The sequence below is a fragment of the Bacillus sp. 3255 genome, from assembly GCF_031456485.1.
Taxonomy (GTDB): Bacteria; Bacillota; Bacilli; order Paenibacillales; family NBRC-103111; genus Paenibacillus_E.
Window position 1 is genome coordinate 57672 of record NZ_JAVDUS010000015.1, and the last position, 181512, is coordinate 239183.

Below are 181512 nucleotides of genomic sequence, written 5' to 3' on the forward strand. Positions count from 1 at the left end.
TCAGTCTGACGGCGACGCTGATCTTCGTGTTCTCGTTCTTCTTGAGCTTGATTTTGCTGCCGCAGATTCGCAACGAACATATGAAGGATCAGGATGCGCGCATGTGGCCGCAGATGAGAAGCGTGCTGCTTAACGGGGATTTCCGCCGCTTCATGGTATACACGATGATCTCCTGGTCGCTCGTCGCACAGCTCTATATCGCGGTACCGCTAAGCGTGAATCGCATCGATCCCGGCGCCAACATCGGGCTGATCTACTCCTGCGGCGCTATCGTGATGGTGCTGCTGCAGGTGCCCCTTGCCAAGCTGGGACAAGCCAAAATGCAGCCCTTCGGCGTATTGTCGCTGGCTACTCTGCTGCTGGCGTCGGGCCTATTCGCGATCGGAATGACAGGCTCCATGATCGGGATCTATGCGGGAGTGATTGCGTTCATGATCGGGCAAGTGTTCCTGCAGCCGATGATGAATGCGATGGTGTCCGAATATGCCGGCAGCGGGAGCATCGCCAGTTATTTTGGCTTCAACAGTCTGGCGTTATCGATCGGAGCCATGCTCGGCAATGTCGGCGGCGGCTATTTGTACGATATGGGCGCGGCGTCCGGACGGGGAGCGCTGCCTTGGGTCAGCTTTTTGCTGCTCGGTCTCATGAATATCCTGTTTATGCTTAGAGAGCAGGGACGGCGGTCACACGCCAAAGCGATGCAAATGTAGCCAAATCGGGGACTTCTTTCGGAACATGTATCCGGTGGGAAGTCCTCTTTCATTTTGAACAAATAGTCCATGCACTTGCTCATCCTATGCATTCTACCTAAGGATAAAGCATGCTATTCTGAGTTTTATAAGACAACAAGGGAGGATATTTTCCGCTATGAGCATGAACAAGTCGAACATCGGTGTCATCGGTGCAGGATCCATTTCCGATCTGCATCTGCAGTCCTATGCCAATCAGGCTAACGCCAAATTGTATGCAATCTGTGATCTTAATCGTACGAGAGCGGAAGAGAAGGCTGCCAAGTATGGAATCGAACACATCTATACGAGTTATGAAGAGCTGCTCGCGAACCCGGAGATTGATGCGGTCAGCATTTGTACATGGAATAATACGCACGCTGAGATCAGTATTGCGGCCTTGCGTGCCGGCAAACATGTGCTGGTCGAGAAGCCGCTATGCAAAACAGTGGAGGAAGCGCAGCGCATCCAGGATGCCGTCCGTGAAACGGGCAAAACGCTGCAGGTCGGCTTCGTCCGCCGCTATGACGCCAATGCTCAGCTCGTGAAGCAATTCATCGATAAAGATAATTTGGGAGAAATCTACTATGCCAAAGCGTCCTGTCTTCGCCGGCTGGGCAACCCTGGCGGCTGGTTCGCAGACACGGAGCGTTCCGGCGGCGGACCTTTGATCGATATCGGGGTTCATGTCATTGATTTATGCTGGTACATGATGGGCCGTCCGAAGCCAGTTTCGGTTAGCGGCAATACATATAATAAGCTCGGCAATCGCGCGAATGTGCGCAATTTGTCCTTCTACAAAGCAGCCGACTACGACGTTGCTCATAATACGGTGGAAGATATGGCGAATGCTTTGATTCGTTTCGAGAACGGGGCTTCGCTGCTTGTCGACGTCAGCTTCACGCTCCATGCCAAGAAGGATGAGATCGCGGTCAAGCTTTACGGGGACAAAGGCGGCGTGGAGATTGAGCCGGAGCTTGTTTTCGTCACGGAAATGCATGACACGATCCTGAACGTTTCACCGCAAACGGATGCCAAAACGATCAATGTTCCGCAAGCTTTCCAAAATGAAATCAACCATTTCATCGATTGCATCCAGAACGGTAAAGAGCCGATATCTCCGGTAGAGGACGGCCTGAACATGATGAAGATGCTGTGCGGCATCTATGAGTCGGCGGCCAAAGGTCAGGAAATCCAACTGTAGTCCAGTAGAAGAAGCATGGAGGAGCTCTTATGAAACTTGGAGTTAGCACATATAGTTTGTTTCAAGCGCTGAAGTCCGGAGAGATGGACATCATGGGCGTTATCGATTGGATCGCAGATCAAGGCGGCGAGCACGTGGAGATCGTGCCGCTGGGCTATGACCTGCCGGGCAATTTCGAGCTCGCAGACCGCATCCGCCAGAAGGCGGAGTCCCGCGGAATCGAAGTGTCCAACTATGCGATCGGCGCGAATTTCTTGACGGATACGGAGGAAGCCTACCGCAAGGAAATCGAGCGGGTCAAAGGCGAGGTTGAGCTGGCGGCCAGACTCGGCGTGAAGAAAATGCGCCATGACGTCGCGTCGAGCCCGGACCGTTCCATCGCCAATTTCAACCGGGAGCTGGAACGGATGGCGGAAGCGTGCCGGCAAATTGCCGACTATGCGTCGGCATACGGGATTACGACCAGCGTTGAGAATCACGGCTACTTCGTTCAGCACAGCGACAGGGTGCAGGCGCTTATCCAAGCGGTAGACCGTCCGAACTTCCGGACAACCCTCGATGTGGGCAATTTCATGTGCGCCGATGAGAACTCGGTCGCCGCTGTGAAGAACAATATCAGCTTCGCGTCTATGGTCCATGTGAAAGACTTCTACCTGCGCCCGGCGCATTTGAATCCCGGTCAAGGCTGGTTCCCGACACTGCAGGGCAACTATTTGCGCGGCGCGATCGTCGGACATGGGGACATTGATATGAGAGCTGTGCTTAAGGTCATCAAGGAGTCCGGTTACGACGGTTACATTTCCTTGGAATTCGAAGGGATGGAAGAGTGTAAGACAGGAACGTCGATCGGCTTGCAAAATATCAGAAGACTATGGGAAGATATGGAATAGATTCATATATAACGATGCGAAAGGTGATGACGAAGCGGGATGAATCCAATTGGAATCATGGTCGACAGTCTCCGTCTCGGGGTACGGGACGGTTTGAAGAAGGCGAAGGAGCTTGGCGCTGACGGCGTTCAAATTTACGCGGTCTCCGGTGAAATGGATCCGGCGAATCTGTCCCCTGCCGCTCGCAAAGAGCTTAAAGCGTATATTGAGTCGCTTGGACTTGAAATTTCTGCGCTTTGCGGCGATTTGGGCGGTCATGGCTTCCAAGATGCGACGGTCAACGCGGCCAAAATCGAGAAGTCAAAGCGCATTCTGGACCTAGCCGTTGAGCTGGGTACGAAGGTCGTGACGACTCATATCGGTGTCGTTCCCGAAAGGCAAGACGATCCGATCTATGAGACGATGCACCGGGCTTGCGAAGAGCTGGGCGTGTATGCCAAGAGCTTGGATGCTTACTTCGCTATCGAAACGGGACCGGAAACTGCGGCCCATTTAAAAAGCTTCCTGGACAGCTTGTCGACGAACGGCGTCTCCGTGAACTTCGATCCGGCCAACATGGTGATGGTAACGGGCGACGACCCTGTGCAAGGCGTCATTACGCTGAAAGACTATATCGTCCATACCCATGTGAAGGACGGCGTTCGCCTGCGTCAAGCGGATCCGCGCGAAATCTATGGCTCATTAGGCTATAAGCCGATGAGTCACGAAGCCATTGCCGAGGCGGCGACATCGGGAGCGTACTACCGCGAGCTGGCGCTTGGCGAAGGAAATGTAGATTTTACGCGTTATTTCCAGGCGCTGCGGGATATCGGCTACAAAGGTTATCTAACGATCGAGCGTGAGGTCGGGGAGCAGCCGGAACAGGATATCGCCAAAGCGATTGCATTTATCCGTAACTATCAATAATAAGGGAGGCCCGGGGATACGCATGTGTCCTTGGGCTTTTTTCGTTATGCCGGTGAGGCGGCCGCCAGTCAAAAATCCGGCAAATCGTCTTCGCCTTGAGCGAGCTGCCACCCTGTCACCCGTGAATCACCCCTTACCGCAAATCTGTATGATTTTTCGAATAGACTTAGCAGAAGGAAGGCGGAAATGCTGAAATATATGCTATTTTTCGAATAGAAAGTTCGTTTTTTTCCTCAAAATGAGAATTGTATATGAATTTTCATATAGATTGGAGCGGGTGCTCGGAGAGTGTCATATTAATCCCACAAATTGGATCTCATTACTTATCGATCTTACGGTCTGAAATGTTATGTAAACTCCGAAGTGTATACGGTGTCAAGTCAAAACAACATACTGCATCATATAGGGGTCGTACATATTGCACAAGCTAAAGGCAATTCAAAGTAAACTAGAGAAAATGATGTGGTTTGCACCGGTGATCATCATTGGTATCGGCGTTATTCCCAACGTTGCGGGCAGTATTTGGTGGGATGTGATCGGAGGGCTTCTGTTCCTGTCCGTCCTGATTATTTGCGGCATAGGGTGGCATCGAGATGATTAAAAAATAATTAATCTATTTATAATAAAAATTTAATGTTTCTGCTCTATCATAGATCTAAGGGAGTGATAGAGATGCAATCTTCTTACTTCGATCAATGGTTGGATGAATACAATGACTATATGCGCCTCTATGAGCTGTTTGGCGATCGGGAGTATCTCGATGAAGCCGCGGAAATTCTTCATAGTTTGCAAGTTATTGTGGCTAGAGCGGAACAACACAAAATTATCGTATCCCAAATCATGAGCAACCAGATGCATGCGTTTGGCAAAGTCTCATAGTTTCATAGCATATAAACAGAAAGACTCTCACGCACCTCGCGGAGAGTCTGTTTCTCATATTTATTCGGCGTCGGCCTCGGACTGGCCGGCATCGGATGCGGCTTCCTCCTGCTTCTGACTGCCGAGGACGGTGACTAGTACGGTGTCTGGATCCGAGAGGATCTCTACCTGCTTCGGAACGTTCAGATCAGCGACGGTAAGATGCTCGCCGATACCGAGCGCGCTTATATCCAAAGCGATATAGTCCGGCAGCTTGCTGGGCATGCAGCGGATCATCACTTCGTGCGATTCGACTTGGAGAATGCCGCCTTCCTTGACTCCCCGGGCTTCCCCGGTCAAATGAACGGCAACGACAGTGTCCAGTTTTTCTTTCATATCGATCTGCAGAAAGTCTACATGCAGCAGTTGTCCGGTTAATGTATCCTTCTGTACGTGATGGATGATTACGGATTCCTTAGCTTTGGACGGCAAGGCCACCTTCAGAATGGCATGCGGGTTACGCTTCAATGAAGCGCGAATCTCTTTCTCCGGGACGGTGACATGTTCCGATTCCATACGAGCGCTGTAAACGACAGCCGGAATGTGTCCCTGCGCCCGCAGTTGCTTGACAGGCCCTGTTCGTTCAAATAGTTCAATCGTTGTACTCATGCATTGCACCTCCGTAGCGTGATCAGAGCATTAATTAGCCCTGCTAGTTTGTACCCGCTAAATAAGAGAGTGAAACAGGAAAAGATAGGAAGTGTTTCATTCGGTTTGGGCTTCTTTATATTGGCGATCGCGAGTAAAATAGAGGACAAGGAGGGTGATTAGGATGCGTACACGCCAAAGCTTCATTGATTCCGACCAACAAATTTCGTTGGAGTTCCTAGAGGATCATTTGACCGTTCTGCGATTGCACGGTGAAACAACGATCTACCCTTTCAAAAATATCACGCTCGCTGCCGAGCTCATATCGGAATATCCGGGGAACCACGTGGAACTTACAGTTGTTGATTTCAATACGGGGGCAACCGATTTCAAATTTTCTTCCAGCCGGCAAGATTTCGAGTGCTTTGTTCAAAAGCTGATCGAGGTTCACCATGCATTCGTTTCGAACCCTTAGCGGCTGCTCAGCTAGAATCAATTATGAAGGATAGGCGAGTTTCTCGTCTATCCTTTTTCGATTTGATTTTTGTTATACTGCGTGCGGAAAACCTCAGGAGTCAGGCCGACGGATTTCCTGAATGTGGAGATGAAATGCGAGGCGCTCTGAAACCCGGTCGTTTCGGCAATTTGCTTGATCGTTCGCTCCGTACCGGTAATGAGCAGCTCTTTGGACTTCTGAAGCCTCAGCTGCAGCAGGTATTGATAGGGTGAGAGGCCGAACGCTTTGCGAAACAGCGTGTTGACATGCTGCGGACTCACCTCCAAAACGTCCGACATCCACGTGAGGCCGACGTCGGGGGAGGCAAAGTGCTGCTCCAATTGGAAAAGCAGCGGCAGCAGACGCTCATGGCTTTGGGAGAAGGAGGCGCTTTTGTTGACGTTTCCGTGCTTTTTGAGCGTAGTCAGGAATTGGTAGACTTCAAGCGAGCCGTTCATGCCGGTGAAATCGTAGCTGTACCGGTATTTGTCATAATAGTATTCATGAATCGTTGCAAGGGGCGTGTCGGCGCCCCAGGAGATTGGCACGGACAGCGGAATCTCCAGCGCGTAGACAATCGAAGCGGCAAGTGCGCCGTCGAACGTCAAGTACCAGGTGGACCATTTTGCCGCGGGAACCTTGTATTCATGCGGCACGCCTGCGGGCAGCAGCATGCCTTGATTTTCCCCCAGTTTGATGGAGCCGCTGTCCAGGATGATTTCCCCGCTGCCGTGGATCGTTTGGAGCCAGTGAAAACACGGGTAGCCTTCCTCCCGCTTATAGTAGAGCTGCTGGTTCTCGAATCCGACCGTATCAAGGATCAGCGGCAGCTTGCGGTCCGTCTCGGTGACGACGAAAAATTTGCGGTAATCGAGGGTCTCTATGGTCAAGTCATCTCTTTCATTTTTTGATATGCCAGGCGTATTATCTTATATTTTAAAAGAAATTATTGTCCTGTACAATAAATGCATGTTGATAAAAATTATACTCAGCGAAATGAGGTCAGCTGCCCATGGCTAAGAAATTCGTCTATACTCCGCCTGTCAATGGATACCCGGAGTGGAATAATAATCCCCAAATCTATCAATTGAACCGGCTGGAAGCGCATGCAACCTTGATGCCTTACCGCACGGAGGCTGAAGCGCTTGCCGGCGTACGCGAAGCATCCGATTCCTTCCAATCGCTCAATGGAACTTGGAAGTTTCATTTTGCGGATAATGCCGAGGGGCGGCCGCAAGCGTTTTATAAGAACGATTACGATTGCAGCGGATGGTCCGATATTGCCGTGCCTTCGCATTGGCAGCTGCAGGGGTTTGATTTTCCGCAATATACGAACATTATTTACCCATGGGTAGGACATGAGGATGTGAAGCCGCCATTCGCGCCTGTGACATACAATCCTGTCGGATCGTATGTCCGCAGCTTCACTGTCCCGGCTTCCTGGGCAGACCAGCCTGTCTACATTTCCTTTCAAGGGGTGGAGTCTGCCTTCTACGTATGGGTGAACGGCGACCTGGTCGGCTTCAGCCAAGACTCCTTCACACCGGCGGAATTCGATATTACTCCGTATTTGGTTGCAGGCGAGAACAGACTCGCGGTTGAAGTATACCGGTGGAGCGATGCAAGCTGGCTGGAGGATCAGGATTTCTGGCGGTTGAGCGGTATTTTCCGCGATGTTTACCTGTACAGTACGCCGATAACGCATATCGCGGATTTCAAAGTAACGACAGAGCTGGATGAAGCGTTCCTGAACGCGGAGCTGCGGATTGAAGCCAAGGTAACGAATTATGACGGCCTAGGCACTGGGAACAGGCGGGTAGAAGCTGTCTTATACGACCGGGCAAATCAAGCGGTATGGGCTGTGCCCGTATCGGCTGAGATCCAAGTCGGCGGCTCGGCCGAACAGCGGGTAGAGCTCTCCGTTCTTGTTGAGCGGCCTGCCCTGTGGAGCGCGGAGAAACCTAATCTGTATACGCTTGTGCTCAGCTTAAAGGACGATAGCGGCAATCTGCTGGAGACGGAAAGCTGCAAGATCGGCTTCCGCCGATTCGAAATACATGACGGCTTGATGAAAATCAACGGCCAGCGAATCGTTTTCAAAGGCGTAAACCGTCACGAATTCGATACCGATCGCGGGCGCTCTGTCGATGAGGCGAGCATGGTGTCCGATATTTTGCTGATGAAACAATATAATATTAATGCGGTTCGTACTTCGCATTATCCGAACCATGTACGCTGGTATGAGCTATGCGACGAGTACGGCTTATACGTGATTGACGAAACGAATTTGGAGACGCACGGTTCATGGAGCTACGCGCAGGAAGAAGAAGGCGACACGGTGCCGGGAAGCAAGCCCGAATGGACGGGCGCTGTGCTCGACCGGGCGAATTCAATGATGCAGCGGGATAAGAATCATCCGTCGATCGTCATTTGGTCCTTGGGGAACGAATCGTGGGGCGGCGACAATTTTATTCAAATGCACGATTTCCTGCGCGAGGCCGATCCGACCCGGGTCGTTCACTACGAAGGTGTGTTCCACTGCCGCGCCTCGGAAGCCGCTTCCGATGTGGAGAGCCAGATGTACACCAAGATCGAGCAGGTTGAGGCTTATGCCAGGAACAAGCCGAAGAAACCGTTCATCCTGTGTGAGTACAGTCATGCCATGGGGAATTCATGCGGCAATCTGTTCAAGTATTGGGAGCTGTTCGATCAATATCCGGTGCTGCAGGGCGGCTTCATCTGGGATTGGATCGATCAATCCATTCGGACCACGACACCTGAAGGCGTACCTTATCAGGCATATGGCGGCGATTTCGGCGATGCGCCGAACGACGGTAATTTCTGCGGCAACGGTCTGATTTTCGCTGACAGATCCGTTTCTCCGAAGCTTCATGAAGTGAAGAAATGCTATCAGAACGTGAAGTTTGCTCCGGTTGATTTGGCCAAAGGGCAGATTGCGGTGACGAATCAATTCCTGTTCACGGACTTGAGCGAGTTTGATTGGGTTTGGACCGTTGCACGTAACGGCATCGCTGCAGGTAAGGCGAAGCGCGCTCAGTTCGCCGTGAAGCCAGGGGAGACCGTCACCATTGAACTGGCTGTGGATGAACTGCAGCTGCAAGCGGATTTCCCCAGAGACGAGTTCATCATGACGGTTTCGCTCCAGCTGCGGGAGGCTGCAGCCTGGGCGGAGCAAGGCCATGAAATCGCATGGGAGCAATTCCTGCTGCCGGTTAGCCCGGCATGGGCAGGAACCGTCGATTCCATCGCGCAAGCGGAATCGGCCGCAGCCGTTTCCGAGCTGGAAGCCGTGCAAATCGCATCGTCGGCAGATGCGGTTATGCTGCAAGGCAGCTCCTTCTCGTTGAAATTCAGCAAGGCAACGGGAGATATAACGTCTTATGAGTACGAAGGCAGCGAGCGGTTCGTAACGGGTCCGGCACCCAATTTCTGGCGCGCGTATACGGATAACGACCGCGGCAACCAGCACCATATTCGGTGTGCGCCATGGCGGGAAGCCGGCAGCGGCAGGAAGCTGCAGCAGCTGTGGGCGAAGCCGGCTGCGGACGGCAGAGCGGAGGTTCGGGTCGCGTACGAGCTGGCCACCGTCCCTGTCTCCTCCGCGACATTGGCGTACACCGTGTCTCCGGACGGCGAAGTGGAGGTGCGGATGGAGCTCGTGCCAGGTGCGCAATTGCCGGAAATTCCGGAGATCGGCGTCATGTTCGAGTTGGACCGTTCCTTCCAGCAGCTGAGCTGGTACGGCCGCGGACCGCATGAGAACTATTGGGACCGGGCAACCGGCGCCAAGTTGGCGCTGCACAGCGGCACGGTCGAGGAGCAATTCGTTCCTTACTTGCGGCCGCAGGAATGCGGCAACAAGACGGATGTGCGCTGGGCGACGCTCACGAATGCGGATGGCCGCGGCATTCGCATCACGGGGCTGCCAACGGTCGAGCTGAATGCACTGCCGTATTCACCGGCGGAATTGGAAGCGCACGACCATACGTATAAGCTGCCTGTCAGCGACAAAGTCGTGCTGAGGGTCAATTACAAGCAGATGGGCGTCGGCGGCGACGACAGCTGGGGAGCTAGAACGCATCCGGAGTTTACGCTGTATGCGAACCGGACTTATGCCTATACGTTTGCGTTTAGAGGCATATAAGAAAGAGAGGATGTCCCGTCAGGGGCATCCTCTTTGCTTTGGTGGGGCAGCCGCGGCTGCGCGAGCCGGTCACGAAATTCTAACGGTCACCAGTGCCGTTATTTGGGCAAGTACAAGCCTGTTCCGAATCCTAATGGACACAGGGGATCCTATTTGGCGATTACGGAGGCGCAATCGCGTGGAAAAGATAGAATAACGGCACGTGTGACCGTTAGCAATCACATGCAGCCCCCATCCGCCGAATAAGGGCTGCTGTGTCCGTTAGCCGCCCGCGGCGGCGTTGCGCTGCGCATAAGCCGAATAGCCGCTCACGCCGCCTCAATGCGAGACCGCGCCGTGCTCTTGCGTCGGATCGAGCTTCTCCTTACTCATCGCAATGGCGCATGCGAAGGCGATAACCGCGGGTACAACGGTCCAAGCGAAGGTAAGCACGATCGAGGACGATAACGCGCTTGAGATCTTCTCCAGAATCGGCCCGGGAATATCGTAACGCTTCGCAGGATCGAGAAGCGTATGCGGATCGCTGGCGGCGATCCCGGCCGGCATCTCGCCTTGACCGGCGAAAGCATCCGTCAGCTTTCTCGTGAAAGCATGGCTCTGGATGATTCCGAACACGGTAATCCCCAGCGTCATGCCTAATGAGCGCAGGAAGTTCAGCGTTGAGGAAGCTGAGCCGCGCTGTCTGGCATCGAAGAGATGGATGGCGGCATTGCTCAGCACGGAGAACGAAGCGCCGATGCCGAGGCCCACCACGATCATATAAATCGTAACCAGCCAGCGCGGTGTTTCCGGCGATAACGTCGTCAGCAGCGCGACGCCGCCGACCAGAATGAGCGTGGTCGGGATCATGATGGCGCGGTAGCTGACCTTGGTCATCAGGAACCCTCCGCCTGTCGCCGTCACAACGGAGCCGAGCATCATCGGCAGCAGAACGAGTCCGGAATTGGTTGCGGAGCCGCCTAACACGCCTTGAATGTAGATCGGGATATAGACGGAAGCCGTGATGAACGCTGCGCCGCTAAAAATGGCGACGGCGTTGCTCGAAGCATATAGTCGGTTAGCGAACATGGAGAACGACATGATCGGCTCCTCGGCACGCCGTTCGACGAAGATGAAGATGACGGCCAGCACGGCAAACAAACCGAAAAGACCGAGTATGACGGATGAATCCCAAGCATATTTTTTACCGCCAAGCTCAAGCGCGAACATCAGGGATACGATAGCGCCGACGAGTGTAATGGCGCCCCACCAGTCGATTTTTTGCTTCGAATGCTCGACGGATTCCCGGTAAAAGAATGCGATAAATATAAAGGCAATCAAACCGAGCGGCAGGTTAATGTAGAAAACCCATTTCCAATTGATATAGTCGGTAATATAAGCGCCTAGCAGCGGCCCGAAAATACTCGACATCCCGAACACAGCGCCGAACAATCCGCCGAGCTTGCCGCGGCTCTCCAAGGGCACGGCATCGAACATAATCGTAAAAGCGATGGGAACCAGCGCGCCGCCGCCGATCCCTTGGATCGCGCGATAAATGCTGAGTTCGATAATGGAATTGGCCGTACCGCACAGGATCGAGCCGAGCATGAAGACGATGATCCCGAATATGAAGAAGCGCTTGCGCCCGTACATATCGGACAATTTGCCGAATATCGGCATCCCGGCCATCTCAGCCACCATATAAGCGGAGGTGACCCATACGAATTTATCCAGTCCGCCAAGCTCTCCGACGATCGTGCCCATCGCCGTTGCGACGATCGTATTATCCATCGCCGCCATCAAAATGCCAAGCAGCAGTCCGGCGATGACGATGCCTAGTCCTTTGTTTTTATTTTGCGCTGACATAAGGGTGAAATTCCCCGCTTTCCCGTTTAAATGATCGTAACTTGACTCAGGTTCGCTTTTAATCCTTTGAGCAGAGCGTAGGTGCCTTTATCCATCCTGGCACCGTCGAAAATCGTTTTCTTCACATCCGTTTTGAATGAACAGTTGCGAAAGGTGGCATTGCGGAAAGATGTGCCTTTTAACCCCGTATAATGAAACGTTGTTCCAGTAAATGTTAGGTTATCCATACATACATCAGATAACTCGGAAGAGCCGAAGTCGGTCTGATCCAAAATCGCTTGGCGGAACGAAGCGCCCCGGAGACTGGACTTCTGAATTTTGGCTTTGGTCAAATTAGCTCCGTCGAAAATGACGCCGTCCAGATTGCTGCATTTGAACGAGGCATTCGTCAAATCCGAACGGCTGAAGTCCGAGCCCTGCATGTTGCTGTAGTTGAATTTACCGTCATGCACCTGAACGGATCTTAGGTCGGATTTTTGCAAATTTTGCTTGGAGAAATCGAGTCCGATGATTTGCTGCAGCTTGGTCGTATTGACATGAATGGTCTCAATCAACTCGGAGATTTCGCCGATGGAGGCGATCGTCCGGTTGAATGCGGCTTCTTCGTCGAAGCCCTCCTTCTGCAGATCGAGCAGTCTTTCTTGCAGATCTTGGGACAGCTCTTCTTTCAGCTCCCTGATCGGCTTCAAATCTTCGTAATGAGAGAACACATCATCCAAGTATGCGCTAAGACGAGGATTCATAAGGTTTCCGCCTTTCTTAAATGAGGATGTCGAGGATGCTCTTGGCATGCTCCCAATTCCGTTTGTTCGTATGATAGGTCTGATGGCCTTTATCGGTGATCCGGTAATATTTCCTTCTGCCGCCTTGCGTCTCATCTCCCCAATAAGAGGTAATGTTGTCTTCCTGTTCCAGCCTCTTGAGACTGGAGTACATCGTGGCTTCTTTAAGTTCATATTCGCCGCCGGAATTGACGTGCACGAGCTTTGAAATTTCGTAGCCATATTTATCGCCTGATTGCAGCAGCTTAAGAATAATGGTGTCGGTATGTCCGCGAATGAGATCGGACGTTATTTTTAAATCCGCAATGACCCTCACCTCCTGATTTACACTTTATAACAAGATACTATGTCTGTCAAGGTAGCTTAGCGGAGAGAATACTCCTTTATTGACCGTACCCCCGTAGGATGTTAAGTTAATGAATGAGAGATACATCGATATTTGGGAATGAATAGATATGACTTGAGTTTGTAATCAGGAAAGGTGGAAGTCAAGATGGCGATTCAACCCGGACAAACGGCCGTAGGCCTTGTTGGGACAGGGGTTATGGGCAAAAGCATGGCAGGTCATTGGATGAAAGCAGGGTACCAGGTCCACTTATATAACCGGACCAAAGCGAAGGCGCAGGAGCTGCTCGATCAAGGCGCTCAGTGGCACGACACACCTGGCGAATTAGCCCGGCATTGCGACGTGATCGTTACGATGGTCGGTTTCCCCAGCGATGTCGAAGAGGTTTATTGCGGCGAGAAGGGAATCTTGGAACAGGCCAAACAGGGCAGTTATTTGATTGACATGACGACATCTTCCCCTAAGCTTGCCAAACGGATTGAAACAGAAGCACGTGAGCGGGGGCTCTTCTCGTTGGATGCGCCGGTTTCCGGCGGAGACGTAGGGGCCAGGGAAGCCAGACTGTCCATTATGGTTGGCGGTTCGCGCGATGCTTTCGATGCTGTGCTCGGGCTGCTGGAGAAGGTCGGCACGAATATCGTGTACCAAGGTGAAGCGGGTGCCGGACAGCATACCAAAATGTGCAATCAGATTGCTATCGCCAGTAATATGATGGGTGTCGTAGAGGCGCTGGTTTATGCGGAGAAGTCGGGACTTGACCCGTTGACGGTTCTTAAGAGCATTGAAACGGGCGCTGCAGGCAGCTGGTCGCTCAGCAATTTGGCGCCGCGGATTATTGCGGGCAACTTTGCACCGGGCTTTTATGTGAAGCATTTTATTAAAGATATGAAAATAGCGCTGGAAGCCGCCGATGAAATGGGAGCGGTTCTGCCTGGACTCGCTCTGGCGAAATCGCTATACGAGAAGCTGGCTGCCAGCGGGGAGGAAGACAGCGGTACGCAGGCTTTGTATAAAATCATCAGCCAACTCCGATAGATAGGAGGCCTCTTATGAGCATCGTCACGGCGCGGCGACGTGCTTGTGATGGAGGCGTGCGGCCTTAAGGAGCAGCTGCTGACGCTGAAAGCGGAGTAGGTGATGCCCGCGAGATGTGCCCCCCAGCTGCGCTAACGGACCGGGGAGCGCTTATTCAATGAAAAAAGGCTTCTGTGAATAGGTAACGGTCACCGGAGCCTTTATTTGCTTCTTTTGGACCTCATTTGGGCTGGAAGATGCCCAATAAGGTCGCTGGCGTCCGTTAGCGATGAAACCTATCGCTTACCGTGAAGATAACGGCTGCTGTGTCCGTTAGATCGATTGCTTCTTGCTCCTGCCGGGCGGATGGCGGACAATGCGGGATACCATGTACCTGCAAGTCGATTCCAATGGCCGTCTAACCATCATATCGAGACAGGTTCCCGAATACATATAAGTTAAGCATAAGCAAGCTGTCATATCCTATCCTGCCGGCGATGTGAGGAGAAACTGGCGCATTCTAGCCAAGAACGGCTGCTGGATCGGGTTGTCCACGCCAAAGGAGTCAAAGGATCACAGCTATTTGGAAATTACGCATTTGTGAAGAATACGGTCGAAGTGTCGCGGAAGGTCTAGGTCTGTCGATCCCCGAATAAACTAACAAAGTAAGAGGCAGCTACCCTTTTCGAAGCAAAAGGTAGCTGCCTTTTTGTGACGGCATAGGCTGTAGGGGAAAACCAATATCCCGAAGAGGTGGTCAGGGTGGGAACTCGTTTATTGTCGGAGCAGCTGGTTAAGAACCGTTTTCCGCATTTGAAGTATATCCGAATCTATACGCCGGATAAGCATAAAGCGACGATCTATGCCTGGAACGACGATCTGCGCTTGCCGGATAAAGATGCGTTAAGCCTGCAGCATTATGCAAGCGGTTACTTATATCCTTACGTTTCCTATCAAGTGAAAGCGTACCATTATGTTCAACAGGATCAGGTTCCGATTCCGCAGGAATTGCCGGCGGCTGTTATTCAAACGGCTAAGCGCCGGAATTTGAACCAGTACGGCATCATCGAAACGACGAACCGCCTGTTTCCATGCGGCCGGCTTTCTTTTATCCGCTACGATGCTGCAGAGAGCCTCATCCATTTTGATTTCCATGCGGCGCGAAAACTGCAAGACCGGGAGAAAGAATTGATGTACCAATATTTATATGAAATGATTCCGCTTGGTGCTTACTGTGAAGTGACGTTTCATTGAGGAGCAGTGCCGTTGTCTTCCTCCACGCGGAGCTCTGTTTCTTCCCGCAAATATGTCGTCTCGCCAACCTGCACCTCGTCGGGCGTATATTTCCGAACGGTGCCGACCGTGACGAAGACGGGAATATCGTCCGCTGTGCGCTGTATGACGGCGACTCTCACTTGGGAGAGTGCCGCCGCGAACAATTGCATATCCGTCGTAAGTGTCTTGTTCAAGCTGTTTCACCTCCGGCTCTCATCTCGTGATTCGCTCCTCCGGCTCCAGCACGGGAACGACGACACGGACGGTGTCCGGATATTTCACGCCTGCCCCGGTATTCAGCGCGATGACGCGCTCATGCTCCCGAATCCAGCCGGCATTCCTGAGCTTGCGCGCGGCTGCGAAGGTAGCAGCCCCTTCCGGGCAGATGAAGGCCCCCTCGAGCTCCGCCACCCGCTGCTGTTCCTGCAGCAGCTCCTCGTCAGGAATGGCAACGGCGCAGCCGCCTGTTTCATAGATCGCTTCGAGTACCAAGAAGTCGCCAAGCGCTTTAGGAACGTTGATGCCGAAAGCGGCGGTTTTGGATTGCGGCCAAAATTCGGAGGCTTTCTCCTGCTTCTCCCAAGCTTTGACGATCGGGGCGCAGCCTTCCGCCTGCACTGCGACAAGCCGCGGCAATTTCCCCTGAACCCAGCCTAGCGTCTGCAGCTCTCTCAGCGCTTTATGAATGCCGATCAACCCTACGCCGCCGCCGGTCGGATACAGGATGACATCCGGCATCTGCCAGTTCAGCTGTTCGGCGATCTCCAGTCCCATCGTCTTCTTGCCTTCGATGCGGTAAGGTTCCTTGAGCGTCGAGGCGTCATAGAGCTCGTAGGCTTTGACCAAATCGGCGACAATTCGTCCGGCGTCGCTAATCAGCCCGTTCACCAGATACAGATTGGCTCCTGATACCGCACATTCATTGCGGGTGATCAGCGGAGCATCAACCGGCATGAGGATGGTTGACTTCATCTTCGCTCTGGCGGCGTACAGAGCCCAAGCGGCCCCGGCATTGCCGTTGGTAGGCATCGCCAGCTCTTTCACGCCGAGCTCCTTCGCTTTGGAGATGCCGACGGCCGCTCCTCTCGCTTTGAACGAACCGGTCGGCAGCAAGCCCTCGTCTTTCATCATGAGACCGGGAATGTTCATGTCAGCGCCGATGCTCGGCATCGGCAGAAGCGGGGTGAGGCCTTCACCCAACGTAACGATATGTTCGGGATCGATTACAGGCAGCAGCTCGCGGTAACGCCACAGGCTCGGTTCGCGGTCGCGCAGCATGGAAGGCTTGAACGAGAGAGCGATTCGTTCCATATCATAGGCGACCAGCAGCGGAGAACCGCATGTGCACAGCTGGTGCTTGTCCTCCGTATCGTAGCGGGCAGCGCATTTGGGGCAATAAAGGTGAGATACATAGCGTTGTGACATGTACTTTTCGTCTCCTATATGAACCTTCGGATAATTACTAAGTCATCGTAATGGAAAAGAATCCCTCCTGTCAACGGAGCTTATCGAACTTGTTACCGGATCATGCCGAAATCCCGAATCGTCGTCACGACCTCCACATGAATATCGGTTTGCGGGTAGACGGACGGCCAGTCCAGCGCTTTCCATGCTTCATAGCTCAACCGGTTGCGGACATATGTGCCGATGCCCAAATTGTCGCCGCCGTGGCGCTGAATATCGGTAACCATGACCTGCAGCTTCTTGCGAAGCGCTTCGGAGATTTCCAGGCAGATGGTTGCCTGCTCCTGAGGTTTCTTTAAGGTGGACATCCCGGTGTATTCCAAAATAATCGCGCTTAGCCGGATTTGAATGACGATATTCGGAGCACCGTCCGGACGCGTGTAAACCTTTATTTTTCTTTTACTGATGAGCGAGGAGATCACTGCGCTTTCTTGAGATTTGGTTGAACGGTCCGTTAGCTCAAGACGGATTTCGCCTTGTTTTATGCTTTTGCTCAAGAGCGCGAAGAGCACGGCATCATCGATATCGATTCTACCGATGTATCTGTCATTCTGGAAGAGAGCGATCCCGTCAACCTCCAAGTTGCCATTGACCAAAGCGAGCATAGGGGCTACGGGATCGATTCCATCGTCATAGTAGTCCCGCACGAAACTATACAGCGTAACATCCGGAACTTCATGAATCCTGGCTTCCTCAGTAAGCAATTGGTCAATTCGGACGCCAATGGATTGATTGCTTGTATTTTTGTGGGTTAAAAGTTCAACGGCACTGCCGTTCACGAGGGCGATCTTCAGTTTTTCTCCCACCGTGTAATCGCGCCTGTACGTATCCAACCGATCAAAAACGCCTTGCTTAGCCAAGTCTTTCGCAAACATCATGCTGCGCAATTGGCCTGTCACAAGCACTTTATTGATTTTGCGGTTCAGATGAACTCTTCCATCTTTGGGCGTACGGGCATTTGTCCGGAGAATGTCAGCCGGCGTCGTTTCCGTCGTCCCTGCTTTCGGTATGGAAACGGCAATAGCTAATTCGGTCTTGGACGGTTTACCTGCCTGATCATAGACCGGGTCGATTCCTATGCTGTCGGACATCCCTAACTTCTCTATTCGGTTTTGTTCAATACAACCTGTAAGCAGCAGAAGTGCCATAACGATGAACCATTTATGCATAATGTCGGCCTCGGTATTTGTGGATCTTCAAAGCAATAAGCAAAAAAACAGGCAGCAGAACAGCAACCGCCGCTTCCGTATACCCCAATAAGCTAAGCCATTTCTCCAGCTTGTCGAGTGTGGAAGGCAGTACAATCAGCACCGTCAGTGCGATAGATCCCAGTAAGAAGAGGGGCCACCGGTTGTTCTTGGCAGCGGGCAGAAGCCATCTCATGGTTACGACGGCGGACCAGCTGTATAGAACATTGGTGACGAGCACGCGAAATAAAATGAGCGTAAAAATGAGGTCGTCAATTCTTTTTATAAAAGGGAGCTCAACGTACGAGAGTAAGCTTAGCACAGGATATTTCAAGTGCTGCAGCTGGTGGAAGCTGAAAAAACCAAAGCATACGAGAGCTACCGACACATAAGTTAATGTGGTGATGGCATTCCCAATGAGATATGCGCGTATTAAATGTGTTTGTTTACTTGCATAGGGGAATAGCAGCAAGCCAAGCTCATAGCCGAGAAAAGCAATATAGATGTCAAGCCAGCCTTTGAGTGAATGCTCCGCTTCCTTGAACCAAAAGGTTGTCATCCTGGCGATTTCCATTTCCTGATAGCTGTACAGGAGAAGTGTAATATTGCCGATTCCGACAAGCAACGGGAGGATCGTGAAATTCGAGATGCTGAATATGCCTTTGAAGATTAATAAGAAAGCAAGGAATTCAAAAATGAGATAGAGGTAGGCAGCTTGAAAAGAAGGAAAGGACATGGATTTAAGGATCAATATATACTCTTTGCCTACCGTGCAGCCCAAGCCGCCCCAGATCAGTGCCAGCGCAGCGAACAAAGGAATCAACATGAATTTGGGGAATGCCGATTGCGCAATTTCGAACAACGAGCGGCCTTGGCTCCGGCGGTACACAGCTGCGATGAGCAGGATGTTGAGCGTGGAAACGGCCGAGCAGATCAGCAAGGCCGCCCAGCCATTTGTCCCGATGTTCTCGGAGAGGAGGCGTGGCAGACTGAAAGCGACCACACCGGTTTGGGTGGTGTTTGCAATGAGTGTCGTATGAAAAAAAGGAAGCTTTTCCGCCATCGTGATCCCTCTCCTTTATTCGTTCGGATTTTCGGAAGCCGTTTTTTTGATTTTGGACAATACTTGGACCGGCGCCCGGATTATCATATCCAACCAACGGCTGGGCTTGGCAGGCGCTAACGGGAATAAGTACGAAACGCCGAAGGTGTTGATATCGGCAAGCTGGATCATAATGAAACAGATGCCGCAGATCAGACCGAAATTGCCAAGGAACCCGGCCATGATAATGATGCCAAAGCGCATCAGCCGAATGGAAGCGCTCATGATATAGCTCGGAATCGCGAAGGAGGCGATGGCCGAGATCGCAACGGAAATAATTAGGATGTTGCTCGTTACCCCCGCTTGGACAGCGGCTTGGCCGATGACGATACCGCCTACGGTGCCGATGGTAGGACCGATCTTGGTAGGCAGTCGCGCCCCGGCTTCCCGCAGCAGCTCGATCGTCATTTCCATGAAGATGGCTTCGACCAGAGGCGAGAAAGGGACTTTATTCCGGGATTCCATCAAATTGAGCAGCAGGGACGGGGGAATCATTTCATAGTGATAAGTGACAAGCGAGACATAGAAAGCAGTGAACGTAAGCGTGATAAACAAGGCAATGAATCGCAAAAGCCGTACTGCGGTGGCGACGGCCCACGGCTGATACCCATCGTCGGGAGATAAGAAAAATTCGATGAAAGAAGTCGGCGCACTGAAAGCGAAAGGGCTTCCGTCGAGGAGACCGACGATTTTGCCATGCAGCAGCTTCTCCGTCATGTGGTCCGGTCGAACGCTGGTTAAGTATTGCGGGAAAATCATATAGGATCTCATACTGAAATATTGAGTGAGTGTATTCGTATCGCTGATTGCCGGGATCTGCAGTCTCTCGATCATGACCTTCAACTTCTCAAGATGCTGCGGATCGGCGACATCTTCCAGATAAAGGAGAACTAACGCTGTTTTCGTTTTCTTGCCGATGGCAAAGGAGACGGTTTTCAATTGGGGATCTTTGATACGCCGCCTTATCAGAGACAGATTAGTGTTTACCGATTCCGTGAAGGCATCCATCGGACCGTTAATGACGCTTTCCGTCTCCGAGCTTTCGATAGTCCTGGATTCAGGCGCATAGGCTTCATATAGATAAGCATCGTTCCGAAGGAAGATGGCGATGCTGCCTGCCAGTATCCCGTTAACCAATTCATGAGCTTGCCGGCCAGGCTTAAAAAAAGATTGGCTGAAGATTGCCGTGATGTCCGTAACAGGGGCTTCTATGTGCTTCAGAATGATTTCGTTTAGGGCTTGCAGGCTAATAAGATGAGCAAAATAAACAATAGAAATCTGCTGGAGAGGAAAGTGCTGACACGTCAAATCCGAACAATCTTGAAGGGAAAGCAACGTTTGCTTGAGCAAATCGTTATCCGTCGTCAGCTCGCCGTTCATGAGGACCGATCTCCTTTCCTGCGCAATAATATCCATATGGTAGTATGTATCTTTTACCAATGTGCTATTCGAAAGCAGGTGAACAATGCTTACATCGCGACAAAACTCATTGCCCGGCATTTTCCGTCATATGTTATCATGTACAAGTGAGTGAACCGATTACGGATAGCCAAAGGAGTATGAGACAGCATGACGATTCGAACATCCCCATACATACTGCTGCTTCTTGCCACATGTATATGGGGAGGTAATTTTGTAGCAGGTAAAGCGCTTGTGCTGCACATTCCCCCGATTACGCTGGCGGCTCTGCGCTGGTGTATAGCAGGCGTATGTCTGCTGCCTTTCTTCGGCAAGCCGATGTGGAGGCTCAGAACCGACTTGCTCCGCCATTGGAAAATGATTGTGTTCCTGTCTCTCACCGGCGTTGCCGGGTTCAACACGTTGACGTATGTCGCAGTCCAATATACCGGATCGATTAACGCCTCTTTGATGAATTCCGCCACACCGATTATGGTGGTGATCCTGACTTGGCTTGTTATGCGGGAAAAGTTTGCGTGGTCGGCATTGCCGGGGATTGTGATATCTATGGCCGGGGTGAGCTGGATCATTAGCCATGGCAGCTTGACGGCGCTGCTTCATCTATCGTTCAACAAAGGCGACCTGCTGATGCTCGCCGCCATTGTATGCTGGGCCTTATACTCGGTAGGCATGAAAAAAGTGGGAGGGAGCTTTCCTTCCAGTCCGCTCTTGCTTGCTCAGATCATTGTCGCCCTGGTCCTGCTCGTTCCACTCTCATTCGTGGAATGGGGAGTGATAGCCCCGCAGATAACTTGGCATGCATCCCTCGTATCCGGAATCATTTATATTGGATTATTCGCTTCTATCGTTGCGTTCCTGAGTTGGAACCGGGCGATCGAACTTATCGGTCCGCAGCGGTGCGCCGGATTCCTGAACTTTATCCCGATGTTTAGCGCCATATTCGCCACGGCGTTTACGGGGGAATCGCTTAAGCTCTATCATTTGCTGGGCGCTGTCTGGATTGTGATCGGCGTTTATTTGACCAATTATGCGATGAAGAAGCGTGTGAAGGCAGTAAAATCTTAGAGGCAGACGGCTTTCCAGCCGGCAAGAAGCCCCGCCTGAGAAGGCGGGGCTTTGGTGTTCCCGATTATTCGAAAGCTTCCAAATGGCCATGATTGCGGCGGATCAATCCCACAGCCTCCAAATAATGGCCGTCGTCAACTTTGACGGATAATACATACCGCAGCTTGGCGGCATCGCCGTCGTCAGCGTAATGTTCAGCTGCTGGCGCTGCCGTGGGCAGCACGTTCACCATTCCGAAACGGTTGTTCGAGCTGGATTCGCTGACGATGCCTCCGCCTTCGACCATCGGCAGCAGCAGTCGTCCGCCGCCCCCGTAACCTTCGGGCAGAGCGCCGATCTCCATGTGCTCGGGATTGAATTTCAACAGCAGCACTCTGGCATCTTCTGCTTGATTCTCCGTGTGGAAATACGCTTGAATCATTCGGCTCATAAGTCATCCTTCCTTTCTGATAAGAAAATGAGGTGGTCTTATTCCTACCTTACCCAGATGATCCGCTTTTCCGACCTTTCGCTCAAAATAGATTAAACTTACAGAGTTAATCGGGATGGTGGGGATTAAGGAAGGGCGATAATCCGCATTTATAAGGGGGGTTTTCCTTTGTCATTAAGAAAATTAATTGGACATTTCCGTCACTTTAGTTCAAAATGGTATTAAGTGCAAGGGAGGTCAACCACATGCCTAATTCTATTTATCGCAAACTTATCAGCATCTTCTGGACGTTTCTACGTATCAGTCCGTTAACGTTCGGCGGCGGCTATGCCATGCTCCCTGCGATTCACAGGGAGGTCGTTGAGAAGAACGGCTGGATGTCCGACGAAGAGATGGCGGAACTGCTCGCCATATCCGGAGCTGCTCCAGGCGGCGTTGGCGTGAACGTATCCGCCTTGGTCGGGTATCATCTGGCAGGAATTCGAGGAGCCGTAGCAGCCGTCATCGGCATTACGCTTCCTACTTTTTTCATCGCCATACTTCTTAGTATCGTTTACACTTTTCTGCAAAACTATCCGAAAATGCAAGCGACCATGGAGGGCATCCATGCCGCTATCGTCGGGCTGATCGCAGCGGCAGCTTACAAAATGGCGAAGTCCTCCATCGTCGACAAAATGACGCTTGGTGCGGCCATCACTACGGTGTTCGTCCTGCTCTTCGTCCCGATTTCACCGGTGCTGGTCATTTTCGTAGGCCTGTTCATTGGCATCGTCGTCGTCTATCTGAAGCAAAAATTGGGGCTGAGAGATCCGTTCGCCAAGAAGGCAACGAGTGCTACTGACGCGGTCTCCGGCCGGGCGGCGGATTATTTCATAGCGGACGGAATTTGAAGGAGGGTGAAGAAGCATGCTGCTGCAATTATTTCTTACTTTTTTTAAAATCGGATTTATCTCCTTCGGCGGCGGTTATGCGATGATGCCCGTGATCCAGCACGAGGTTGACAAGTACGGATGGCTTTCACCCGAAGATTTCAATGAAATTATCGCTCTGGCAGGGACAGGTCCCGGACCGATCGCGACGAACAGCGCTACGCTAATCGGTTTGCATACGGCCGGTGTTCCCGGAGCGATCGCGGCAACATTCGGGATTGTGCTTCCATCGCTTCTGTTAATCATCGCATTGGCGGCATTTCTGTATAAATGGCATCAAAACAAATGGTTCAAATCGTCATTCTACGGCTTGAAGCCTGTCGTAACGGGGTTGATCGTTTTCGCGGCGATACATTTCGGACTGGCAGGCTGGGGTGAGTTGAAGCTGCCGGTCTCCTTTCAACAGCTCGCGACGCTGCTTATTACGATCGGCGCTTTCGTCGGCATCATTAAATATAAGATGCATCCTTTCGTCATTATCGTAGGCGCCGGCATTATGGGAATCGTATTTTTTCAATAGAAAAACTCTCTTTCGTTCCTAAACGGGAAGCGGAAAGGGAGTTTTTTTGTGTGATAAAAAATTTTTTATGTGCTATAAACAATATTATTTTTCATTTTTATGATATATAATATACAATATATAAAAAATAGAACACACTATATAGGTGGTTTTGTATCATTTAGGAGGGAAATATCATCGAGCTTACATCCCGCCAATTAGAAATTATTGATCTCGTGGGCAAGCATGCGCCGATAACCGGTGATCGCATCGCCGAACTTCTGGGCATCAGCCGCCCGACGATCCGCTCGGATTTGGCTGTGCTCGTCATGCTGCAGCACATCGATGCCAAACCGAAAGTCGGTTATTTTCTCGGGAAAGCCGCTTTGGAGGTTGACTCACCATTCAAGCATATTGAAGCGATGAAGGTCAAAGACGTGATGGGAATTCCGGTTGTGCTTAGGGAAACCGTGACGGTCAGCGATGCTGTCGTGACTCTATTTCTAGAAAATGTAGGGAGTCTGATAATTGTGAATCAGCAGGGGGCTTTAGTCGGTATCGTATCGCGCAAAGATTTGCTCAAGGTGACACTGGGCCAATCGACGGCCAATACCATGCCCGTATCGCTGGTCATGACCAGGCATCCGAACATTGTGACGGTGAATCCGGAAGACAGTGTACTGGAGGCAGCACGGAAAATGATTCATCATCAAGTCGACGGGCTGCCTGTCGTGAAGCCGGCAGGTGCAGATCAGAACCATGATGAAGTTGTTGGCCGAATTACCAAAACGACGATGACCAAATTGCTGCTTGAAGTAGCGCTGGGGAATTAATCAGGAGGAGTGCAAGTGGGAGAGAAGATGCATACGATTTTTGTTTGTTCGGATTCCGTCGGGGAAACGGCGAATACCGTCGTACAAGCAACCATTCGGCAATTTAATGCAAGCTTGGTGCAGGTGAAACGTTACGGCTCGATCCGGACGGAAGACGAGGTGCGGGCTTTGGTTGAAGAAGCTTCGCGCGTAGGCGGCTTCATCGCTTACACGCTCGTTTTGCCGGAGCTTAGAGAAATGATGCGGCAGGAAGCGATTCGGCTAAGCGTCAATGCGATAGACATTATGGGGCCGATGATGCAGGCATTCATCGATACGTTCAAGGATTCCCCGAAGCGTAAAGTAGGCCTGCTCTATCAGATGGACGAACAATATTACCAGCGCGTGGAAGCCGTGGAATTTACGGTGAACAGCGACGACGGCAAAGATCCGGGTGCGATGCGGCATGCGAATATTGTTCTGATCGGGCCTTCCCGAACCTCCAAAACTCCGCTGAGCATCTATTTAGCCCATAAAGGAAATAAAGTGGCGAATTATCCGCTTGTTCCTGAGGTGAAGCCGCCGGCGATTCTATATGAGCTTAATCCCAAAAAGTTGATAGGTCTGACGATGGACCCGGACCATCTCGTGCGCATCAGGACGGAACGGCTTAAGGCCGTCGGTCTTCCTTTCGGCGCCAAGTATGCGACAGGCGAAAGAGTGAAAGAAGAATTGGCTTTCGCCATGAATCTGTACCGGGAGCTCGGCTGTCAGATCATCGATGTAAGCGAGAAGGCGATTGAAGAAACAGCCGGTTTGATACTGGCTGCCAGGACTTAGAAGCTAACAAATCCTCATGATGAAAGGGTGAAAGGATGTATGTATAGGGATTTATCACTTGAGCTTGTACGCGTTACGGAGTATGCTGCGATTGCGTCCGCACGTTGGACAGGAAAAGGAAATAAACATAACGCCGATGAAGCGGCGACATCCGCCATGCGTTCTTTATTCAGTACGATCCCTTTCCGGGGAACGGTCGTCATCGGGGAAGGTGAAATGGATGAAGCGCCGATGCTTTACATTGGCGAGCCTGTCGGCAGCGGAACAGGGCCGGAGTATGACGTTGCGGTGGATCCGCTCGAAGGCACGGACATCGTCGCCAGCGGCAGGCATAACGCATTATCCGTTGTAGCGATTGCGGAGAAAGGGAATTTGCTTCACGCCCCGGATATGTATATGGAGAAGCTGGCTGTAGGACCGAAGTTGGCCGGGAAGCTGAGCCTGGCGGAACCCCTGGATGTAACGGTGCGGAAGGCGGCTGAGCTGCTGAACAAAGACATCACCGAGATGACCGTATCCATCCTGGACCGCAAAAGGCATGCGGACAAAATTTTAACGCTGCGCACGCTGGGTGTGAAAATTCATTTGCTCAGCGATGGCGATGTGGCGGGAGCGATGGCCACCGCTTTCCCCGAGACGGGCATCGATCTGCACGTCGGCTCCGGGGGAGCGCCCGAAGGGGTGCTTGCGGCAGCTGCGCTTCGATGCATGGGCGGCGAGCTGCAAGGCAGGCTGCTCCCGGACAGCGAAGAAGAGATGGCGCGCTGCTCAGAGATGGGCATCGAGGATCCATCCAAGGTGCTGGTGATGCGCGATCTCGTAGGCGAAGCCGATATTTATTTCGCGGCGACGGGCGTCACTTCGGGTGAATTCCTGAGCGGCGTGAAGTTTCAATACGGCGGCCGCGCGGAGACGCATTCCGTCGTGATGCGCGCGCAAACGCAAACGGTGCGCTTCATTCATTGTGTCCATCAGACACAGGAGTATCTGGGGAGCGCCTAGACGATAAGAGACCATGTTTCTCGATGAGCATCGGGAAGCATGGTCTTTTTGACTTTTCATTCATGGTCCAAGTCATAGCCGACATATATTTTAGTTGATGATGATGCGAAGAGAGGGATGACCATGAGTATGACTCCGATTGATTATCTAGGCGTCGTTCGCAGATGCATACCGCAAGAGGCTGAAATCGTTCAACTGCAGCAGCAGGGGGCTCCCGCAGCCATTCTGTTTGCCGATGTTGACGGTGACGGATCTCCCGAGATTACCGCTATGTATAGATATTTGGATACGCAGTATTTGTTCTCATTGAAAAATTATTCCGGCAGCTGGTTTCCGATCGCCTCTTCAGCTGCAGGGGGCGTTCGGGCGGTGAGTGATTTCGCAGCTGCGCCCCTCTCGCGCCGGGAAGGCTGGGACATCATCGTCGGATGGCGGCAGGAGGACGGGGCTTCGGAGCTGGACATTATCGGCTGGACGCCGAACGGCTACCAACGGCTTATTCCCCCGGGAACTACGTACACACATCTGGAGATTGAAGATATGCCGACCCGGGACGGTACCGACGGGCTTTGCGAGCTTGCGCTTTGGGTGAATGAACAGGATCAGGCAGAACGGGCCTATCAGGTGCAGACTTACCGTTGGGAACCGTACCGTCTCGTACCGACACGCGATGTGCATTCGTACTATTTTCAGAAAGTGACGCGCTACTACGAGGATTTGGTTCGCGATCATCCGGACCAGCCGGCCTATCGCGGCTATCTGGAGGAAGCGCAGCGGAAGGCGGGCGGCGAGGGGAAATAAGGAAGCGAGACGTCCCGAGGGGGCGTCTTTTTGCTATCTTTTGTCATGATATATGTGATTGTGGGGATATTATCAGAAAATGGAATTGATATATGAGGGAATTCATTATGTTGCGTAACGTGAAAATATCCGTTAACCAGTTCGCCGTCATTGTCATGATCTTTACGATCGGCACGACCATTCTGGTCATCCCGTCGGGTCTGGCGGCGGATGCCAAACAAGATGCATGGTTAGGCGCGCTATTAGGCGTTTGCATGAATGTAGGAGTCGTTGCACTATACACCAAAGTGGGCAGCTGCTTTCCGAACATGACCTTAACGGCCTATAATGAGCACTTGTTTGGCAAGTGGCTGGGCAAGCTGTTCTCTTTGGGGTTTATTTTTTTCGCATTTGTCGGAGCGACCACGGTTTTGTTCTATATGGGCAACTTTGTGACCACCCAAGTGATGCCTGATACGCCGATTCAAGCGATCAATTTGTTGTTCGCTCTTGTAGTTGTCATGGGTGTACGGCTTGGACTTGAAACGATTGTCCGTGCGGCAGAGATTTTTTTTCCATGGATTATCATCTTATTTACGGTGTTAGTGGCTTGTCTGCTGCCGGAGATCCAGGCCGAGAAGCTGCAGCCTGTGTTCTCATCGGGAGGCAGCTCACTTATTAAAGCCGCTCTGGAGGTTGCCGGCACGTCATCGCTGCCTTTTATCGTCCTGTTCATGATCTTTCCCGCTCATGTGAACCAGGATGGTAAAGTCAAGAAAGCCTACTTGCTTGCTACCGTTTTCGGGGGACTATGCTTTGTTGCGATCACGTTCTTATGTATTGCCGTATTAGGTACCAAGCTGACGGAAAGACTCATGTATCCGAGCTATGTGCTGGCTAAGGAGATTAACATCGGCAATTTCTTCGAGCGGGTTGAAATTCTGATCGCCGGCATCTGGTTCCTTACCGTTTATTTCAAAACGACCTTTTATTTCTATGCCTTCGTGATGGGACTGGCCCAAATATTGAATATCGAAGATTATCGACCGCTAACGATGCCGCTCGGCATGATTCTGGTCGTCTACTCGCTGGTCGTTTATCCGAACGTAGCCTATATGTCCAAGTTCGATACCCAATCTTTCATCCCCTATGTACTAACGGCCGGCGGGCTGTACCCGCTGCTTATTCTCATCACGGCAGGGATCCGGAAGAAGACGGGGCGGGCGAAGGCTTAAGGGAAGGAGGGATATTTTGGCGTTCTTCAAAAAATTATTTCAGCAGAGCAGCTACCGCTCTATGGAGACAAGCCCGCATCCCACCGGTTCGAAGCCGGTTGCTGTGCTCGAAGCTTCTCTCGCGCTGAATTTCGAGAAGGTCCGGCAAGCTTTTGGCAGCAGCACCGATATCGTCATGCAGACGATTCAATGGAGTGAAGAGGAGCCGGTTGAAATTGGTTTTATCTATATCCAAGGTCTCATCAGCCAGGTATCCATTCATAACCTGCTCGCAGAATATGTTCAAACGGATTCGGCCGGTTTCACGCTGAATACCATCCGTAATGCCATCAGCACGCTCGGTCAAGTGCGTGACATCTACGATTTCGAAGGCTTATACCAGTCCATCTTATCGGGGCATACGATTATTATGGTGAATGGCTATGCCCAGGGATTGGCGGCGCAAACGCAAGGCGGAGAACACCGTTCCGTAGAGGAACCGACAACGCAATCGGTTGTCAGAGGACCGCGGGAAGGCTTTACGGAGCAAATCAGCACGAACTCGGCGCTGATCAGGCGCAAGCTCAAAGATCCGAACCTATGGATGGAATCGATGACCGTCGGGCGGGTGAGCCATACGGAAGTCGCCTTGATGTATATGAACGGCATCGCCAATGAGAAGCTGGTCAAGGAGGCGAGGACTCGGCTGGAGCGGATCGACATCGATGCCATCTTCGAAAGCGGCAATATCGAGGAGCTTATTCAAGACGATTCCTATTCGCCCTTCCCGACGCTGTACAATACGGAACGCCCGGATGTCGTTGCGGCCGGCTTAATGGAAGGCCGGGTTGCCATTCTTGTCGACGGTACACCGTTTGTGCTGATGGCGCCCGCTTTATTCATTCAATTTTACCAATCGGCGGAGGACTACTACCAACGCGCAGACTTTGCGACACTCCTGAGATTTCTTCGTTACGTCTGCTTTTTTATTTCGCTGCTGGCCCCGTCCCTTTACATCGCCATAACGACCTTTCATCAAGAACTGCTGCCGGCTTCTTTGCTTATCAGTCTGGCCGCTCAGCGGGAAGGTATTCCGTTCCCGGCATTCGTCGAGGCAGTTGTCATGGAGGTCACCTTCGAAATTCTTCGGGAAGCCGGCGTGCGATTGCCGAAAACCGTCGGTCAAGCCGTTTCCATCGTAGGCGCGCTCGTTATCGGCCAAGCAGCGGTTGAAGCGGGGCTCGTGTCTCCGGCGATGGTCATCATTGTGGCCATCACGGCGATCGCCAACTTCGTCATCCCTTCCTTCAATATGGGCATCACGATTCGGATTTTGCGCTTTCTGCTCATGCTGTTTGCCGCTTCCTTCGGTTTGTTCGGCGTTACGGTCGGGCTCATTGCCATTGTGTTACATCTATGCAGTTTAAGATCGTTCGGTATCCCATATATGTCGCCAATGGCACCTTTCATCATGGACGACCAGAAAGATACGATTTTCCGGTTCCCGCTGTGGGCTTTATTCGCAAGGCCAAGACTTATTAGCCAGAAGAATAACAGAAGGGAGAATAATACTCCCTCGAATAAGCAGAAAACTTGAGCTGACAGGAAGGAGTCCGCGGTATGCGCAAGCCATTCATGCTGTTCCCCGTTTGTCTCATGATGATGATCGTCATGTCGGGCTGTTGGAGCCGGAGCGAATTGAATGATCTGGCCATCGCCGTCGGCATGGGGTTTGATAAGAAAGAGGACGGTGTCCAAGTCACCGTGCAAATTGTCAATCCTGGCGAAGTCGCTTCCAAACGGGGGGCTACAGGGCTTACGACGCCTGTAAGTACTTTCAAAACAACGTCCCGCACCATCTTCGAGGCGCTAAGGAAACTAACGAATCAAACTCCGCGCAAAGTTTATTCGTCCCATCTTCGCGTTCTTGTGATCAGTGAAGAATTGGCCAGAGAAGGCATCATGCCGATTCTGGACGGGATCTCAAGGAACCATGAGATGCGTTCGGATTTCTACATCGTAGTCGCCAGAGAAGCGAGCGCCGAGAACGTTCTGAGTACATTAACCTCGATTGAGAAGATCCCCGCCAATAAATTGTTCTCGACGCTCGAAATGTCGGCCAAAGTATGGGCGCCTACGGTTGAAATCCGATTGGATACGTTAATTACCGATCTGCAAACGGAAGGTAAAGATCTGGTCCTGCCGGGGATCCGGCTGAAAGGGGACCCGGAGAAAGGCGGCGAGAAAAGCAATGTAAACCGAATCGCCGCCTCAACGTATTTGGAAAATTCGGGACTGGCTGTGTTTCGAGGCGATAAACTGATCGGCTGGCTGAATGAGAAAGAAAGTAAAGGCTATAACTATGTGACCGATAATGTTGTAAGCTCGGCCGGGGAGATTGCATGTCCATCCGGAGGCATTATTGCGCTTGAGGTGGTACGAACGAAGACGAAGATGAGAGGCGATGTCGTCAACGGTGAACCGCGAATCCGGGTTGACGTCTTTCTGGAAGAGAATGTGGGGGAGGTTCAATGCAAGATCGATCTGATGGAGCCGCAAACGATCGCCGAACTGGAGCGGATTGCGCAGCTTGAGGTGACAAGCATCATCGAGTCCGTGCTCCAAAAAGCCAGAAAATATGAAGTGGATATCTTCGGCTTCGGCGACGCGATTTATCGCGCCAACCCCAAATACTGGAATGCACATCATCAAAGCTGGCAAGAGCAATTCCTCGACTTGCCGGTCGATGTGCATGCGGAGGCCAAAATTCGCCGCGTTGGCACCGTGACCGATCCCTTGATCCAACAAGCAAAGGAATGATGAATGATGTGGACAATAGCAGCGATACTCGCGGCTTCTACCCTCATAGGCGTAGTCGAAATTCCAGCTCTGCGGAAGAAAAGGCAGCGCAAAGAATTCATGGTCTTTTGCAGTTTGCTGCTGCTAGGTTCCCTGCTGGGCATTGCGCAAAGCTTGCGGGTGAAGCTGCCCAATCCGTTAGACCTGATCTCTTTGGTCTTTCATCCGGTTAGCAAAGTGTTGTACGGCCTGCTAGAATGAGGCTCCGGACAATATGATTATAATCAAACTCTATGGTCAATTCGGGTTCGAAAAGGCTTATGATGAGAGTAACAATCGACAAGGAGGAACGGATATGAAAAACAAGATGAGTGGCACCGCAGCAGCTTATAGGGGTGTAACACTTTCTTAATCAGCTAAAAAGATGTGATCTCCCTTATAAGTGTTAGACAATAACACGCAAAGGGGTAACAACCATGCAATTCCCGCTCCGCAAATTTTTCTCCTATTATAAGCCTTATTTGAGGTTATATCTGTTCGTACTGCTCTGTACGCTGATCGTATCCGGTGTGACCTTGGCGTTTCCGTTGCTCGTTCAGCATATTACGAAAAAGGTGCTGACCGGCGATATGACCACCGCACTGCAACAAGTATACGGCATCGGCGCGCTGATGCTTGTTCTGGCTGTTATCCAAAATGCGGGCAACTATTTTATGGACTATTACGGGCACGCCGTCGGCGCCCGGATGGAAAGCGACATGCGCAGCGAGCTGTTCGCGCATATGCAATCCTTCTCGTTCGATTTCTACGATCAAGCGAAGACAGGACAGCTCATGTCCCGCATTACGAACGATCTGCTGCTTCTCTCGGAGCTGTATCACCATGGTCCGGAGGACTATGTCCGATATCTCGTCCGGTTTATCGGCGCCTTTGTCATTTTATTTACGATTAACGCTCCGCTCACGTTAGCTGTGTTTTGCTTTTTCCCTTTCTTAGGTGCCTTCTCCTTCTATTTCAATCGCCTGCTGAACAGGGCGTTAAGAAACAACCGGGAGCGAATCGCGGACGTTAACGCGCAGGTCGAAGACAGCTTATCGGGCATTCGCGTCGTGAAAGCGTTCGCCAATGAGCAGCTGGAAATAGCGAAGTTCGATAAGGAAAATCAGCGCTTCCTGAATAGCCGGAAGCAAACGTATAAAGCGGAAGCGCTGTTCTACAACAGCTTTGAGACGATGATTCAGTTGATTACGATCACAGTGGTGATATTCGGCAGTGCCGGTATCGTCGGTCAAACGCTTGAATTGGCCGATCTCATTACGTTTCTGCTATATATCGGCTTCATGATCGAACCTATTCAGCGGCTGACGCATATGAGCACGCAGCTGCAGGAGGGGATTACAGGGTTTCAGCGGTTTATGGAAATCATGAATATGAAGCCGGGAATCGCGAACGAGCCTGACGCTATTCTTTTGCCTGCCGTGCAAGGAGCTATCGAGTTCAAACGGGTTTCTTTCCGGTATGAAGAGCATCTGGACCGTGTGCTCCACAACTTGTCCCTCCGGGTGAAGCCCGGCGAATATGTCGCCTTGGTGGGTCCGTCAGGAGCGGGCAAAACGACGTTATGGTCGCTGATTCCCCGCTTCTATGAAGTGACCCAGGGCGAAGTGCTGGTTGACGGCATGAACGTCCGGGATATCGATCTTGATTCGCTGCGCACCAATATCGGGATCGTGCAGCAGGATGTTTATTTATTTGCCGGAACGGTCATGGACAATATCCGCTACGGCAAGGCGGATGCCGGCGAAGATGAGATTATCACGGCCGCCAAGAGGGCTAACGCCCATGATTTCATCATGAGCTTGCCGGACGGATACAATTCCGAGATCGGGCAGCGGGGTGTCAAGCTGTCGGGCGGACAGAAGCAGCGTCTGAGCATCGCTCGCGTGTTCTTGCGGAATCCGCCGATCCTCATATTTGACGAGGCGACAAGCGCGCTCGACAACGAAAGCGAGCGCATCGTCAAGGAGTCGCTGGAGACGTTGGCCAAAGGGCGTACGACATTGGTGATTGCCCACCGGCTGTCCACCATCCGGAACGCCGAGCGAATTCTTGTGCTGACGGAAGACGGGATCGTGGAGCAAGGCAAGCATGACGCACTGCTGGCTGAGGGCGGCGTGTATGCGCGGCTATATGCCGAATCATTATAGGGATGGGGTGCAGGAGCTAGGCGCTTATATGCGCTTAGCTCCTTTCGTTGTGGCATCCGTTTCGTTCCGATTCGCTGCCTTAATGAACGAAGCTTACAGACGGCACGGAAGTCATGTCGTAATATCTTAATTCATCTGTCCTAATGTTAGACTAAAAATCCCAGTTTACCTATGCTACATTTAGGTGGGATGTCTTAATATTACATGTGGCGAGAGGTAATGGGATGAGCAAACAATTGAAAATCGGCATTATTGGCGGCGGCGGTATTGCCGGCGCTCATGTGAGAGCTTATCGTGAACTGGCGGATGTCGAGATTGTAGCCGTTGCAGATGCCATACCTGGCAAAGCAGCGCAATTCATCGAGCACCATCAGCTTCCTTCAGCTCAAGCTTATGACGACTATCGGCAGCTGTTGGAACTGGAGCTTGACGGTGTGAGCATTTGTACGCCGAATGTGGCCCATCACCGTACGACCGTAGATGCGCTGCTGGCAGGCAAGCACGTGATGCTGGAGAAGCCGATGTCGGTCACACTGGAGGAAGCCGTTGAAATGGCACAAACGGCGAAGAAAACCGGCTTCATGCTGAATGTTGGGTTTCAGCCGAGATATGATCCGAACATGAAAGTGATTCAAGACATCGTACAATCCGGCAAGCTGGGCAAAGTGTACTATGTGGAAACAGGCGGCGGCCGCCGCAGAGGTATGCCGGGCGGCACGTTTATTTCCAAGGAAATAGCCGGCGCCGGGGCTATGGCCGATATCGGCTGCTATTCGCTCGATATGGCGCTGAACGCAATGGGTTATCCGAAACCGCTTACCGTATCCGCTTACAGCTCCAACTATTTCGGGACGAACCCGCTGTACCATAAAGAGGCCGCACGCTTTGACGTGGAGGATTTCGGTGTTGCGATGGTTCGCTTCGAAGGCGATCTTGTGCTGAACTTCAAAATTTCCTGGGCGATGCACATGGACACGCTTGGGCCAACCCTGTTCCTTGGCACGGATGGCGGCCTCAAAGTGACGCCTGCCGGCAAAGGGCCGTGGAGCGGCGTATTTGATGGAAGCGTAGGCTCGATTACCTATTTCCACGATGTGCTGGGACACCATACCGAAAGTCAGATTCCAATCATTGATCATAAAAAGAATTTGTTCCACGAGAAGGTTCGCGATTTCGTCGAAGCGGTGCAAGGCGGCAAGCCGGCCCCGATTCCAGGTGAACAAATCGTCCGCAATCAAGCCATTATCGACGGTATTATCCGCTCTTCGCAGCTGAAGCGCGAAGTGGCTATCGAACTGCCGAACTCATTATAATCATGGAGGTCATTCCTATGTCCAAAACATTCCGTATTGGTATCGTCGGCTGCGGAGGTATTGCCAATGGCAAACATTTACCGAGCCTAAGCAAATTGAAAAATGTCGAGCTGGTGGCATTCTGCGATATTATTGAAGAACGCGCGGTCAAGGCCGCTGAGAAATACGGCGTCGAAGACGCCAAGGTGTACCAGGATTACAAAGAGCTTCTGACAGATGATTCAATCGATATCGTGCATGTGTTGACACCGAATGATTCCCATGCCGAAATCGCGATTGCGGCGTTGGAAGCAGACAAGCACGTGATGTGTGAGAAGCCGATGGCCAAAACGGCGGCGGATGCCAAGCGCATGGCCGAAACAGCCAAGCGCACGGGCAAGAAGCTCACTATTGGCTACAACAACCGTTTCCGCCCGGACAGCCAGCATTTGAAGCAGGTTTGCGAGCAAGGGGAATTGGGCGACATCTATTTTGCCAAAGCGCATGCGATCCGCCGCCGCGCCGTACCGACTTGGGGCGTGTTCCTTGATGAGGAGAAGCAAGGCGGAGGCCCGCTGATCGACATCGGTACGCATGCACTGGATCTTACGCTGTGGATGATGGATAACTATAAGCCCAAAGTCGTTCTGGGCACGTCCTACCACGAGCTGTCCAAGAAAGAAAATGCCGCCAACGCTTGGGGGCCGTGGGATCCGAGCAAATTCACCGTAGAGGATTCCGCCTTCGGGATGATCGTCATGGAGAACGGGGCGACAATTATTCTGGAGTCCTCGTGGGCGCTGAATACGCTGGAAGTCGATGAAGCCAAATGTTCCTTGAGTGGAACGGAAGGCGGCGCCGACATGAAAGGCGGCCTTCGTATCAATGGCGAGAAGCACAGCCGTTTGTTCACGACCGAGGTAGATCTCAAAGCGGGCGGCGTTGCCTTCTATGACGGCGCGAAAGAGAGCGATGCGGATCTGGAAATGCGCACGTGGATCAAAGCGATCGAGACGGATTCGGAGCCTGTCGTTACGCCGGAGCAAGCATATGTCGTGTCGCAAATTTTGGAAGCGATCTATGAGTCGGCTCGTACCGGCAAAGCTGTATATTTGAGATAACTAGCTAGCAGCAAGAGGGGCCGCGGGCCTCTCTTTTTTTGCATTCGAATAGAATGATCGATGCGGCGGGTTAGAGGCGGGAGTGTATTCGATTCAATTACCGAATTCGTCGCCCGAAACGGGAATTGTATGTGATTTTTCGAATAGAATCAGCCGGGCCAGACGACTTCCACACGGCAGCTCTTTCGTGTAACCACAAAAAAGAGTATGCTTGAAAGACTATGGTATCTAAGAAAGGATGGAGATCAGCATGGATTTAGGTTTGCAAGGGAAAGTGGCCCTGATTACCGGCGGGAGCAAAGGCATCGGATTGGCTACGGCGATCGCGATGTCCCGCGAAGGCGCGAAGGTCGCGATCTGCGCGCGGAATGAGGAGCAGCTGCAGGAAGCTGCCCGTCATATTGCCGGCTTGACCGGAGGTCAGGTGCTGGCCGTTCAAGCGGACGTCACTTCCGAGGACGACTGCCGGCGCGCCGTTGAGAAGACGGTTCACGAGCTCGGAGGCATCGATATCCTCGTGAACAATGCAGGAACTTCCGCAGCGAAGCCGTTCGAGCAGGTCGGCACGGAGGTGTGGCGGTACGATCTCGAACTGAAATTGTTCGGAGCGATTCATTGCTCGCGTTATGCAATTCCGTATATGCGCGAAGCCGGAGGCGGTTCCATCGTGAACATCACGACATCAGCAGCCAAAACGCCGCCTGCCTCCTCCTTGCCGACATCGGTCAGCCGGGCTGCAGGACAAGCTCTGACGAATGCGATGAGCAAAGATCTCGCCGGAGACGGTATCCGCGTGAATACGGTCTGCATCGGCAAAATCCGCAGCGACCAGCTGGAGAAAGCTTGGCAGCGGGAAGCGCCCGAGCTAACTTGGGAGGAATACGCAAGAGACTCAAGGCACGCGATTCCGTTGGGCCGAATTGGGGACGCGGAAGAGGCGGCCAGTGTCATTACGTTTCTCTCCTCGCAAGCAGCCTCCTATGTTACCGGCACGTCGGTGAATATTGACGGCGGCAAAGGTGAAGCGCTGTAACCAGACAGGAGTCCGTCCGATAGTCGCCCTTTATTCGCACAAGAATAAGGGGCTTTATTCTATACTTTTATAAAGGAAATGCTAAATTAAGCAGGGTAAACAGCCCAGGCATTTGCCCATATACTGGGGGAAGGTGCAGCACCAAGCTGTGTGACCAACACTCTTGCAAACGGTTTCTTCCAGAGGGGGAATTACCGCTGCCACGCGCTAAGGTTTCCTATTGGATGAGCCCCGGTTCATATACAGTACTTGCTGCGCCCGGTTTGTAGGGGGCTGACGACCGTCAAAAATGACAACGTGTACAATCATCCATTTGGCGTTTCCTCCTTGAAAAGCGCATAATGAGTAAAGGGAGGGACGTTTGAATGAAGCTTAGTGTATTAGATCTTGTTCCTGTTATAGCTCCGGCGGATGCCGGGATTGCTTATCAACAGGCGGTCAGACTGGCAGTCCAGGCAGAGCAATGGGGTTACACTCGTTATTGGGCTGCGGAGCACCACGATATGCCCGGACTCGCCTGTACATCGCCGGAAGTGCTGCTAGCGCATGTCGGTGCAAAGACCGATCGAATTCGTCTTGGCTCAGGGGCGCTGCTGCTGCCTCACTACAGACCAATGAAAGTGGCCGAAAACTTTCATATGCTTGCAGCTATGTATCCCGGCAGAGTCGATCTCGGCATTGGTAGGGCTCCGGGCGGGTCGGCGAATGCGGCGATCGCGCTGAGCGGGAACTTTCTTGAGAACGTCCGGCAGCTGCCGGAGTCGTTGAAGTCATTAATGGCCTTGCTCGAAGGCCGGTTCGAATGCGAGGGGCAGCCGGTCGTAGCTAGGCCGGTGCCGAAGGTGCCGCCGGAGGTGTGGATGCTCGGCACGAACAGCAAAAGCGCGGACTTCGCGGCTGAGCTCGGGGCTGGCTATGTTTTCGGCCAGTTTATGAGTGATGCCGACGCACTGGAAGTGCTGAGCGGCTATCGCGCGAAGTTCGTACCGTCCGCACAAGGCGGGCGCCACCGGGCGATCGTCGCCGTCGGCGTCGTCTGCGCGGAGACGGCCGAAGCGGCGAGAAGCTTAGCCGCTGATGTGCCGTGGCTGCAGGCGGACGGCGATGCCAGTGGCGCGGAGGACGCGCCGCGGAAGATGCTCGTCGGCACAGCGGCAAGCGTGCGCGAGGAGCTGGAGGCGCTCGCCCGGCACTGTGGCGTCGACGAGTTTTTGGTGGTGACGCCGGTTGCTGACTATGAGCAACGGCTGCGCTCCTATGAACTGCTTAGCGACGCAATTGGCTAAGGGGTTCTCGCATTGCGCTTGCGGAAATATGATTCGCTAATACGGCTGGAACAGTCGTTTTGGAAGTTAAAGCGGAAATACAATGCGTTATTCGTGCTGAAATTGGCTTGTTCACAGCTAAATGAACATAATAACGCATCTTATTTCCGCTTCAGCGGCTATTTGGCCTCGATTTACCTAAATAAGGAACTGTATTTCCCATTTCGATCCTATCGCTCGATCTTTCCAACCGAATCTACCTGCCAACCGCAACAACTCCCGCCTCGCCCTCCGTGAGAGTAAACTCCTGCACTATTGCACACGTCCTAACAACTAGCTTCCGCTCCCGCCGCCCAAGCTCCCCAACCGAAGGTTGCTGACTATGAGCAGCGGCTACGCTCCTATGAACTGCTTAGCGACGTTAATTGGCTAAGGGGTTCTCGCATCGCGCTTGCGGAAATATGATTCGCTAATACGGCTGGAACAGTCGTTTTGGAAGTTAAAGCGGAAATACAATGCGTTATTCGTGCTGAAATTGGCTTGTTCACAGCTAAATGAACATAATAACGCATCTTATTTCCGCTTCAGCGGCTATTTGGCCTCGATTTACCTAAATAAGGAACTGTATTTCCCATTTCGATCCTATCGCTCGATCTTTCCAGCGGAATCTACCTGCCAAACGCACCAACTCCCGCCACGCACCTCATGATAGCAACCTCCTACAATATCGCCCACGTCCAAACAACTAGCATCCGCTCCCGCCGCCCAAACTCCCCAACCAAATCACCTGCCAACCGCACCAACTCCCGCCTCGCATCTCCTGAGAGCAAACTCCTGCACTATCATCCACGTCCAAACAACTAGCTTCCGCTCCCGCCGTCCAAGCTCCCCAACCGAATCACCTGCCAACCGCACCAACTCCCCTCTCGCATACCCATGAGAGTATACTCCAGCACTATCGTCCACGTCCAAACAACCAGCTTCCGCTCCCGCCGTCCAAGCTCCCCGAACGAATCTACCTGCCAACCGCACCAACTCCCGCCTCACCCTCCATGAGAGTAAACTCCAGCACTATCGCCCACGTCCAAACAACTAGCTCCGCTCCCGCCGCCTAAACTCCCCGAATGAATCTACCTGCCAACCGCACCAACTCTCGCCCGCACCTCATGATAGCAACCTCCTACAATATCGCCCACGTCCAAACAACTAGCATCCGCTCCCGCCGCCCAAACTACCCAACCAAATCACCTGCCAACCGCACCAACTCCCGCCTCGCATCTCCTGAGAGTAAACTCCTGCACTATTGCACACGTCCTAACAACTAGTTTCCGCTTCCGCCGTCCAAGCTCCCCAACCGAATCTACCTGCCAACAGCACCAACTCTCGCCCGCACCTCATGAGAGCAAACTCCTGCACTATCGCCCACGTCCAGAAAACTAGCTTCCGCTCCCGCCGTCCAAGCTCCCCAACCGAATCTACCTGCCAACCGCACCAACTCCCGCCACGCACCTCAAGAGAGCAAACTCCTACAATATCGCCCACGTCCAACCAACTAGCTTCCGCTCCTGCAGCCCAAACTCCTTAACCGTATCTACCTATCAACCGCACCAACTCCCACCTTGCACACACAGGAGAGTAAACTCCTGATACGGCTGAAGTGGCGATCGTGTACGGGGAGCTGGATGCGGGCGCTCGGCACTGCACTGTGGCAAGTGACGCCGGTTGCTGACTACGAGCAGCGGCTGCGCTCGTATGGACTGTTGATCGCATCGCGCTTGCGGAAATATGATTCGCTAATACGGCTGGAATAGTCCTTTTGGAAGTTAAAGCGGAAATACAATGCGTTATCCGTGCAGAATTTGGTTTGTTCGCACCCGAATCAACCAAATAACGCATCTTATTTCCGCTTCAGCGTCCATTTGCCCTCGTTATTCCCAAATAAGGAACTGTATTTCCCCTTTCGATCCTATCGCTCGATCTTCCAACCGAATCTGCCTGCCAATCGCGCCAAAGCACGTCCCCGCACCTCTTGAGAGCAAATTTCTGCATTATCGCACTGGTTCACATAACACTGAACTCACACAAACTGACGAAGTGATTATCACCTGAGCTAGTGATTACTGAGCGCTGACAAGGCTTGCTGTTACGCAGAAAAGTTAGAAAATGTAAAAATGATTATTGCTGCACCTGGTAAACACTGGATATAGTCAGGGTGCGGGCGGGAGCGAATCCCGTTCCCCGAGATACCGGGGGAATCGTTAACGAGGGGGTGAATGAATGAAGGAATAGAGGCGCATGTTTGGATGGCCGAGGATTCAAATGACATCTAGAATCATGCATACGGAAAGTATGTATGAATATTAAAGGAGGAATGTAATTAATGACAAAAGTTAAGCCTGTCCATATGCTTGCAGCTGCAGCGACTGCTTCATTGATCGCAGGGATGATGCTGATTCCGCCGGTTTTTGCGGCTAATTTATTGGGGGATAATTTCGATGACGGGGACGCGGCCGGATGGTCGACGCAAAATGGCACCTGGTCGGTCGTCCAAGATAATGGATCCTATGTGTACCGCCAAACGAGTGCGATTGAAGGCCGCGCATCGGCGGGCAATACGGCATGGACGGATTACGCGGTAGAGGCCAATGTGAAGATTGATAATTGGAACGGCACCAACCGGGCGTATGTGGCAGGACGCTATCAGGACGGCAACAATTTCTATGCCGCATCTTTGTATAACAGCGGAGGCGGCAAGCTTGAAATCCGCAAAAAAGTAAGCGGTTCCACGACAACGTTGGCTACGTTGGATTATCCGCTGGCAGCCGGAACCTGGTATACGGTCAAGCTTGAACTGGCAGGCTCGACGATTCGCATGTATGTGAACGGTACACTTCAATTAATGGCAACGGATACAAGCTTAACTTCCGGCGCGGTGGGCTTGGTGGCTTACAAAAGTGCAGCCAGCTTCGATAACGTCCTCGTAACGGACAGTTCAGGCGCCACTTCAACGCCTGCGCCGACATCGTCGCCATCCCCGTCGCCGTCTGCACCGCCAAGTCCGTCGCCTTCGGCGCCGCCAAGCCCTTCGCCGTCACCGTCGACGCCGCCGACAGCTGGCGCCGTCTATGTTGCTCCTGACGGCTCGGACAACAATGCAGGGACATTGGCGAGCCCGACGACTTTAAGCTCCGCGCTGACGAAGGTAGCCCCAGGCGGCATCATTTATATGCGCGGCGGAACGTACAGCTACAGCACGCAAATTACGATAGACCGGACGAACAGCGGGACGGCAAGTGCGGTTAAGCAGATCATGCCTTACGCTTCGGAGAAGCCTATCCTTGATTTCAGTTCTCAACCCTACAATATTTCGGACGTTTCCCTGAACAATCGCGGGCTGCAATTGAACGGAAGTTATTGGACCGTCAAAGGATTGGAGATCAAGGGAGCTGCGGATAACGGCGTCTACGTAGCGGGCAATCATAACCGGCTTGAGAACTTGGACGTCCATCATAACCGGGATACAGGCGTTCAACTCGGAAGGCATTCTTCATCTGCGCCGAACAGCGAGTGGCCGGCGGATAATCTCGTCCTCAACACCTACTCGCATGATAACTTCGATCCCGATAACGGTGAAGATGCTGACGGCTTTGCCGCTAAGCTGACGGTCGGTTCAGGGAATGTTTTTGATGGATGTATAGCCGCTTATAACACCGATGACGGATGGGATCTGTATACGAAGACGGAGACGGGGCCGATTGGGACGATTACGATCAAGAACAGCGTAGCACATCATAACGGACAGACGTCCTCCGGCAGCTCGACGAGCAACAGCGACGGCAACGGTTACAAGCTTGGCGGGGAGAAAATTGCGGTGAACCATGTAGTAACCAACTCTGTGGCCTATCTTAACAAGAAGCACGGTTTTACCTACAACAGCAACCCTGGCTCGATCACGTTAACGGGCAATACGGCTTTCAGCAATGGCCAAGGCAATTTCACCTTCGATGTGGGAACGCATATATTCACGAATAACCTGTCTTACAAAGGTGCTTCCAGCGATAAATCCAGCGGCACCGACGTACAGAACTCCAATGTTTGGTGGAAAAACAACAAGAGCACCAATGCGGCCGGCCTCTTGGCCAGCGATGAGGATTTCGTCAGCCTGACGCCTGCACTCACGCGCAATAGCGATGGGTCGCCGAATTTGGGCAGCTTTATGAAGCTGGCGACAGGCAGCGATTTGCTCGGATCGGGTTCACCAGCCGGTACCGATATTGGCTACAAACAACCATAACAGGAGAGCTGACTGTCAGCTCCGGGAGTTGCGTCCAAGGCATTGGATCTGAAAAAAAGGCTGCATCCGAGCTGAGAACCAGCTCGGAGCAGCCTTTTCTTTGGCAATCAATATCAAACATGTTACGCTCGGCGTTTTTTACGTAAATACCAGACTAACATGGAGATGGAATCCCGGATTGAAGCGGTTTGGTAAAGCCTGAGTGTCATTGTCATAAGCAATAAACCTCCCTAACCCTGAAAGAATGTCGAGCATAAACAGTACTACGTAAAAAGTGCGATGATGGTTTTATTTTTTTTTAATAAATCTTTAACACTGTTTTTTAAACAAATACCTCTACTTTCTGGATTAAACTTTGGCTCATAAAGTTGGATAATAAGGATGTAAGCGTTACCCAAACTTAGAACGGCTCATTTAGGGGAGGAATAGAGATGAAAAAGGTATTCACACTAGCGCTGTCGCTCACGATGATGTTCACGGCGGCTGCATGCTCTTCCGGCAAGACCGACACATCGAAGCCTGCGGCAAGCAGCGAACCGGGTAAAGCGGCTGTTGCATCCGCAGCACCAAGCAAAGATCCGGTTAAATTACGCGTAGCATGGTGGGGTGGTCAAGCCCGTCACGATTACACGTTGAAAGTGATCGAAATGTACGAGAAGCAGAACCCGAATGTGAAGATTGAAGCGGAGTACGCACCGTTTGACGATTACTGGAAAAAGCTTGCACCGCAAGCATCGGCTAATCAGCTGCCGGACGTCATTCAGATGGATATTTCCTATCTGACGCAATATGGCGGTAAGAATCAGCTGGCGGATATGACGCCTTATACCAAGAACGGATTAATCGACGTTTCCTCCATTTCGCCAAACGCGCTTTCCGGCGGTGAAGTCGGCGGCAAGCTGGTTGCGATGAACCTGGGTGTGAACGCACTTTCCACAACGGTTGATGTGAACACATTCAAAAGCTTAGGCATCGACCTTCCATCTAAAGATTGGACTTGGGAAGATTATGAAGCTATCGCGGCGAAAGCCAAAGCGGCCGGTAAGCAAGTTGGCGGTTTCGCCCTTCACCATGAAGTATTCTTCCCGTATTACCTGCGTTCTATCGATCAAAAAATGTACAATGCAGAAGGCACCGAGCTAGGATTCAAAGATGACAAACCGTTAATCGACTATTTCAAACGCTATCAGAAATGGTACGATCAAGGCAGCATCCTTTCTTTGGATAAAGAATCCCAGAAGAAAGGGGTAGCCGAGGAGGATGAAATCCTGCTGGGCAACTCGATTACAGGCAATGGCTGGTCCAACCAGTTCCTCGCTGTAGCGAATTTGGTGAAAGACCGTCCGCTTGAGCTGTACCCGCTTCCTGGCCGCAACGGCAGTAAGGGACTATTCTTGAAGCCAAGTATGTACTTCTCGATCGCGAACAGCTCGAAGCAGAAAGAAGAAGCGGCGAAGTTCATCTCCTTCTTCGTGAACGATATCGAAGCGAATAAATTGATCAAAGGCGACCGCGGTGTGCCTGTCTCCTCCAAAGTGAAGGAAGCGCTGAAGCCGCTGCTGACCCCGAACGAAGTGAAAATTTTCGACTACGTGGCATGGGCTGAGCAAAACTCCTCCCAATTGGATCCTCCGAATCCGGTAGGTTCGATCGAAGTTGAGAAGCTGCTGAAAGCAACGGCAGAGCAAATTTTGTATAAGAAGACGAGCGTGGAAGAAGCTGCGGCGAAATTCCGTAAGGATGCCAATGCCGTTTTGGCGAAAAATAAAGCCAAGTAAGAACGAAGACCGGAATTCTCCCGAAACGGGAGATCCGGTCTTTTTTTTCTCTTGACAGGTTAAACGTTTCAAATTAAGCTATACATGTATGTTAAACGTTTAACAAAACGGAGTTGAAACAGGGATGTCTAAGCCCAAACAAGTCACCATTGTAGAAGTGGCAGAAGCCGCCGGCGTTTCCATCGCCACCGTCTCCAATGTGCTGAATCGAGGTGGTATTCGTTCGTCGAAAGAGACGATCCGCAAGGTCGAATTGGCTGCTGAACAACTTGGATATCGGCGCAACACGATGGCAGCGGGGTTAAGCCGCAACAAAACTTATGAAATCGGTGTCATTATCCCGGCACTGGGCAGTTACTATGGCCAGCTTGCCGAACATTTGCAGCTTGAAGCGCACAATGTCGGTTACCATCTCTCCGTGTTCTCTTCCGGAGGATTCGATCCGGCCATTGAGAGAAGGCACTTGGAAGTGCTGCTGGAGCGCAGGGTCGACGGACTTATTTGCCATGGTTTGGCCATGGGCTTCGAGACGACGCGTTCCATTGTGAACAGCGGTACGCCGCTCGTTATGATCAATGGGTGGAATTGGCCGGAAGATATTGCGACGGGAGCTGTGAATTTAGGCTTTGCAGGGGCTTGCGAGCAATCCGTCAAGGTGCTCGTTGACCGCGGCTGCGGCACGATATGTTACATAGGAAGCAAAGGCTCCAAAGTGATCGACGAACGGCGCCGCTTGGGGTTCCAGTCGGGAATGGCGCAGCATGGAAGCGGTATTGGTCACGAAATCGCCGATAGCAAAGGGTTGGATATCGGAGCGTATTTAAGCGGTTTGGTGCAGCGTTACCAACATCCGATAGGCATCATCGCCTTTGACGACCATGTGGCATTGCGCATACTATCGGCTGCTAACCGGCTCGGGATTGATATTCCGAATCGCATTCGGCTGATCGGCATCAACAACGATTACATTGCCAAGGAGAGTTACCCGGGCATTTCGAGCTGGGACATTCCTTACTATGAGCAGGCGCACCAAGCGATCGGGAAGCTGCTGCATAAGTTCGGCAGTAAAGAGGATTCAGGGGAAGACCGGGAAATAGAGGTCCCGCTTACATTTATAGAACGAGAAACGACCAAATTATGATAATGGAGTGATACATTCATGTGGAAACAAGCCATTGAAGATGCCTTACAGAAAACGAGAGCGAATATTGAACGTTTTGGAGATCTATTTCCGCATGTCAGCGAGAACGATGTGTATCACTTGAATCCGAATACGGATTGGACGGACGGCTTCTGGTCAGGCATTCTGTGGCTGAGCTACCAATACAGCGGTGATCCGGTGTTCCAGGAAGCAGCGCGGAGAACAGTGGCAAGCTTCAAGCAAAGATTGGAGAACCATGTAGCGCTCGATCACCACGACATCGGCTTCTTGTATTCCCTGTCTTCCAAAGCGCAGTGGATCATCGAGAAGGACGAAGCGGCAAGACAGCTTACTCTGCAGGCTGCCGACGTGCTGATGAAGCGCTGGAGACCGAAAGGCCAGTACATTCAAGCATGGGGGCTGGAAGGCGATCCTCAGAACGGCGGCCGCATCATTATCGATTGCATGCTGAACCTGCCGCTGCTGTACTGGGCGTACGAGCAAACCGGCGATGCCAAATACAAAGAGGCGGCGGTCATTCATGCTGACTTGAGCCGCCGCTACCTGGTGCGCGGTGACGATTCTTCTTATCATACGTTCTACTTTGATCAGGAAACCGGCGAGCCGCTGCGCGGAGGAACGCATCAAGGCTACCAAGACGGCTCCACCTGGACACGCGGTCAAGCATGGGGGATTTACGGCTTTGCGCTTTCCTACCGCTATACGCGCAATCCGCTATATTTGGAGACGGCAAAACGTTTGGCCAAATATTTCTTCGAACGCTTGCCGGAAGACAACGTAGTCTATTGGGATTTCAATGCACCGGTTAACGCAGATACGAAGCGCGACAGCTCGGCCTCGGCGATTGCTTCCGCGGGCGCGCTCGAAATTTTGGAGCATCTGGCTGCGGATGACGCCGACCGTGCAATTCTGCAGGATGGCATCCAACGTTCGATGACGGGACTCGTCCAATCATACGCAACGATCGGCAAACCGGATGCCCAAGGGTTCATTGAGCGCGGTTCTTACAGCGTTCGCGGCGGCGCGGCGCCGGACGATTTCATGATTTGGGGCGACTACTACTACTTAGAGGCTTTGGTTCGCATGGAGAAAGGACTAAAAGGATACTGGTATGAGTAATCAAACGACATCTAGCCAGAATACGCGTTCATATTGGCTTCAAACGATGCTGCGCATTGCCGATCCTGTTCTGCAGGCGCTGGCGGCAAGACAACTGCGAGCAACCATGCCCGTCGAGAATAAAAAAGAAGAGCAGCGCCAATACTCGCACTTGGAAGCTTTGGCGCGTACGCTGGTCGGTCTTGCTCCTTGGCTGGAGAACCCGGTTGCAGACGCGGAAGAAGAAAAGCTGCGCCTGCGCTATGTCGCACTGGTGCAGGCAGGGCTGGACGCCGCGACGGATCCGGAGTCTCCGGATTTCCTGAACTTTAGCCACGGCTTTCAGCCGGTCGTTGACACCGCCTTCCTGTCCCATGCCATTCTCCGCGCTCCGAATGCGCTGTGGCATGGTCTGGACAGCCGGGTGCAGGCTAATCTGGTGAAAGCTTTGCAGTCGTCGCGAACGCGCAAGCCTGCGTTCAACAACTGGCTGCTGTTCGCCGCCATGACAGAAACGGCGCTGCGCTTCATGGGCGCGGATTGGGACCGGATGCGGGTGGACTTCGCCTTGAAGCAGCATGAGCAGTGGTACCTTGGCGACGGCATGTACGGCGACGGCCCGGAATATCATGCCGATTATTATAACAGCTTCGTCATACAGCCGATGATGGTCGATATCATCGAGCATGTCGGCGAGGAATATGCGGACTGGGGCGCTATGCGCGAAAAAATCATCATCCGCGCGCAGCGTTTCGCCGCGGTACAGGAACGCTCCATTTCACCGGAGGGTACGTTCCCCGTCGTCGGCAGGTCGCTCGCGTACCGGTTCGGCGCTTTCCAAGCGCTGGCCCAAACCGCACAGCGCCGCGAGCTGCCGGACGGCGTCGCGCCGGCTCAAGTTCGCTGCGCGCTGACCGCGGTGATCAAGCGCTTGATCGAAGCGCCGGGTACGTTCGACGAGGCCGGCTGGCTGAAGATCGGCCTGTGCGGCCATCAGCCGGAGCTGGGCGAACCGTATATCTCAACCGGCAGTCTGTACTTATGCTCGGCGGTGTTCCTGCCGCTCGGCTTGCCGGCGGACGATCCGTTCTGGCAAGGAGCCGATGCGCTATGGACATCGCAGCAAGTATGGGCGGGGCACACGGTTGCCATTGACAAAGCGATATATGTGTAACACAACGAAGCGTCTTGTTTCCTCGTGAAACAGGCGCTTTTTTTTGTCCAACGACGCATGTGCGGGCAGCCGGGATTTATATGACGCAGCGCCATTTTTCATGTATACTAAATGGCGTAAAATCCTGTTATCCCCAAATAGCCATATAGAGCGATTGTGGATAACTTCGCGAGCCAGAAGAAAGTAGCGTGACGCTTTTGAATGAAGATTATCAGTTAACGGTACAAGAAGTGCTGGGCAGGCCGTTTTTTCAACACGCCCATATCGCGGCCGGCCGGAACGGGCTGCATCGGACGGTACGTTGGGTCCATATTATCGAAGTGATTCAATTCGAGGAGCTGCTCCAGGGCGGAGAGATGATTCTGACGACGGGAGCCGCTTTCAAGAGCGATACGGCTCTGTTCATGACCTATCTGAACCAGCTCGTTACGAACAACGTGTCCTGTCTCTGCATCGAGATGGGCCATTATTTGACAGCCATTCCCGAGCCGTGGATCGCTGCTGCGGAAGCATGCCAATTGCCGCTTATTATATTCCCGCAGGCTGTGCGCTTCATCGACATTACGCAGGATATTCATGCGCATATCATTAATCAACATCATAAAGCGCTGCAGGATTTGGAGAAAATATCGCGTGAATTCCACCGCATGACGCTCTCCTCGCAGGGGGTGGGGCACGTGCTGGGGCTGCTGCAGAGCAGCACGAAAGCCCAAGTCATCTATGTGCCGACGGACGGGCAGCCGAGATTCGTCCCGCAGACGGGCAGCCGCGAGATGAAGGAATGGCTGGATGTGGTAAGCGGCCGTCTCCCGGATGGCGGGAACTCGCGGCATGCAGGCGCGCCAGCGGTATTTGACTGGGAAGGGCAGACCGTCATCGTTCACCCTGTCGGCGCCATGGGCAAAACTTGGGCGCATATTGTTCTCATTCTCGCCCGTAAGCCGCAGGAATACGAGTACTTGATCCTGGACTCAGCCTCGTTGTCGATCGCGCAGGATTTATTGCGCAAGCGGTATATGGAGGAGCGGAAGCTTTATTCCCAAACGCTGTGGGTGGATGATCTGCTGCATCTGCGCATTCGTGATGAAGAGCAGATCAAGGTGCTGATCGGGAGCAGCTTCAAACAGCTGAACGAGCTGCCTTACTATGTCATTTTAATAGAATTCGAGTCAAAAGCAGGCGAGGACCATCCGGCGCTGCCGAGCGATGGCGTAGAGTCTGCGGGCATTCACCTCTCGCTTGCGGCAAGGTCCGTTTTTGAACAGCATACGTTCCATCCTCTGCTTACGCTCAAAAATAACCGGCTTGTTGTCGTCGCGTTCGACAAAGCGCCGAAGCGGCCGGCCAAAGAACGGCTGCAGCACGTTCTAGCGTCGCTGCAGCTGTTGAAAGCGGAGGAAGAGATGGAGTTGACGATTGGCGTCGGTCAGAGCAATCGAAGCTTTCTGCAGGCGCATCAGAGCTACCAGGAGGCGCTTCAGGCGATTTCCCTTGCGCCTACGCTGCAAAGCAAAGTGCTGTTTTATGATGAGCTGGGCGTGTACCAGCTGCTGTTTCATATTGCGGACAAACAGCTGCTGCAATCGTTCGTCCGTACGTATTTGGGGCCGATCCTCGACCATGACCGGCTGAAAGGCAGCGAGCTGCTGCGCACGCTCAAAGTCTATCTCGACAGCGACGGCTCCAAACAAATTGCCGCTCAGCAGCTTTTTATCGTGAGACAATCGCTGTATTACCGCTTGGAGAAGATCGAGGAGCTGCTCGGAGCCGATTATATGCTCCCGGAGAAGCGCCTGGCGCTGCAGGTAGGCATTCGCGCCTACCAACTGCTGCACCCCGAAACGAAATTGTGAAAAAGATAGATTCAGTTTCTTTACATTTTGTCTAATGGAACGATAGCGGATCCCTCTTATACTTGGAAATATCAAGTAAAGACGGATCCTTTTTATGTCAAGGGTCCCTAAGAGAGGCAGATGCGCAATGATCATCGGGGTTCCTAAAGAAATCAAAAACAATGAGTTTCGCGTTGGCATGACGCCAAGCTCCGTGCTTTCTTACACGCAAGCCGGTCATGAAGTGAAGGTGGAGACGAAGGCGGGTCACAGCATCGGCTTCACGGATGAGGATTATGTGCAAGCAGGCGCCAGCATCGTACATTCCGCTGCTGAAGTATGGTCCGCCGAGATGGTCGTTAAAGTGAAAGAACCGCTTCCGGAGGAGTATGGTTACTTCCATGAAGGCTTGATTTTATATACGTATCTGCATTTGGCGCCGGAAGCTGAGCTGACTCACGCACTCGCCAGCAACCAAGTGACGGCGATTGCGTACGAGACCATTCAACTGGCTAACGGCAGCCTGCCGCTCCTGACGCCGATGAGTGAAGTGGCCGGACGCATGTCCGTGCAGATCGGGGCGCATTTCCTGGAGAAGGCGCATGGCGGCAAAGGCATCCTGCTCGGCGGTGTGCCGGGTGTCGAGCCGGGGCGCGTAGCGGTGATCGGCGGGGGGATCGTCGGCACGAATGCGGCGAAGATGGCGATCGGTCTTGGCGCCGATGTCACGATTGTCGATTTGAATCCGGACCGGCTGCGTCAGTTGGACGATCTGTTCCAAGGCCGTGTCAAAACGATCATGTCCAGCCCTTACAACATCGCGGAAGTCGTACGCAGGGCCGATCTGGTCGTAGGGGCCGTCCTAATCCCGGGGGCCCGGGCACCGCGTCTCGTAACAGAAGACATGGTGAGAACGATGAGTCCGGGCAGTGTGATCGTCGACGTCGCGATTGACCAAGGCGGCTCCATCGAGACTATTGACCGCATCACGACGCATGATAACCCGACATATGAGAAACATGGTGTCATCCATTATGCGGTAGCGAATATGCCGGGGGCCGTGGCGCGTACGTCTACCTTGGCCTTGACCAATGCAACGACGCCGTACGGGCTGCAGATTGCCGGCAAAGGCTATGTGCGTGCGGCGCTGGACAACAGCGCGATCGCCAAAGGGGTGAATGTCGTGGGCGGCCATGTCACCTACAAAGCAGTGGCAGAGGCACACGGATATGAATATACGGACGTTTACTCGCTGTTAAGATAGAATTTATGTCATGTTTCATTACACAAATCATAGAAATCCTTTAATTATGTTATTATAGTTGACATATATCGCACAACGATGTATATTAATATTACCGCACAACGACGTGCACCTAATATACTTGAGGCAATGGCGCCTATCCTGAATGAGGATAGGCGCTTTCTGTCTTTCCGGAGGCGAGTGTCATGAGAAAATTCATGCAAGATATCGTTCTGTTTATTCGTGTTCTTCCAACGGCGTTAACTTGGTATTGAGCAAAAATGACAAAAAAGGTGTCCCCGCCATGATGATGGCTGTGGGACACCTTTTGCCTTATTAGAACGCAGGAACGATTGCGCCTTTGTATTTGTCTTCGATGAATTTTTTCGTATCGGCGGAGTTCAATTCCTTCGCCAATTTCTGCATAGCTTCGGAATCTTTGTTATCCGGACGGGAAACGAGAATGTTCACGTACGGAGAGTTTTTATCCTCGATGAACAGCGCGTCTTTCGTAGGGTTCAGGTTAGCTTGCAGCGCATAGTTGGTGTTGATCAGAGCAAGATCGAATTCGCCGATCGTACGCGGCAGCATCGCCGGATCAAGCTCTTTGATTTGCAGCTTTTTGCTGTTCTCTACGATATCTTTCACAGTACCTTTAATGCCTACGCCGTCTTTCAGCTTGATCAGGCCGTTCTTCTCCAGCAGCGCCAGCGCGCGGCCGGCATTGGAAGGGTCATTCGGAATCGCAACCGATGCGCCTTCTTTCAGTTCGGCAGCGGATTTGACTTTTTGCGAGTATGCGCCGAAAGGCTCAATGTGTACGCCGGCGACTTTCACCAGGTTTTGTTTTTTGTCGGCGTTGAACTGCTCAAGGTAAGGAAGATGTTGGAAGAAGTTAGCGTCCAATTGCTTCTCGAACACTTGAACGTTCGGTTGGACGTAGTCGTTAAACTCAATGACTTCAAGGTTAACGCCTTGCTCTTTCATTTTGGCTTTCAGGCTGTTCAAGATTTCTGCGTGAGGCACGGACGTAGCGCCGACTTTCAGCGTCACTTCCTTGCCTGGCGCAGCCGCTGCAGGCGAAGCGGATGCGGCCGGAGCGGTGCTGGCCGGGTTCTCGGCCGGCTTTTGTCCGCATGCGGCTAGCGCCAGCACGAGGAACAAGGAAACTAGGGATAAAGTAAGCTTTCTCATTGTACAAGGACCTCCAATAATGTTATGATGTCTTATTTGCGGTTGTATTTGGCAACCATCCGGTCGCCGAGCATTTGCAGCAATTGAACGAAAAGGACAAGGATCACGACGGTGACGATCATAATATCCGTACGGAACCGCATATAACCGTAACGGAGGGACAGATCGCCGAGACCGCCGCCGCCTACGACGCCTGACATGGCGGAGTAGGAGAGCAGCGTGACGGCCGTTACCGTCACGGCTGAGATCAAGCCCGGGCGCGCTTCCGGCAGAAGGACGCGCCACACGATTTGCCATGGCGTTGCGCCCATCGATTGAGCGGCCTCAATGACGCCGCTCTCGATCTCACGCAGCGCGGATTCCACCAGCCGCGCAAGAAACGGCGCTGCGGCAATGACCAGAGGCGGAATAGCGCCTTTGACGCCGATGGTGGTGTGCACGAGCGCTTTGGTGATCGGGAACACGCTGATCATCAGAATGACGAACGGCACGGAGCGGAGCACATTGACGATCAGCGAGAGCACGCCGTACAAGGGCAAATTTTGCAGCAGCTGGCCTTTGGAAGTAAGAAATAAAATAATGCCAAGCGCCAAGCCGATGATCACCGTAAACAGCAGCGACCAGAGAAGCATGATCAGCGTATCGCCGGTTGCTCCGGCAATCTCGGCCCAATTAATTTCCCAGCTCATATTCACGGTACCAGCACCTCCACATCCATGCCTTCCTGCTTCAGCTTGCCCGTCACTTCGGCGATTTCGCCAGGGGTTCCGCCGGATAATTGAACGACCAATTGACCGTAAGGCACCCCTTTCATGGACGAAATCGTCCCTTGGAGAATGGCGAAGGATACGCCTGTCGACTTCACGGTTTCGAACAAAATCGGCTCATACGTTTTGGCCCCGATATACGTTATGCGGATCACAGTGCCTGAAGGATCGCTAGGCTGCAAATTGGTATGGCCGGCTCTATCGGTCAAATCGGAAACTTGTCCGACGAAATCCTTCGTAACCCTGTGCTGGGGTTGAAGGAATACATCCAGCACTTTGCCGGTTTCGACGATCGTGCCTTTTTCCATGACGGCTACCCGGTCACAGATCGCGCGAATGACCTGCATCTCGTGCGTGATCAGCAGAATGGTAATGCCCAGCTTCCGGTTAATGTCGAGGAGCAGGGCGAGAATGGCGTTCGTCGTCTGCGGATCGAGTGCGGAGGTCGCTTCATCACAGAGCAAAATATCCGGATGATTCGCCAGCGCTCTGGCGATGCCGACACGCTGCTTCTGACCGCCGGACAGCTGGTTCGGATATTTGTGAGCGTGCTCCTGCAGCCCTACGAGCTCAAGCAGCTCCTTGATTCTTGCATGGATTTCCGCTTGACCCGTACCCGCCAGCTTCAATGGAAAGGCAATATTTTCGGCCACCGTGGCCGAAGCGAGCAGGTTGAAATGCTGGAAGATCATGCCGATCTTGCGGCGCTTCACCTGAAGCTGTCTGGCATTCAGAGCAGTCATGTCCTCTCCGTCGATCCGGATGCTCCCGGAAGTAGGACGCTCGAGCAAATTCACACACCGCAGCAGAGTGCTCTTGCCTGCCCCGGAGTGCCCGATAATGCCGAAGATTTCTCCGCGTTCGATATGTAAGTGGATCTGCTGGATGGCCGGTAAGCGTCCCGGTACATCCTCGTACACTTTGAGCAAGTTATCGATATGAATCAGGATGAATACCTCCTATTCCATGCAAATTATGGTGTTGATATATTTTGACCGACGGTAGATCATTTTATTAGAAAATGCAAGGGGATGCAACAGCTAAAAATTGAAAATTGAATCTGCGACTGCGCATTGACGCTGTATTTATTTGCATATAAACTTAAGTTAAACGTTTCAACTGAAAAAGAGAGCGCTTCACTCGGTGAAGAAAACGCTCTTATAGTGAAGTATCCAAGGGGATGACAAATTTGACAAATTTGCAACAAAGACAAATCGAGGTTCAATCGCGTGTTGCGCAAGCGGCATTTGACCAGCCGCTCCTGAGCAGCGGCTTTTTATTTCATGGGGATGTGCGCGACAATTTCTACTACGCCTCCTATCTGTTTGCAGCGTCTCAAGCTGAAGAGATCGCCTTCGCCGGCGACCGCAGCCTGGCGAAGGCCAAGGCGGAAGGCGTTCTGCAGCTGCTGCTGGAGCTCCAGGACCGGGATCCGGCAAGCCCGACCTACGGGCATTGGCCGCTGAATTTGAGATCGGCGCCGAAGGAAGCGCCGAAGAACACGCTGCCTGTCGAGTTGATGGGCAGCTTGATGGTTTACTTTTATGAGCGGTACGCCCATGTTCTGAGAGAAGATTTAAGAAGCTTGTTCGAGGATGCTCTTCACCATATTTATAGGAGCGATTTCTACCGGAAGCCTATGGAGCATTTCAACCATCACGAAGCCAAATATACGGCGGCCAAGCTCATTCTCGGGCAGCGCTTTGCCGATCAGGAGCTGTTCGCAGATGGTGCGGAGAGCTTGCGGCTGACCTTAGACAGAGTGACTTCGCTGGGAATGTCCGAGTACGGCGGACTGCCTTGGTTCTGGCATTGGGTCCAAGCATTCACATGCGCTTGGCAGCTGGTCGCAGATCCAGAGGTGAAAGCCGAGCTGTCCCGCTTGTTGGACTATTTATGGCGCGTGCGCTCGACGTATTACCTGGGCGGCGCGTGGGTGGGACCGCATGCCCGCATGTGGCCGCACGACATGCCGAAGGACACGAATGTGCTGCATGACTACGTGCAGTATGGCGATTTCGCGCTGCCTGCGGACATGCCGCGCACGGAGTATGCAGGCTTCCTTGTCTATGAAGCGCCGGCCGATGCGCGCGAGCTCGCTTTGAACCGTGAAGCTCCCGTACAGGTCAAATCGAAAATTCCGAAGCAAGCTGCTGTCGCCGCTCACTCAGAGGATGTGCTGCACAGTTATGTTTATATCACGGATCACTATGCCATGGGCGGTATGTACGAACGCGTTCTCGAGTTCGACAATGAACAGCACCGCTGGGATGTCGCCCTGCCGCTGGGACGTGTGCATGGGGTCAATCACGCGTATTTTTTCCATCCGGGACCCGGATTCGCAGAAGGAGATTTGCGCCATCAAAGCGAATACTCAGAAGTGTTTTTTCACCGCAATACGATCATCTCGATGTATCATATTCCGGAAGATCAGCCTGACCGCATCATCGGATGCCTGCCGCCAGGCGAGTGGATGGAAGATGACGGGGCGTTATTCGGGCTGTGCGGACATGTATATATGGCCGTATTCCTGCAGCAGCCGTACCAGCGCGAGGTGCTCGCCGACCGCTCGGTGGTCACAAGCCGAGGCTTTGCCAACGCCGTCGTGTTCGAGTGTGCGGATCAGACCGCTGCAGCTGCCAAAGGGATCGCCGATCTCCGGCAATTTGCCGACATCATGAGACGGAAGCGGCCGACCATGGATGAGAACAGCCTTGTTTATACATCGCTGAGTGACGATTTGCTTGTTTTCCGAAGCGGCCCGAACGTTGAAGCCGGCAGATATGTGAACGGTCTTGCCGCCGACTTCGCCGATTACACGGTCCCTTTAAAATAAAAGGAAAAGAGGATGTTAACATGCCATTAGTGGACATGCCGTTAGAGAAGCTGCTTAGCTATGAAGGGCGCAACCCGCGCCCGGACGATTTCGATGCTTATTGGGAGCGGGCGATTGCCGAAATGAAAGCGGTTGACCCGCAGATCGAGCTGCGTCCAAGCGAGTATCAAGTGCCTTTCGCAGAATGCTTCGACCTTTATTTCACAGGGGTGAAAGGCGCGCGCATTTATGCCAAATATATTCGTCCCAAGCACACATCCGCGCCGCATCCGGCGATTGTGCAGTTCCACGGTTATTCCGGCAATTCCGGCGATTGGTCCGATAAAATTCAATATGCAGCGCTGGGTTATTCGTTCTTCTCTATGGATTGCCGCGGTCAAGGGGGCTTGTCCGAAGATGTTGGGGGGATGAAGGGGACAACACTCAGAGGACATATTGTCAGAGGGCTGGACGACCATCCCGACCAGCTGCTGTTCCGCGACATTTTCCTGGACACGGCGCAGCTTGCAGGCATTGCGATGAGCATGCCGGAGGTGGATCCGGAGCGCGTAGGCGCAATGGGCGGCTCGCAGGGAGGGGCATTGACGATCGCATGCGCCGCGCTCGAGCCGAGAATCAAGCGATTGGCACCCGTCTATCCGTTCCTCAGCGACTACAAGCGCGTATGGGAAATGGATTTGGCGAAGGATGCGTATCAGGAGCTGAAGGACTTCTTCCGCCGTCACGACCCGCAGCATAAGCGTGAAGACGAAGTATTCACGAAGCTGGGCTATATCGACATTCAGAACCTCGCGGAGCGAATTCAAGGGGAAGTGATGATGGCCGTCGGACTCGCCGACACCGTCTGCCCGCCTTCAACGCAATTTGCCGCGTACAATAAAATCAAATCGAAAAAAAGCTATGAATTGTACCCTGATTTCGGTCATGAGGGTCTGCCTGGCTTTAACGATAAAACCTTGCAATTCATGCTTGGTTTATAAAAGAAAAATGCCGCTCTCATCATAGATGGGAGGGCATTTTCGTCGTCTTGCAGGGTTTAACCGAGAGCTTTCGCTTTAAAATGAACGACGGCGCTGTACAGCATTTTGCCGGCATTCGGATCGAAGGCAGACTGATGCTGAATGGCGAAAACATCGAGCAGCAGCGCTTTATTGTTATCGATTTGCTCGTTAATCTGCTTCTCCAGCAGTTTCAAATCATATCCTTGATAAAACTCGATTTTATTTTCCATGCGGTCCAGTATGAAGTCCATCGCGATAATCCTCCCGGGAAACTGATGTAAAGATTAGATCACTTCTCTATTATACCGTCAATATCTGATATAGGAAGTGGGGGGGAATAGGCGTATACTGGTAAGGGGACGCGTGAAGCTTGCAGAAATTATATCGGAATGCTGTATATTCCAGACAACAAGTAACAGGAAGTGATGTCGTTTTGAAGTCTACACGGTTGTTGATTGATTTTCTCAAAGTGAAATGGCCGTTGTATGCCGCTGCCGTATTGTCGATCTCGCTTGGCAACATCATTCATTCGTATTATCCGAAGCTGTTGGGCGAATTCACCGACAAGCTGCAGCAGGGAGGCCTCAGCAAGGAACTGATTATCGATTACAGCCTGATGCTGCTGGCCATCGGTCTGAGCTTCGGCATTCTGACGGCAATCGGCCAGTATTTGATCATGCGCAACGGCAGAAGATTCGAATTCGTCACCCGTAACCGGTTGTTCGATCATTTTACACAGCTGGGAGCTACTTTCTATTCCAAGAACGGTGTCGGCAAGCTGCTCAGCTATGTCATGAACGACGTAACCGTCATCCGCGAATCGATTTCGATGGGCATCAATCAGATCACGAACTCAGCGATACTCATTATCGCCGTCGTGGCAACGATGCTGTTCAGCTCAATTCCGTTGTATTTAATTGCGATCTGCATTTTGCCTTTACTGCTCATTCCTTTCCTAACGGTGAAGTTTCAGCCGATCATTAAGAACCGTTCCTTGCAAGTTCAAGAAGCATTAGGCAAAATGACGGAGTCGGCCGAAGAACAGTTCGGCGGCATCCGGGTGACGAAGAAGTTCGCTGTAGAGTCCATTATGATCGGCAGGTTTAGCGCGACGGTTGACCGGATTCGCGACAACCAGCTGAGACTGGTCCGGCTTTCCTCCCTATTTGAAGCACTCATTCCGTTTCTGGGCGCAATATCGCTGATTATCGCGATTGCTTTTGGGGGCTATTTGACGATTCTCGGCAGAATTACAATCGGTAATTTCGTAGAATTAACCTTGTACATACGCATGATGGTGAACCCCTTGCAGCAGATCGGACGCGTCATCAACGCCATGCAGCGCTCCAAGGCGTCGCTCGAACGGCTCAATGAGCTGCTGAATCTGAGATCAGAGGTCGTGCAGAACGAGCTTGCGCAGCCCAGCCATTTGGATCATGAAGGCATACGCATCGAGCATCTCTCCTTTGCCTATCCGGATGACGACGATGAGGTGCTGCATGACATCTCGCTTACGATCGAACCGGGCAAATCCATCGGCATTATCGGTAAAACCGGCAGCGGCAAATCAACTTTGGTGAAACTGATGCTGCGGATTTACGACCCGCCGGAGGGGACCGTTTACATCGGGGATACGGATATTCGCAACGTGACCTTGGAAAGCTTGCGCAACCAGATCGCCTATGTGCCTCAGGAAGGCTTCCTGTTCAGCACAACCATTCGCGATAATATCGCCTTCTACAAAAGGGAGCTGCCGCTGGAGCAGGTGGAGCGCGCCGCGAAGAAAGCGCAGATTTTATCCAGCATCACGTCGTTTCCCGAGAAGTTCGAAACGAAGCTGGGCGAACGCGGCGTCACGCTGTCGGGCGGACAACGCCAGAGAACGAGCTTGGCCCGAGGGATTATCAAGGATTCGCCGCTGATGATTCTGGATGATAGTGTAAGCGCTGTAGACGCCGTCACAGAGAAGCACATTATCGATACGATCCGCAAGGAGCGCTCCAACAAAACGACGATTTGGATCGCGCACCGGATATCGGCGTTAAAGCATACCGATGAAATCATCGTGCTCCATGAAGGCCGCATCGTGCAGCGCGGCACACATGAAGAGCTGATCGCCCAGGAAGGCTTGTATGCAGAGCTTCATGCGATACAGGAAGGGGGGAGCCACGATGTCGCAGAGTAAAACCGCCGGCATGAAAGAGCCGCAGCCCGCCAAAGCGTCCTTACGGGTCTTATCCGGATACGCCAAGCCGCACAAATGGACCTTCGCGGCCGTCCTCGTATGCGCGCTGATGGGAATCGCCGCAGACTTGTTCCAGCCGTACCTCGTCAAGATAGCGATCGATGATAACTTGATGATCGGCAAAAACGATTACAGAGCCCTGCTGCTCATCTGTTTATTTTATGTAGGACTTTCGATAAGCTCGCTGTTTTTCAGTTATCTGCAGAACAACCTGCTTCAATTCGCCGGCCAAAGCATTGTGGCCAAAATTCGCAAGGACCTGTTCCAACACATTTTCAAACAATCGATGTCCTATTATGACAAAACGCCAAGCGGCAGCTTGATTACGCACGTTTCGAGCGACACGGAGACGCTTAACCAGTTTTTTACGCAAGTGCTGCTCAGTCTCGTGCGCGACGGCATGACCCTGATATTCATCATCGTGCTGATGTATCATCTCGATCCGGCGTTGACGCTGTACAGTATGATCGTTATTCCGATCATTGCGCTTATCGCGATCAGCTTCCGCAGGTATATGCGCAAGACGTACCAGCTGTCCAGAACGCAGCTGTCCCAGATGGTCGCTTTCGCCGCGGAGAATTTGTCGGGCATGCATCTCATCCAGGCCTTCCATCAGGAGAAGGAGCAGATGAGCCGCTTCGAGGAGCGCAATCACAGCTATTTCCGGGCCAATTTGCGGGAAATTCGCACGAACGTTTTGTTCAACCGTTCCTTTGATATTTTGGGCAATTTGTCGGTCGCGTTCATTACGTGGATCGGCGGCATTGCCGTTTTCGATAAAACGATCGAATTTGGCGTTCTCTATGCGTTCATTACGTATATTCGGCAGTTTTTCCAGCCCATCAATAATATTACGCAGCAGTGGAATACGCTCCAATCAACGACAGTTTCGATGAACCGGATTTGGAACATTTTCGCCACGCAGCCGGAAGTCAAGGATAAGCCGGACGCGAAGCCGGTTGCCATGCAGAACGTGAAAGGCGAGATTCATTTCAGCAATGTGACCTTCGGCTATTTGAAGGAGGTGTCCGTTATCGAGAATCTGGAGCTGCGCATCGCACCCGGTGAAATGATCGGCATTGTCGGTACGACGGGCGCCGGTAAAAGCTCGCTGATTTCGCTGCTCTGCCGCTTCTACGATGTGCAGAAGGGAAGCGTCAGCATCGACGGGACGGATATCCGCGATATCCCGCAGGCTGAACTTCACAGGATCGTAGGCCTTGTGCAGCAGGAACCGTATTTGTACGCCGGCAGCATTCTGGACAATGTGCGGATGTTCGATGAAACCATCCCTCGGGAAGCGGTGATTGAGGCTTGCCGGTTGGTCGGCGCCGATGCGCTGATCGCCAGGCTGAAGGATGGCTATGACACGCGGATCTCCGAACGGGGAAGCGGCTTGTCGGCCGGCGAGCGGCAGCTCATTTCGTTCGCGCGCATTATCGTGTTCCAGCCCAAAATTTTGATTCTCGACGAAGCGACGGCGAATCTGGATTCGCAAACGGAGCAGCTTATCCAAGCTGCGCTGCAGGTTGTCGCAGAGGGGCGGACGACACTGGTTATCGCTCACCGCATCTCGACGATCATTCATGCCAACCGCATTCTGGTCATGAGCCACGGACATATCGTGGAAGAAGGGAACCATGCGGAGCTGTTGGCGCAGCACGGGTACTACGAGCAGCTGTACCTGCACTCGCAGGGCAGCGCGGAGACCGCTCAAACGATATCATAGGCATCAGGATAAGCTTAGTTATGACTCATAATTAGAGTCGTAGCTAAGCTTTTTTTTCTATTATTCTACCTTCGGTCAAGTAAATGTAAGCGAACCAATATAAAGAGAGAAAATAAGGTTTCTAAACAAAAGTGGTAAATTATGTTGTTTAATTTGGACTAATGTACTATACTGATGTATAAAATTGTAAACATTATGTCGACGGATGTCGAAAGGAGTTGTAGTTTTTCAAACAGCATACTGGCAAACCTATTGAAAAATAGGGACGCAAAACTAGAGGGACTACATCCAACAAGGATATGTCAGCCAGTTGCAGCTCTGCGATTGGTGAAGTTATTGGCATTGTTGCCAGGGTTCACTTTTTTTTTGTGTGCGTATTTATGCTTGGCCAATCTAGCGAATCTAGCGATAGGAGTAGAGATAATGAGAGAGAGAAGACCTGCGAATATGCAGCATTTGTTCCCAAGTGAGAATGGGAATCCGCAAACGCGTCAAATGGTGCTTCAGCTGATGGAACAAATCCTGACGGGCGTCGACGCCTTGAAAAACCCGAATGGCGTTAACCTCAAAGGAGAAAAGGACCGGTCGGGGAATTTCTACAGCAACCTGATTCGGAACAGCGCGATTCCGGGAGACAGCGTTCCCCTGGAGGAAGTGAACGCAGAGCTGTTGAAGCTGCTGCACGCCCATCCCTACCATACCAAATATTTTCTGACCAACATTCTACCGATGGCCTCCATCCCCGGTATTCTGGGCATGATGGCGGCGTTCATGGTGAATGGCAACAACTTGTGGGATGTATACGGACCGGCGGGCGCGGAAGCGGAAGTTCGCGTCATCAGTATGATGTCGAAGCTCATCGGCTACGATCCGCTTACCAGCGGCGGCTATACGACATGGGGCGGGCAGGGCGCCGTCTTCTCAGGGCTGCGCATCGCGATTGCGAAAGTAGCGCCGAATGCCTTGCAGCAAGGCGTCCCCGGCAATCTCTACGCGTTCTGCTCCGAAGCGGCGCATTACTCCTTGTTCAAGTCCATGGAAGCATCGGGGATCGGAAGCGACCACTTGATTCGCGTTCGCACGAATCCGGATAGCTCCATGGATGTCGGCGATTTGCGGCTCAAGATGGAAGAAGTGGTCGCAGGCGGCGGCATTCCCGTCTATATTGTTGCGACCACAGGCACGACGGATGCTATGGGAATCGACGATTTGTCCGCAATTTATGCGGTTAGCGATGCCATTGCGAAGCAGCATGATTTGCCAAGAGCGCACATTCATGCGGATTCCGCTCTAGGCGGGTTCTTCGCCTTCTTCAACGATTACGACTTCGAGTTGAATCCGCTCGATCTGAAGCAGGAGGTTCTGCATGCGCTGCTTCAGATTCATGGCAGAATGAAGCATTTGCATATGGCGGATTCCCTATGCTTCGATTTTCAGAAGCTGGGTCAAACTCCTTACGTCACCAGCTTGTTTCTGGTGCGGGAGGCCGGCGATTTGCGGTTGATGGATCTGCATCCTGACGAAACGCCGTATGTCGGACACCGGGGTTATGGGCAATACCACACGGGGTATACGTTGGAATGTTCCCGTATGGGCAGCTCCATCAGCATCTACAGTGCACTCTTGGCTTTTGGCATTCAGGGCTATCAGCGCCTTCTGGCGCAGTTCGTTGAGGTGAATCTCGCTTTTCGTGAGGCGATTCGCGAGGCAATCCCGCAGGCTGTCATCGTGAATGAAGACAATCCCGGCATCATTACACTGCTGCGCATTTATCCGGAAGGCGTCTCCAGGTTTCAGGACGAGCTTGGCGGTACATGCACGCTGCAGGAGGTAGAGCGAAACAACCGATTTAACGAATTGTGGTTCGAGCTGCTGGGCGAACGGCGGGACCAAATTTTCTTCGGCGATACGAAGAAGCACCTGCTTGTTCCAACTTCCGATCACAGTTCTGTGGCGCTCTATGCCTCCAAACTATTCATCATCTCCCCCTATACGGAAGTGCAGCATGTGGACGAAATCGTCCGTTATTTGAAAGAAACGATCGATCAGACGTATCGCCAATACGCCGGTGAAGCAGCGATGAGCAGGAGGTAATAATGAATGTTAGGGATTAAGTCATATTTTAAAAAAGCGGTGAACGGATTCCGTTCCCGTCTCGCGGTGAAGATGACCGCCAGCATCGTATTGCTGCTCTTATTGGTCAGCGGCATCTTTTCTTTATCCGGCTACTGGATCTCCACCAAGTTATCCGCGAAGCTGGAGGATCAGTTCGTACTGCGGTTAATGACGAATATTCAGAACGTGACGAACTACCTCGCTGTCATTCCGGACCGCCCCGAGCAGATTACGGATACGAAACACCAAGCTTATGAGCGAATCAAAAAACAATTCGAGGCGTTCAAGAAGGAAGATTCGCTGGAGAACGTCTATGTGTTGATGAAGAAAGACAACAAAGAACAGATCATTGTGCTAACCGGCGTAGAGGACGATTACGGCACCGATTATCCGTTCACGCCTGAGATGAACGAAGCCGTCAAGCAGGATAAGCCGGTGATCAGTTCCATTTATACAGATGAGTACGGCATTCATAAATCCATATTCGCACCGCTCCGCAACCAAAACGGTGAAAACATCGGCATCGTCGGCATCGATCTCGACGCAACGGTCATCCCGCAGACGAAGCAGGAGTTGGTCTGGACGATGATCATGATAACGCTGCTTATTCTTCTGCTAGGCAGTTTGATCGCCTACTTCATCAGCAGAAGCGTAACGAGGCCGGTTGTGCGTCTGATGCATATGACGGAGAAGGTGGCGGCAGGCGATTTATCCGAGCGGGTGCATATCCAGCGGGAGGATGAGATCGGCAAGCTGGCCGGGGCGTTCAATGTCATGCGGGAGAATCTGGACATTCTGATCCGCCAAATGTTCACCTCCGCCAATATGATCACACAGACCAGCGAGCAATTGTATCACTCGGCGGACGAGTCGAGCTCGAGTGCCGGCGTCGTCGCCGTCTCGATGAACAATATGTACGGCGGTGTCGCGGAAGTCGTTTCGTCGATAACGGACAGCACGACATCCATCTTCGAAATCAATGGGGAGCTGACGGAAGTGACGTCGGAGGTCAAACAAATGCAGCTCATGGCCCACCAAGTCGGGGCGCAGTCGGTTGACGGCCAGCAGCTTGTGGAGAAAACGCTGCATCAAATGAACGTGATTCAGAAGGAAATGAAGCAATCCGAAGAAGCGGCTCAGCAATTAGGCAATCGCTCCAAAGAGATCGGCGAAATCATACATATCATTACCGAAATTGCGCAGCAGACGAACCTGCTGGCGTTGAACGCATCGATCGAAGCGGCCCGTGTCGGCGAGCAGGGCAAAGGCTTTGCCGTCGTTGCCGGCGAAGTGAAGAAGTTGGCCGAGCAGTCTACTCGTGCGGCGAGCTCGATTACGGATCTTGTATCCAGCACGCAGAACGACAGTCTTGTGGTGATGGCGAGCATTACGCAAGGCAATCAAGCCGTGGAGCAGGGGCAAACGTGGATTCACGATACCTATGAGAATTTCAAGATCATTTTCAATGGTATATCCATGTTTTCCGAAAGGACAGATCGACTCTTGGATACGCTGGAACGAGCGGTCCAATCGTTCGAGACGATTTCGGCTGTGATGCAGCGGATCTCCGGAATTACGGAAGAACAATCCGCGGGCTACGAGGAGGTTGCAGCCGCCGCTGAGGAGCAAAGCGCCTCCATCCAGGAAATCACGGCGGCGATTCGGAATCTGTCGGAGATGGCGGCAGCGCTTCAAGGTTCCGTGCAGAAGTTTAACATGAAGCAATGAACGAAGCGGGCGGATGATCGCCTTGGAGAACCGTCACTTTGACGGTTCTTTTTATTGAACTGCGGCGGGGCGGGGCTCTCTCGTTGAGGGAGCCGAGCTTTTCTTGGTCAGCCGCAGGTCGTAACTGGAATTTCTCCCGTTATTCGCGAGAAAATTAGCCTAGTTGTACGAATAAAGGGAATTCCTCCCGTTCATTCATCCCCATTTCGCGTAAAGGCTGCAAGTACGGGCTGAATAACGGGAGGAATTCCTGTTATTCAGCATTCGAGGATCCGCCAGGCTGCATGTAACAGGAGAAATTCCCGCTATGGGCGGGACTCTCGGTAGAGGCTTAGCTCTCTTGGAGGAGCCGAGCTTTCTTATGAATGGCACCGGCAAACCTTACCGCAGTGCGGTGCAAGGGGATAATCACCAGGGCTAATGATCAGGTACTAGGAATAGATAGTACTTCTCAATCGGCGTAACTTGAGTAACAATAAGAGTATGACGAGAGGAGGTCCTGCAACATGAAATCGAAATGGATCACAATTCAATTAGGTTATGTGTTGGGAGCCAGCGCGCTGCTAACCGCCATTGTATATTTTTTCGCAACCAACTGGGAGAAGCTAAACCGCTGGGAGAAATTCGTTCCCGCCTTCCTCCTCATCCTCGGCTTCTATGGATTATCCATATGGTTATCCCGGCAATCAGGCAGGCAGTTTCTCAGCAAGCTCAGCTTGTTCGCCAGCTGCATTTCCTTCGGGGTGGGAATCGGTGTTATCGGGCAAACGTACAACTCGCATGCGGACAGTTATGCGTTGTTCGCCGTCTGGTTCGTTCCGGCTATTCTGTTCAGCCTGTTAACGAGGTGGCAGCCGTTCTATGTACTGGCTTATATCCTCGGCCATCTGGCTTACGGCTATTATTTCTTTCCGCGATGGCAGGGAAGCTTGGAGACGGAAGCCGTTCAGCTCGCCGTCTGGCTGGGCCTGGTGCTGGTGAACGGCGCGCTTTTCGTATGGACGGAACAAGGGCGCTTGCAAGCTCCCTTCCTGAAATGGATTTCGTTTCAAGCGGCATTGGGCATGCTGGTGTATGTTTCCAATTCACACGCCTTCGAGGATTATGGCGTCTTCATGAATCTGCCGCTCGTTATTGCGCTGGCAGCAGCCGTCCGATATACGCATAAGACGACAAACAAAGCGTACCTGCTGTTTACCGGACTCTGGATTTCCGCTGCGATCACGGTGAAATATATCGAGCTGGTCGCCCACTATTATAATGAACTGTTCTTCATAGTAAGCTTATTGTTCATCATCGTGTTCATCGGTGCCAACGTGAAATTTATGAATTATATACGGGCTTGGCAGCCGTCGGGCACGCAGTCTGCTGCGGATGAGCAGGCTGAAGGAGCATCCGGGAGCGGGAAAGCGGATGGCGATTTCACCAAATGGGTCGTCCGCGTATTGACGGTTTCCGTCGTGATCGTCGGTTCTTTGCTAGGCAGCTTGACCGTCATCGGCATCGTGACGTTGGTGCTCGGGTTCGAAGAGCCGGCCAATATTTTGATCGGTTACGGCCTTGCGGTTGTGCTTGGGATGATTGCGGCGAAAAAGCTGAACGCACTCGTCCGGTACACGATTCTCATCAGCGGCTTGCTGCTGGGCGCGGGGGCAGCCGCGTTCTCCGAGAACGTTCCGGTGCTATGGGCATTCCTGGCGCTTACGGTCGCAGCGTTTATTTATATAACGGGCTTGCTGCACCGCATTTTCTTTGTACTGGCCGCCATCGTGCTAACCGCTGCTATCTTATTTAACTGGATCGAGAGCGGCGTAACGGTCGTTACCATCCTTACGGTTCTCTTATTTGCTCTATTCGCCGGCGGTCAGGTCATTCCGAATGCCTCCATCAGGCAGCCGGTGCTGTACAGCGCTTACCCAACATTGCTGCTGTCGATGTTCGTTCTCACTTTTATAACCGAGTCGTACTGGTATTATGTGGCCAATGGCTTCTTCTTTCTGCTAGTCCTGCTGGCTCTGGCGGTCAGCAAACAGCTGCAAATCAGATGGGTGTTCGCTTGGTCGATGGGCTTCTGGACAGCGTTCCTTGTGTACAAATATTACGATCTCGCCTGGAAGCTGCTGCACAAGTCGTTCACCTTCGCGATACTAGGCATTCTGATTCTCGCCTTCACCGTATGGTACGAGAAGAAGCACGCTGAGGCGGCGGCGGAACCCGCTGCGAAGACCGACTATGCGGCGAACCGCCTTGTGATCGCCGTGCTGGTCGTGCTGCAAATTGCCGCGATGTCGCTGCAGATCGGCAAAAGCGAGTGGCTGCTCGCAAGCGGCCAGCAGATCCGCTTGCAGCTGGAGCCGCTCGACCCGCGCTCGCTGATCCAAGGCGATTATGTGCGCTTGCGGTACACGATTTCGGAGCCGCCTATTTTTGGCGACAGGCCGGAGGAGGCCGCCTCCAAACGCATTACGGTCGTGCTGGCTCCGAATGCAGCCACGGGCGTTTATGAGTTCAGCCGCGTTTATAAGAAGGGGGAGCCGCTGGCGGCAGGTGAAGTTCGTTTGAACGGCAAACGGACCGGCTTCGAAACCGTGGAATACGGCATCGAGCACTATTTCATCCCAGAAGGAACCGGCAGCGATTACGAACGGCAGGCGAAGTTCGCCGAAGTGAAGGTTTCCAAGAACGGCGATGCCATTCTGGAGCGGCTGATCTTGCAGCAGACGGTTGTTCAATAGCGCATAGTGTGATAAAATTACCCGATCTTGGCATGTTGTTAGAAAGGGGAAGCATTTCGCATGTGGCTTATGTACTCCGTGCTTGCGGCTCTAAGCTTCGGGCTCCGGGGCATCCTCTATCACTGGACCAGCCAGCAATCGCTGAATCGGAATGTGCTGCTCTGCGGCACATTTTTCATGGGCGCTCTGATCAGCGGTATCAGCGCTTTTCTTCTGCATCAGGATTGGACGGTTTCGGCGCTGATCGGCGTTCAGATGGGGCTGTTTTCCTTCGGAGCTAACGCAAGTATGTTCAAAGGCTTTGCCGTAGGGAAAGCCTCGCTCGTGGCCATCCTCACGGGATTGCCATCCGTCGTCGTCGTCTTCGTCGCCTACCTGATCTGGGACGAACGGCTGAATATGCTGCAGTTTGCAGCCTTCGTCATCATTGTCATCGGCATCCTCGTCGTCCGATATTCCAATGAAATCACGATGAAGAATTTGCAAGGGGCCGGATGGGGAGCGCTGGCGCTGCTGCTCTTCGCCGGTAACGATCTCTCGGGCAAATGGACGACGCTCGTATCCGCTCCGCTGTTTCCGACGCTGTTCTGCATGTTCGCCACAGGCACCGTATGTTTCGGACTATGGTGGTTGAAGGACCAGTCGGCACGGGAACCCGGAAAGGAAGTGGCGATCTCCTCTGCGAAATGGTCGGAGCAGCGCACATTTCTGTTCGGGATGCTCGTGGGGATAACGAATGTGGTCGGCATGATCTTCATCCTGCATGGCTTTGAACATGGCAAGGCGGGCCTTGTATCCGCCGTCGTTGCACTAAACGTGCTAATCGTACTGCTGTACACGCGATTTATATTGAAGGACAGGTTTTCCAGGCTGGAGCAGTCCGGGCTGGCGCTTGCTTTTATCGGAATTGTGATGATGAAGTTGGTTGCTTCTTGACAAACGGCACTTATTGCAGTAATATTCAGTCAATTCATAACTTGATAGTGAACATTGAGGAACAGGACAGTAGTTCTTGTCGGACAGTCGCAGCGAGCCGGGATTGGTGGGAACCGGTACGAATGTCAGGAACGAAGCGGACCTGGGAGATGGTCTCCCGAACTGGTGAGTAGGGGGATCCGGCGCATGCCGTTATCTTAGGAGGGGTTAAATCCGGACATCATCCGCAGATTTAACACTTAGAGTGGTACCGCGGGAATGAAACAGCTCTCGTCTCTTATTAGAGACGGGGGCTTTTTGTATTTATTCGAGAGAGGGAGGGTTTATCCATGATTCAACAGCTTATCCTTGCAGAACTGGAGGGGCATGTCGAAGCGCTGCTCGCTGCCTATGCCGCCGAACGCCCGGCACAATTGAAGATCTTGACCGAGCATCCCGCACATCCCGAGCATGGAGACTACAGCTCCAATATTGCTATGCAATTGGCCAAGATCGTACGCAGATCACCGCTGCAAATCGCCGGGGAGCTGCAAAGCCGCATCGAAGAAGGCGGTTCGGTGCAGGGCTTGTTCCGCAAGGTAGCTGCCGTGGCTCCCGGATTTCTGAATTTCTATATCGATTGGAACGTATGGGCTTCCGGCGCTTATCAGACGGAGGATAAGCAGCGTATGCGTCGCGAGCAAACGAAGGTGCTGGTGGAGCATACCTCGATCAATCCGAACAAAGCGGCGCATGTGGGCCATCTGCGTAATTCCTGTATCGGGGATACGCTCACTCGCATGCTGTCTCATGCGGGCTATCAGGTGGAGGTGCACAACTACATCGACGACCTTGGCAATCAGCTGGCGGATACGGTGGTAGGCATTCTTCATACGCAATCCGAAGGAGCGTTTCTGCGTTTCGGCGATTTCTGTTGGGAAACGTACGCGAAGGTGAATCAGGCTTATAAAGCGCAGCCGGAGCTGGCGGAGCAGCGCGCTGTCGTGCTGCACGCGATTGAGAGCGGTACATCCAATCTGGCTTGGATGGGCGCTCTGGTGGCGGAACGGATCGTCCGCGAGCAGTTGGAGGAAATGAAGCAGTTCGGTATCAACTACGATGTGCTGGTCTGGGAGAGCTCCATCGTTCGCGCCGGATTCTGGGATACGACGTTCGAGCTGTTAAACCGAACGAACATGTTCCACAAAGTGACGGAAGGGAAGCTGGCCGGCTGCTGGGTGCTCAAACAGGCGGAGGACAGCGCGGATGCGTCAACGGATAGCCAAGACTTTCAGGGAGATAAGGTGCTCGTGCGTTCTAACGGCATTCTGACCTATACGGCCAAGGACATCGCTTATCATCTGTGGAAGTTCGGACTGCTCGAGAATGACTTTGTCTATAAAAAATGGGAAGACGGACTTTGGTCCACAGCAGCCGAGGGCCGTAAAAAACCGATCGGGCACGCGGATATGGTCATTAACGTTATCGACTATCGCCAGCAATATCCGCAGGAGATGGTGAAGCTCGCGCTGGAGGTGCTGGGATACGAGAAACAGGCCAGCCAGCTCAAGCATGTGAGTTATGGCGTCGTGTCACTCAGTCCGGGCACGGCAGCGGGGCTAGGCATCGATACGTCGGATGGCAAAGGCTCCTACGCGATGTCAGGCCGCCAAGGCATCGGCATCAAAGTAGCGGATCTGCTGGATCGCATGGAGCAGGTGATCGACGCGAAGCGTTCGAGGAAAGCGGGCATATCCAGCAGAGCGATCGCCGCGGCGGCGATCCGCTACTATTTGCTGAAGTACCAGCTGCAGACCGAGGTGGTTTTCGATATGGAGCAGGCGACTGAGGTAACGGGAAACTCAGGCGTCTATCTGCTCTATGCGTATACGAGAGCGAACAGCATTCTGGATAAAGCGCAGAAAGAACCTCGCCTGCAGGCGATACAGGCCCATTTTGCCGGGAATCTGCTGGAGGAACCCGAGTATCAGCTGCTGCGCCATATGGCGTACTGGCCGGAAACGTTGGACAATGCAACCGATCAGCTGGCACCGAGCCTAATCTGTCATTATGCGTTTGAGCTGGCCTCGCTGTTCAATCATTTCTACAGCGCATGTCCTGTGTTGAAAGGCAATGAGGACCGCATCGCGCATCGCTTGTGGATCACGCAATTGGTGAGAAGCAGGCTGCATCAAGCGCTCGAACTGCTCGGCATGCCGACGCCGAAACGGTTGTAGCCCGCACACGGACGGATGATATGCGAGTGCCGATACAGCCTGTCATCCTGCTGCATATGCTACTTCATACACGTCATTGTTCGGCGTTGACGAGGAGGAGCCTGCTATGCTTCAGTCCAAAGTGAAAACGTATCGTTACCGTATCGGTCAAAAACAATTTATCGTCATTAAAATCTATCAAACTGCCCGGGCATCGGCTAAGATGGGCAATGCCCTAGCCAGCAATGCGCTTAATATTCAAATCTTCAAAAAGCAAAAAAAACGTAAAAAGCGGTAGCACCCCGTCGGGAAACGGATAATTTTCGTTCGACGAGAGGGGGTGAAGGCATGCAGCGCAAATCGAGTAAAAAGTCCGGCTACAGCAGCGGCAAAACGAAAGTCAGAGTGAGACAATCCGCGAGCGCGACGATCGGCCAAGGCGGCAATTCGATCTCGGTCAACGCTTCGGAGGTCGGCGTCGTCCGCATCCGGCCTTAAAAATGCAACAATAGCTTTCTGAACGGGATTAAATGCGGTACAATAGGTATATTCGTGCCAATATGAATGATTCAGGAGGCTTTCACCCCAATGACAGAAAAAGAGATCGATACACAAGCTGAAGAAAATACAACCCAAGATCTGGAGCAAGAACAAGCCCAAATCATAATGACTTGGTTTCAACACATCAATGAAGTTGTGAAAGCGCAATTTCCGGAATATGAAGTCGATGGCCAAATTGGAAACAATCCGATCTATGGTCCGATGTTTGCTTTTACTCTTAAACAAGAAGAGAAATTCACGACATGCGGATTTTTCTTAAATGAGATTATGCGTAACTTCCAAACGAATCCGAACGCGGGCCTTTGGCTGTCTTCCTTCTTCGTGGATTTATTGAGAAGCCCGGAAAGTCATCCGCTGCCGAACCCGCCGCAAACCGAGGATGACGCGAAGGAACTGCTCGATAAGCACATCGTTCCATATGTAGCTACGGCTGTACGTGAAGAGTTCCCGGAGCAGAAGATTTATGTGGATCTCGAGCTTCATGAGGAGCATGGTCCGGTTCTGGAAGCCGGCTTTGTTGCGGTACAAGAGGGCAATAACACTTGTGCGCTTCCGCTGCAATATTTAATGACGTTATATTTATTGAATCGCGACCCTGCGGAGCCGATGATTCAAGCGATGTACCGTCTGTACGAAGAAAATAATCTCGGCCAAGCTTAATAGAAAGCCAGGAGGTTTCAGCCTCCTGGCTTTTTTTGGCCGTGATCAGTGACGGAGCTGCACATAATCCGCATAGCTCCTGATCGTCGGAACCGTGAAGCCGCTGCCAAGCTTCGCGTATTTCATGGCGTGCGACGTGTTGAACAGCACGACGGAGTCGCTCGGGCGAAGCCAGCCGCTGTCGCAGAGCGCGAGCAGTCCGGCCCACGTTGCCGAGCCCTCCGGCGACGCGGAGATGCCCTGCGCGCCCAACGTGCGCGTAGCTTCGGCGATTTGGCGCTTCGAGAGCGCCAGCGCCGTGCCGCCGCTCTGCTGCACAATCGACAGCAGCAGTTCCAAGTCGGGCGGCTGCGGGACACGCATGCCGGTCGGACTAGCTTCAACGCCGGCAGGCGGAGGAGCTTGAGTCAACGCGTCAACGATCGGTTGGCAGCCTTCCTCCTGCACGCAGACGAACTTCGGCATCGGACCGTCGATCCAGCCAAGCGCTTTGAGCTCATGGTAGGCTTTCCACATGCCAATAATACCGGAGCCTCCGCCGGTCGGATAAATGATGCAGTCCGGGAACGTCCATCCGAGCTGCTCGGCGAGCTCAAGTCCCATCGTTTTCTTGCCTTCGACACGGCCCGGCTCCTTCAGGGTGCCGACGTTTACCCAGCCTTGCTCCGTCCTGCCGGCTTCGATGATCGCCGCGGCATCGTGAATGAAGCCGTCGACGAGGTAAGTGTCGGCGCCGTATAAGGGACACTCTTCCACGATGAGCGGCGGGCAGTCTTGAGGAATAAAGACGGAAGCCTCAATTCCTGCACGGCTGGCGTAGGCAGCCAACGCGCCCGCGGCATTGCCGTTCGAAGGTACGGCAGCCTTGGCGGCGCCGGACTCCTTCAATAAGGAGACGGCGACGGAGAAACCGCGTGATTTGAAGCTGCCCGTCGGGTTCTGCTCCTCTCGTTTAATCCACAGCTGCCGGAGCGGCAGCTTGGCTTCCCATTCCTGCATGCGAACAAGCGGGGTCCAGCCCTCGCCTAGCGTGATGATACAATCCGGGTCACTCACCGGAAGCAGTTCGTTGTATCTCCACATGGATGGGTAGCGAGTCAGTAAGGCTTCCTTCTTGAATGTTCGGGACAAGCGCTCCAGGTCGTACTCGACCAACAACGTACCGCCGCACGCGCATTTCATGTCTTGGTAGCGGAACGGGAGCTTTGCCGAACATCGTGAGCAATAAAGCCCCAATTGCTTCATCTTTTGGGCCTCCTCACCGTTTTCAGCGGGAAAACTGTTGTAGTTGTCATCCTATGAATTCGCACATGCAAACTCTAATGTAGACTATTACCGTGAGGCGAAGATGGAGACGGCTTGTGTCTCTTGCTTTTGTTTATTTTTTGTGAAAAGACTTGATTTTTCGGAAGGCCGATTTATCTTTCAGCTTCAGAAACAGCTCCAGCATCGGAGCGAAATTAACTTCAATAATCCACACATGCCCCTCAGTGTCCAATGCCATATCGATGCCCATCGTTTTCACCCAGCGATAGGAGGGACCGAGCTTGGCTGCGCTTTTCAGAGCGACTCTATCCAGCCGGGCAAGGAGATCGCCGGATCGCATCGTCCTCAATGCCGAATGCCGGATGGCATGATCAACGGATACGACTTTGCCGCTGCTCATGCGAATATTCGTCACGATGAAGCCTGCTCCGGCAACTTTGGCCAGCTTGCCCGTCACCTGCCACGGTGAGCGGGGGTGGCGCTGTACCATGACCCGCAGATCGAAGGGACGGCCGTTCACCGTGGCCAGATGGATGCGCTGCTGGACAATGTAATTTTTCCCAGCCTTCTTTTTGAGATAAGCGGCCATCTGCTCTTGGCTCGTGTACCGTTTTTTGCGGGCTCCGTCTTGCACTTCATATTCGGAATCTCCCATTTTTCTGATTCGCACAACGCCATGCCCGCCATAGCTGCCGGTCGGCTTAATAATGACTTGACCGTATTTATCGATCATTCGCCAGAAGGTCGACTCCTTCAGCCAAGCGGTTTCCGGGAGATGCGCCCGGAGCTCCTCCGATCTTCGCAGCAGCTTGTATTTCGTCCATTTGCTCGTGCTGAGATTACTCATAGGACTTCACTTCTTGCTCTTGAATGACAATGTCGTGCTCTTCCACACGCAGCACTTGATTGTGTTCATCCACGAATACCACCTGCGGCTTCAAGACGCTGATTTCTTCCTCGTTCATTAGCCCCATGCTCAAAATAATGACAAGATCGCCGGGTTGAAACAGATGGGCCGGCGGTCCGTTCAGCCCGATTTTGCCGCAGCCTTCCGGAGCCGGAATGGCGTATGTTTTCCAACGGGTCGCATTGCGCAAACTCGTGACCTGCACCATTTCGTAAGGTAAAATGTGCGCTTTCCGCATCAACAGGGCATCTATCGTAATACTCCCGACATAGTTCAGATCGGCCTCCGTCACGGTGGCACGGTGGATCTTGCCTTTACACATTAGTCGCTGCATATGCAGTAGCTCCTTTATCATCACATTGGGTGTTCATCACAACGTATGATGAAGGCAAGTCTTCTTGTGTAGGCAATGGCCCAGCCCCTCCCAAAAATGGGTAGATACCATGCCGATTTCCCGGGTAATCGCAGGAATCGACATCCGTTTGCACACAAAAAAACCCGAGCGGGCTCGGGCGTTTCTGCGGCGGATTAAATTAATTTAAGGCCGCTAATTAAAACTAAAGAGGCGATAATCGTCCGCAGGACATTCGTTGGCGCCTTGGTAGCCAACATACTGCCAAGCAGTACGCCGGGGATCGAACCAAGCAGCAGGTTAATGACGAGCGTATAATTCACATTGCCCATGCTTGCGTGCAAAATGCCGGCTGTCGTAGCCAGGAAGAAGGCGTGTGCGATGTCAGTTCCGACGAGCGTAGCGGGTACCATGCGGAAAAAGTAGAGCATCGCTATCGCGTACAACGAGCCGGAGCCGATCGAGGTTAATCCGACCACGAATCCGAGGACGGCGCCGATCGTGATCGTCAGCCCCTTTTTCTCCTCCAGGCTTCTAAGCTGCCAGCGGTTCTCCTTGATCTTATGGCCGAAGAACACTTTGAACAGAGTGGCAAAAGCGACCAGAATCAAGACATAGCCAAGCGCGTGCTTAATAATGACCTCTTGATTGTGGTAGAAGGAGTTGAAAATTTTCAAAAAAATAACTGCGAGGATGACGCCTGGTATACTGCCCATGGCTAGCATTTTGACCAGTTTGAAGTCAATTGTTTTCTGCCGCCAATGCTGAATCGTGCCGAACAGCTTCGTGATGGAATTATAAAGGAGGTCCGTGCCTACGGCAATAGATGGATGAATCCCAATCAGGATTAATATGGGGGTGAGCAGCGAAGCTCCCCCAACTCCGGTCAATCCGACCAGAAAACCAACGATTACACCCATTAACAAAACGCTTAAAGTCATGTTGTCATGTCCCCAATCAATTACCGACTAATTCAATTGGATTAATTTTATTATATGGAGAAGCGATATGTAAAGAGAAATTTTTTTGATGTGAACGAAGGCTTTTGGCAATCCAATCTCCGTACATGCTATTCATTAAGCGGAGAATAAGTTACAATATGTGGATGTGACATTGGAGGACAGTTTTAGAAGACAGCTTGGAGGTGTGTGATTTGAGCAATCGAACGACAGTCATGATCAGTATTGTGCTCGCGATGCTGGTGGCTTCAATGGATACGACGATCGCCAATACGACGATGCCGATTATTGTGAAGGAGATTGGCGGCGAAGACCTGTTTGCATGGGCTTTCACCTCGTATATGGTGCTATCGACCGTACTGGCTCCGTTAGCCGGACGATTATCTGATCTATTCGGTCGGAAAAGGATTTATGCCGCCGGTATTCTTTTATTTCTAGGCGGATCCGTGCTCTGCGGAATGTCCCAGAGCATGCTGCAGCTCATCATATTTCGCGCGGTGCAAGGGATCGGAGCGGGGGTTATGATGCCATTTCCTGCGATTATCGCCGGAGATATTTATCCGGTTGAGCAGCGGGGGAAGGTGCAGGCGTTCTTCACTGCGATGTGGGGATTGGCGGCTGTGTTGGCGCCGCTGCTAGGTACATTTTTCGTCACATATATGAGTTGGCGATGGATTTTCTTCGTTAATATTCCGATCTGTTTGGTCGCCTTAATTGCGCTGAAGCCGTATAAGGAAGTATATGAACCGAAGAAATCAATGGTCGATTACGGCGGAGCGGCGCTGTTTGCGGCCGGGATTTCCCTGCTGCTGCTAACGACGACAGTCGAGCGGAACAATTACATATACGGCATACTCGGCGTGATCTGCATGATCGTCTTTTTCCTTTATGAGAAAAAAATCAGCGCCCCGATCGTGCCGCTCAATTTGCTGCGCAACCGGCCGATCGCGATCATGATCGCTATTTCTTTCATCACATGTACGGCCTTGTTCGGGACTTCGAGCTTTATCCCGCTTTTCCTGCAAAATCAAGGTCATTCGCTGTTCATAAGCGGCATTGCCCTCTTGGGAACGTCCATAGGCTGGATGGCAGTCGCCGTTCCAAGCGGTAAATGGGTGCTGCAGTACGGTTACAAGCCGCTGCTCATTATTGGGAACGGTCTGCTCGTGGTGACGGCGATCATGCTGTATTTGATGAACGAAGCGACATCCTTCTGGTACTCCTTCGCGACGATGACCATGCTCGGACTTGCCTACGGATTAATTTTTACGGTTTCCACGATTGGTTCCCAGCAGCTTGTTGAGCCTCATCAAAAAGGGATTTCCACATCGCTCCAATTGTTCGCCCGCAATATCGGCACAGCGGTGAGCGTGACGATTATGGGCGCCATACTAACCAAATCGACGATGTTTTACAGCGGGTTTCACGGGATGTTCGTGTTCGGCTTCATTGCCAGCCTGGTCTCGATGTTCATCCCGTTTCTACTTCAATCACCGGCCAAGCAGACAGCTTGATTGCAATCCCAATACCCTGAGGCAGCAGCCTCAGGGTATTTCATCATCCACCCTATTTAGGAAATAGCGGCAAATTCATGCTTACCTTCGGTCAGGTCACGAACCGTAGCCGCGAATATCATATTACCGGCGTATGGAATCTTCGTAATCGTAACTTCAGCCGGAAATGCGGAACGGTCGGAGCGGTAGGCTTTCATGTGAACCCGCTTGCCGAGGAGAGCGGCATCCTGCCGGGCTAATTGCCTGTACAAGGAAGCGGCAGCTTCTCCGTTCTGATCGAACGGGTATAGGAAGTCGAGCATCGTCATGGATAATGCTTGTTTGCGGCTATACCCGAACGTAGCCGCTGCGGCAGGATTAAATTCAATAATCCACCCCCGGCTGTTAATCATGAGAATACTGTCGATGCTAGTATCGAGCAGCAAGGCTTTGAGCGAGGAGTGGTCGGCGAGCCTCTGATCGATTCGGAGCGAGTAAATAATTATCAGCGATAAAAAAATAATCGTACCGAATGCAATCAGCATCGCTAGTACGAAAGCGTTCAGCTGCGAAGCATTCTCGCCGTATTCCGTATGGTTCAACGGGAGTGCGGCCGAAGCGGATAGCGTACCCAAATAATGCATACCCGTGATAGTTACAGAGATAAGGAAGCCTCGGATGAGTATTTTGGGGCTGCTTGCGACAGACATCTTGAGTACGGCAATCGAGGCAGCGACGGCGAGCAGTACGGAGAGGATGAAAAGCACCGGTGAGAAACGGACCTCAACCGCATTGATGGCACTCAGACCTATGTAGTGCATACTGGAAACGGAAAGTCCCATAAAGACTCCGCCAATTAGTATACTCGGAACGCCGGGACCGGTTAGAAACGCAATGAAAAAACCGATGAGCGAACCGGCGGCGACAACCGCCAATGATGCTAGGATGGTCTGAACGTTATAAACTAGCCGGTCCGGATGATATTGTGCGAGCATGGCGATAAAATGCATGGACCATGCGCCTGATCCGATCGTCATCGCACTGCAGGCGATCCATAGCTTTTGCTGCCACCCCTTGCTGATGGCAATACGGTGGGATAAACTCAGACATGTATAAGAGGCTAGCCAAATAATGACGAATGCCAGCATAACAAGATACATCGTATAGTGGTTCGCAAGTGCATGCTGCATATATAATACCTCTCATTGAAAAGTGTTCTCAATCCGGAATACACTGCTTTCTTATTATAGTAACTGAGTAATAGCCTGTATATAGCGCTTAATAAGTGTTTTTAGCGAAAACTGTCGAAATCCACGAAAACTTTGCAAAAGTAGGGAAAGGAGGATCGAAGATGGTTCCAAAAAGCATTCGAGGCATTATCTTTGATATGGATAATACGCTGCTTCAATCCCGCATTGACTTCAAGGCGATGAAGAGCGAGGTAGCGGCATGGTTGGCGGAAAAGGGACTCTTGCCCGCAAACTTTCAGGCGGATGCGCATACGACATCGACACTTCTTGCTTACGCGAGTGAGAACGGAGCAACCGACGAGATGATAGCCGAGGCTCTGCGCATCGCAGCCACCCATGAGCTGAAGGGAATGGAGGGGGCCGGGCTCGAGCCTGGCGCAGCCGAGCTTTTGGACCGGTTGTATGGCAGGTATAAGCTGGTCATCGTGACGAACAATTCGCATGCAGCCGCCATCCGCGCGTTACAGATAACGGGGATTAAGGATCGTTTCGATCTCATCGTAGGCCGCGAGCAAATGGAAGCGATGAAGCCTTCTCCTTCAGGCAATTTGACTGTATTGCAGCATTTTAACTCGTTGAAGGGTGATCAATGGATCGCGATCGGAGATTCTTGGATAGACGGCAGGGCAGCCGAGGACGCGGGGATTCCGTTTATTAGCTATGGAGACTCACCTTCATCTGCGATGGCGGAAAAAAGAGTTCGGCCAGCAGCGCACATTGACAAGCTGTTGCGTCTGTTAGATTATATTTAGGTTAATCTAAAATTTGCAAATCAAGAGAAAGAAGTGAGTGCACGTGCTGATCGATGTGAAATTCAAGCTGCATGAACAACAAATACAGGACTTGCTCGGCTATAGCATATTTCCCGATCCCGATCAGTTGGAAGAGACGGTTAGCCGTTATGTGAATGACTCCAACCTGATGCTCTATGGATACGAATCCGAAGGCATCCTCGTTGGCATTATCGGGTTTGACATTAATCGCGACCAAGAGATGACCATTCATCATCTGGCTGTGGAGCCTCATAGCCGGGGAGCGGGCTTCGGGCGGGGCATCATTCTCGAAATTATCGAAGACATGCATCCCCTCAGAATCGTCGTGGAAACGGACGAGGAGGCTGTGCAGTTTTACCGAAGCATCGGGTTCGTCATTCGCAGCATAGGCGAAAAATATCCGGGCGTCGAGCGCTTTGTTTGCACCTATGAGATAGACCCGGAGGATGAGTAGCTGAAACGCAAAAAGGCTCGTCAGGATTTGGAGGATCCTGACGAGCCTTTTTTGTGCCAACTTAAAGCGGAAGGCCGGAAATATTGGGGGATATCTTTGTAGATACAACAGAATTTCTAAATTGCGGGTTAGTCACTGTGGCAGCGCCGACGAACAAAAACAGTGCTTCCTGTGATATCTGCAAAATGCATAAGTACGCCGGTTCCTGCCTGTCTCATCAACCTCGCAAATCCGAAACAGTGGATTCTGTGATATCTGCAAAATTCATGAGTGCTCCGGGTCCTGCCTACCTCATCAACCTCGCAAATCCGAAACAGTGGGTTCTGTGATATCTGCAAAATGCATGAGTGCGCCGGGTCTTGCCTACCTCATCAACCTCGCAATATCCAAAACAGCACTTTCTGCGATATCTACAAGATGCATATTTACGCCTGCTCTTCTTGACCAGCCTCACGAACCTTACGATAAGTGAAAAACTGTACTTTCTGTGATATCTGCGGAGCTACGGTCAAAAGTAAGTGTCATGTTAGATTTTCGGAAGCATATATTGTTGTAGGCTATGTATAGCATCATTTTTTGTTGAAAGCGATTTCTATGCGGCGTTTAGTGACAAATTTCACAATGATGACAAGCATTGCGGGTGCTTTGTCAATGGATGCGACAGAGTTCCCCCGAAGAAACAGGAGGGTGCAGAGATGCTGCATATTGTCGTATGTATTAAGCAGGTTCCTGACTCCAGAGAAATTCGTATCGATCCGAAAAACAATACGTTAATCCGCCAAGGCGTCCCCAGTATCGTCAATTTCTACGATATGCACGGGCTGGAGGAAGCGCTGCGGATTAAGGATGAAACCGGCGCAAGGGTGACGGTCGTCACGATGGGGCCGCCACCTGCAGAGAAGAGCCTTAAGGAGTGCATCTCCCTCGGTGCGGATGACGCCGTTTTGGTCACCGACCGCGGCTTTGCAGGAGCGGACACGCTTGCGACTTCCTATGTGGTCGCGCGAACGATCCGCAAGATTGCGGAAACGTGGGGACCGGTGGACATGGTGTTTTGCGGCAAACAAACGCTGGATGGCGATACGGGACAGGTGGGGCCGGGCGTTGCCTGCCGGTTGGATTTGGAGCAGCTGACGTATGTGAATAAAGTGGTTCAGGTTGATGAAGAGAAGCGCAAGGTGCGCGTGCACAGGCTGTTGGAAGACGGCATCGAAGTTGTGGAGACAAGCATGCCGGTGTTGATTACGGCGCTCAAGGAACTGAACAAGGTTAGGCGGGCCTCGCTGCCGGGCATGATCCGCGCGGCACGGTATAAGCCGACGGTATGGACGACAGCGGACTTCCCGGATTTGGAGCGGGCCAAAATCGGGCTCAAAGGTTCGCCGACGATCGTCGCCAAAACCTGGGTGCCGGAGGTAAAGGCTGTCAAGACGCAAATGATTACGTCTGATACGCCGGAAGCGGCCGCCGCTCAATTGGCCGACCAGCTGCTCACGGACGATATGCAGAAGCTGCTCGATTGGTCGTCGCCATGAGGAAGAGACGGCTCATGCGTATAATAAGCGATCTCGTAACGAATGGAGGGAGTCATCTTGGCTAATGAACAAGACCAAGCCGAAGCGGCAATGCCCGACTGGTCCGCCTATCGGGGCGTGCTCATCGTAGTGGAGCAGCGTGACGGCGTTGCGAAGAAGGTGTCCTGGCAGCTGCTGGGCGAAGGCAAGAAGCTGGCCGCGAAGCTGGAAGCGCCGCTCATGGCGCTCGTCATCGGCGACGATGTCGAACATCTCGCCGAGGAAGCCGTGCATTACGGCGCGGACCGGGTGTACCTCTGCGAAGCCCCGGAGCTTCGCACTTACCGGACCCGGCCGTACAGCCGGGTCTGCTTGAAGCTGATCGAGGAAGCGAAGCCCGAGATCGTGCTGTTCGGCGCGACAGCCACGGGGCGCGACCTGGCAGGTGCGATCGCAACGCACCTGCCGACGGGGCTGACGGCCGACACGACGCAGCTCGACGTGGAGCCGCCGCCGTCGCGGCTGCTGCTGGCGAGCCGGCCGGCATTTTCCGAGAAGATGATGGCGACCATCCTCTGTAAGCAGTACCGGCCGCAGATGGCGACGGCGCGTGCCGGCGTGTTTCAGGCGCTGCCCAAGGATACGGCGCGCCAAGGCGAGATCGTTCGCATCGAGGCCGCGATGCGGGAGGAAGAGATCGCCGCGCAGGTGCTGGATTTCCTGCGCGAAACAGGCAAGCTCAATCTCGAGGAAGCCGAGATTATCGTAGCCGGCGGCCGCGGGCTTGGCGGCCCCGATGCCTTCGGGATGCTCGCCGAGCTGGCCGAGGCGCTCGGCGGCGTCGTCGGCGCATCCCGTGCAGCGGTGGACGCCGGCTGGATCGGCCATGAGCACCAGGTCGGCCAGACCGGCGCCACCGTGCGGCCGAAGCTGTATTTCGCGATCGGCATCTCCGGAGCCGTTCAGCATACCGTCGGCATGAGCAATTCCGACGTAGTCGTCGCCATCAATAAAGATGAGAAGGCGCCGATTTTCCAATTCGCGCATTATGGGATCGTAGGCGATATGTTTAAGCTGGTGCCGGCAATCACCCAGGAAATCAAGCAGCGCCGGACGCTGTTTGGCAAGCGGCTGCCGGAAAGCGCTCCCCCGGGAGGCGAGAAGAAGAGCGAGGCGGCGCCTGCCAAGAAAGAGGCTCGTGCAGCACGAGAGAGGAGTGAGGCCAAATGAATGAAAAATTCGATGCGATCGTCGTTGGCGGAGGACCGGCCGGTGCGGCGGCTGCTTTAACGATGGCGCGCGCCGGCTTATCGGTCGTACTGCTCGAGCGAGGGGAATTCCCCGGGGCCAAAAACATTTTCGGCGGCGTCCTCTACAGGAAGCAGATCGAGGAGCTCGTGCCCGAGTTCTGGAAAGAGAAGAACTTCCCGATGGAGCGGTACATCGTGGAGCAGCGCATCTGGATGATGGGGCAAGAGTCCATGGTCACGTTCGGTCACCGCAACGAGGCGTACAAGGAGCCGTATAACTGTTTCACGGGACTGCGTGTCAAATTCGACCAGTGGTTCGCCGACAAAGCTGTCGCAGCGGGAGCCATTCCGGTCTATGAAACGGTCGCGCTGGACGTCATCCGGGAAGGTGATAAGGTGGTCGGCGTGCGCACGGACCGGGATGACGGGGATCTGTATGCCGACGTAGTCGTCATTGCGGACGGCGTGAACTCCTTGCTTGGCAAAGCGATGGGGATTCATAAAGAGTGGATGCCGGACCAGGTGTCCCTTGCCGTGAAAGAAGTGATCGCACTGCCTAAGGAGAAGATCGAGGACCGCTTCGGGCTCGAAGGCGACGAGGGCGTGACGATCGAATTCATGGGTGAGACTTCGCTGGGCATGGCGGGGATGGGCTTCCTGTATACGAACAAAGATACGATTTCTTTGGGCGTCGGCGTGATGGTCAATCATCTTCGCGATAAAAAAGTGAAGCCGTATGCGGTTCTGGACGCCGTCAAGCAGCATCCGATGATCCGCAAGCTGATCCAGGGAGGGGAGACGAAGGAGTATTCGGGCCACTTGATTCCCGAGGGCGGCTTCCATTCCATCCCGCCACTGTCGGGCAATGGTTGGTGTGTCTGCGGCGACGCCGCGCAGCTGGTCAACTTCGTGCACCGCGAAGGCACGAACCTGGCGATGACATCGGGCCGGCTTGCCGGTGAAGCGATTGTGGAAGCCAAAGCCAAGGGAGATTTCTCCGCCGCGTCCATGCAGGCATATGATCAAAAAATACGCGAATCGTTCGTGCACAAGGATTTGCAAAAATATAAGGGCATGCACCAATTCCTGAAGGATCAGGATCCCGGATTGCTGTTCGATAAGCTGCCGAAGGCGCTGAACGAAGCCGCCTACAATATGTTCCTGGTGGACGGGACGACGAAGGCGGATAAGCAGAAAATGGCGGTTAAGCTGATTAAGAACGCCGCAGGCGGTACGGTCAACCTCATGAAGCTGGGCTACAAGGGATGGAGGGCGATGAACGGATGAGTCAAAGCGACATTTCCGATAAGCTGTTTACCATTCGCTACAAATGCGACGACAAGTCTCACCTGGTAATTAAGGATAAGCAGACTTGTGTGAGCTGTGTGACGAAGGATTGCAATTACTTCTGTCCCTCGGACGTGTACGAGTGGGAAAAAAAGCTCAAAATTACGACAGTTGCTTATGAGAACTGTATTGAATGCGGAACGTGCCGGATTGCTTGTCCGTCATATAACATCGAATGGGTATATCCGAAGGGCGGATACGGTATGACGTATAAGTTTGGCTAGTGCACGTTATATTTTGGAGAGGAAAGTTCTTCAAATTTCACCTTGTTTCCGGTATGATGAGTCTATTACATAGGCTGATCATGGAAGGGAGACAACGGCGATTATGCTGAAACGACCTGAAGCAAGCGAATATAACTCTTATTATGAAATGTATATCAGTAAAGTGCCGGATGGCGATTACGAGACTTTCCTCCGCCGCCAGCTTGAGGAGATCACCGGGTTCTTCTCCGGATTAACCGAAGAACAAGGACTTGCGCGCTATGCGCCTGGCAAGTGGAGCTTGAAGGAACTGCTGGGCCACATGACGGATACGGAGCGTGTCATGAGCTACCGGATGCTGCGCGTCGCGCGGGGGGATACGACGAAGCTGCCCGGTTTCGATCAGGATATTTTCATCGAGAACGGGAGCTTCGACCATGTGCCGCTGGCCGACTTGATCGCGGATTTCCAAGCGGTCCGGCAGGCGACGTTTACACTGCTGACAACGATCGGGGTGTCAGCTTGGCCGCGTGTTGGCAACGCCAGCACGTATGACATTACGGCAAGAGCGCTGGCTTACGTAATCGCAGGTCATGCGGAACATCATCTCGGCATTGCGCGCGAACGTTACGTATAACGAAAGAAGAGTCCACCGGGAGCGGCTGCTCCCGGTGGACTCTTCACTTTAATTAGTACAGTGATAGTGCCAATGAATCGCGTTCGTTGAAGGAATGCAGGATCGCTTCGCATCCAACGATTTCGATGGAGATGATCGAGTCCAAGCATTTCTTGATCGTCGCTCTTCCTTTAATCACTTTCGCTTCAAGAGCGGATTTCAATAGATTGAATTTCTTTTTATTTTTCTCATCGGAGTAAACAGGCACGGGTTTGTTGTGAATCGTAATAAACATTTTCATAGATTTTCACCATCCTAGGAATTGGATATATGTTTAGCATATAGGATTATTATTAATTTAACCTTAAAATAGTTTTACAATTTTGAAACAAACTTGCATTTTCATGGGAAGCTATTCGCTTTTTGATCGATTCCTCCTTTTACTACCTTTCAACTCTAGGTTTTCTTGTCAATGAATATACGAATGAGCGGGCAAAAAAGTTCCAAACTCGCTCCGAAAGAACATGAAAAATTTGTGAATTTTTCAACTCTGTGAATCTTTCTGCCGGTACAGCTTGGGAGAGATGCCGAATCTATGCTTGAAAGCCCTGTGGAAGTAAGGGTAACTGCCGAAGCCGCAGCTTAGCGCGATTTGTTCCAGCGACATGGAACTGTCGTGCATCCGTTCAACGGCGCTGGACAATCGAACTTCCAAGGCGTATTGAATCATCGTTTTGCCGAAGCATTCTTTGAACAGATGAACCGCCCGGGAGACGCTGAGCCCCACGTGTTCGGCCACATCGTCGACTTTGAAGGTGGCGGTCGCATGGGCTTCGATGAATCGTTTCATCCGTGTGCCTGTAAATGGCCGTCCCTGCAAGGAAACCGTTTCGGTCATGGCACGTTCGACATAAACGCAAAGCGCCTGCAGCAGGTAGCCGCTAAGCTCGCGGTTCTCCTCTTCCATCCGGCGTTTCTCAAGAATGAGTTGGCGCCATAGGGAAATAAGCCGCGGATCCAGGTCGATGCGCGTACACGTCTGTTTGGGGGTGCGCTTCCACCAGCTGTCGATCCAGCTCCCTTTGCAAAATAGATAGTAGTCGCCGCTGGCAATCTTGCTCCCGGGCTGGTCTGCCGGCTGTTCGATCCGCAGCTCGTAGGGATCTCCGGGTTGGAAGAGCAGCAGATGTCCGGCTTCGATCGGCATCATGGCGCCGCCTACGAGAGCTTCACTTGTGCCCTCGGTCTGCAGACGGAAAAGATAAGAGTTAAGTCCGGATTTGGTGCTGACATTAAACGGTTCCATATGAAAAGAATAGCCGCAGGTTAACAGCTCGATGTCCATTGCAATCACCTTTCGTAGCCAAATAAGAGATGTTTTGATTATATCGTTAATGGTAACAATATGCTATGTTCCGTTATACTTGTGTACATAGTCTTGGAAATACCCAAATCGAGAATGAAGAAAAGAGGAGAACGAATGGCACGTTTAGGCATTGGTCTGCAATTGTACACGCTTCGCGATGACATGGCTAGAGATTTGGAAGGCACGCTTCGCCATGTTGCCCAATTAGGTTATGAGGGTGTGGAGTTCGCCGGATATTTCGACAAGCCAGCAGCCGAGATGAAGGCTTTGTTGGATGAACTCGGGCTCAAAGCGATCGGAAGCCATATCAGTTTAGATAGATTCCGCAAGAACCTGCAAGGTGAAATCGACTACTTGCATACGATTGGCGCCAAATATGCAATTTGCCCTTATGTCGGCGCGGAAGAGCGTGAGAATGCCGACCAATGGAAAGCCTTGATTGCGGAGTGCGAGCAGTTCGCGATCGAAGTGAAGAAACAAGGCTTGCAGTTCTTATACCATAATCATGATTTCGAATTCCATCATAAAGTGGACGGCGAGTTCGTCTTTGATGCCATGTACGCAGGCAAAGAAGCCATCCAGGTTGAGATGGACGTCTGCTGGGTGAAATATGCCGGACAAGATCCGCTGGCTTATATCGCTAAGTACACAGGCCGTCTGCCGCTTGTGCACTTCAAGGATTTCACGAAAGATTCGGAAGGCAAACTGGTTACGCTGGAGCTTGGTCTGGGCGAAGTTCCGCTGGAGCAAGTCATTGCTGCGGCGGAGCAAGCGGGTGCGGAGTGGCTCGTCGTTGAGCAGGATCACTGCCAGAAGCCGCCGCTTACGAGCATCGAGAACAGCTTGAACTGGGTCAAAGAGCATTATACCAACGTTAAATAATTCATAATTTTGAGGGAGTGTATCATTAATCATGAGCAAAATTAAAGTTGCCGTCATCGGTTGCGGCTCTATCTCCAAACATAGACATATTCCTGAATACGCCTTGAATCCGAATGTTGAGCTTGTCGCTTTCGTCGATCCGGTTATCGAAAGAGCGGAGCACTACGCGCAGCTTCATGGCGGCAAAGCGTACAGCAGCTACCAAGAACTGTTCAAGCAAGAGAAAGTTGACGCAGTAAGCGTATGTACGCCAAACTATTTGCACGCAGAGGTTTCCATCGCGGCTGCGAACGCCGGCGCCCACGTGCTGGTCGAGAAGCCGATGGCAACGACGGCGGAAGAAGCGGATGCGATGATCGAAGCGGCGAAGAAGAACGGCGTCTTCCTCATGGTCGGCCACAATCAGCGCCTCATGCCTCCGTCCGTGAAAGCGAAGGAGATTTTGGAGACAGGCAAGCTTGGCAAAGTCTTGACGTTCCGTACGTCCTTCGGCCATCCGGGACCGGAAGGCTGGAGCATTGACGGCCGCGAGAGCTGGTTCTTCCGCAAGGAAGAGGCGATCATGGGCGCTATGGGTGACCTCGGCGTGCACAAATCCGACTTGATCCGTTGGCTGTTGAACGATGAAGTGGCACAAGTCGCAGCATTCGTCGGCACGCTGCACAAAGAAGGCACGGATATCGACGATAACGCGACGTGCTTGCTGCGTATGAAGAGCGGTGCAACAGGCTCCTTGGTTGCCAGCTGGACATACTACAAAGGCCAAGACAACTCCACCGTACTCTGGTGCGAGAACGGCGTAATCAAAATCGATACGGATCCGAACGATCAAGTTATCGTCGAATTGCGCAACGGTACCGTTGAACGTTACAAAGTCGGCCAAGTGGCGACGAACGAGAAGCAAACCGTCAGCGGCGTGATCGATGAGTTCGTAGCGAGCATTGTGAACGGAACGAAGCCGCGCATTTCCGGTGAAGAAGGCAAACGCTCCCTGGAAGTCATCCTGGCTGCATTCGAATCCGAAGCGACAGGCAAAGTTATTACGCTCTAATTCATATACCAATTGCAAAAATCCCTCAAGCAGTTCAACCTGCTTGAGGGATTTTTTATCTGCCGCCGATTTCAATCGGCAGCGTATTCGATTTACCAACGACGTTCTCTTTGGAGTCTACAACATGAACCTGAATGTCCCAGATGCCGGCCTTCAACAAATTGCCTTCTACTTTGGCCATTACGGTATGCTCATCCTGCCAGGTCGTCGGCACGGCTTTGCCATTCAGCATGACTGTGCCCAGCGGCGGCAGATTGCTGCCCTTAACCGTCAGCGTGATGCTGGTACGGCCGGATATATCTTTGGAATCCGCCTCAACTTGATCCAGGAGTATGGGACCGAAGCCGAGCATATATTTGGAATTGACGATAGGTGAAGCATAGTCCTTATAAGCATGGCGATCGCCGAAAAGAATGTCATACTGCAGCGTTTCGTAATCTTTCAGATCCAACTCGTTAATGTTCATCGACTCAAAATAATCTTTGGGCGGGATGATCGGAATCTTCTTGGCAAGCTGGCTCAAATAATCCGTATAATAGCTTCCTTGCTGTTTGGATAATTCAATAAGATAAGGACCTAAGAATGACGGGCTAATGTTCAGCTTATCTTTGCGGTCATCGAAATTGTTCCAGATGACGAGCGGTGTGCTGTACATTTTTTTCAAGAAATCCGGATCGTCCTTGCCGCTAATATATTTGGTATCGATATAGGTCGCATAATCATCCCCAAGGGCCGGCAGGTGGTCGCCCCAGAATGCAATGATGGTCGGTTCGCCTTTGTTCTGATAATATTGTACAAGATCCTTCAACATGTTATCGGCCGCGCTGATGCCTTGGGCAAGCGTCTCCAGCATCCCTTGGGAGGAAGGCGAGATGTCTCCGCTCACATCAATCGTATTTTTCGGGAATTTGCCGGGATAGAAATGGAAATGATTCTCCATCGTGTTGGCGAAGACGAAATCCGGACCGTCGCTCAGCTCCGTCGCATGAATAATGTTTGCCGTCACCTCGCTATCCGCAATGTACGGACCGGAGTAGTTGGGCTTGAAATATTCGATCGGGATATACTTCGCGAAGCCGAAATCCTTATAAACTCTGTTACTGTTAAAATACCAATTGTAAAACGGGCTGATCGCCGTCGACGTGTACCCTTGTCTGGCATAAATGCTGGCCAGCGAATCCACCTCGTTCGAGATGAACTGGTTATACGCAATCGAGCCTTGCGGCAGGAAGCGCATGGAATTGCCCGTCAAAACCTCAAATTCTACGTTGGCCGTTCCGCCGCCGTATTGTGGCGACAGCAAGGAGCCGCTTGTTCCGGTTTGTTGCAAATTATGAAAGAACGGGATCGGATCCCGGCTGAATTTCACACCTTTAATCACCGTAGGGTCCCAGAAAGCTTCGCTTAAGACGACGATTACATTCGGCTTCACATTCGGGTCGCCGGCTTTGACAGGCTTAGGTGTCTGGCTGACAATCGCTTCAACCGCTTTGTCGTCGTAGCCTTCACGCTTGTCGCTGAACATGGATTTCGTATTCAGGAACGTAGCCAGCGCATATCCGTTCGTCTGCGTGTTCTCAACCTGATTCCAGACGGAAGCTTGGATGCCGAACCATTTCTGCACAGGAAGCGGGCGATCCGTGTAGACCGCGAATATCATGGCTAGCGAAACAAGTGCGAGAATTGCCCGTTCTTTTAACGCTACCTTTTTCATAAATAAGGGTGTGCGGTATAACAGGAAGTAGCTCGACGCCAGGAACAGCACGATCATGAACAAGACTTTGAACGTGAAAATATTGGAAATATATTGCACCATATCGGATGCTTCTCCCGCAACGACCAAATCCCAAGGTGTTAACGGAACCCCCAAAATTTTCAGTTTAATGCCGCTGATCAGGGCGAGCACGAGGAGAACCCCGGAAAGGATCCAATAGGCCATCCGCGTGCGGCCGACAACCGCAATCAAAAGCAGGAGCAAACTGAAAACGATCCATTCGTTGAAGAGCAATTCGACCAAATGCTTGTAGCTCCAAGTGAACATTTCTATATAGTGCCCACGACTCAGGATTTCCATAATAACCACGGGAATGAATGCAATAAATACGAAAGGCAGCCGCTGCCGCGCAAATTGCAGGAATGGCTCAAAATTAATTTTCATAAGGTCTCCTACTGATTGTAGATAAATTGTAAATGACATCTGACATTATACCATGGCAAATGACAATATTCGATGGTAGATTATCTAATATTTTTATGACATTTTCACTAGATGAAGGAAGGCTTTCAGAAGGAAAATGACGCCTTGGTCTAGAAACATAAATATACAAAAAAAGACATATAAAGGGGATGAAAACATGGCGAAGGAGCAGATCCAATTACAGAAAAGAGTCTCGATACGGGCTCAACACCGCAGAATGACCAAAAGCAGCTTATTCCGGCGCGGAATTTTCCTCTTCCTGGGAGCCGCATTAATGGCTGTTGGCCTTGAAATCTTCTTGGTTCCGAACAAAATTATTGACGGAGGCATAACGGGGATCTCTATCATTCTCTCCTATTTATCCCAGGTTCCAGTAGGGATCTTCCTGACGCTGCTCAATATGCCCTTTCTTTTCATCGGTTACAAAATGATCGGTAAAACGTTCGCCTTATCGACGTTATTCGCCATTCTGATCATGTCCGCGGGAACGGCTTTGCTGCATCCGGTTCCGGAGCTTACGAACGACCCGCTCTTGGCTGCGGTGTTCGGCGGCATTATTCTCGGCATCGGGGTCGGGATCGTCATCCGGTTCGGGGGCTCGCTGGACGGAACGGAGATCATTGCGATACTTGTATCCAAGAAAATCCCGTTCTCCGTAGGCGAGGTCGTGATGTTCTTCAACGTCTTCATCCTAGGCAGCGCAGGCTTCGTCTACAGTTGGGATCGCGCGATGTATTCCTTAATTGCCTATTTCATTGCCTACAAAATGATTGATGTTACGATTGAGGGCTTCGATGAGTCCAAATCCGTCTGGATCATCAGCGACCGGTTCAGACAAATCGGCGAAGCGATCTTGGACCGGCTGGGACGCGGGGTTACTTATCTGGAAGGCGAAGGGGGCTTCTCCGGAGAGGATAAGAAGGTGATCTTCTGTGTCATTACGCGGCTGGAGGAAGCGAAGTTGAAATCCATCGTCGATGAACTGGATCCTACAGCGTTCCTCGCAGTCGGCAATATTCACGATGTCAAAGGCGGAAGATTCAAGAAAAAAGACATTCACTGATTCAAGGCTCGCCGTCCTTATTCTTGTCTGGTCTGGTTTGCTCGAACAAGCCTAAATCCCGTATTTGCTGGGCGGCATCTTTGCTGCTTGAACTCCCCAACTTTTTCAAAATATGACCTACATGAATTTTGACCGTTCGCAGGGAGATGAAGAACCGGTTCGCAATCTCCGTTTGCGTATGGCCTTGGTCGATCATCTCCAGCACCTGGAGCTCTGTCGGGGTGATCATATCGCGAATTTCCTTCACCTTGAATTGATGCTCCAAGCGCTTCAACCGGCGGAACTCCTCCCGCATTTGTTCGGCAACAGCCGCATTGATGGACGCTTGGCGCGCATGAACGGCTCGGATAATAGCCGGAAGTTCTTCGAACCTGGATTTAATCTGGTAGTCGATAGCGCCGGCTTGAAACGAGCGGAAAATGAAATCCTTCTCCTCCATCGAAGTCAGCATAATGACTTTGACTCCCCATCCCAAGAACGCCTGTTCGGCAAGCGCGATCCCTGCAGGCTCATCCTGCAGCATGATATCCATCAATACGACGTCAACGCCCGGCTCTGCGCCCGCGAAGAGCTCTCTGGCCTCTTGCGCGGTCGAGACGGTATCTACGACCGTCAAGTCCTGCTGGCGGTTCAAATAAGCTTTGAGGCCGCGCAGCCAGTCTAGATCATCCTCTACAATCAATACGCGAATAGGTTCCAATGTGAACCCCCCTTATGTCTGTAATCCCTTCATCGAGAACGTGAGAAACACGCTGGTGCCTCGGCCGGGGGAGCTGCTCAGCTCCAACGAGCCGCCGTGTTTTTTCATCACGCTGTAGCAATAGGCGAGTCCGAGCCCGAAGTTGCTGCGTGACCCGCTTTTCGTCGTGTAGAACGGTTCCAGCACTTGCTTGAGCACCTCTTTGTCCATCCCAGTGCCCGTATCTTTAATTTCAAGCACGAGCTGCTTTTTGGTCTGAATGGTTCGTACGGTAATGACGCCGCCTTGCGGCATCGCTTCTATGGCGTTCATCAGCACATTCGTTAAGGTCTCGGCCATCTGAATCCGGTCCAGCGGCAGGATGATGTTCTCCGCGACGCTTACGTTCACTTCGATACCCGCCGCATAAGGCTTTAATGCCGGCAGCACTTCATCGATCAGCTCTCCGAGGCGGACCGGAGCCATGCGCAGCGGCAGCTCCTGCGTCTGTTCATGCACGCGGGTGATCATGTCGCGAATATGCGTGGAAGCTCCCATCACGACGTCGATGTCCCGCAGCAGCTCTTCCTGATTCGTTTCTTCGGCGTGCTGTCTCATCTTCTCGAGAAACAGGCGCATTTTGCCGACATCGTTCTTGATCGCATGATTTAAAATCGCCGTGCCTGACGTGATCGCGCGGAGCGTTGAATCCAGCTTGCGCCGTTCGATCAGAAGCCGCATGCCGAGAAAGCCGTATTTGAAGAACGTATAAATGAAAAAAGGCACCACGAAAGCGAGAATCCATACGTGGTACACCCACATCCGGTAGAATCCGAAGCTCGGCATCAAATAGTTCAGCACGCCTACACAAAGGATCGGCGGCAGAAGCGCCAAGCACGTGAACAAATGCGTGCGCTTCAGGGCCGGCAGCCGCTCTTTCTTCAGCACGATCATCACGGCGCCAATGAAGATATAGGGAACCGCCCAAAGGGCGACGACCCCGAACGATATCGGCAGTTCCTCGGTATAGCCGGGTGTGAACAGCAGGCACGCGAGGGGCGGAATGAGCAGCGCGAACGGAAGCCAGGCCCGTACCGGCGGCTTTTGCCAAGAAGTGTTATAGTTCAACGCGAGCATGGCGAATGAATAGGGCAGTCCGTAATAGGAGATGAGCGAGCAGATCCCCATCACGCGATAGAGCAAGCTTGTGATGGACGGATTGGGCACCGTGAGCTGGATATAGGGGATGAACGTTTCCGATAGAACGGCAGCGAGCGCTCCGAAGCCTCCTGTGAAAGCAATCGAGCTCATCCAGCGCATCGTGCTTGACCGGGGATCGATCATCAGAAGCCCGAGCGCGATAATCCAAAGCGCAAATAATACGAAAAGCATAAGTCCTCCACCTGTGCGAATCCATATTTTCTCTATTGTGGCATGGAGCCAACATTTGCACAAGAGTTCCTTTCCTATCAGACTGTGGCAGGATATGGGACATCCTTCACGAATAAATGGGAGAAGGGAGTGGAGCCTCATCGATCTTAAGAAGCAGCGAACGTCCATATCCATTATGACGATTGTGGGCAAAGTCCTGTTAACCCTGGTATTCATCGTCGTCATTACCGTTCTTGTCTCGGTAGCTGCAGCCGTGGCCGCCATTCTGCGGCAGCCGGATCTGGGATTGAGCATGGACGCTGTGGCGCGGGATCCTTTCTTCATCAAGGCAGCCTTGTGGGCGCAGATCTTCGGCTTCATCAGCGGTGTTCTCCTGTCATATGTCATTTTCGAGAGGCGCAAGGGCTGGAGCTTAGGCTTGCACACGCGCGGACTCGTCAGAAGGTTCGGCGAGGGCTTCGCGGCCGGAGCGCTGCTGATTACGGTGTCCTGCACAGGCATTTGGCTGCTCGGCGGCATCGCCATCCAAACCGGTTCATGGTCCCCGGCGTTAGGGCTTGAGCTCTTAAGCGGATTCTTACTGTTCGTCGGCGTTGCCGTTAATGAAGAGCTGTTCGCCCGGGGGTACCTGCAGGGGCTTGTCCAGGCGCGCTTCGGCGGCAAGGCAGCGGTCGCCGTGTCGACGCTGTTCTTCGCCCTGCTGCATGCATTCAATCCGGGCATGTGGAACTCCCCGATGCCGCTGATCAATCTGCTCTTGGCCGGGCTGTTGTTCGGCTTGGCGCGTGTACTTTCGGGAAGCCTATGGATGCCCGTCGGGCTGCATCTGTCCTGGAATTTCATCCAGGGCTGCATCTTCGGCTTCCAGGTATCCGGCACCCCGATGCCGTCACTTGCCCATGCCCGGGCTCAAGGAAGCGAGCTGCTTTCCGGCGGCGGCTTCGGCGCGGAAGGCAGCCTGGTCACCACAGCCGTGCTGGTCCTCGGGATGGCGGCATTAATCGCCTATTACAGAAGACGGCCCGTAACCCAATCCATTCAACACGTTAACGTTAAGGAGGAATGAATGATATGAATCGATACGAACTCATCCAGAGCGAGTGGGACGGTGAGTCGACGCTTCGCCTCGTCGACCGCGAAGCCCAAGCGACAGCCGAGGTCATTCCGGCTGTCGGCTTGCACTTGTTCCGCTTCGACGTGCGCGGCGAAGCTTACATCGCGAAGCCGGCCGGCGTCGCCGAGCTTCGCGAGAAGTCCTCGCGCTACGGCGTGCCCATTCTGTTCCCGCCGGGGCGCGTCAAACAGGCGGCCTTCACCTTCGAAGGCCGCGAATACCGGCTCCCGAAGAACCGGGAGCCGGATCACGCCCACGGCGAGCTGCGTGAGAAGCCGTGGAAGGTTGTGGCCAGCGGCGCGGACGCGGCTGGCGGGGCGTATGTCTCCGCGGAGTTCGACCTCGCGGAGCATCCGGACATGCTGGCGTATTATCCGCACGCCGCCTGCTTCCGCTTCACGTACCGGCTGAAGGACGGTACGTTGTCGCTCAGCGGTGAAATCGCCAACCGGAGCGGCAGCACGATGCCGCTGTCGCTTGGCTTTCACCCGTATTTCGCTTACGCGAGCGGCGAAGCCAGCCGCGTGAAGGTGGCCATCCCCGCGGCAGCGGAATGGCCGCTCAGCGCAGACGGCTACGCCGCGGGCGAGCCTGCGCCATCGGCGCTGACGGCGGCGCTCCGGGAAGGCGCTGTGCTGACGGAGCTGCCGAACTACCCGGGCGGCTCGCAGCTGCTCAGCATGGAGCCCGGCCCGCAAACGTGCGAGCTGCGCTATGAGGCTCGGGGCACGAAGCTTGTGTTTGAGATGGGAGAGAAGTTTCCCATTCACGTGCTGTTTACCGCGCCATGGACGGATGCGGTATCCCTGGAGCCGTACACGAGCATTATGAACGTGTTCAACGAGCCTTACGCCCCTGCGCTGTCCGGCGCGCAAGGCTTGGCGGCAGGAGAGACCTTCGCCTTCACATGGTCGATCCGCATAACAGATTTAGCCTAAATAACAAAAGAGTCAAGCATAAGGTTCGAAGCCTTAAGCTTGACTCTTTTTTATTACCAAGGCTCATAGCTGAACCCGGCCGTCGAGTACCCGGAATATGAGTGCTGATGCCATTCCTCGATTTTGCCTTCCCTTGCTGCGGAAATTTGCAGCGCTTTGCCTCTTGGCGTGTTGAAGGCGTTGAGCTCGACGATCCCCTCGACACGATGATAGTGCGTGCCGTTTTGGAGCGGAATGGCAGGTCCTGTCGTTCCGAAGTAATTATGATAGTGGCCGTATTTGATCCCGGTTATGCCTTGATATTGATGGACATGTCCATCGTAGGCCGTTCCATTGACGTTGAAGGTGTATAACCGCAACAGGTGATTGTGGCCGAGCTCTACGGACGACATGATCTTGAAGAAGTGAACATGCGCCGGAGGAACGTAACATGGCATACAAGCTCCCCCTTTGAACAGGTTATGGTTCATCCTATTCTTGAATGGGAGAGCTCATGACTACGGAAGCGGGTACGGGTTCGACTGGCCGATTTTCATATGCTTGTCGTCATAGATCCGAACTTCGACCTGATGGGACGGAGCGCTCTCTAGTATTGGATTATCCGAAGAGGACAGATCGACATATAACGTCGCGTCGCCATCGAAATTGGATTTGTACAGCTTGCCGTCGATATACACGTTGCACGAAGAATAAAACGGCTTGCCGGTTACTTTCAGCTTGTTCTCGCTCCGGCTCACTTGGCTGATGACGGGATCTCCGTAACCAAGCGTGTAGCCCTGCTGGACAATCGTATCTTTATAGCCTTTGGCTGCATACCCGTAGCGGCCGCCAAATAAATTATCATATTGCAGCTTTCTGTAATCGGCTAGATCGCTTTCTTTCAAGCCCGCTTGGTCCCACATGTTCTCTGGGGGTATGACCGGAAACTTTTGCGAGAGCTCATAGAGATAGTCGGTGTAATAACTGCCTTGGACGCCTGCCATATGCAAGAGCTTGGGCCCCAGAAATGACGGGCTCATCTTGAGCTCGAACTGTTCCTGGTCGGCAGGAAGGTAATTGTTCCAGATCAGAAATGGCGTATAATGGGTTTTCACGTACAAATCCGGGTCATTCGGAAGCACATACTTCGCGTCGCGGTACACCCTATAATCATCTTCAAAAAATGGGAAATGATCCCCGAAGAACAACAGGATCGTCGGCTCCTGCCGCTTGGAGTAATAATCCACAAGCGATTGCAGCGCTTTGTCCGTCGCTGAGATGCCTTGCGCATAAGTTTCCAAAATGCCCTTGGATTCAGCAGAAATATCGCCGGTTACTTCAATCGTATTCTTACTGAACTTACCGGGGTTGTAAGGATGATGATTTTCCATCGTGTTCGCAAAAATAAAATCAGGTCCCGCACTCTTCTCCGTCTCCTCGATAATTTTGTTCACAACCGCACGATCCGCATAGTTCGGACCTTCAAAGTCGTTAGGGAAATACTCGCTCGAAATAAACCGCGAGAAGCCGAAGTGCTTGTACACTTTGCGGCTGTCGAAGAAATAGCTGAAGAACGGGTTGATGGATGTCGCCGTATATCCTTGCCTCGTCATAATACTGGCCAGCGAATCGACGCCATGGTTCACATATTGAATGTAAGGAAGAATTTTATCAGGAGGCTGTCCGAAAAATCGCATCGAATTCCCCGACAAAACTTCGAATTCTACATTAGCCGTGCTCCCCCCGAATTGCGGCGACAGCATCCATCCGCTCGTGTATCGTTTTTGCAAGGCATGCAGGTTCGGAATCGGATCGCGGCTGAACGTAACGTTCTTCATCAGCGTTGGATCCCAGAACGATTCTCCGAGCACGACGATCACATTCGGCTTTTTATCGCTTGCTGCCGGTTTCTCAGGAATTTTGGCAATAATCGATTCAATCGCTTTCTTGCTGTACCCCGCAGGCTTGTCTACGTTCAGAAAACCGAGCATTTTAACCGAGGAGTATAGATAGCCGTTCTCATCATACGTGATCGTTTGATCCCAAGGAACGGTATAGATGCCGTACAACCTCATGAAAGGAATCGGCGCGTCCATGTAGAGACTTGCCGCCATGACAATGGCGATAATCGCATATATACTGCGTTCGATCCAATTCAACGCGATTCGTTTGCCCCGCAAGAGCACATGGAATACAACAGCGGTTACAACAAGGAATAGGGCCGTACACCCGATGATGCGGTAATTTAAATACTCTTTCAGAAACGCGGTGTACGCCATGATCTGATTGTTAAAATACAAGTCCCATGGATAGTAGGGGCTTCCTATGGCCTGCAGTTTGCTTCCGCTGATTGCGCCAAGCGGCAGCAGCGCTGCACACAGCAGCCAGAACGATAGTTTGGCTCTGCCTGTGACGGCGATCAGGAATACATAGAGGGTTCCGACAACGAAATAAGCGAGAACCATAGAGAGCGGGTGATGCATGACCCACTCATGAAGCCCTTCGTAGGAGCCTCGCTCCAAATACTCGACCATAGCCATTAAGATAAATGGAATGACCAGGATCATCAGTCGAGAGGGGAGATGTTTTAGTAAGCGAATGAAAGCTTTCATGTTCGTAACTCCTGTTCTATTAATGCAAGTCCATGGATCATTATCTTATATCCTGGCAAAAGATGAAAGATACCTATTGACAGATCTAACTATAATAATTATTATTACAGTTAATTGTGATTGAAAAGTTTACAGTTAGTTAGCCGGAGGTGGAAACGATGCAGCATGTTGCAACTGCAACAGAAGTGGCGCAAGAGAAAGTGATAGATGCCAAGAAGGCTGTGCCATGGATTATTTTTCTTATCTTTTTTGCGGTTTTGAACGAAACGGTATTCAACGTCTCAACGCCGGAGATCGCCAAGCAGTACGCGATTACGCCGACAGGTGTCAGCTGGGTGCTGACGACGTTCATTATCTTTTTCGGTATCGGATCCGTTATTTACGGCCGTTTATCGGATATTTTTTCGCTGAAAAAGCTGATCGTCGCCGGTATACTTATTTATAGCGTCGGATCCGCATTAGGCTTCGCGCTTCAAGCGTGGTATCCTGCCGTCATTTTTGCCCGCGCCGTGCAGGGGGCCGGCGCATCAGCCATTCCGGCCTTGGTCATGGTCGTCGTCGCCCGTTATTTCTCGCCTTCGGATCGAGGGAAGGTATTCGGGCTTCTGACCTCGACGGTATCCTTCGCCATCGCCGTTGGACCGGTGGTAGGCGGGTTCGTCTCCGCGACATTCCACTGGACGTATTTATTTATCATTCCGCTGTTTACGCTTATTTCCATTCCGTTCTTCAATCAGATATTGCCTGAAGAGAAGCGCAAACCAGGCAGTGTCGATATGCTCGGTGCAGCGCTCGTGGCGCTTTCGGTAGCGGGTATTACCGTCTACCTGTCATACCCGCATTGGTACTTTTTAGCGGCAAGCGCCGCACTGCTCATCTGGTTTATATTTCACATTCGGCAGGCCAAAGATCCGTTCATTGAGCCTTCCTTATTTAAAAACAAACTGCTTCGCGGCGGTTTGATTGTCGGCTTCCTCGTCTTCTGTACGGTCATGGGCATCATGTTCGTCATTCCGCTCATGCTGGCCAAAGTCAACGATCTCAGCACCAGTACGATCGGTCTTATTCTATTCCCGGGCGCTATGTGTTCCGTCATCTTCGGGACGATCGGCGGCAACTTGGCGGATAAGCGGGGAAACAATTATGTCGTGTTTATCGGGCTCGGCCTGCTCGTTATTTCCCTAGCGGCCATCGCGCTCATGGTCGGTCATTCGCCATGGCTCATTTCGGCGGCGCTGCTGCCTACTTATGTCGGCTTCTCCTTCGTCCAAACCGCTCTGGCCAATCGTGTCTCCTTAACGCTTGATGTGAGCGAGACGGGGGTGGGGATGGGGCTGTTCAACCTCATCACCTTCATCTCGGGAGCGGTCGGAACGGCCCTTGTTGCCAAACTGCTGGATGGCGGCTTCATGGACTTTTATACGAATCCCGTTCTCAGCACGTTAACGGCGGTTCCATTCAGCAACCTGCTGATCATTTTTGCCGCTGTTATTATCCTCAGCGGGCTGTTTTACAAGCGGATTTTTGCCAGAAAGACGGCTTCCGTTTCAGTCTAACACATGCCAAAAACCGGCCTCTCTTCAAGCTTCAAGAGGGCCGGTTTTTTACTGCCTGTTAACCCCAGGCAGACGGACTGCGTTATTTATTCCTCGTCGGAATTCTCCGTACTAATTTGCTGCAAAACTTGCAGGAAAGTAGCCGAAGGCTGAGCGCCGGTAAGAGCATACTTGCGGTTGATGACGAAGAAAGGCACGCCGGTAACGCCGGCCTCACTTGCAAAATCCAAATCGGCTTCCACCTGCTCCAGACCAGCGTTCGCGTTCAACTGCTCAGCCGTTTGTTCGCGGTTCATTCCGATTCGTTCGGCGGTATCTAACAGAGCCTCGAAGGAACCCACATCCAGTCCGTCTTCGAAATAAGCTTTGAATAACGCGTCAACCAGCGGTTTTTTGAGTTCTTCAGGGGCAATTGCAAGCAGCTGATGTGCTTTCAGCGTGTTGGGCATTTTCTCAACCTTCGAGAAATCAAAGTGAAGTCCGGCCGCCTTGCCGGCCTCCGTCACCTGCTGGAACATGCCGTTCAATTGATCCTCACCCGTGCGGAATTTATTCGCCATGAGCTCGCGGAAAGGGTGGCCTTCCAGCGGAGTCGTGGGGTCGAGTTGGTAAGCGCGGTAGTGAATCTCAACAGGCTCGGCATCGAATGAAGCCAGCGCATCCTCCAAATTCTTTTTGCCGATCCGGCACCAAGGGCAAACAATATCTTCGAAAATTTGAATTATCATATCGGCAAACTCCTCGAATTAGAATAGTTACTATATTTTTATTATAGCGCATTGAAACAGTTAATTCATCTGCCTGAAACGTTCTGGCGTCAAGCCGACATGCTTGCGGAAGCTGGACACGAAATGGCTGACATCGCGGAAGCCTGCCCGAATCGCTACTTCCTTGACCGTCTTGTTCGGAAACTGAAGCAGCATTTCCTTAGATTTACGCAGACGCATTCGAATTAAATACGCATAAGGCGATAAACCGAAGGCGATCCGGAACATCGTATTCATATGCCGCGGTGTGACGGCCAGCACGCCGGCCATTTGCTCCAAGCTTGTATCAGGGTTCACGTAGTGCGTCTCCAACCACCCGAGCAATGGCTGCAAATGCGCGATTTGATTGCGGATCGATACGCGATTGTTGATCTCCCCATGCTTTTTAAGCTGAATGAAGAAACGGTACAAGTCAGATGAGGCATCGTAGTCTGTATACTCGGACCCTGCATCCATGTGCGCAAGAATTTGGCCTAACTCGAGCTGCAGCGGACCGTCCTCGTCCCACCTGTATACGGCGGATTCCATCAGCTCCAGCGTGCTGAGAATCGCTTCTGCGCAAGCTCCGCTGAAGGTGACATATTGTGTGCACCAGGTATCCGTTGTGGCGTAGTAAGCATGCGGGACGCCCGGCAGAAGCAGTACGCCAGTCCCTTTAGGCAGCGCATACTTCTTGCCGTCCAGCACAAACTCGCCTTCGCCGTCGTACGTTTGCAGCCAATGATAGCAAGGATAGCCCTCCGGCCTTACGAGCTTCTCTTGATCTTCATGATGTCCGATACTTTCGATAAAAAGCGGAAACGGTTGCGCAGTCGAAGGCGTCAATTGGTATCTTTTATGCATGTTAGGATGTCACCAGTTCCATTTTTTTATATTAGTTCGTAAAAATATTATATTTTAAGATGAAATAGAATCCAATACAATGAATTTATTCTTATATGAACATTGAGGGATGGAAGAGGTGCATTAGCGTGATTAATGACAAGCTACCGAAAATATGGTACGGCGGGGACTACAATCCCGAGCAATGGGATAAAGAAGTGATGGATGAAGATGTGCGGATGTTCAAACTCGCCGGCATCGATGTAGCCACTGTTAACGTATTTTCGTGGGCTCGCATCCAGAAGAATGAAGAGTCCTATGATTTTGAGTGGTTGGACGACATTATTAACAAGCTTTATGAGAATGGGACCTATGTATGCTTGGCTACCAGTACGGGAGCCCATCCCGCATGGATGGCGCACAAGTATCCCGATGTGCTGCGCGTCGATTTTGAAGGGCGCAAGCGCAAATTCGGCGGCAGGCACAATTCATGCCCGAACTCCCCGACATATCGCAAATATTCGGCGCTGCTAGCCGACAAGCTGGCAGAGCGGTATAAGGAACATCCGGCCGTCCTGATTTGGCACATCTCCAACGAATACGGCGGTTACTGCTACTGCGATCAATGTGCGGCAAGCTTCCGCGTCTGGCTTCAGGACCGTTATACTTCGCTGGCTGCCTTGAATAAAGCATGGAATACGAGCTTCTGGGGACACACCTTCTATGAGTGGGAAGAAATCGTACCGCCGAATGCGCTTTCCGAAGAGTGGGGAGAGGACAATACGAACTTTCAAGGCATTTCGCTGGACTATCGCAGATTCATGTCCGATAGCTTGTTGGAATGTTATAAATTAGAATACCATGCAGTCAAAAAACACACGCCGGAGTTGCCGGTAACCACCAATTTGATGGGTTTGTACAAGCCATTGGATTACTTCAAATGGGCAAAATACATGGATGTCATCTCCTGGGACAACTACCCGTCATTGAATACACCGACAAGTCTTACCGCAATGACGCACGATTTGATGCGCGGCTTGAAGCAGGGCCAGCCATTCATGCTGATGGAGCAAACTCCCAGCCAGCAAAACTGGCAGCCTTATAACTCCTTGAAGCGGCCGGGCGTCATGAAGCTTTGGAGCTACCAAGCCGTGGCTCGCGGAGCGGATACCGTGATGTTCTTCCAGCTGCGGAGATCAGTCGGGGCATGCGAGAAATACCACGGTGCGGTTATCGAGCACGTCGGACATGAACATACACGTGTTTTCCGGGAGTGTGCGGAGCTGGGGGCAGAGCTGCAGACGTTGTCTGACAAACTGTTGGACTCCAGAGTGCGTGCCCGAGTCGCAATCGTCTATGATTGGGAAAACCGTTGGGCCGTTGAGCTTTCCAGCGGACCGACCGTCGCGCTGAAATACGTTGATGAAGTTCATAAATACTATGATGCTCTTTATCAGCAAAACATCCAGACAGACCTGATCGGGACCGACGACGATCTAACCGGCTATGATATCGTTATCGCTCCAGTTCTCTACATGCTCAAAGAAGGCTATGCGGCGCGCGTTGAGGCGTTCGTTCAAGGTGGAGGCACCTTCCTCACCACCTTCTTCAGCGGCATCGTCAATGAGAGCGATATCGTTACCCTTGGCGGCTACCCAGGCGAACTGCGCAAAGTACTTGGCATTTGGGCGGAAGAGATCGATGCCCTGTTCCCTGACCAGCGCAACCAAATCGTCCTCAACGAGGCGTGGGGCGCGCTGCAAGGGGAATATGAGTGCGGCCTCCTGTGCGACCTTATCCATGCGGAAGGAGCCGAAGTCAAAGCCGTCTATGGCAGCGATTTCTATCAGGGAATGCCGGCGCTGACCGTCAACAAATACGGCTCAGGCCAAGCGTGGTATATGGCATCAAGTCCTGAGCCCGCTTTCTTGCAGGGATTCATCCGCAACCTGTGTCAGGAGAAAGGCATCGTAGCTCCTATCCTGCCGGTAGCAGGCGTTGAAATCTCGGAACGTGTCAAAAATAAGGAATCGTTTATGTTCGTCATGAACCACAACAATCAGCCGACTAAGGTAGAACTGGGCGCTTTCAAAGCAACGGATCTGCTTTCCGGGCAATTCGTCGAAAATAACGTCACCATCCCAGCCAAAGGCGTTCTTATTCTGCAGCAAAAGTAAAAAAACAAGCCATAACCTTTATCTTTTTCCAAAGATAGAGGTTTTTTTGTTTTTTAGGTATAATTTAATCGTAAAGTAGGTTCAAGAGGGGGTGCCGTGTGACCGAACAACAGCAGTTGTTTATTTGCTCAGATTCAATTGGAGAAACCGCCGATGCCGTTGCCAGGGCTACCATTCGTCAATTTAATTCCGAACAGATCAGGATCAAGCGTTACGGTCATATCAGCGGGCAAGATGAAATCGTGCAAATGCTGCAGGAGGCGGCTGCTGCCGGAGGATTTGTCGCCTATACCTTAGTCCAGCCGGAACTTCGTGAAACGATGAGGAATGAAGCTTTTCGTCTGGGAGTCAAAGCTGTTGACATCATGGGGCCGATGCTCGAAGCTTTCTCCGAAACTTATGGAGATAAGCCCAAGCGCAAGCCTGGCCTGCTGCACGAGATGGACGCCCATTACTTCCGCCGCGTAGATGCAATTGAATTCGCTGTCAAATATGACGACGGCAAAGACAACCGCGGCATGCTGCAAGCCGAAGTCGTCCTCATCGGAGTCTCTCGAACGTCCAAAACACCGCTAAGCATCTACCTAGCGCATAAAGGCATCAAATCGGCCAACCTACCTATTATTCCGGAGATCAAACTGCCGGCTGAGCTGTTCAAAATTCCCGCCAAGCGCATCATTGGCCTCACCATGGATGCCAGTCAAATCCTGCAGATTCGTCTTGAGCGTCTCAAAACCGTTGGCCTTCCGGACGGCTCCGAGTACGCCACCTATCGCCGCATCCAAGACGAACTCGCTTATGCCGAATCCATCATGAAACAGCTTAATTGTCCGATAATCAACGTCACCAACAAAGCGATTGAAGAAACGGCTGAAGTTATTCTCGACCTCATCTCAATCAGATAAATTCAATTCCAGCGATGCCCTGAGCGCCTAACGCTCAGGCTTCGCTTTTCTATTGCTTCGTTTCCGCTCCACGCCCCCGAACCCTGAAGCCTGAACCCTGAACCCTGAGCCTCGACCTCCGACCCCCGAACTCCACACCCCGAACTCTCGCGAACACGAAACAATGACCCCCGACCCCCGAACCCGAACTTCCGAACCCCGACCCCCGAACTCTCGCGATTACGATCCCTGACTCTCTGTACAAGGCAAACACCTCGTAACTTATATCCGGTTTATCGGGCGGCGCATTCCTACATCAGCCACCTTGTCCAGTCTAGTCCTTAGTACCTGGCGTGAACCTAGTGTCCCGACACTCAATTCATTGATAAAACGCATTTTCTGTTGTATCTATAAACTACAATTCGTACCTCCGCATCATAAATATGCGAATCCGAATCATCGGCGTATCCTAACCATCTCTTTTTGGACAGCGTACCAAAAATAAGCACCCGAACCCCGACCCTGTCCACTGCACCAACAATTCGTAACTTGCATTTTATCGGGACGGTTCATACCTGCATCAGCCACCAGCCTCAGGGTCGCCCTTACTACCTGCCGTGAACCAAGTGCTCGGGCACTCAATCTATTGATAAAACATATTTTCTGTAGTATCTACAAATTATAATTTCTACTTTTGAATTCCCAAAACTGAGCTTACATGCTTTTATCCCTAATTAGAATTATTTACAATAGACACTAGATCCTATAGGATAACTTCCACTAAAAACTCCAACCTGATTTACTGCTGCTAAAACTCTGAACCGAATTATTTCTACAGAAACCCTAGTAAGGTAGCCTCAACAACACTCTAAACTGAGTTGCATCTGCTAAAAATCTAGCAGAGAATTACTTCATCAAATCTCTTATAGGTTTAATTTGACCCAATTTTTCACAGGATTACTTCCACTTAAACTCTAACCTGATCTATCTCAACTCAAAGAATTACGTTTGCTTTGTATATACAACAGAATCTTTTATTTATGAATATTAGGCATGGTTAGAGCAGCTTTTTGTAAAAAATATTTCCGACAAACCCTTCCAATCGGAACATATGTTTGGTATAATAAAGGAGAACAAATGTTTGGTGTTGGGGTGGGATAGTGAGCAGACAATATGTTAATCTGGATTCAACAGTGCTTCATACAGAAGAGGAATGTGAGGAGTTTTTGTCGGAATTGCGCTGGTCCAGCGGCTTTCATTGTCCTTGGTGTGACCATAACGAAGCGTTCAATATACGAACGAGAAGATTATTAGAGTGCAAGGAGTGCCGCATGCAGGTTTCCATTACCGCGGGCACAATCATGCATAAATCAAAACTTCCATTACTGGTCTGGTTTCAGGCTATTCACCTTTACATTCAAGCGGAGGGGAGTATGACGGTTAGTAGTCTTGCCCGTTCGCTAGGAATAAATTATAGAAGTGCCCAACTTCTAATGAAAAAAATTATATTTTCGTATGAATATACGAATCATAGGCTTAATGTATTAAGTAAGTCAGAAAATTCCGGGGTAAATGTGCAGAAGCATACATCTCAAGCAGACTCGGACTGTCAGCTAATATCGATAGGGTCGACACCAGCGAATCTCTCCGAACTGACTCCGAAATCTTCATTTTCCTCATCAACTTCAACTTCAACTTCTACATCTAGTCCCACATTTACTTCCATATCTACTTCCTCATCTACTTCCTCATCTACTTCCTCATCTACTTCCTCATCTACTTCCTCATCTACTTCCTCATCTACTTCACTTTCTACTTACTCCTTAAGCACCGTTACTTCTTCCTTGAGCACTTCAACTTCATCGACTTGGGATTTTCAATCCTATATCGAATCCAAGATGAATCGATTAAGTAACAAATTAAGCATACGGCGCATAGATCCTAGGAAGCCTATCGGTCTATCACATTATCATAATAAGTTGAAAGGTAATCATACGTTAGATTGTCGTACCTTGCTGCGGAAATGGTTCAGAATGGCGGTTTCGAACTATTTTTATCCGACTTTTCTTAACTATTTCCAAATGTCAGCGTAAATATGGCGTACATCTACATCCTCCACACCATATCGGCGGTAGGATGATTTGACCCCGATCTTTTTTTCAGGCATGATGAGGAAGTAACATATGCTGATATTTTGGAGTAGGGAGCGAGCCGCGAATATGAAAAGGACGTTGCAGATTCCGATTCATTTCTATCGAAAGTTTATATCGCCGTTGAAGCCGCCTACCTGCCGGTTTTATCCTACATGCTCGCAGTACGCACTGGAGGCCATAGAGGTTCATGGAGCACTGAAAGGATCATGGCTCTCGGTCAAAAGAATATGCAAATGCCACCCGTTCCATCCAGGCGGAATCGACTATGTACCGCCGCGGGAGGATAAATTAACTCATAACGATCAGTCGGCTTGACAGGCGGCTCTTCTTTTCGATATATTTGCCTTAAGATGTTGAATATGGTTCGATGAACGGATAAGTACAAATGGAAGCCTATGAACAGAGAGCCGGGTCAGGTGAAAGCCGGTATAGGAACAAGTTTGGAATATGGTCCCGGAGAATAAGCCTTCGAGCTGCCCAGTGTTAATGTCACAGCTGTGATTTGCATGCACATTTGGGAGTAAGCTGGCTTCGTGTCCCAGCGTTAATGGGCAAGTCAATATTGACTTACTGAGCCCCGAGCTTGCGAAAGGCGGGGGAACCTGGGTGGTACCGCGTGAGTTCAGCTCTCGTCCCAAGATGGATGAGGGCTTTTTGTGTTTTCTACTTTTGTTTTAGGAGGAACGAGGAATGACAACGAAATCGAACAGTTTCTACATCACAACCCCGATTTATTATCCGAGTGATAAGCTTCATATCGGTCATGCTTATTCGACGGTGGCTGGCGATGCAATGGCGCGATATAAGCGCCTGCGCGGCTTTGATGTCCGGTACTTAACAGGAACGGATGAGCACGGTCAGAAGATTGAACGCAAGGCGCAGGAGAAGGGGACGACTCCGCAACAATTTGTGGATCAAATCGTTGCCGGTATTAAGGAGCTCTGGAGCAAGCTTGATATTTCTTATGACGATTTTATTCGTACGACGGATGATCGTCATAAGCAGGCGGTTGGCAAGATTTTTCAAAGATTGCTTGATCAAGGCGATATTTATTTGGGTGAGTATGAAGGCTGGTACTGTATCCCGGATGAGTCTTTCTTCCCGGAAAGCAAGCTGGTTGACGGGAAATGTCCGGATTGCGGACGTCCTGTCGAGAAAATGAAGGAGCAAACGTATTTCTTCCGCATGAGCAAATATGCGGATCGGTTGGTGCAATATTATGATGAGAATCCGGATTTCATCCAGCCGGAGTCCCGCAAGAATGAAATGTTGAACAATTTCATCAAACCGGGTCTTGAAGATTTGGCGGTATCGCGGACAACGTTCGACTGGGGGATTAAGGTTCCCGGCGATCCTAAGCATGTCATCTATGTTTGGATCGACGCGCTGTCGAATTACATTACTGCACTGGGCTATGGCTCCGAAGATGACAGCTTGTTCGAGAAATATTGGCCCGCTGACGTGCATTTGATGAGCAAAGAGATTGTGCGTTTCCATACGATTTACTGGCCGATCATGCTGATGGCGTTGGATATTCCTCTGCCGAAGAAAGTGTTTGCGCACGGCTGGCTGCTCATGAAGGACGGCAAGATGTCGAAGTCGAAGGGCAATGTGGTTGATCCGGTAACGTTGATTGACCGTTACGGTCTCGATGCGCTTCGGTATTACTTGATGCGCGAAGTTCCTTTCGGTGCTGACGGTACGTTCACGCCGGAAAGTTTCGTGGAGCGGGTCAATCATGACCTCGCCAATGATTTGGGGAATTTGCTGAACCGTACGATCGTTATGATCGATAAGTACTTCGCCGGCCGAATTCCCGCTTATGTTGCCGGGGCTACCGAATTCGACGAAAGTCTCCTGGAGACTGTCCGCACAACGGTAGCGAAGTATGAGGAAGCGATGGAGAAGATGGAGTTCTCCATCGCCCTGGCCGCCGTGTGGCAGCTGATCTCCCGCACGAACAAATATATCGACGAGACGCAGCCGTGGTCGATGGTAAAAGACGAAGCCAAGCGTGAAACTCTTGGCTCGGTGATGTATGTGCTGGCCGAGTCCCAGCGCATTTCATCCGTATTGCTGCGTCCGTTCCTGACGAAGACGCCGCAATTGATCTGGCAGCAGCTTGGTCTGGCTGCTGAAGAACTGCCACGCTTGACCGGATGGGAAAGCGTGCAGAGCTTCGGGCATCTCCCTGCGGGCACCACGGTGCAGAAGGGAGAGCCGATGTTCCCGAGACTGGACGCCGCGGCAGAGGTTGCCTACATCGTCCAGGCGATGGGCGGAGGCGACGCTTCCAGCGCCGCCGAAGAGAAGGCAGCAGCCCCTGCAGAGGCTGCTTCGAGCGTACCCGCGCCGGAACCTAAGGACGAAATCGGCATTGACGATTTCGCCAAGGTGGAGCTGCGCGTGGCACAGGTGATATCGGCGGAGCCTGTCAAAGGCGCCGATAAGCTATTGAAGCTGCAGCTCGATCTCGGTTACGAGCAGCGGCAAGTCGTCTCGGGCATCGCGAAGTTCTACTCGCCCGAGGAGCTGGCTGGACGCAAGGTCATCTGCGTCACGAACCTGAAGCCCGCCAAGCTGCGCGGCGAGCTGTCCCAAGGTATGATTCTCGCCGCATCGCATGGCGACCAATTGACGCTTGCCACTGTGCCGGATTCGATGCCGAACGGCGCCATTGTCAAGTAAGCGAGCACATGCCGCTTCCCTGTAATTACTAAGGGGAGCGGCGTTTTTTTTGAGGTGTACCGGGCATTCTAAAGGAAACTAATCACGAATTACGGAGTGAGATGCATGAGTGCTCGGTACGCGAAGCTATTGTTTATCACAGGCATGGTGTTCGTTCTGACATCTTGTTCGCTTTTTGGCGGAGGCTCAGATAAAAAGAAAGAAGAGAAAGAGAAGAAGGAAACGAAAGCCCAAGGCAAGAAGGAAGACAACAGTATCATCAACCAAGAGTTGAAGAAACAGTATGAGATGTATAATGAGATCATTCAATATAAGTGGCAACAAGAAGAGAAGTTGAACAAGCAATCCGAAGAGCGATACAAGAAGCTGAAAGAAGAGAGCGAGAAGTCCCAACAATCGAAATCCGATAAGAAGGAAAGCTCTGACAAATCCAAGAAGAAAACAGAAGATAGTAATGGGAGTTCCTCTTAGGATTTAAAGAATTAAGGCTATGCTGTGACAATTCGCAGCATGCCTTTTTTATTTTAGCCGGCTATTGTATTGACTTCATCTGGGGGGACTCGTATAATCAATTCGTTAATAAAAAATATTACGATTTAGACATGGGTGGAGTGAGGTTCCTTGGTTCGTATAAAAAAAATACTTCTTATAGCATTATTGGCTGTAATGGCAATGTTGATCGTTGGTTGCGGCAGCTCTTCGAAAGCAACATTGGTTGAAGGCAAAGTGAATGTGGTCACCAGCTTTTATCCTCTATATGAGTTTACGAAGGAGATTGGCGGCGAGTATGTGAATGCCATCAACCTCGTTCCGGCTGGTGTAGAGCCTCACGATTGGTCGCCAAAAAGCAGAGATATCAAAAATATGACACAAGCCCAAGTTTTCGTGTATCAAGGCGCGGGGTTTGAAGGTTGGGTAAAAGATTTCTTGGGGAGTCTGTCCGCAGATTCGACTTTAAAGGTTGTCGAGGCCAGTCAAGGGGCCAATTTGATAAAAACGGCAGAAAATAAAGAGGAATTCGATCCTCATGCATGGCTAAGCCCGTTAAATGCTGTAAAAATGGCTAATAATATTAAAGATGCGTTAATTAGCGCCGATCCTGCGCATAAGGAAGCGTATGAACGAAATTATGCCAGCTATGCGGCGAAATTAAACGATTTGGACGCTCGTTATAAAAAAGAGCTAGGTCAGACGTCGAAGAAGGAAATCGCCGTATCCCATCAAGCTTTTGCCTACTTGTGCAGAGATTACGGTTTGACGCAATTGGCGATTATGGGGTTATCGCCTGATGCCGAGCCTACGGCGCAGGATTTGAAGAAAATGAATGAATACATCAAAGAGCATCAGTTGAAATATATATTTTTTGAGGAGCTTGTATCCGATAAGCTGGCCAAAACGCTGGCCAATGATGCCAAGGTAGATACCATGGTCCTCAACCCCCTAGAAGGCTTAACGGAAGAGCAAGCGAAAGCCGGCGAGACGTATATTTCGATTATGGACAAAAATTTGAAAAATCTAGTGATCGCTTTACAATAAGAAGAGAGGTTTCAAGCTATGAGCCAAAAAGATTTTTGCCACCGGAGTATCGTATCGATCGATGATGTGTCTTTCTCATATGAGCAGAAGAAAGTCATTGATAAGCTCCAGTTTCAAGTGCTTGAACGGGATTTTGTCGGTGTCATCGGCTCGAACGGCGCTGGGAAAACGACCTTGCTCAAAATGCTCGTCGGGCTCCTTAAACCGACAAGCGGTGAGATTCGGCTGTTCGACAGTCCGCTGAGCCAATTCAAAGATTGGGAACGAATCGGCTATGTTCCCCAAAAAAATGCGTTCAACCCTCTTTTCCCGGCGACTGTCCGGGAGATTGTTTTATCGGGGATGTACAGCAAGAAGCGGATTTATCGCCGGCTGTCCAAGGCCGACCTGCAAAAAGCGGAAGACGCGATGCTCGCTATGCGCATCGAGGACTTGGCTGACCGCAAAATCGGCCAGCTGTCCGGCGGCCAGCAGCAGCGCGCTTTCCTCGCGCGCGCCATCGTCAACAACCCGGAGCTGCTCATTCTGGATGAGCCAACGGTTGGCATCGATGCCGAGACGCAGAGCGGATTTTTCCGAATGATCCGGCACATGCACCAGCATCATCATATGACGTTCATCATGGTATCTCATGACATGGACATGATGCAGTCTTATTTGGGTGCGGAGCCCAAACAGGTTAGCGGCGGGATTAAGTTTCATGTGAAGCACACCCATGATCCGGAGGATTGCCGAGAGACGAATTTGACACATTCGATCGGGCAGATTCGCGAGATGATCGGAGTTCAGTAAGGAGCGGGCATTTTGGACATATTTACGGAGTATTTTTTTCAACGCGCTTTAATCGGTGGCATACTGATTGGGCTAATCGCGCCTTTGATGGGCGTTTTTCTTGTCCTGCGGCGGTTATCGATGATCGGGGATACGTTGGCCCACGTCTCGATCGCCGGGGTCGCCCTCGGGTTTCTCATTCATGTATATCCGCTTGGCGTCGGTCTGGTATTTGCGCTGCTGGCTTCGTTCGCAATTGAACGGCTGCGCAAAGCCTACAAGACCTATGCGGAGCTTTCGATCGCGATCATTATGTCAGGCGGCGTAGCGCTTGCCACGATACTTTTTACGCTCGGAAAAGGCTTTAATATGAACGTCATGAGCTATTTGTTCGGGAGCATCTATACGCTCGATCAACAAGACTTATGGGTCGTGCTCGGCGTTACGGTGCTTGTTGTCGGCGTCATCGCCGTACATTTCAAAGAGTTCTTTCTCATGTTCTTCGATGAAGATGCAGCGAGCGTAAGTGGACTTCCGCTCCGGTATTATAATATGATGATTACAATGCTGACGGCGCTTGTCATTTCCGTTGCTATCAAAATCGTGGGGGCTCTTCTTGTTTCCTCATTGTTAACGATTCCGGTAGCGTGCAGTCTGTTAGTGGCAAGAAGCTTCAAGCATTCGGTCATTTTAGCTGTGATTTTCTCGGAAATTGCCGTGGTGATCGGACTGGTCATTGCAGGTGTATGGGATCTCGCTCCTGGCGGAACGGTCGTCCTATCGCTTATTGCGATATTGATCGGGATCATTTTAAAAAGAGGATTGAGGATTTGATATGGATTCTGTGAATTTGTGGATTGCGTTATGGGCGGGGATTGCCTCATTCATCTCGCCATGCTGTTTGCCATTATATCCATCTTATTTGTCCTACATAACAGGCATTTCGGTTAGTGAATTGAAATCCGGCGAAACCTCAGCCCAAGTACGCAGGCAAACGATGCTGCATACGTTAAGCTTTATCCTTGGATTTTCGATCATTTTTTATGCACTAGGACTTACGGCCGGTTTCCTTGGCAATTTCTTCATCGATTACCGGGACCTGCTGCGGCAAATAGCGGCTTTGCTGATTTTCATTATGGGTTTGTTTCTGTTAGGCGTCTTCCAGCCTCAGTGGCTGATGAAGGAGCGTAAACTGCAGATCAAGTTTCGCCCTGCGGGATACTTGGGCTCCGTGCTGATCGGGATGGGTTTTGCCGCGGGGTGGTCGCCTTGCGTTGGCCCTATCTTATCCGCGATTCTAGCGCTTGCAACGACGGAACCGGGGACCTGGTTCCAATTGACGACCGCGTATTCATTGGGCTTTGCGATTCCTTTTTTCGTGCTCTCCTTCTTCATCGGGTCGACGCGCTGGATTTTGCGTTACTCCAACCTGATTATGAAAATTGGCGGGGGCTTGATGCTCATAATTGCCATTTTGCTGTATACGGGCAAAATGACGCAAATCACCCTATGGTTGAACACCATAACCCCCGAATGGTTGAAATTTTAATAAATCTCGTTCGTGCTTTCTATGTGAAATATTCGATTTTGGCCTGAGGGAATTTATCAAAGATACGTTCTGTGATAAATTCCCTTAGTGCGTCTGCCTGTTCGTCGGGATACACGTATTTTCCCCGGCCATAGCGGCCCCATTTGTATTTACGTTTTTCTTCATCCATTTCCAGCTTCGTTTTCGGATATCGCTTTTCAATGATATTTTTGGCGGTTTTGGTGAACCGGTGCTGAATCATTTCAAAGGTCAAATCTTCCGCTGCTTCAGGCGGAAGCTCTTTGTGCAGCCGTTCGAGCAATTCGGCATAGCCTTGCTCCCAACCTTCATGCCAAATGATCGGGGCGATGATGAAGCCTAGGGGATACCCGGCTTTGGCCACTTTGCCCGCGGCTTCAATTCTTTCATGGAATTTGGAAGTTCCGGGCTCGAAGTTTTTGATCACATAATCTGCATTTACACTAAAACGAAACCGGGTATGCTTGTTATGCTTGGCATCGAGGAGCGGCTCGACATGGTGATACTTGGTCACAAACCGCAAACGTCCGTGTTCCTGCTGTCCCATAAATTCGATCACTTGCTTCAATGAGCCGGAAATATGCTCCAACCCGACCGGATCGGAAGTACAGGCCGCCTCGAAGCGGGTAATTTCGGGAAGCCTTTCGTCGATATACTTCTGGGCGGCACCGAGAATATCATCCATGTTGACATACACACGAATGTAAGGCTTAGCGCCAAGCGTCGTCTGAAGGTAACAGTAATGGCAGTGTCCCATACAACCGGTGGCGATCGGAATCGCATATTCGGCCGACGGCTTGGAGGTATCGAATTTGAGCGTTTTGCGTATTCCGACAACAAGCGTTCGTTTGGCTATGCGGTATTTCTCAAGTTCGGAATCGCCGGGAAGATCGCGGATTTGATTGTGGGAGGTTGTCATATGGATCTCCAAGCCTTGGCCTTTTGCCCATTCATAGATTTGCTGGCCTTTGGTATAATTCATAGCATCAGGTTCAAAATAAACAAGCTCCGGTACGAACACGGATGTCGTTGGAACGGGTCTGGCGAGCAGCTCGGTAGACATGGGAAACTCCTTTCATCGCGTGTAATCAAGCGTGTTCCTGTCGTTTAGTGTACCATCGCCGCCGCCGATTGAGTCATGGGAGATTTGACCGCGTCTAGGTTGATGGATTATGATAGGTAAGCAAGTGGCAGCAAATTAAGGAAAAAGCAGGGGGAAATAACGCAATGGCTACACCGAGCATGGAAGACTATCTGGAGAGAATATATAAGCTCATAGACGAGAAAGGTTACGCTCGTGTCTCCGACATTGCTGAAGGGCTTGAGGTGCACCCCTCATCCGTAACGAAGATGATTCAGAAGCTGGATAAGGATAACTATCTGATTTATGAGAAATACCGCGGCTTGATGTTAACCCCGAAAGGGAAGAAGATGGGCAAGCGATTGGTGGACCGGCATCAACTGCTCGAGAACTTTTTAACGATCATTGGCGTCCAAGAGGATAATATATATAAAGATGTAGAAGGAATCGAACATCATTTGAGTTGGGACTCCATTACTTGTATCGAAACGCTGGTTGAGTATTTCCGCAGAGACGAAGCTCGGGTCGGCGAACTCATGAATGTGCGTAAAGATTTAGATGCTGATAACTAAGCAGAGACCGCAGTTTGCGGTCTCTGTTTTTTTTTGCGCATAGAAACAAACTGCTCCAGCATACATAACAAAGAAAGCCCTTTGTTAGATTTCGGGGAGGGGTGTCGAATTTGTTAATCAACGGTGTATTCGAGGGCGGTGGCGTGAAAGGGATCGCTTTGGCCGGAGGCGTCAGTGCGGCGATGAATCAGGGACATGTCTTTCATCAAGTCGCAGGTACAAGCTCAGGCTCGATTGTGGCGGCTTTTCTGGCTGCCGGTTACACAGGGGAGGAAATGAAAGAAATGATCATGAGGGCGCCCTTCAAATCGTTCCTGCAGCGCTCGCCGATCTTCAATGCCAAAATTATCGGTCCCGCCGCGCGGCTGCTGATTAAGAAAGGGCTGTACTCCGGGGAAGCGCTGGAGCACTGGGTCAATCTTCAGCTTGCAGCAAAAGGGATTCGTAATTTTGGCGATCTCCGGAAGAACCAGCTGCGCATCATCGCTTCCGACATTACGCAAGGCAAGCTGCTGATATTGCCGGAAGACATCGCGCAGTACGGGATTGATCCCCGGCAGTTTTCCATTGCCAAAGCGGTTCGCATGAGCACGAGCATCCCTTACTTCTTCGATCCGGTGATGATCCGCCGCAAAATAAAAAGCTCTGCGAAGGCAACGCCTTTCACAGAGCAGTTTTATTATATCGTGGATGGCGGCTTGCTCAGCAACTATCCGTTATGGTTATTCGACGAACCGGGGGAGCGGAAGGAGAAAATTCCCGTTATCGGCTTCCAGCTCGTCGGCAAGAGCGATTTGACAACGCACCGGATCCGAGGCCCCATTACGATGCTCGAAGCATTGTTCGGCACGATGCTCAGTGCGCATGACGAACGCTACATCGAGCAGAAGAACCGTTTCCGGACCGTGAAAATTCCAACGCTAGGTGTCGGAAACACACAATTTAACTTGTCGAAGGAATTGAGCTTAGCCTTGTATGATTCCGGGTACCGCTCATCCAAGGATTATTTCAACAGATGGTCCGCACAAATCTATGAAGCGGAATATGAGAAATATGTGCAGCGGATTCCCACAAAGTAAAGCGGATTAATGATATCTCGGATAATCGTCCGAATCAGAGTCTTTGGATCCGTTAATGACCCGAAACTTGGCGTTCTTCCTTTTTACTTTGGATGGGCCGCGGCCGAACGATATCGTCTTCCAGCGATTCGGCGGGAATTTGTACAGCAGAAAGATGATGCCTAACACGAGAATCGGTATGAATAAAGTTGGCAGATTGACCAACAATCCAATCGCAATCAGAACACCGATGGCGATTTCGACCGGCGAAAATCTTCTTCTCATGCCCGTCCCTCCATGATTCTTTTTTCGGCTTCGCGCATCCGGTTGAAGGAAGCGATCGATACCTCGACTTGACTGTCTTCTGGCTCTTTGGTTGTTAACAGCTGCAGCCACAGTCCCGGATATCCCAGGAAGCGCAGCACCGGCACATCGCGCAAGGAGTTCGTGAATCGCAGCACTTCATACGATACCCCGATGACGACTGGAAGCAGCAGCAAACGCTGTACGATGCGCTCCACATAACCGTCATAGTGCAGGAACGAGTAAATGACGACTCCGATCAGCACGGTGAAGACGATGAAGGAGCTGCCGCAGCGGTAGTGCAGCGTGTTGAATTTCTGCACGTTGCTGACCGTAAGCTCAACCCCGGCTTCATAGGCGGAAATTACTTTGTGCTCGGCCCCGTGATACTGGAACAGCCTGCGAATCATAGGCGTTAAGGATATGAAATAGATATATCCGACAAGCAAGATGATTTTGATTACGCCTTCTATAAGATTATGAAGAATTTGATTGCTAAATACATTTTGGAACAAAAACTGTTCAATAACGGCGGGAACCAAGGTGAACACGAATTTGCCAAAAAGAAAGGACAGTACGCCGACGACGGCGACACCCAAAATCATGGAAATGTTGGAGAAAAAGCCCGGTTTCTCCTCTTTCGCAGCGGCTTTATCCTGGTCGCCTTCCTGCTCGGCGAATGATTCGGCGGAGAAATTGAGATGCTGTGCGCCTTTGGCGCTGGATTCGATAATGCCGACGATCCCGCGAATGAATGGGATTTTTTTGAGTGTTTGAACCCAAGGGATATCTTTCTTCGGAACTTCAAGGAAATCCATTGATCCGTCTTTCTTGCGCACGGCGGTTACATGCACATTTCTTCCTGCGAACATGACGCCCTCGATGACGGCTTGTCCACCATATATACTGTTTTGTTCTGCCATGAGATCCACCTTCTTATCAGTCTTCGATTCGGTTTGACGTACTTTCTTATTGTAACGGATTCAGGGGTTGAATGCTACCGATAACGGTAGAACATACTATTCATGCCTGATATTACGTGAACCTACGTTAAGAAAGGAAGAGAATCGCAGATGAGTGAGAAGCAAGTGGAGAAAATCAAAACGAACCGGTGGCTGTTTGCGGTTTACATCGGTTTTTTTGCAGGGCTTATATGGGGAGCAGTGAAAATCGTTGAGCAATATTTGAAATTCACCAAAATATCGATTGGTTTTCTCGTAGAACCGTTCTTTAAGCATGACTTTTTGCTGACATGGCAGGGGGTGCTGATCGGTTGGGGATTTTTCATGCTGTTCTCCATCCTGGCTGCCTTCATTTACATGGTCACGATGTGGAAGCTGCAGTCGGCCTGGTGGGGAATCGGTTACGGCGCTGTATGGTGGGCAGCCATATATTTGTTGATCGGACCGCTCGCGGGGATGACTTACTGGATCGGCGATCTCGACCTGAATACCAACCTGAGCGATTTCTGTTTATTCCTGGTCTGGGGGATGTTCATCGGTTATTCGATCGCAATTGAGTACACGGATACGAAGACAAGAACGCCTATACACAAGACATGAAAGTTATGGTAAAATATCAAAGGTTAAATAGGCTCATAACGTCTATGTGACTGAAAAATGCTGGGGAGTGATTCCTGTTGAAAAAAGTGCTGGTCATTAACGGGCCCAACTTGAATATGCTGGGCATTCGTGAACCAGGCGTCTATGGAACGGTTTCCCTTTCAGCCATTATTCAAGGCTTGACGGAATTAGCCGAGGTCTTGTCGGTTGAACTGGAGTGCTTCCAATCGAATCACGAAGGCGCAATTATCGATAAAATTCATGAAGCCTTCGGAACGAAGGACGGCATTCTCATTAACCCCGGTGCGTTTACGCATTACAGCTATGCGCTTCGCGACGCGCTAGCCGCGGTTCAATTGCCTGCTGTCGAAGTGCATTTGTCGAACATTCATAAACGCGAGGAATTCCGCCATCACTCGGTTACCGCTCCCGTCGTCCTCGGACAAATCAGCGGGTTCGGACCCCAGAGCTATGAACTTGGCTTGCGGGCATTAGTATCTCATATGTAGAATCGTAGAAAGATTGGTGATTAAGATGCAGGAGAAACGTATTGAACGTCTTCGCAAGGTTATGCAAGAGCAACAATTACCGGCTGTACTCATCACGAATGCCTATAACCGTACATATGTATCTGGCTTCACCGGTTCTTCCGGTTATGTACTTATCACATTAGACCGCGCAATCCTAATAACCGATTTCCGTTATATGACGCAAGCGCCTCAACAAGCCAAATTGTTCGAGGTCGTCGAACACGGTCCTAAACCGATGGAGACCGTTCTGGCGCTGCTGCAGAAGCAAGGGCTCACGCAGCTTGGATTCGAGCAAGGAGACGTGTCGTACGGCGACTATCTCAGCTACCAGGCCTCCTTGCCGGGCATTGAGCTTGTGCCGACCTCGCGCCTGTTTGAAGTGATCCGCATGGTCAAGGACGACGCAGAGCTGCAAGTGATGCAGGAAGCGGCGGATTTGGCCGATCAGACATTCTCGCACATTCTGAACTTCATTAAACCTGGCGTGAAGGAATTGGACATCGCCCTCGAAATCGAGATGTTCATCCGCAAGAACGGCGGAACGTCGACTTCCTTCGAAACGATCGTCGCTTCCGGCGAGCGCTCGGCGCTGCCGCACGGCAAAGCCGGTGAAAGACTGCTTCGGATGAACGAATTTGTCAAATTGGATTTTGGAGCGTATTATAAAGGGTATTGCTCAGATATCACTAGAACGGTTATGCTAGGTAAGCCTACAGACAAGCACAGAGAAATCTATGATATCGTTCTGGAAGCCCAACTGAATTGCTTGGCTAATCTAAAGCCCGGCATCACAGGCAGAGAAGGCGATGCTTACTCGCGTGATGTCATCGTGAAGCATGGCTATGGGGATTACTTCGGCCATGGCACCGGTCACGGACTGGGCATGGAGATTCACGAATCTCCGCGTTTGTCCAAAACCGAGGATACGATTTTAACTCCTGGTATGGTGGTTACCGTTGAACCCGGCATTTATCTTCCCGGCTTCGGGGGAGTGCGCATTGAGGATGACGTCGTAATTACCGACACCGGCATTAAAATACTTACAAACTCTACAAAAGATTTTCTTATTATTGACTAGCGGAGGGATTCACAAGTGATTTCAGTAAATGATTTCAAAACAGGTCTTACGATCGAAGTAGACCACGATATTTTTACCGTATTGGATTTCCAACACGTTAAACCAGGTAAAGGTGCTGCATTCGTGCGCTCCAAGCTGAAAAACCTGCGCAACGGCAACACCGTTGAGCGCACATTCCGTGCAGGCGAGAACGTTGGCCGCGCGCACATCGAGAACCGCGAAATGCAATACCTGTATGCGAGCGGCGATGAGTATACGTTCATGGATAACGAAACTTTCGACCAAACGAGCCTGTCCCGCGACCAATTGAAATGGGAACTGAATTTCCTTTTGGAGAACATGAACATCAAAATTATGAGCTACCAAGGTGAAATTCTGGGGATCAACCTGCCGAAAAGCGTTGACTTGAAAGTCGTTGAAACAGAGCCGGGCGTGAAAGGCAACACGGCGCAAGGCGCTCTGAAATCCGCGAAAATGGAAACAGGTCTTGTTGTTCAAGTGCCTCTGTTCATCAACGAAGGCGACGTGCTTTCCATCGATACGGATGACGGCAAATATATCTCTCGCGCCTAGTCGCTGCTAGGACAAGCCTCTCTGACTTGACAGTCAGGGAGTTTTTTTATATGGCGCGTCCAATTCGTATCACAAAAAGACATTTTATGCTATAATATTGAATTGTTATGCACTAGTATGCGTTAGGAGTGGGTCAGCTTTGTCTCTAATCGTGATGAAATTTGGCGGAAGCTCTGTCGGTGATGCGGAGCGAATGAAGCGTGTGGCAAAAAGAATCGTGGAGCGAAAACAAGCAGGGCACAAGTGCGTTGTTGTCGTATCTGCGATGGGAGATACAACGGATGATTTGATCGACCTGTCTAAGCAAATTTACGACGGAGCCCCGCCGGCTCGTGAAATGGATATGCTGTTAACGACTGGGGAGCAGGTTTCCGTAGCGCTCCTATCGATGGCGATACATAGTTTAGGGGAGCAGGCGGTTTCTTACACCGGCTGGCAGAGCGGTATTTATACAGAAGCTGTGCACGGCAAAGCGAGAATTACCGATATTCAGCCTGAGCGTGTGCTGAGAGCGCTGGATAACGGCAATGTTGTTATCGTAGCCGGCTTCCAAGGGATGACAGAAGCTGGAGAGATTACAACGCTGGGCCGCGGCGGTTCCGATACGACGGCTGTTGCGCTTGCTGCTGCCATTAAAGCGGATCTGTGTGAGATCTACACGGACGTCGACGGGATTTATTCGACGGATCCACGCATTGTGAAAGTAGCGAGAAAGCTTAACGAGATTTCTTATGACGAAATGCTCGAGCTTGCCAACCTGGGAGCGGCCGTGCTTCATCCCAGAGCGGTGGAATACGCCAAAAATTATAACGTTACCTTAGTGGTGCGTTCCAGTTTTACGAACAACGAAGGGACCAACGTGAAGGAGGAAGCAGTGATGGAGCAAGGGATCGTCGTCCGCGGCATCGCATATGACAAGAATGTGGCAAGAGTAAGTATTCTAGGTGTACCTGAGAAGCCGGGCCAGCTGGCCAAAGTATTTTTGGCGCTTGCCGAGGTGCAAATCGATGTAGACATCATCGTACAAAGCGGCGTAATCAACGGATCGGCGGATTTCTCATTCACGACGACACTGGCGGACCGTGAGAAAGCGCTGGATGCGATCGAATCCATTCGCGGTGAAATCGGCTTCCGTGAAGTCACTTCCGAAGTCAACCTGGTGAAAGTATCCATCGTGGGCGCAGGCATGGTCAGCACGCCAGGGGTTGCCGCGACGATGTTTAAAGTCATTTCCGATCTGGGCATCTCGATCTCCCTCGTCAGCACGTCCGAGATCAAAGTGTCCTGTGTCATTGACAATTCCAACCTGAACGAAGTCATTCAATCGCTGCATACCGCATATGGCTTGGACACAACGGAGCAGGCTTTCGTTGGCGGCCCGCAAGATCGCAGATAATACCTGTCAGCTGAATTTATCCGATATGAAATAAGCAAGTTTAAGCAGAAAAGCGGTAATCCCGGCGGCCATCAGAGGGCCAACCGGAATTCCGCGCAAGAATACAATACCGAATATGGAACCGATAACTAGACCCACAATCAACTGTGGGTCTATTTTCAATAGCTCCAAACCTTTGCCATTCATATAAGTAGCAATAGCTCCGCCTAGCAAGGCGATAATGCCAGGCCATGTCGTGAAGACCGATAAGATATGCTTCATTGTGATGCGTTCGCTGGCAAAGGGCACTAACACGCCGATCGTCAGGAAGAGCAGCCCCAGCTCCAGGCCTCTTCGTTCCATCGTCGGAAAGAACCGCACCAGGCCTACCAGTTTTACAGCCAACAGCAAGCAAGAAGCCGTCGTTATGATCGGAGACCGGCCAATGAGTCCAATTACGATGAGTATTACTAACAGTATATTGCCATTCATCCACATAACCCCTCGTCCGCATACTTCCATCTTAGTTTATGAGAGGGGCTTGTATTTAGAACGCCGGGCGAGCCAGATTCCGTTGAAGAAGCACCATTTGATCCCCTTCCAGAATCGGGACCTGGTCTGTGATATTCGTTTGCGCGCAAGCGACGATATCCGCCTGGAATCCGGTTTTGCACATTTTTTTGCCATTCGAGCATGTCAGCAAAGTATCAAGCAGCCGGTCCTTCACCTGCAGGTAGCACCCCCGCATGGCTAAACCGAAATCATTGGTCGATAATGGTTTCTCCCCTACTACCGCAGCCAATTCTTCCAGCATATGCCCCGCACAAAGTCCGTCTTCCAGAGAGAAGACGTCCTGCGTTCCCGCACATACAATGACGGTGTCGCGTTTCAGATGGGCGATGGTTTCCGCGCATGCCCGGCTGTTCAAGAAAGAGCCTGCGAGCACATTGTCGGCTTTTACCGCTTTCTGGATACCGCGCGTGCCGTTCGTCGTCGTCAGAATGATGCGTCTGCCTTGAATGGCTTCCTTCGTGTATTCCAGCGGCGAGTTGCCGAAGTCGAACCCCGGTATTTTTTTGCAGAATCGCTCCCCGCCCAGCAGATCGCCTTCCCGGTACAGCTCCTTGGCTTTCAGAACGGTCTCTACAGGGACGATAGATTTACAGCCGTGAACGAGTGCGGTTACAATCGTGCTCGTTGCCCGCAAGACATCGATGACGACGACGGTTTTATGAAGCAAATCGTCATTCCTTGCTTCGCCGATAGTGGCGACTACTTCGATATGCATGATTTAATCCTTTCTGGTACCTAAGGACAACGTATCGGAACGCAGCCCTCTCCGCAGCGCTTCCAAGGCGATGATTTCATGGGGAGCGATGTTGCCCAGATGGATCTGCGGTCCAAGCATGTTGATCAGATGCACCTGCTGGCTCTTAAGCGGAGCTTCCCAGAGAAGCCGGTCCCCCGGCACCGCGGAGAGAACTTGCTCGACTTCCTCGTCCTTACATTTCCCTTGTTGATCGAAAATGCCAACCCCCATGCCGGATTCGCGGGCTTCTACGGTGACGAGAACAGCCCCCATCTCCGTATCCAGCATGACCGTTTCGATGAGCTCCTCCAATTCAATCGCGGAACCCCATCCTTTTTTGCCATATTCCGTAACGACCTCTAGTCCTTCTTCGATCCCTCTTTTGATAAGCTCATTGCGCAGCTTGCGGGAGAAGTCGATGGTTCCGTTGGAAATTTCCAAGCCATTGAATCCGAGTGCGGTGACCATGTCGAAATAATCGTCTACTGCATTCTGTGTAATGGCAACCTCTAGAAAAGTGCCTCCGGGATAGATGCATATCCCGTTTTCTTTGGCTAAATTGATCTTGCTTTTTAGCACGGACTCCGGGTAAAGCGGAGAGGTGCCGAACCCGAGCTTAATCATATCCACATGATGGCTCGCCGTATGAAGCAAATCTTGGAAAGCGCACGGTCCTAAACCTTTATCCATCACCATCGTCTTACCCAGCGTTCTTGGTTTGGCCTGCCGTCTACCTGTTGGGTCGGCCAGAACGGGGTTCCAATTCAAATAAGAGGTCACTTCCATCTTTATTTCTCCTCACTGTCCTTCGAAGGTTCAATATGAGAACAGCATATGCATGGGGGAGAATGGTGGTGCCCAGTATGCCTAAAATCAGACGAGCCTGCATAAGGTAGGGTAGAAAGCTTTGACCTTTTTTACGAGAGGAGTAGAAACGATGAACAAAATTGTCCTTACGATGGCATCCCTCAGAATGATGTCGGGAAGTTTCGAATTGATCGCAGCGATTGTCATGTTGCGGCTGGCTACGGTGGAGAAAGCGCTCCTGGTGAACTCTACGCTTGCTCTAGTAGGTCCTCTAGTACTGCTAGCAACGACTACGATTGGATTAGTAGGGATCGCAGAGAAGCTTTCTTACGGAAAGATGCTCTGGGTCCTTGCGGGAGTAAGCTGTCTTTTCATTGGTATTTTAAAAAAGTAATCGGTCATATTTCTTTCTATTAAATCATAGAAATGAGTATAGAAGACTGGACAACTTGGAGGGATGTCTAACTATGTTGAATGCCGTCCTGCACATCTTCCCCCACACGCTCCGGGTTCTCTTATCGGCATTGCCGCAGGACGTACAAGCCGGCGTCGAGGAAGTCAGGGTACGAGAATCGCGGCCCCTCGAGATTAGCTGGGGCGACGGGTATGCGTTCGTTGACGATCGCGGCAAACCGGTGACTCAGGAAGAGATGGCCTACAAGCCGACCAAACAAGATTGTCACACGCTGCTGGAGATGCTCACGAACCATTCGATGTATACGCATGAGGAAGAGCTGCGCAGAGGCTATATTACGATTGCCGGAGGCCATCGTGTGGGACTGGCTGGGCGAACGGTGCTCGATCAAGGTGATGTGAAGCAGATTCGCGATGTGAGCTCGTTCAACATTCGAATCGCCCGCGAAGTGCAGGGTGTCGGCAGGCAGGTTCTGCCGCACCTGTTCGATCCTTACCGCCGCAGCGTTCACCACACGCTTGTCATCTCGCCGCCGCAGCAAGGGAAGACGACGCTGATTCGCGATTTGGCCAGATTGATCTCGCGGGGGGAATGGGGGGCGGGCGGCTTGAACACATCCGGGAAGAAAGTAGGAGTCGTCGACGAGCGCTCAGAGCTTGCGGCATGCGACAAGGGCGTGCCGAGATTCGATCTGGGGCCGCGCACCGATGTGATGGACGGATGTCCGAAGGCGGAAGGCATGATGATGATGATTCGCTCCTTATCGCCGGATGTGCTGATCGTCGATGAAATCGGAAGGCCGGAGGACGCAGCGGCCATTCATGAGGCCGTTCATACCGGAATCCGGATCGTAGCGACCGCCCATGGCGCCGATTACGAGGATGTACGGTTAAGGCCGGTGCTGAAGCAGCTTTTGGAAGAGGGTGTATTTACGAGATATGTCATCCTGCATCGAAGAAAAGGCGCCCCGGCTTCCTTTCGAATCTTGGACCGGCTGGGTCAACCGCTGGAGCTCAATCCTATGACTAAAGGATGATGAAAGATGCTGAAATTTTTGGGCGGTGTTCTCATTATCGGCGCTGCAACCTTGTACGGTTTTCTGCAAGCCGCACATTACGTCAGGCGCCCCAAACAAATCAGATTGCTGATCTCGGCGCTGGGCCGGATGGAGACGGAAATCACTTATGCCCTGACACCGCTGCCGGAAGCCTTCCAGTCGTTAGGCAAGCAGGTTGCGGAGCCGCTCTCCTCCTTATTCCGGTTGACGGCTGAACGATTATTGGCCGGCGATGGGGCATCTACCCGGGAGATTTGGCATAAGAGTGTTAGAGAGGTGTGGACGAGAACTTCGATGAAGCAGCCCGAACAAGAGATCGTTCTGGGGCTGGGAGCCGTTCTTGGGGCGACGGACCGGGCCGATCAGATCAAGCATTTGCGGCTGGCCATCTCGCAGCTGCAGACCGAAGAGACCGAGTCAAGGGAAGAGCAGCGGCGCTACGAGAAAATGTGGAAAAGCCTCGGCGTCCTAATCGGAGCATTGATCGTCATTTTGATGTATTAAGGGAAGCAGGGGACTCTTCAGGAATGTTCCTTGTCAACAGAGTGAGGTGCCTGGAATGAACGTAGATGTGAATGCCATTTTCCAGATCGCCGGCATCGGCATCATCATCGCGATGATCCATTCGGTGCTCAAGCAGATGGGCAAAGAGGATATGGCACACTGGGTCACGGTCATCGGCTTCGTGGTCGTGCTCTTCATGGTCGTCAGCATGCTGGATCATTTATTCAAAGAAATCAAAACGATCTTCTTATTCCAATGAGGTGCGCCGTATGGAAATCATCCAGATTGTCGGCTTGGGGCTCATCGTCACGATACTGACGCTCATCATTAAGGAGCAGAAACCCATGTTTGCGTTCTTGCTGGCCGCCTTTACCGGCATTCTGATTTTCTTGTTTCTCATCGGCAAAATCTCCAGTGTCATCCAGGTGCTCGAAGAATTGGCGCAAAAATCCAGTATCAACATGGTGTTTCTCAAAACGATCCTGAAAATCATTGGCGTTGCCTACATTGCTGAATTCGGCGCCCAAATCGTGCGTGATGCCGGACAAGAATCCATCGCCTCCAAGATCGAGCTATCCGGCAAAGTGCTCATCATGGTGATGGCGATTCCGATCATTACCGTCATTATCGAAACCGTCGTGAAGCTGCTGCCCGCTTAGATGATCCATTTAGGAGTGACGACTTATGAACCCACTTTATTCGTACCAGAAGTTGAACAACCGTTGGCTCCTTCTGCTTATCATGATCATGGCGCTGTGGCTGGGCATGTCGAACTACGGGGCGGCCGAATCGCCGACGGACGCGATAATCAGAGAGCAGGCCGAGCATTTGAATACGGAGCCTGTCGAGCAATATTGGGATAAGCTCATGAGAGATTACGGGGGCTACTTCCCCGAAAGCAAGACGCCGAGCTTCATGGAGCTGCTGATGGGCACGAAGGGCATCTCCGTCACAAGCTTGTTCAAAGGCTTGCTGCGTTACGTGTTCCACGAAATTATTATCAACGGCAAGCTGCTGGCCTCCATCGTGATACTGACGATTTTCAGCATGATCCTGGAGACGCTCCAAAGCTCCTTCGAGCGGAATACGGTCAGCAAATTAGGCTATTCCATCACCTATATGGTTCTAATCATCATCGCCATTAACTCCTTCAGCATAGCGATCGGATATGCCAAAACCGCCATTAGCTCCATGATCCAGTTCATGATTGCGATTATGCCGCTGTTGCTGACACTGCTAGCCTCTATGGGGAATGTGACGTCCGTAGCGATCCTGCATCCGCTGATCGTCTTCATGATTCACTCCGTCGGTACGGCGATTTATGTGTTTGTTTTTCCGCTTCTGTTCTTCTCGGCGGTGCTGCACATCGTAAGCTCGCTAAGCGATAAATACAAGGTTACGCAGCTGGCGAACCTGCTCCGAACGATCAGTCTTAGCGCGCTAGGCGTCTTCGTAACGGTTTTCCTCGGCGTCATCTCCATCCAGGGGACAACCGGGGCCGTGCGCGACGGTGTCGCGATTCGAACGGCCAAGTACATCACGGGCAACTTCGTACCTGTCGTCGGCCGGTTATTCTCCGACGCCACGGAGACGGTCATCGGCGCATCGCTGCTGGTCAAAAATGCGATCGGTCTCGTCGGTGTCGTTATACTCATCATGCTGTGCGCCTTCCCGGCGGTCAAAATATTAACGCTAGCCTTCATCTACAATCTGTCGGCAGCTATCATGCAGCCTTTGGGCGACAGCCCCATCATCGCTTGTTTGCAAACGATAGGCAAGAGCTTGATCTATGTGTTTGCGGCCCTCGCCGCCGTAAGTTTAATGTTCTTCCTGGCTCTGACAATCATGATTACGATCAGCAATGTCTCCGTGATGATGCGGTGAAAGGAGATCAGCTATGGATTGGTTAGCCGGATGGCTGAAGACGGTCATTATGGTCATAATGCTGGCTACTTTCGTCGATCTTCTGCTCCCCAGCAGCGCCATGCAGCGGTATGTCAAAACGGTGATGAGCCTGTTCATCCTGCTGACGCTCTTATCGCCGGTGTTGCAGCTGTTTCAGAAAAATTGGGATGTGGAGCAACTGCTAAGCGCAGCCGAACGAAAGCAGAATGATACGACGCTCCTGGCCGGCGCGAATGCGGGAAGTTCGGGGATGCAATCGCTCGAGGCCATCACGCAAACCGCCCGGAAGCTGCAAGCTGAGGGTCAGAAGCAATCCCAGCAAATGCTGCAAACGCAAATAGCGGGACTAATGAAAGAAGATTTGCAAAAGCAGACGGATCTAACCGTCAAGGACGTTCAGGTGGTTGCACAAATTGACAATAACGGGAAGCCCGCCATTGCAAGAGTGAGGGTCACCCTTGATGATATAGAACCGGGCAGCCAGGCGCAGCCTTCTCCCGGCTCCAACAGCATTGCAGTCATGGAACCGGTTAAACCGATTGACCCCATACGGATTGACGCCAGCGCCGCCAACGCCAAGGATGAGAAAGCGGCCGCAGCCCCAGAAGTTACAGCCCGGTCCCGGCAGGAAATCGACAGACTGAAGCAAGGTATCACGCGCAACTGGCTCGTAGAGCCGGCGCACATTGATATTCAAGTCGAGCAAGGAAATGGAAGGATTGCGAGGTGAAAAGGTGGGAACATTGCTGCAATGGATGGAGCACAAATTCGGCGGAGGCCCGGGTGGCCCCAAACGCAAAAACACGGTCCTATGGGTTATCATGATCGGACTTTTGGGTGCGGCGCTGATGATTTTGAACGCATTTATGACTGTCAAAGAGGTTGATCCCATCAATACGGGCCGAGCATCTCCGCCACCAAGCCAAGAAACGTTCCTCGGCGGTACGCCGAAGGAGAATTCAAGCTTCCACGACTATGAACAAGCCTATCAAGCTCAGCTGAAGGAGATTTTGCAGAAAATCGTTGGCGTCGGCGATGTGGAAGTGCTGGTGACGATCGAATCGACGGAGGAACTGACCGTCGACAAAAATTACAACGACAACCAGCAAATGACGACAGAACGCGACAACGGCGGGGCGACGCGGAATATTTCCCAGGTAACGCGCAGCGGGGAAGTCGTTCTCTATCAAGTGTCGGGCGACCAGAAGCCGCTCGTGCTCAAATACATTAAGCCGAAAATCAGAGGCGTCATCGTTGTGGCCAAAGGCGCCGAAAATTTAACGGTGAAGAAAATGATATCCGAGGCTGTAGAACGGGGATTGGATGTCCCGGTACACCGAATTTCCATTTTACCCCGGAAAACCGGGGAATAAATGCCAAGCTAATTATAAATGAGGAGGAATAAACAATGAACGCAAAAAGACAAACGATTTGGCTCGTATCCATGCTCAGCTTGATGGTGGTGCTCTCCGCGTACTATTTGTTCACCGAGGATGTCAATAAGCTTGATCTGGCATCGACGGCAACGACGAAGACCGCTCAAGAAGTGAAGATCGATATGAGTCAGGTTGATCCTGTCAGCGGAGCAAAAACAGATGTGAAAGCAACAACAGGCACTGACGCAAAAGTCGACAACAAAGCGGTAACGCCGCAAGATTCTACAAAAACAGATGTAAAAACGGATGCTAAAACAGATGCTAAAACAAATGTGAAAACAGATGTGAAAACAGATGCCAAGACGAATACAAGCACAAGCACTAGCACAAGCACCAGCGCCAAAACGGACGATCAAGTGCTGAAGCAAATGGAAGAGCAAGCGAAAACGACTTCCGCCAGCGATTTCTTCACGAACGAGCAAATGAAACAAAGCGAATATTTCAGCAAAGCATCCACGGAGCTCATGGAAATCATCGTTGATGCGAAGAAGACGCCTGAGGCTGTAGCGAAAGCAACGAATGACCTTGCCAAGCTGACAGACGTTCAAGAAAAAGTTGAAAATCTGCAAGATGTGCTGATGAAAGACTTCCCGCAGGCGATCATCAATCAAGACGGCAACAAATGGAAGGTCACCGTTCAAAGTGATAAACTGGAGAAAAGCCAAGGCGTTACAATCGTTGACATGGTAGTGAAAGAGCTAGGCGCAGCACCGGAAAACATCATGATCAAATACGTGCGCCCATAGGGACGCGAGGCTGCCGAGCCTTCTCGAAATAGCGATGGAAAGGGTCCGGACAAAACTGGACTCTTTCCATTTCTTGCGTTTATGGGTATAATACATACGTTGCGGCTATGAAACCGCATTTTTTAATGGTTCACCAACTTTGAAGGAGTGACATGAATGTTCAAATTGAGTGAAATCAAAGAGTTAATCAAACTCGTCGATCAATCCTCTTTACAAGAACTTGAAATTGAAAATGAAGGTGCGCGCTTGTCCATTCGCAAGCCGAATAAACCTGAGCCTGTATACGTAACGGCCCCCGTTCAACAAACATATGCTCCGATCGCCCCAAGCGCTCCTGTGAACACAGCGCCTGCTGCGGCAATCGAGACTTCTGCTCCTGCTGGACATGCCAAGCAAGAGGACTTATCTTTACATAAGATCGTTTCGCCGATGGTAGGAACTTTCTATCAGTCTGCTTCCCCTGGTGCCGCTCCTTTCGTAAGCGTTGGCCAGAAAGTCGGCGACAAAACCGTCGTATGTATCGTTGAAGCTATGAAATTGATGAATGAGATTGAAGCAGAGATCAAAGGCGAAATCGTCGAAGTGCTCGTCGAGAACGGGCAGCTTGTGGAGTACGGTCAACCTTTATTTCTGGTAAGACCGGAGTAAGTCAGTTTTCCGCACGGAAAACTCTTAGGAGGAAACAGAATGAAATTTCATAAAATCCTAATTGCCAACCGAGGAGAAATAGCTGTTCGTATTATCCGAGCTTGTCGCGAGCTGGGCATCTATACAGTGGCTGTATATTCGGAAGCGGATCGCGATGCGCTGCATGTGCGGCTTGCGGATGAAGCCTACTGCATTGGGCCGACGGCTTCCAAGGACAGCTACTTGAACTTCACGAACCTGATGAGTGTAGCGACGTTGACGGAATGCGACGCGATTCATCCCGGTTACGGATTTCTGGCTGAGAATGCGGACTTCGCCGAAATTTGCGAAAGCTGCAACATCGAGTTCATCGGTCCGTCTCCGGATGCCATCTCCCGCATGGGGGATAAAGCGGTAGCGAAGCAAACGATGAAAGAAGCTAGAGTACCGATTATTCCAGGCTCCGACGGTTTGGTAGACAACGTGGATGACGCCATCACCATTGCCCGCGATATCGGCTATCCGGTGATTATCAAAGCGACAGCCGGCGGCGGAGGCAAAGGCATCCGGATCGCGGAGAACGAAGAGACGCTGGTCGCCCAAATTACAGCGGCCCAGCAGGAAGCGCAGAACGCTTTCGGCAACGCAGGCATCTATTTGGAGAAATATTTGACGGGCATGAAGCACGTCGAAATTCAAATTCTAGCGGACAAACACGGCAATGTCGTCCACTTGGGCGAGCGCGATTGTTCCGTCCAGCGCCGCAGACAGAAGCTTGTCGAAGAAGCGCCGTGTCCAATCCTGACGCCGGAAACCCGCGCCGCGATGGGTCAAGCGGCTGTCCGTGCAGCCAAAGCTGTCAACTATGCAGGCGCAGGAACGCTAGAGTTCCTGCTAGGACCGGATGGAAACTTCTATTTCATGGAGATGAATACGAGAATTCAAGTCGAGCATCCCGTCACCGAGATGATTACAGGCGTCGACATTATTCAAGAAATGATTCGCGTTGCAGAAGGCAATCCGCTCTCGTTCTCCCAAGAGGACGTGCACATTAACGGCTGGGCGATCGAGTGCCGGGTGAATGCGGAGGATCCGAATCGCAATTTCATGCCTTCCGCGGGTCAAGTGAAGTTTTACTTGCCGCCGGGCGGGTTCGGCGTTCGTGTCGACAGCGCGGTGTATCCGGGCTATACGATTCCGCCTCACTATGATTCGATGATCGCCAAGCTCATCGTCTGGGGCAGCACACGCGAAGAAGCGATTGCCCGCATGAAGCGCGCGCTCACCGAGTTTGCGGTCGACGGCGTGAATACGACGATTCCGTTCCATTTGAAGCTGCTTGAGCACAATAAATTTATCAAGGGCGACCACGATATCAAATTTTTGGAAGAGCACGATGTGAACGATCCGAATTCGTAGACAACCGTTTGTCATATTTTTGGCAAAATGGTATAGTAATAAATTAATGATGGCTTATCCAAAAATTACTTAGGAGGTGCCACAATGAGCACAATCGCTCCGGATTACGTCAAAACAGACATGGGCAGCATCCAGATTGCCCCCGAGGTTATCGAAATCATTGCCGGCTTGGCAACGGTGGAAGTGCAAGGAGTAGCGGGGATGAGCGGAGGAATTGCTGGCGGCATTGCTGAATTGCTTGGACGCAAAAATTTGTCCAAAGGCGTAAAGGTCGAAGTCGGACAACGTGAAGCTGCCATTGACGTCTCCATTATTATCGAATATGGGAATCGCATTCCAGAGGTTGCCAGCGCCATTCAACAGAATGTGAAGCATGCAATCGAATCAATGACGGGTCTAAGCGTTGTTGAAGTTAATGTTCATATTCATGATGTTCATTTTAAACAGGCAGATAAACCGGTCGAAGAAGAAACAGCGACTGCCCTAAGAGTGAAATAGGCGGAGTTGCTGCATCCATATGGATCATCGAAACCCCCTACAGGTTGCAGGGGGTTTCCTCTAACTATAGGAAGGGGACAAGCTTACGTGGGTAAAATTGTGGACAGGCTCTTGCTGCTTCTCTATAGCCTAATTATATTCGTTGCTTCCATCGTCGTATTGTTCACAGCATCGAGCTGGATCCCAATGGAACAAGCAGGCCAAATCTTACATAATTTTTATTTTGAGAAAAATTACGCATATCCGGGAATAATCGTTTCCCTGGCCATGCTGCTGATTTCAATCCGTTTTCTCATCCTGACGCTTCGCCGCGGGCGTGCCCAAGCACCATCAATCGATCAGCGCACCGATTTCGGAGATATTCGCATCTCCATGGAAACTGTCGAGAATCTGTCCCTGAAAGCGGCCGGTCGTACGAAAGGCGCCAAAGACCTGCGCGCGCGAGTCAGAGTGAACCAATCCGGTCTAGAGATTACGATCAGAACGATTGTGGATGGGGAAAGTTCGATTCCGGAACTTACGGAAGAGATGCAAAGTACTGTGAAGAGTTACATTGAGGATATTACCGGCATTCCTGTAGCTTCCGTAACCGTATTCGTAGCAAACATCGTGCAGTCCGCCCCAACGTTTAAGAGCCGAGTCGAATAGAGGTGAATCCACGCATGTGGAATGAGCTATGGGAGTCCCATAGGGGCAAAGTGGTCGGAGTGGCGGCAGGTATTTTTTTCGGTTTCATTTACTTATTTTTCGGATTCTGGGATATGTTGATCTTCGGATTCATCGTTCTGGTCGGTTTTTATGTCGGGAACAAGGTGGATCGCAAGGAAAGTTTCGTCATGCTGGAAGACATTTGGCGCTATCTCACGCAAAAATGGAGAATGTTTCGCTAAAATCCCTGGTATAACCATGGATTTTTTTGTTTGGATTGGTTCCAATATGACGTATACTAGTAGAAAGAGCTCTTAGGAGGAACAAAATGAAACGCAGAGTTGCACGAGAAATTGCTGTACAGAGCCTATACCAAATTCAAATGAATGAGGCGACGCCTCAGGAAGCCGTCCAGGTTGCGGTTCACGAAGCGGAACATGACAATGAGACGCAGTTGGATATCAAAGGCGACAAATTAAATGCAGCTTACATTATGGAGCTGGTTGAAGGTACTTATAACAATAAAGTTAGAATCGACGAGCTGCTGGAGGAATATTTGAAGGGTTGGGCGATGGACAGGCTGTCACGCATTGATCGTGAAGTACTGCGTTTGGCCGTTTATGAAATGCTCTACAGGGACGATGTGCCGCCGAAGGTTGTCGTGAACGAGGCGATTGATTTGGCCAAGCATTACGGGACGGACGAGTCCGGGAAATTCGTGAACGGCGTTCTCGGTAAAATGATTAAAGAAGTGGAAGAATTGAAGAGCAAGGTTACGCCTACGTAACGGGAGCTTGCGAAGCAGGTACACTACATTCTTAGGGGGATAATCACATGTCTGGACAAGTTATTAACGGCAAAGAATTAGTTAGTTCGATTCGCGAGGAGATTCGGGCGGATGCTGCCGCGCTGACGACGCAAGGCCATCAACCCGGCTTGGTTGTTGTCATTGTGGGCGAGGATCCGGCTTCCCAGGTTTATGTTCGCAACAAGGCGAAAGCGTGCGACGATGTAGGCATCTACTCCGAAGTGCATGCCCTGCCTGAATCGACAACACAGCAAGAACTAATTGCACTCATTCATAAATTTAATAGCGATAGCCGGATTCACGGTATTCTTGTACAGTCACCTCTGCCCAAGCATATTGACGAAGAAGCGGTCGTTGATGAAATCGACCCGCTCAAAGATGTGGATTGCTTCCATCCGGTCAATGTCGGCAATCTGATGATTGGCAAAGACGGAATGAAGCCTTGTACGCCGCATGGCGTCATCGAAATTTTGAAGCGCACCGGCGTAGAAATCGCAGGCAAGCATGCGGTTGTCGTAGGCAGAAGCAACATTGTGGGTAAGCCTATGGCCATGCTGCTTCTTCGTGAACATGCAACGGTATCCGTGGTTCACTCACGCACGCCGAATATGGAAGAGATCACGAAGCAAGCGGATATTCTTGTCGTTGCCGTGGGCAAAGCGCATTTGATCAAAGCGCATCACGTGAAGCCTGGCGCAGTCGTTATCGATGTAGGCATGAACCGTCCTGCCGACGGCAAGCTGACGGGTGATGTGGATTTCGAAGCGGTCAAAGAAGTGGCAAGCGCCATTACGCCTGTGCCGGGTTGTGTCGGTCCGATGACGATTACGATGCTGCTGCGCAACACCGTTGACGCGGCGGCGCGAACAGCCAAAGCGAATGTGAGCGTATAACGGAAGCGTATGGTCATGGGCAGAAACGAGACGAAAATCTTCGCGGTCAAGGATTTAAACCGCTACATCAAGCTGCTGCTCGAGAGCGATAACCGGCTGCAGGATGTGTGGGTTCGCGGCGAAATTTCCAATTTCACGCACCATTCCAGCGGACATATGTATTTCACGCTGAAGGATGAGGGCGGGCGTCTGAAGAGCATCATGTTCGCCTCCCATAATCAGCGGCTCGGCTTCATTCCCAAAGAGGGCACGAAAGTGATTGCCCGCGGGAATATTTCCGTCTACGAACGGGACGGAGCGTACCAGTTCTATGTCACGTCGATGCAGCCGGACGGCATCGGCAGCTTATACTTGGCTTACGAGCAGCTGAAGAAAAAGCTCGAGACCGAGGGGCTGTTCGCGCCGGAGCGCAAGAAACCGATTCCCCGGTTTCCGCGCGCGATCGGCGTGATCACCTCTCCGACGGGGGCCGCGATCCGTGATATCATCATCACGCTACAGCGGCGCTACCCGTCGGTACAGATCTTGCTGTACCCGGTACTGGTACAAGGAGCGGGAGCGGCGCCGTCGATCGTGAAAGCGATCGAAGCGATGAACCGCCTCGGTGAAGCCGACGTGCTCATCGTGGGCCGCGGAGGCGGCTCCCTCGAGGAGCTGTGGGCGTTCAACGAGGAACCCGTCGCGCGGGCGATCAGCGCCTCCGCGATCCCGGTCATCTCGGCCGTCGGCCACGAGACGGACTTCACGATCGCGGACTTCGTCGCCGATCTGCGGGCACCGACACCGACGGCGGCTGCCGAGCTCGCGGTGCCGAGCCGCGCCGAGCTGAAGCAGCAGCTGTCGCAGCAGGCGCAGCGGCTGCACTACGGGCTGCTTCAGCAGCTGCGGCGCAAACAGGAACGGCTGGAGCGCCTGCGGCGCTCCCCGTTCCTGACGAACCCCCGCAGGCAGCTGCTGATGCAGCCTGCGGAGCGGCTCGACCGGCTGACGGAGCAGCTCGGTTACCGCATGCGCCAGCGCGTTCAGCGGCTGGCGGAGCGGCACATGAAGCTGGAGCGTAAGCTCACCGGCTTCAATCCCAAAGAGCAGGCCGTGTTCGCCAGGCGGCGCCTAGATACGTCAGGGCGGCAGCTGCTCACGGCCATGCAGACCCTCCTGCGCGGGAAGAAGCAGGAGTGGCAGGCCAGCGTCCGCCATCTGGACGCGCTCAGCCCGCTGAAGGTCATGCAGCGGGGCTACAGCTTGGCGTACGACGAGGACGAGCAGACGCTCATCCGCTCGGTGTCCCAAGTGAAGGTTGGGGATCGTGTGAAGATTCGGCTCTTAGACGGCAGGTTGGACTGCCAAGTATCGGGGATGGAGGAGAACGTAGATGTCAACGAATGAAACGGAAGTTAGCTTCGAGCAAGCCATCGAGCTGCTTGAGCGGATCGTCGCTCAATTGGAGAGCGGTGACGTGCCGCTGGAGAAAGCGATTGAGCTGTATCAGGAAGGCGTTCGCCTGTCTCATCTGTGCGGTGTGAAGCTCGAGCAAGTCGAGAAGAAAATCGAGATGCTGGTTGAAGGGGAAACAGGCGCGGTGAGCAGAAAGCCTTTCCAACCTGTCTTGGAAGATAAGGGGAATTAGGTTGAACACGACGTGCACAATACATGAATATATCGCATTACACGCAAACATGGTGGAATCGGCATTAGTCCAATCGCTTCCTGACCCGTGGATAGTTCCTGGCAGGCTGCGGGAATCGATGAACTACTCCTTGATGGCGGGCGGCAAGCGGCTGCGCCCCATTCTCGTTCTGGCCGCCGCCGAGGCGCTCGGCGGCTCCAAGACGGCGGCGATGCCTGTCGCACTGGCGATCGAGATGGTGCACACGTATTCGCTTGTGCATGACGATCTGCCTGCGATGGACAATGACGACTACCGCAGAGGCAAGCTGACCAACCACAAGGTGTATGGGGAAGCGATGGCCATCCTTGCCGGAGACGCTCTGCTGACGCATGCGTTCCACAGCATCGCGCAGGCCCACAGAGCGCACGGCATCCCTGCGGAGCGCGTGCTTGCCATCACGGAGGAGCTTGCGGACTTTGCCGGCGCTAGAGGTATGGTTGGCGGTCAAGCAGCGGATATGCTCGGCGAACAGGGCATCACGAAGCTGGAGGAACTCGAATACATCCATCTGCACAAAACGAGCGATCTGATCGTCTTCTCGCTGCGGGCCGGAGCTCATATCGCCGGCGCGTCGGAGTCGCAGCTTGCTGCGCTAAGCGAATTCGGCAATGCGATCGGGCTTGCTTTCCAAATTCAGGACGATATTCTGGATATTATCGGAGACGAGATCAAACTCGGCAAGCCGGTGAAAAGCGACGAGAAGCAGATGAAGGTGACTTATCCGTATTTCATCGGACTCGAAGCTTCCGAGATGAAGGTGAAGGAGCTGACGGCTCAAGCCAAGAGGGCGCTGCTGCAAGGCGGCATAGCGAACCCGGAGAGGCTGCTTCAGCTGGCGGATTATTTGATGCATAGGGATCATTAAGAGGGTTATTTTTACATATTTTTGAGATTACGGGTCTGGTTTTCACGATTTATCCAAAACTATGGTATAATGGTGTAACCAATCATCGTATTTTCACATTGAAAGTGAGGAAACAAGCGTGCTGCTCGAACAAATCAATCGACCTGAGGACTTGAAACGGTTATCCATAGCGGAGCTTGAGACATTGGCGGGTGAAATCCGTCAATTTCTGATCGAGAAGTTATCCGTAACAGGTGGACATCTGTCCTCGAACTTGGGTGTGGTTGAGCTCACCATCGCTTTACATACCTTGTTTCACAGCCCTTATGATAAACTGCTTTTTGATGTAGGCCATCAGGCGTATGTACACAAAATTTTGACTGGGCGTAAGGATAAGTTTGATACGTTACGCAAATACAAAGGCTTGTGCGGGTTCATCAAGCGATCGGAAAGCGAACATGACGTCTGGGAAGCCGGACATAGCAGTACCTCTTTATCGGCGGCAATGGGGATGGCCATGGCGCGCGATCTGAAAGGCGAACACAATAAAGTGGTTGCCATTATCGGGGATGGCGCGATTACCGGCGGTATGGCGCTGGAGGCTATGAACCATATCGGTCACGAGAAGAAAAATATTATGGTCATTCTGAATGACAATGAAATGTCGATTGCTCCTAACGTTGGGGCGATTCATAATTACTTGAGCAAAATCCGCTCAGACCGTCATTATTTGAAAGCTAAAGAAGAAGTCGAACATTTACTTAAGAAAATACCTGCCATCGGCGACACGCTGGCTAAGACGGCGGAGAAGCTGAAGGACAGTCTCAAATATTTCGTATTGAACGGTGTATGGTTTGAAGAGCTGGGCTTTACGTATATCGGTCCGGTGGACGGACACAATCTGCCTATGCTCCTCGATACGCTGAAGCAGGCCGAGAAAGTGGTCGGACCCGTTCTGGTGCACGTCGTCACGATGAAGGGGAAAGGCTACACCCCTGCCGAACAGGATTCCCACAGCTGGCATGGCCCCGGGCCGTATAAGATCGAGTCCGGTCAAGTGCTTAAGTCGGTTGGACCTCCGATGTACACGGAAGTTTTCGGCAGCACGCTGATCCAGATGGCTGAGAAGGATTCGCGCATAGTCGCTGTTACGCCTGCGATGCCGGGCGGTTCCGGGCTGCTGAAGTTCGCGAAGCAATTCCCGAACCGGATGATTGACGTCGGTATCGCCGAGCAGCATGCGGCTACGCTATGCGCAGGTCTTGCGAGCGAAGGCTTGAAGCCGGTGTTTGCGGTCTACTCGACCTTCCTGCAGAGAGCCTATGATCAGGTCGTGCATGATATATGCCGCCCGAATCTGAATGTCGCGTTTGCCATTGACCGCGCCGGCTTCGTCGGTCCGGATGGCGAGACGCACCAAGGCGTCTACGATATGGCTTTCCTTCGTTCCCTGCCGAATATGGTGCTGATGATGCCGAAGGATGAGAAAGAGCTGCGCAATATGATGCAGACGGCACTGGAGTATAACGACGGTCCGATCGCTTACCGGTACCCACGGAACAGCGGTACCGGCGTGAGCATCGAGGATGAGCCTAAGGCGATTCCGATCGGCACATGGGAAACGCTGCGCGACGGCGACTACGCTGCCGTTCTTGCGGTCGGTCCGATGGTGCAGGTGGCGCTTGAAGCGGCGGAGCAATTGGCGAAGGAAGGCATCTCACTGCGAGTCGTGAATGCGCGCTTCATCAAGCCGCTGGACGAAGCGTATTTGCGCCAGCTGGCTTCCGAATCGCTGCCGATCATTACGATGGAAGAAGGCGCCATTCAAGGGGGCTTCGGCAGTGCCGTCACCGAATTTTATACACTGAACAATATCGCCGGCCAATCCATCCATTTGATGGGGATCCCGGATTACTTCGTGGAACACGGTTCCGTGAAAGAACAGCGGGAAGAAGTCGAGCTCACGGCGGCAAGTCTGATCGCCGAAGTGAAGAAGCTGATGCCGCGCCAAAGACAACGGGCCTAAACGCGGGAACGAGACGAATAGGAGTTTAGACAATATCATGTCATCGGATAAAGAACGGTTGGATATCCTGCTCCTGGAGCAGGGATATTTCGAAAGCAGGGAGAAAGCAAAGGCCGCCATTATGGCTGGCCTTGTTTTTGCTGATGAAGAGCCCGCAGATAAGGCTGGAATGAAAATTAGCAGGAAAGCCGTCCTGAAGGTGAAGGGAGCGGTCCATCCTTATGTAAGCAGGGGGGGCCTCAAGCTGGAGAAGGCGCTTAAGCAGTTCGGCATCGATCTGAACGGCGCGGTGATGCTCGATATCGGGGCGTCTACAGGCGGTTTCACGGATTGCGCGCTGCAGCATGGAGCCGCCATGGTTTATGCGGTCGACGTGGGCTATAACCAGTTGGATTGGTCGCTGCGGAACGACGAGCGCGTCCGGGTGATGGAGAGAACGAATTTCCGCTACACGACGATGGATGATTTGGACGGGCCGCGGCCAACGTTTGCCAGCATCGATGTCTCCTTTATTTCGCTGCGCATTATTTTACCTCCGCTTAAGGGAATATTGTTAAATCAAGGCACGGTTGTCGCCCTCATTAAACCGCAGTTTGAAGCAGGCAGGGAGAAGGTAGGCAAATCAGGCGTCGTGCGCGACCCGGAAGTACATGAGGACGTTCTCACCATGGTGCTCTCGTTCGCAGAGGAGCTTGGTTTCCGTCTCAAAGGATTGACGTATTCACCGATTACGGGCGGAGAAGGAAATATTGAATTCCTGGCCTACTGGTCGAGCGACTCGGATGACGGCGCCATGCCGGCTCATGCAGCCTCAATGAAAGAGCTCATCGCCGCAACGGTGAAAGAAGCGCAGAAATTGCATGGCAAATAAACTCATCTCAGAGTACGCCTTATTGCGGCCCGGAGATGGGTTTTTTCACATCCATTAAAGGATTTTCCCGAATGGCCCGCGAATAGTATGGCGAGGTGAGGGACATGGAAAATGGCGATAGGACTGTCATTTTGCTCATTCTGATACTTGTTGTAGGATTCTTGATTTGGCGTTTTCAGCGCTGGCTGGAAGGACCTGTGAAGAGACGTTCATGGATTCCGAGACATTCAGAAGTTCCGTTGGATGACGTGGTTGAACTCCTAGAAGGAGCCGGCTTCGACGTCATTGCCGGCAAGACCAAAATCCCGATCTCCATGACCGTGAATGATAGAGAGCGGTTGGAAAGTCGGCTCTTCATCGACTACTTCGCACAAAAAGATGAGCAGGTCTATCTGGTGAAAGTAGCGAAAGAGCGCAAACCGCTCGAAATGACAGGCAGCAGCGTGCGCGATATGCTCATGGCGTACAGCTTGATTTATCCTGAGGCGGACGGGGTGCTGTATGTGGATATGGCGCTGAACAAAATTAAAAAAATCACATTTCATATAGAGGTGTAAGCATGAAAGGTCAAAGGCATGTAAAAATCAGGGAGATCATTACGAATCACGAAATCGAAACACAGGATGAATTGGTCGAATCCCTTCGGGCGGCTGGCTTTCATGTGACGCAGGCGACCGTTTCGCGCGATATCAAGGAGCTCCATTTGATCAAGATTCCGCTCGATGACGGCAGATACAAATATTCGATGCCGGCCGATCAGCGGTTTAATCCGATGCAGCGATTGCGCCGCGCGTTAAGCGACCACTTTGTCAGTATCGATTACAGCGACAATCTCGTTGTGATGAAATGTTTGCCTGGCACTGCGAACACCATTTGCGCACTGATTGATAATTTGGAATGGGATGGCGTCATGGGAACGATCGGCGGTGATGATACGATTCTCGTCATTTGCCGCGGCAAAGAGAACAGCGTTACTTTCGTTGACGAAGTGATGTCTTTACTATCATAAAGCCAGGAGGAATTCATGCTTACAGAATTATCGATTCGTAACTTAGCTGTTATTGAGCATGTGCATATTCGATTCAAATCCGGGTTTCATGTTCTGACGGGGGAAACCGGGGCAGGGAAATCCATTATCATTGATGCCTTGACGCTGATCGTAGGCGGCCGCGGTTCGTCGGACCTGGTTCGATATGGCGCGGACAAAGCGGAAATCGAAGCGATGTTCGAGCTGCCGCCTGAGCATCCCGTGTGGCGGACGCTGGCGGAACTGGGGATCGAGGCGGATCCTGGTGAGCATCTGCTCATCCGACGGGAAATTACGGCGACGGGCAAAAGCTCCTCCCGGATCAACGGGCAGCTCGTGAATCTGACCATGCTGCGCCAAACCGGCGAGTGGCTGGTTAATATCCACGGCCAGCACGAGCATCAATCACTCCTGGATGACGAGGAGCATATTCATTCACTCGATTTGTTCGGCGATGAAGAGATCGCGGCGGCGATGAAGACGTACCAGAGCGCATATGACGAATATATGAAGCTGCACAAAGATTTGCGCGAGCTGCAGGAAACGAGCAAGCAAGCGCTGCAGATGCTGGATTTGTACCGGTTCCAGATCGATGAAATTTCGGCCGCGAAGCTCAAACCCGGCGAAGACGAAGCGCTTGCCGAAGAGAAGCGGAAGCTGGCGAATGCCGAGAAGCTGTATCAAAGCTCATCCGAGGCATACGATTTCCTCTATGCGACGAACCGCGGCTTGGATGCGGCGGGCAAGGCGGTCTCGAGAATCCAGGACATCGTCCAATTGGATCCGGCTAAGCTGACGCCGCTGCTGGAACAAGCGCAGTCTGCCTACTATCAGCTGGAGGATGCCGCCTATCAACTGCGCGATTATAGGGACGGGATTGAGTTCAATCCTGCACGGCTCGATTATATCGAACAAAGATTGGATACAATTACGTCTTTGCGCCGAAAATATGGAGAGAATATTAAAGAGATCTTAACCTACCTGGATAAAATAAAAACAGAAGTGGATACCATCGAAAATAAAGATGAGCATATCCGCAAAATTGAAGACAAGCTTGCTGTTATGGAGAAGCAATTGAGCGTCGCCGCTCTGGATCTGTCGCATCTGCGCCGCGGCATCGCCCAGCAGCTCGCCGCGCAAATCGAGCATGAGCTGCGCGATTTGCAGATGGAGCGCACGCAATTCCGCGTGCAGGTGGAACAAGTGCTGGACGAGCGCAGCGGCATCGAGGTGGAAGGCAAGCGCGTCAAATTTAACCGTTCGGGCATCGATCAGGTTGAATTCCTCATGGCCCCTAACCCGGGCGAGCCGCTGCGCGGGCTCAGCAAAATTGCGTCCGGCGGGGAGCTGTCGCGCATTATGCTGGCCATGAAATCGATTTTTGCCCGGATCGACCAAATTCCTGTTCTTGTCTTCGACGAGGTGGATACGGGCGTCAGCGGCCGCGCAGCGCAAGCGATCGCGGAGAAAATGTCCAACCTGTCCGACAACTGCCAAGTTTTTTCGATTACCCATTTGCCTCAAGTCGCTTCCTTCGCTGACGTGCATTTCTATATCCGCAAGGAAGTGGATCAAGAAAGAACGTTCACGCGCGTACAAGATATGCCGGACGAAGGCCGGATCGAGGAGCTGGCCCGGATGCTCGGCGGGGTGGAAGTGACGGAAACGACGCTCCATCATGCCGGGGAAATGCTTGCCATGGCAAGAAATAAGAAAGCAAGGGCATGAAAGTATAGATAGTCATCATTTTCAGTTATAAAACAGGGGGAGTGAGGTTAACTTATAGGTACGCATTTGACGACGCAGTTCGTCAGGGGCCTAAGGATGTGTGAGGGAGCGTGAAGATATTGCAATCCAGCAAAAGGAAAAGATTGTTCGGACTCCTGCTCGTCTTCTTCGTTTGTATGGTAAGTTTGTCTCCGCCTTTTCAAAGCTTTGCCTCATTCCCCCAGGAACTCCGTTTATTCAGCGGTCAAGGGAAGCAGCTGCAACTAGCGATGCCGGTCAGTGCGCAGGTAACTGTGAAGGACCCGGACATTGTGAAGGTGAACGGCAATGCTCAGCACTCATTTCAAGTTAATCTAGGCGAACCTATTTCGTTACAATCCGACCGCTCCGGGCAGACGGAAATGAAGCTCAAGCTGTTCGGGGCCATTCCGATCAAAACGGTTAAAGTGAATGTCGTACCTGATCTTAAGGTTATACCCGGAGGTCAAACGATCGGCGTGAAAATTAAGTCCGCCGGCATTCTGGTTGTGGGTCATCACTTGGTAACTGTTGCCCCAGACCAAAAAGTTTCTCCTGGGGAAGAAGCGAAAATTCAAGTGGGCGATTTGATCACGAAAATCAACGGCAAGGATTCGAAGGATGTTAGCAAAGTTGCCGATTTGGTGACCAAATCCGGCGAAAGCAAAACACCGTTGGACCTCAAAATTCTTCGCAACAATGAAGAAATTTCCGTTAAGCTTCAACCTGTCTACGACGTTGTGGACAAGTCTTACCGCTTAGGGTTATATATCCGCGATTCCGCGGCAGGCGTAGGCACGCTGACATTCTATGCCCCTGATCAGGGGGTTTACGGAGCTTTGGGTCATGTCATCACGGATATGGATACGCAAACCCCGATTATCGTCGGCGATGGCGATATCGTCTATTCCAATGTGACGTCCATCTCCAAGAGCCACAATGGGGATCCTGGTGAAAAGCACGCCACGCTGTACAAAGACAGCAAAGTTATCGGCAATATCGAGCGCAATACGGCCTTCGGCATATTCGGCAAGATGTATGCCGCGCCAGACCACAGTATAGAGAAAGAAGCGATCCCCGTTGCTTTCGCTGAGGAAGTCAAGGAAGGACCGGCCCAAATCTATACCGTCGTCGAAGGGCAGAAGGTCGAGAAATTCGATATTCAAGTCGTTCACGTATCCAAGCAGGATTCACCGGGAACGAAGGGGATGGTGATCAAAATTACCGACCCGCGTTTGCTGGATAAGACCGGCGGCATCGTGCAAGGAATGAGCGGCAGCCCCATTATCCAGAACGGCAAGTTGATCGGCGCGGTCACGCATGTGTTCGTCAACGACCCGACTAGCGGGTATGGCTGCTTCATCGAATGGATGCTTCAAGATTCCGGGATCATTCTGAGACCGACCGGCGGAGCATCGTCCAAGGAACCAAAGGCTAGCTAGCTGCCTTTGGTTCTTTATTTTATTTTAACCTGTTTCTACAAGGGGTTATCCATTTTACTTTGAATTTGTCGAAAAATGTAGTATGCAGAAGATAAATATATTATTATATAAGAAAGTGAATTAAAAGAAAAGAAAAATAATATTCGACAGAAGGAATTTAAGTTGAGGTGTCGAATACCTTTCATAAGAGAGAATATACAAACCTGTTTAGTAGCTAAAGGAGGATTTGACGTTGCAAAAAATTCAAGTATTACTAGCTGACGACAATCGTGAATTTACCCATTTATTATCCGAGTTCATTGGTGAACAAGAGGATATGGAAATTGTCGGTGTTGCGTACAACGGTAATGAGGTTCTCCGATTTTTGGAACAACAACGCGAATTACCCGATGTACTCATTTTAGATATTATTATGCCTCATCTGGATGGTCTTGGCGTGCTTGAGAAAATGCGCGAAATGAACCTGCCCGGCCAACCGAAAATTATTATGCTGACAGCATTCGGTCAAGAAAACATAACACAGAAGGCTGTACAGCTTGGAGCCTCTTACTACATACTTAAGCCTTTCGATATGGAAACTTTGACGAACCGGATTCGCCAGCTTGTCGGCAGCAATGCGCCGGCATCGACGACATCGACGGCATCCGTGCCTAGAGCCAATGTCGTGCATATGCCCAAAGGCAAGAACCTGGATGCGAATATTACGAGCATCATCCATGAAATCGGCGTTCCGGCCCATATCAAAGGATATCAATATTTGCGCGAAGCGATTACGATGGTTTACAACAACATCGAAATTTTGGGCGCAATTACGAAGACGCTGTACCCGGCTATTGCCGAAAAGTACAAAACGACGCCAAGCCGCGTCGAACGCGCTATCCGGCATGCGATTGAAGTCGCTTGGACGCGCGGCAACATCGACAGCATCTCCTTTATTTTCGGTTACACGATCAATATTTCCAAATCCAAGCCGACGAACTCGGAATTTATCGCCATGGTGGCGGATAAGCTCAGAATCGAGCATAAGGTTTCTTGAGACGGTTAGAATCTTTGAATTGAGATTGTATAAACAAGCCGCATCTTTATTGGCAACTCCGCCAATGGGAATGCGGCTTTTTATTTTAATGTCTGCGTCCACTTTGGGCACATTAGAGATAGAGACTTCGAAAGCGGGGACATGAAGGATGAAATACGATCTAGGCCGCTGCTTGCTTAGCGAGCGATTGCAGCAATCGGGAATATCCGTAGGGGAGCTGGCACATGCGCTGCACTACAAGCCCGAGAAGCTCAGCGACTTTGCGGAAAACAAGCGCATCATGCCGTTGAAATCGGCCATCTCCATCGCCGACACGTTGGGCTGTGATGTTAAAGATTTATATGAATTAATCACACTCGAGGAGAATGTGAATGAAATATGAGTAAGTGTGGAATGCCAGAAAGACTACCTATCCTGGATAGGTAGCCCTTCTGTGAAGTCGAAATTACCAAACAAATGCACTAGTGATGATAACCAGCAAGATGAAAAGTACCAAGATAGCTGCTGAAGAAGTATAACCTACACCAGTTCCACAACTCATTCGAATCAACCTCCAACTGAGATTTGGTTTGTGTTTCGAAATAGCTTATGACCTAGTTTCGAGGAATGTTTGGGCGAGCTGACTGATTGTGCTCATGTCCCGCGTGCGGAAAAATATTTGGAACCAAACTCCGAAACCATACGTTATACATCTAATCAAACATCCTAATCGCGTAGGGTATAAGCTTGGAGGCTAAGAAATTTGGTTACGTTGATCTCGATTGTTGCGGCTGTCGTTGTTGTGGTTGTTTTGTTTATGTATATGTATCCGGTTTTCGGCAGAAGACCTTCAACGAAGAAGATGCAGGCATTCGCCCGTTCCCCCCAATTTAAGCAAGGGAAATTTCATAATCCGGTTCCGACGATGATGAATATGAGCTTCTCAACCGGAATGGGCATTTTGCGGGAATTTATGAAAAACACCCCGAACCGGCGGCCGTCGTCGCCGCTGCGGATGGATACGCCATCGTTCGGGAAGGATACCGAAACGCAAGTGACATGGTTCGGGCACTCGGCTTCCTTATTGACGATCGACGGTAAGTCGCTGCTGCTGGATCCGATGTTCGGCAGAGCCGCTTCCCCCTTCCCCTGGTTCGGCAAGGGGCGGTACAGCGGTGGATTGCCGTTTGATATCGTGCAGCTGCCCGTTATTGACGCGGTGCTGTTATCCCATGACCACTACGATCACTTGGATTATGGCTCCATTATGAGAATCAAGCATAAGGTGAAGAAGTTTCTTGTACCATTAGGCGTCGGCGGCCATTTGATGAGATGGGGGGTTCCCCCGGAGTCAATCGCCGAATACGATTGGTGGGATGAGCTTACCTATGAAGGATTATCAATCGCATGCACGCCTGCCATTCATTTCTCAGGAAGAAGCATGACGGACCGCGGCGCTACGCTGTGGTGCTCATGGGTCATCAAAGGGAACCGTTCGAGCGTGTTTTTCAGCGGAGACAGCGGGTATTCGCCGCATTTCCGAGCGATTGGCGATAAATACGGGCCGTTCGATGTAACGCTGATGGAATGCGGCCAATACGACGAGCGCTGGCCGGATATTCATATGATGCCGGAGCAAACGGTTCAGGCCCATCAGGACGTGAGAGGAAAGCTGTTGATTCCGATCCATTGGGCCGCCTTCACTTTGGCACTGCACGATTGGTTCGATCCCGTAGAGCGGGCAACGCAGGCAGCACATGCCAAGCAGCTGGCTGTGGCAACCCCGTTAATTGGCCAAACGGTCCGTGTGCACGGCGGGCAATTTCCGACAGCGGCCTGGTGGAAATAACCATGGCAGCGCATGAGAACTGGATACTGGGTCTGCCGCATGGTATGATGGGTAGGTTGGCAGACAAGTAATCAGGAGAGAAGAATAATTTATGGTTGAACAAAAAAGTGAAAGAAAATTTCATTTCCTGGGCGTACTGTTGGGCGTGGCCGTTGACAATTTGGGAACCTTATTCACCAGCGCGATCATCGGCACCCTTTATTTCGGCAGCGGTCCGGTGAATGAACAGGATGTCAATGCGGTTTATTCGAATGCTGCACTCTTGCTTCTGTTACTTCTAATAGGCTTATTCTGGTCATTCCTTGGCGGATTCGTCGCGGCAAAGGTTGCCAAGCGCGCTGAATATTTCAATGCAGCCTGCATTGGCGTCATCGGGGCAGCGATCGGGTTCGACTCGATGTTAACCAATGACGGCATTCCGTTATGGTACGAATTAGTCGGCTTCTTCGCCATTGTGCCGATATCCTTGTTAGGCGGTTATTTGGCCTTGAAGAGGAAGAAAGCTCCTTTGAAATGAATATGCACCTCTGAAGACTCGGCTTCGGCCGGGTCTTCAGTTCTATATCGGGATTGCGCTATAATACATGTGAGCAAGTCAATCGGCGAAAGGAAGGATAATATGCCTAAATATGCTAATGCAAGCGCGGAGGCGACCGAGTTTTTGCGGCAACAAACAGGAAGCGGCCAACTAGAATGTTATACATATATTGATCCGGATCAGACGGAAGACAGCTTTTTCATCGTCAAGACCAGTAATAAAGTAATTCATGTTTCTTTTGCGGAAATTACATATGAGACTAGCTCTTACACAAGCTTGCTGGAAGGACTTTACCGCGCCATCTATGAATAAGTGCATGGCAGGCCGCTAGATAAAGGAGGGGACTGAAATCATGGAGCGAAGAATCGTTATCGCCGGCACAGGCAGCGGAGTCGGCAAAACGACGCTCGCGATCGGCATCATGGCTGCTTGGCGGAAGCGCGGTTTAGCGGTTCAAGGCTTTAAATGCGGACCCGATTATATCGATCCGACCTATCATACGGCCGTGACGGGCAGACCGTCCCGCAATCTGGATTCTTGGATGACCGGCCGGGAGGGCGTGCTAGCCGCCTATGCGCGCGGGAGCCGCGGAGCGGACATCTCCGTCATTGAAGGCGTTATGGGGATGTATGACGGCAAAGACCCGCTTACCGACGACGGCAGTACGGCGGATATCGGCCGGATATTGGAGTCCCCGGTCGTGCTTGTCGTGAATATTGCCAGTATGGCCAGGAGCGCCGCGGCGATCGTGAAAGGCTTTCAGCAGTTTGGCCAAGGCGACAATATTGTCGGGGTGCTCGCCAACCGTGCCGGCAGCAGCGGGCATTACGAGTTGGTCAAGCAAGCGATCGAGCAGGAATGCGGGATTCCGGTTCTCGGTTATTTGCCGCGGAACGAGCACATCGAGCTGCCGGAACGGCATTTGGGTCTCGTGCCTTCGGTCGAGAAAGGCGATTTGCAGCCTTTCTTTGACCGTCTCGCCGAAGAGGTTGAAGCGCACCTCGATTTGGAGCGGCTGTTTGAAGCGGCAGCGGCGAAGCCCGTCAACGGCCTTGCCGGCTTATCCACGAACGTCCCTGAGGTGAACGATGCGGCCCGGGTGAACCTTGCCGTGGCCAAGGATGCCGCTTTCCATTTCTACTATCCCGATAATCTGGAGATGCTGGAAGCTGCCGGCGCCAAGCTCCTATTCTTCTCGCCGCTGCAGGGAGAGGAAGTGCCGGCCGAAGCAGACGGTTTATATATCGGCGGCGGGTTTCCGGAGGAATTCGCCGACCGGCTGGGGAAGGATGCGAAGGTGAAAGCTTCGTTTCGCAAGCGGATTGCGGAAGGCATGCCGACGCTCGCCGAATGCGGCGGATTCATGTACTTGACGGAGCAAATTGTAGATACGGCAGGAAACGCCTTCGATATGGTGGGCTTGATACCGGGCAAGGTGATCATGCAGAAGCAGTTGACCGCGTTAGGTTACCGGGAAATAACGGGGACAGCCGGCAATTTCCTGCTTCCGCCGGAAGACAAAGCGCGCGGCCACGAATTCCATTACTCGACCTATGCAGCAGCGGAGGGAATGGAGCCGGCCCCCGCATTTCAATGCAAAGGGCGATTAGGCACCAAACCGGATGGCTATGCAGGCGGAAGCCTGGCGGCAGGCTATGCGCATTTGCATTTTGCATCCAATGCCGGTCTGGTACACAGATGGATTCGAGCTTGCGCGCAGTATCGGCAATCAAAAAAGGTTGGTCAGGAATAGTTTCCTGGCCAACCTTTTTGCGGGCTATTTTATGAGAGTCAGAGCTTGATCTGCAATATAATCTTTGTAGCGGTCTAGACAGTTGCAAAGGTAATCTTTGCGGCAGATCGGGCAAGGTTCTTTCATCAAACGGTTCAGGTCCGTCACTTTGCCGATGCCTGTTTCGGAGTCTCTTTCAAAGAAAAGGCGGCATTTGTTCCGGTCCTTCAATGAGACGACGACTTCGAAAAGTCCATTTTTTTTATTGTCACTAACGATTGTTGCATCTACTACTTGCGGATCATAAGCCATATGCAATTCCTCCTACTAGCATGCCCGTATCTTTATTAGTCTGGGCGCGTTAGTATATTATATAAATAAATAACATTTTATTCAATAGGAGGCTAAGCGGCAGTGATCTTTGATTATTGTGAGCAGGAAATGACGGAAAACGGCATGCAGCTGCACATCGGACTGCAATTCGAAGATGAGCCCGACTCGTTGTATGTCGCAGAACTTTCAGCAGGTGCCGACGGTGCGGTAACGTCGTGGATGCTCTATTTCAACGGCTTTGATTGCAAATACAGCTTCAAGCCGGAGGAGAAGGAAGCGCTGATTCGCTATGCGGCGGAGCAGGGGATTCCCATCGCAGACGGGACAAGCGGGCCATAATGCAAAAAGGAATCGTCCCCATGGTGCTGGTTCCAATTCCTTGCGTGATGTTTATGCAGTTGTTTGGAGGCCCGTTCATGGCGGGTCGGCGTCTTCTTGGTTACCGGATTCATACCGTTCCAAGTCATACGGAAAGCGGCCGGATCCGCCTTGCCTTCGCGGACTTGGCGCTGCCGGACTTTCTGTGCTTGCGTTCTGGACATAGGATATTCCCCATTTCTATTGGATGGACTCATTGCTCATGTTCTCTATTGTATAGATAATTGGCGGCTGACCGCAATGGAAAGTTCTTTTCATAAGCATTTTGTACGATTCATAAAAGGGGGAGACGTATGCGCATAAGCGTTCAATTAGCTGTAGAGGGCAAGCCCGTGAAGCAGGATGTGCTGGAAATTGCCGAGCATAAGCTGGGTGAAATGACCGAGGAAGAGATCGAGAGCGCCATCGAAGTGAAGATTCGTACTTGGGTTGACCGCATGATTCAGGTGGAATGGGAAGTGTTGGACGATTAGCGGCCGATGAAAAAAGAGCTCCGAGGAGAATCTCCCCGGAGCTTTGTCATGTTATCGCGTTATGTATGTTTAGTGAACAATAGTGCCCATACCGGTCTTCTGCAGCGCGTGTTCCCAACTAGGGTAGTAGTACAACGCATTTTTCATTAAATCCGGATGCTCCTTCTTCACATGTTTCTTAGCTAGCGATTCTCCGGTGTTGTGAAGCTGCACAATATGGCCAAGCACTTCCTCTGCACTCATGTTTAGCTCCATGGATGTGTTCTCCTCCTTTCCGTAAGAATATAACCTCAATGCTTGCCATATGCGCTGCAAAATATACATACATTCCCATCCGTGCGGACAAAATAAATCCATCCATAGTCGAAAGGAAAGTCGGTGTCCTATTTTGAACTGGTCGTCGCTGTCATTGTTTTCTTCCAAAGCGTTGCCGCTCTGCAAGGGAAAGATTAGCAGGGGCGAGGTGACCAAAGTATTGCTCCGCGATTTGCCGCCCGGCCGGATCGTCGTTCTCCGGCATCGCGATCTCGATGAAGTGATTGCCCAAGAGCTGATCGATCAGAAAGTGAAAGCGGTCGTCAACTGTCAAGAAACGATGAGCGGCGCGTTCCCCACACACGGTCCCCTCATGCTGCTGCAGCAGCATATTCCGGTGTGGGAAGCGGACGGTGAAGCGTTCGAAGCTTTTACGCCGGAAGCGGAAATCGAGATCTATGAGGATCATATTCTCGTTGAGGGGCGTGTCATCCCGTGCAGCGCATTTACGCGTGAGAAGTGGATCGGCTTACAGCAGCTTGCCAATGAACAGGCGGCCAAGCTGATGGAGCAATTTATTGCGAATACGCTTAACTATGCGATGCGCGAGAAGGACGCCGTCATGAAACCGCTACCGCACCTATGCCTGGAGACGAATCTCGAGGGCAGGCATGTGCTGATTGTGTCGAGGGGGAAAGGATACAAGAAAGACTTGCAGGCGGCGAAAGCCTATATTACGGAAATGAGCCCCATTCTGATCGGGGTGGATGGCGGCGCCGACGCGCTTCTGGACTGCGGCTACCGCCCGGATCTCATTATCGGGGATATGGACAGCGTGACGGACCGGGCTCTCGCCAGCGGCGCCGAGCTGGTGGTGCACGCCTATCCGGATGGAACGGCGCCCGGCTTGCAGCGGACGAATGCTTTGGGGCTGACGGCGCACATTCTGCCCTGCTTCGGAACGAGCGAGGACGCGGCGCTTCTGTTAGCTTACGAGAAACAGGGGGAAGTGCTGGTCACAGTCGGGGCGCGTACGCATATGATCGATTTCCTGGAGAAAGGAAGAGCCGGCATGGGAAGCACATTGCTCGTTCGGATGAAGCTCGGAGCGCGGCTGGTGGATATCAAAAGCATCGGCATTCTGTATAAGCCGCGCAGATGGACCAAAGAGGCGCTCGTCACGATGCTGCTCTCACTCTTCTTCATCGGCTTGGGGCTGCTCCAGCTGCATTGGATCTTGAAGCGGGCTGCCCACGTCGTATGGAAGCTTGGAGGTGAAGGATGAGACCTTATGTATCCATCATCATCCCTGCGTGGAATGAGGCGAAGACGATCGAGACGACGCTGCGCGATCTCCAGGAGCAGTCGTCCCGCTTGACGGACCGGCGCGTGACGTTTGAAATCGTCGTCGTGGACGATGGCAGCAGCGACAGTACATATGACATTGCTTGGCCGTGGGTGGATAAGCTGATCCGCCACGAGCGGCGCAGCGGCAAAGGCGCGGCGATGCAATCCGGCGCCGGCGCGGCGGGAGGCGAGCTGCTGCTCTTCCTGGACGCCGACCTGCAGTCGACGGCGGGGGAAGCTCTTGCGCTCATCGAGCCGCTGCTGCGGCGCGAGGCGGATATGGCGATAGCGAAGCTGCCGCCATCCCGCACCAAGGGAGGCTTCGGCTTGGTGAAGGGCTTGGCCCGCCGCGGCATTCGCCTGCTCAGCGGCTATGAGACCGAAGCTCCCTTGTCCGGACAGCGCGCGGTGCGCGCGGAACGGCTGCGGGAGCTAGGCGAGCTTCGCCGCGGCTTCGGCGTGGAAGTCGCGATGACGATCGATGCGGTGCGGCACGGCCTGCGCATCGTGGAGCTGGACGTGCCGGTCACGCACCGGGAAACGGGGCGGAACTGGCACGGTTTCATGCACCGCGGCAAGCAGTTCGCCGCGGTCGGCTTGACGCTGCTCTCCCGCTGGAAGGAGCGGAAGCCGGTATGGGTATCGTCGGATCGCTCCTCGATCTGATCATATTGGCGGCAGCGGGCAGGTGGCTGCTGCCGCACGTCGTGCGGTTCTTGCAAGGGCATGGCCAGGTAGAGAGCAATTATACCGGCCATACGGTCCCGCGCGGGCTAGGGGTGTTCTTGTGGCTGCTTCTGTGGCTGCATCAGTTGACTATCCAGCTGACGTCGTTCGCAGCCGGCCGGGAGCTGGAGGCCAACCGGCACGTGTTCGCTTTCGCGGCTACGCTGGTGTTCCTGTTGGGCTGGACAGACGATCTCATAGGCCATAAAGAGGTCAAAGGGCTGAGAGGACATTTCCGGTATTGGAAGGAATCGAAAACGGTGTCGATGGGCGCAGTCAAGGCGCTTGGCATCGCGTCGGCTGCAGCTTGGCTCGTCATTTCCGTCCATAACAAACAAACCCCGCACTTATGGGTGGGGGGACAGATCGTCATGGTGATGCTCATGACGAATGCTCTGAATTTGCTGGACGTGCGCCCCGGCCGTTCTTTGAAGGTGTTCTTCGCCGGCATCGCGGCGGTCGGACTGCTCGGCTTCGCGATTGCTCGCCATCTGCCCGTTGACGGCCTGCAGCCGCTTGGGCCGATCCTGCTCGGAGCCGCCTTCTTGTATGGGACGGATGTTCGGGGAAGAGGCATGCTCGGCGATGCCGGAGCGAACCTGCTCGGTTTCACCCTCGGATATGCCGTTCTGATGTGCCTCCCATGGGGGCTTCAGCTGTTCATTACGGCGGTACTCGGCTATGTGCATCGGCAAGCCGAGGTGAGTTCCCTCACCTTGCTCATCGAGCGGAACCGCTTCTTACATTGGCTGGATCGTCTAGGCCGGACTTGAACAACAGGTCCGGTCTATTTGCGCCGTTTGGCTTTAAAACGGGGCGCGAGATAATTCCGCTTGCGGTCACGGAAGAACGTCCAGCCTCCAATGAACGCGACGCCTAATAGAAAGAGGATTAGTCCGAGCATGAATTTGCCCCAGAGCATGTGACCGTCGGGATCGAATTGTGCGAAAAAAGCGTCTTTCATGGCGAGAAAACCGTAGGTTGCCGTCAAACCGGGAATGACGAGTAGAAGAATAGCGATAAATCGGTAAAAAGGTGCTTTCATAGCTGCTTAACTGCTCCTAACATTATCAATCTCAGATCTTTTCTATCATCATAACCGGAAACGGCAAACCTGTCTAATTCACAAATAGGACTATGATTTCCCATCCAAAAAAGGGTAATATAGTAGAGACTAACGTTACATATAAGGTTACTTAGAGTTCATAGGGAGGAATTACATAATGAGTGAACATAGATATGATGTCGTAGTCTTAGGCGGGGGCATCGGCGGATACACGGCTGCGATCCGGGCTGCACAGTTGGGGAAAACAGTCGCTGTCGTTGAACGGGATAAGCTGGGCGGCACCTGCTTGCATCAAGGGTGCATTCCGAGCAAATCGCTGCTGCGCAGCGCAGAAGTATATGCAACGATGAAGAAAAGCGAAGACTACGGGATCGTGGCAGGCTCGCTCGAGCTCAAGTTCGACAGCGTGTTAGCCCGCAAACAGCGCATCGTCGATCAACTGCATCAAGGGCTGCAGTTCCTGATGAAGAAAAATAAAATTACCGTTCATTACGGCAACGGCCGCATTATCGGTCCTTCGATTTTCTCGCCGCGCAGCGGAGCGGTTTCGGTCGAGAAGGAAGACGGCGAGATCGAGATGCTGCTGTCCGCCAATCTGATTATTGCAACCGGCTCGAGACCGCGCACCTTGCCGGGGCTTGAAATTGACGGCACCCATATTATGACTAGCGAAGATGCGCTCCGGATGGAGGAACTGCCCAAATCGGTTATCATTGTCGGGGGCGGCGTGATCGGTGTGGAGTGGGCTTCTATGCTGCGCGATTTCGGCGTGGAGGTGACGATCGTCGAGCTCGACAAGCGGTTGGTGAGTATGGAGGACGGCGATATTTCGAAGGAGCTCGAGCGCTTGTTCAAGAAGCGGGGCATTAACCTGGTGACCGGCGCGAAAGTGATTCCCGAGTCTGTGAAGGCAGCGGACGGATCCGTTACTTTGCAAGCGGACAAGCAGGGGGAAATCGTTACGCTGCAGGCGGCCAAAGTGTTGGTTTCCGTTGGCCGCCTCGCCAATGTCGAGGGGATCGGGCTTGAGAATACCGACGTGAAAGTGGAAAAGGGCGTCATTCGCGTGAATTCCCACATGCAGACGACGGAGTCTCATATCTATGCCGTAGGCGATGTGATCGGCGGGTTGATGCTGGCGCATATGGCCGGGCATGAGGGAATTGCGGCTGCGGAACATATCGCCGGTTTGACGCCGCATGAGCTTAAGCCGCATCTCGTGGCGAAATGTACGTATACGCGTCCGGAAATCGCCAGCGTAGGCTACACGGAGCAGCAGGCGGCCGAGCTCGGCCGTCAAGTCAAGGTCGGCAAATTCAGCTTCAAGGCGATCGGGAAAGCGCTGGTATACGGGGACACCGACGGTTTCGTGAAAGTGATTGCGGATCGTGAAACGAACGACATTCTCGGTGTTCATATGATTGGGCCGCATGTGACGAATTCGATTACGGAAGCGGCGCTTGCGCAAATGCTGAATGCCACGCCTTGGGAAGTCGGACAAACGATTCACCCGCATCCGACGCTGTCCGAGGCCCTAGGAGAAGCGATGCTGGCCGTCGACGGAATTGCGATCAGCGGATAAAAAATTGTATTCATAACCATTTGCGTTTATAATAAGCTTATAGAGTCAAGTATTAGGACCAGGTAATAAAACTTGCGAACTTAAAACTATTTTGAAGGAGGCAACCTCCATGTCCATTGGTCAGCTTTATAAGCACAGAACTTTAGGGTTATCCGACGAAGTTGTCATTCGTATGTATAGAATCATGTGTCTTGCAGCGAAATATGATGAACGGGCTTTCATGCTGCAGCGTGCGGGCAAAATTCCGTTTCACGTTTCCGGGATGGGCCAATATGCCGGTCAGGTCGGCATGGCTTTCGCCATGGAACCGAAGAAGGATTATTTTCTGCCTTATTACCGCGACTATGCGTTCGTTCTTGCGGTCGGCATGACCGTGAAGGATCTGATGCTCGCCGTTTTCTGCAAAGCGGAGGACGTTAACAGCGGCGGCAGACAGATGGCCGGCCACTTCGGCGATAAGAAGAATCATATCGTCACAGGGTCTTCACCTGTTACGACGCAAGTGCCGCATGCGGCGGGAATTGCGCTGGCCGCCAAGATGAAGAAACAGGACATCGTGACGTATGTGTCCTTCGGCGAAGGCTCCAGCAATCAAGGGGATTTCCATGAGGGCTGCAACTTCGCGGGCGTACATAAATTACCTGTCATTTTCGTTTGTGAGAACAATCAATACGCCATTTCCGTTCCGCTGCACAAGCAGGTTGCCGGCAAAATTTCGGACCGCGCATTGGGCTACGGCTTCCCAGGCATTCAAGTCGACGGCAGCGATGCGCTTGAGATGTACCGGGTGACGAAGGAAGCCAGAGACAGAGCACTTCGCGGCGAGGGGCCGACGCTGATCGAGATGATGTCCTATCGTCTCATGCCGCACTCCACTTCCGATGACGACATGCTGTACCGGACGCGCGAGGAAGTGGAAGAGAACCGTCAGAAGGACGGTATTGTGAAGTTCAAAGAATATTTGATGGAATGCGGCTTGTGGAGCGAGGAGCAGGACGCTCAACTGCTGGATGAACTGAAGCAAGAGATTAATGAAGCTACCAAATATGCGGATGCGGCGCCATATCCGAAGCCGGAAGATACGCTTCGTCACGTATACGCAGAAGGAGTTGACCAATAATTATGGCAGTCATTACTTATTTGGAAGCCATCCGCTCTGCGATGCAGGAAGAAATGCAAGGCGATGACAACGTCTTCGTCCTCGGCGAGGATGTCGGCAAAGGTGGCGTCTTGAACACCACCAAGGGCCTCCGCGATCTCTTCGGAGAGGATCGCGTATTGGATACGCCGCTCGCGGAGTCCGCGATTGTCGGCGTCGCGATCGGCGCGGCGATGTACGGCATGAAGCCGGTCGCCGAAATTCAGTTCGCCGATTTCATCTTCCCGGCAACGAACCAAATCTTAAGCGAAGCGGCCAAGATCCGCTATCGTTCCAATAACGACTGGAGCTGCCCGATCGTCATCCGCGCACCTTATGGGGCGACCGGCGCAGGCGCCTTGTACCATTCCCAGTGTCCGGAATCGGTGTTCTTCGGCACGCCGGGTCTCAAAATCGTGGCGCCTTCCAATCCTTACGATGCGAAGGGGCTGCTCAAAGCGGCCATCCGCGATGCGGATCCCGTGCTGTTCTTCGAGCACAAGAAGGCTTATCTTGCGCTGTCCGCGGATGTCCCGGAAGAGGATTACATCGTGCCGATCGGCAAAGCCGATGTGAAGCGTCAAGGCACGGACATTACGGTCATCGCCTACGGCATGGTCGTCAACTTCGCGCTGCAAGCCGCTGAAGAGCTAGCGAAGGAAGGCATTTCGGCTCACGTGCTCGATCTGCGTTCCCTGCAGCCGCTGGACAAAGAAGCGATTCTCGAAGCGGCGAAGAAAACGGGCAAAGTGCTTATCGCCCATGAAGATAACAAAACGGGCGGCGTCGGCGCTGAAGTGTCCGCCATCATCGCGGAAGAACTGCTGTTCGAACTGGATGCGCCAATCTCCCGATTATGCGGACCGGACGCACCGGCCGTGGGCAGTAACCCTCCGATGGAGAAGTTCTTCCTGCTCAATAGCGACAAGCTGAAGGAAGCTATGCGCCAGCTTGCTATGTTTTAACAGTCCATCATTCCTTTGGTCTAATTTCATGCCATTGATCATTTCCTGAACTTAGGAGGTATACTACCCATGAATCAAGCGAACGGTCGGTTAACCGAAGTGACGGTTCCGCATTTGGCGGAGAGTCTCGTCTCGGCTACAGTCGGCAAATGGCTTAAGAAGCCGGGCGATTATATTGAACAATACGATGTGTTGTGTGAACTCTTCACAGAGAAAGTAAATACGGAGATGCCTTCCCCCATTGAAGGCAGATTGGTGAAAATCATTGTCGGCGACGGGGAAACGGCAGCTGTCGGTGAAGCGATTTGCTTGATCGAGGAGTCGGCGGGCAGCGCCGGCGCTTCCACGCATCAAGCGGTTGAAGCCGAGAGCTATGCGGAAGGTGCTGCGGCGGAGAGCGTGGATCAGAGCATGCGCGGACGCTATTCGCCTGCCGTCCAACGGCTTGCCCAGGAGAATCAGGTCGACTTGACGCGCGTCGCCGGCACCGGACTTGGCGGAAGAATTACGCGCAAGGACGTTGAGCAGTACATCGCGGGCGGCGGCAGAACGTCTGCGCCGACGCAAGCTGCTCCGGCTCCGGCAGCACCAGCTGTACCGGCAGCTGAACAAAGGCAGCCGGCTGCTATGCAAGCCGGGTCCGCTCCCATCGCTGACGTTCAGCCGGCTAATCTGCCGGTTCGCAGCTCCGGCATTCATCTGTCGGCCAACCCGCAGACACCGCTGATCGAAGCGGAGGGTTACTCGATGGATGCACGCAACGAGCATTTCATTGACGTGACGCCAATCCGTAACGCCATTGCGTCGAAAATGCGCCAAAGCGTGACGGAAATTCCGCACGCTTGGACAATGATTGAAGTCGACGTCACGAATCTCGTCGTGCTGCGGAATAAAGTGAAAGACGAGTTCATGCGCCGCGAAGGCATTAACTTGACGTACTTGGCGTTCATGCTGAAAGCTGTCGTCAACGCGATCAAGGATTACCCGATCATCAACTCCGTCTGGGCTGTCGACAAAATTATCGTGAAGCGCGATATCAACATTTCGTTGTCCGTAGGTACGGAAGATTCGGTGCTGACACCGGTTATCAAGAAAGCGGATCAGAAAAATATCGCCGGCCTGGCAAGAGAAATCGACGAACTGACGAAGAAGACGCGCGCCGGGAAACTATCTTTGAACGATATGGTCGGCGGCACCTTCACGGTAAATAATACAGGCTCCTTCGGTTCGATTCTGTCTTATCCGATCATTAACTACCCGCAAGCAGCCATTGTGACCTTCGAATCGATTGTGAAGAAGCCTGTCGTTATTCAAGATATGATTGCTGTACGTTCCATGGTGAACCTGTGCCTGTCGCTTGATCACCGGATTCTCGACGGCGTCATTTGCGGCAGATTCCTGCAGAGGGTCAAAGAAAACTTGGAAAGCTACAACGCGGATACAAAAATTTATTAATTTACGAATCAAAAAATAACCCGGCTGTAAACAATACGCTTGAAAGCAGCATGGTGATCAGCATAACGTAAATGACGACTTTGAACCAACGTCTATTTTGCAGCATGTGAAGTCACTCCTTATCGTGAAAGCTTGTACTGTTTTATTGTAACCCATAGTGAGTATCGGAGGAAAGTACATGATTCAGCAGAACCGTTTAGTGGAAGAATTCATCTCGCTTGTGAAGGTAGATAGCGAAACTCGCAATGAGCAGCAAATTTGCGCCGTCTTGAAGGACAAATTCGGCTCCTTGGGCTTATCGGTGTTCGAGGATGATTCGAAGGAAAGAAGCGGCCACGGAGCGGGCAATTTGATCTGCACGCTGGAAGCCACGGACAGCAATGCCGCGATTCCGACGATTTTTTTTACATCCCACATGGATACGGTAGCACCGGGCCAAGGCATCAAGCCGCAAATCGGCGAAGACGGTTATATCCGCAGTGACGGCACGACGATTCTAGGCAGCGACGACAAAGCGGGGATTGCCGCGATGCTCGAAGGCATTCGCGTGCTGAAGGAGCAACATATTCCGCACGGCCGCATTCAGTTTGTGATCACGGCAGGCGAAGAGAACGGTTTGAAGGGTGCGCGTGCGATGAATCGCGAGCTGATGGAAGCGAAGTTCGGCTTCGCCCTTGATTCCAACGGTGCCATCGGCGACATTGCTGTGGCTGCACCGGGCCGCGCGGAAATTGAAATCATTTTCGTCGGGAAATCGGCGCATGCCGGCGTCAACCCGGAAGATGGCATCTCTGCCATCCAGGTCGCTTCCAAAGCCGTTGCGCGCATGTCGCTCGGCCGCATTGACAGCGAAACGACTGCGAACATCGGCAGCTTCGCCGGTACGGGCCCGCTGAACGTCGTATGCGATCGCGTCGTCATGAATGCGGAAGCCCGCAGCATCGTACAGCATAAGCTGGAAGCGCAAATTGCCGCGATGAAAGAGGCTTGTGAAGCGGCGGCGGCGGAAGCCGGCACAACGTGCGAATTTAAAGCCGAGATCGCTTACGCGTCCTTCATGCACGACGATTCCGCACCGATCGTCCAGTTGACGGCCCGCGCGATGTCAACGCTCGGTTTGACGGCACGGACGTTCCATTCCGGCGGCGGCAGCGATGCGAACATTTTTAACGGCATGGGCATTCCGACGGTGAATTTGGCTGTCGGCTACCATGAGATTCACACGACCAAAGAGCATATCGCCATCAGTGATATGGTCAAAACGGCGGAGCTGGTCGTAGCGCTTGTGAAGGAATCTGCAAAGGTATAACGAGATGAACCGATTGGTCTATGCTGCGCACTGCAGCGGACTGGTCGGTTTTTTTGCATGTAATGCGGCCGCTTGTCATAGGCTTCGTATGAGATTGCAATTAACGGGGGATACAGACCATGCTCATGCGGGAGAAGGGAATCGTTACGGACATTGTAACGGAGAGAGAGGGACTGCAGATCGTAAGTGTCCTCATGCAGCGCAGCGGCGTGGAGCAGCAGGCGGTTCATTATACGGAAGGTTCACCTTTGCTGCGTGTCGGTGACACGGTCGAGTTAAATGTGACGGCCGAGGAGCTGGGTTTAGGTTCGGGGGGCTATCATCTCGTGATGTCGGTCATGAATAACGCGGAACAGCTGCCTGCGGATAGCGCGTTGCCTGCTCGCGGACATATCGTGAAACTCAAATACACCCCGTTCCAGCGGAGTGTGCTCGCTGTCGAAGAGGCGTGCAGCCCGTATCATGCGATTTTTCAAAAAGAGGTGAGCCTGGAGAGCATGCCCGTCCTGCTGGGGGAACTGCACAGCATGCTGCCTGTGGCGATGTGCTGGCTGCGGTACCGCGAGCGGCAGGACAATCGCCAAGCGGCGCGTACGGCTTATGTGATGACGGACGGAGGCGCACTGCCTCTGGCCTGGAGCACACATGTGGCGCTGCTGGAACGTATGGGCTGGCTGGCGAGCACGATTACATACGGCCAAGCGTACGGGGGGAAACTGGAAGCGGTTAACAAATTCAGTGCCTTAATTAGCGCGAAACACGTCGTCCGTGCCGATCTCGCGCTCGTCACGATGGGTCCCGGCATCGTCGGTACAGGGACGCGCTACGGTTATTCCGGAATCGAAATCGGGGAACTCGTGAATGCCGTGCATGCGCTCGGGGGAATTCCGATTGTTATTCCGCGTCTTTCCTTTGCCGACCGGCGTTCCCGTCATGTCGGACTCTCGCACCATACGCTGACTGCGCTGCAGCTCGCCGCTGCTTGTCCTGCCGCAGTGCCTCTGCCGCTGCTAGAAGGGGAGCAGGCTGACGTGATCGGCCGGCAAGCGCAACAACTGGAGCGTCATCTCGTCAAGATGATGCCTGCGGCTGCAGGCTCGGAGATAGCCGGTGCATTGAGCGATTATCCCCAGCCCATCACCTCGATGGGAAGGGGATTATTTGAGGACCCGGCGTATTTCCAAGGGATTTGCGCGGCTGTTGATTATGCACTCCGGCTGCATAGTCCATCAGGGTAGTGGTGTGTCCGCCCTGCTGCAGCATGAGCTGAAGCTGGCGTTTGATTTCCCAAGCCTTGCCTACAAGGCGGATTTGTCGTTCGGTGACATAGCTTTTCATCGTCTCATTCCTCTTTCCCAATCAAAATTTGATATAATGATCGATATGCGAAAGTAGGACAAGTTATTCCCCATTTTGAAAGGATGAAAACACGCGTATGACAGCATATAAAAAATTTGAAGAAATCACGATTGAAACTCAACCCATCTTCAAGGGACGAATCATCTCCCTGCAAGTGGACACGGTCAAACTGCCGAATGGCGAAACGGCTACAAGAGAAATCGTCAAGCATCCGGGGGCGGTAGCCGTTATTCCGCTGCTGGGGGATACGATGATCGTCGTGGAACAATACCGCAAGCCGCTCGAGAAGAGCCAGGTCGAAATTCCTGCCGGCAAGCTGGATGCAGGCGAGGAGCCGCTGAAGGCGGCCCTTCGCGAGCTGGAGGAGGAGACCGGCTACCGGACGGACAATATCAAGCTGGTCAGCTCGTTCTATACGTCTCCCGGTTTTGCCGATGAAATCATCCATATGTATATCGCCGAGGATTTGGTGAAAGGCAGCGCGAATCCCGATGAAGATGAGTTCCTGGAATGCGAAGCGATTACGCTGGAGCAAGCTCAGCAGTATATAAGAGACGGGCGCATCAGCGACGCCAAGACGATCATGGCCGTATACGCGTGGCAGTTGTACCGGTTAACGGGGCAAATCTAATGAATGCTTATTATGTAGATCTGCATATTCATATCGGGCGTACCGACAAGGGGAAGGCTGTGAAAATTTCCGCAGCCAATAATTTGACGTTTTTCAATATTGCCCATGAAGCGGCTGTCCGCAAAGGAATGGAGATCATCGGCATTATCGACTGCCAGTCTCCTGCGGTGCAGGACGATATTAAGACGTATCTTGACAGCGGGGAGATGACGGAGCAGGAAGGCGGCGGGATCCGCTACCGGGATACGACGATAATGCTGGGGAGCGAAATCGAGGTGCGGGATCCGGGCATGGGGGCGGCGCATTTGCTCGCATACCTGCCTGATCTCACTACGATGCAGGACTTTACACAGTGGATGAAGCGGCATATGAAAAATGTGGAGCTAAGCTCACAGCGCATTTACGTGCCTGCGCGGGTGCTTCAGGAGGAGGTGCTCGGCAGAGGCGGGATTCTCATTCCGGCGCATATCTTTACACCTCACAAGAGCGTTTATGGCAGCGCCACGACCCGGATGGAACATTTGCTCGATCTGCAAGGCGTCGCTGCCGTAGAGCTGGGCTTGAGCTCGGATTCCGAGATGGCGGGATGCATTTCGGAGCTTGATCCTTTCACATTCGTCACGAACTCCGACGCCCACTCCTTGGGCAAGATCGGACGCGAATACAATAAAATGCTGCTCGAGGCCCCTACTTACGAGGAGCTTGTCAAGGCGCTCTTGCGTCAGGAAGGCCGGGGGGTCGCTGCGAACTACGGATTGAATCCCCGTCTCGGCAAGTATCACCGCACGTATTGCTCCCTCTGTGAAGCCGTGCTGGACGAGCAGAACGGCACCGTAGAGCGCTGCGGAGATTGCGGGAGCAACAAAATCGTCAGAGGCGTGATGGACCGGATTCTGTCATTGGCCGACCGGGAAGAGCCGTATTTGCCGCCTTACCGGCCGCCTTACCATTTTCAAGTGCCCATGGAATTCATTCCGGGTCTTGGCCCCAAGAAGCTCAATCAGCTGCTGCAGCGGTTCGGGACGGAGATGGATGTGCTGCACCGCGCGACGCTGGAGGAGCTGGAGCAAGTCGTCGGTGAAGAGATAGCAGGCTATCTTACCCAGGCGCGAGAAGGCACGCTATCGCTGGAAGTTGGAGGCGGCGGCAAATACGGCAAAGTGAAAAATCGTTCATAGATTCCTATTTTCGCTCATAAGCTTATCTTTGTAGAGGTTGTACACAGGAAGGAGCTGCGAGAGTGAATAGGAACCAGTCGATGAAACAATATATGAAGGACAATTTGCCGCTATTTATATTCGTCTCCGTGCTTTTCATCATTGGCGTTGTGTTCGGCGCCGTGATGGTGAACGCTCTTTCTTTGGAACAAAAGCAAGAAATGACGCGACACTTGGGCAGCTTCTTTCAAGAGATCAACGATGGTGCGGAGTTTGACAGCAGACAATCGTTCGTTCAATCCTTCGGCATGCATATGAAGTGGATTCTGCTTATCTGGCTGTTCGGACTGTCGGTCATCGGTCTGCCGCTCATTCTCGTGCTCGATTTCCTGAAAGGTGTGCTGATCGGCTTCACGGTCGGTTATCTGGTCGGCCAAATGTCCTGGAAAGGGATGCTGTTCGCGCTCGTTTCCGTCGCTCCGCAAAATTTGATCGTCATTCCGGCCATTCTGTTCTGCTCGGTGGCAGCGATGTCGTTCTCCATCTATATGATCAAGAATCGCTTCATGAGCCGTAACGGCAATATGTACCAACCCTTCATGCGGTACACGTCGCTCACGCTGTTAATGGGCATGCTGATGCTCGGAGCCGCGCTGTGGGAGGGTTATATGTCCCAACTGATGATGAAATGGGTCACGCCGATGCTGGCTCCGCTCTACGGCTGAGCTGTGTAGCAGGTTTTCTGTTTGACTTTGTCCGCAAGCTCCCCCTATAATGAAAAGAGTGGCTAAAATTGGGCTTGGATGCCCACCTTTCTGAGGGGGAGGCATATGGAAGCAAGGATTGAGAAAATTAAGCAGCAGCTGCAATCCCAAGGGTACAAGCTTACCCCCCAACGGGAAGCGACTGTGCGTGTACTTTTAGAAAATGAACAAGATCATCTTAGCGCCGAGGATGTCTTCATGCTCGTCAAAGATAAAGCTCCGGAGATCGGTCTGGCAACCGTGTACCGTACCTTAGAGCTGCTCAGCGAGCTGCATGTCCTGGAGAAAATGAATTTTGGCGACGGGGTCGCGCGTTACGATTTGCGGGACGACAGCACGCGTCATCATCATCACCATTTAATTTGTGTCCAGTGCGGGACTGTGGACGAAATTATGGAAGATTGGCTCGGTCCTTTGGAAGAAAGACTGGACAAAGATTTTCATTTCCAAGTGCTGGATCATCGGCTTGATTTTCAAGGTATTTGCTATCGCTGCAACGAGCGGGGAAAACCGGACTCATTGGACAAATCCAAAATAACAGCATCGGAATAGATACTGTTCATACACAGAAAATGCCTGTATGCACCTCGCGTGCGTACAGGCATTTTGTTGTTGCTGACATATACTGGTATCAGAATTGATCATGTGTTTTTTCACATATTCGGACTGGAAGCTTGGGAACATTATGATTAATGCTGATTAGAAAGAGGGTTGACGCGAATGACTGCTAAAGTTGTAATCGGCGTCCCGAAGGAAATCAAAAATAATGAAAATCGCGTCGCTCTAACGCCGGGCGGAGCGAGCATGCTTCTGCTTGCCGGGCATCAGGTGCTGGTTGAAGCGGGTGCCGGCGCTGGAAGCGGCTTCGGCGATGACGATTACGCGCGTGAGGGCGCGCTTATCGTCCCTGATGCAGCTGAGGTGTGGGCACGCAGCGATATGATTATGAAGGTGAAGGAGCCGCTTCCCGCCGAGTACGGATATTTCCGCGAAGATCAGCTGCTCTTCACGTATTTGCATTTGGCGGCTGCTGGGGATTTGGCTGACCATCTGCTCAGCAAGAAGGTGACGGCAGTCGCCTATGAAACGATCCAGCTCCCCAACGGATCGCTGCCGCTTTTGACGCCGATGAGCGAGGTGGCCGGCCGCATGTCGGTTCAAATCGGCGCCCATTTCTTGGAGAAATTCTACGGCGGGCGCGGTATCCTGCTGGGCGGCGTACCGGGCGTACCGCCGGCGAACGTGGTCATTCTAGGCGGAGGCATCGTCGGCACGAACGCGGCGAAGATGGCGCTCGGCCTTGGCGCGAGCGTCGTCATTATCGAGCGGAGCGCGGACCGGATGCGGGCTTTGGACGATATATTCGGAGGCCGGCTGAATACGTTGATGTCGAATCCCTTCAACATCGCCAGTGCCGTGCAGAAGGCGGATCTCCTCATTGGCGCCGTTCTCATTCCTGGGGCGAGAGCTCCGCGTCTGGTGACGGAAGCGATGGTCCAAGCGATGAAGCCCGGCGCCGTCATCGTCGATGTCGCTGTGGATCAAGGGGGCTCGATCGAAACGATCGACCGCGTGACGACACACAGCGACCCGACGTATGAGAAGCATGGCGTCGTGCACTATGCAGTCGCCAACATGCCTGGCGCCGTTCCGCGAACGTCCACGCTGGCGCTGACCAATGTTACGCTCCCGTATGCCTTGGAGCTGGCGAACAAAGGATTGATCGAGGCCGTAACGGCCAATTATGCGCTGCAGCTCGGCGTCAATACGTACAAAGGCAGCGTGACGCATCCGGCCGTCGCCGAAGCGCTGGGACTGCCGTATGTGAAGTTGTCCGAATTGTCATAATCGGGGCCTGTTCCTCATATCCTGTCCTAAACAATGGATAGAAATGGGGGATGGCCTATAATCTTTTCGTACCGTAAGCTGCTTGTGAGACTGCGCTTTATCCTGATGTTCATGGCGCTGACCGTCGTCATTTATCAAGTCATGCTCGTGCTTTCCAGCTGGATCGAACCTGTGAACCGGTACCGCACGCCGACGGGAAATTCCGTCAAGGTTTTCGGCCAGCATGAGCATGCTACGGCTCCGGAATCCGGTCCAATGAGCGACAGGCTGCGATTATTTTATTGGTATGGCGAATAATAGAGGAGATTGTCAGCCTACCGTTGAATGCTATCCATATCAAGATATGGCATGATAACGAAGGAGTTTACTAGGCATGATGATGGTTGACCTGCAATCCTTCATTCGATTTCTATCCGCCCATCGGGGACTTTCTAAGAATACGCTGGAATCTTATGAAAGGGATCTGCAGCAGTTTATGGAGTATTTGGGACAGCATGGTATTATGGCCTGGAGAGAAGCCGGCAAGACGCATATCGCCGGCTTCATGGCCCAGCTCAAGGGGCTTGGCCGTGCATCGGCAACCATTTCGCGTCATTTAGTTTCCATTCGCGCCTTTTTTCAGTATATGGTCAAAGAACGGCTGCTGGACACAGACCCTTCCGTCTATGTGGAGGCTCCCAAATTGGAGAAGAAGCTGCCGAAGGTGCTTTCCGTGGAAGAGGTGGGGAAGCTGCTGGATGCCCCCCAGCCGGAGCAAGTCAGCGGCGTTCGCGACAAAGCGATGCTGGAGCTGCTCTATGCTACCGGCATTCGCGTGTCCGAGCTGATATCGCTGAATGTGAGCGACGTTCATTTGCAGCTCGGCTTTATTCGTTGCATTGGCAAAGGGGATAAAGAACGCAACATTCCGCTGAGTTCCATCGCGATCCGCTGCCTGACGGCTTATATTCAGAAGGACCGCAAGAAGCTGTTGAAGAAAACGGCGGACGAAGAAGCTTTGTTTATCGGACATCTCGGCACACGGATGACGCGGCAAGGCTTTTGGAAAATTTTGAAGCGGTACGCCAGCGAGCTGAACATTGCCGGAGACATCACGCCGCATGCGCTGAGGCATTCATTCGCGGCTCATTTGATTGAGAATGGTGCGGATTTGCGGTCCGTTCAGGAAATGCTGGGGCATGCCGATATTTCGTCCACTCAATTATACGTGCAGGTTACGAAGCTCAAAATGAAGGAAGTTTACAATCGCGCTCATCCCAGAGCGAATATGTAAGTGCGAAACAGCGGCATTCTCCGTAAAGAGAGGCTGCTGTTTTGCATTCATACAATGGAAATGCGATAATGAAGGGTGGAACAAATTGTGTATACATTTGGAGGGACAAGCGTGCGATTTGAACGAATTGGTTTAATCGTTTTGGATAGCGTCGGCATCGGCGAGTTACCGGATGCCAATCAATTTGGCGATACAGGCAGCCATACGCTTGGCCATATCGCAGAGCGGGTCAGCGGATTCTCGCTGCCGAACTTGCAGCGTATGGGCTTGGGCAGCATTGCAGAGATCAAAGGCATCCCGGCTGCGGATGCGCCGGAAGCATACTACGGCAAGATGGCCGAAGTGTCGGTCGGCAAAGATACGATGACCGGGCATTGGGAGTTAATGGGACTTCGGATATCCACACCGTTTAACGTATTCCCGGAAGGATTTCCGGCAGAGCTTATCAGGCAATTCGAACAGGAAACAGGCCGCAAGGTCATCGGCAACAAGCCCGCTTCAGGTACGGAGATTCTGGACGAGCTTGGCGAAGAACAGATGAAGACGGGCGCATGGATCGTCTATACGTCCGCGGACAGTGTATTCCAGCTGGCGGCGCACGAGGATGTCATTCCGCTGGAGGAGCTGTACCGGGCGTGTGAGATTGCCAGACGGTTGACGCAAGGACCGTATGCCGTCGGCCGGGTTATTGCAAGACCGTATGTCGGCGAGCCGGGCGCTTTCAAGCGGACGCCGAACCGCCACGATTATGCGGTGAAGCCGCCTGAGCCGACGGTGATGAATCATCTGCAGGACGCCGGCTACGATGTGATCGCGATCGGGAAGATCAACGATATCTTCGACGGGGAAGGCGTGACGAAGACGACATCCACCAAGAGCAACCTCGACGGCATCTTGAAGACGATTGAGACGCTGGGTACGCCGTTCAAAGGGCTGGCGTTCACGAATCTGGTGGATTTCGACTCCTTGTACGGACACCGCCGGGATCCGGAAGGCTATGGCCGTGCGCTGCAGGAGTTCGACAGCTATGTGCCGCAGCTTAAGGAGAAGCTGGGACCGAACGATCTGTTGATCCTGACGGCGGATCACGGCAACGATCCGATTCATCCGGGCACGGACCATACACGCGAGTATGTGCCGATTCTGCTGTACAGCCCGAGCTTCACTGCACCGGTTTCGCTGGGCATCCGCAGCACGTTCGCCGATCTTGGCGCAACCATTGCCGAGAATTTCGGCGTGAAGCAGACGGGACAGGGCGAGAGCTTTCTGCATCTTCTAAAATAATGCTTGGGAGGAATACACCTATGTCAGAAGCGTCCATCATTCAAAAGATTCAAGAGGCAGCTGATTTTATTGCCAAAGAAACGAACATTCAACCTCAAATCGGACTCATACTGGGTTCGGGACTCGGAGTGCTCGCCGATCTCATTGAGCAGCCGATCGTCGTAGATTATTCGCGCATTCCCCATTTCCCGGTATCGACCGTGGAAGGTCACGCGGGGGAGCTCGTCGTAGGTACGATACAAGGCAAGCAAGTGCTGGTCATGAAAGGCCGGTTCCACGCTTACGAAGGATACGGGGCTGAGACGGTTTCCTTTCCTGTGCGCGTCATGAAGCAGTTAGGCGTAGAAACGCTGATCGTCACGAATGCGGCGGGCGGCATTAACGAGAACTATCAAGTCGGCGATCTGATGGTGATCAGCGATCACTTGAATCTGACGTACCGCAATCCGCTGATCGGACCGAACGATTCGGCGCTGGGCGTGCGCTTCCCGGATATGTCGGAAGCTTACAGCAAGCGGCTGCGCAAATTGGCGCACGAGGTTGCGGCTTCCCAGGATTTCAAACTGCAAGAAGGCGTCTATGTCGGTCTGCTGGGGCCCAATTACGAAACGCCGGCTGAAATTCGTATGTTCCGTACTCTCGGCGGCGATGCGGTCGGTATGTCCACAGTGCCTGAAGTTATCGTTGCCCGTCACGCCGGGATTGAAGTGTTAGGTTTCTCCTGCATCTCCAATATGGCGTCCGGGATTCTGGATCAGCCGCTGTCCCATGCGGAAGTGATGGAGACGACGGAGAAAGTGAAGCCGAAATTCCTGAAGCTGGTGCTCGGCATTATCGCGGCTATTTAATATAGAAGAGGAGATCAACATGGAATTGACTTACATACAGAAAATTAATGAGGCGGCTGCCTTCATCAAGTCCCGGTTAGGAAGCGCTGCGCCGGTGATCGGCCTCGTTCTGGGCTCAGGCCTTGGCGATATGGCGAATCAGGTGGAGAACCCGGTTGCGATCGATTACAGCGAGGTGCCGCATTTCCCGATTTCTACGGTGGAAGGGCACGAAGGCCGCTTCGTGGCAGGTACGCTCGAAGGCAAGCAAGTGATCGTGATGCAGGGACGTTTCCACTATTATGAAGGCTACGATATGAAAAAGGTTGTATTCCCCGTTTATGTCATGAAGGCTATCGGCGTGCAAACGGTCGTGATGACGAACGCGGCGGGCGGTATGAACCGCAGCTTCCAAGCTGGCGATCTCATGGTCATCAGCGATCATCTGAATATGACCGGCGACAACCCGCTGATCGGTCCGAACCACAGCGAGCTGGGCGTTCGGTTCCCGGATATGTCTGAGGCGTATAACCGTGAATACCGTGCGCTGGCGCATAAGCTTGCCGAATCCGTCAAAGGCGAAGACGGTGTGGCGCTGAAGCTGCAAGAGGGCGTTTATGCCGGCATTACAGGTCCGACGTACTGCACGCCTGCCGAGCTGACGATGCTTGCCCGTATCGGCGGAGATGCCATCGGCATGTCCACCGTAGGCGAAGTGATCGCCGCGCGCCACGCCGGACTGAAAGTGCTCGGTATTTCCTGTATTACCGATATGGCGATCGGCGAAGAGCTGGAGCCGCTCACACATGAGCAGGTGGTTGCCGTGGCGAACCGGACGAAGCCCAAATTTATCGCGCTGGTCAAAGCATTCGTACGTGAAGTTCAGTTGGGGTAATGGAGTCCCGGTTTTAATTGAAATTTAATGTAAAACGGGATTCTTTAGACCTATTCATCGATGCGAAGTCATGCTAGAATATAGTTAATAAGAACTATATTCGAAGGTATCCAATCGTGAGATACCTCTTCCGGGGTGTGATCGAGCATGTCAGTCCAACAATTAATGGTCGCTAACTGTCCGCGCTGCGGTAAAGTGTTTCAGAAAAATTTGCGAAATCAATGCTCGGACTGCAGCCGCAGCGTAGACGGGCTGCTGCAGAGCTGTCATGATTACTTGCACAGAAATCATCGTTCCACGAATGCAGAGTTAATGGCCGCCACAGGCGTAAGCCGCGAGATGATGCTGGCGTGGATGAAAGAGGGCAAGCTGCTCCTTTCGGATTATCCGAATTTGAATTATCCGTGCGCCTCCTGTTCGAAATCAATCCGGCAGGGGAAGCTGTGTGCAGACTGTGCCTACCGGATCACCCGCGACATCAAAGAGCTGCAAGCCAAAGACCAGGCGCTCCAGCCGTTGCGGAGAGACAAACCGGGAATATCCGCCGGAGGTTTTCAAATTCGGGAACGATTGAGCGGTGTGTAATTTACGCCGGAGTGGGCAATAGTAAGACTAATATCCCCCGTTAAGGGGGATGTTTTTACGAAGGCTCATTCACAATTCCGACACAAAATATTCAAAGATTTGCCACTAAACATGTATGGGATTGTCTCGAGATGTTAGGTAGAATAGATGAAGTGAACACAATATGAGGGGGATATGCATGCAAAAGTGGATTTTCTTTGTGTTATTTATACTTGCGGGCGCATTGGGGCTGGGAGTCCTCTTTCAAGATATCTCTGAACGCCAAGAGGCCAAAGCAGCAGAAGCAGCCGGAAGCAAGATGCAACAGCTTAAAATCGTCGCTTCCAACTGGCAATTCGACGCAGCCGATTACACGATCAAAAGCGGTCAAGCTACGAAAGTTTCCTTGTCTTTAAAAGAGGGCGTTCACGCGATTGAAATCAAAGGATTGGATATCAAGCTGGACAAAGAAAACCCGTCCAAAGAAATTACTTTCGACAAACCGGGAACTTATGAGATTGATTGCATCCTTCCTTGCGGTGAAGGCCACGCCAAAATGAAATCAAAATTGGTTATTCAATAACAAGAAAAAGTGAAGAATAGTTCGAAGGGGGCTCAGGCAGCTCCCTTTTTTCGATTTCTATAAACATGAAAACGCTTAGGAGGAATCAGAGATGAGAATGGTCGACTTAATACATAAGAAGCGTTCTGGCGAAGTGTTGAGTGAGCAAGAGATTATCTACATCGTGAACGGCTATACAAAAGGGGATATCCCGGATTATCAAATGTCGGCTCTGCTCATGGCCATCTACTTCAACGGCATGACGAGCGGGGAAATCTCGGCGCTGACGATGGCGATGGCCGAATCCGGGGAAATGATCGATTTATCCGGAATTGCCGGGATTAAGGTGGATAAGCACTCGACAGGGGGAGTCGGTGATAAGATCAGCCTGATCGTGGGACCGATTGTCGCCTCGCTCGGTGTGCCGGTGGCCAAAATGTCAGGCAGAGGGCTGGGCCACACCGGCGGGACGGTAGATAAGCTGGAGTCGATTCCGGGTTTCCGGATCGAGCTGTCTAAGGAAGATTTCATCGCGGCGGTGAATACGAACAAAATCGCGATCGTCGGCCAGAGCGGCAATTTGGCCCCTGCCGACAAGAAAATGTACGCGCTGCGGGACGTTACAGCGACCGTCGACTCGATCCCGCTGATCGCCAGCTCGATCATGAGCAAGAAGATTGCTTCCGGAGCCGATGCGATCGTGCTGGACGTGAAGATCGGCTCGGGCGCTTTCATGAAAACCGTGGAGGATGCCAGGGTGCTGGCCCGTACGATGGTGGATATTGGGCTCAAGCTGAACCGCCATACGATCGCGATGATTACGGATATGGAGCAGCCGCTCGGCCGCGAGATCGGCAATGCCAACGAAATCCGCGAATCGATCGAGGTGCTGCGCGGCACCGGCGACAAGGAGCTTACGGAGGTGGCGGTCTCCGTTGCCGCTTATATGGCGCTGCTTGGCAAAGTGTTCGGGAGTTTCGAAGAAGCGCAGGAAGCCGTGCGGGATATTGTGCGGAACGGGAAAGCGCTGGATACGTTCAAGCGATTCGTCGCGAGCCAAGGGGGCGATCCGAACGTCGTGGACCGTCCGGAGCTGCTGCCGACAGCGGGGTATCATGTTGAGGTGACGGCTGAGCGCGAAGGCTATGTCAACCGGATTGATGCCGAACAGATCGGCATCGCCGCCATGCTGCTGGGCGCCGGGCGGGCGAAGAAAGAGGATCCGATCGATTATGCGGTAGGTCTAACGCTGAACAAGAAGATCGGGGACGCGGTGAAGGCCGGAGAATCCATCTGCACCGTTCACGCGAACCGGCAGGATGTGGCGGAAGTGATCGCGATGATCCGCGGCGCTTACGGCATTGAAGACGGTCAGCCGGCACCGGTTAAATTGATCTATGATGTGATTGTATAGCTTGTGAGCGTAAGGTCTGAGGAGTTTCTCCTCAGACCTTTATTGTTTAGGTTTGGGGCGGAGCTTACCCTTTATTTATGTTCAGCGTGTGGTGACGTGTGGTGACGTGTGGTGACGTGTGGTGACGTGGGGCAGTGTGCGATGACGTGCGGAAATACAGTGCGCTAAATTACCGAAAACAGCACTTTTGGCGGGTGAAGGGGAAATACGATGCGCTATTCTCACCGAAATTGGCCTATATCGAGACTAATGCTCGAAATAGCGGCTTGTATTTCCGCATGGTAAGAAAAAAGCCCCATTTTGATCAAAATAACGTATCGTATTTCCGCACAGTGCTGCAAGAGCAGGCTACAATCCAGCTGCCTATGACATCGACCGCATCTCATTCCGCACAGTGGCTGCAAGAGTAGGCTCCGATGTAGCTGCCTATGACACCCAGCGAATCACATTTCCACTCCGTACCGGTGGATGGTGTGCATCGGGGCCACACAGGGCTCAATCTAGGGAAGAGACGGACGACGACGTAAGTCTTTTTTATCGTTCATACGTTATCTTCCTTCCTTTGGAATATTTTGAAGGGAATTCGTCAACACTGATTAGCAGTCATTAAGCTGCAAGAGTCTGTTTTCACTTCATATTTCACAGGAGGGGTTCAATGGCTATGCGAAACAAAGGGCTAATAAGTTTTATCTGTTTACAGTTATGTGTGATGCTAATCTTACCGGTAGCGATGGCGGAAGAGAAGACACAGGCGGTCGATTTGACGCCGAATGCGCAATCCGCCGTGCTGATGGATGCTGACACAGGAACGGTGATCGCGGAGAAGAACAAAGACACCAAGCTTCCACCGGCCAGTATTACGAAGATCATGACGATGCTGCTGATCATGGAAGCGATTGACAAAGGCAACATTAAAATGGATGAAAAAGTCCGTGTCAGCGAATATGCAGCTTCTATGGGCGGTTCGCAAATCTTCCTGGAGCCCGGCGAAGAAATGACGGTGCAAGAAATGCTGAAAGGCATCGCTATGGCTTCCGGCAACGATGCATCGGTCGCAATGGCTGAGAAGATTGCAGGATCCGAGGAAAACTTCGTACAAATGATGAATGAACGCGCTCAGCAGTTAGGTATGAAGAATACGCACTTCTCCAATTGCAACGGACTGCCTGTGGCGAACCACTATACGACAGCTAACGATATCGCCGTGATGTCCAGAGAATTGCTGAAACATGAAGAAATCACGAAATTTACAGGCGCTTATCAAGATTATTTGCGCAAAGAAACACCGAACCCGTTCTGGTTGGTCAATACGAATAAGCTGGTGCGCTTCTACAGCGGAGCCGACGGCCTCAAAACCGGCTATACCAGCGAAGCGAAGTTCTGCCTATCCGCCACTGCAAAACGAGATAACCTGCGTGTTGTCGCGGTAGTGCTAGGGGAACCGAATACCAAGACGCGGAATGCGGAAGTAACGAAGCTCTTCGACTATGCGTTCGCACAATATACCAATTATCCGCTCTTCAAGTCAGGCGATAATCTGGGAAGCTTTACGGTGAACAAAGGGCAGATTTCGACAGTTCCGCTCGTCGCGAAACAAAACTACAGCATTTTAATGAAAAAAGGCGTAGCTACGGATACGATTCGACATGAGCTGCAGCTGAATGCGAATATTAAAGCGCCGGTTGCGATCGGACAGCCGATCGGCAAAATCGTGGTGTATAACGGCGATAATGTGCTTGCGGAGTACCCGATTGAGTCCCCGGTCGCTGTGGATAAAGCATCCTGGTGGAAGCTGTTCAAGCGGACAACCTCGCAGATGTTTACTACGGATTAATGGTGAGATTCCGCGAATAATCACACTTTTGTTCTAGTTTTAGCGGTTTTCTTCTAGTTTTGTCGGGTGGCAGGAGTTTCCAACCCAGTTGTAGAAACCTATTTCTATGACTGGGAAGGAGTGAACATGTTGAGCTTGCAAATTGAATTCGAGCAAAGCCGAAGAGCGTTGATTGTTAGATTGAAAGGCGAGTTGGATCACCACACCGCTGATGTTGTCAAGGCGAGGATGGAGGAAGCGATTGCCAAGGAGCAAACGCATCACCTGATCCTGAGTTTGAAGGATCTTTCATTCATGGACAGCTCGGGTTTAGGCGTCATTCTCGGTCGGTATAAGCAAATTACGAGTAAGGGCGGCAAAATGGTCGTATGCGACGTTTCGCCTGCGGTTTATCGCTTATTCGAGCTTTCGGGGATGTTCAAGATCGTATCGATTCAGGATAACGAACGTAATGCAATGTCCAGTCTGGAGGTTGCACTATGAGCGAGCATAACTTTATGACGCTGCAGTTCGCCAGTCGTTCGGAGAACGAGGCTTTTGCCCGTGTAGCGGTTGCCGCTTTCGTGTCGCAGCTCGATCCGACCCTCAATGAATTGACCGATATCAAGACGGTCGTTTCCGAAGCTGTAACGAATTCGATTATTCACGGTTATAACAATAAACCCGATGGTGTCATCACCATCACAACGCAAATTGACGATGATGTCGTTCGAATCACGATCGAGGACAAAGGCTCGGGTATCGAAGATTTGGAGCAGGCGAAACAGCCGCTTTACACCTCCAAGCCAGAGCTGGAACGCTCCGGAATGGGCTTTACGATTATGGAAAATTTCATGGACGAAGTGGAAGTTGTGACGGCCGTAGGAATCGGAACGAAAATAAACATGTTGAAGCGAATTGAATCTAAAAAAGCTTTATACAATTAGGGGTTTGATCTATGGATGTCGATCTGAAGCATGCTTCTCACAGTTATTTAGACGATTCGGAAGTCAAACGGCTCATCGCCCTCAGCCAATCCGGAGATGGACTCGCCAGAGAAACACTCGTCAGCTGCAATATCCGCTTGGTCTGGTCTGTGGTTCAACGTTTCTTGAACCGAGGATACGAAGCCGAAGATTTGTTCCAGATTGGATGCATCGGACTGCTGAAGTCCGTAGACAAATTCGATCTCTCTTATGATGTGAAGTTTTCCACCTATGCGGTGCCGATGATTATCGGTGAAATTCAGCGCTTCCTTCGGGATGATGGAACACTCAAAGTAAGCCGTTCTCTCAAAGAGTTAGCCAATAAGATTCGCAAGACGAAAGATGAGCTCTCCAAACGGCTTGGCCGGCTTCCAACGATTAAAGAGGTTGCGGAAGAGCTGATGATCACGGCGGAGGAAGTTGTTTTCGCGCAAGAAGCCAACAAACCGCTTTCATCGATTCATGAGACCGTGTTCGAGAACGACGGCGATCCGATCACCTTGATGGATCAAATCTCGGATGAAACCGGTGAGAAATGGTTCGAGAAGCTTGCTTTGAACGAAGCGATCGGCACGCTCTCCGAGCGGGAGCGGCTCATCGTCTACCTCCGCTATTTCAGGGATCAAACGCAGTCCGAGGTGGCCAGCCGACTGGGAATATCCCAGGTGCAGGTATCACGCTTGGAAAAGAAAATCTTGCAATCGATCAAAGATCAGATTGCCCAATGAAAACGGTAACCGCTCTCCTGTCGGAGGGCGGTTATTTTTTTGTGGTAGTGCTATTTGAAAATGTTAGGTATAATAAGACTGCCAAAAACGGTGCGAATTTTTCTGAAAGAGGAAAATTCAAATGAATTTTTGCGGGAGCAAGAAGAGGAGAGTGTTTCACAGTTGTCCAGTAAATTGAAAGATGCATGGTTTTTTAACGTTCGCCGAGACGTGCTTTCGGGGATGACCGTAGCGCTTGCCTTAATTCCGGAAGCGATCGCTTTCTCGATCTTGGCCGGCGTAGATCCGATGGTCGGTTTATACGCGTCCTTCATTATCGCGCTGGTGATTTCTTTCACAGGCGGCCGCATGGGCATGATTTCAGCGGCAACGGGGGCCATGGCCTCATTGATGGGACCCTTGGTAGCGAAGTATGGTATCGAGTATTTGTTTGCAGCAAGCATATTGACGGGTATTATCCAATATCTCATGGGCGTGTTGAAATTCGGGAAATTCATTACATTTATTCCGCATTCCGTTGTCATCGGCTTTGTGAATGCTCTTGCGATTATCATTTTCATGGCTCAATTGCCCAACTTCGCAGGCGCGAATTGGCACATGTACGCCATGGTGGCAGGCACGCTGGCTATTATTTATGGGCTGCCCTATGTAACGAAAGCCGTACCTTCCGCCCTAGTGGCAATTATCGTGATGACCATCCTGTCGATCAACCTTCATCTCGATGTCCGTACCGTCGGAGATATGGGAGAAATTACGCAGGCGCTGCCGTTCTTCCATTTGCCGGAGTTCTCCATTTCCTGGCAAGCGATCGGTGTCATTTTGCCGATTTCCTTGGCGCTAGCGATTGTCGGGATTACCGAATCGCTGATGACAGCTACGATCGTCGATGAGATGACCGAGACGAAAAGCGATAAAAACCGGGAAGTCCGCGGCCAAGGCATAGCCAATATTGCGTCCGGTTTTTTCGGGGGCATGGCAGGCTGCGCCATGATCGGACAGACGGTCATTAACGTGAAGTCCGGCGGCAGATCGCGATTATCGACGTTTGTATCAGGCGTATTTCTGTTATTCCTGATCATGGTGCTGGGCAATGTCGTGAAGCAGATCCCGATGGGGGCGCTGGTCGGCGTCATGTTCATGGTTTCCATAGGAACGTTCGATTGGAACTCGCTGCGGACGCTAGTCAAAATTCCGAGAAGCGACGCTCTGGTCATGGTCATCACCGTAGCGATCGTCGTGGCCACATCCAATCTGGCGATCGGCGTGCTGAGCGGCGTCATCATGAGCGCGCTCATCTTCGGCTGGCGTTCGGCCAAAATCAAGGCGCAGACGTCTGAGGATAAGAAAGGCGGCCGAACCTACCGCATCTCGGGCCAGTTGTTTTTCGGTACGATGACCTACTTCATCGATTTGTTCGACTACCGCAACGACCCGGATAAGATCATCATTGATTTCAGCGGTTCGCATGTGTGGGACCATTCTGCGGTAACGGCGATTGCCAAAGTGATTGCCAAGTACGAGCAGCTGAACAAAAGCGTGACCTGCGTCGGTTTAAATGAAGAAAGCAAGCTTCTGGTTGAACAAGCCAGATAAAAAAAGAGCCGCTATGTACCCGATCAAACGAACTGGGTATGGCGGCTTTTTTCATTTAGTTATCGCGCAGCATGCCGGCCATCCGAATAGAATCTTACGCAGTAGATGCCGCATAAGCCTACGATCGTATAAATGATCCGGCTTAATACCGAAGATTCCCGATGAGAATCCCCACCCAGTATAGCTGAAACTAAATCCCATTCGAAGAGCCCAACCAAAAGCCAATTCAGCGCACCAATAATGACTAGTGTTAACGCCAGTTTTGCCATGTTATCACCTTCTTTGTATGGAATAAGTTATCGGTATTCAATGCTTACTATGCCAAACTGCGGAGTGGTTTATTCCTGGAGAATTTACCACTTCGGCAGACGATTACGGGAAGGAAACATTTTGCATACTACTCCTATACATGGATGATACCCGATAGCTCTGAAGGGAGTGAGACCATGGCCAAATTAGGAGCCCAGTACTTGTATATCCGGCTAAGGCGCAAAGCCTCCATCCGCAAAGGGAGCGTCGTCCAGCTCCGGCACATCGCCCAAATATTCGTGGAGCCTGAATATGAAGAGAAGCTGAGTCAGCTCATCATTCATAGACCGCAGCAAGCGGACGGCAATCGTGTATTGATCGATATGATGCTGATCGTGAGGAAAGTGAAAGAGCTGTATCCGGAGCTGCAAATCGAACATTTCGGAGAACCTCATGTGCTTCTTGAGATTAACTCGGATGACAAGAAGGCGAGTCCTGTCCTGATCGGCCTTGTATGGCTGCTGCTTTTCATCGGCTCGGGCCTTGCCATAATGAATTTTCACGCGGATGTGTCCATGCTGCAGGTACATCAGAGAATTTACGAGCTGATGACCGGGCGCAAGATTGATCACCCGCTGATTCTGCAAGTTCCGTATTCCCTCGGCATCGGAGTGGGCATGGTCATTTTCTTTAATCATTTGTTCAAAAAGAAATTTAATGAAGAGCCAAGCCCTCTGGAAGTGGAAATGTTCATGTATCAGGAGAACATTAACCATTATGTGATCACAGAGGAATATATGAAAATACATGAGGAAGGAGAGGCAAAATAATGGCCCCTGTCGGGGAAATGCTCCTTATCGCCTTCGTCGGTTTAGCCGGAGGCATTGCCGTCGGCAGCGGAATGGTGGCCTTCCTCGTTGTTTTGGATATTATCCCGAGACTGGCGCAGATCACACGTTCATTCTCGAAAATTCATGCCTATGAAGGAGCGGTCGTCATAGGTTCGCTTGTGTTCACATGGGTGGATTTCAGCGACTGGAGGATGCGGCTGTTTCCGGCGGGGACCGCCCTGGTCGGGTTGTTTGCCGGGTGCTTCGTCGGCATGCTGGCTGCGGCGCTGACGGAAATCATCAACGTGCTGCCGATTCTCGCCAAGCGGGTGGGAATGGGTTCCTATATGATTTTGCTGCTGATGGCGATGATCTTCGGTAAAGTAATTGGTTCATTGTTTGAATGGCTTTTCTATTAAGTCAGAAGGAGGTTGCGCATCGTGAAAGTCATTGTGAAGACAGGAAATGAGAACGAAGATGTGAACAAGTCTCAAGAGAATACGGATTCGGATAAGCTGGCTGTGGACGAAGAAGGGAACTTAACCCCCTACAACCCGGTAACGGATATGACTCATGAGGAAAAGTCGCTGAAAATTCAAGAGGACATTCCTGCCAGTATGAAAGAAGTGAAAAGAGTGCTGGAGGAACGGGTCGGCCTTAACCGCAGCTTTGACTTGGTCATGCGGGAAATGGTTTTTGGCGATAAGCGCGTCGGCATCTTTTATTGCAACGGTTTTGCCAAGGACACGGTGCTCACCGACATCTTGACCCGCCTCACGTATGCCGACCACGACAGTGTCTCGCATCATACGCTTGAAGCTTTCATTGAGAAGCTTATTCCGCATATCCAAGTGAAGTCCTATAAGAAAATGTCCGAGATCGTCGGGCAAGTGCTGATGGGCGGCACGGCTTTCTTCATCGAAGGTGAGACGGCGGCCATCGCGATCGACGTTAAAAACTATCCGGTCCGTTCGATCGGAGAGCCGGATCTGGAGAGGGTCGTGCGGGGATCGCGCGACGGCTTCGTCGAAACGCTGCTCATGAACGTAACGCTTGTCAGACGCAGAGTGCGCGATGAACGCTTGAAGCTTGAAATTATGCAGGTCGGCAAGCGTACCAAAACGGACGTCTGCATCGCGTACATCAACGACATCGCGAATGCGGATTTGGTGGACGCGATTAAGGAGAAAGTGAGTGAAGTACAGATTGACGGCCTGCCGCTTGGGGAAAAGCAGTTGGAGGAAATCATCGCTAACAAAGGCTGGAATCCTTATCCTATGGTGAGGTACTCGGAGCGTCCGGACGTCGTCTCTGCCCATCTGCTGGAAGGGCATGTCTGCGTATTCGTCGATACGTCGCCCTCTGTCATGATATTGCCAACCACGTTCTTCCATCACGTGCAGCATGCGGAAGAATACCGGCAAACACCGTTTATCGGCACCTACTTGAGGTGGGTGCGGTTTGCAGGAATTATGGCCTCCATCTTCCTGCTGCCGCTCTGGTTCATGATGGTTATGGATCCGTCATTGAAGCCGCCGGGCTTGGATTTCCTTGGCCCGCAGAAGGAAGGGACCCTCCCCCTGCTCGTTCAGTTCCTGCTCGCCGACATCGGGATCGATCTGATGCGGATGGCCGCGGTGCATACCCCGACTCCGCTGGCCACAGCCATGGGCCTGGTCGCCGCTATCCTAGTCGGAGATATTGCCGTTAAGACCGGATTGTTTATCAATGAGGTCATTCTGTATCTCGCCCTGGCATCTATCGGCATGTTCGCTACGCCAAGCTACGAATTGGGACTTGCCAACCGGATTATCCGGCTGGGGCTGCTGCTGATCGTCGCCGTTTTCCAAGTCCCGGGATTCGTTATCGGATCGACGCTCTGGCTGATCTGGCTGGCCACGAGAAAGTCTTACAATGCACCTTATATGTGGCCTTTCATCCCGTTTAACGCCAAGAGCTTCTTCTCCATTCTCCTCCGGCGTCCGGTGCTGGCCTCGAAGACTCGTCTCAGCATAACGAAGCCGGTCGACGGCACACGTCAACCGAAATCGTAATAAACTAAAGGACAAGGAAGTTCTCTTGTCCTTTTTACGATTCAGCCCGCTTGGTTATTGTCAAAGACGCTTTTCCTATGGTACTTTAAATAGTAATGCGCATTCGGCCGTTTGGAACGTAAGGTCAAGCAGCAGGTTCAGGGTGAGGGGGAAAATGGAGCTATGTATTTGCATGGTACAAGTAAAATAAACGATCAGGGTCACCTTGAAATCGGTGGTGTCGACGCGACGAAGCTGGTAGCGGAATACGGCACCCCGCTATATGTATTCGATGAAGCCCTCGTTCGCAAACGCTGCCGCGAGTTCGTCGAAGCTTTTCAAGCATCCGGCTTGAGGTTTCAAGTGGCGTACGCCAGCAAGGCGTTCTGCGTGATGGCGATGTGCCGCATTGTCGAAGAAGAAGGGATGTCTCTAGACGTAGTTTCCGACGGAGAGCTGTACACAGCGCTTCAAGCCGGTTTCCCGGCGGAACGGATTCATTTTCATGGCAATAACAAAACAATCGACGAAATCGAGATGGCTATCGATGCCAAGATCGGCTGTTTCGTTGTAGATAACTTTATCGAGCTGCAAATGCTGAATGCCATAGCCGGCGAGAAGCGCCAGAAGGTCAAAGTTTTGCTGCGCATTACGCCTGGCGTAGAGGCGCATACGCATGAGTATATCTCTACAGGCCAAACTGATTCCAAATTCGGCTTCGACCTCGGCAACGGATCGGCCTTCCAGGCGATTCAAGAGGCATCGCAGCTCGGCAACTTGGATCTGTTGGGCATCCATTCCCACATCGGCTCGCAAATTTTCGAAGTGGAAGGCTTCCGTCTGGCTGCCGAGAAAATGGCCGGCTTCGCGGTCAACGTCCGTGAGGAGCTCGGGGTCACATTCCGAGTCATCAACCTTGGCGGCGGCTTCGGAATTCGCTATGTGAACGAGGATACGCCGCTTCCGGTTTCCGTTTACGTGAAAGCTATTACCGACGCGATCAAAGATAACTTCGGCCGCCATGATTATCCGCTGCCGGAAATTTGGGTAGAGCCGGGCCGCAGCATCGTGGGCGATGCCGGTACGACTTTGTACACCGTAGGAACGTCCAAAGACATTCCGGGCGTGCGCAAATATGTATCCGTCGACGGCGGCATGACCGACAACCCGCGCCCGGCCTTGTATGAGGCCGTGTACGAGGCGATGCTGGCCAACCGCGCGGGCGAACAGCCCGTAGAGGTTGTTTCCATCGCCGGCAAGTGCTGCGAGAGCGGCGACATGCTGATCTGGGATGTGAACCTGCCGAAGGTGAACACGGGCGATGTGCTCGCGGTATCCTGCACAGGCGCTTATAACTATGCCATGGCCAGCAACTACAACCGCATCCGCCGCCCCGGCGTCGTCTTCGTCAACGAGGGGCAGAGCGACCTCGTCGTGAAGCGGGAGACGTTCGACGACATCGTTGGGAACGACGTCATTCCGGCGAGAATGAAGCAAGTGAGCAAAACCGTCTAGCAGCGCCGCGAGGCGTTATTGAAGCTGAGGTTCCCGGCGGGAGCCTCGGCTTTTTTGATCACTGTATGAGCCCAAGTTTGTGAAAAGAAAGATTTCATAGTAGAATAGGATATTATTGTCTAAAGGAGTGGACCACAATGGCCAAACAAGCAAAAATTAAACTAGCCGGCGGCGGTGAGGTTGTCATCGATCTTTTCGAAAAAGACGCACCGAACACAGTTGCCAACTTTGAGAAATTAGCAAACTCCGGTTTCTACAACGGGCTTGTTTTTCATCGCGTAATTCCAGGATTCGTCGCTCAAGGCGGTTGTCCACACGGCACAGGAACTGGCGGCCCAGGCTACCAAATCAACTGTGAAATCAACCCGAACAAACATGAGCGCGGCTCCTTGGCTATGGCTCATGCGGGCAGAAACACAGGCGGCAGCCAATTCTACATCGCTTACCAACCACAGCCGCACCTGGACGGACAACATACCGTTTTTGGTAAAGTGGTAAAAGGGATGGAGCTTGTCGATGCTTTCAAAGGCAGAGACTTGATGGAGAAAGTGGAAGTCGTTGAAGCGTAATAACGAAGAAATGAGGAACCTGCCGATGTCGGCAGGTTCTTTTTTTTTGGTGTGGCGCGCATGGCGGTTAACTAGGTGGTGAAAGTCCACTATGGGGGTTTGTAGTTACCAACCATTAGCCAAGAGCAAGGGTGTCCACCGTGAGGTGGA

At 52.0% G+C, this 181512-nt stretch carries 183 protein-coding genes, 4 pseudogenes, 1 riboswitch and 1 other annotated feature (1 of these 189 cut by a window edge); of the genes and pseudogenes, 144 read left to right on the forward strand and 43 right to left on the reverse strand.

What is annotated here, in order from left to right; translation table 11 throughout:
- The 6 genes from J2X61_RS21630 to J2X61_RS21655 form a co-directional block, all read left to right on the forward strand.
- Positions 1 to 710: the 3' portion of an MDR family MFS transporter gene (locus J2X61_RS21630; protein WP_310190503.1), read on the forward strand. The gene continues 493 nt to the left of window position 1, outside the view; only the last 710 of its 1203 coding nucleotides appear in the window; its start codon lies beyond the left edge, outside the window; it ends in the stop codon at positions 708 to 710.
- Between the two features lie 163 nt (positions 711 to 873).
- Entirely contained in the window at positions 874 to 1932 is a 1059-nt protein-coding gene (locus J2X61_RS21635) for a Gfo/Idh/MocA family protein (protein ID WP_274469273.1), read from the forward strand.
- 29 nt (positions 1933 to 1961) lie between these two features.
- Positions 1962 to 2822 (forward strand): sugar phosphate isomerase/epimerase family protein, encoded by an 861-nt coding sequence (locus tag J2X61_RS21640; protein ID WP_310190505.1) that lies wholly within the window; start codon positions 1962 to 1964, stop codon positions 2820 to 2822.
- Between the two features lie 39 nt (positions 2823 to 2861).
- Positions 2862 to 3728 (forward strand): sugar phosphate isomerase/epimerase family protein, encoded by an 867-nt coding sequence (locus J2X61_RS21645; protein ID WP_274467834.1) that lies wholly within the window; start codon positions 2862 to 2864, stop codon positions 3726 to 3728.
- A gap of 457 nt (positions 3729 to 4185) precedes the next feature.
- Complete coding sequence (locus J2X61_RS21650) at positions 4186 to 4329, forward strand: hypothetical protein (RefSeq protein WP_310190506.1); 144 nt, start codon at positions 4186 to 4188, stop codon at positions 4327 to 4329.
- A gap of 71 nt (positions 4330 to 4400) precedes the next feature.
- Positions 4401 to 4607: a hypothetical protein gene (locus J2X61_RS21655; RefSeq protein ID WP_274467836.1), complete on the forward strand. Its 207-nt coding sequence runs from the start codon at positions 4401 to 4403 to the stop codon at positions 4605 to 4607.
- Positions 4608 to 4667: 60 nt separating this feature from the next.
- Here the strand turns inward: J2X61_RS21655 and J2X61_RS21660 are convergent, their stop codons facing one another.
- A complete protein-coding gene (locus J2X61_RS21660; protein ID WP_274467837.1) occupies positions 4668 to 5255 on the reverse strand; it encodes a 50S ribosomal protein L25 in 588 nt (195 codons plus the stop codon).
- A gap of 163 nt (positions 5256 to 5418) precedes the next feature.
- On the opposite strand from J2X61_RS21660, the gene J2X61_RS21665 reads away from it, so the two are divergent.
- A complete protein-coding gene (locus J2X61_RS21665; protein WP_310190509.1) occupies positions 5419 to 5709 on the forward strand; it encodes a hypothetical protein in 291 nt (96 codons plus the stop codon).
- A 47-nt stretch (positions 5710 to 5756) separates the two neighbouring features.
- Here J2X61_RS21665 and J2X61_RS21670 read toward each other — a convergent pair whose 3' ends face one another.
- Positions 5757 to 6620 (reverse strand): AraC family transcriptional regulator, encoded by an 864-nt coding sequence (locus J2X61_RS21670; protein ID WP_310190511.1) that lies wholly within the window; start codon positions 6618 to 6620, stop codon positions 5757 to 5759.
- A gap of 122 nt (positions 6621 to 6742) precedes the next feature.
- On the opposite strand from J2X61_RS21670, the gene lacZ reads away from it, so the two are divergent.
- A complete protein-coding gene (gene lacZ / locus J2X61_RS21675) occupies positions 6743 to 9895 on the forward strand; it encodes a beta-galactosidase, LacZ type (protein ID WP_310190514.1) in 3153 nt (1050 codons plus the stop codon).
- A gap of 318 nt (positions 9896 to 10213) precedes the next feature.
- On the opposite strand, the gene J2X61_RS21680 is transcribed toward lacZ, so the two are convergent.
- The 3 genes from J2X61_RS21680 to J2X61_RS21690 are packed head-to-tail and all read right to left on the reverse strand — an operon-like array spanning position 10214 to position 12829.
- Positions 10214 to 11740 (reverse strand): MDR family MFS transporter, encoded by a 1527-nt coding sequence (locus J2X61_RS21680; RefSeq protein WP_310190516.1) that lies wholly within the window; start codon positions 11738 to 11740, stop codon positions 10214 to 10216.
- Between the two features lie 26 nt (positions 11741 to 11766).
- Positions 11767 to 12483: a pentapeptide repeat-containing protein gene (locus tag J2X61_RS21685; protein WP_274467842.1), complete on the reverse strand. Its 717-nt coding sequence runs from the start codon at positions 12481 to 12483 to the stop codon at positions 11767 to 11769.
- Positions 12484 to 12499: 16 nt separating this feature from the next.
- A complete protein-coding gene (locus J2X61_RS21690) occupies positions 12500 to 12829 on the reverse strand; it encodes a PadR family transcriptional regulator (protein WP_274469274.1) in 330 nt (109 codons plus the stop codon).
- Between the two features lie 186 nt (positions 12830 to 13015).
- Between J2X61_RS21690 and J2X61_RS21695 the strand changes: the two genes are divergently transcribed.
- Together J2X61_RS21695 and J2X61_RS21700 are read left to right on the forward strand one after the other, a co-directional pair.
- Positions 13016 to 13903: an NAD(P)-dependent oxidoreductase gene (locus J2X61_RS21695; protein ID WP_310190519.1), complete on the forward strand. Its 888-nt coding sequence runs from the start codon at positions 13016 to 13018 to the stop codon at positions 13901 to 13903.
- Positions 13904 to 14644: 741 nt separating this feature from the next.
- The gene (locus J2X61_RS21700) at positions 14645 to 15136 is read left to right on the forward strand and encodes a hypothetical protein (RefSeq protein ID WP_310190522.1); all 492 of its coding nucleotides are present in this window, start codon (positions 14645 to 14647) and stop codon (positions 15134 to 15136) included.
- Here J2X61_RS21700 and J2X61_RS21705 read toward each other — a convergent pair.
- The 5 genes from J2X61_RS21705 to J2X61_RS21725 form a co-directional block, all read right to left on the reverse strand.
- On the reverse strand, positions 15130 to 15351 hold the full coding sequence (locus J2X61_RS21705; RefSeq protein ID WP_310190524.1) for a hypothetical protein: 222 nt from the start codon (positions 15349 to 15351) through the stop codon (positions 15130 to 15132). The genes J2X61_RS21700 and J2X61_RS21705 overlap by 7 nt on opposite strands.
- A gap of 19 nt (positions 15352 to 15370) precedes the next feature.
- The gene (locus tag J2X61_RS21710; RefSeq protein WP_274467846.1) at positions 15371 to 16582 is read right to left on the reverse strand and encodes a threonine synthase; all 1212 of its coding nucleotides are present in this window, start codon (positions 16580 to 16582) and stop codon (positions 15371 to 15373) included.
- A gap of 92 nt (positions 16583 to 16674) precedes the next feature.
- Positions 16675 to 17790 carry a Ger(x)C family spore germination protein gene (locus J2X61_RS21715; protein ID WP_310190527.1) on the reverse strand — a complete coding sequence of 372 codons (1116 nt, stop codon included), beginning with the start codon at positions 17788 to 17790 and terminating at the stop codon, positions 16675 to 16677.
- Complete coding sequence (locus J2X61_RS21720; protein ID WP_310190529.1) at positions 17783 to 18871, reverse strand: GerAB/ArcD/ProY family transporter; 1089 nt, start codon at positions 18869 to 18871, stop codon at positions 17783 to 17785. The genes J2X61_RS21715 and J2X61_RS21720 overlap by 8 nt, the downstream gene beginning before the upstream one ends.
- A gap of 15 nt (positions 18872 to 18886) precedes the next feature.
- Positions 18887 to 20290, reverse strand: coding sequence for a spore germination protein (locus J2X61_RS21725; protein ID WP_310190531.1), 1404 nt, complete (start codon positions 20288 to 20290; stop codon positions 18887 to 18889).
- A 189-nt stretch (positions 20291 to 20479) separates the two neighbouring features.
- Here J2X61_RS21725 and J2X61_RS21730 point away from each other — a divergent pair, with 189 nt between their 5' ends.
- Entirely contained in the window at positions 20480 to 21394 is a 915-nt protein-coding gene (locus J2X61_RS21730; RefSeq protein WP_310190533.1) for a DMT family transporter, read from the forward strand.
- Positions 21395 to 21458: 64 nt separating this feature from the next.
- On the opposite strand, the gene J2X61_RS21735 is transcribed toward J2X61_RS21730, so the two are convergent.
- A complete protein-coding gene (locus tag J2X61_RS21735; protein ID WP_274467851.1) occupies positions 21459 to 21824 on the reverse strand; it encodes a hypothetical protein in 366 nt (121 codons plus the stop codon).
- Between the two features lie 245 nt (positions 21825 to 22069).
- Between J2X61_RS21735 and J2X61_RS21740 the strand changes: the two genes are divergently transcribed.
- The 24 genes and pseudogenes from J2X61_RS21740 to ald (J2X61_RS21850) all read left to right on the forward strand — a co-directional run bounded on the left by J2X61_RS21740 (position 22070) and on the right by ald (J2X61_RS21850) (position 50219).
- Positions 22070 to 22714 (forward strand): chromate transporter, encoded by a 645-nt coding sequence (locus J2X61_RS21740; protein WP_310190535.1) that lies wholly within the window; start codon positions 22070 to 22072, stop codon positions 22712 to 22714.
- Positions 22715 to 22730: 16 nt separating this feature from the next.
- Positions 22731 to 23273, forward strand: a complete 543-nt coding sequence (locus J2X61_RS21745) for a chromate transporter (protein ID WP_274467853.1) — start codon at positions 22731 to 22733, stop codon at positions 23271 to 23273.
- 173 nt (positions 23274 to 23446) lie between these two features.
- Entirely contained in the window at positions 23447 to 24085 is a 639-nt protein-coding gene (locus J2X61_RS21750) for a helix-turn-helix transcriptional regulator (RefSeq protein WP_274469275.1), read from the forward strand.
- A 27-nt stretch (positions 24086 to 24112) separates the two neighbouring features.
- Positions 24113 to 24904, forward strand: coding sequence for a pyruvate, water dikinase regulatory protein (locus J2X61_RS21755; RefSeq protein ID WP_274469276.1), 792 nt, complete (start codon positions 24113 to 24115; stop codon positions 24902 to 24904).
- Between the two features lie 39 nt (positions 24905 to 24943).
- A complete protein-coding gene (gene glpX / locus J2X61_RS21760; protein WP_310190538.1) occupies positions 24944 to 25906 on the forward strand; it encodes a class II fructose-bisphosphatase in 963 nt (320 codons plus the stop codon).
- 123 nt (positions 25907 to 26029) lie between these two features.
- Entirely contained in the window at positions 26030 to 26707 is a 678-nt protein-coding gene (locus J2X61_RS21765) for a hypothetical protein (RefSeq protein WP_310190541.1), read from the forward strand.
- 107 nt (positions 26708 to 26814) lie between these two features.
- Positions 26815 to 27921, forward strand: a complete 1107-nt coding sequence (locus tag J2X61_RS21770; protein WP_310190545.1) for a GerAB/ArcD/ProY family transporter — start codon at positions 26815 to 26817, stop codon at positions 27919 to 27921.
- A gap of 61 nt (positions 27922 to 27982) precedes the next feature.
- Entirely contained in the window at positions 27983 to 29497 is a 1515-nt protein-coding gene (locus J2X61_RS21775; protein WP_274469277.1) for a spore germination protein, read from the forward strand.
- 23 nt (positions 29498 to 29520) lie between these two features.
- Entirely contained in the window at positions 29521 to 30720 is a 1200-nt protein-coding gene (locus tag J2X61_RS21780) for a Ger(x)C family spore germination protein (RefSeq protein WP_274467857.1), read from the forward strand.
- Between the two features lie 3 nt (positions 30721 to 30723).
- The gene (locus tag J2X61_RS21785) at positions 30724 to 30960 is read left to right on the forward strand and encodes a hypothetical protein (protein ID WP_274467858.1); all 237 of its coding nucleotides are present in this window, start codon (positions 30724 to 30726) and stop codon (positions 30958 to 30960) included.
- 215 nt (positions 30961 to 31175) lie between these two features.
- The gene (locus J2X61_RS21790; protein WP_310190547.1) at positions 31176 to 32906 is read left to right on the forward strand and encodes an ABC transporter ATP-binding protein; all 1731 of its coding nucleotides are present in this window, start codon (positions 31176 to 31178) and stop codon (positions 32904 to 32906) included.
- Between the two features lie 224 nt (positions 32907 to 33130).
- Positions 33131 to 34219: a Gfo/Idh/MocA family protein gene (locus tag J2X61_RS21795; RefSeq protein ID WP_310190552.1), complete on the forward strand. Its 1089-nt coding sequence runs from the start codon at positions 33131 to 33133 to the stop codon at positions 34217 to 34219.
- 17 nt (positions 34220 to 34236) lie between these two features.
- Positions 34237 to 35319: a Gfo/Idh/MocA family protein gene (locus J2X61_RS21800; protein ID WP_310190554.1), complete on the forward strand. Its 1083-nt coding sequence runs from the start codon at positions 34237 to 34239 to the stop codon at positions 35317 to 35319.
- Positions 35320 to 35569: 250 nt separating this feature from the next.
- Positions 35570 to 36352: an SDR family NAD(P)-dependent oxidoreductase gene (locus tag J2X61_RS21805; RefSeq protein WP_274467862.1), complete on the forward strand. Its 783-nt coding sequence runs from the start codon at positions 35570 to 35572 to the stop codon at positions 36350 to 36352.
- Positions 36353 to 36717: 365 nt separating this feature from the next.
- The gene (locus J2X61_RS21810) at positions 36718 to 37638 is read left to right on the forward strand and encodes an LLM class flavin-dependent oxidoreductase (RefSeq protein WP_310190555.1); all 921 of its coding nucleotides are present in this window, start codon (positions 36718 to 36720) and stop codon (positions 37636 to 37638) included.
- Between the two features lie 1661 nt (positions 37639 to 39299).
- Positions 39300 to 39428 carry a hypothetical protein gene (locus tag J2X61_RS21815; protein ID WP_274467864.1) on the forward strand — a complete coding sequence of 43 codons (129 nt, stop codon included), beginning with the start codon at positions 39300 to 39302 and terminating at the stop codon, positions 39426 to 39428.
- Between the two features lie 635 nt (positions 39429 to 40063).
- A pseudogene (locus J2X61_RS36430) lies at positions 40064 to 40591 on the forward strand (LamG-like jellyroll fold domain-containing protein); the annotation flags it as partial.
- Positions 40592 to 40702: 111 nt separating this feature from the next.
- Positions 40703 to 41911, forward strand: a pseudogene (locus J2X61_RS21820) (right-handed parallel beta-helix repeat-containing protein); the annotation flags it as partial.
- A gap of 431 nt (positions 41912 to 42342) precedes the next feature.
- Entirely contained in the window at positions 42343 to 43689 is a 1347-nt protein-coding gene (locus J2X61_RS21825) for an ABC transporter substrate-binding protein (RefSeq protein WP_310190558.1), read from the forward strand.
- Positions 43690 to 43813: 124 nt separating this feature from the next.
- The gene (locus tag J2X61_RS21830) at positions 43814 to 44830 is read left to right on the forward strand and encodes a LacI family DNA-binding transcriptional regulator (RefSeq protein WP_274467866.1); all 1017 of its coding nucleotides are present in this window, start codon (positions 43814 to 43816) and stop codon (positions 44828 to 44830) included.
- An 18-nt stretch (positions 44831 to 44848) separates the two neighbouring features.
- Entirely contained in the window at positions 44849 to 45970 is a 1122-nt protein-coding gene (locus tag J2X61_RS21835) for a glycoside hydrolase family 88 protein (RefSeq protein WP_274467867.1), read from the forward strand.
- A complete protein-coding gene (locus tag J2X61_RS21840) occupies positions 45963 to 47123 on the forward strand; it encodes a DUF2264 domain-containing protein (protein WP_274467868.1) in 1161 nt (386 codons plus the stop codon). The genes J2X61_RS21835 and J2X61_RS21840 overlap by 8 nt, the downstream gene beginning before the upstream one ends.
- Before the next feature lie 188 nt (positions 47124 to 47311).
- The gene (locus J2X61_RS21845) at positions 47312 to 48976 is read left to right on the forward strand and encodes a PucR family transcriptional regulator (protein WP_274467869.1); all 1665 of its coding nucleotides are present in this window, start codon (positions 47312 to 47314) and stop codon (positions 48974 to 48976) included.
- Positions 48977 to 49103: 127 nt separating this feature from the next.
- Positions 49104 to 50219 carry an alanine dehydrogenase gene (ald, locus tag J2X61_RS21850; protein WP_274467870.1) on the forward strand — a complete coding sequence of 372 codons (1116 nt, stop codon included), beginning with the start codon at positions 49104 to 49106 and terminating at the stop codon, positions 50217 to 50219.
- A 315-nt stretch (positions 50220 to 50534) separates the two neighbouring features.
- Here ald (J2X61_RS21850) and J2X61_RS21855 read toward each other — a convergent pair whose 3' ends face one another.
- The 3 genes from J2X61_RS21855 to J2X61_RS21865 are packed head-to-tail and all read right to left on the reverse strand — an operon-like array spanning position 50535 to position 53106.
- Positions 50535 to 51392 (reverse strand): MetQ/NlpA family ABC transporter substrate-binding protein, encoded by an 858-nt coding sequence (locus tag J2X61_RS21855; RefSeq protein WP_274467871.1) that lies wholly within the window; start codon positions 51390 to 51392, stop codon positions 50535 to 50537.
- Positions 51393 to 51424: 32 nt separating this feature from the next.
- Positions 51425 to 52081, reverse strand: a complete 657-nt coding sequence (locus J2X61_RS21860; RefSeq protein WP_274469279.1) for a methionine ABC transporter permease — start codon at positions 52079 to 52081, stop codon at positions 51425 to 51427.
- Positions 52082 to 52083: 2 nt separating this feature from the next.
- Positions 52084 to 53106, reverse strand: coding sequence for a methionine ABC transporter ATP-binding protein (locus J2X61_RS21865; protein ID WP_379239773.1), 1023 nt, complete (start codon positions 53104 to 53106; stop codon positions 52084 to 52086).
- Between the two features lie 251 nt (positions 53107 to 53357).
- On the opposite strand from J2X61_RS21865, the gene J2X61_RS21870 reads away from it, so the two are divergent.
- Positions 53358 to 54995, forward strand: a complete 1638-nt coding sequence (locus tag J2X61_RS21870) for a hypothetical protein (RefSeq protein ID WP_310190561.1) — start codon at positions 53358 to 53360, stop codon at positions 54993 to 54995.
- A gap of 20 nt (positions 54996 to 55015) precedes the next feature.
- The gene (locus J2X61_RS21875) at positions 55016 to 55975 is read left to right on the forward strand and encodes an acetylxylan esterase (protein WP_274467874.1); all 960 of its coding nucleotides are present in this window, start codon (positions 55016 to 55018) and stop codon (positions 55973 to 55975) included.
- A gap of 56 nt (positions 55976 to 56031) precedes the next feature.
- Here J2X61_RS21875 and J2X61_RS21880 read toward each other — a convergent pair whose 3' ends face one another.
- A complete protein-coding gene (locus J2X61_RS21880; protein WP_274467875.1) occupies positions 56032 to 56247 on the reverse strand; it encodes a YrzA family protein in 216 nt (71 codons plus the stop codon).
- A gap of 182 nt (positions 56248 to 56429) precedes the next feature.
- Here J2X61_RS21880 and J2X61_RS21885 point away from each other — a divergent pair, with 182 nt between their 5' ends.
- The 10 genes from J2X61_RS21885 to J2X61_RS21930 all read left to right on the forward strand — a co-directional run bounded on the left by J2X61_RS21885 (position 56430) and on the right by J2X61_RS21930 (position 70900).
- Positions 56430 to 58181 carry an ABC transporter ATP-binding protein gene (locus J2X61_RS21885; protein ID WP_274467876.1) on the forward strand — a complete coding sequence of 584 codons (1752 nt, stop codon included), beginning with the start codon at positions 56430 to 56432 and terminating at the stop codon, positions 58179 to 58181.
- Positions 58168 to 59970 (forward strand): ABC transporter ATP-binding protein, encoded by a 1803-nt coding sequence (locus J2X61_RS21890; RefSeq protein ID WP_310190565.1) that lies wholly within the window; start codon positions 58168 to 58170, stop codon positions 59968 to 59970. Before J2X61_RS21885 ends, J2X61_RS21890 begins: the two co-directional genes overlap by 14 nt.
- 232 nt (positions 59971 to 60202) lie before the next feature.
- Positions 60203 to 60288: riboswitch (cyclic di-GMP riboswitch) on the forward strand.
- 105 nt (positions 60289 to 60393) lie between these two features.
- Positions 60394 to 62064, forward strand: a complete 1671-nt coding sequence (locus tag J2X61_RS21895; RefSeq protein WP_274467878.1) for a pyridoxal phosphate-dependent decarboxylase family protein — start codon at positions 60394 to 60396, stop codon at positions 62062 to 62064.
- Between the two features lie 6 nt (positions 62065 to 62070).
- Positions 62071 to 63813, forward strand: coding sequence for a methyl-accepting chemotaxis protein (locus J2X61_RS21900; RefSeq protein ID WP_310190568.1), 1743 nt, complete (start codon positions 62071 to 62073; stop codon positions 63811 to 63813).
- A 506-nt stretch (positions 63814 to 64319) separates the two neighbouring features.
- Positions 64320 to 66548, forward strand: a complete 2229-nt coding sequence (locus tag J2X61_RS21905) for a GDYXXLXY domain-containing protein (protein ID WP_310190571.1) — start codon at positions 64320 to 64322, stop codon at positions 66546 to 66548.
- 60 nt (positions 66549 to 66608) lie between these two features.
- Positions 66609 to 67484: an EamA family transporter gene (locus J2X61_RS21910; protein WP_310190574.1), complete on the forward strand. Its 876-nt coding sequence runs from the start codon at positions 66609 to 66611 to the stop codon at positions 67482 to 67484.
- A 48-nt stretch (positions 67485 to 67532) separates the two neighbouring features.
- Positions 67533 to 67765: a binding site (T-box leader), on the forward strand.
- 48 nt (positions 67766 to 67813) lie between these two features.
- Positions 67814 to 69700, forward strand: a complete 1887-nt coding sequence (locus J2X61_RS21915; RefSeq protein WP_310190576.1) for an arginine--tRNA ligase — start codon at positions 67814 to 67816, stop codon at positions 69698 to 69700.
- 106 nt (positions 69701 to 69806) lie between these two features.
- Entirely contained in the window at positions 69807 to 69977 is a 171-nt protein-coding gene (locus J2X61_RS21920) for a hypothetical protein (protein ID WP_274467883.1), read from the forward strand.
- A gap of 50 nt (positions 69978 to 70027) precedes the next feature.
- Positions 70028 to 70177, forward strand: coding sequence for a hypothetical protein (locus J2X61_RS21925; protein ID WP_274467884.1), 150 nt, complete (start codon positions 70028 to 70030; stop codon positions 70175 to 70177).
- A gap of 90 nt (positions 70178 to 70267) precedes the next feature.
- The gene (locus tag J2X61_RS21930; RefSeq protein WP_274467885.1) at positions 70268 to 70900 is read left to right on the forward strand and encodes a hypothetical protein; all 633 of its coding nucleotides are present in this window, start codon (positions 70268 to 70270) and stop codon (positions 70898 to 70900) included.
- A gap of 45 nt (positions 70901 to 70945) precedes the next feature.
- On the opposite strand, the gene J2X61_RS21935 is transcribed toward J2X61_RS21930, so the two are convergent.
- From J2X61_RS21935 to J2X61_RS21950, 4 genes are all read right to left on the reverse strand, one after another.
- Positions 70946 to 72145: a threonine synthase gene (locus J2X61_RS21935; RefSeq protein ID WP_274467886.1), complete on the reverse strand. Its 1200-nt coding sequence runs from the start codon at positions 72143 to 72145 to the stop codon at positions 70946 to 70948.
- A 133-nt stretch (positions 72146 to 72278) separates the two neighbouring features.
- The gene (locus J2X61_RS21940; RefSeq protein WP_310190580.1) at positions 72279 to 73013 is read right to left on the reverse strand and encodes a YheC/YheD family protein; all 735 of its coding nucleotides are present in this window, start codon (positions 73011 to 73013) and stop codon (positions 72279 to 72281) included.
- Positions 73006 to 73407, reverse strand: coding sequence for an aspartate 1-decarboxylase (gene panD, locus J2X61_RS21945; RefSeq protein ID WP_274467888.1), 402 nt, complete (start codon positions 73405 to 73407; stop codon positions 73006 to 73008). The genes J2X61_RS21940 and panD overlap by 8 nt, the downstream gene beginning before the upstream one ends.
- A 194-nt stretch (positions 73408 to 73601) precedes the next feature.
- Positions 73602 to 74366, reverse strand: a complete 765-nt coding sequence (locus tag J2X61_RS21950) for a sulfite exporter TauE/SafE family protein (RefSeq protein WP_274467889.1) — start codon at positions 74364 to 74366, stop codon at positions 73602 to 73604.
- A gap of 212 nt (positions 74367 to 74578) precedes the next feature.
- Between J2X61_RS21950 and J2X61_RS21955 the strand changes: the two genes are divergently transcribed.
- Complete coding sequence (locus tag J2X61_RS21955; RefSeq protein ID WP_274467890.1) at positions 74579 to 75898, forward strand: MFS transporter; 1320 nt, start codon at positions 74579 to 74581, stop codon at positions 75896 to 75898.
- A gap of 56 nt (positions 75899 to 75954) precedes the next feature.
- Here the strand turns inward: J2X61_RS21955 and J2X61_RS21960 are convergent, their stop codons facing one another.
- Positions 75955 to 77067, reverse strand: coding sequence for an MHYT domain-containing protein (locus tag J2X61_RS21960; protein WP_310190584.1), 1113 nt, complete (start codon positions 77065 to 77067; stop codon positions 75955 to 75957).
- A gap of 161 nt (positions 77068 to 77228) precedes the next feature.
- On the opposite strand from J2X61_RS21960, the gene J2X61_RS21965 reads away from it, so the two are divergent.
- The 7 genes from J2X61_RS21965 (at position 77229) to J2X61_RS21995 (ending at position 83305) form a co-directional block, all read left to right on the forward strand.
- On the forward strand, positions 77229 to 77879 hold the full coding sequence (locus J2X61_RS21965) for an HAD family hydrolase (RefSeq protein ID WP_274467892.1): 651 nt from the start codon (positions 77229 to 77231) through the stop codon (positions 77877 to 77879).
- Between the two features lie 37 nt (positions 77880 to 77916).
- Positions 77917 to 78354 carry a GNAT family N-acetyltransferase gene (locus tag J2X61_RS21970; protein ID WP_310190586.1) on the forward strand — a complete coding sequence of 146 codons (438 nt, stop codon included), beginning with the start codon at positions 77917 to 77919 and terminating at the stop codon, positions 78352 to 78354.
- A 695-nt stretch (positions 78355 to 79049) separates the two neighbouring features.
- Complete coding sequence (locus J2X61_RS21975; RefSeq protein WP_274467893.1) at positions 79050 to 79889, forward strand: electron transfer flavoprotein subunit beta/FixA family protein; 840 nt, start codon at positions 79050 to 79052, stop codon at positions 79887 to 79889.
- A gap of 90 nt (positions 79890 to 79979) precedes the next feature.
- Positions 79980 to 81098 carry an electron transfer flavoprotein subunit alpha/FixB family protein gene (locus J2X61_RS21980; RefSeq protein WP_396135482.1) on the forward strand — a complete coding sequence of 373 codons (1119 nt, stop codon included), beginning with the start codon at positions 79980 to 79982 and terminating at the stop codon, positions 81096 to 81098.
- The gene (locus J2X61_RS21985; RefSeq protein ID WP_274467894.1) at positions 81095 to 82405 is read left to right on the forward strand and encodes an FAD-dependent oxidoreductase; all 1311 of its coding nucleotides are present in this window, start codon (positions 81095 to 81097) and stop codon (positions 82403 to 82405) included. The genes J2X61_RS21980 and J2X61_RS21985 overlap by 4 nt, the downstream gene beginning before the upstream one ends.
- Positions 82402 to 82689: a ferredoxin family protein gene (locus tag J2X61_RS21990; RefSeq protein WP_274467895.1), complete on the forward strand. Its 288-nt coding sequence runs from the start codon at positions 82402 to 82404 to the stop codon at positions 82687 to 82689. Before J2X61_RS21985 ends, J2X61_RS21990 begins: the two co-directional genes overlap by 4 nt.
- A gap of 103 nt (positions 82690 to 82792) precedes the next feature.
- Positions 82793 to 83305, forward strand: coding sequence for a DinB family protein (locus J2X61_RS21995; RefSeq protein WP_274467896.1), 513 nt, complete (start codon positions 82793 to 82795; stop codon positions 83303 to 83305).
- 52 nt (positions 83306 to 83357) lie between these two features.
- Here J2X61_RS21995 and J2X61_RS22000 read toward each other — a convergent pair whose 3' ends face one another.
- Together J2X61_RS22000 and J2X61_RS22005 are read right to left on the reverse strand one after the other, a co-directional pair.
- Positions 83358 to 83585: a 3-dehydroquinate dehydratase gene (locus J2X61_RS22000; RefSeq protein WP_090822679.1), complete on the reverse strand. Its 228-nt coding sequence runs from the start codon at positions 83583 to 83585 to the stop codon at positions 83358 to 83360.
- A gap of 243 nt (positions 83586 to 83828) precedes the next feature.
- A complete protein-coding gene (locus J2X61_RS22005) occupies positions 83829 to 84629 on the reverse strand; it encodes an AraC family transcriptional regulator (protein ID WP_274467897.1) in 801 nt (266 codons plus the stop codon).
- A gap of 135 nt (positions 84630 to 84764) precedes the next feature.
- On the opposite strand from J2X61_RS22005, the gene J2X61_RS22010 reads away from it, so the two are divergent.
- Together J2X61_RS22010 and J2X61_RS22015 are read left to right on the forward strand one after the other, a co-directional pair.
- Complete coding sequence (locus J2X61_RS22010; RefSeq protein WP_274467898.1) at positions 84765 to 85532, forward strand: sugar phosphate isomerase/epimerase family protein; 768 nt, start codon at positions 84765 to 84767, stop codon at positions 85530 to 85532.
- 31 nt (positions 85533 to 85563) lie between these two features.
- Entirely contained in the window at positions 85564 to 86583 is a 1020-nt protein-coding gene (locus tag J2X61_RS22015; RefSeq protein WP_274467899.1) for a Gfo/Idh/MocA family protein, read from the forward strand.
- Positions 86584 to 86638: 55 nt separating this feature from the next.
- On the opposite strand, the gene J2X61_RS22020 is transcribed toward J2X61_RS22015, so the two are convergent.
- Positions 86639 to 88741, reverse strand: a complete 2103-nt coding sequence (locus tag J2X61_RS22020; protein WP_310190599.1) for an LTA synthase family protein — start codon at positions 88739 to 88741, stop codon at positions 86639 to 86641.
- 256 nt (positions 88742 to 88997) lie between these two features.
- On the opposite strand from J2X61_RS22020, the gene J2X61_RS22025 reads away from it, so the two are divergent.
- A complete protein-coding gene (locus J2X61_RS22025) occupies positions 88998 to 89843 on the forward strand; it encodes a YitT family protein (RefSeq protein ID WP_274469282.1) in 846 nt (281 codons plus the stop codon).
- A gap of 1 nt (position 89844) precedes the next feature.
- On the opposite strand, the gene J2X61_RS22030 is transcribed toward J2X61_RS22025, so the two are convergent.
- Both J2X61_RS22030 and J2X61_RS22035 read right to left on the reverse strand, forming a co-directional pair.
- Positions 89845 to 90543, reverse strand: a complete 699-nt coding sequence (locus tag J2X61_RS22030; protein ID WP_310190601.1) for a response regulator transcription factor — start codon at positions 90541 to 90543, stop codon at positions 89845 to 89847.
- A gap of 12 nt (positions 90544 to 90555) precedes the next feature.
- Entirely contained in the window at positions 90556 to 91914 is a 1359-nt protein-coding gene (locus tag J2X61_RS22035) for a sensor histidine kinase (protein ID WP_310190603.1), read from the reverse strand.
- Between the two features lie 94 nt (positions 91915 to 92008).
- Here J2X61_RS22035 and J2X61_RS22040 point away from each other — a divergent pair, with 94 nt between their 5' ends.
- Both J2X61_RS22040 and J2X61_RS22045 read left to right on the forward strand, forming a co-directional pair.
- A complete protein-coding gene (locus J2X61_RS22040; RefSeq protein WP_310190606.1) occupies positions 92009 to 92980 on the forward strand; it encodes a CPBP family intramembrane glutamic endopeptidase in 972 nt (323 codons plus the stop codon).
- Between the two features lie 5 nt (positions 92981 to 92985).
- Positions 92986 to 93966, forward strand: coding sequence for an aldose 1-epimerase (locus tag J2X61_RS22045; RefSeq protein WP_310190608.1), 981 nt, complete (start codon positions 92986 to 92988; stop codon positions 93964 to 93966).
- 53 nt (positions 93967 to 94019) lie between these two features.
- Here J2X61_RS22045 and J2X61_RS22050 read toward each other — a convergent pair whose 3' ends face one another.
- Together J2X61_RS22050 and J2X61_RS22055 are read right to left on the reverse strand one after the other, a co-directional pair.
- Positions 94020 to 94403, reverse strand: a complete 384-nt coding sequence (locus J2X61_RS22050) for a YmaF family protein (protein ID WP_274467905.1) — start codon at positions 94401 to 94403, stop codon at positions 94020 to 94022.
- 60 nt (positions 94404 to 94463) lie between these two features.
- A complete protein-coding gene (locus J2X61_RS22055; protein WP_310190610.1) occupies positions 94464 to 96557 on the reverse strand; it encodes an LTA synthase family protein in 2094 nt (697 codons plus the stop codon).
- Between the two features lie 158 nt (positions 96558 to 96715).
- On the opposite strand from J2X61_RS22055, the gene J2X61_RS22060 reads away from it, so the two are divergent.
- Complete coding sequence (locus J2X61_RS22060) at positions 96716 to 98113, forward strand: MFS transporter (protein WP_274467907.1); 1398 nt, start codon at positions 96716 to 96718, stop codon at positions 98111 to 98113.
- 86 nt (positions 98114 to 98199) lie between these two features.
- On the opposite strand, the gene J2X61_RS22065 is transcribed toward J2X61_RS22060, so the two are convergent.
- Both J2X61_RS22065 and J2X61_RS22070 read right to left on the reverse strand, forming a co-directional pair.
- Entirely contained in the window at positions 98200 to 98841 is a 642-nt protein-coding gene (locus tag J2X61_RS22065) for a DsbA family oxidoreductase (RefSeq protein ID WP_310190613.1), read from the reverse strand.
- A gap of 60 nt (positions 98842 to 98901) precedes the next feature.
- Entirely contained in the window at positions 98902 to 99723 is an 822-nt protein-coding gene (locus J2X61_RS22070; RefSeq protein WP_310190615.1) for an AraC family transcriptional regulator, read from the reverse strand.
- A 128-nt stretch (positions 99724 to 99851) separates the two neighbouring features.
- Here J2X61_RS22070 and J2X61_RS22075 point away from each other — a divergent pair, with 128 nt between their 5' ends.
- The 10 genes and pseudogenes from J2X61_RS22075 to J2X61_RS22115 all read left to right on the forward strand — a co-directional run bounded on the left by J2X61_RS22075 (position 99852) and on the right by J2X61_RS22115 (position 111460).
- Entirely contained in the window at positions 99852 to 101879 is a 2028-nt protein-coding gene (locus J2X61_RS22075) for a beta-galactosidase (protein WP_274467910.1), read from the forward strand.
- A gap of 98 nt (positions 101880 to 101977) precedes the next feature.
- On the forward strand, positions 101978 to 102784 hold the full coding sequence (locus tag J2X61_RS22080; RefSeq protein ID WP_274467911.1) for a pyruvate, water dikinase regulatory protein: 807 nt from the start codon (positions 101978 to 101980) through the stop codon (positions 102782 to 102784).
- Between the two features lie 1172 nt (positions 102785 to 103956).
- A pseudogene (locus J2X61_RS36435) lies at positions 103957 to 104088 on the forward strand (transposase); the annotation flags it as partial.
- 894 nt (positions 104089 to 104982) lie between these two features.
- Positions 104983 to 105231, forward strand: coding sequence for a membrane protein insertion efficiency factor YidD (yidD, locus tag J2X61_RS22085; RefSeq protein ID WP_274467913.1), 249 nt, complete (start codon positions 104983 to 104985; stop codon positions 105229 to 105231).
- A 375-nt stretch (positions 105232 to 105606) separates the two neighbouring features.
- Positions 105607 to 107604, forward strand: coding sequence for a methionine--tRNA ligase (gene metG, locus J2X61_RS22090; protein WP_310190618.1), 1998 nt, complete (start codon positions 105607 to 105609; stop codon positions 107602 to 107604).
- A gap of 105 nt (positions 107605 to 107709) precedes the next feature.
- Entirely contained in the window at positions 107710 to 108075 is a 366-nt protein-coding gene (locus J2X61_RS22095; RefSeq protein WP_274467915.1) for a hypothetical protein, read from the forward strand.
- A 195-nt stretch (positions 108076 to 108270) separates the two neighbouring features.
- The gene (locus tag J2X61_RS22100) at positions 108271 to 109140 is read left to right on the forward strand and encodes a metal ABC transporter substrate-binding protein (RefSeq protein ID WP_310190621.1); all 870 of its coding nucleotides are present in this window, start codon (positions 108271 to 108273) and stop codon (positions 109138 to 109140) included.
- A gap of 18 nt (positions 109141 to 109158) precedes the next feature.
- Positions 109159 to 109932, forward strand: a complete 774-nt coding sequence (locus J2X61_RS22105) for a metal ABC transporter ATP-binding protein (protein ID WP_274467918.1) — start codon at positions 109159 to 109161, stop codon at positions 109930 to 109932.
- A gap of 12 nt (positions 109933 to 109944) precedes the next feature.
- Positions 109945 to 110745, forward strand: a complete 801-nt coding sequence (locus J2X61_RS22110) for a metal ABC transporter permease (protein ID WP_310190624.1) — start codon at positions 109945 to 109947, stop codon at positions 110743 to 110745.
- Between the two features lies 1 nt (position 110746).
- Positions 110747 to 111460, forward strand: a complete 714-nt coding sequence (locus J2X61_RS22115; RefSeq protein WP_310190626.1) for a cytochrome c biogenesis CcdA family protein — start codon at positions 110747 to 110749, stop codon at positions 111458 to 111460.
- Between the two features lie 19 nt (positions 111461 to 111479).
- Here the strand turns inward: J2X61_RS22115 and splB are convergent, their stop codons facing one another.
- Positions 111480 to 112541: a spore photoproduct lyase gene (gene splB / locus J2X61_RS22120; protein WP_274467923.1), complete on the reverse strand. Its 1062-nt coding sequence runs from the start codon at positions 112539 to 112541 to the stop codon at positions 111480 to 111482.
- Between the two features lie 164 nt (positions 112542 to 112705).
- On the opposite strand from splB, the gene mntR reads away from it, so the two are divergent.
- Both mntR and J2X61_RS22130 read left to right on the forward strand, forming a co-directional pair.
- Positions 112706 to 113131: a transcriptional regulator MntR gene (gene mntR, locus J2X61_RS22125; RefSeq protein ID WP_274467924.1), complete on the forward strand. Its 426-nt coding sequence runs from the start codon at positions 112706 to 112708 to the stop codon at positions 113129 to 113131.
- 110 nt (positions 113132 to 113241) lie between these two features.
- Positions 113242 to 114210: a patatin-like phospholipase family protein gene (locus tag J2X61_RS22130; RefSeq protein WP_274467925.1), complete on the forward strand. Its 969-nt coding sequence runs from the start codon at positions 113242 to 113244 to the stop codon at positions 114208 to 114210.
- A gap of 6 nt (positions 114211 to 114216) precedes the next feature.
- Here the strand turns inward: J2X61_RS22130 and J2X61_RS22135 are convergent, their stop codons facing one another.
- A complete protein-coding gene (locus J2X61_RS22135) occupies positions 114217 to 114474 on the reverse strand; it encodes a hypothetical protein (RefSeq protein ID WP_274467926.1) in 258 nt (85 codons plus the stop codon).
- Positions 114471 to 115415 (reverse strand): DUF1385 domain-containing protein, encoded by a 945-nt coding sequence (locus J2X61_RS22140; protein WP_274467927.1) that lies wholly within the window; start codon positions 115413 to 115415, stop codon positions 114471 to 114473. Before J2X61_RS22140 ends, J2X61_RS22135 begins: the two co-directional genes overlap by 4 nt.
- Positions 115416 to 115565: 150 nt before the next feature.
- Here J2X61_RS22140 and J2X61_RS22145 point away from each other — a divergent pair, with 150 nt between their 5' ends.
- The 5 genes from J2X61_RS22145 (at position 115566) to J2X61_RS22165 (ending at position 119631) form a co-directional block, all read left to right on the forward strand.
- Positions 115566 to 116054, forward strand: coding sequence for a YqhR family membrane protein (locus J2X61_RS22145; protein ID WP_274467928.1), 489 nt, complete (start codon positions 115566 to 115568; stop codon positions 116052 to 116054).
- A gap of 77 nt (positions 116055 to 116131) precedes the next feature.
- Positions 116132 to 116563 (forward strand): type II 3-dehydroquinate dehydratase, encoded by a 432-nt coding sequence (gene aroQ, locus J2X61_RS22150; RefSeq protein ID WP_274467930.1) that lies wholly within the window; start codon positions 116132 to 116134, stop codon positions 116561 to 116563.
- Positions 116564 to 116588: 25 nt separating this feature from the next.
- Positions 116589 to 117662 (forward strand): M24 family metallopeptidase, encoded by a 1074-nt coding sequence (locus tag J2X61_RS22155; protein ID WP_310190636.1) that lies wholly within the window; start codon positions 116589 to 116591, stop codon positions 117660 to 117662.
- Between the two features lie 15 nt (positions 117663 to 117677).
- Positions 117678 to 118235 (forward strand): elongation factor P, encoded by a 558-nt coding sequence (gene efp / locus J2X61_RS22160; protein WP_274467932.1) that lies wholly within the window; start codon positions 117678 to 117680, stop codon positions 118233 to 118235.
- Positions 118236 to 118374: 139 nt separating this feature from the next.
- The gene (locus J2X61_RS22165; protein WP_274467933.1) at positions 118375 to 119631 is read left to right on the forward strand and encodes an aspartate kinase; all 1257 of its coding nucleotides are present in this window, start codon (positions 118375 to 118377) and stop codon (positions 119629 to 119631) included.
- A gap of 6 nt (positions 119632 to 119637) precedes the next feature.
- On the opposite strand, the gene J2X61_RS22170 is transcribed toward J2X61_RS22165, so the two are convergent.
- From J2X61_RS22170 to comA, 3 genes are read right to left on the reverse strand one after another with little or no spacing between them, the layout of a single operon-like run.
- Positions 119638 to 120102 carry a DUF441 domain-containing protein gene (locus tag J2X61_RS22170; RefSeq protein ID WP_274467935.1) on the reverse strand — a complete coding sequence of 155 codons (465 nt, stop codon included), beginning with the start codon at positions 120100 to 120102 and terminating at the stop codon, positions 119638 to 119640.
- Positions 120103 to 120157: 55 nt separating this feature from the next.
- Positions 120158 to 120898: a 2-phosphosulfolactate phosphatase gene (locus J2X61_RS22175; protein ID WP_310190639.1), complete on the reverse strand. Its 741-nt coding sequence runs from the start codon at positions 120896 to 120898 to the stop codon at positions 120158 to 120160.
- Between the two features lie 3 nt (positions 120899 to 120901).
- The gene (gene comA / locus J2X61_RS22180; RefSeq protein WP_274467939.1) at positions 120902 to 121705 is read right to left on the reverse strand and encodes a phosphosulfolactate synthase; all 804 of its coding nucleotides are present in this window, start codon (positions 121703 to 121705) and stop codon (positions 120902 to 120904) included.
- 151 nt (positions 121706 to 121856) lie between these two features.
- On the opposite strand from comA, the gene J2X61_RS22185 reads away from it, so the two are divergent.
- From J2X61_RS22185 to J2X61_RS22315, 27 genes are all read left to right on the forward strand, one after another.
- Positions 121857 to 122120, forward strand: coding sequence for a YqhV family protein (locus J2X61_RS22185; protein ID WP_274467940.1), 264 nt, complete (start codon positions 121857 to 121859; stop codon positions 122118 to 122120).
- A 73-nt stretch (positions 122121 to 122193) separates the two neighbouring features.
- The gene (gene spoIIIAA / locus J2X61_RS22190; protein WP_274467941.1) at positions 122194 to 123177 is read left to right on the forward strand and encodes a stage III sporulation protein AA; all 984 of its coding nucleotides are present in this window, start codon (positions 122194 to 122196) and stop codon (positions 123175 to 123177) included.
- Positions 123178 to 123183: 6 nt separating this feature from the next.
- The gene (gene spoIIIAB, locus J2X61_RS22195) at positions 123184 to 123702 is read left to right on the forward strand and encodes a stage III sporulation protein SpoIIIAB (protein ID WP_274467942.1); all 519 of its coding nucleotides are present in this window, start codon (positions 123184 to 123186) and stop codon (positions 123700 to 123702) included.
- 55 nt (positions 123703 to 123757) lie between these two features.
- Complete coding sequence (gene spoIIIAC / locus J2X61_RS22200; protein ID WP_029197158.1) at positions 123758 to 123961, forward strand: stage III sporulation protein AC; 204 nt, start codon at positions 123758 to 123760, stop codon at positions 123959 to 123961.
- Positions 123962 to 123971: 10 nt separating this feature from the next.
- Positions 123972 to 124361, forward strand: coding sequence for a stage III sporulation protein AD (gene spoIIIAD, locus J2X61_RS22205; protein ID WP_274467945.1), 390 nt, complete (start codon positions 123972 to 123974; stop codon positions 124359 to 124361).
- A gap of 25 nt (positions 124362 to 124386) precedes the next feature.
- On the forward strand, positions 124387 to 125586 hold the full coding sequence (gene spoIIIAE / locus J2X61_RS22210; protein ID WP_379239649.1) for a stage III sporulation protein AE: 1200 nt from the start codon (positions 124387 to 124389) through the stop codon (positions 125584 to 125586).
- A 13-nt stretch (positions 125587 to 125599) separates the two neighbouring features.
- Complete coding sequence (gene spoIIIAF, locus J2X61_RS22215) at positions 125600 to 126337, forward strand: stage III sporulation protein AF (protein WP_274467946.1); 738 nt, start codon at positions 125600 to 125602, stop codon at positions 126335 to 126337.
- A 4-nt stretch (positions 126338 to 126341) separates the two neighbouring features.
- Positions 126342 to 126980: a stage III sporulation protein AG gene (gene spoIIIAG, locus J2X61_RS22220; RefSeq protein ID WP_310190652.1), complete on the forward strand. Its 639-nt coding sequence runs from the start codon at positions 126342 to 126344 to the stop codon at positions 126978 to 126980.
- Positions 126981 to 127015: 35 nt separating this feature from the next.
- The gene (locus tag J2X61_RS22225; protein WP_274467948.1) at positions 127016 to 127789 is read left to right on the forward strand and encodes a SpoIIIAH-like family protein; all 774 of its coding nucleotides are present in this window, start codon (positions 127016 to 127018) and stop codon (positions 127787 to 127789) included.
- Between the two features lie 156 nt (positions 127790 to 127945).
- A complete protein-coding gene (gene accB / locus J2X61_RS22230) occupies positions 127946 to 128437 on the forward strand; it encodes an acetyl-CoA carboxylase biotin carboxyl carrier protein (protein ID WP_274467949.1) in 492 nt (163 codons plus the stop codon).
- Between the two features lie 39 nt (positions 128438 to 128476).
- Complete coding sequence (gene accC, locus J2X61_RS22235) at positions 128477 to 129835, forward strand: acetyl-CoA carboxylase biotin carboxylase subunit (protein WP_274467951.1); 1359 nt, start codon at positions 128477 to 128479, stop codon at positions 129833 to 129835.
- Positions 129836 to 129919: 84 nt separating this feature from the next.
- Positions 129920 to 130333: an Asp23/Gls24 family envelope stress response protein gene (locus J2X61_RS22240; RefSeq protein WP_274467952.1), complete on the forward strand. Its 414-nt coding sequence runs from the start codon at positions 129920 to 129922 to the stop codon at positions 130331 to 130333.
- A gap of 87 nt (positions 130334 to 130420) precedes the next feature.
- Entirely contained in the window at positions 130421 to 130981 is a 561-nt protein-coding gene (amaP, locus tag J2X61_RS22245; protein ID WP_310190654.1) for an alkaline shock response membrane anchor protein AmaP, read from the forward strand.
- Positions 130982 to 130995: 14 nt separating this feature from the next.
- Complete coding sequence (locus tag J2X61_RS22250) at positions 130996 to 131223, forward strand: DUF2273 domain-containing protein (protein WP_274467954.1); 228 nt, start codon at positions 130996 to 130998, stop codon at positions 131221 to 131223.
- A gap of 86 nt (positions 131224 to 131309) precedes the next feature.
- Positions 131310 to 131768: a transcription antitermination factor NusB gene (gene nusB / locus J2X61_RS22255; protein ID WP_274467955.1), complete on the forward strand. Its 459-nt coding sequence runs from the start codon at positions 131310 to 131312 to the stop codon at positions 131766 to 131768.
- 47 nt (positions 131769 to 131815) lie between these two features.
- Positions 131816 to 132682: a bifunctional methylenetetrahydrofolate dehydrogenase/methenyltetrahydrofolate cyclohydrolase FolD gene (gene folD, locus J2X61_RS22260; protein ID WP_274467956.1), complete on the forward strand. Its 867-nt coding sequence runs from the start codon at positions 131816 to 131818 to the stop codon at positions 132680 to 132682.
- Between the two features lie 15 nt (positions 132683 to 132697).
- Positions 132698 to 134068 (forward strand): exodeoxyribonuclease VII large subunit, encoded by a 1371-nt coding sequence (xseA, locus tag J2X61_RS22265; protein WP_274467957.1) that lies wholly within the window; start codon positions 132698 to 132700, stop codon positions 134066 to 134068.
- Positions 134055 to 134309 carry an exodeoxyribonuclease VII small subunit gene (xseB, locus tag J2X61_RS22270; RefSeq protein ID WP_274467958.1) on the forward strand — a complete coding sequence of 85 codons (255 nt, stop codon included), beginning with the start codon at positions 134055 to 134057 and terminating at the stop codon, positions 134307 to 134309. The genes xseA and xseB overlap by 14 nt, the downstream gene beginning before the upstream one ends.
- Positions 134310 to 134358: 49 nt before the next feature.
- Entirely contained in the window at positions 134359 to 135216 is an 858-nt protein-coding gene (locus tag J2X61_RS22275) for a polyprenyl synthetase family protein (protein WP_274469286.1), read from the forward strand.
- A gap of 118 nt (positions 135217 to 135334) precedes the next feature.
- Complete coding sequence (dxs, locus tag J2X61_RS22280) at positions 135335 to 137221, forward strand: 1-deoxy-D-xylulose-5-phosphate synthase (RefSeq protein WP_274467959.1); 1887 nt, start codon at positions 135335 to 135337, stop codon at positions 137219 to 137221.
- 37 nt (positions 137222 to 137258) lie between these two features.
- Complete coding sequence (locus tag J2X61_RS22285; protein WP_274467960.1) at positions 137259 to 138092, forward strand: TlyA family RNA methyltransferase; 834 nt, start codon at positions 137259 to 137261, stop codon at positions 138090 to 138092.
- A gap of 104 nt (positions 138093 to 138196) precedes the next feature.
- On the forward strand, positions 138197 to 138649 hold the full coding sequence (locus tag J2X61_RS22290; protein WP_274467961.1) for a hypothetical protein: 453 nt from the start codon (positions 138197 to 138199) through the stop codon (positions 138647 to 138649).
- Between the two features lie 2 nt (positions 138650 to 138651).
- A complete protein-coding gene (gene ahrC, locus J2X61_RS22295) occupies positions 138652 to 139101 on the forward strand; it encodes a transcriptional regulator AhrC/ArgR (RefSeq protein ID WP_274467963.1) in 450 nt (149 codons plus the stop codon).
- A 15-nt stretch (positions 139102 to 139116) separates the two neighbouring features.
- Positions 139117 to 140847 (forward strand): DNA repair protein RecN, encoded by a 1731-nt coding sequence (gene recN / locus J2X61_RS22300; RefSeq protein ID WP_274467964.1) that lies wholly within the window; start codon positions 139117 to 139119, stop codon positions 140845 to 140847.
- 119 nt (positions 140848 to 140966) lie between these two features.
- Complete coding sequence (gene spoIVB, locus J2X61_RS22305; RefSeq protein ID WP_310190715.1) at positions 140967 to 142307, forward strand: SpoIVB peptidase; 1341 nt, start codon at positions 140967 to 140969, stop codon at positions 142305 to 142307.
- A gap of 232 nt (positions 142308 to 142539) precedes the next feature.
- Positions 142540 to 143343 (forward strand): sporulation transcription factor Spo0A, encoded by an 804-nt coding sequence (gene spo0A, locus J2X61_RS22310; protein WP_274467965.1) that lies wholly within the window; start codon positions 142540 to 142542, stop codon positions 143341 to 143343.
- A gap of 148 nt (positions 143344 to 143491) precedes the next feature.
- The gene (locus J2X61_RS22315; protein WP_310190661.1) at positions 143492 to 143725 is read left to right on the forward strand and encodes a helix-turn-helix domain-containing protein; all 234 of its coding nucleotides are present in this window, start codon (positions 143492 to 143494) and stop codon (positions 143723 to 143725) included.
- 63 nt (positions 143726 to 143788) lie between these two features.
- Here J2X61_RS22315 and J2X61_RS22320 read toward each other — a convergent pair whose 3' ends face one another.
- Positions 143789 to 143884 (reverse strand): YjcZ family sporulation protein, encoded by a 96-nt coding sequence (locus J2X61_RS22320; RefSeq protein WP_082615175.1) that lies wholly within the window; start codon positions 143882 to 143884, stop codon positions 143789 to 143791.
- Between the two features lie 201 nt (positions 143885 to 144085).
- Between J2X61_RS22320 and J2X61_RS22325 the strand changes: the two genes are divergently transcribed.
- The 4 genes from J2X61_RS22325 (at position 144086) to J2X61_RS22340 (ending at position 147462) form a co-directional block, all read left to right on the forward strand.
- Positions 144086 to 145171, forward strand: coding sequence for an MBL fold metallo-hydrolase (locus tag J2X61_RS22325; protein WP_310190664.1), 1086 nt, complete (start codon positions 144086 to 144088; stop codon positions 145169 to 145171).
- A gap of 91 nt (positions 145172 to 145262) precedes the next feature.
- The gene (locus J2X61_RS22330; protein ID WP_274467970.1) at positions 145263 to 145688 is read left to right on the forward strand and encodes a hypothetical protein; all 426 of its coding nucleotides are present in this window, start codon (positions 145263 to 145265) and stop codon (positions 145686 to 145688) included.
- A gap of 102 nt (positions 145689 to 145790) precedes the next feature.
- Complete coding sequence (locus J2X61_RS22335; RefSeq protein WP_274467971.1) at positions 145791 to 146021, forward strand: hypothetical protein; 231 nt, start codon at positions 145791 to 145793, stop codon at positions 146019 to 146021.
- A gap of 40 nt (positions 146022 to 146061) precedes the next feature.
- Complete coding sequence (locus J2X61_RS22340) at positions 146062 to 147462, forward strand: cobyrinic acid a,c-diamide synthase CobB (protein ID WP_310190667.1); 1401 nt, start codon at positions 146062 to 146064, stop codon at positions 147460 to 147462.
- Positions 147463 to 147486: 24 nt separating this feature from the next.
- Here J2X61_RS22340 and J2X61_RS22345 read toward each other — a convergent pair whose 3' ends face one another.
- Positions 147487 to 147753: a hypothetical protein gene (locus J2X61_RS22345; protein ID WP_274467974.1), complete on the reverse strand. Its 267-nt coding sequence runs from the start codon at positions 147751 to 147753 to the stop codon at positions 147487 to 147489.
- A gap of 102 nt (positions 147754 to 147855) precedes the next feature.
- Here J2X61_RS22345 and J2X61_RS22350 point away from each other — a divergent pair, with 102 nt between their 5' ends.
- Positions 147856 to 148113 (forward strand): hypothetical protein, encoded by a 258-nt coding sequence (locus tag J2X61_RS22350; RefSeq protein WP_310190670.1) that lies wholly within the window; start codon positions 147856 to 147858, stop codon positions 148111 to 148113.
- Here J2X61_RS22350 and J2X61_RS22355 read toward each other — a convergent pair.
- Positions 148062 to 148316 carry a hypothetical protein gene (locus tag J2X61_RS22355; protein WP_274467977.1) on the reverse strand — a complete coding sequence of 85 codons (255 nt, stop codon included), beginning with the start codon at positions 148314 to 148316 and terminating at the stop codon, positions 148062 to 148064. The two genes, J2X61_RS22350 and J2X61_RS22355, sit on opposite strands and share 52 nt — an antisense overlap.
- A 129-nt stretch (positions 148317 to 148445) precedes the next feature.
- Between J2X61_RS22355 and J2X61_RS22360 the strand changes: the two genes are divergently transcribed.
- The gene (locus J2X61_RS22360; RefSeq protein WP_274467978.1) at positions 148446 to 148625 is read left to right on the forward strand and encodes a hypothetical protein; all 180 of its coding nucleotides are present in this window, start codon (positions 148446 to 148448) and stop codon (positions 148623 to 148625) included.
- 69 nt (positions 148626 to 148694) lie between these two features.
- Here J2X61_RS22360 and J2X61_RS22365 read toward each other — a convergent pair whose 3' ends face one another.
- Positions 148695 to 148880 carry a hypothetical protein gene (locus J2X61_RS22365; RefSeq protein ID WP_310190673.1) on the reverse strand — a complete coding sequence of 62 codons (186 nt, stop codon included), beginning with the start codon at positions 148878 to 148880 and terminating at the stop codon, positions 148695 to 148697.
- 49 nt (positions 148881 to 148929) lie between these two features.
- On the opposite strand from J2X61_RS22365, the gene steA reads away from it, so the two are divergent.
- From steA to J2X61_RS22380, 3 genes are read left to right on the forward strand one after another with little or no spacing between them, the layout of a single operon-like run.
- Positions 148930 to 150165 (forward strand): putative cytokinetic ring protein SteA, encoded by a 1236-nt coding sequence (gene steA / locus J2X61_RS22370; protein WP_310190676.1) that lies wholly within the window; start codon positions 148930 to 148932, stop codon positions 150163 to 150165.
- Positions 150162 to 150893 carry a glycosyltransferase family 2 protein gene (locus J2X61_RS22375; protein WP_310190678.1) on the forward strand — a complete coding sequence of 244 codons (732 nt, stop codon included), beginning with the start codon at positions 150162 to 150164 and terminating at the stop codon, positions 150891 to 150893. Before steA ends, J2X61_RS22375 begins: the two co-directional genes overlap by 4 nt.
- Complete coding sequence (locus tag J2X61_RS22380; protein WP_310190681.1) at positions 150863 to 151726, forward strand: MraY family glycosyltransferase; 864 nt, start codon at positions 150863 to 150865, stop codon at positions 151724 to 151726. Before J2X61_RS22375 ends, J2X61_RS22380 begins: the two co-directional genes overlap by 31 nt.
- Before the next feature lie 14 nt (positions 151727 to 151740).
- Here the strand turns inward: J2X61_RS22380 and J2X61_RS22385 are convergent, their stop codons facing one another.
- Entirely contained in the window at positions 151741 to 151998 is a 258-nt protein-coding gene (locus J2X61_RS22385; protein ID WP_274467984.1) for a DUF2627 domain-containing protein, read from the reverse strand.
- Between the two features lie 178 nt (positions 151999 to 152176).
- On the opposite strand from J2X61_RS22385, the gene lpdA reads away from it, so the two are divergent.
- From lpdA to J2X61_RS22405, 4 genes are all read left to right on the forward strand, one after another.
- Positions 152177 to 153601, forward strand: a complete 1425-nt coding sequence (lpdA, locus tag J2X61_RS22390; RefSeq protein ID WP_274467985.1) for a dihydrolipoyl dehydrogenase — start codon at positions 152177 to 152179, stop codon at positions 153599 to 153601.
- A 109-nt stretch (positions 153602 to 153710) separates the two neighbouring features.
- Complete coding sequence (locus tag J2X61_RS22395) at positions 153711 to 154721, forward strand: thiamine pyrophosphate-dependent dehydrogenase E1 component subunit alpha (RefSeq protein WP_274467986.1); 1011 nt, start codon at positions 153711 to 153713, stop codon at positions 154719 to 154721.
- 2 nt (positions 154722 to 154723) lie between these two features.
- Positions 154724 to 155704 carry an alpha-ketoacid dehydrogenase subunit beta gene (locus J2X61_RS22400; RefSeq protein WP_310190683.1) on the forward strand — a complete coding sequence of 327 codons (981 nt, stop codon included), beginning with the start codon at positions 154724 to 154726 and terminating at the stop codon, positions 155702 to 155704.
- A gap of 69 nt (positions 155705 to 155773) precedes the next feature.
- Complete coding sequence (locus J2X61_RS22405; protein ID WP_274467989.1) at positions 155774 to 157159, forward strand: dihydrolipoamide acetyltransferase family protein; 1386 nt, start codon at positions 155774 to 155776, stop codon at positions 157157 to 157159.
- Between the two features lies 1 nt (position 157160).
- On the opposite strand, the gene prli42 is transcribed toward J2X61_RS22405, so the two are convergent.
- Positions 157161 to 157265, reverse strand: coding sequence for a stressosome-associated protein Prli42 (gene prli42 / locus J2X61_RS22410; RefSeq protein ID WP_274467990.1), 105 nt, complete (start codon positions 157263 to 157265; stop codon positions 157161 to 157163).
- Between the two features lie 72 nt (positions 157266 to 157337).
- Between prli42 and J2X61_RS22415 the strand changes: the two genes are divergently transcribed.
- Together J2X61_RS22415 and J2X61_RS22420 are read left to right on the forward strand one after the other, a co-directional pair.
- Positions 157338 to 158468, forward strand: a complete 1131-nt coding sequence (locus J2X61_RS22415; RefSeq protein WP_274467992.1) for a M20/M25/M40 family metallo-hydrolase — start codon at positions 157338 to 157340, stop codon at positions 158466 to 158468.
- A 119-nt stretch (positions 158469 to 158587) separates the two neighbouring features.
- The gene (locus tag J2X61_RS22420) at positions 158588 to 159706 is read left to right on the forward strand and encodes a DUF3866 family protein (protein WP_310190688.1); all 1119 of its coding nucleotides are present in this window, start codon (positions 158588 to 158590) and stop codon (positions 159704 to 159706) included.
- Between the two features lie 34 nt (positions 159707 to 159740).
- Here J2X61_RS22420 and mciZ read toward each other — a convergent pair.
- Positions 159741 to 159806 (reverse strand): annotated as a pseudogene (mciZ, locus tag J2X61_RS36440) (Z-ring formation inhibitor MciZ); the annotation flags it as partial.
- A gap of 97 nt (positions 159807 to 159903) precedes the next feature.
- Here mciZ and J2X61_RS22425 point away from each other — a divergent pair.
- The 19 genes from J2X61_RS22425 (at position 159904) to J2X61_RS22515 (ending at position 176166) form a co-directional block, all read left to right on the forward strand.
- Positions 159904 to 160458: an NUDIX hydrolase gene (locus tag J2X61_RS22425; protein ID WP_274467995.1), complete on the forward strand. Its 555-nt coding sequence runs from the start codon at positions 159904 to 159906 to the stop codon at positions 160456 to 160458.
- Entirely contained in the window at positions 160458 to 161636 is a 1179-nt protein-coding gene (locus J2X61_RS22430) for an endonuclease Q family protein (RefSeq protein WP_274467996.1), read from the forward strand. Before J2X61_RS22425 ends, J2X61_RS22430 begins: the two co-directional genes overlap by 1 nt.
- A 62-nt stretch (positions 161637 to 161698) precedes the next feature.
- The gene (gene spoIIM / locus J2X61_RS22435) at positions 161699 to 162340 is read left to right on the forward strand and encodes a stage II sporulation protein M (RefSeq protein WP_274467997.1); all 642 of its coding nucleotides are present in this window, start codon (positions 161699 to 161701) and stop codon (positions 162338 to 162340) included.
- A 105-nt stretch (positions 162341 to 162445) separates the two neighbouring features.
- Complete coding sequence (gene fur, locus J2X61_RS22440; protein ID WP_274467999.1) at positions 162446 to 162931, forward strand: ferric iron uptake transcriptional regulator; 486 nt, start codon at positions 162446 to 162448, stop codon at positions 162929 to 162931.
- A gap of 168 nt (positions 162932 to 163099) precedes the next feature.
- A complete protein-coding gene (ald, locus tag J2X61_RS22445) occupies positions 163100 to 164227 on the forward strand; it encodes an alanine dehydrogenase (protein ID WP_274468000.1) in 1128 nt (375 codons plus the stop codon).
- A gap of 84 nt (positions 164228 to 164311) precedes the next feature.
- Entirely contained in the window at positions 164312 to 164524 is a 213-nt protein-coding gene (locus J2X61_RS22450; protein ID WP_274468001.1) for a DUF4227 family protein, read from the forward strand.
- A 79-nt stretch (positions 164525 to 164603) separates the two neighbouring features.
- Entirely contained in the window at positions 164604 to 165500 is an 897-nt protein-coding gene (gene xerD / locus J2X61_RS22455) for a site-specific tyrosine recombinase XerD (RefSeq protein WP_274469288.1), read from the forward strand.
- 111 nt (positions 165501 to 165611) lie between these two features.
- The gene (gene deoB, locus J2X61_RS22460) at positions 165612 to 166784 is read left to right on the forward strand and encodes a phosphopentomutase (protein WP_310190691.1); all 1173 of its coding nucleotides are present in this window, start codon (positions 165612 to 165614) and stop codon (positions 166782 to 166784) included.
- Positions 166785 to 166804: 20 nt separating this feature from the next.
- Positions 166805 to 167632 (forward strand): purine-nucleoside phosphorylase, encoded by an 828-nt coding sequence (locus J2X61_RS22465; protein WP_274468004.1) that lies wholly within the window; start codon positions 166805 to 166807, stop codon positions 167630 to 167632.
- A 19-nt stretch (positions 167633 to 167651) separates the two neighbouring features.
- Positions 167652 to 168506 carry a purine-nucleoside phosphorylase gene (locus tag J2X61_RS22470; RefSeq protein ID WP_310190693.1) on the forward strand — a complete coding sequence of 285 codons (855 nt, stop codon included), beginning with the start codon at positions 167652 to 167654 and terminating at the stop codon, positions 168504 to 168506.
- Between the two features lie 147 nt (positions 168507 to 168653).
- On the forward strand, positions 168654 to 169091 hold the full coding sequence (locus J2X61_RS22475) for a flagellar protein (RefSeq protein ID WP_274468007.1): 438 nt from the start codon (positions 168654 to 168656) through the stop codon (positions 169089 to 169091).
- A 178-nt stretch (positions 169092 to 169269) separates the two neighbouring features.
- Positions 169270 to 169653, forward strand: a complete 384-nt coding sequence (locus tag J2X61_RS22480) for a cupredoxin domain-containing protein (protein ID WP_274468008.1) — start codon at positions 169270 to 169272, stop codon at positions 169651 to 169653.
- A gap of 91 nt (positions 169654 to 169744) precedes the next feature.
- Positions 169745 to 171046, forward strand: coding sequence for a pyrimidine-nucleoside phosphorylase (locus J2X61_RS22485; protein ID WP_310190696.1), 1302 nt, complete (start codon positions 169745 to 169747; stop codon positions 171044 to 171046).
- A 278-nt stretch (positions 171047 to 171324) separates the two neighbouring features.
- A complete protein-coding gene (locus J2X61_RS22490; RefSeq protein ID WP_310190698.1) occupies positions 171325 to 171456 on the forward strand; it encodes a hypothetical protein in 132 nt (43 codons plus the stop codon).
- A 251-nt stretch (positions 171457 to 171707) separates the two neighbouring features.
- Positions 171708 to 172880, forward strand: a complete 1173-nt coding sequence (locus tag J2X61_RS22495) for a D-alanyl-D-alanine carboxypeptidase family protein (protein ID WP_379239777.1) — start codon at positions 171708 to 171710, stop codon at positions 172878 to 172880.
- Between the two features lie 129 nt (positions 172881 to 173009).
- Positions 173010 to 173363 carry an anti-sigma F factor antagonist gene (gene spoIIAA, locus J2X61_RS22500; RefSeq protein WP_274469290.1) on the forward strand — a complete coding sequence of 118 codons (354 nt, stop codon included), beginning with the start codon at positions 173010 to 173012 and terminating at the stop codon, positions 173361 to 173363.
- Complete coding sequence (gene spoIIAB / locus J2X61_RS22505; RefSeq protein WP_274468012.1) at positions 173360 to 173806, forward strand: anti-sigma F factor; 447 nt, start codon at positions 173360 to 173362, stop codon at positions 173804 to 173806. The genes spoIIAA and spoIIAB overlap by 4 nt, the downstream gene beginning before the upstream one ends.
- An 11-nt stretch (positions 173807 to 173817) precedes the next feature.
- Complete coding sequence (gene sigF, locus J2X61_RS22510; RefSeq protein WP_126141164.1) at positions 173818 to 174573, forward strand: RNA polymerase sporulation sigma factor SigF; 756 nt, start codon at positions 173818 to 173820, stop codon at positions 174571 to 174573.
- Between the two features lie 162 nt (positions 174574 to 174735).
- Entirely contained in the window at positions 174736 to 176166 is a 1431-nt protein-coding gene (locus tag J2X61_RS22515) for a SulP family inorganic anion transporter (protein ID WP_274468013.1), read from the forward strand.
- A gap of 59 nt (positions 176167 to 176225) precedes the next feature.
- Here the strand turns inward: J2X61_RS22515 and J2X61_RS22520 are convergent, their stop codons facing one another.
- A complete protein-coding gene (locus J2X61_RS22520; protein WP_274468014.1) occupies positions 176226 to 176435 on the reverse strand; it encodes a DUF378 domain-containing protein in 210 nt (69 codons plus the stop codon).
- A gap of 177 nt (positions 176436 to 176612) precedes the next feature.
- Between J2X61_RS22520 and J2X61_RS22525 the strand changes: the two genes are divergently transcribed.
- From J2X61_RS22525 to J2X61_RS22545, 5 genes are all read left to right on the forward strand, one after another.
- Positions 176613 to 177245 (forward strand): stage V sporulation protein AA, encoded by a 633-nt coding sequence (locus tag J2X61_RS22525; protein WP_274468015.1) that lies wholly within the window; start codon positions 176613 to 176615, stop codon positions 177243 to 177245.
- Positions 177245 to 177664 carry a stage V sporulation protein AB gene (locus J2X61_RS22530; RefSeq protein ID WP_274468016.1) on the forward strand — a complete coding sequence of 140 codons (420 nt, stop codon included), beginning with the start codon at positions 177245 to 177247 and terminating at the stop codon, positions 177662 to 177664. Before J2X61_RS22525 ends, J2X61_RS22530 begins: the two co-directional genes overlap by 1 nt.
- A 21-nt stretch (positions 177665 to 177685) precedes the next feature.
- On the forward strand, positions 177686 to 179299 hold the full coding sequence (locus J2X61_RS22535; protein ID WP_379239650.1) for a spore germination protein: 1614 nt from the start codon (positions 177686 to 177688) through the stop codon (positions 179297 to 179299).
- A gap of 162 nt (positions 179300 to 179461) precedes the next feature.
- The gene (gene lysA / locus J2X61_RS22540) at positions 179462 to 180793 is read left to right on the forward strand and encodes a diaminopimelate decarboxylase (protein WP_310190702.1); all 1332 of its coding nucleotides are present in this window, start codon (positions 179462 to 179464) and stop codon (positions 180791 to 180793) included.
- Positions 180794 to 180930: 137 nt separating this feature from the next.
- Positions 180931 to 181362, forward strand: coding sequence for a peptidylprolyl isomerase (locus tag J2X61_RS22545; RefSeq protein ID WP_274468020.1), 432 nt, complete (start codon positions 180931 to 180933; stop codon positions 181360 to 181362).
- The last annotated feature ends 150 nt before the right edge of the window (positions 181363 to 181512 follow it).

Bases quoted from the DNA above. Each gene is read 5' to 3' on its own strand.
- J2X61_RS21635 (WP_274469273.1), top strand. From the start codon at position 874: ATGAACAAGTCGAACATCGGTGTCATCGGTGCAGGATCCATTTCCGAT.
- J2X61_RS21640 (WP_310190505.1), top strand. From the start codon at position 1,962: ATGAAACTTGGAGTTAGCACATATAGTTTGTTTCAAGCGCTGAAGTCC.
- J2X61_RS21645 (WP_274467834.1), top strand. From the start codon at position 2,862: ATGAATCCAATTGGAATCATGGTCGACAGTCTCCGTCTCGGGGTACGG.
- J2X61_RS21650 (WP_310190506.1), top strand. From the start codon at position 4,186: ATGATGTGGTTTGCACCGGTGATCATCATTGGTATCGGCGTTATTCCC.
- J2X61_RS21655 (WP_274467836.1), top strand. From the start codon at position 4,401: ATGCAATCTTCTTACTTCGATCAATGGTTGGATGAATACAATGACTAT.
- J2X61_RS21660 (WP_274467837.1), bottom strand. From the start codon at position 5,255: ATGAGTACAACGATTGAACTATTTGAACGAACAGGGCCTGTCAAGCAA.
- J2X61_RS21665 (WP_310190509.1), top strand. From the start codon at position 5,419: ATGCGTACACGCCAAAGCTTCATTGATTCCGACCAACAAATTTCGTTG.
- lacZ (WP_310190514.1), top strand. From the start codon at position 6,743: ATGGCTAAGAAATTCGTCTATACTCCGCCTGTCAATGGATACCCGGAG.
- J2X61_RS21680 (WP_310190516.1), bottom strand. From the start codon at position 11,740: ATGTCAGCGCAAAATAAAAACAAAGGACTAGGCATCGTCATCGCCGGA.
- J2X61_RS21685 (WP_274467842.1), bottom strand. From the start codon at position 12,483: ATGAATCCTCGTCTTAGCGCATACTTGGATGATGTGTTCTCTCATTAC.
- J2X61_RS21695 (WP_310190519.1), top strand. From the start codon at position 13,016: ATGGCGATTCAACCCGGACAAACGGCCGTAGGCCTTGTTGGGACAGGG.
- J2X61_RS21710 (WP_274467846.1), bottom strand. From the start codon at position 16,582: ATGTCACAACGCTATGTATCTCACCTTTATTGCCCCAAATGCGCTGCC.
- J2X61_RS21715 (WP_310190527.1), bottom strand. From the start codon at position 17,790: ATGCATAAATGGTTCATCGTTATGGCACTTCTGCTGCTTACAGGTTGT.
- J2X61_RS21720 (WP_310190529.1), bottom strand. From the start codon at position 18,871: ATGGCGGAAAAGCTTCCTTTTTTTCATACGACACTCATTGCAAACACC.
- J2X61_RS21725 (WP_310190531.1), bottom strand. From the start codon at position 20,290: ATGAACGGCGAGCTGACGACGGATAACGATTTGCTCAAGCAAACGTTG.
- J2X61_RS21730 (WP_310190533.1), top strand. From the start codon at position 20,480: ATGACGATTCGAACATCCCCATACATACTGCTGCTTCTTGCCACATGT.
- J2X61_RS21735 (WP_274467851.1), bottom strand. From the start codon at position 21,824: ATGAGCCGAATGATTCAAGCGTATTTCCACACGGAGAATCAAGCAGAA.
- J2X61_RS21740 (WP_310190535.1), top strand. From the start codon at position 22,070: ATGCCTAATTCTATTTATCGCAAACTTATCAGCATCTTCTGGACGTTT.
- J2X61_RS21745 (WP_274467853.1), top strand. From the start codon at position 22,731: ATGCTGCTGCAATTATTTCTTACTTTTTTTAAAATCGGATTTATCTCC.
- J2X61_RS21755 (WP_274469276.1), top strand. From the start codon at position 24,113: ATGCATACGATTTTTGTTTGTTCGGATTCCGTCGGGGAAACGGCGAAT.
- glpX (WP_310190538.1), top strand. From the start codon at position 24,944: ATGTATAGGGATTTATCACTTGAGCTTGTACGCGTTACGGAGTATGCT.
- J2X61_RS21765 (WP_310190541.1), top strand. From the start codon at position 26,030: ATGAGTATGACTCCGATTGATTATCTAGGCGTCGTTCGCAGATGCATA.
- J2X61_RS21770 (WP_310190545.1), top strand. From the start codon at position 26,815: ATGTTGCGTAACGTGAAAATATCCGTTAACCAGTTCGCCGTCATTGTC.
- J2X61_RS21775 (WP_274469277.1), top strand. From the start codon at position 27,983: ATGGAGACAAGCCCGCATCCCACCGGTTCGAAGCCGGTTGCTGTGCTC.
- J2X61_RS21780 (WP_274467857.1), top strand. From the start codon at position 29,521: ATGCGCAAGCCATTCATGCTGTTCCCCGTTTGTCTCATGATGATGATC.
- J2X61_RS21785 (WP_274467858.1), top strand. From the start codon at position 30,724: ATGATGTGGACAATAGCAGCGATACTCGCGGCTTCTACCCTCATAGGC.
- J2X61_RS21790 (WP_310190547.1), top strand. From the start codon at position 31,176: ATGCAATTCCCGCTCCGCAAATTTTTCTCCTATTATAAGCCTTATTTG.
- J2X61_RS21795 (WP_310190552.1), top strand. From the start codon at position 33,131: ATGAGCAAACAATTGAAAATCGGCATTATTGGCGGCGGCGGTATTGCC.
- J2X61_RS21800 (WP_310190554.1), top strand. From the start codon at position 34,237: ATGTCCAAAACATTCCGTATTGGTATCGTCGGCTGCGGAGGTATTGCC.
- J2X61_RS21805 (WP_274467862.1), top strand. From the start codon at position 35,570: ATGGATTTAGGTTTGCAAGGGAAAGTGGCCCTGATTACCGGCGGGAGC.
- J2X61_RS21810 (WP_310190555.1), top strand. From the start codon at position 36,718: ATGAAGCTTAGTGTATTAGATCTTGTTCCTGTTATAGCTCCGGCGGAT.
- J2X61_RS21815 (WP_274467864.1), top strand. From the start codon at position 39,300: ATGCGGGCGCTCGGCACTGCACTGTGGCAAGTGACGCCGGTTGCTGAC.
- J2X61_RS21825 (WP_310190558.1), top strand. From the start codon at position 42,343: ATGAAAAAGGTATTCACACTAGCGCTGTCGCTCACGATGATGTTCACG.
- J2X61_RS21830 (WP_274467866.1), top strand. From the start codon at position 43,814: ATGTCTAAGCCCAAACAAGTCACCATTGTAGAAGTGGCAGAAGCCGCC.
- J2X61_RS21835 (WP_274467867.1), top strand. From the start codon at position 44,849: ATGTGGAAACAAGCCATTGAAGATGCCTTACAGAAAACGAGAGCGAAT.
- J2X61_RS21840 (WP_274467868.1), top strand. From the start codon at position 45,963: ATGAGTAATCAAACGACATCTAGCCAGAATACGCGTTCATATTGGCTT.
- ald (WP_274467870.1), top strand. From the start codon at position 49,104: ATGATCATCGGGGTTCCTAAAGAAATCAAAAACAATGAGTTTCGCGTT.
- J2X61_RS21855 (WP_274467871.1), bottom strand. From the start codon at position 51,392: ATGAGAAAGCTTACTTTATCCCTAGTTTCCTTGTTCCTCGTGCTGGCG.
- J2X61_RS21860 (WP_274469279.1), bottom strand. From the start codon at position 52,081: ATGAGCTGGGAAATTAATTGGGCCGAGATTGCCGGAGCAACCGGCGAT.
- J2X61_RS21875 (WP_274467874.1), top strand. From the start codon at position 55,016: ATGCCATTAGTGGACATGCCGTTAGAGAAGCTGCTTAGCTATGAAGGG.
- J2X61_RS21880 (WP_274467875.1), bottom strand. From the start codon at position 56,247: ATGGACTTCATACTGGACCGCATGGAAAATAAAATCGAGTTTTATCAA.
- J2X61_RS21890 (WP_310190565.1), top strand. From the start codon at position 58,168: ATGTCGCAGAGTAAAACCGCCGGCATGAAAGAGCCGCAGCCCGCCAAA.
- J2X61_RS21895 (WP_274467878.1), top strand. From the start codon at position 60,394: ATGAGAGAGAGAAGACCTGCGAATATGCAGCATTTGTTCCCAAGTGAG.
- J2X61_RS21900 (WP_310190568.1), top strand. From the start codon at position 62,071: ATGTTAGGGATTAAGTCATATTTTAAAAAAGCGGTGAACGGATTCCGT.
- J2X61_RS21905 (WP_310190571.1), top strand. From the start codon at position 64,320: ATGAAATCGAAATGGATCACAATTCAATTAGGTTATGTGTTGGGAGCC.
- J2X61_RS21910 (WP_310190574.1), top strand. From the start codon at position 66,609: ATGTGGCTTATGTACTCCGTGCTTGCGGCTCTAAGCTTCGGGCTCCGG.
- J2X61_RS21915 (WP_310190576.1), top strand. From the start codon at position 67,814: ATGATTCAACAGCTTATCCTTGCAGAACTGGAGGGGCATGTCGAAGCG.
- J2X61_RS21920 (WP_274467883.1), top strand. From the start codon at position 69,807: ATGCTTCAGTCCAAAGTGAAAACGTATCGTTACCGTATCGGTCAAAAA.
- J2X61_RS21925 (WP_274467884.1), top strand. From the start codon at position 70,028: ATGCAGCGCAAATCGAGTAAAAAGTCCGGCTACAGCAGCGGCAAAACG.
- J2X61_RS21930 (WP_274467885.1), top strand. From the start codon at position 70,268: ATGACAGAAAAAGAGATCGATACACAAGCTGAAGAAAATACAACCCAA.
- J2X61_RS21935 (WP_274467886.1), bottom strand. From the start codon at position 72,145: ATGAAGCAATTGGGGCTTTATTGCTCACGATGTTCGGCAAAGCTCCCG.
- J2X61_RS21940 (WP_310190580.1), bottom strand. From the start codon at position 73,013: ATGAGTAATCTCAGCACGAGCAAATGGACGAAATACAAGCTGCTGCGA.
- panD (WP_274467888.1), bottom strand. From the start codon at position 73,407: ATGCAGCGACTAATGTGTAAAGGCAAGATCCACCGTGCCACCGTGACG.
- J2X61_RS21950 (WP_274467889.1), bottom strand. From the start codon at position 74,366: ATGACTTTAAGCGTTTTGTTAATGGGTGTAATCGTTGGTTTTCTGGTC.
- J2X61_RS21960 (WP_310190584.1), bottom strand. From the start codon at position 77,067: ATGCAGCATGCACTTGCGAACCACTATACGATGTATCTTGTTATGCTG.
- J2X61_RS21965 (WP_274467892.1), top strand. From the start codon at position 77,229: ATGGTTCCAAAAAGCATTCGAGGCATTATCTTTGATATGGATAATACG.
- J2X61_RS21975 (WP_274467893.1), top strand. From the start codon at position 79,050: ATGCTGCATATTGTCGTATGTATTAAGCAGGTTCCTGACTCCAGAGAA.
- J2X61_RS21980 (WP_396135482.1), top strand. From the start codon at position 79,980: ATGCCCGACTGGTCCGCCTATCGGGGCGTGCTCATCGTAGTGGAGCAG.
- J2X61_RS21985 (WP_274467894.1), top strand. From the start codon at position 81,095: ATGAATGAAAAATTCGATGCGATCGTCGTTGGCGGAGGACCGGCCGGT.
- J2X61_RS21990 (WP_274467895.1), top strand. From the start codon at position 82,402: ATGAGTCAAAGCGACATTTCCGATAAGCTGTTTACCATTCGCTACAAA.
- J2X61_RS21995 (WP_274467896.1), top strand. From the start codon at position 82,793: ATGCTGAAACGACCTGAAGCAAGCGAATATAACTCTTATTATGAAATG.
- J2X61_RS22000 (WP_090822679.1), bottom strand. From the start codon at position 83,585: ATGAAAATGTTTATTACGATTCACAACAAACCCGTGCCTGTTTACTCC.
- J2X61_RS22005 (WP_274467897.1), bottom strand. From the start codon at position 84,629: ATGGACATCGAGCTGTTAACCTGCGGCTATTCTTTTCATATGGAACCG.
- J2X61_RS22010 (WP_274467898.1), top strand. From the start codon at position 84,765: ATGGCACGTTTAGGCATTGGTCTGCAATTGTACACGCTTCGCGATGAC.
- J2X61_RS22015 (WP_274467899.1), top strand. From the start codon at position 85,564: ATGAGCAAAATTAAAGTTGCCGTCATCGGTTGCGGCTCTATCTCCAAA.
- J2X61_RS22020 (WP_310190599.1), bottom strand. From the start codon at position 88,741: ATGAAAATTAATTTTGAGCCATTCCTGCAATTTGCGCGGCAGCGGCTG.
- J2X61_RS22025 (WP_274469282.1), top strand. From the start codon at position 88,998: ATGACCAAAAGCAGCTTATTCCGGCGCGGAATTTTCCTCTTCCTGGGA.
- J2X61_RS22035 (WP_310190603.1), bottom strand. From the start codon at position 91,914: ATGCTTTTCGTATTATTTGCGCTTTGGATTATCGCGCTCGGGCTTCTG.
- J2X61_RS22040 (WP_310190606.1), top strand. From the start codon at position 92,009: ATGGGACATCCTTCACGAATAAATGGGAGAAGGGAGTGGAGCCTCATC.
- J2X61_RS22045 (WP_310190608.1), top strand. From the start codon at position 92,986: ATGAATCGATACGAACTCATCCAGAGCGAGTGGGACGGTGAGTCGACG.
- J2X61_RS22050 (WP_274467905.1), bottom strand. From the start codon at position 94,403: ATGCCATGTTACGTTCCTCCGGCGCATGTTCACTTCTTCAAGATCATG.
- J2X61_RS22055 (WP_310190610.1), bottom strand. From the start codon at position 96,557: ATGAAAGCTTTCATTCGCTTACTAAAACATCTCCCCTCTCGACTGATG.
- J2X61_RS22060 (WP_274467907.1), top strand. From the start codon at position 96,716: ATGCAGCATGTTGCAACTGCAACAGAAGTGGCGCAAGAGAAAGTGATA.
- J2X61_RS22065 (WP_310190613.1), bottom strand. From the start codon at position 98,841: ATGATAATTCAAATTTTCGAAGATATTGTTTGCCCTTGGTGCCGGATC.
- J2X61_RS22070 (WP_310190615.1), bottom strand. From the start codon at position 99,723: ATGCATAAAAGATACCAATTGACGCCTTCGACTGCGCAACCGTTTCCG.
- yidD (WP_274467913.1), top strand. From the start codon at position 104,983: ATGAAAAGGACGTTGCAGATTCCGATTCATTTCTATCGAAAGTTTATA.
- metG (WP_310190618.1), top strand. From the start codon at position 105,607: ATGACAACGAAATCGAACAGTTTCTACATCACAACCCCGATTTATTAT.
- J2X61_RS22095 (WP_274467915.1), top strand. From the start codon at position 107,710: ATGAGTGCTCGGTACGCGAAGCTATTGTTTATCACAGGCATGGTGTTC.
- J2X61_RS22100 (WP_310190621.1), top strand. From the start codon at position 108,271: ATGGCAATGTTGATCGTTGGTTGCGGCAGCTCTTCGAAAGCAACATTG.
- J2X61_RS22105 (WP_274467918.1), top strand. From the start codon at position 109,159: ATGAGCCAAAAAGATTTTTGCCACCGGAGTATCGTATCGATCGATGAT.
- J2X61_RS22115 (WP_310190626.1), top strand. From the start codon at position 110,747: ATGGATTCTGTGAATTTGTGGATTGCGTTATGGGCGGGGATTGCCTCA.
- splB (WP_274467923.1), bottom strand. From the start codon at position 112,541: ATGTCTACCGAGCTGCTCGCCAGACCCGTTCCAACGACATCCGTGTTC.
- mntR (WP_274467924.1), top strand. From the start codon at position 112,706: ATGGCTACACCGAGCATGGAAGACTATCTGGAGAGAATATATAAGCTC.
- J2X61_RS22135 (WP_274467926.1), bottom strand. From the start codon at position 114,474: ATGAGAAGAAGATTTTCGCCGGTCGAAATCGCCATCGGTGTTCTGATT.
- J2X61_RS22140 (WP_274467927.1), bottom strand. From the start codon at position 115,415: ATGGCAGAACAAAACAGTATATATGGTGGACAAGCCGTCATCGAGGGC.
- J2X61_RS22145 (WP_274467928.1), top strand. From the start codon at position 115,566: ATGAGTGAGAAGCAAGTGGAGAAAATCAAAACGAACCGGTGGCTGTTT.
- J2X61_RS22155 (WP_310190636.1), top strand. From the start codon at position 116,589: ATGCAGGAGAAACGTATTGAACGTCTTCGCAAGGTTATGCAAGAGCAA.
- J2X61_RS22170 (WP_274467935.1), bottom strand. From the start codon at position 120,102: ATGAATGGCAATATACTGTTAGTAATACTCATCGTAATTGGACTCATT.
- J2X61_RS22175 (WP_310190639.1), bottom strand. From the start codon at position 120,898: ATGCATATCGAAGTAGTCGCCACTATCGGCGAAGCAAGGAATGACGAT.
- comA (WP_274467939.1), bottom strand. From the start codon at position 121,705: ATGGAAGTGACCTCTTATTTGAATTGGAACCCCGTTCTGGCCGACCCA.
- J2X61_RS22185 (WP_274467940.1), top strand. From the start codon at position 121,857: ATGAACAAAATTGTCCTTACGATGGCATCCCTCAGAATGATGTCGGGA.
- spoIIIAA (WP_274467941.1), top strand. From the start codon at position 122,194: ATGTTGAATGCCGTCCTGCACATCTTCCCCCACACGCTCCGGGTTCTC.
- spoIIIAB (WP_274467942.1), top strand. From the start codon at position 123,184: ATGCTGAAATTTTTGGGCGGTGTTCTCATTATCGGCGCTGCAACCTTG.
- spoIIIAC (WP_029197158.1), top strand. From the start codon at position 123,758: ATGAACGTAGATGTGAATGCCATTTTCCAGATCGCCGGCATCGGCATC.
- spoIIIAD (WP_274467945.1), top strand. From the start codon at position 123,972: ATGGAAATCATCCAGATTGTCGGCTTGGGGCTCATCGTCACGATACTG.
- spoIIIAE (WP_379239649.1), top strand. From the start codon at position 124,387: ATGAACCCACTTTATTCGTACCAGAAGTTGAACAACCGTTGGCTCCTT.
- spoIIIAF (WP_274467946.1), top strand. From the start codon at position 125,600: ATGGATTGGTTAGCCGGATGGCTGAAGACGGTCATTATGGTCATAATG.
- J2X61_RS22225 (WP_274467948.1), top strand. From the start codon at position 127,016: ATGAACGCAAAAAGACAAACGATTTGGCTCGTATCCATGCTCAGCTTG.
- accB (WP_274467949.1), top strand. From the start codon at position 127,946: ATGTTCAAATTGAGTGAAATCAAAGAGTTAATCAAACTCGTCGATCAA.
- accC (WP_274467951.1), top strand. From the start codon at position 128,477: ATGAAATTTCATAAAATCCTAATTGCCAACCGAGGAGAAATAGCTGTT.
- J2X61_RS22240 (WP_274467952.1), top strand. From the start codon at position 129,920: ATGAGCACAATCGCTCCGGATTACGTCAAAACAGACATGGGCAGCATC.
- J2X61_RS22250 (WP_274467954.1), top strand. From the start codon at position 130,996: ATGTGGAATGAGCTATGGGAGTCCCATAGGGGCAAAGTGGTCGGAGTG.
- nusB (WP_274467955.1), top strand. From the start codon at position 131,310: ATGAAACGCAGAGTTGCACGAGAAATTGCTGTACAGAGCCTATACCAA.
- folD (WP_274467956.1), top strand. From the start codon at position 131,816: ATGTCTGGACAAGTTATTAACGGCAAAGAATTAGTTAGTTCGATTCGC.
- xseA (WP_274467957.1), top strand. From the start codon at position 132,698: ATGGGCAGAAACGAGACGAAAATCTTCGCGGTCAAGGATTTAAACCGC.
- xseB (WP_274467958.1), top strand. From the start codon at position 134,055: ATGTCAACGAATGAAACGGAAGTTAGCTTCGAGCAAGCCATCGAGCTG.
- J2X61_RS22275 (WP_274469286.1), top strand. From the start codon at position 134,359: ATGGTGGAATCGGCATTAGTCCAATCGCTTCCTGACCCGTGGATAGTT.
- J2X61_RS22285 (WP_274467960.1), top strand. From the start codon at position 137,259: ATGTCATCGGATAAAGAACGGTTGGATATCCTGCTCCTGGAGCAGGGA.
- J2X61_RS22290 (WP_274467961.1), top strand. From the start codon at position 138,197: ATGGAAAATGGCGATAGGACTGTCATTTTGCTCATTCTGATACTTGTT.
- ahrC (WP_274467963.1), top strand. From the start codon at position 138,652: ATGAAAGGTCAAAGGCATGTAAAAATCAGGGAGATCATTACGAATCAC.
- recN (WP_274467964.1), top strand. From the start codon at position 139,117: ATGCTTACAGAATTATCGATTCGTAACTTAGCTGTTATTGAGCATGTG.
- J2X61_RS22315 (WP_310190661.1), top strand. From the start codon at position 143,492: ATGAAATACGATCTAGGCCGCTGCTTGCTTAGCGAGCGATTGCAGCAA.
- J2X61_RS22320 (WP_082615175.1), bottom strand. From the start codon at position 143,884: ATGAGTTGTGGAACTGGTGTAGGTTATACTTCTTCAGCAGCTATCTTG.
- J2X61_RS22330 (WP_274467970.1), top strand. From the start codon at position 145,263: ATGGTTGAACAAAAAAGTGAAAGAAAATTTCATTTCCTGGGCGTACTG.
- J2X61_RS22335 (WP_274467971.1), top strand. From the start codon at position 145,791: ATGCCTAAATATGCTAATGCAAGCGCGGAGGCGACCGAGTTTTTGCGG.
- J2X61_RS22340 (WP_310190667.1), top strand. From the start codon at position 146,062: ATGGAGCGAAGAATCGTTATCGCCGGCACAGGCAGCGGAGTCGGCAAA.
- J2X61_RS22345 (WP_274467974.1), bottom strand. From the start codon at position 147,753: ATGGCTTATGATCCGCAAGTAGTAGATGCAACAATCGTTAGTGACAAT.
- J2X61_RS22355 (WP_274467977.1), bottom strand. From the start codon at position 148,316: ATGTCCAGAACGCAAGCACAGAAAGTCCGGCAGCGCCAAGTCCGCGAA.
- J2X61_RS22360 (WP_274467978.1), top strand. From the start codon at position 148,446: ATGCGCATAAGCGTTCAATTAGCTGTAGAGGGCAAGCCCGTGAAGCAG.
- J2X61_RS22365 (WP_310190673.1), bottom strand. From the start codon at position 148,880: ATGGAGCTAAACATGAGTGCAGAGGAAGTGCTTGGCCATATTGTGCAG.
- steA (WP_310190676.1), top strand. From the start codon at position 148,930: ATGCGCTGCAAAATATACATACATTCCCATCCGTGCGGACAAAATAAA.
- J2X61_RS22375 (WP_310190678.1), top strand. From the start codon at position 150,162: ATGAGACCTTATGTATCCATCATCATCCCTGCGTGGAATGAGGCGAAG.
- J2X61_RS22380 (WP_310190681.1), top strand. From the start codon at position 150,863: ATGGGTATCGTCGGATCGCTCCTCGATCTGATCATATTGGCGGCAGCG.
- J2X61_RS22385 (WP_274467984.1), bottom strand. From the start codon at position 151,998: ATGAAAGCACCTTTTTACCGATTTATCGCTATTCTTCTACTCGTCATT.
- lpdA (WP_274467985.1), top strand. From the start codon at position 152,177: ATGAGTGAACATAGATATGATGTCGTAGTCTTAGGCGGGGGCATCGGC.
- J2X61_RS22395 (WP_274467986.1), top strand. From the start codon at position 153,711: ATGTCCATTGGTCAGCTTTATAAGCACAGAACTTTAGGGTTATCCGAC.
- J2X61_RS22400 (WP_310190683.1), top strand. From the start codon at position 154,724: ATGGCAGTCATTACTTATTTGGAAGCCATCCGCTCTGCGATGCAGGAA.
- J2X61_RS22405 (WP_274467989.1), top strand. From the start codon at position 155,774: ATGAATCAAGCGAACGGTCGGTTAACCGAAGTGACGGTTCCGCATTTG.
- prli42 (WP_274467990.1), bottom strand. From the start codon at position 157,265: ATGCTGCAAAATAGACGTTGGTTCAAAGTCGTCATTTACGTTATGCTG.
- J2X61_RS22415 (WP_274467992.1), top strand. From the start codon at position 157,338: ATGATTCAGCAGAACCGTTTAGTGGAAGAATTCATCTCGCTTGTGAAG.
- J2X61_RS22420 (WP_310190688.1), top strand. From the start codon at position 158,588: ATGCTCATGCGGGAGAAGGGAATCGTTACGGACATTGTAACGGAGAGA.
- J2X61_RS22425 (WP_274467995.1), top strand. From the start codon at position 159,904: ATGACAGCATATAAAAAATTTGAAGAAATCACGATTGAAACTCAACCC.
- J2X61_RS22430 (WP_274467996.1), top strand. From the start codon at position 160,458: ATGAATGCTTATTATGTAGATCTGCATATTCATATCGGGCGTACCGAC.
- fur (WP_274467999.1), top strand. From the start codon at position 162,446: ATGGAAGCAAGGATTGAGAAAATTAAGCAGCAGCTGCAATCCCAAGGG.
- ald (WP_274468000.1), top strand. From the start codon at position 163,100: ATGACTGCTAAAGTTGTAATCGGCGTCCCGAAGGAAATCAAAAATAAT.
- xerD (WP_274469288.1), top strand. From the start codon at position 164,604: ATGATGGTTGACCTGCAATCCTTCATTCGATTTCTATCCGCCCATCGG.
- J2X61_RS22465 (WP_274468004.1), top strand. From the start codon at position 166,805: ATGTCAGAAGCGTCCATCATTCAAAAGATTCAAGAGGCAGCTGATTTT.
- J2X61_RS22470 (WP_310190693.1), top strand. From the start codon at position 167,652: ATGGAATTGACTTACATACAGAAAATTAATGAGGCGGCTGCCTTCATC.
- J2X61_RS22475 (WP_274468007.1), top strand. From the start codon at position 168,654: ATGTCAGTCCAACAATTAATGGTCGCTAACTGTCCGCGCTGCGGTAAA.
- J2X61_RS22480 (WP_274468008.1), top strand. From the start codon at position 169,270: ATGCAAAAGTGGATTTTCTTTGTGTTATTTATACTTGCGGGCGCATTG.
- J2X61_RS22485 (WP_310190696.1), top strand. From the start codon at position 169,745: ATGAGAATGGTCGACTTAATACATAAGAAGCGTTCTGGCGAAGTGTTG.
- J2X61_RS22490 (WP_310190698.1), top strand. From the start codon at position 171,325: ATGGTAAGAAAAAAGCCCCATTTTGATCAAAATAACGTATCGTATTTC.
- J2X61_RS22495 (WP_379239777.1), top strand. From the start codon at position 171,708: ATGCGAAACAAAGGGCTAATAAGTTTTATCTGTTTACAGTTATGTGTG.
- spoIIAB (WP_274468012.1), top strand. From the start codon at position 173,360: ATGAGCGAGCATAACTTTATGACGCTGCAGTTCGCCAGTCGTTCGGAG.
- sigF (WP_126141164.1), top strand. From the start codon at position 173,818: ATGGATGTCGATCTGAAGCATGCTTCTCACAGTTATTTAGACGATTCG.
- J2X61_RS22520 (WP_274468014.1), bottom strand. From the start codon at position 176,435: ATGGCAAAACTGGCGTTAACACTAGTCATTATTGGTGCGCTGAATTGG.
- J2X61_RS22525 (WP_274468015.1), top strand. From the start codon at position 176,613: ATGGCCAAATTAGGAGCCCAGTACTTGTATATCCGGCTAAGGCGCAAA.
- J2X61_RS22530 (WP_274468016.1), top strand. From the start codon at position 177,245: ATGGCCCCTGTCGGGGAAATGCTCCTTATCGCCTTCGTCGGTTTAGCC.
- lysA (WP_310190702.1), top strand. From the start codon at position 179,462: ATGTATTTGCATGGTACAAGTAAAATAAACGATCAGGGTCACCTTGAA.
- J2X61_RS22545 (WP_274468020.1), top strand. From the start codon at position 180,931: ATGGCCAAACAAGCAAAAATTAAACTAGCCGGCGGCGGTGAGGTTGTC.